Annotated in this window: 193 protein-coding genes, 2 tRNA genes and 1 pseudogene (1 of these 196 running past the window's edge); 141 read left to right on the top strand and 55 right to left on the bottom strand. The window is 42.0% G+C overall.

The window, feature by feature from the left end:
• Nucleotides 1-3,119 carry the 5' portion of a carbamoyl-phosphate synthase (glutamine-hydrolyzing) large subunit gene (gene carB, locus F1644_RS12670; protein ID WP_118305206.1) on the bottom strand. The gene continues 97 nt to the left of window position 1, outside the view, so the window shows 3,119 of its 3,216 coding nt (coding positions 1-3,119); its start codon is at nucleotides 3,117-3,119; the stop codon falls past the left edge of the window.
• Nucleotides 3,120-3,333: 214 nt separating this feature from the next.
• Entirely contained in the window at nucleotides 3,334-4,416 is a 1,083-nt protein-coding gene (gene carA, locus F1644_RS12665; protein WP_118305207.1) for a glutamine-hydrolyzing carbamoyl-phosphate synthase small subunit, read from the bottom strand.
• Between the two features lie 247 nt (nucleotides 4,417-4,663).
• Between carA and F1644_RS12660 the strand changes: the two genes are divergently transcribed.
• The 19 genes from F1644_RS12660 to F1644_RS12570 all read left to right on the top strand — a co-directional run bounded on the left by F1644_RS12660 (nucleotide 4,664) and on the right by F1644_RS12570 (nucleotide 28,176).
• The gene (locus tag F1644_RS12660) at nucleotides 4,664-5,143 is read left to right on the top strand and encodes an arginine repressor (RefSeq protein WP_087419271.1); all 480 of its coding nucleotides are present in this window, start codon (nucleotides 4,664-4,666) and stop codon (nucleotides 5,141-5,143) included.
• An 84-nt stretch (nucleotides 5,144-5,227) separates the two neighbouring features.
• Nucleotides 5,228-6,067: a pantoate--beta-alanine ligase gene (gene panC / locus F1644_RS12655; protein ID WP_118305208.1), complete on the top strand. Its 840-nt coding sequence runs from the start codon at nucleotides 5,228-5,230 to the stop codon at nucleotides 6,065-6,067.
• Between the two features lie 12 nt (nucleotides 6,068-6,079).
• Nucleotides 6,080-6,430, top strand: coding sequence for an aspartate 1-decarboxylase (gene panD / locus F1644_RS12650; protein WP_027202130.1), 351 nt, complete (start codon nucleotides 6,080-6,082; stop codon nucleotides 6,428-6,430).
• A gap of 1 nt (nucleotide 6,431) precedes the next feature.
• A complete protein-coding gene (rfaE2, locus tag F1644_RS12645) occupies nucleotides 6,432-6,929 on the top strand; it encodes a D-glycero-beta-D-manno-heptose 1-phosphate adenylyltransferase (RefSeq protein ID WP_229128151.1) in 498 nt (165 codons plus the stop codon).
• Nucleotides 6,930-7,494: 565 nt separating this feature from the next.
• Nucleotides 7,495-8,976, top strand: a complete 1,482-nt coding sequence (locus F1644_RS12640) for a lipopolysaccharide biosynthesis protein (protein WP_118305209.1) — start codon at nucleotides 7,495-7,497, stop codon at nucleotides 8,974-8,976.
• A gap of 63 nt (nucleotides 8,977-9,039) precedes the next feature.
• Entirely contained in the window at nucleotides 9,040-9,474 is a 435-nt protein-coding gene (dut, locus tag F1644_RS12635; RefSeq protein ID WP_087419267.1) for a dUTP diphosphatase, read from the top strand.
• Nucleotides 9,475-9,484: 10 nt separating this feature from the next.
• Nucleotides 9,485-11,221 carry a tetratricopeptide repeat protein gene (locus tag F1644_RS12630; protein ID WP_118305210.1) on the top strand — a complete coding sequence of 579 codons (1,737 nt, stop codon included), beginning with the start codon at nucleotides 9,485-9,487 and terminating at the stop codon, nucleotides 11,219-11,221.
• Nucleotides 11,211-12,065 carry a DUF4292 domain-containing protein gene (locus F1644_RS12625; protein WP_118305211.1) on the top strand — a complete coding sequence of 285 codons (855 nt, stop codon included), beginning with the start codon at nucleotides 11,211-11,213 and terminating at the stop codon, nucleotides 12,063-12,065. The genes F1644_RS12630 and F1644_RS12625 overlap by 11 nt, the downstream gene beginning before the upstream one ends.
• Nucleotide 12,066: 1 nt before the next feature.
• Nucleotides 12,067-13,257, top strand: a complete 1,191-nt coding sequence (locus F1644_RS12620; RefSeq protein ID WP_087419264.1) for a murein hydrolase activator EnvC family protein — start codon at nucleotides 12,067-12,069, stop codon at nucleotides 13,255-13,257.
• A 191-nt stretch (nucleotides 13,258-13,448) separates the two neighbouring features.
• Nucleotides 13,449-13,847, top strand: a complete 399-nt coding sequence (locus tag F1644_RS12615; protein ID WP_027202137.1) for an ATP-binding protein — start codon at nucleotides 13,449-13,451, stop codon at nucleotides 13,845-13,847.
• Between the two features lie 7 nt (nucleotides 13,848-13,854).
• A complete protein-coding gene (ybeY, locus tag F1644_RS12610) occupies nucleotides 13,855-14,283 on the top strand; it encodes an rRNA maturation RNase YbeY (RefSeq protein WP_118305212.1) in 429 nt (142 codons plus the stop codon).
• 2 nt (nucleotides 14,284-14,285) lie between these two features.
• Nucleotides 14,286-16,169, top strand: coding sequence for a tRNA uridine-5-carboxymethylaminomethyl(34) synthesis enzyme MnmG (mnmG, locus tag F1644_RS12605; protein ID WP_118305213.1), 1,884 nt, complete (start codon nucleotides 14,286-14,288; stop codon nucleotides 16,167-16,169).
• Nucleotides 16,170-16,282: 113 nt separating this feature from the next.
• A complete protein-coding gene (gene ade, locus F1644_RS12600; protein ID WP_118305214.1) occupies nucleotides 16,283-17,899 on the top strand; it encodes an adenine deaminase in 1,617 nt (538 codons plus the stop codon).
• 3 nt (nucleotides 17,900-17,902) lie between these two features.
• The gene (gene uvrC / locus F1644_RS12595) at nucleotides 17,903-19,708 is read left to right on the top strand and encodes an excinuclease ABC subunit UvrC (protein WP_118305215.1); all 1,806 of its coding nucleotides are present in this window, start codon (nucleotides 17,903-17,905) and stop codon (nucleotides 19,706-19,708) included.
• 32 nt (nucleotides 19,709-19,740) lie between these two features.
• Complete coding sequence (locus F1644_RS12590; protein WP_118594350.1) at nucleotides 19,741-20,319, top strand: RNA polymerase sigma factor; 579 nt, start codon at nucleotides 19,741-19,743, stop codon at nucleotides 20,317-20,319.
• A gap of 69 nt (nucleotides 20,320-20,388) precedes the next feature.
• Nucleotides 20,389-21,537: a FecR family protein gene (locus F1644_RS12585; RefSeq protein ID WP_168044049.1), complete on the top strand. Its 1,149-nt coding sequence runs from the start codon at nucleotides 20,389-20,391 to the stop codon at nucleotides 21,535-21,537.
• Nucleotides 21,538-21,635: 98 nt separating this feature from the next.
• Nucleotides 21,636-25,229: a SusC/RagA family TonB-linked outer membrane protein gene (locus F1644_RS12580; protein ID WP_118305218.1), complete on the top strand. Its 3,594-nt coding sequence runs from the start codon at nucleotides 21,636-21,638 to the stop codon at nucleotides 25,227-25,229.
• A gap of 9 nt (nucleotides 25,230-25,238) precedes the next feature.
• On the top strand, nucleotides 25,239-26,729 hold the full coding sequence (locus tag F1644_RS12575) for a RagB/SusD family nutrient uptake outer membrane protein (RefSeq protein WP_118305219.1): 1,491 nt from the start codon (nucleotides 25,239-25,241) through the stop codon (nucleotides 26,727-26,729).
• Nucleotides 26,730-26,748: 19 nt separating this feature from the next.
• Nucleotides 26,749-28,176 (top strand): TlpA family protein disulfide reductase, encoded by a 1,428-nt coding sequence (locus F1644_RS12570; protein ID WP_158572010.1) that lies wholly within the window; start codon nucleotides 26,749-26,751, stop codon nucleotides 28,174-28,176.
• A 93-nt stretch (nucleotides 28,177-28,269) separates the two neighbouring features.
• On the opposite strand, the gene F1644_RS12565 is transcribed toward F1644_RS12570, so the two are convergent.
• From F1644_RS12565 to F1644_RS12550, 4 genes are all read right to left on the bottom strand, one after another.
• The gene (locus F1644_RS12565) at nucleotides 28,270-30,159 is read right to left on the bottom strand and encodes a leucine-rich repeat domain-containing protein (protein WP_118305221.1); all 1,890 of its coding nucleotides are present in this window, start codon (nucleotides 30,157-30,159) and stop codon (nucleotides 28,270-28,272) included.
• Between the two features lie 16 nt (nucleotides 30,160-30,175).
• Complete coding sequence (locus F1644_RS12560) at nucleotides 30,176-30,931, bottom strand: hypothetical protein (RefSeq protein WP_118305222.1); 756 nt, start codon at nucleotides 30,929-30,931, stop codon at nucleotides 30,176-30,178.
• An 80-nt stretch (nucleotides 30,932-31,011) separates the two neighbouring features.
• Entirely contained in the window at nucleotides 31,012-32,103 is a 1,092-nt protein-coding gene (locus F1644_RS12555) for a bifunctional 3-deoxy-7-phosphoheptulonate synthase/chorismate mutase type II (RefSeq protein ID WP_118305223.1), read from the bottom strand.
• Between the two features lie 273 nt (nucleotides 32,104-32,376).
• Nucleotides 32,377-33,828, bottom strand: a complete 1,452-nt coding sequence (locus tag F1644_RS12550) for a tryptophanase (RefSeq protein WP_118305224.1) — start codon at nucleotides 33,826-33,828, stop codon at nucleotides 32,377-32,379.
• Nucleotides 33,829-34,239: 411 nt separating this feature from the next.
• Here F1644_RS12550 and polA point away from each other — a divergent pair, with 411 nt between their 5' ends.
• From polA to F1644_RS12515, 7 genes are all read left to right on the top strand, one after another.
• The gene (gene polA / locus F1644_RS12545) at nucleotides 34,240-36,942 is read left to right on the top strand and encodes a DNA polymerase I (protein WP_308424581.1); all 2,703 of its coding nucleotides are present in this window, start codon (nucleotides 34,240-34,242) and stop codon (nucleotides 36,940-36,942) included.
• Nucleotides 36,943-36,957: 15 nt separating this feature from the next.
• Entirely contained in the window at nucleotides 36,958-37,770 is an 813-nt protein-coding gene (locus F1644_RS12540) for a DUF4271 domain-containing protein (RefSeq protein ID WP_118305226.1), read from the top strand.
• A 36-nt stretch (nucleotides 37,771-37,806) separates the two neighbouring features.
• Nucleotides 37,807-38,571, top strand: coding sequence for a uroporphyrinogen-III synthase (locus F1644_RS12535; protein WP_027202147.1), 765 nt, complete (start codon nucleotides 37,807-37,809; stop codon nucleotides 38,569-38,571).
• 4 nt (nucleotides 38,572-38,575) lie between these two features.
• Nucleotides 38,576-39,046, top strand: a complete 471-nt coding sequence (rnpA, locus tag F1644_RS12530; RefSeq protein WP_118305227.1) for a ribonuclease P protein component — start codon at nucleotides 38,576-38,578, stop codon at nucleotides 39,044-39,046.
• Complete coding sequence (gene yidD / locus F1644_RS12525; RefSeq protein WP_106481061.1) at nucleotides 39,006-39,227, top strand: membrane protein insertion efficiency factor YidD; 222 nt, start codon at nucleotides 39,006-39,008, stop codon at nucleotides 39,225-39,227. Before rnpA ends, yidD begins: the two co-directional genes overlap by 41 nt.
• A gap of 58 nt (nucleotides 39,228-39,285) precedes the next feature.
• Complete coding sequence (locus F1644_RS12520; protein WP_118305228.1) at nucleotides 39,286-40,935, top strand: S41 family peptidase; 1,650 nt, start codon at nucleotides 39,286-39,288, stop codon at nucleotides 40,933-40,935.
• Nucleotides 40,936-41,004: 69 nt separating this feature from the next.
• Nucleotides 41,005-41,075, top strand: a tRNA-Gln gene (locus F1644_RS12515).
• A gap of 598 nt (nucleotides 41,076-41,673) precedes the next feature.
• Here the strand turns inward: F1644_RS12515 and F1644_RS12510 are convergent.
• Nucleotides 41,674-42,585, bottom strand: a complete 912-nt coding sequence (locus F1644_RS12510) for a helix-turn-helix domain-containing protein (RefSeq protein ID WP_118305229.1) — start codon at nucleotides 42,583-42,585, stop codon at nucleotides 41,674-41,676.
• 9 nt (nucleotides 42,586-42,594) lie between these two features.
• Nucleotides 42,595-43,263, bottom strand: a complete 669-nt coding sequence (locus F1644_RS12505; RefSeq protein WP_118305230.1) for a YczE/YyaS/YitT family protein — start codon at nucleotides 43,261-43,263, stop codon at nucleotides 42,595-42,597.
• 169 nt (nucleotides 43,264-43,432) lie between these two features.
• Here F1644_RS12505 and F1644_RS12500 point away from each other — a divergent pair, with 169 nt between their 5' ends.
• The 13 genes from F1644_RS12500 to F1644_RS12440 all read left to right on the top strand — a co-directional run bounded on the left by F1644_RS12500 (nucleotide 43,433) and on the right by F1644_RS12440 (nucleotide 62,046).
• The gene (locus F1644_RS12500; protein WP_118305266.1) at nucleotides 43,433-44,737 is read left to right on the top strand and encodes a TolC family protein; all 1,305 of its coding nucleotides are present in this window, start codon (nucleotides 43,433-43,435) and stop codon (nucleotides 44,735-44,737) included.
• A gap of 23 nt (nucleotides 44,738-44,760) precedes the next feature.
• Nucleotides 44,761-45,795 carry an HlyD family secretion protein gene (locus tag F1644_RS12495; protein WP_117774682.1) on the top strand — a complete coding sequence of 345 codons (1,035 nt, stop codon included), beginning with the start codon at nucleotides 44,761-44,763 and terminating at the stop codon, nucleotides 45,793-45,795.
• Between the two features lie 5 nt (nucleotides 45,796-45,800).
• Nucleotides 45,801-47,378, top strand: a complete 1,578-nt coding sequence (locus F1644_RS12490; protein WP_118305231.1) for an MFS transporter — start codon at nucleotides 45,801-45,803, stop codon at nucleotides 47,376-47,378.
• A gap of 102 nt (nucleotides 47,379-47,480) precedes the next feature.
• Nucleotides 47,481-48,020 carry an RNA polymerase sigma factor gene (locus tag F1644_RS12485; protein WP_117774680.1) on the top strand — a complete coding sequence of 180 codons (540 nt, stop codon included), beginning with the start codon at nucleotides 47,481-47,483 and terminating at the stop codon, nucleotides 48,018-48,020.
• Between the two features lie 104 nt (nucleotides 48,021-48,124).
• Nucleotides 48,125-49,300, top strand: a complete 1,176-nt coding sequence (locus F1644_RS12480) for a FecR family protein (RefSeq protein ID WP_118305232.1) — start codon at nucleotides 48,125-48,127, stop codon at nucleotides 49,298-49,300.
• Between the two features lie 102 nt (nucleotides 49,301-49,402).
• Nucleotides 49,403-52,858: a SusC/RagA family TonB-linked outer membrane protein gene (locus F1644_RS12475; protein WP_118305233.1), complete on the top strand. Its 3,456-nt coding sequence runs from the start codon at nucleotides 49,403-49,405 to the stop codon at nucleotides 52,856-52,858.
• A 12-nt stretch (nucleotides 52,859-52,870) separates the two neighbouring features.
• Complete coding sequence (locus tag F1644_RS12470; protein WP_118305234.1) at nucleotides 52,871-54,352, top strand: RagB/SusD family nutrient uptake outer membrane protein; 1,482 nt, start codon at nucleotides 52,871-52,873, stop codon at nucleotides 54,350-54,352.
• Between the two features lie 14 nt (nucleotides 54,353-54,366).
• Complete coding sequence (locus F1644_RS12465; protein ID WP_168044050.1) at nucleotides 54,367-55,716, top strand: hypothetical protein; 1,350 nt, start codon at nucleotides 54,367-54,369, stop codon at nucleotides 55,714-55,716.
• A gap of 24 nt (nucleotides 55,717-55,740) precedes the next feature.
• Nucleotides 55,741-57,138 (top strand): TlpA family protein disulfide reductase, encoded by a 1,398-nt coding sequence (locus F1644_RS12460; RefSeq protein WP_229782356.1) that lies wholly within the window; start codon nucleotides 55,741-55,743, stop codon nucleotides 57,136-57,138.
• 10 nt (nucleotides 57,139-57,148) lie between these two features.
• Nucleotides 57,149-58,021 carry a fimbrillin family protein gene (locus F1644_RS12455; protein ID WP_158572009.1) on the top strand — a complete coding sequence of 291 codons (873 nt, stop codon included), beginning with the start codon at nucleotides 57,149-57,151 and terminating at the stop codon, nucleotides 58,019-58,021.
• A gap of 10 nt (nucleotides 58,022-58,031) precedes the next feature.
• Complete coding sequence (locus F1644_RS12450) at nucleotides 58,032-59,498, top strand: fimbrillin family protein (protein WP_118305237.1); 1,467 nt, start codon at nucleotides 58,032-58,034, stop codon at nucleotides 59,496-59,498.
• A gap of 125 nt (nucleotides 59,499-59,623) precedes the next feature.
• Nucleotides 59,624-60,424 (top strand): ABC transporter ATP-binding protein, encoded by an 801-nt coding sequence (locus tag F1644_RS12445; protein WP_118305238.1) that lies wholly within the window; start codon nucleotides 59,624-59,626, stop codon nucleotides 60,422-60,424.
• On the top strand, nucleotides 60,421-62,046 hold the full coding sequence (locus F1644_RS12440) for a hypothetical protein (RefSeq protein WP_118305239.1): 1,626 nt from the start codon (nucleotides 60,421-60,423) through the stop codon (nucleotides 62,044-62,046). The genes F1644_RS12445 and F1644_RS12440 overlap by 4 nt, the downstream gene beginning before the upstream one ends.
• Here the strand turns inward: F1644_RS12440 and F1644_RS12435 are convergent.
• The gene (locus F1644_RS12435) at nucleotides 62,036-63,220 is read right to left on the bottom strand and encodes a dicarboxylate/amino acid:cation symporter (RefSeq protein WP_117774671.1); all 1,185 of its coding nucleotides are present in this window, start codon (nucleotides 63,218-63,220) and stop codon (nucleotides 62,036-62,038) included. The genes F1644_RS12440 and F1644_RS12435 overlap by 11 nt on opposite strands.
• Nucleotides 63,221-63,690: 470 nt before the next feature.
• Between F1644_RS12435 and F1644_RS12430 the strand changes: the two genes are divergently transcribed.
• A complete protein-coding gene (locus F1644_RS12430; protein ID WP_229782368.1) occupies nucleotides 63,691-64,728 on the top strand; it encodes an alpha/beta hydrolase in 1,038 nt (345 codons plus the stop codon).
• A gap of 61 nt (nucleotides 64,729-64,789) precedes the next feature.
• On the opposite strand, the gene F1644_RS12425 is transcribed toward F1644_RS12430, so the two are convergent.
• Nucleotides 64,790-66,421: a dipeptidyl-peptidase 3 family protein gene (locus F1644_RS12425; RefSeq protein WP_118305241.1), complete on the bottom strand. Its 1,632-nt coding sequence runs from the start codon at nucleotides 66,419-66,421 to the stop codon at nucleotides 64,790-64,792.
• A gap of 160 nt (nucleotides 66,422-66,581) precedes the next feature.
• Between F1644_RS12425 and F1644_RS12420 the strand changes: the two genes are divergently transcribed.
• The 5 genes from F1644_RS12420 to F1644_RS12400 all read left to right on the top strand — a co-directional run bounded on the left by F1644_RS12420 (nucleotide 66,582) and on the right by F1644_RS12400 (nucleotide 74,748).
• Nucleotides 66,582-67,148: an RNA polymerase sigma factor gene (locus F1644_RS12420; protein ID WP_229128147.1), complete on the top strand. Its 567-nt coding sequence runs from the start codon at nucleotides 66,582-66,584 to the stop codon at nucleotides 67,146-67,148.
• A gap of 118 nt (nucleotides 67,149-67,266) precedes the next feature.
• Nucleotides 67,267-68,418 carry a FecR family protein gene (locus F1644_RS12415; protein WP_158572008.1) on the top strand — a complete coding sequence of 384 codons (1,152 nt, stop codon included), beginning with the start codon at nucleotides 67,267-67,269 and terminating at the stop codon, nucleotides 68,416-68,418.
• Between the two features lie 83 nt (nucleotides 68,419-68,501).
• Nucleotides 68,502-72,083: a SusC/RagA family TonB-linked outer membrane protein gene (locus tag F1644_RS12410; protein WP_118305243.1), complete on the top strand. Its 3,582-nt coding sequence runs from the start codon at nucleotides 68,502-68,504 to the stop codon at nucleotides 72,081-72,083.
• Between the two features lie 10 nt (nucleotides 72,084-72,093).
• Nucleotides 72,094-73,575 carry a RagB/SusD family nutrient uptake outer membrane protein gene (locus tag F1644_RS12405; protein WP_118305244.1) on the top strand — a complete coding sequence of 494 codons (1,482 nt, stop codon included), beginning with the start codon at nucleotides 72,094-72,096 and terminating at the stop codon, nucleotides 73,573-73,575.
• A gap of 33 nt (nucleotides 73,576-73,608) precedes the next feature.
• Nucleotides 73,609-74,748 (top strand): TlpA family protein disulfide reductase, encoded by a 1,140-nt coding sequence (locus F1644_RS12400; protein WP_118305245.1) that lies wholly within the window; start codon nucleotides 73,609-73,611, stop codon nucleotides 74,746-74,748.
• A gap of 233 nt (nucleotides 74,749-74,981) precedes the next feature.
• Here F1644_RS12400 and F1644_RS12395 read toward each other — a convergent pair whose 3' ends face one another.
• Nucleotides 74,982-75,797, bottom strand: a complete 816-nt coding sequence (locus F1644_RS12395; RefSeq protein ID WP_118305246.1) for an outer membrane beta-barrel protein — start codon at nucleotides 75,795-75,797, stop codon at nucleotides 74,982-74,984.
• A 20-nt stretch (nucleotides 75,798-75,817) separates the two neighbouring features.
• Entirely contained in the window at nucleotides 75,818-76,342 is a 525-nt protein-coding gene (locus F1644_RS12390; RefSeq protein WP_147344494.1) for a hypothetical protein, read from the bottom strand.
• A 71-nt stretch (nucleotides 76,343-76,413) separates the two neighbouring features.
• Between F1644_RS12390 and dusB the strand changes: the two genes are divergently transcribed.
• Nucleotides 76,414-77,430 carry a tRNA dihydrouridine synthase DusB gene (gene dusB / locus F1644_RS12385; protein WP_118305248.1) on the top strand — a complete coding sequence of 339 codons (1,017 nt, stop codon included), beginning with the start codon at nucleotides 76,414-76,416 and terminating at the stop codon, nucleotides 77,428-77,430.
• 105 nt (nucleotides 77,431-77,535) lie between these two features.
• On the opposite strand, the gene F1644_RS12380 is transcribed toward dusB, so the two are convergent.
• Both F1644_RS12380 and glpK read right to left on the bottom strand, forming a co-directional pair.
• Nucleotides 77,536-78,270, bottom strand: a complete 735-nt coding sequence (locus F1644_RS12380) for an MIP/aquaporin family protein (RefSeq protein WP_118305249.1) — start codon at nucleotides 78,268-78,270, stop codon at nucleotides 77,536-77,538.
• Nucleotides 78,271-78,306: 36 nt separating this feature from the next.
• On the bottom strand, nucleotides 78,307-79,815 hold the full coding sequence (gene glpK / locus F1644_RS12375; RefSeq protein ID WP_168044052.1) for a glycerol kinase GlpK: 1,509 nt from the start codon (nucleotides 79,813-79,815) through the stop codon (nucleotides 78,307-78,309).
• Between the two features lie 241 nt (nucleotides 79,816-80,056).
• On the opposite strand from glpK, the gene F1644_RS12370 reads away from it, so the two are divergent.
• Nucleotides 80,057-80,668 carry a nitroreductase family protein gene (locus F1644_RS12370; protein ID WP_118305250.1) on the top strand — a complete coding sequence of 204 codons (612 nt, stop codon included), beginning with the start codon at nucleotides 80,057-80,059 and terminating at the stop codon, nucleotides 80,666-80,668.
• Nucleotides 80,669-80,861: 193 nt separating this feature from the next.
• Here the strand turns inward: F1644_RS12370 and zupT are convergent, their stop codons facing one another.
• From zupT to pyrH, 9 genes are all read right to left on the bottom strand, one after another.
• Nucleotides 80,862-81,677: a zinc transporter ZupT gene (gene zupT, locus F1644_RS12365; protein ID WP_118305251.1), complete on the bottom strand. Its 816-nt coding sequence runs from the start codon at nucleotides 81,675-81,677 to the stop codon at nucleotides 80,862-80,864.
• 77 nt (nucleotides 81,678-81,754) lie between these two features.
• Nucleotides 81,755-83,278 (bottom strand): glutamate--tRNA ligase, encoded by a 1,524-nt coding sequence (gene gltX, locus F1644_RS12360; protein ID WP_118305252.1) that lies wholly within the window; start codon nucleotides 83,276-83,278, stop codon nucleotides 81,755-81,757.
• A 19-nt stretch (nucleotides 83,279-83,297) separates the two neighbouring features.
• A complete protein-coding gene (locus tag F1644_RS12355; RefSeq protein ID WP_087419212.1) occupies nucleotides 83,298-83,618 on the bottom strand; it encodes a hypothetical protein in 321 nt (106 codons plus the stop codon).
• The gene (locus tag F1644_RS12350; RefSeq protein ID WP_027200763.1) at nucleotides 83,618-83,797 is read right to left on the bottom strand and encodes a hypothetical protein; all 180 of its coding nucleotides are present in this window, start codon (nucleotides 83,795-83,797) and stop codon (nucleotides 83,618-83,620) included. The genes F1644_RS12355 and F1644_RS12350 overlap by 1 nt, the downstream gene beginning before the upstream one ends.
• Nucleotides 83,788-84,942, bottom strand: coding sequence for a 1-acyl-sn-glycerol-3-phosphate acyltransferase (locus F1644_RS12345; RefSeq protein ID WP_087419211.1), 1,155 nt, complete (start codon nucleotides 84,940-84,942; stop codon nucleotides 83,788-83,790). The genes F1644_RS12350 and F1644_RS12345 overlap by 10 nt, the downstream gene beginning before the upstream one ends.
• A gap of 202 nt (nucleotides 84,943-85,144) precedes the next feature.
• On the bottom strand, nucleotides 85,145-86,341 hold the full coding sequence (locus F1644_RS12340) for a pyridoxal phosphate-dependent aminotransferase (protein ID WP_087419210.1): 1,197 nt from the start codon (nucleotides 86,339-86,341) through the stop codon (nucleotides 85,145-85,147).
• Nucleotides 86,342-86,399: 58 nt separating this feature from the next.
• Entirely contained in the window at nucleotides 86,400-87,098 is a 699-nt protein-coding gene (locus F1644_RS12335; protein ID WP_118305253.1) for a Crp/Fnr family transcriptional regulator, read from the bottom strand.
• 18 nt (nucleotides 87,099-87,116) lie between these two features.
• Nucleotides 87,117-89,003: a 1-deoxy-D-xylulose-5-phosphate synthase gene (gene dxs / locus F1644_RS12330; RefSeq protein WP_118305254.1), complete on the bottom strand. Its 1,887-nt coding sequence runs from the start codon at nucleotides 89,001-89,003 to the stop codon at nucleotides 87,117-87,119.
• Between the two features lie 54 nt (nucleotides 89,004-89,057).
• The gene (pyrH, locus tag F1644_RS12325; protein ID WP_087419207.1) at nucleotides 89,058-89,762 is read right to left on the bottom strand and encodes a UMP kinase; all 705 of its coding nucleotides are present in this window, start codon (nucleotides 89,760-89,762) and stop codon (nucleotides 89,058-89,060) included.
• A 132-nt stretch (nucleotides 89,763-89,894) separates the two neighbouring features.
• Between pyrH and F1644_RS12320 the strand changes: the two genes are divergently transcribed.
• Both F1644_RS12320 and F1644_RS12315 read left to right on the top strand, forming a co-directional pair.
• On the top strand, nucleotides 89,895-90,629 hold the full coding sequence (locus tag F1644_RS12320; RefSeq protein WP_118305255.1) for a glycosyltransferase: 735 nt from the start codon (nucleotides 89,895-89,897) through the stop codon (nucleotides 90,627-90,629).
• Between the two features lie 50 nt (nucleotides 90,630-90,679).
• The gene (locus F1644_RS12315; RefSeq protein ID WP_087419205.1) at nucleotides 90,680-91,291 is read left to right on the top strand and encodes a lipid-A-disaccharide synthase N-terminal domain-containing protein; all 612 of its coding nucleotides are present in this window, start codon (nucleotides 90,680-90,682) and stop codon (nucleotides 91,289-91,291) included.
• Nucleotides 91,292-91,365: 74 nt separating this feature from the next.
• On the opposite strand, the gene F1644_RS12310 is transcribed toward F1644_RS12315, so the two are convergent.
• The 7 genes from F1644_RS12310 to F1644_RS12280 form a co-directional block, all read right to left on the bottom strand.
• On the bottom strand, nucleotides 91,366-92,484 hold the full coding sequence (locus F1644_RS12310; RefSeq protein ID WP_158572007.1) for a thioredoxin fold domain-containing protein: 1,119 nt from the start codon (nucleotides 92,482-92,484) through the stop codon (nucleotides 91,366-91,368).
• A 7-nt stretch (nucleotides 92,485-92,491) separates the two neighbouring features.
• Nucleotides 92,492-93,304, bottom strand: a complete 813-nt coding sequence (locus tag F1644_RS12305) for a DUF4465 domain-containing protein (RefSeq protein ID WP_118305257.1) — start codon at nucleotides 93,302-93,304, stop codon at nucleotides 92,492-92,494.
• A gap of 12 nt (nucleotides 93,305-93,316) precedes the next feature.
• On the bottom strand, nucleotides 93,317-94,789 hold the full coding sequence (locus tag F1644_RS12300; RefSeq protein ID WP_118305258.1) for a RagB/SusD family nutrient uptake outer membrane protein: 1,473 nt from the start codon (nucleotides 94,787-94,789) through the stop codon (nucleotides 93,317-93,319).
• 10 nt (nucleotides 94,790-94,799) lie between these two features.
• Nucleotides 94,800-98,276 (bottom strand): SusC/RagA family TonB-linked outer membrane protein, encoded by a 3,477-nt coding sequence (locus F1644_RS12295; protein WP_118305259.1) that lies wholly within the window; start codon nucleotides 98,274-98,276, stop codon nucleotides 94,800-94,802.
• Nucleotides 98,277-98,310: 34 nt separating this feature from the next.
• Nucleotides 98,311-99,426: a FecR family protein gene (locus tag F1644_RS12290; protein ID WP_118305260.1), complete on the bottom strand. Its 1,116-nt coding sequence runs from the start codon at nucleotides 99,424-99,426 to the stop codon at nucleotides 98,311-98,313.
• A gap of 69 nt (nucleotides 99,427-99,495) precedes the next feature.
• Complete coding sequence (locus F1644_RS12285; RefSeq protein ID WP_087419199.1) at nucleotides 99,496-100,074, bottom strand: RNA polymerase sigma factor; 579 nt, start codon at nucleotides 100,072-100,074, stop codon at nucleotides 99,496-99,498.
• Between the two features lie 86 nt (nucleotides 100,075-100,160).
• Complete coding sequence (locus F1644_RS12280) at nucleotides 100,161-101,732, bottom strand: ArnT family glycosyltransferase (RefSeq protein WP_118305261.1); 1,572 nt, start codon at nucleotides 101,730-101,732, stop codon at nucleotides 100,161-100,163.
• 175 nt (nucleotides 101,733-101,907) lie between these two features.
• Here F1644_RS12280 and F1644_RS12275 point away from each other — a divergent pair, with 175 nt between their 5' ends.
• The 8 genes from F1644_RS12275 (at nucleotide 101,908) to F1644_RS12240 (ending at nucleotide 115,025) form a co-directional block, all read left to right on the top strand.
• Complete coding sequence (locus F1644_RS12275) at nucleotides 101,908-103,545, top strand: ArnT family glycosyltransferase (protein WP_118305262.1); 1,638 nt, start codon at nucleotides 101,908-101,910, stop codon at nucleotides 103,543-103,545.
• Nucleotides 103,546-103,815: 270 nt separating this feature from the next.
• On the top strand, nucleotides 103,816-104,727 hold the full coding sequence (locus F1644_RS12270; RefSeq protein WP_158571869.1) for a fimbrillin family protein: 912 nt from the start codon (nucleotides 103,816-103,818) through the stop codon (nucleotides 104,725-104,727).
• Nucleotides 104,728-104,742: 15 nt separating this feature from the next.
• Nucleotides 104,743-108,159 (top strand): leucine-rich repeat protein, encoded by a 3,417-nt coding sequence (locus F1644_RS12265; protein ID WP_118304670.1) that lies wholly within the window; start codon nucleotides 104,743-104,745, stop codon nucleotides 108,157-108,159.
• A 24-nt stretch (nucleotides 108,160-108,183) separates the two neighbouring features.
• Nucleotides 108,184-109,071: a fimbrillin family protein gene (locus F1644_RS12260; RefSeq protein ID WP_118304669.1), complete on the top strand. Its 888-nt coding sequence runs from the start codon at nucleotides 108,184-108,186 to the stop codon at nucleotides 109,069-109,071.
• A gap of 47 nt (nucleotides 109,072-109,118) precedes the next feature.
• Nucleotides 109,119-110,681 carry an RNA-binding domain-containing protein gene (locus tag F1644_RS12255; protein ID WP_229782355.1) on the top strand — a complete coding sequence of 521 codons (1,563 nt, stop codon included), beginning with the start codon at nucleotides 109,119-109,121 and terminating at the stop codon, nucleotides 110,679-110,681.
• A gap of 12 nt (nucleotides 110,682-110,693) precedes the next feature.
• Entirely contained in the window at nucleotides 110,694-112,463 is a 1,770-nt protein-coding gene (locus tag F1644_RS12250) for a WG repeat-containing protein (RefSeq protein ID WP_118304668.1), read from the top strand.
• Nucleotides 112,463-113,410, top strand: a complete 948-nt coding sequence (locus tag F1644_RS12245) for a hypothetical protein (protein ID WP_118594280.1) — start codon at nucleotides 112,463-112,465, stop codon at nucleotides 113,408-113,410. Before F1644_RS12250 ends, F1644_RS12245 begins: the two co-directional genes overlap by 1 nt.
• A 4-nt stretch (nucleotides 113,411-113,414) precedes the next feature.
• Nucleotides 113,415-115,025 carry a leucine-rich repeat protein gene (locus tag F1644_RS12240; protein ID WP_168044056.1) on the top strand — a complete coding sequence of 537 codons (1,611 nt, stop codon included), beginning with the start codon at nucleotides 113,415-113,417 and terminating at the stop codon, nucleotides 115,023-115,025.
• Nucleotides 115,026-115,030: 5 nt separating this feature from the next.
• Here the strand turns inward: F1644_RS12240 and F1644_RS12235 are convergent, their stop codons facing one another.
• From F1644_RS12235 to F1644_RS12195, 9 genes are all read right to left on the bottom strand, one after another.
• The gene (locus F1644_RS12235; protein WP_118304665.1) at nucleotides 115,031-116,167 is read right to left on the bottom strand and encodes a serine/threonine protein kinase; all 1,137 of its coding nucleotides are present in this window, start codon (nucleotides 116,165-116,167) and stop codon (nucleotides 115,031-115,033) included.
• Nucleotides 116,157-116,735 (bottom strand): hypothetical protein, encoded by a 579-nt coding sequence (locus F1644_RS12230; protein WP_087419189.1) that lies wholly within the window; start codon nucleotides 116,733-116,735, stop codon nucleotides 116,157-116,159. Before F1644_RS12230 ends, F1644_RS12235 begins: the two co-directional genes overlap by 11 nt.
• Nucleotides 116,736-116,797: 62 nt before the next feature.
• The gene (locus F1644_RS12225) at nucleotides 116,798-117,475 is read right to left on the bottom strand and encodes an HAD family hydrolase (RefSeq protein ID WP_118304664.1); all 678 of its coding nucleotides are present in this window, start codon (nucleotides 117,473-117,475) and stop codon (nucleotides 116,798-116,800) included.
• A 76-nt stretch (nucleotides 117,476-117,551) separates the two neighbouring features.
• Nucleotides 117,552-118,370, bottom strand: a complete 819-nt coding sequence (gene tsf / locus F1644_RS12220) for a translation elongation factor Ts (protein ID WP_087419187.1) — start codon at nucleotides 118,368-118,370, stop codon at nucleotides 117,552-117,554.
• A gap of 82 nt (nucleotides 118,371-118,452) precedes the next feature.
• A complete protein-coding gene (gene rpsB, locus F1644_RS12215; protein ID WP_087419186.1) occupies nucleotides 118,453-119,235 on the bottom strand; it encodes a 30S ribosomal protein S2 in 783 nt (260 codons plus the stop codon).
• 93 nt (nucleotides 119,236-119,328) lie between these two features.
• Entirely contained in the window at nucleotides 119,329-119,715 is a 387-nt protein-coding gene (gene rpsI / locus F1644_RS12210) for a 30S ribosomal protein S9 (protein ID WP_027200745.1), read from the bottom strand.
• A gap of 6 nt (nucleotides 119,716-119,721) precedes the next feature.
• Nucleotides 119,722-120,177, bottom strand: a complete 456-nt coding sequence (rplM, locus tag F1644_RS12205; protein ID WP_027200744.1) for a 50S ribosomal protein L13 — start codon at nucleotides 120,175-120,177, stop codon at nucleotides 119,722-119,724.
• A 606-nt stretch (nucleotides 120,178-120,783) separates the two neighbouring features.
• Nucleotides 120,784-121,590 carry a DUF4249 family protein gene (locus tag F1644_RS12200; RefSeq protein ID WP_118304663.1) on the bottom strand — a complete coding sequence of 269 codons (807 nt, stop codon included), beginning with the start codon at nucleotides 121,588-121,590 and terminating at the stop codon, nucleotides 120,784-120,786.
• Nucleotides 121,591-121,594: 4 nt separating this feature from the next.
• Nucleotides 121,595-123,832, bottom strand: a complete 2,238-nt coding sequence (locus F1644_RS12195; RefSeq protein WP_118304662.1) for a TonB-dependent receptor — start codon at nucleotides 123,830-123,832, stop codon at nucleotides 121,595-121,597.
• A gap of 114 nt (nucleotides 123,833-123,946) precedes the next feature.
• Between F1644_RS12195 and hemW the strand changes: the two genes are divergently transcribed.
• The 5 genes from hemW (at nucleotide 123,947) to F1644_RS12170 (ending at nucleotide 129,731) form a co-directional block, all read left to right on the top strand.
• On the top strand, nucleotides 123,947-125,068 hold the full coding sequence (hemW, locus tag F1644_RS12190; RefSeq protein ID WP_118304661.1) for a radical SAM family heme chaperone HemW: 1,122 nt from the start codon (nucleotides 123,947-123,949) through the stop codon (nucleotides 125,066-125,068).
• 61 nt (nucleotides 125,069-125,129) lie between these two features.
• Nucleotides 125,130-126,575, top strand: a complete 1,446-nt coding sequence (gene asnS / locus F1644_RS12185; protein ID WP_168044058.1) for an asparagine--tRNA ligase — start codon at nucleotides 125,130-125,132, stop codon at nucleotides 126,573-126,575.
• A gap of 24 nt (nucleotides 126,576-126,599) precedes the next feature.
• Complete coding sequence (gene rpoN / locus F1644_RS12180; protein WP_087419181.1) at nucleotides 126,600-128,090, top strand: RNA polymerase factor sigma-54; 1,491 nt, start codon at nucleotides 126,600-126,602, stop codon at nucleotides 128,088-128,090.
• Between the two features lie 60 nt (nucleotides 128,091-128,150).
• Complete coding sequence (locus F1644_RS12175) at nucleotides 128,151-129,110, top strand: hypothetical protein (protein ID WP_118304659.1); 960 nt, start codon at nucleotides 128,151-128,153, stop codon at nucleotides 129,108-129,110.
• Nucleotides 129,111-129,131: 21 nt separating this feature from the next.
• Nucleotides 129,132-129,731 carry a PAP2 family protein gene (locus F1644_RS12170; RefSeq protein ID WP_118304658.1) on the top strand — a complete coding sequence of 200 codons (600 nt, stop codon included), beginning with the start codon at nucleotides 129,132-129,134 and terminating at the stop codon, nucleotides 129,729-129,731.
• Here the strand turns inward: F1644_RS12170 and F1644_RS12165 are convergent.
• Both F1644_RS12165 and F1644_RS12160 read right to left on the bottom strand, forming a co-directional pair.
• Complete coding sequence (locus F1644_RS12165) at nucleotides 129,728-130,228, bottom strand: SPOR domain-containing protein (protein WP_118304657.1); 501 nt, start codon at nucleotides 130,226-130,228, stop codon at nucleotides 129,728-129,730. The two genes, F1644_RS12170 and F1644_RS12165, sit on opposite strands and share 4 nt — an antisense overlap.
• An 11-nt stretch (nucleotides 130,229-130,239) precedes the next feature.
• Complete coding sequence (locus tag F1644_RS12160; protein WP_118304656.1) at nucleotides 130,240-130,665, bottom strand: SPOR domain-containing protein; 426 nt, start codon at nucleotides 130,663-130,665, stop codon at nucleotides 130,240-130,242.
• Between the two features lie 115 nt (nucleotides 130,666-130,780).
• Between F1644_RS12160 and F1644_RS12155 the strand changes: the two genes are divergently transcribed.
• On the top strand, nucleotides 130,781-131,578 hold the full coding sequence (locus F1644_RS12155; RefSeq protein WP_118304655.1) for a peptidylprolyl isomerase: 798 nt from the start codon (nucleotides 130,781-130,783) through the stop codon (nucleotides 131,576-131,578).
• Between the two features lie 302 nt (nucleotides 131,579-131,880).
• Here the strand turns inward: F1644_RS12155 and mutS are convergent, their stop codons facing one another.
• The gene (mutS, locus tag F1644_RS12150; protein WP_118304654.1) at nucleotides 131,881-134,496 is read right to left on the bottom strand and encodes a DNA mismatch repair protein MutS; all 2,616 of its coding nucleotides are present in this window, start codon (nucleotides 134,494-134,496) and stop codon (nucleotides 131,881-131,883) included.
• 231 nt (nucleotides 134,497-134,727) lie between these two features.
• Here mutS and deoC point away from each other — a divergent pair, with 231 nt between their 5' ends.
• Entirely contained in the window at nucleotides 134,728-135,603 is an 876-nt protein-coding gene (deoC, locus tag F1644_RS12145) for a deoxyribose-phosphate aldolase (protein ID WP_118304653.1), read from the top strand.
• Nucleotides 135,604-135,619: 16 nt separating this feature from the next.
• Here deoC and F1644_RS12140 read toward each other — a convergent pair whose 3' ends face one another.
• Nucleotides 135,620-136,348 carry an RDD family protein gene (locus F1644_RS12140; RefSeq protein WP_229782354.1) on the bottom strand — a complete coding sequence of 243 codons (729 nt, stop codon included), beginning with the start codon at nucleotides 136,346-136,348 and terminating at the stop codon, nucleotides 135,620-135,622.
• Nucleotides 136,349-136,412: 64 nt separating this feature from the next.
• On the opposite strand from F1644_RS12140, the gene F1644_RS12135 reads away from it, so the two are divergent.
• From F1644_RS12135 to F1644_RS12110, 6 genes are read left to right on the top strand one after another with little or no spacing between them, the layout of a single operon-like run.
• Nucleotides 136,413-137,369 (top strand): stage II sporulation protein M, encoded by a 957-nt coding sequence (locus F1644_RS12135; RefSeq protein WP_118304652.1) that lies wholly within the window; start codon nucleotides 136,413-136,415, stop codon nucleotides 137,367-137,369.
• Nucleotides 137,356-138,234 carry a hypothetical protein gene (locus F1644_RS12130; protein ID WP_087419172.1) on the top strand — a complete coding sequence of 293 codons (879 nt, stop codon included), beginning with the start codon at nucleotides 137,356-137,358 and terminating at the stop codon, nucleotides 138,232-138,234. Before F1644_RS12135 ends, F1644_RS12130 begins: the two co-directional genes overlap by 14 nt.
• Entirely contained in the window at nucleotides 138,218-138,943 is a 726-nt protein-coding gene (locus F1644_RS12125) for a DUF4129 domain-containing protein (RefSeq protein ID WP_118304651.1), read from the top strand. The genes F1644_RS12130 and F1644_RS12125 overlap by 17 nt, the downstream gene beginning before the upstream one ends.
• Entirely contained in the window at nucleotides 138,940-140,100 is a 1,161-nt protein-coding gene (locus F1644_RS12120; RefSeq protein WP_118304650.1) for a DUF4350 domain-containing protein, read from the top strand. The genes F1644_RS12125 and F1644_RS12120 overlap by 4 nt, the downstream gene beginning before the upstream one ends.
• A gap of 7 nt (nucleotides 140,101-140,107) precedes the next feature.
• Nucleotides 140,108-141,085 carry an AAA family ATPase gene (locus F1644_RS12115; RefSeq protein ID WP_118304649.1) on the top strand — a complete coding sequence of 326 codons (978 nt, stop codon included), beginning with the start codon at nucleotides 140,108-140,110 and terminating at the stop codon, nucleotides 141,083-141,085.
• Entirely contained in the window at nucleotides 141,085-142,416 is a 1,332-nt protein-coding gene (locus F1644_RS12110) for a DUF58 domain-containing protein (protein WP_118304648.1), read from the top strand. The genes F1644_RS12115 and F1644_RS12110 overlap by 1 nt, the downstream gene beginning before the upstream one ends.
• Nucleotides 142,417-142,422: 6 nt before the next feature.
• On the opposite strand, the gene F1644_RS12105 is transcribed toward F1644_RS12110, so the two are convergent.
• From F1644_RS12105 to F1644_RS12080, 6 genes are all read right to left on the bottom strand, one after another.
• The gene (locus F1644_RS12105; RefSeq protein WP_118304647.1) at nucleotides 142,423-143,337 is read right to left on the bottom strand and encodes a hypothetical protein; all 915 of its coding nucleotides are present in this window, start codon (nucleotides 143,335-143,337) and stop codon (nucleotides 142,423-142,425) included.
• Between the two features lie 100 nt (nucleotides 143,338-143,437).
• Nucleotides 143,438-145,801, bottom strand: coding sequence for an efflux RND transporter permease subunit (locus F1644_RS12100; RefSeq protein WP_118304646.1), 2,364 nt, complete (start codon nucleotides 145,799-145,801; stop codon nucleotides 143,438-143,440).
• Between the two features lie 48 nt (nucleotides 145,802-145,849).
• Complete coding sequence (locus F1644_RS12095) at nucleotides 145,850-146,179, bottom strand: nucleotide pyrophosphohydrolase (protein WP_087419165.1); 330 nt, start codon at nucleotides 146,177-146,179, stop codon at nucleotides 145,850-145,852.
• A gap of 39 nt (nucleotides 146,180-146,218) precedes the next feature.
• Nucleotides 146,219-146,575 (bottom strand): four helix bundle protein, encoded by a 357-nt coding sequence (locus F1644_RS12090; RefSeq protein WP_118304645.1) that lies wholly within the window; start codon nucleotides 146,573-146,575, stop codon nucleotides 146,219-146,221.
• Between the two features lie 40 nt (nucleotides 146,576-146,615).
• Nucleotides 146,616-147,068: a D-aminoacyl-tRNA deacylase gene (gene dtd / locus F1644_RS12085; protein WP_118304644.1), complete on the bottom strand. Its 453-nt coding sequence runs from the start codon at nucleotides 147,066-147,068 to the stop codon at nucleotides 146,616-146,618.
• A gap of 91 nt (nucleotides 147,069-147,159) precedes the next feature.
• Entirely contained in the window at nucleotides 147,160-148,383 is a 1,224-nt protein-coding gene (locus F1644_RS12080; RefSeq protein ID WP_087419162.1) for an aminotransferase-like domain-containing protein, read from the bottom strand.
• A 323-nt stretch (nucleotides 148,384-148,706) separates the two neighbouring features.
• Here F1644_RS12080 and F1644_RS12075 point away from each other — a divergent pair.
• Nucleotides 148,707-148,778 (top strand) — tRNA-Arg (locus F1644_RS12075).
• A gap of 55 nt (nucleotides 148,779-148,833) precedes the next feature.
• Here F1644_RS12075 and F1644_RS12070 read toward each other — a convergent pair.
• Nucleotides 148,834-149,406: an ORF6N domain-containing protein gene (locus F1644_RS12070; protein WP_118304643.1), complete on the bottom strand. Its 573-nt coding sequence runs from the start codon at nucleotides 149,404-149,406 to the stop codon at nucleotides 148,834-148,836.
• Nucleotides 149,407-149,552: 146 nt separating this feature from the next.
• Between F1644_RS12070 and F1644_RS12065 the strand changes: the two genes are divergently transcribed.
• From F1644_RS12065 to F1644_RS11995, 15 genes are all read left to right on the top strand, one after another.
• Nucleotides 149,553-150,086, top strand: a complete 534-nt coding sequence (locus F1644_RS12065) for an RNA polymerase sigma factor (protein WP_087419160.1) — start codon at nucleotides 149,553-149,555, stop codon at nucleotides 150,084-150,086.
• A 47-nt stretch (nucleotides 150,087-150,133) separates the two neighbouring features.
• On the top strand, nucleotides 150,134-151,261 hold the full coding sequence (locus F1644_RS12060) for a FecR family protein (protein WP_158571870.1): 1,128 nt from the start codon (nucleotides 150,134-150,136) through the stop codon (nucleotides 151,259-151,261).
• A gap of 90 nt (nucleotides 151,262-151,351) precedes the next feature.
• On the top strand, nucleotides 151,352-154,726 hold the full coding sequence (locus tag F1644_RS12055; RefSeq protein ID WP_118304641.1) for a SusC/RagA family TonB-linked outer membrane protein: 3,375 nt from the start codon (nucleotides 151,352-151,354) through the stop codon (nucleotides 154,724-154,726).
• Nucleotides 154,727-154,748: 22 nt separating this feature from the next.
• Nucleotides 154,749-156,245 (top strand): RagB/SusD family nutrient uptake outer membrane protein, encoded by a 1,497-nt coding sequence (locus F1644_RS12050; RefSeq protein WP_118304640.1) that lies wholly within the window; start codon nucleotides 154,749-154,751, stop codon nucleotides 156,243-156,245.
• Nucleotides 156,246-156,251: 6 nt separating this feature from the next.
• Nucleotides 156,252-157,064: a DUF4843 domain-containing protein gene (locus F1644_RS12045; protein WP_158571872.1), complete on the top strand. Its 813-nt coding sequence runs from the start codon at nucleotides 156,252-156,254 to the stop codon at nucleotides 157,062-157,064.
• 18 nt (nucleotides 157,065-157,082) lie between these two features.
• Nucleotides 157,083-158,609 (top strand): PKD-like family lipoprotein, encoded by a 1,527-nt coding sequence (locus F1644_RS12040; RefSeq protein WP_118304638.1) that lies wholly within the window; start codon nucleotides 157,083-157,085, stop codon nucleotides 158,607-158,609.
• Between the two features lie 30 nt (nucleotides 158,610-158,639).
• Complete coding sequence (locus F1644_RS12035; RefSeq protein WP_118304637.1) at nucleotides 158,640-159,746, top strand: thioredoxin family protein; 1,107 nt, start codon at nucleotides 158,640-158,642, stop codon at nucleotides 159,744-159,746.
• Between the two features lie 53 nt (nucleotides 159,747-159,799).
• On the top strand, nucleotides 159,800-160,123 hold the full coding sequence (locus tag F1644_RS12030; protein ID WP_147344465.1) for a hypothetical protein: 324 nt from the start codon (nucleotides 159,800-159,802) through the stop codon (nucleotides 160,121-160,123).
• 2 nt (nucleotides 160,124-160,125) lie between these two features.
• Nucleotides 160,126-160,581, top strand: coding sequence for a peptidase associated/transthyretin-like domain-containing protein (locus tag F1644_RS12025; RefSeq protein ID WP_118304635.1), 456 nt, complete (start codon nucleotides 160,126-160,128; stop codon nucleotides 160,579-160,581).
• A gap of 15 nt (nucleotides 160,582-160,596) precedes the next feature.
• Nucleotides 160,597-163,947 (top strand): hypothetical protein, encoded by a 3,351-nt coding sequence (locus F1644_RS12020; RefSeq protein ID WP_118304634.1) that lies wholly within the window; start codon nucleotides 160,597-160,599, stop codon nucleotides 163,945-163,947.
• A gap of 162 nt (nucleotides 163,948-164,109) precedes the next feature.
• On the top strand, nucleotides 164,110-165,216 hold the full coding sequence (locus tag F1644_RS12015) for a thioredoxin family protein (RefSeq protein ID WP_118304633.1): 1,107 nt from the start codon (nucleotides 164,110-164,112) through the stop codon (nucleotides 165,214-165,216).
• Between the two features lie 453 nt (nucleotides 165,217-165,669).
• Nucleotides 165,670-166,644: a polyprenyl synthetase family protein gene (locus F1644_RS12010; protein WP_118304632.1), complete on the top strand. Its 975-nt coding sequence runs from the start codon at nucleotides 165,670-165,672 to the stop codon at nucleotides 166,642-166,644.
• 13 nt (nucleotides 166,645-166,657) lie between these two features.
• Nucleotides 166,658-167,104 (top strand): dCMP deaminase family protein, encoded by a 447-nt coding sequence (locus tag F1644_RS12005; protein WP_087419151.1) that lies wholly within the window; start codon nucleotides 166,658-166,660, stop codon nucleotides 167,102-167,104.
• Nucleotides 167,105-167,115: 11 nt separating this feature from the next.
• Entirely contained in the window at nucleotides 167,116-168,714 is a 1,599-nt protein-coding gene (locus F1644_RS12000; protein ID WP_118304631.1) for a S41 family peptidase, read from the top strand.
• A gap of 3 nt (nucleotides 168,715-168,717) precedes the next feature.
• Nucleotides 168,718-169,656, top strand: a complete 939-nt coding sequence (locus F1644_RS11995) for a DNA/RNA non-specific endonuclease (protein ID WP_118304630.1) — start codon at nucleotides 168,718-168,720, stop codon at nucleotides 169,654-169,656.
• A gap of 115 nt (nucleotides 169,657-169,771) precedes the next feature.
• Here the strand turns inward: F1644_RS11995 and F1644_RS11990 are convergent, their stop codons facing one another.
• On the bottom strand, nucleotides 169,772-170,296 hold the full coding sequence (locus F1644_RS11990) for a TlpA family protein disulfide reductase (protein ID WP_118304629.1): 525 nt from the start codon (nucleotides 170,294-170,296) through the stop codon (nucleotides 169,772-169,774).
• A 17-nt stretch (nucleotides 170,297-170,313) separates the two neighbouring features.
• Nucleotides 170,314-170,520, bottom strand: coding sequence for a hypothetical protein (locus F1644_RS11985; RefSeq protein ID WP_027200712.1), 207 nt, complete (start codon nucleotides 170,518-170,520; stop codon nucleotides 170,314-170,316).
• 139 nt (nucleotides 170,521-170,659) lie between these two features.
• Here F1644_RS11985 and F1644_RS11980 point away from each other — a divergent pair, with 139 nt between their 5' ends.
• Genes F1644_RS11980 through F1644_RS11965 form a run of 4 tightly spaced genes read left to right on the top strand, consistent with a single transcriptional unit; the run spans nucleotide 170,660 to nucleotide 174,557 of the window.
• Complete coding sequence (locus F1644_RS11980; protein ID WP_118304628.1) at nucleotides 170,660-172,024, top strand: ATP-binding protein; 1,365 nt, start codon at nucleotides 170,660-170,662, stop codon at nucleotides 172,022-172,024.
• 17 nt (nucleotides 172,025-172,041) lie between these two features.
• The gene (locus F1644_RS11975) at nucleotides 172,042-172,995 is read left to right on the top strand and encodes a tRNA-dihydrouridine synthase family protein (RefSeq protein WP_118304627.1); all 954 of its coding nucleotides are present in this window, start codon (nucleotides 172,042-172,044) and stop codon (nucleotides 172,993-172,995) included.
• Nucleotides 172,996-173,001: 6 nt separating this feature from the next.
• Nucleotides 173,002-173,400, top strand: coding sequence for a YbaN family protein (locus F1644_RS11970; protein WP_118304626.1), 399 nt, complete (start codon nucleotides 173,002-173,004; stop codon nucleotides 173,398-173,400).
• A 2-nt stretch (nucleotides 173,401-173,402) separates the two neighbouring features.
• Entirely contained in the window at nucleotides 173,403-174,557 is a 1,155-nt protein-coding gene (locus F1644_RS11965; protein WP_118304625.1) for a hypothetical protein, read from the top strand.
• A gap of 39 nt (nucleotides 174,558-174,596) precedes the next feature.
• Here the strand turns inward: F1644_RS11965 and leuS are convergent, their stop codons facing one another.
• On the bottom strand, nucleotides 174,597-177,368 hold the full coding sequence (gene leuS / locus F1644_RS11960) for a leucine--tRNA ligase (RefSeq protein ID WP_118304624.1): 2,772 nt from the start codon (nucleotides 177,366-177,368) through the stop codon (nucleotides 174,597-174,599).
• A gap of 307 nt (nucleotides 177,369-177,675) precedes the next feature.
• Here leuS and F1644_RS11955 point away from each other — a divergent pair, with 307 nt between their 5' ends.
• The 9 genes from F1644_RS11955 (at nucleotide 177,676) to F1644_RS11915 (ending at nucleotide 189,468) form a co-directional block, all read left to right on the top strand.
• Nucleotides 177,676-178,011, top strand: coding sequence for a type II toxin-antitoxin system RelE/ParE family toxin (locus F1644_RS11955; protein WP_370818439.1), 336 nt, complete (start codon nucleotides 177,676-177,678; stop codon nucleotides 178,009-178,011).
• Nucleotides 177,989-178,294, top strand: coding sequence for a helix-turn-helix domain-containing protein (locus F1644_RS11950; protein WP_118304623.1), 306 nt, complete (start codon nucleotides 177,989-177,991; stop codon nucleotides 178,292-178,294). Before F1644_RS11955 ends, F1644_RS11950 begins: the two co-directional genes overlap by 23 nt.
• 210 nt (nucleotides 178,295-178,504) lie before the next feature.
• A complete protein-coding gene (locus F1644_RS11945) occupies nucleotides 178,505-179,542 on the top strand; it encodes an HmuY family protein (RefSeq protein WP_118304622.1) in 1,038 nt (345 codons plus the stop codon).
• A 74-nt stretch (nucleotides 179,543-179,616) separates the two neighbouring features.
• The gene (locus tag F1644_RS11940; RefSeq protein ID WP_118304621.1) at nucleotides 179,617-181,854 is read left to right on the top strand and encodes a TonB-dependent receptor; all 2,238 of its coding nucleotides are present in this window, start codon (nucleotides 179,617-179,619) and stop codon (nucleotides 181,852-181,854) included.
• Nucleotides 181,855-181,870: 16 nt separating this feature from the next.
• A complete protein-coding gene (locus tag F1644_RS11935; RefSeq protein WP_370818634.1) occupies nucleotides 181,871-186,337 on the top strand; it encodes a cobaltochelatase subunit CobN in 4,467 nt (1,488 codons plus the stop codon).
• 2 nt (nucleotides 186,338-186,339) lie between these two features.
• Complete coding sequence (locus tag F1644_RS11930; protein WP_087419141.1) at nucleotides 186,340-187,038, top strand: hypothetical protein; 699 nt, start codon at nucleotides 186,340-186,342, stop codon at nucleotides 187,036-187,038.
• The gene (locus tag F1644_RS11925; RefSeq protein ID WP_087419140.1) at nucleotides 187,038-187,640 is read left to right on the top strand and encodes a MotA/TolQ/ExbB proton channel family protein; all 603 of its coding nucleotides are present in this window, start codon (nucleotides 187,038-187,040) and stop codon (nucleotides 187,638-187,640) included. The genes F1644_RS11930 and F1644_RS11925 overlap by 1 nt, the downstream gene beginning before the upstream one ends.
• Nucleotides 187,637-187,960, top strand: a complete 324-nt coding sequence (locus F1644_RS11920) for a DUF2149 domain-containing protein (RefSeq protein ID WP_087419139.1) — start codon at nucleotides 187,637-187,639, stop codon at nucleotides 187,958-187,960. The genes F1644_RS11925 and F1644_RS11920 overlap by 4 nt, the downstream gene beginning before the upstream one ends.
• A gap of 143 nt (nucleotides 187,961-188,103) precedes the next feature.
• The gene (locus F1644_RS11915; protein WP_317147127.1) at nucleotides 188,104-189,468 is read left to right on the top strand and encodes a sodium:solute symporter; all 1,365 of its coding nucleotides are present in this window, start codon (nucleotides 188,104-188,106) and stop codon (nucleotides 189,466-189,468) included.
• A 52-nt stretch (nucleotides 189,469-189,520) separates the two neighbouring features.
• Here the strand turns inward: F1644_RS11915 and F1644_RS11910 are convergent, their stop codons facing one another.
• Nucleotides 189,521-190,240 (bottom strand): pirin family protein, encoded by a 720-nt coding sequence (locus F1644_RS11910; RefSeq protein ID WP_118304618.1) that lies wholly within the window; start codon nucleotides 190,238-190,240, stop codon nucleotides 189,521-189,523.
• Nucleotides 190,241-190,934: 694 nt separating this feature from the next.
• Here F1644_RS11910 and F1644_RS11905 point away from each other — a divergent pair.
• The 42 genes and pseudogenes from F1644_RS11905 to F1644_RS11700 all read left to right on the top strand — a co-directional run bounded on the left by F1644_RS11905 (nucleotide 190,935) and on the right by F1644_RS11700 (nucleotide 229,341).
• Complete coding sequence (locus F1644_RS11905; RefSeq protein WP_229782353.1) at nucleotides 190,935-191,498, top strand: DUF3575 domain-containing protein; 564 nt, start codon at nucleotides 190,935-190,937, stop codon at nucleotides 191,496-191,498.
• A gap of 12 nt (nucleotides 191,499-191,510) precedes the next feature.
• Nucleotides 191,511-192,536: a DUF3868 domain-containing protein gene (locus tag F1644_RS11900; RefSeq protein ID WP_118304616.1), complete on the top strand. Its 1,026-nt coding sequence runs from the start codon at nucleotides 191,511-191,513 to the stop codon at nucleotides 192,534-192,536.
• An 11-nt stretch (nucleotides 192,537-192,547) separates the two neighbouring features.
• On the top strand, nucleotides 192,548-193,120 hold the full coding sequence (locus F1644_RS11895; protein WP_118304615.1) for a DUF3575 domain-containing protein: 573 nt from the start codon (nucleotides 192,548-192,550) through the stop codon (nucleotides 193,118-193,120).
• A gap of 6 nt (nucleotides 193,121-193,126) precedes the next feature.
• Nucleotides 193,127-194,530, top strand: a complete 1,404-nt coding sequence (locus F1644_RS11890) for a DUF3868 domain-containing protein (protein ID WP_168044060.1) — start codon at nucleotides 193,127-193,129, stop codon at nucleotides 194,528-194,530.
• A 16-nt stretch (nucleotides 194,531-194,546) separates the two neighbouring features.
• Complete coding sequence (locus F1644_RS11885; protein WP_118304613.1) at nucleotides 194,547-196,046, top strand: Mfa1 family fimbria major subunit; 1,500 nt, start codon at nucleotides 194,547-194,549, stop codon at nucleotides 196,044-196,046.
• Between the two features lie 25 nt (nucleotides 196,047-196,071).
• Nucleotides 196,072-197,022 (top strand): FimB/Mfa2 family fimbrial subunit, encoded by a 951-nt coding sequence (locus tag F1644_RS11880; protein WP_229782352.1) that lies wholly within the window; start codon nucleotides 196,072-196,074, stop codon nucleotides 197,020-197,022.
• Nucleotides 197,023-197,650: 628 nt separating this feature from the next.
• A complete protein-coding gene (locus tag F1644_RS11875) occupies nucleotides 197,651-198,172 on the top strand; it encodes a UpxY family transcription antiterminator (RefSeq protein ID WP_118304612.1) in 522 nt (173 codons plus the stop codon).
• A 6-nt stretch (nucleotides 198,173-198,178) separates the two neighbouring features.
• Nucleotides 198,179-198,937, top strand: coding sequence for a hypothetical protein (locus F1644_RS11870; RefSeq protein WP_229782351.1), 759 nt, complete (start codon nucleotides 198,179-198,181; stop codon nucleotides 198,935-198,937).
• A 140-nt stretch (nucleotides 198,938-199,077) separates the two neighbouring features.
• On the top strand, nucleotides 199,078-201,003 hold the full coding sequence (locus tag F1644_RS11865; protein WP_118304611.1) for a polysaccharide biosynthesis protein: 1,926 nt from the start codon (nucleotides 199,078-199,080) through the stop codon (nucleotides 201,001-201,003).
• Nucleotides 201,004-201,025: 22 nt separating this feature from the next.
• Nucleotides 201,026-201,796: a polysaccharide biosynthesis/export family protein gene (locus tag F1644_RS11860; RefSeq protein WP_118304610.1), complete on the top strand. Its 771-nt coding sequence runs from the start codon at nucleotides 201,026-201,028 to the stop codon at nucleotides 201,794-201,796.
• Between the two features lie 17 nt (nucleotides 201,797-201,813).
• Nucleotides 201,814-204,105, top strand: a complete 2,292-nt coding sequence (locus F1644_RS11855) for a GumC family protein (RefSeq protein ID WP_118304609.1) — start codon at nucleotides 201,814-201,816, stop codon at nucleotides 204,103-204,105.
• A gap of 17 nt (nucleotides 204,106-204,122) precedes the next feature.
• Nucleotides 204,123-204,797 (top strand): tyrosine-protein phosphatase, encoded by a 675-nt coding sequence (locus tag F1644_RS11850; protein ID WP_118304608.1) that lies wholly within the window; start codon nucleotides 204,123-204,125, stop codon nucleotides 204,795-204,797.
• A gap of 59 nt (nucleotides 204,798-204,856) precedes the next feature.
• Complete coding sequence (rfbA, locus tag F1644_RS11845) at nucleotides 204,857-205,738, top strand: glucose-1-phosphate thymidylyltransferase RfbA (protein ID WP_118304607.1); 882 nt, start codon at nucleotides 204,857-204,859, stop codon at nucleotides 205,736-205,738.
• Between the two features lie 7 nt (nucleotides 205,739-205,745).
• Nucleotides 205,746-206,879 carry a dTDP-glucose 4,6-dehydratase gene (gene rfbB / locus F1644_RS11840; protein WP_118304683.1) on the top strand — a complete coding sequence of 378 codons (1,134 nt, stop codon included), beginning with the start codon at nucleotides 205,746-205,748 and terminating at the stop codon, nucleotides 206,877-206,879.
• 76 nt (nucleotides 206,880-206,955) lie between these two features.
• Nucleotides 206,956-208,173 (top strand): lipopolysaccharide biosynthesis protein, encoded by a 1,218-nt coding sequence (locus F1644_RS11835; RefSeq protein WP_147344466.1) that lies wholly within the window; start codon nucleotides 206,956-206,958, stop codon nucleotides 208,171-208,173.
• On the top strand, nucleotides 208,173-209,381 hold the full coding sequence (locus F1644_RS11830) for an O-antigen ligase family protein (RefSeq protein WP_118304605.1): 1,209 nt from the start codon (nucleotides 208,173-208,175) through the stop codon (nucleotides 209,379-209,381). The genes F1644_RS11835 and F1644_RS11830 overlap by 1 nt, the downstream gene beginning before the upstream one ends.
• Nucleotides 209,382-209,397: 16 nt before the next feature.
• Entirely contained in the window at nucleotides 209,398-209,796 is a 399-nt protein-coding gene (locus tag F1644_RS11825; RefSeq protein WP_118304604.1) for a sugar 3,4-ketoisomerase, read from the top strand.
• Nucleotides 209,793-210,215 carry a sugar 3,4-ketoisomerase gene (locus tag F1644_RS11820; RefSeq protein ID WP_118304603.1) on the top strand — a complete coding sequence of 141 codons (423 nt, stop codon included), beginning with the start codon at nucleotides 209,793-209,795 and terminating at the stop codon, nucleotides 210,213-210,215. The genes F1644_RS11825 and F1644_RS11820 overlap by 4 nt, the downstream gene beginning before the upstream one ends.
• Complete coding sequence (locus F1644_RS11815) at nucleotides 210,212-210,709, top strand: acyltransferase (RefSeq protein WP_118304602.1); 498 nt, start codon at nucleotides 210,212-210,214, stop codon at nucleotides 210,707-210,709. The genes F1644_RS11820 and F1644_RS11815 overlap by 4 nt, the downstream gene beginning before the upstream one ends.
• A 77-nt stretch (nucleotides 210,710-210,786) precedes the next feature.
• Nucleotides 210,787-211,371: pseudogene (locus F1644_RS22740) on the top strand (hypothetical protein); the annotation flags it as partial.
• 189 nt (nucleotides 211,372-211,560) lie between these two features.
• Nucleotides 211,561-212,661: a DegT/DnrJ/EryC1/StrS family aminotransferase gene (locus F1644_RS11805; protein WP_168044080.1), complete on the top strand. Its 1,101-nt coding sequence runs from the start codon at nucleotides 211,561-211,563 to the stop codon at nucleotides 212,659-212,661.
• On the top strand, nucleotides 212,661-213,593 hold the full coding sequence (locus tag F1644_RS11800) for a glycosyltransferase (protein WP_118304600.1): 933 nt from the start codon (nucleotides 212,661-212,663) through the stop codon (nucleotides 213,591-213,593). Before F1644_RS11805 ends, F1644_RS11800 begins: the two co-directional genes overlap by 1 nt.
• A 9-nt stretch (nucleotides 213,594-213,602) precedes the next feature.
• Entirely contained in the window at nucleotides 213,603-214,247 is a 645-nt protein-coding gene (locus F1644_RS11795) for a CatB-related O-acetyltransferase (protein ID WP_118304599.1), read from the top strand.
• A gap of 17 nt (nucleotides 214,248-214,264) precedes the next feature.
• Complete coding sequence (locus tag F1644_RS11790; protein ID WP_118304598.1) at nucleotides 214,265-215,461, top strand: DegT/DnrJ/EryC1/StrS family aminotransferase; 1,197 nt, start codon at nucleotides 214,265-214,267, stop codon at nucleotides 215,459-215,461.
• 2 nt (nucleotides 215,462-215,463) lie between these two features.
• Complete coding sequence (locus tag F1644_RS11785) at nucleotides 215,464-216,060, top strand: sugar transferase (RefSeq protein ID WP_118304597.1); 597 nt, start codon at nucleotides 215,464-215,466, stop codon at nucleotides 216,058-216,060.
• The gene (locus F1644_RS11780) at nucleotides 216,057-217,232 is read left to right on the top strand and encodes an ATP-grasp domain-containing protein (RefSeq protein WP_118304596.1); all 1,176 of its coding nucleotides are present in this window, start codon (nucleotides 216,057-216,059) and stop codon (nucleotides 217,230-217,232) included. Before F1644_RS11785 ends, F1644_RS11780 begins: the two co-directional genes overlap by 4 nt.
• Nucleotides 217,233-217,259: 27 nt before the next feature.
• A complete protein-coding gene (locus F1644_RS11775; RefSeq protein ID WP_118304595.1) occupies nucleotides 217,260-218,540 on the top strand; it encodes an ATP-binding protein in 1,281 nt (426 codons plus the stop codon).
• A gap of 35 nt (nucleotides 218,541-218,575) precedes the next feature.
• Nucleotides 218,576-219,610 carry an ornithine cyclodeaminase family protein gene (locus tag F1644_RS11770; protein ID WP_118304594.1) on the top strand — a complete coding sequence of 345 codons (1,035 nt, stop codon included), beginning with the start codon at nucleotides 218,576-218,578 and terminating at the stop codon, nucleotides 219,608-219,610.
• A gap of 14 nt (nucleotides 219,611-219,624) precedes the next feature.
• On the top strand, nucleotides 219,625-220,860 hold the full coding sequence (locus tag F1644_RS11765; protein ID WP_118304593.1) for a glycosyltransferase family 4 protein: 1,236 nt from the start codon (nucleotides 219,625-219,627) through the stop codon (nucleotides 220,858-220,860).
• Complete coding sequence (locus F1644_RS11760; protein WP_118304592.1) at nucleotides 220,857-221,900, top strand: polysaccharide biosynthesis protein; 1,044 nt, start codon at nucleotides 220,857-220,859, stop codon at nucleotides 221,898-221,900. The genes F1644_RS11765 and F1644_RS11760 overlap by 4 nt, the downstream gene beginning before the upstream one ends.
• Nucleotide 221,901: 1 nt before the next feature.
• Entirely contained in the window at nucleotides 221,902-223,062 is a 1,161-nt protein-coding gene (gene wecB, locus F1644_RS11755) for a non-hydrolyzing UDP-N-acetylglucosamine 2-epimerase (protein ID WP_118304591.1), read from the top strand.
• A 1-nt stretch (nucleotide 223,063) separates the two neighbouring features.
• The gene (locus F1644_RS11750) at nucleotides 223,064-224,269 is read left to right on the top strand and encodes a capsular polysaccharide biosynthesis protein CapF (RefSeq protein ID WP_118304590.1); all 1,206 of its coding nucleotides are present in this window, start codon (nucleotides 223,064-223,066) and stop codon (nucleotides 224,267-224,269) included.
• A 155-nt stretch (nucleotides 224,270-224,424) separates the two neighbouring features.
• Nucleotides 224,425-224,817 carry a LytR/AlgR family response regulator transcription factor gene (locus F1644_RS11745; RefSeq protein WP_118304589.1) on the top strand — a complete coding sequence of 131 codons (393 nt, stop codon included), beginning with the start codon at nucleotides 224,425-224,427 and terminating at the stop codon, nucleotides 224,815-224,817.
• A 113-nt stretch (nucleotides 224,818-224,930) separates the two neighbouring features.
• On the top strand, nucleotides 224,931-225,224 hold the full coding sequence (locus F1644_RS11740; RefSeq protein WP_087419111.1) for a nucleotidyltransferase family protein: 294 nt from the start codon (nucleotides 224,931-224,933) through the stop codon (nucleotides 225,222-225,224).
• 6 nt (nucleotides 225,225-225,230) lie between these two features.
• Nucleotides 225,231-225,365: a HepT-like ribonuclease domain-containing protein gene (locus F1644_RS11735; protein ID WP_118304588.1), complete on the top strand. Its 135-nt coding sequence runs from the start codon at nucleotides 225,231-225,233 to the stop codon at nucleotides 225,363-225,365.
• 301 nt (nucleotides 225,366-225,666) lie between these two features.
• Nucleotides 225,667-226,038, top strand: coding sequence for a 3TM-type holin (locus F1644_RS11730; protein ID WP_087419109.1), 372 nt, complete (start codon nucleotides 225,667-225,669; stop codon nucleotides 226,036-226,038).
• 11 nt (nucleotides 226,039-226,049) lie between these two features.
• Complete coding sequence (locus F1644_RS11725; protein ID WP_118304587.1) at nucleotides 226,050-226,631, top strand: N-acetylmuramoyl-L-alanine amidase; 582 nt, start codon at nucleotides 226,050-226,052, stop codon at nucleotides 226,629-226,631.
• A gap of 21 nt (nucleotides 226,632-226,652) precedes the next feature.
• Nucleotides 226,653-227,276 (top strand): hypothetical protein, encoded by a 624-nt coding sequence (locus tag F1644_RS11720; RefSeq protein ID WP_118304586.1) that lies wholly within the window; start codon nucleotides 226,653-226,655, stop codon nucleotides 227,274-227,276.
• A 30-nt stretch (nucleotides 227,277-227,306) separates the two neighbouring features.
• A complete protein-coding gene (locus tag F1644_RS11715; RefSeq protein ID WP_118304585.1) occupies nucleotides 227,307-227,948 on the top strand; it encodes a DUF6266 family protein in 642 nt (213 codons plus the stop codon).
• A gap of 133 nt (nucleotides 227,949-228,081) precedes the next feature.
• Nucleotides 228,082-228,336 carry a hypothetical protein gene (locus F1644_RS11710; RefSeq protein ID WP_118304584.1) on the top strand — a complete coding sequence of 85 codons (255 nt, stop codon included), beginning with the start codon at nucleotides 228,082-228,084 and terminating at the stop codon, nucleotides 228,334-228,336.
• The gene (locus tag F1644_RS11705) at nucleotides 228,329-228,934 is read left to right on the top strand and encodes a zeta toxin family protein (RefSeq protein WP_118304583.1); all 606 of its coding nucleotides are present in this window, start codon (nucleotides 228,329-228,331) and stop codon (nucleotides 228,932-228,934) included. The genes F1644_RS11710 and F1644_RS11705 overlap by 8 nt, the downstream gene beginning before the upstream one ends.
• A 113-nt stretch (nucleotides 228,935-229,047) precedes the next feature.
• Nucleotides 229,048-229,341, top strand: a complete 294-nt coding sequence (locus tag F1644_RS11700) for a nucleotidyltransferase family protein (RefSeq protein ID WP_118304582.1) — start codon at nucleotides 229,048-229,050, stop codon at nucleotides 229,339-229,341.
• Nucleotides 229,342-229,482: 141 nt separating this feature from the next.
• On the opposite strand, the gene F1644_RS11695 is transcribed toward F1644_RS11700, so the two are convergent.
• A complete protein-coding gene (locus F1644_RS11695; RefSeq protein WP_027201316.1) occupies nucleotides 229,483-230,421 on the bottom strand; it encodes a ribose-phosphate pyrophosphokinase in 939 nt (312 codons plus the stop codon).
• Nucleotides 230,422-230,686: the final 265 nt, after the last annotated feature.

Here is a 230,686-nt window from a genome sequence, read left to right as displayed (position 1 = left end):
GGGATGTTGTAATCCACGGCTGCACGTCGGATTTTATAGCCATTATCCAGCTCTCGTTTCGTGTGATTTTTCGGGATATTGATTACCAAGTCTATCCTTCGATCATGCAAGTATTCCATAATATTCGGCTCCTTATCTTCATCCGGCCAGTAAAGGATTTGAGTATCAATTCCATTCTCTTTAAAGAATTTAGCCGTTCCTGCCGTGCTGTAAATATTATACCCTTTTTCGATCAACATCCGGGTAGAATTCAGTAACTCTACCTTGGAACGAGTCGGACCGGAAGAGATCAGTATATTTTTCTTCGGAATACGATGCCCAACAGAAAGCATACTTTTCAATATTGCCTCGTAGTAATTCTCACCGATACACCCCACCTCTCCCGTGGATGCCATATCCACTCCCAACACGGGATCGGCCTTTAAAAGCCGGGCAAAAGAGAATTGTGAGGCTTTCACTCCCACGTAATCCAGATCGAATACCGATTTATTCAAGGATTCAACCTTCTCTCCCAACATGATCCGGGTGGCCATATCGATAAAGTTATATTTCAATACTTTCGACACGAAGGGGAAACTTCTCGATGCCCGCAAATTACACTCGATGACCTTTATATCATTATCCTTCGCCAAAAACTGCATGTTAAACGGACCGGATATGTTCAGTTCTTTAGCAATGGAACGGGCAATCTTTTTGATTCGACGGATTGTCTCCACGTAAAGTTTCTGTGCCGGGAAAACGATAGTCGCATCACCGGAATGTACTCCGGCAAATTCAACATGCTCACTGATAGCGTAAGCCTTTACCTCTCCTTCCTGCGCCACTGCGTCAATCTCGACTTCTTTCGCCTGTTCGATAAACTCGGATACCACGACAGGATGATCTTTCGATACCTCTGCTGCTAACTCCAAGAAATGTAATAACTCATCTTTATTCGACACCACGTTCATAGCGGCCCCGGATAGCACGTAAGAAGGACGAATCAACACGGGGAAACCCACTTTATCCACGAAATGATAAATGTCCTCTATACTCGTTAATTCGCTCCACCGGGGCTGGTCAATACCCAACTCGTCACACATGGTAGAGAATTTCTGACGATCTTCTGCCCGGTCGATAGATTCGGGAGAAGTCCCCAAAATATTCACGTGTTGACCATGCAATCGCATAGCCAAGTTATTCGGAATCTGGCCACCCGTGGAAACAATCACGCCTTTCGGTTCTTCCAATTCGATAATATCCATCACCCGTTCGAATGACAACTCGTCGAAATAGAGACGATCACAGGTATCGTAATCCGTGCTGACTGTCTCCGGGTTATAATTAATCATCACCGAACGATAGCCGGCTTTCCGGATTGTATTCAAAGCACTCACACCACACCAATCGAATTCCACGCTACTACCGATGCGATAAGCTCCCGACCCCAACACGATCACGGAACGTCCGTCATGCTCGTATTTCACGTCATTTTCGGACCCGTTGTAGGTGACATACAAGTAATTTGTCATTGCCGGATATTCACCCGCCAGCGTGTCAATCTGTTTCACACAGGGTAATACTCCCGATTTCTTCCGGTAATCCCGAACCTTCAACATTTTCTCGTGGTGAGATAACGAGGTATTCTTCACGGTCAATCGACCGATCTGGAAATCAGAGAAACCGTATTGTTTTGCCTTTCGCAACAGACCTTCACTAATATCCGTTTCCTTATCAAGTTTGCTTAATTCTTCTTTTAGCAAGTGAATGTTTTCCAAACGTTGTAAAAACCAGTGATCGATTTTCGTCAATCCATGAATTTTCTCTACGCTATATCCCTTGTCGAAAGCCCCGGCAATGGCAAATATCCGAGAATCTGTCGGGTTCACTAACTCTTCATCAATATCTTTCGCTTTCAACACGTTACCGACAAAACCGTGCATACCCTGCCCGATCATCCGGATTCCTTTTTGAATTGCCTCTTCGAAAGATCGTCCGATAGCCATGATTTCTCCCACGCTTTTCATGGAAGAACCGATCACTTTGGAAACTCCCTCGAATTTATTCAAGTCCCAGCGAGGTATTTTACAAACCACGTAATCCAATGCCGGCTCGAAACATGCCGTGGTGACTTTGGTTACCGAGTTTTTGATCTCGTGTAACCCGTATCCCATACCCAATTTCGCAGCAACAAAAGCCAAAGGGTACCCGGTTGCCTTGGATGCCAATGCACTGGACCGTGAAAGACGAGCGTTTACCTCGATTACCCGATAATCTTCCGAGTTCGGATCAAGGGCATACTGCACGTTACATTCACCCACGATGCCTATATGCCGGATTATTTTTATAGCTATCGATCTCAATTTGTGGTATTCGCTATTACTTAAAGTCTGTGATGGAGCAACTACTATACTCTCTCCGGTATGAATTCCCAGCGGATCGAAGTTTTCCATGTTACAGACCGTGATACAATTATCATATTTATCACGTACCACCTCGTATTCTACTTCTTTCCATCCCTTCAAAGATTCTTCCACTAAAACCTGAGGAGAATAAGAAAAGGCACTGGCAGCCAAGCGTTCCAACTCTTCTTTATTCGAACAAAAGCCGGAACCCAATCCCCCCAGAGTGTAAGCTGCTCGGATAATCACCGGAAAACCTAATTTATCCACCGCAGCAAACGCCTCTTCCATATTACTGGCAGCGATACTTCTCGGTGTTTTCACGTTAATTTCTGCCAATTTTCCGGCAAAGATTTCCCGGTCTTCGGTATCTATGATGGCTTGTACAGGCGTTCCGAGTACTTGCACGTTATACTTTTCTAGAACACCCGATTTATAAAGAGCCACCCCGCAATTCAATGCAGTTTGTCCCCCGAAAGAGAGAAGAATACCATCCGGACGTTCCTTCTCGATCACCTGTTCCACGAATTCCGGTGTCACGGGTAAATAGTATATCTTGTCAGCCACCCCTTCCGATGTCTGTACCGTGGCTATATTCGGATTTATCAACACGCTGTAAATACCTTCTTCCCGAAGTGCTTTCAAAGCCTGTGATCCGGAATAATCAAACTCTCCGGCTTCCCCTATCTTCAATGCTCCCGATCCCAGAAGCAATACCTTTGCTATACCCATTCTTATTTTAGATTTAAAGTTTTAGATTCATTGCTCGTTTTTTCCGTCAAAAATGAGTACTCTAACTCTCCCTCTGTTTATAGAGGGAGTACCCCGAAGGGGGGAGAGAGTTTATAGAAATAACGATAACTCCTCCGACACTTCGTGCCACCTCCTCTATGAACAGAGGAGGAGCTGGAATACTCATCATTTTCAGTGTTATCACTAACATTCCTTTCAATTACTTCTTCGATGTTTTCATTGCAGCAATGAAATTGTCAAAAAGAAACTCCGTGTCCACGGGACCACTTGATGCTTCCGGATGGAATTGAGCCGAGAAAAAAGGTTTTTTCTTGTGCTGAATTCCCTCGTTTGTACCGTCATTTACGTTCACGAACAACGGTTCCCAGTCAGCGGGAAGTGTTGTCTCATCTATTGCGAATCCATGATTCTGGGAAGTAATATAACAACGGGTTCCACCGGGGTTCATGACCGGTTGATTGTGACTTCTATGTCCATATTTTAATTTATAGGTAGAGGCCCCGGCAGCCCTTGCCATGAGTTGATTTCCCAGACAAATACCCATGATAGGGGTATTCCCTTTCAATGCTTTCCGTATATGCTCTATCGTTTCCTCGCAACGAGAGGGGTCTCCCGGCCCGTTAGAAAGAAAGATACCATCAAATTTTTCCTTCGTGAAATCATAATTCCACGGAACTCGTTTCACCGTAACATCCCGTTTTAACAAGCATCGCAATATATTGTTTTTTACCCCGCAATCCACCAGAACCACTTTATATTTCCCGTTTCCGTATTCCATGATCTTTTTCGTGGAAACCTCGGCAACGATGTTATCTTTATTCGGATCATAATAGGGTATGTCTTCATTGTCAAACAGTATTTTACCCAACATTGCTCCATGATCCCTTAACTTTTGAGTCAATGCCCGGGTATCTATACCAAAAAGCCCCGGAATCTGTTGTTCTTTTAACCAATCTCCGAGACTTTTTTGGGAATTCCAATGACTATACCGGGAAGAGTAATCCGAAATGACCAAAGCTTTACAATGAATCTTATCCGACTCGAAGAACTTGGATATTCCGTCTCGCTCGTCATCGACCGGGACCCCGTAATTTCCGATCATGGGATAAGTCGGAACCAGAATTTGCCCTTTATAAGAAGGGTCTGTTAAGCTCTCCGGATAACCGGTCATTGCCGTATAAAAAACAACTTCCCCGGACACCGATTTCTCGTAACCAAAGGAAGTTCCCTCATAAACTGTCCCGTCTTCTAAAACAAGACGGGCTTTCTTTAATTCATGCATATTTATTCAATCAATCAACTATAAATTAAATTTTATGCAAAAATATGGTGAATATATGAATTTACAAAGCATATTTATGAAAATAAATATTTTTAAGATTATAGGGACATCAACACATCGTATTCTAAAACTTATCAAACCATTATACTCCCCAGATAAGTACATCAATACCCTCTCTTTATTTTATATCCCCGTATTGAATATAAAACAAATTTCCCTAACTTTGTGAGGCGTAATATAAACACCTATGAGAAATAAAACGAAACGCCTGTTGGCCATTCGAAAGCTTATTGAGAACGAACAGATCTGCTCGCAGGAAGAATTATTGTTCAGACTGAAAGAGCTAAACGTAGAGGCAACGCAAAGTACGTTATCACGCGATCTTAAATTCATGAGAGTAGCTAAAATACCTCATAAAGATAAAGGTTACATATATATTATCCCGGACAGTATTCAGAATGAACAAGCCGATGAAAAAGCCTCCGCCATCGTGACGGACGCCATTTCAAGCATTGATTTTTCAGGAAATATTGCCGTGATGAAAACTCTTCCCGGATACGCGAAAGCCGTGACCGTTCTGATTGATAATGAAAATTATTTTGAGGTACTGGGAACTATCGGTGGTGACGATACAGTCCTTATTGTCATGCGGGAAGGCGTTACCCATAACGAGTTGCTGGATGCTCTCTCGTCTATACACGCTAATATTCATTCACTATTTAAATAATCATTTTGAATTTTCAACTTTCAATTTTGCATTATATCGAAAATAGTTTGTAAACTTGCACCCCGTATTTTCAAGAATATAAGCATGAATATTATAACTAAGAAAACGGAATTAAGCACCGTTATCGAGAAGTTGAAAAGTGAAGGGAAAACGGTGGGCTTAGTGCCAACAATGGGCGCACTTCACGAAGGTCACATATCCCTCGTGAAAGCATGTAAAAAAGGAAATGATATTGCCGTGGTCAGCGTGTTCGTGAACCCGACGCAGTTTAATGATAAAGAAGATTTGAAACGTTATCCCCGTACTTTGGACAAAGATGTTACTTTATTGGAAAAGAACGGATGTGATTACGTGTTCGCTCCCAGCGTGGAAGAGATGTACCCGGAAGAAGATACCCGTGTATTTGACTTCGGATACGTGGAGAGTGTCATGGAAGGAGCAAGACGTCCGGGACATTTTAACGGCGTGGGACAAATCGTAAGCAAGTTATTTGACATTGTGCGACCACACCGGGCATATTTCGGGATGAAGGATTTCCAGCAAATCGCGGTGATCAAAAACATGGTGAAACAATTACATTATGAGCTTGAAATTGTTTCATGCCCTATCATCCGGGAAACAGACGGGCTGGCCATGAGTTCCAGAAATACTTTACTGGAACCGGAATACAGGAAAAATGCCCCGCATATTCATAAAGTACTCGAAGAAGCTACTCATTTAACTTCCCAAATGAACGTGGAAGAATTAAAAAAATGGGTAGTAGATGAAATCAATAAAAACCCTTATCTGGAAACTGAATATTTTGAGATCGTGGACGACACAGAACTGAAAACTATTCAAGACTGGAGTGAAAACAATGTAAAAGTCGGATGCATTGCGGTTTATGCCGGTAAAATCCGATTAATTGATAATATTGTATTTTAAACTAACACGAAGATGTTTATAGAAGTAGTAAAATCTAAACTTCATAAGGTTACCGTTACTGATGCTAACCTTCAGTACGTGGGCAGTATCACTATTGATGAAGCTCTGTTAGAGGCAGCTAACATGATCGAAAACGAAAAAGTTCAGATCGTGAACATTAACAATGGTGAGAGATTCGATACCTATATCATCAAAGGAGAACGCAATTCGGGTATTATTTGCCTGAATGGTCCGGCAGCACGTAAATGTGCCGTGGGCGACGTGATCATTATTATCTCATACGCTTCAATGGATTTTGAAGAGGCTAAATCACACAAACCTACATTGGTTTTCCCGGACACCGCAACAAATAAACTTATTTGACATGATCATGGATTATTTACCACTTATCGAGAAAAAAATCGCACACACGGCGAAAGAGGCTGAAAATATATTGAGTCTGTGGAGATTCAAAGATGACAAGATCGTTTTCACAAACGGTTGTTTTGATATTCTCCATAAAGGACATATAGAATACCTAGCCAAAGCGGCCTCTCTGGGAACTAAATTAGTGATCGGATTGAATACGGATGATTCTGTGAAACGGTTAAAAGGTGATTCCAGACCCGTGAACGACGAGAATGCCCGGGCGTTATTACTAGCTTCTCTCATGTTTGTTGACGAAGTGATCCTTTTCGATACGGATACACCTCGTGATCTGATTGATTTCGTTCAACCGGACGTGTTAGTAAAAGGAGGAGACTATAAACCTGAAGAGATTGTAGGTTACGATATAGTAAAGGCCAAAGGGGGAGAAGTAATTACTATTGATTTTATCGAAGGATATTCAACTACCGCTACAATCGAAAAGATGAACAAATAATCGTGCATTTCTCTTATAGGAAGTAACACGTTCTGTCATAATAAATTGGAAATAGAAATTCGTTATATTCTATTTCCAATTTTTTTATATTATACCTGTTAGTAACTGTTAGTATCTCGTGTATTCATGGTGGAATAAAAAAGAACTAAAAAGAATAACTTTATTTTGATTTCTCGATTTCGAATTCAAGTAATAATAGAATTAAAAAATGCAAGAATAGTTATTCAAATTATTCCAATTCCTTTCTACAAAATACTAACATCAATTCACGGGAATTTCACCGAATACTTTTCCAAAGCTTGTTTTACTAACAATTGTGGATAACTCAAAAATAAATCTCATTATCAAGGATTAATAAAATTATAACCTGTGAATAACTCTTCACTCCATTAATAATAACGATTAAAACAAAAGAATCGCTTATTTTTTATACCAAAAACTCACAGCCTATCATAATACTCATATTTCTTTTTAAAAAAAATAAAAGATAATATATATATGATATTGTTGTTGGGAACTTGTTACTTTTGTCTGTTGAATCACATTTGATAAAGACAAAGTTATTATGAATCCTTTAAAGAAACTAATGGGGGAAACCGTGATTTATGGTTTCTCGACAATACTCGGACGGTTTATAAATTGGTTGCTGGTTCCACTATATACTAGGGTACTTTCTCCGGTCGATAATGGTATATTCACGAATTTGATGGGGTATGTTGCTTTGTTAGTTGTATTGTTGACTTATGGCACAGAAACAGGGTTCTTCCGCTTTGCAACTAAAGACAATAAAGACCGGGTGTTTTCGACTTTGTTGGCCTCTTTACTCTTTACTTCGACTTTGTTTTTATTACTCTGTTTTTCGTTTCTCCCGCAAATTGTCAGTTTTCTTGAGGTGGGGAATCATCCGATTTACTTCGTTTTATTGATTGTAACGATTGCGATTGATGTGGTGAGTACTTTGCCTTTCGCTCTATTGAGAATGGAAGGGAAAGCCCTTCGTTTCGGGGTTATTAAATTCGTGAATATACTCATTAACGTGGGGTTGAACTTGTTTTTCTATTTGCTCTGTCCATTTTTGGAGAAAAAAGGGATTTCTGTTCCTTTCTATCAGGTTGATGGTGGGGTAGTTTATATTTTCATTTCCTATCTGGTTTCTTCTGTTTGTACGTTGGTGATGTTGTTTCCTTATATTTTCCGGTTCAAATTTGTTTTCTCGTTCTCTTTGCTGAAAGATATTTTGAAATATTCATACCCGATCTTGATCGTGAGTGTTGCTGGGATGATTAATTTACAGGGAGATAAGATTTTGATGCCTAAAATTTTAGGAGATGGGGAAGAGGCTTTGGCTATAACCGGGATATACGGGGCAAGTTATAAATTGGCTTTAGTGATGTATATTTTTACGCAAGGTTTCCGCTTCGCTTTCGAACCTTTCTTTTTCAATTATGCCAAGCATAATGATTCAAAAAAAATATACCAGGATGTACTGCTCTATTTTACTGGATTCGGTTTAATGATCTTTTTAGGGGTTATGTACTTTTTGGATGTATTAAAATATTTCTTGGGATCAGAATATTTCAGCGGGTTGACGATATTACCTTGGGTGCTGATGGCTAATTTGTTCCAAGGAATTTACTATTCGTTATCCTTGTGGTATAAATTGACGGATAAAACGATATACGGGGCTTACATGGCGATTATCGGTTGCGTAATCACGATAGGAGGAAACGTGATTTTTTTGCCGAAAATAGGTTTTATGGCTTCTGCCTATTCCGTTTTCACGTGTTTTTTGGTTATGACAATTTTATCTTTTATTCTGGGAAGACATTTTTACAAGATCAATTACGATATACCTAAGATTATTTTCTATTTTGCGGTTTGTTTATTGTTCTATTTTGTCGGTGGATATATAAAATTTGACAATAACTTGGTAACTTGTTTGGCTCGTTTACCGTTATTCGTACTCTTCGTGTATATTTTTATAAAAAAAGAGATGAGTTTTTTGCTGACAAAAGATTTTATGTACAAGTTAATTCATAAAAAATAGCTATCTTAGCGCAATTTATGGGAGTAGTTAAAAATGTGATTAACATCCAAAGTTACAGAGAGAATGAAAATTAAAATAGTGAATAAATCGAAGCATCCGCTTCCGGAATACAAGACAAAATCATCTGCCGGTTTAGATATACGGGCTAATATTGATGAACCTATCATGTTGAAATCGTTGGAAAGGAAACTTGTTCCGACGGGTTTGTTTATCGAATTACCTGATGGCTACGAGGCTCAGATGCGTCCAAGGAGTGGATTGGCTTTAAACGAAGGAATCACTTTATTGAATACGCCGGGAACGATTGACGCTGATTATAGAGGAGAAATCGGAGTTATTTTAGTGAATTTGTCTCATGAAGTAACACAGATTAATGACGGGGACAGAATTTGCCAGATGGTGATTAATAAGGTTGAACAGGCTGAATTAATTGAAGTGGAGGAATTGGGCGAGACGGAGAGAGGGAGAGGAGGTTTCGGTCACACGGGTAAACAATAAATCATTTATAATGACTAAAATAGGTCGATTATTATTTGTTTTTTTATTGCTTTTGTGTACTATTCAGCTTTTTGCTGATAAAAAGAAAGTGGTAGAACCTACTTTAGAAGGTGAGGCTAAAGTACAGTTCGATTATGCTTTCATGGAAGGGGTACGTTGTAAGGTTTTAGGTGACTTGAAATCTGCTATTGCTTATTTCGATCAGTGTATGAAAATTTATAACAAAAGTGCCGCGGTACGTTATGAATTATCTAGTATATTGGTATTAGGAGAGGATTATACGCTGCCTTTACAACTGATGCGGGAGGCTGTGGAATTGGAGCCGACAAATATTTGGTATAATTTATTGTTGGCTAATATTTTGCAGAGAAAATCAATGATTGAAGAGGCGTGTAAGGTATATGATAAATTGATATTGTTACATCCCGAGAGAGAGGATTTTTACATCGTGGAGACTGATTTATATTCTTCTGTTGAGAAGTGGGATAAGGCTATAAACGTGTTGGACCGTTACGAGAAACAGTTTGGAATAAGTGAGCCGGCTATTATTGAAAAGGCTAAATTATATTCCAAGATGGATGATGTAAAGAATGCTTCGGCAGAAATCATGAAGTTGGTGAAGAAATATCCTGAAAAAACAGATTATTTGGGTTTATTAGCCGAACTGTATTTGTCACATGATCAAGAGAAGAAAGGTCTTCAATTATTGAATAAAATCGTAAAAAATGATCCGGATAATGGTTTTGTGCGGCTTTATCTAGCTGATTATTATCGTACAAAGAATGATACTTTAAACACGGAAAAATATATTCGTTCGGCCTTATTGAATGATAAGGTTGAAAATGGATTGAAGGTTCAATATTTGCTGAAGTTATTAGTTAACCAAAACGATGCGAATATCTCTTTGGATCATATCTATTCCTACGTGCAATTATTATTGGAGAAATATCCTGAAGATATAGCCGTTAGGACTTTGAATGCTGATTTTCTGAAGCGGTATAATAGACTGGAGGAATGTAAGGGTGAACTGGAGTTTCTTATTTCTAAGGAAAAGAATAATTATTTGGTTTGGGAAGAGTTGTTGATGTTATATAATCAATTGGAAGACACGACTGCCATGTATCGTGGTGGGTTGGAATGTTTGAAATATTTCCCGAATGAGCCGTTACCCTACGTGATGATTAGTTTGCCTTTACTGATTCGGAAAGATTTAGAGCGAGCAAAGGGATATTTGGAACAAGGACTTGCCTTGTCTCCGGATAATTCTCCTATTAAGGCCCAGTTTTTTGCCTATCTTGGTGAGGTATATTATAAACAGGATAGTGTTGAACAGGCTTTTGCCATGTTTGACAGTACTTTGTTGATAAATCCGGGTGATATAATGACATTAAATAATTACAGCTATTATCTTTCATTACGAAATGAACATTTGGATAAAGCTGAAAAAATGATTTCAACGGCATTGAGTGCTGATCCGAATAATTCGACTTTTTTGGATACTTATGCCTGGGTTTTGTTTAAAAGTAAAAATTATTCTTTGGCTAAATTTTATATGCGTTCAGCTATTGAGAACGAGAAGAACCCAAGTGGAGTTTTATACGAACACTATGGAGATATTTTATTCATGAACGGGGAAAAGGAGGAGGCTGTGAAAATGTGGCAGAAAGCATTGGAATTTAGAGATGAAGAATGTGGTGATTTAAAATATAAGATAGAGAATGGTTTACCGGTAGATCATGAGAAGTAGTTGTGTTTTATTATTGATTTTATTGTGTTTCGTGTCGTGTAGATCCGTGAAGGAGATTACGGAAAGTCGTAGAGATTTACCGAATATTACCGAAGGAAAATTGTTTAAAAATATTATTTCTAACGAGTTAGATTATAATACGATATACGCAAAAAAAGTTGATTTATCTTTGAAGGATAACAAGAATTCCCATAGTCTTAAAGCTATTTTAAGAATACAAAGAGATAGTTTTATATGGGTTTCAGTTAGTGCCTCTTTAGGTGTTGATGTGGCTAGACTGCTATTGACCCCGGATAGCGTGAAATTTATCAGCCCTAGGGAGAAAAAATATTTTGTTTCTGATTATAGTTATTTCGCAGAACGTTTTGACGTGGGTTTGACATTTGATTGTTTTCAACGGATACTGACAAATCAATTCTTTGATTTTGAATCTTGTACCACGGAGGCTGTGCGGGGAAAGCGTTATAAATTTGATAAGTCTGGTAACGATTATGTATTGTATAGTTTGGAAGAGAAAGCATTGGGGAGAAAATTGAAGAAATTATACAAGAAAAGGAGAAAGAATAAAGAATTTTCTTTAGTGTTGCAGAAAATACATATTGATCCGGATTGTTTCAGACCTAATGCTGTTTCTATCGAGGATTTGGAAGAGGGTGTCGGAATGAGCGTGAAATACAAGAATATAAAGGATTTTGGTGGAAAATTGTTTCCCGGAAAAATAACTTTTAATGTATTTTCGGATAATGATAATTGGGAAGTTATATTGAATTTTGACCGGTTGGAATTTGACGTGGAAGTTTCACCTAATTTTAAAATACCTAGTAAGTATAAAAGAATGTATTAGCATGGATATTTGTCGTAACATATTGATCGTGATTTTCTTGTTTTCTTTCACTTTTTCTTACTCGCAGTCTATTGATGCGATTAAAAAGAAAAATGAAAAGACGGAGAAGGAAATCGCGTATTTGAATAAGTTACTGGAAAATGCCCGTAAAGATAAATCTTCCACTATACAGAAAGTATCGATCATCAACCAGAAAATCGGTAAGGGAAAAGAGATGATTCAATCTCTCACGAACGAGGTGAATTACCTTGATGGTCAGATTAAAAAGAATGAGTCTGTTAAATCCGGTTTGGAATCCGATAAACAACGGATGCTGGAATTCTATTCTAAGATGGTGTACGAGACCTGGAAGAAGAGGAATGAATCGGATAAATTAATCTATATATTTTCTTCTTCGAGTTTTGCTCAGGCTTATGCCCGGTATAAATATTTTGAACAGGTTCAGGATTATTCCAAGCGGCAGATTCAGTTAATTGAACAGACAAACGATTCATTGACCGCCATTAATAAAGAATTGAGTAAATTGATGACTCTGAAAAGTGAAACTCAGTCTAAAATTACCTCTCAAAATAATCAATTGATCCGGGAACAAAATGAGGCGAACACGTATATAGCGGATTTGAAGAAAAAGGAAAAAGAACTTCTTCGAAAGTTGAATATTGAGATTAAGAATAGAGAACGTTTTAAAAAAGAATTGGAGAAACTTATTGCTGCTCAGGCTAAAAAGTCGGGGAGTAAAAATTCTACATATAAATTAACACCAGAAGAGAAACTTATTTCCGACGATTTCGCTAAAAATAGAGGAAAGTTACCTTGGCCTGTTGAACAGGGATTTGTGTCGGAGAAATTCGGGGTGAATGTACACCCTGTTTTTAAACAGGTGAAGTTAAATAATGCAGGAATTACTATTACGACATCCCGGAATGCTGATGTTAGAGCGGTATTTAAGGGTGTGGTGACGGAAATAATGTTTATCCCGGGGGATAATAACGTTGTGATTGTGCGGCATGGAAATTATCTGACGGTGTATTCGAACTTGGTGGAGATATTTATTAAGAAGGGGGACACCGTCAATGTGAAACAAAAAATTGGCAAGCTGGCTGTGAGTAGTGGTAATAACAGTACGTTAAATTTTCAAGTTTGGAGAGATAAAGACAATTTAGATCCACAATTATGGTTAACGCCTTGGTAGAGTAGGAGTATGTTTGAAAGATTAATAATATACTTTATTGGTGGTTGGTATTTAAAAATATTTTACTTACATTCGCTAGACGGTAGATAGTGAGAATAATGCTTTTTATAGCTGCGGAATATGAGTAAAATGGTGAGTAAAAAAGGCTTGGTTATGATTGCGATGATCGTTATTAATTATTTGAAAAAGCGATGGACAAATTAGAGTTTTCGATTGCCTCTGAAATTGGTAATATCGTTAAAGTTGAGAACTTTATCGATTATTTCTCGGATGTTTATAATGTCGAACCGGATGTGTTCGGCAAGATAAGTTTGTGTGTTATTGAAGCTGTTAATAATGCAATTCTTTACGGAAATAAACTGGATTCTTCAAAGCATGTTAAGTTTTCGGTTTACGAAGAAGAAAAGCGTTTATTCGTGGCCGTGAAAGACGAGGGTGAAGGTTTTGATTATTCTTATATCCCGGACCCTACTTTACCGGATAATATAGAAAAAGATGCAGGACGTGGTCTTTACCTGATGAAAACGCTTTCTGATGATTTGATTTTTGAAGACGGTGGATCAAAGGTGACCATGGTTTTCAATTTATAATATATAGATGAGCGAACTTCTTTTTTTTAGTGAGGAATGTGATATTCCTTCTTTTTTTAATGAAGAGAGAGTGAAACAATGGCTACAAGCTGTTGCTGATGATTATTCGTTTCAATTAGGAACGATCTCTTTTATTTTTTGTAATGATGATTATATTCTGGATGTAAACAGGAAATATTTGAATCATGATTATTACACCGACGTTATTACTTTTGACTACTCCGAGAGAAAAATATTGTCAGGTGATGTTTTTATCAGTCTTGATACAGTTCAATCCAATGCTTTAGAATTCAATACAACTTATGAAGATGAATTACATAGGGTTGTCGTACACTCTGTACTTCATTTAATAGGTTTTAAAGATAAATCAGATGCTGACGCGAAAGAGATGCGTCAAAATGAAAATCATTGCTTAGAATTGCTTAAAACGATATAATTATGTCACAATTACTGCCCGTATATGATGTTATTGTAGTAGGGGCCGGACACGCTGGTTGTGAGGCAGCTTGTGCTGCAGCTAATTTAGGATCGAAGACGCTACTTATTACATTGGATATGAATAAGATAGCGCAAATGTCTTGTAATCCGGCTATGGGTGGTATTGCTAAAGGTCAGATTGTTAGAGAGATAGATGCTTTAGGTGGTGGATCTGGCATTGTAACAGATAAAAGTACAATCCAATTCCGTATGCTGAACCTATCTAAAGGGCCTGCTATGTGGAGTCCGAGGGCTCAATGTGATCGAATGATTTTTTCTGCCAAATGGAGAGATAGGGTAGAGCATACCGATAATCTGGATTTGTGGCAGGATGATGTGATCGAACTTCTTTTGGATAAAGATCGAGTTACCGGGGTCAAAACTAAATTAGGGATTTCTTTTAGCTCCCGTCGTGTGATTTTGACTAATGGTACCTTTTTAAATGGTCTGATGCATATCGGACGAGTTAGCTTTCCCGGTGGTCGAATTTCAGAACCGGCTACTTATGGTTTATCCGATCAGTTGAAAGAATATGGTTTTGCTGTCGGACGCATGAAAACGGGTACTCCGGTTCGTATAGATGGTCGAAGTATTGATTTTTCTAAATTAACCCGTCAGGATGGAGATAATGATTTCCATAAATTCTCTTTTCTGAGTTTCGCGTATACGAATTCACTTGAGAAGAGACCTTGCTATATCGCCTACACGAATAAAGTCGTACATGATATTTTACGGGAAGGATTTGATGATAGTCCTTTATTTAATGGTACGATAAAAAGTATAGGTCCTCGTTATTGTCCGAGTATAGAAACTAAATTAGATACTTTTTCAGATCGAGATAGTCATCATTTGTTTTTGGAGCCGGAAGGGGAGAAGACAACCGAATATTATTTGAATGGATTTTCTTCTTCTTTACCTTGGGATATTCAATTGCGGGCATTGAGAAATGTGGAGGGTTTTGAGAATGTAAAAATTTTCAGACCGGGTTATGCTATCGAGTATGATTTTTTCCAACCTACTCAATTGTATCCGACTTTAGAAACAAAATTAATCAAGGGACTTTATTTTGCCGGACAAATAAACGGGACTACCGGATACGAGGAGGCAGCGGCTCAAGGATTGATGGCCGGAATAAATGCCCATCTTTCACTTCATGAAAATAGAGATTTCGTACTGAATCGAGATCAGGCTTACATTGGAGTGTTGATTGATGATTTAGTTACAAAAGGGGTAGATGAACCTTACCGTATGTTTACTTCTCGTGCGGAGTATAGAATTTTATTGAGGCAGGATGATGCGGATGCCCGGTTGACTCCTTTAGGATATTCTCTAGGTCTTGTGAAAGAAGATCGTTTTGCCGTGTTTGAAGATAAAATTTTGAAACGTGATCGGTTGATGGATTTTGTTACTAATTTTAGTATTTCACCCGAAGAAATTAATCCGACTTTAGAAAGTTTAGAATCTTCGCCTATCCGCCAAAAAATTAAATTGATTGATATTATTTCGAGACCGCAGGTAACTATTCCTAAAATTGTAGATTCAATTCCTTCTTTGAAAGAATTTATTTTTGATAATAATTTGCGGGAAGAAATCATAGAGGCTGCCGAAGTTTTAATTAAATATTCGGGATATATCGAGAGAGAAAAATTGATAGCTGATAAATTGAATCGGTTAGAAAATTTAGTTATTGCGAATAAATTTAATTATATGGAGATAACTTCTCTCTCTTATGAAGCTCGTCAAAAATTGACAAAGATTAATCCGAAAACTATTGGACAGGCATCACGTATTACAGGAGTATCACCTTCTGACATCAATGTTTTATTGATTTTATTGGGAAGATAAAAGAAATGTTTCACGTGGAACATTGAAAATAGTGCGAAGGGCACTATTGAATAAATCCGGGTAAAAAGGTATATTTGTAGGGTAAAAATTACAAACAAAAACCGAGGTATAAAATGGAAATTATTGAAGGGAATTTAATTGATGTAGAAAACAGGGAATTTTATCCTTGCGCTATATCTATATCTGAAGGAAAGATCATAAATATAGAAAGGAATTCTAATTCGTATGATCAATATATTTCGCCGGGATTTATAGATGCGCATGTCCATGTGGAAAGTTCCATGTTAATGCCTGTCGAGTTTTCCAAATTAGTAATTCCGAATGGAACAGTGGGAGTGGTTGCCGATCCGCATGAAATTGCCAATGTTTTAGGGGTAGAAGGGGTGGAATTGATGGTAAATAATGGAGAAAAGGCACCTTTAAAATTCTTTTGGGGTATTCCTTCATGTGTTCCTGCAACTTCATTCGATAATCCGGGATCCATTTTATCCATAGAAGACACTGATAAATTAGCGAAAACCGGAAAGTTTACGATGCTTTCTGAGGTCATGAACGTTCCTGGCGTTATAAATAATGACCCGGATGTCATTGGAAAAATAGAAATAGCCAAGAAATACCGATTAAAAATAGATGGTCATGCACCAGAACTCGTGGGTGATCCATTGAGTTCATATATTGCTCATGGTATAGAAACCGATCATGAATCTTCGACCCTAGAAGAGGCAGAAGAGAAAATTTCGAAAGGAATGCACATTATGATCAGGGAGGGAAGTGCTGCTAAAAACTATGATGCGTTAAAATCATTGATTGCTACACGTACGGATAGCGTCATGTTTTGCACGGATGATTCACATGCTGACGACTTATTAAATGAAGGTCATATTAATAAAATTGTCAGAAAAGCATTGACTGATGGCTTTGGTATTTTTGATATTTTGCAGATTGCATGTCTTAATCCGGTACGTTTTTATAATCTAAATATAGGAACTTTGCATGTTGGGGATAGTGCGGATTTCATTATTCTGGATGATATAGAATCTTTGAATATACGTTCTACTTATATTCGTGGGGAGGTAGTCTATGGTGAAAACAGTTCTAAAAATAATCCGGTTTGTGATGTACCTTTATTAAATAAGTTTCATCATGATGAAATAAGTTCATCTGATCTCCATACTAATGTTTTTGGAGATATTACCTGTATTCAAGTAAAACCTGATAGTCTTTTGACAGACCGTAAAATTCTTCATTTCGATGAAAAGATAGAAGATTTTCAATCGGATTTAGATAAAGATGTTTTGAAAATAGTTTATTTAAATCGTTACTTTAATTCTAAACCGCAGGTCGGTTTTATTTCGGGTATCGGTTTAAAGCGGGGAGCTTTTGCTTCTTCTATATCACATGACTCGCATAATATTATTGCGGTGGGTTGTACCGATCAAGATTTAATGCTTGCAATAAATGAATTGATAAAAGAAAAAGGTGGTTTAGTTGTGAATGAAGAGGGCAAATTACACTCTTTGCCCCTTCCTATCGGTGGTATTATAAGTGATAAAAGTGGGGAAGAAGTGGCAGATCGCTACATGAAATTGAATGAAATACTTTCAAAAATGGGAACACCTTTAAAATCTCCTTTCATGACACTTTCATTTATGGCATTAATTGTAATACCTACTTTAAAAATAGGAGAAAAAGGAATCTTTGATTTTGAGAAGTTTGATTTTGTGAAATAGTATATGGCAGAAGATGAATTTGGATTGAAAGAGAAAGTCAGTAAATTACCTACGACTCCAGGAGTGTATCAATTTTTTGATGCAAATGGAGTAATTATATATATAGGTAAAGCTAAGAATCTGAAAAACAGGGTTTCATCTTATTTTGTGAAGACAAATCAGACCTCTAAAACAATGGTTTTGGTCCGTAAAATACGGGATTTGAAGTACATTGTGGTTAATACAGAGGAAGATGCGCTATTACTAGAGAATAATTTGATAAAAAAATACAAACCCCGGTATAATATTCTGTTGAAAGATGATAAAACGTACCCTTGGATTTGTATTACAAAAGAGGCTTTTCCACGAGTTTTTACTACTCGGAAATTTATCCGGAATGGTTCAGAGTATTTTGGGCCTTATACTTCGGCTAAATATGCTAACACCTTGATTTCCTTGATAAAATCACTGTATAAATTGAGAACTTGTAATTTATCTCTCAATAAATCAGCTGTTTATAGTGGAAAGTATAAAGTATGCCTGGAATATCACATCGGAAATTGTATGGGGCCTTGCGTTGGGTACGTGCAGGAAGAGGAATACATGGAGTATATTGCACAAATCCGGAATATTTTGAAAGGAAATATTTCTTCCGTGATCGATTTTATGACTCGAAAAATGAAGGAATATACTATTTCTCTTCAATTCGAAAAGGCACAGGAAATGAAGGAGGCCATAGAAGCATTGAAAACTCATCAAACAAAATCCACGATAGTAAGTACCTCAATAAACGATATAGATGTATTTTCTTACTTGGAAGATGAAAAATATGCCTATGTGAATTACTTGAGAATTGTTCATGGAGCTGTGAATCAAGTGCATACTATTGAATTAGAGAAAAAATTGGATGAATCGAAAGAGTCTTTGCTTTCTTTTGCCATTTTTGAGATCCGCCAATTGGTAAATAGTCGCTCTAGGGAGGTTCTAGTACCTTTCTACCCGGATGTTTTGATGGAAGGAATGAACTATGCTATCCCGCAAAGAGGGGAGAAAAAACAACTATTGGAGTTATCTGAACGGAATGTGAAATTCTTTAAAATGGATCGGGAGAGGCAGCGGGGATTACGGCGGCAGGATAGTAAATTAGATCTACTAAATACGATAAAAAATGATCTGAAATTACCTCGATTACCTCACCGGATGGAATGTTTCGATAACTCTAATATACAAGGAACCAATCCTGTAGCCTCTTGTGTCGTTTTTATTGACGGTAAACCGGCAAAGCGGGAATACAGACGTTTCCACGTGAAAACTGTTATTGGGGCAAATGATTTCGCTTCGATGGAAGAGATATTGTACCGTCGCTATCACCGGGTACTTGAAGAGGGTGGGGAGTTGCCTGATTTGATTGTGGTGGATGGTGGAAAGGGGCAATTAAGTTCAGCCGTGGCCACATTACGTAAATTGGATTTGTTGGAAAGAGTACCTATCATCGGTTTGGCCAAACAAATGGAAGAAATATATTATCCCGGAGATAAAGATCCTTATTTGTTAGCGAAAACTTCCGTGGCTTTAAAGACATTAATGCACATCCGGGACGAGGCTCACCGTTTTGGTATCACTTTTCATCGTAAATTACGAGAGAAAAAACAGACAATCAGTGTATTAAGTGAAATTAAAGGTATAGGTGAGAAAACAGAAGTATCTTTATTACAATATTTTAAATCTGTAAATGCTATAAAAGAGGCATCTCGTGAAGAGTTAGCAAAAGCCATAGGTCCGGCTAAAGGAAATATCGTGTATGATTATTTTCATTCTGCTGTTTCTTAATAATTTTATATCTTTGTGTGTATTTCAGTGTAATGGATGAAACTAATATTCTGCTAGAAAGATTAAAGGCTAATGATGAGACGGCTTATCAAGAGTTGTTTGAAATTTATTTCAAACAGTTACATCATTTTGCCGAGCGAATGGTATTTGATACCGAGGTTGCTCACGATCTAGTACAGGATGTATTCATCAGTTTATATGAAAATAGCAAGAAATTATCTGCCCGGAGTAACCTTTCAGGTTGGTTATTTGTATCTGTCCGTAATTCATGTTTGAAATATTTGCGAGATCGGAAAGTTGAAGATCGTCGAAATGTTCTCTATGCAGAGGCGATGTTGAATTCCGAATCCATGGAATGGATTGATGATGAAGAGTTATTAGAAAAGATTTATCTTGCGATAGAACATTTATCGGGTAAATGTCGTCAGATAGCTAAAATGCGATTGATCAAAGAAATGAAATATAGCGAAATTGCGTCGGAGCTTTCAATTTCTGAAAATACAGCTAAAGTGCAAGTACATAGGGCAATATTAAAGATAAAAGAACAATTGGCTGCTGATTCTGCTTTCTTTATTTTGATTAGTGCATACTTAGAATTTTTCCAAGAGTAGAAAAAAAATCGGAATTATTTGTAAACCTTTTTGAGTTCTTGGGATTGTATATACAAATAAACTCAAAAAATGGACTCGATAGATTGGATTATTATTAATAAAAGTCTTGATGGATCATTAAATGATCAGGAATCGGAAATACTATCAGAATGGTTAGCCGAGTCGGCTGAGCATCGTGCATTATATCAGAAAATAAAAGCATATGATTCGTATTCACTCAGTGATGAGAAATTTGAACAATGGAGGTCAGAATGTACAGATGTACTATCCCGATTAAAACAGCATCGGAATAGGAGATTCATTCGTCGGAAAATTCTTGTATCAACTTCGGTGGCGGCTGTTTTTGCTCTTGTTGCCTTATTTACCTTGTTTTTAAATCATCCGGAGCCGGGATCTGTAAACTTGAATGAAAGTGGCGAACATTCGAAAGTTCAACTACAACTTGCAAATGGTAACTGGCTAGATCTGGATACGATTAAAGAGAATCGTTTGACGGGAATGAATCATGTCAATGTTTCGTCCAGTGACAAAACATTGACATATCAACGTGCTGATAGCTTGCAGCAAATGGAGTATAATATATTGAAAACGGAAAGGGGAGGAGAATGGAACGTGACGCTTGAAGATGGAACTCGGGTTTATTTAAATTCTTCGTCAACATTGAAATACCCTGTTTCGTTTACAGGTGAAAGTCGGCAAGTATTTCTTGAAGGAGAGGCCTATTTTGAAGTAACGCATAATCCGAATAAACCATTCATTGTTAAAACAAATGATATGAATATTTTAGTTCGGGGAACCTCTTTCAATATAAATGCCTATCCGGATTATAAAATTGTCAGGACGACACTTGTTAATGGAAAAATTGACGTGGAATGTTCCGGTAATACCCATACGATTCTCCCGGGTCAACAAATTGTTTTTGAGAAAGAGACGAGATCAGTAAAGATACAGGAAGTTGACACTGAATTATATACATCCTGGAAAAATGGTTTTTATAAATTCAATGAAACGAGACTTGAAGATATATTAACGATGCTGTCATTGTGGTATGATGTGGACGTGATCTATGCAGATGAATCAGTTAAAGACTTGTGTTTCACGAGTTCAGGCAAGATGGCTCGTTACGACAATCTCATGAATCTGCTTAAAAAATTCGAATATACCAATAATGTTACATTTGAACTGAATGGTAAGAAATTAACCGTCAGGAAAAAATAAACTTGCTAAGGTTGCATCCTTAGCAAGCTAAACCTGCAAAATAGCTTAAATGGTAGTGAGACTATTTTGCTAAGTAGTAATAATTAAAAAACAAAGTTATGAAAAAAAAGCGAACCAAGAAAAGGTTGACGGATGAATTGAGTGTCCGGAGATTTTTAATTAAAATGAAATTGCCACTTTTTTTATTGATGATTTTATTTTTATCAGTAAATACAGTTGCTTTTTCCCAGACAGCTAAAATTTCAGTTAATTTCACGGAAACTCCACTTTCAGAAGTTTTTGCAGAATTGGGAAAACAGGCTAAAATGGTTTTCTTGTACGACCATAAGTTGGTTGAATCTAAAGGAAAAGTTTCTGTAAAGGCTGATAATCAGGAATTAGAAAAAGTATTAAAAGAATTTTTACCTGCATTGGGATTGACTTATGTTTTCGAAGATAGCGTTGTTGTTATTCGGAAAGCTCCTGTTGATCGTCCCTTGAAAGCGGTGAGAATGATTACAGGTGTGGTAACGGATGAAACCGGGCAACCCTTACCGGGTGTTCACGTTGTTATTAAAGGTTCACATAAAGGTGTTGCAACGGATGTTAACGGGAAGTTTAATGTTGCAGTTGAAGATGGTACGAAACCGGTATTTGTTCTTTCGTTTGTGGGGATGGAGCCACAGGAATTGAAAGTTTCGGAAAAAGATAACTATAAAGTTGTCTTAACTGCTAAATTGCAAAAATTTGATGATGTAATAGTGACTGGTTACCAGACTATTTCCAGGGAAAGAAGTGCGGGTTCATATTCGAGGGTTTCAGGTGAAGAAGTGTCCAAAAAAGCGAATCTAACGGGGAATATTCTTGAAACTCTTGAGGGACTTACTCCCGGATTAAGCGTGAATTACGGAACGGGAGAAGACAAATTCCTGATCCGGGGAACCACTTCGATCAACTCGTCAACCGAACCACTTATCGTGGTTGATGGGGTTGCATTAGAGGAAGGAAATATTGAAGAACTTATAAACAGTAACGATATAGAGAGCGTGACCTTCCTTAAAGATGCGACTTCTGCTTCAATTTGGGGGGCGAGAGCCGCAAATGGGGTAATCGTGATAACTACGAAATCGGGGAAAACCGGGGATCATCGTTTAAAAATCACTTATGATGGTTCATTTACCTACAAGGGACTTCCTGATTTTGGATATAGGGGACTTATGAGTAGTGAACAGCTCATCCAATCTGCAAAGGAGATTTTTGATCCGGAAGCTTATCCGTGGGCTACGGTAACAACCAAAAATGGGGGAGCTTTGGTCTATCCGCATGAAATACCGTTATATCAGTATGCTAATGGTGAGATAGATGAGATTGAACGGGATCGGCAGCTTGATGCATTAGCCAAGTTGAATAATCGTTCACAAATTGAAAAATATTTATTGCAGCCGGCTTTATTCACGAAACATACGGTATCATTTTCGGGTGCAGCCAATGATATTTATTCCATCTATGGATCGGTTGGTTACGAGTACAACCAAAGTACCGAACGGGCGAATACCAACAAGATCATGCTCAATTTTAAGCATAATATACAGTTGAAAAAATGGTTGAAAATTGACTTGACAACGAATCTTTCCGTGCAGAATGTAAAAACAGGTCTCATGCCGGCATACACGAATGAAAATACGATTTTACCTTATGAGATGTTGGCAGATGAAGAAGGGAACCCAATTGACCATTCCCACACGGTTTTTTATAAAGATTATCAAGATGAGCTTGAAACAAAGAGTCTTCTTGATTTGAGTTATGTCCCCTTGGATGATATGAAAGAAGGGTTTAATAAGTCAAAATCAGTGAATGGTCGTGTAAATTTGGGAATAGCTATCAATTTGATCAAGGGATTAAAATATGAGGGACGTTTCCAGTACCAGCAAAATTATAGCAAGAGCGAGTTATTTTACAGTCAAAATTCGTCGCTAGTCAGAATAGAGTTAGCAAGATACACAAAACCGGCTAATCCGCCTTCTACCACGGCTCCGACTTATTATCTTCCCACTACCGGAGGCCGATATACCCTTGCTAATATTGACGGGATGAACTGGACGATTCGAAATCAGTTCAATTATGACCGTGTTTTCGGTAAGGATAAGCAACAAATAACGGCGATTGCCGGTATGGAAATACAGTCGGGAGTATCTACGTCCAATTCGAATACACGACGGGGATATGATCCGCAATCGCAAACTTACCAAGCGTATGACGAAAAGGAACTTGCCACAAATGGAGTTTCAGGTGCGGTGTACAGTAATTTCGGGACACCCCGTAATACATTGGTAACGAAAATGTTTTCTCAGAGTGAAACGGAAAAACGGTTTGTTTCTTTTTATTCGAATGTTGCCTATACTTACAATAGCAAATATACTTTAAACGGCAGTATTCGAGTGGATCAGTCAAATTTATACGGAAGTGATCCTAGTGTCCAGTTTAAACCCATTTGGTCTGTTGGTGTGGCTTGGAACTTGAAGAGGGAAAGTTTTATGGATCAGGTTGATTTCCTGAATCGTCTGGATTTCCGGTTTAGTTATGGTTTGGGAGGAAATTCCCCTAAACCGGGTAAAGGAGGCCCTTATAATCTGTTGAATGCAAAGGCCAGTACGATGTTTGCAGGATTGGGTATAGGTTATGACATCATGTATCCGGCAAATGATAAGATTCATTGGGAAAGAACTCGGACTATAAATGGTGGGATAGATGTGGCCATGTTCAATAATCGGATTACCGCATCAATAGACGTGTACCATAAATTGACAACAGAATTGTTAGCAACAAAGCCGACCGATCAGACGCTGGGGTGGGAGAGTTTTTATACTAATTTCGGAGATATGAAAAATCAGGGATTTGAAGTATCTCTTAGGACGAAGAATATTTTTACACGGAATTTTAGTTGGTCAACCGTGCTGACAATGACGAATAACCGTAATAAAGTTCTGAAACTCAATCTTGATGGTGCAATGACCGCGGGTAAAAAAGTGTACATGGATTATATTGAAGGTTATGCAGGTAATAGCTTGTTTGCATATCGGTGGGCAGGTTTGAGTGAGGAAGGAAACCCTCAGGTTTACAACGCAGAAGGACAAATAATCAGTGATTATCAAGATGAATCTTTGACCGAGGATGCCGTGAAGTTTATGGGTGTCACTCAGCCGAAATGGTATGGTGCATTGACGAACAACTTTTCTTACAAGGGATTTGATTTTTCGTTTATGCTCGTATATAATTTTGGTCACAAGATGCGTCGTGATGTAAATAATTTTTGGTACGGGCGACTGGCACGTAATGTAAGCAAGAAGTTTTTGGACCGTTGGCGGGAACCCGGTGATGAGAAATACACGGATGTACCGAAATATGTTTCTAAAACGGTTGAAAATAAAACGAAGTCACGGGACATTACTTTTTACGAATTAGCGGATATTAATGTCTTGGATGCTTCCTATGTTAAGTTACGGGATATTACATTATCCTACTCTCTGCCTAAAAGTTTGTGTGATAAACTATTCATGGATAAAATAACGTTACGGGCACAAGCCTCTAATTTATTCTTGATAGCGGCAAATAATGATGGGATAGACCCTGAATATCACCATTACAGAAGTGGCTTACGCGGGACAAAATACGGTCCATCGTGGTCATTTGGGCTTACTATTAATTTTAAATAAGGTTGACCTATGAAATGTAATCATGTATATCACGGATTGGCAACTATATTAAGTGTTGTCTTGTTGCTTGGAGGTTGTAAGGATTTCCTTGATGTAAAACCTAAAGGAAAGGATATTCCCGAAACAATTGAACACTATAACGGAATGTTCAATAGTACAAATCTGACTTCTGTAACCTATTCTCAAGTAACGGAACTCGGGACGAAATTAGGTGTGAGTACCCTGTATAATATTTTTATGGGGGATGAACTTACGGCGACACAAACTTCGGTTTCTGAACTTGATTTCAAGATGAATCAGGCATATCAGTGGGAGGGGAAAATTTTCGGTGAAGAGGATGATGTTTGTGAATGGGCAACAATGTACCAGCAAATCTACACGTTCAATGTTATCATTAATAATGTGATGGATGCATCGGGTGGGACGAATAAACGAAAGCTGGAACTTCAAGCTGAAGCACGGGTAAATAGGGCTTTTAGATATCTGATTCTTGCCCAGTATTTTGGAAAACCATATAATGAATCAACGGCGAATTCGGATTTATGTGTTCCCCTTGTTGTTGAGGATGATATGAATTTGAAAAATCTGAAACGGAGTACAGTTCAGGAAGTTTATGATTTCATCATTAAAGAATTGGAAGAATCCTGTCCCGATTTAGTGGAATCAACGAATCATCCGTTACGAATTTATCAATGTGCAGGATGGTTTTTCTTGGGTAGGGCTTACTGGGTTAAAGGAGATTATGAGAATGCAAGAATTGCCTTGGAGAAAGCACTTAAATCTTCTGAAATAAACACCACGGGTATCACTCTGTGGGATTATAATCAAATGTTGAGTGAATGGGGATATAATTCCGCTAAGCCATATGCGTGGACTTCTGGCTTCCCGGCTAATAATACGGGAGCCAATAAAGAGGTTGTTTACAACTATCAGTATTCAATCTCTTCTATTTCCAGTGCAACGGGCCAACCTAAATTATTTATAAAGGAAAAATACATGGATCTGTACGGGCAAGATGATCTTCGAAGAAACTTTTTTTCGAATAAAACGAGGACCGGGGCCGCTATGGAGGGATATAGAAGATTACCTTGCAGGACAGTCTTTAATTTAGGGGTTGAAATGCCAGACCTATATTTAATGCTAGTAGAGTGTCAGGCTCGTTCTATGGATCAGGCTTTGCAGAATGAGGCCCGGATAAATCTTGAAGAATTCCGGCGTCATAGAATGTCTCAAGAGGCTGCGGTAATTCCTGCCGATATAACTTCTCAGGAAAAACTAATCCGCTTTGTCGTGGAAGAACGGTTACGGGAATATATGATGACCGGAATACGTTGGTTTGATATGAGAAGATTATGGAATGATCCGCTTTTTCAAGATTGGAAGGCTGAATATACACATACAGATGGGGAAAGTACTTATGCGCTGACAGAAGATCGGCTTGTTTATCAAATTCCACCGAAAATACTTGTATTTAATAATGATTGGCAAAATAATAAATAACAATAAAATATTGATGAGGATGAAAAAACTAATTTTATTAAGCATTATATTGCTTGGAACGTTCGCCGTGAATGCACAGGTGATTAAAGGAAAATTTAATGATTATCAGGGCGAAACGATAAAAATTAATATTGGAGGTTGTGATCGGGAGGCCCTTAAAATAGGAAGTGACGGATCGTTTGTATTTAATCCGGTGATCAGGTATGAAGGACAAAAGTTTACTATAAATATGCCTGATGAAACCCGGATTCCCGTGTTAGTAGGTAAAGGGGAAGAAGTCCGGTTGGAAGTATCAAAAGATAAGGATGGAAATACAATAGCAAAATTTGCAGGGGATAGGACGGATATTAATACCTATTTATTTGTTCATGCGAATCAGTTATCTGGATTGAAAGGAGCTAGAGGACAGAAATTTACCACGTTTAAAGAGTATTCGGCAAATTTGGATCGTTTGGATAAAAAATTGGATCAATTATTGAATAAAATTAAGGGAGATCAGGATCTTGTCGAGGAGTATCGGGTGGAAAAGAATGTGGATATTATTTCGGCTAAAATTGGATTTGGAAGGGGTGACGAAAAACTGACTCTTACGGACGCTGACTACATAAAATTTATGAAGTCAATGGATGTGAATGATAGTATCACTTTTAGAAAAGATCCTCGCAAAGCCTCATTAGGTTATACGGGAGTGGTGGAAAGGCGAATATCTTGGGAGGCAAGAAACAGGGCTACCGCTCAAGATGATCCAGCTAAATCATTTATTAGAAAATTATTGATCCTTGATGAACTAGTAAGTAATCAAGAGATTAAAAATAGTGTTTCTCACTATTATGCCATTATGTTTTATATGGGAGGGGGAAATGCTCATGCGAGAGAGTTCGTTGAAACTTTTAATAAAATAAATACAGACCCGGAACATCTTGCTTTTGTGAAAGCACGACCATTACCATCAAAGGATAATAATCTTGAGGCCGGATCGGTAGCTAAGGATTTTGAAATGCGTGATCGTGATGGTAATCTGGTGAAACTCTCAGATTTTAAGGGAAAACTTGTTTATATGGATATTTGGGCAACATGGTGTGGACCGTGTGTGGAAGAGATTCCTAACATGGAAAAATTATACCAACATTATAAAGATGATCCGCGGGTTCTATTGGTGAGTGTATCAGTGGATAGTAAAAAGAACCTTTGGGAGAAAAAATTAGATGAAGACAAACCCCAATGGCCGCAATATATAGTTGATGGAGCTTTAAAGGATAAATTGTACAATGAATACATAATAACCGGAATACCTCGTTTTATGATGTTTGATAGTGAGGGTAGAATTATCACAATCAATGCGATGAGACCTTCTAACGGTAAACTGATTCCGTTTATAGAGGAACAATTGTCCAAACCGAAAGAGATAAAAGGTCCCGGTGGTATGAAAATGATTAAACTGAAGTAATTGTTACCTCTTAAAATTAAACCTTTAGAGATATTTATTGAAGGCCAACTGATTTGGAATAAATTAGTTGGCTTTTTGTATTTCTTTTAAATTTTACTGGGGTTGATCTGGTATATTACCTTCTTTTGGATAACCCATTATGGTTCCGTCTATATCTTGGTATCCCCAGAATTGATGTTTATAATAGTTATATTCGTAGGTTTCTCTTATAACAGGACCATCTATAGCTGAAAAAGGTAGATAAACATTTCCTATATTTGGAAAATGTTGATATTTGAAAGTTGGAATGTCTGTAAATGTATGATCCGGACCATAACAGGAAAAATTACTTAAAATGTAATCGCTATCAGCGAAAATAATAGATTCTAGTCGGTTCGAGTCACATCTGACATCCTGTATTTCTAAATTAGAAGTAAGATCAAGAGTTTGTAAATTATTGCGTACGAGATAAAGTTGAAGTATTGCAGGAGTATGTTTCAGTTCAATATCAGTAAGTTGGTTATGAGATAAATAGAGTTTTTTAATATTTGCACATCCACTTATATTGATGTTTGTCAATTTATTATCGGAACACGAAAGATCTGTTAGGTATTTATGATTACTGGCATCAAAAGAGATGAGTTGGTTATAACTAGCATCTATCTTTTCTAAAGTATTGGGAGCATTTATAGTAAGTTTTTCTATCAGGTTATCGTAACATTGAACTTTTACTAATTGTGTATTTTTGGAAAGATCTAGTTCTTTCAACTGATTGTTAAAACAATCGAGTGTAGTTAAAGACGTGCAGAGGGATAAATCCAATGATTCCAAGAGATTGTATTCACATGCCAGTGTTTTTAAATTTGGACAATGTTCAACATGAAGTTCTTTGATTTTATTGTAATTGCAATCTAAATGTTCAAGTTTTGGAAACTTGCTGATATCAAATTCTTCTATATCATTGACTTTCACGTCAATTGAGGTTAAATTGGGATAGAGTTCCGGTAATTGTGATATATCTTTTAACTCGCAGGCTACCAAGGATATACTTTTTGTGTTTTGTGCGACAACACTATTTCGGTTAAATCTGCCTTGTTCATCAAATTCAGCGTAATAGGGTTTTTCTTGCAATGCTTTACGTAATTTTTCATCCCGTATTTCCACGTAGCTTTCCTTGTATAAGTAAAGATTAATATTTTGAAAGGCATCCTGTTTTATTTCAACCGTGTATGGTTGGTTTCCTGCTTGGCTAAGGTTCAAGTAAAGACCTGTAAGTTTTTCTGATTCAATAGGAAATGATTCATCAAATTCCCACTTGTCAATTGGAGTGTTATTTTTATCATAAAACGTGAGGCTTAAATGGACAAGAATATTATCGCTCATTGGAAATAAATAAACGATACGGAAGTTTGAGGTCGTGCTATAAATTGGTATATTTTCTTGGCAAATAGTTACTTCATCTTGGGAAATTTCTTTTATTGGGGATAACAAGGCTCCTTCCGGACGGGTAATTTCTAGCGTGAAATGAGTAACGGAGCCGGGGAATAGGCCATAATCAGGATGTTGCACGATGGCGAGGCCACCGCATACACGTCTGAAATAGCAATAGACGGTATGGTATTCTGTTGGCATTTCCAAATAGGCTTTTGCCATAAAAATATCCTGCTCTCCTGTTAAGGATTGTTCGATCGTGATGGTGTTATAATTTTCAGTATTCTTTATGTTTGAACCAATATTTTCAAATGCAATGAGTTTATATTTTCCTTGAGGTAGGGATAGGGTTGGAGTTTTTTCAGAGGTACTTATATGTTGAACGAGAGAATCTGCCTCGTTATAGATATAGAAGTGACGATCCGTTACCGTATGTTCCGGATCTGAAGAAGAATAGTTAACTTTAATATCATGTAATTTTGATTCAGGAGAATCATGGCTATTACTATCATTACATGCACTTAAAAATAGGGCAAATACGATGATTGAATAGGAGGTAAAAAGATGTTTCATCTGATTTGATTTAAAGTTATTTTAATTCTCCCTCGAATTGATAATATTTATTACCATATATATCGAAATTTCCCATGTTCCATGTTGTCGAGTGGTCAAACCTGTTGATCTCCGAAACAACCTGTGTTTTCTTCTCGGATGAAAAAGAATAGACAAAGAATTTAAATTCTGTTGATTCCGATGTTTTTACGGTGGCAGTTGTGGACGTTGTTTTTTTGTTTTGTGGATCGAGATAATACGTTGGACGTATATTTGTTAGAGTTGTTGTCATTTCTTTTATTTCTCCTGCACGTGGAATTTCTTCCGGTACAAAAACAAGTGCGCTTACGATGGGGGTCAGCGTTATCGTGATGGGGGAAGGTGATATAGAAGTGATTCTCACCTGCATTGTTGCGATATAGATCTCTGAACCATACCGGTTGGGAGCGAGTACGGTATCCAGCATTAAATGTGCAGTAGAATACTTTTCAAAGTTATTTAAATAGGGAATACCATTGGCTATGAATACGATCGTGTAATATTGTCCCATTTTCAGTTTCACGGAGAATGTATTGTTTTCGGGAATGACAACAGATTCGATATTATTGCTAGTGTATATAAGTCCCAATAAATTAGGCTCCTGTATATCATCACTTCGACTGTTCAATGGCGTCATGATATATTCTATTGAAGGAATGAACGAAACATCGACCCATTCGTCTGTTGAATCCGATTCTTTGCTACACCCATAAAATAGTATAAGGACACTAAAGAAAGAGAGAATTATTTTCATGATGTTGATTTTTAACCACTCATGAAAGGTAAGACTTTTTTTTAGGAATACAATAAGAAAAGTTATTTATTCATAAAGAATTATTCGTTCATAATATCTGTTTGTCTATCGATAGAGGCTTGGTGGATAGCTTTGAACACGCGCTCCACGAGTTCTTCACTCAAATTATTCTTGCGGGCCTCTTCAAGAACACGGGTTAGGATTTTTTCCCAACGATCCGGTTGGAGAATGGTAATATTGTTTTGTTTTTTATACGTCCCGATCTCTTCAATAATTTTCATCCGGTTGGTAAGGACTTCCATGATCGTGTTATCCAGAGTATCTATTTTTTCCCGGAGTTCTTCGATGATTAAGGTACTATTTGAGTTGTTAGGATGTTCTTCCCGGATGATCAGATGGGATAGAATTTGATTTAATTGATCGGGGGTAATTTGTTGAAAAGCATCACTTAATGCACAATCCGGATTCACGTGCGACTCGATGATTAATCCATCGAATCCCAGGTCCATTGCTTTCTGGGATATTTCCTGAATATATTCCCGATGGCCGCTGATGTGGCTGGGGTCACAGAAAAGCGGTAGATTCTTGATGCGTCGCTTTAATTCAATTGGTATTTGCCATTGAGGCATATTACGATAGCGAGTGCTGTTATAGGATGAAAAACCGCGATGAATAGCTCCTAATTTTGTAATACCACACAAATAGAGACGTTCAAAAGCACCGATCCATAGTTCTATGTCCGGGTTTACCGGATTCTTGACGAGAACCGGAATATCAACTCCTTTTAATGATTCCGCAATTTCTTGAACGGCAAACGGGTTTGCCGTGGAACGGGCGCCAATCCATACCATATTCATCCCGTATTTCAGTGCGACTTCCACGTGATGGGCATTAGCAACTTCCGTGGAAATTTTCATTCCCAGTTCCTTTTGGATATTTTGTAGCCAAGGCAATCCTTTTACTCCGACTCCTTCAAAACAATTCGGACGGGTCCTAGGTTTCCATATTCCGGCTCGTAAAACTTCTATTCCATTGTTTTTCAGTTTAGTTGCCGTGTTAAAGAGTTGCTCTTCACTCTCAGCACTGCAAGGACCCGCGATCATTAACGGACGTTCTTGGCGGGTGAACAGATTCCATTCGGAATAGGATTGTATTTCTAATGGTTTGGTCATTTTAACTACAAAATTAGAATTCAAAGATATTCTTTTCTTTTCTAAAAATGGAGCTATCCCTTTACTTTTTGGATAGCTCCCGGCGGATGATGTATTTCAACAGAACGTTCCGTGTTTAAAACTGAATTTAGATTCTTTTTTAGTAGAAGTCTTTTTACTTGTTTGTTTTGAAATTGATAGGCGATTTTGCGTATTCTTGTTTCCTTTTTGAAGATTTGATTTTTTTGTTTTCATAATTGTATTTTATTTAATGGATTATATAATATTATTTCATTAAAGACTTTCTCCGAAATCTTCTTTAAATTTGGCTAGAAGACGTAGCGGCCATCCGGAGGTAGGAGCTAATGTCCCCATGAAAAAACGTAGAACCGGGGGTTCATACACGAAACGTAGTCCTCCGATCAGGTGGCGGTTATCAAATAACCATTGCATCCGGTCACTCACGTATTTGATTTGCGATAGCGTGAACACCCGCCGGGGTAGGGCAAGGCGCAGTAATTCCAGATCGGAGGGAATTTCGTTTCCTTGCTCGTCTCTTACGCTGGAAATCGTGCCTCTTTCCATTCCCCGAATACCCGAAATGAGGTAAAAGGCCGCGGCTAAAGCTCCGGCAGGGTATTCCGATTGAGGGATGTGCTTGCAGAAAGACATGGCGTCCACGTGGCAGCCCAGTACACCGGCAGGGGTAACAACAGGAATTCCTTTTTGTTGTAGGTCATTCACGAGGAACGCGATAGAATCCGGGCTTTGTCGGATGATGGTTTCATCTTGTGTTTCGTAGAGACCTACAGCCATGGCCTCAATTTCCCGGACCGATATTCCCCCGTAAGTGAGAAAACCTTCAAAAAGAGGGATAAGGGTTTCCATCTTCGCGTATAACGTCCGGTTATTCGTGCAAATACCCCCGCCCCGGGAAGAACTGAGTTTTCTAGCAGAAAAGTAAACCAAGTCGGCCAGTCCCGTAATAGTTTTCAGTATCTCGGCGAGAGAGGCATTTTTCCATTCTTTTTCCCGTTGTTTCACGAGAAAGGCATTTTCACCTAATAGGCTGGCATCCAGCACTAGCATGATTCCGTGTCGGTCGGCAACTTCCCGGACTTGTTGAAGATTATGGATAGAAAAAGGTTGGCCCCCGATTAAATTCGTGGAGGCCTCCATCCGGATAAATGGGATATTTTCGGAGCCGTGGTCTTGAATGCATTTTTCCAGTTTATGGATGTCTATATTTCCTTTAAACGGGTTTGTTGACTGAATTTCCAAGGCATCGTCACAAAGAAGTTCCGCGATCTTTCCCCCGTTTTCCGTGATATGGGCGAGGGCCGTCGTGAAGTGGTAATTCATCGGCACGATTTGTCCCGGTTTGATAAAAGTACGGCAAATGATGTTTTCTGCCGCTCTTCCCTGATGTACCGGGAGTAGAAATTCTTTTCCAAGTACATCCTGCACGGCTTTCAACAGGCGGGTGAAACTTTGCGATCCGGCGTAAGCGTCATCGGCACGAAACATGGCGGCCACTTGGTTATCACTCATGGCGTTTGTTCCACTATCCGTGAGCATATCCAGAAACACATCGTTCGTATTTAGCTTGAAGGTATTGAACCCGGATTCCTGCAAAGCTTTCAGGCGTCGTTCCACGGGTACGAGATGTAGTTTTTGAACGACCCGGACTTTATGTAGTTCCAGGGGTATGTTCTCTCCGCTGTAAAATTGAATGTTGTTTGTCATGATTTATGGATTTAAATTAAAAAACCCGGCTGGGATCAGCCGGGTTGAATGAATATAATACGTGTTACTTACATTTTTACAGGTAATACAAGGTCATCCCAGCTGTTGTTGAGGTAATAATAATAGTAGTAATAATAACGACCTGTATGTGAAAAAATAGTATTCATGTCTATGGTTTTAAATAAAAAAGGCCCCGAAATTCGGGGCCTGTATATTTTATATGATCACAATATTCCCCCTTTACTTTTCCGGAAAGTAATAATAGAAATAGTAATATGAGGTGTACATCGTGTTCATTTTCTTTTCATTGTTCGGGACAAATATAGGTATTCTGAAATATAAAACAAATAAGTAAGCAGAAAAGTTAGGAGAAAAAGTCTAACTTTGTGTGGATTAATTTGAAAAGGAAAGATGATGACTAATGAGGAGAAAAAATTGTACTTACTGGATGCTTACGCGTTGATTTACCGTTCATATTACGCGTTTATCAATAATCCCCGGATCACGACGACGGGAATAAATACATCGGCCACTTTCGGTTTTTTTAATTTTTTACTGGAATTGCTTGAATTGGAAAAACCGACTCATCTGGCAGTAGTTTTTGACCCGGAAGGTCCTACTTTCCGTCATGAAATGTACCCTCCTTACAAGGCCCAGCGCCCCCCGATGCCGGAGGACCTGAGAAAGTCGGTTCCTTATATTAAAAGTATTATTGAAGGATTAGGCATTAAATCAATTGTTGTCAGCGGGTTTGAGGCGGACGACGTGATCGGTACGCTGGCTAAGCGGGGAGAGAAAGAAGGGTTTCAGGTATATATGATCACGCCGGATAAAGATTACGCCCAGTTGGTCAGCGAACGAGTGTTCATGTATAAACCGGGGCGTGCCGGAAATAAATCTGAAGTGTGGGGTATTCCGGAAGTATTGGATCATTTCGGGATCGAGCGGGTGGAACAGGTGATCGATATTCTTGGTTTGATGGGTGACACGGCGGATAACGTGCCGGGATGTGATGGTGTCGGACCGAAAAGTGCTGCCACATTGATTTATAAATATGGAAGTATAGAAGGGGTATATCAACATATAGATGAACTGAAAGGCAAACAAAAAGAGCGCTTGTTGTGTTGTCAGGATACTGTCTTTTTATCAAAGGAACTGGTGACGATCAACACGGAAGTACCCACGGATGTAAATGCTGAAGATTTGGCATTGGGTGAGATTCAAGACGATGTGTTAAAGCCGATCTTCAATGAATTGGAGCTTTTCTCTCTGGCAAAGCGAGTGTTCATGATAGAACACGAGGAAAATTTGGTAGAAACCATTCACCCGGAAGAAGTCGATTACCGGGAAATCACTACCGTGGCGGAACGGGATGAATTACTTCAAAAGTTGAGTGAGGCCCCGGAATACGTGTTGAACGTGATCTTTGGAGATGGCACGATTTATAACTCTTATCCGGACTATCTCTGTTTTTCAACAGCCGTTAATACTGCCTGTTATCTGCGATTACCTTCAGCGAAAGATAAGGCCGAGGACGTGATTCGTTTATTTAAACCTATTCTTGAAGATCAGAACAAAGTTTTGATTTCGAATGACGTGAAGGACGATATTATTTGGTTAAGAAGAGCCGGGGTAGAGATTCTAAATAAAATATTTGATGTCAAGATTGCACATTACGTTCTACAACCGGATAGTTCCCACGAACTGGAACGTGTTGCTTTGGAAATGCTGAATTATCGTTTGATAAAAGGAGATAATACCGAGAATCCTCAATTATCCTTATTTCCCGATGAAGGAGCTAAGAAAGACAAGGATTTCGCCGAACGTACGGATATATTATTCCGCTTGAAAGGAAAACTGGAAGAGGCTTTACAGGAAGTCGGGCTTTATAAGCTGTACGAAGAAATTGAAATGCCCTTGGTATCTGTTCTGGCCGACATGGAGTACGAGGGTGTGTCCATTGATAAGGTGGCACTGGATGAGCTATCCGAGGATTTGAAAATAAGAATCGCGGAGACAGAGAAAATCATATATGAAATGGCCGGTAAAGAATTCAATATTAGCTCTCCCAAGCAGTTGGGCGAGATATTATTCGACCAGATGAACATTGATCCCGGCAACAAGAAAACCAAAACAGGCCAATACAGTACCTCCGAACAGGTGTTGTCAAAATTAGAAGATGCACACCCGATTGTAGGACATATACTTAATTACCGGGGATTAAAGAAATTGTTGACCACGTATGCGGAGGCTTTACCCACGTATATTGATCCGGCAACCGGAAAGATTCACACGCATTTTAACCAAGCGGAGGCGGCAACCGGAAGATTGAGTAGCTTGAATCCGAACTTGCAAAATATACCTATCCGGACAGCCGAAGGTCGGAACATTCGGAAAGCTTTTATCACGGGAGATCCGGATTATGGGTTCTTCTCGGCCGACTATTCACAGGTAGAGTTAAGATTGATGGCACATTTAAGTGGTACGCCGGAGCTGATCAATGCTTTCCTGAAAGGGGAAGACGTCCATGCTGCAACGGCATCTAAAATTTATCACGTGCCTTTGGACGAGGTGACCCCGGAGATGAGACGACGGGCGAAAACGGCTAATTTCGGGATTATTTACGGTATTTCGGCTTGGGGATTGGCGGAACGGCTGAAAATTTCCCGGAAAGAGGGTAAGGAACTGATTGAAGGCTATTTTGCCCTTTATCCCGGAGTGAAACGTTACATGGAAGAATCCGTGGAGAAAGCCCGGAAAAAAGGGTACGTGGAGACGATCATGGGCCGCCGTCGTTATCTGAGAGATATAAATTCCCGGAACGCGGTTGTACGGGGTGTTGCCGAGCGAAACGCGGTAAACGCTCCTATCCAGGGATCGGCAGCCGATATTATTAAGAAAGCGATGATATGTATTCATCAGAAATTAAAAGAACGGGGATTACGTTCCAAGATGATTTTGCAGGTGCATGACGAGTTGAACTTCAAATGTCATCACGAGGAAATCGAGGAATTGAAGAATCTCGTGGTGGATTGCATGGAACACGTTGTGAGCTTAGCGGTGCCTTTAACCGTGGGTACGGGCTACGGGAAAAGCTGGTACGAGGCACATTAATGTTAGAATATAAAGATGTTGTTGGGAATGTTGGACGAGCAAATAGATTCAGTTATAACGGATAGTATCGTGCCGGTGTCGGATTCTGTGGTGTTTCCGGCCTCTTTGTTAAGAGAAACGGTCTCTTGGAAACCTTTCTTACCGTTTGACACGCTGACGAATCAGGTGGAATTAGTGGACGGAATTCCTTTGAGCGGGGAGAAAATGAATATTGAATTTATTTCCAGTATTCTGATTTACACGGTCGTGTATCTCGTTTTTATCGCTTTGTTGCGCCTGCGAGGAAGAGGTTTCCTCACTACTGTATATACCTATTTTTTCAACCGGAAAAGAGGGGCCAGTTTACAATCGGAAGGCGGGATTCCGAACTACTTCTTCGTTTTCTTGTCGGTTAGCCTTTCTTTTTCAATCTTGTCCATGTTGATGGCTTTTTTAATCGATCCTCCCTTTGTATTCTTTAATGCCTTAATCTATTTTCTGATCATCTTCGGTTACTATTTTTTAGTCTTGGGACTTGTGCGGCTTTTCGGGTGGGCATTTAATAGAAGGCATTGTGCATCGGAGATCATCTTGAATTTGCGCACAAGCGCGATCGTGTTGGGATTATCCATATCCCCGTTCGTGCTGGCCTTGTTTTACGTGCAAACTTCGGCGATAAATATGTTATTATATGTCATTTTAGGGCTTGGTATCATTATTCTGGTTTTCAGATTTATAAGATTGATTAAAATATTATATGGATATAGAGTTTCAATTTTGTATATGATTTTGTACCTTTGTGGGCTTGAAATATTGCCGATTCTTGTCTTGTACAAGCTATTGGAATAAGTTAGAGAAGTTAGTGTAATTTTAAAACAGAAAGAGTTGAAAATAAAGAAGATACTAGTTTCGCAGCCAAAGCCGACAACCGAGAAATCTCCGTATTTTGATTTGGCAGAAGAATTTGGATTGAAATTAGAATTCAAATCATTTATAAAGGTAGAAGGTGTCACGGCAAAAGAATTTCGTCAAGAAAGGATAAATATTCTTGATTTTACCGGGATCGTTTTCACCAGTCGTACGGCTATCGACCATTTCTTCCGGATCTGTACTGAAATGAGGGTAACCGTTCCCGACACGATGAAGTATTTCTGTATATCAGAGGCTATTGCTTTCTATCTTCAGAAATATATCGTGTACCGTAAGAGAAAAATTTTCTACGGGGACAAGAAAGTCGAGGATATGACAAAAATTCTGTTAAAGCATAAGACCGAAAACTTCCTAGTTCCGGTTTCCGACGTGCATAAAGAAAATATCCCCGCTTTGATGGATGAACTACACCTGAAGTACACGAAATCCGTATTCTATAAAACCGTGTCCAGTGATGTAGCCTCTGAAATTCCGGATTTGAAAGAGTATGATATATTGGCATTCTACACTCCGGCCGGTATCAAGTCATTGTTCCACAACTACCCGAATTTTGAACAGGGTTCGACAATTATCGCGGCCTTCGGGGAGGCGACAGCCGAGGCGGTTGAGGAGGCCGGGTTGAGACTTGATATAAAAGCCCCCACGGAAAAAGCCCCTTCGATGACCATGGCGCTGGAACAGTTCATTAAGGCTTACAACAAAGAAAATAAATCAAAATAGGAAAATGGACATCAAACGATGTCCATTTTTTGTATGTTTGCACTCGTATATGGATGAAACGATAAAATACACGTTTTGCAAGGAAGAACGGCTATGCCGGAAGGGGGGATTCGAGGAACTTCTGTCCTCGGGTTATAGTTTCGTGTCTTATCCGTTACGAGTGGTAATCCGGTTATACCCGAGGGAAGAGAAAGATTTCCCGGCCCGAATAGCCGTGAGCGTTTCTAAAAGGCGTTTCAAGCGAGCCGTGAAACGTAACCGGGTAAAACGTTTGATTCGGGAGACCTATCGTCTGAATAAAAATATATTGTACTCTTATATCCCGGAGGATAAAACGATGGATATATTGTTCATATATTTGCATGATGAAATTTTTGAATATGGTAAAATCGAAAAAGCGATAACCGGTGCTATTAAAAAAATTAGGAGCTATATTGAAAAAGATAGTGGTGGGGATATTGCTGATACCTATTAAATTTTATCAGTTATGCATTTCTCCCTGGACACCCCCGAGTTGCCGCTATACCCCGACGTGTTCACAATACGCGGTGGAGGCGTTACGGAAACACGGTCCGGTAAAAGGATTATACCTCGCGATAAAACGGATATGTTCCTGCCATCCATGGGGAGGTTCGGGCTACGATCCGGTGCCGTGAAATTTGTTATTTTGTTGGATATATACTATTTTCGCTAGATTGTTATTAAAATAAGATTATGAGAAAAAATACACGTGTAATTATCTTCATTTCGGGAGTCTTGTTACTGGCTTTCGGGATGCTTGGCTTGAAGGAAGACGATAAAAGATTCCAGATTAGTAAGGGATTGGATATTTTTGCCACGCTTTTCCGGGACGTGAATCTTTTTTACGTGGATGACGTGCAGCCGGAGAAAATGGTGCAGGACGGGATTGACGCCATGTTGAAGAAACTGGACCCCTACACGGTTTATTACCCGGAAACTAAGTTGGATGAGTTCAAGATGATGACAACGGGCGAATACGCCGGGATCGGTTCCGTGATCGGTATGAAGGATGATTACGTGGTGATCCGCGAACCCTATAAGGGATCTCCTTCTTACAAGGCCGGGTTACTTCCGGGTGATTTAATTCTGGCTGTTGACGGGGAAAATATGAAGGGAAAGAATGTCGAGTACGTGAGTTCCCGTCTGAAAGGACAACCCGGTAAAGAGGTGGTCCTTAAACTGCAACGTGTCGGGGAAGAAAAGCCTTTGGAGAAGCGGGTTCTTCGGGAAGTCGTACAGGTTCCCAGTGTTCCTTACTACGGGATGCTGAATAACGAGATTGGGTACATCTATTTTACCGGTTTCACGGATAAGGCTGCCGACGACGTGAGAAGCGCGATCATGGATTTGAAAAACCGGGGAGCGCAGTCCCTTGTTCTTGATCTTCGCGGTAACGGGGGAGGATTGCTGGACCAAGCAGTGGAGATTGCCAATTTCTTCCTGCCCAAAGGTTCCTTGATTGTAAGCACGAAAGGAAAGATGAAACAATGGGATAAGGAATATCGCACGACGAGAAATCCCTTGTTGCCGGATATGAAACTGGCCGTACTGATCGATCGGGCATCAGCCTCAGCCTCGGAGATCCTTTCCGGTTCTTTGCAGGATTACGATCGGGCGGTTGTAATCGGTGAACGTTCATTCGGTAAGGGATTGGTGCAGACAACCCGTGATCTGGTCTATAACACGAAATTAAAGGTAACCACGGCGAAATATTATATCCCTAGCGGACGCTGTATTCAAGCGGTAGATTATTCCCACCGTAATCCGGATGGTAGTGTGGGTACGATTCCCGATTCTTTAATGAAACCCTTTAAAACGAAAGTAGGGAGAACCGTGTATGACGGTGGTGGTATTACGCCGGACGTGAAGATTGAACCGGAGAAATACGCTAAGGTAACCCAAGAACTGGTGTTGCAGGATATGATCTTTGATTTTGTCAATGAATACGCGGCAACTCATCCCACGATTGCAGCTCCTTCTGAATTTGTTTTGTCGGATGAATTGTTCAACGAATTCAAGGAATACTTGAAAAAACGTGAATTTGAATACGAGACAGCCTCCCAGCTTGTTCTGGAAAGATTGGTAAAGGCGACTCAAGACGAGAAATACTATGATCAAGTGTCCAGCCAGGTAGAGCAATTGAAGAATAGTCTCGGACACTCTATTGATCGGGATTTGGATGTTTTCAAGAAAGAGATTTCCGATATATTGTCCGACCAGTTGATGGAACGTTATTATATGCAAGAGGGTGTGATCGAGTATCATATCCGTAATGACAAGGATATAGCTAAGGCGTTGGAGGTTTTGTCGAACAACGAAGAGTATCAAAAAATATTGAAGTAGCATGAAAAAATAGATAGTAGTTTTTTGAAATCCCAAAAAACTACTATCTTTGCACCGCAATAAAACAATTGCCCTATTGTGTAATGGTAGCACTACAGATTCTGGTTCTGTCTGTCTGGGTTCGAATCCTAGTGGGGCAACAACATGAAGAAAACCCTTATAGTTGGAAAACTGTGAGGGTTTGTTTTTTTTATGAAATTTGTTGATTATCAGTGCTGTTACTTCTCTTTTCTATTTTGTCTGAATGATTCGAGATATTAGGATTAAGGGATAATTTGAGTCATAAGAGGTATCATAAAAGGTATCATTTCCCCGTTTTGCCAATAAATTCAGGTATCATGTTAATGTGTTTATTTTTAGTGTTTTACGAGTGAATATTATGATAATGAACGAGTGTGCCTCATTTTTCTTATGTATGTTTGGAAGGAATAAGTGAGGATTATACTTGTTTGTGCTAAGGTTTATTCTGAATTTGTAATTAATAGATAATGACTAACGGATGACTACCGAATATAATATTTTCATTACATTTTATAAATACTTTATGAACCTTATTCTATATAAGGTTCATATAAGGTTACTATAAGGTACCTATAAGGTTCATGACGGTAGTGATCAAGTATTGTTCAATTAATGACAATGTACTTAGAACTGAATTCCTTATTATTTAGCTGTTAATTTTCACATAGTTACGGTCCTGTTATGTTTGAAGTTTCTCTTTTTTGAAGAAACTATTTTTTACTTTTTGGATTTCACCATCACGTTTCTGAATTCTAGGGGTGAAATGCCGGCCCATCTTTTGAAAAACTTACTGAAGGAGGCTTGATCTGAGAAATGTAACTCGGTGGCGATTTGTTGGATGGAAAATTCGGATAAGGCGAGAAGGTTACGGGCCTCGCTGTACAGCATTTCGCAAATGAAATTATTCACGGTGCGACCGGTTTGTGCTTTGATGATAGAAGTCAAGTATTGGGGCGTGATATTCATTTGCCGGGCATAAAAAGGAACGGAATGTTCCGTTTTGTAATGGAGCATGAGTAACGAGATAAACTTCCGTAATATATTGGCGTATCGGGTTTGTGGGACTCTTTCAGTAACTTCATTTATTCCTTTGTTATCCAATATATTGTCTATTTCCAGATAATAGCGGGTTAGAGCGTTCTGGATCATTTCCAACTGATAGGAATGTTCCGTCCGGAAAAGTTGAATCCGGAGGTCTTCCATGGTGGAGGCTAGTAGGTGTTTCTCTTCCTCAGAAATTTGCACGATCGGGTAGTGGTACATATTCATCCCGTGGGTAATTCGGTGTTGGATGTTGAGAATGGGTAGGCGATCGATGAAATTCTTACGAGAACAGAGGCATAGGCATTGAAAATCACGGCTTACTTGACGAAAATTTGTGAGGTGCAGTGGGGACAGGATGCACAATGAATGAGCGTCAATTGGGTATTCCACGCTATCGACCAAAAGCGTGGCTCTTCCCGATAGCACCAGCATATAGGAAAAGGCATTCAGGTAAACGGATTTATTTCCGAACAGGAGAAATTTAGGGCCGATGTCAGAGGTGAACACGGTGATCTCCCCCTTGTAGGATTCACCTTTTTTGAAGGTCTCGATTTCTTGGATGTTGACAATATTGTAAGACTCCATGCTGAAGGGTTATCTTGTGATGATGGAGCGAAGTTTGTGTAATGTTTTTTGTGTCATGATTTTTTGGTTCAGAAAGCTTACCAGATAACCCGTTATGCAGGCCGCGATGATGGAACCTTCCCGCACACCTTCTACACGTTGGCTCAAGATGAGGGAAAGGATGACGGCTGACGTGACTAGGGTAACGTCGAAGTACACTTTGAATTTTCCGAATTCTTTGTTACAACTGCGGGAGGCATATTTTACGAATCCCTCGGCACTCATCATGGCAACATGGGGTTTTATTTCGAGGACAACACCGATGGATTGCACGAGGCAGCCAATGAGTAGCAAGGCGATGGACATCCCGTAATTCGAGGGGTGTACACCACTTGTCAAAAGCATATTCAGATCGATAAATGCCGAGAATATGAAAGAAAAAGGTAACTGGAGTAGAATCTCGATGATGTCCCGTTTACTTTTGTTATTCCGGATTAGCCAGAATTGCCCGATAATCAATAGCATATTGATGATGAACGTGCAGGTTCCCAAGGATAGAGAGCTGTTCAGGCTCAACACGTAGTTTACACTGGAAATAGGAGTGGTGCCTAGTGCCGAACGGATGATTAATACGATTCCCGCGGCTAGAAAATACAATCCGATAACGAATATCAAATACTTTTTTAAAAGTTCCTTCATAGTTAATTCTCCCTTTGTAAAAAACGCACGAAGATACTGTTTTTCGATGAAAATAGGAATAATTGCGGGAGGGTAGTTTCAAATAAAACAAATTCTCTCGGTTTTCGAACATCCGATTGTTGTGGCTTTTTTAGGAATTTTGCAGCGTCTTAAAGAAAGAGAAAGCAAGATGAATAGGAAGAAAATTGTGACAGGACTATTGTGTATGGCCGGTCTGTTACCGGTTTGTGCGCAACAAAGGGTTTTGAGCGTGGATGAAATGTTTCGTTTGGCCGACACGAATAGTCGGAGTATCCGCTCGCATCGCTTGGCTGTTGATGAAACAAAACAGGGGATAAAAACGGCTAAAAGTGATAAACTGCCTTCTATTGAGGCAAATTTATCGTTCAGTTATATCGGGAACGGCTGGATGACGGATCGGGATTTTTCTGACGGGCAGAAGGCCTCTATGCCGCATTACGGGAATAATTTCGCGATTAAAGCTACACAGGTGGTATATGCCGGGGGAGCTATCAACCGTAGTATTCAGTTGAGCGAGTTGCAACAACAGGTGGCGGAACTGGAATTACAGGATAACCGCCAGGAGGTGCGGTTTCTGTTGGTGGGGTATTACTTGGAACTTTACCAGTTGTATAACCAACAAGAGGTCTACGAGAAAAATATCGAGCAAACCCGCTTGTTGGTGAAAGAGATTCAAGCTGCCTTTCAACAGGGGACGGCCTTGAAGAGCGATATTACCCGTTATGAACTTCAATTGCAGAATCTGGAGTTGGGATTGACGAGTATCCGGAACCGGATTAAGATTTTGAACCGTCAGTTGACCACGACGATCGGTCTGACCCCTGAGACGGTTATTTTGCCCGATACGACCGTGTTGGCAAGGAATATCGAGAGGCGGGATGAGTTGTCTTGGCAGGGAATGAAAAATGAATCTCCACGTTTGAAATTGGCTGATTTGGGGGTAGAGATGAGTAAGAAACAACAGGACTTGGTACGTGCCGGGCGTAGGCCGAATATCGGACTCGTGGCCGCGAATAATTTTGACGGACCGATATTGATTGAGGTACCACCGATTGACAAGAATTTTAATTATTGGTATGTCGGGATCGGTATCTCGTACAAGTTTGACGCTCTTTTCAAGAATAATAAAAAGTTGAAACAAGCCCGGATTGCTACCCGGAAGGCGGAAGAGGATCGGTTACTGGCGGATGAACAGGTCTCTAACGGGATACATTCCGCGTGGGTTGAACTGGACGAGGCTTATTCCCGGTTACGTACACGGGAGAAGAGCGTGCAACTGGCTCACGAAAATTATGATGTGGTGCATTACCGTTACCTGAACGGGTTGTCCTTGGTGACGGATATGCTGGATGCCAGCAATATTCAGTTGAGTAGCGAGTTGGAGTTGACGAATGCCCGGATCGGTATTCTGTATCAGTATTATTTGTTGAAGAGAACAATCGGTAGTTTATAATTATTTTAATTGATATTTCAGTTATGAGTACAAATAGAAAGAAATTGATTCCTAACGTGGTTTTAATCCTTGTTATTGTTGTCGGTATTTGTTGGGTAGCCAGTCGTTTTATTCATTTGGGACGGGTGGAATACACGAATAATGCCCAGGTGAAACAACATATTACCCCGATAAATACCCGTGTACAGGGATTTATCAAGAAGATATATTTTGAAGAGTACCAGCGTGTGCGTAAAGGTGATACCTTGGTGGTGATTGAGGATGCCGAGTATTGCCTGCGGCTGGCACAGGCGGAGGCGGATTACCGGAACGCGCTGGTCGGGATGGATGCGATGCACACGACGGTTCATGCGGCGCAGAGTAATGTTCTGGTGACGGATGCCGGGATCGAGGAAGTACGGGTGAGATTGGCGAACGCGGAGAAAGACTACGAGCGTTACAAGGAGTTGTTGAAACAGGAGGCGGTTACCGTGCAGCAATTTGATCAGGTGAAGACGGAGTTCGAGGCGACAAAGGCCCGCTACGAGCAAATTCTTCGTCAGAGACAGGCGGTTTCACTGGTGAAACAGGAACAAACGCAGCGTTTGGAACAGAACGAGGCGAATATCAAGCTTGCCGAGGCCGCGTTGAATTTGGCTCGACTGAATCTTTCGTACACGGTGATTCTGGCCACGACCGATGGGGTGACCGGGCGCAAGAATATACACGAGGGGGAACTCGTGCAACCGGGGCAGACGATGGTTAATCTCGTGGATGTGACCGAGAAATGGGTGATCGCGAATTACAAGGAGACGCAGACGACTCGCATGGAGGAAGGGCAGATGGTGGAGATCGAGGTGGATGCTATTCCGGGAGTAAGGTTTGAGGGGCGTGTCGCGTCCATTTCGGAGGCCACGGGAGCTTCTTTTGCACTGATCCCGCAGGATAATTCTGCCGGAAATTTCGTGAAGGTGGAACAACGTATCCCGGTTCGTATTGAATTCACGGGGACGAATAGACCGGAGGATATGAACCGCTTGCGTGCCGGGATGAACGTGGAATGTAAGGTTAATTACTAGAGAAGATGTCTGCACCGAATATACCGACACGCATCATGATGTTCCGGGATTTTGTCCCGGATCGGGTACGTGTGTTTCTTTGTTTGTTTTTTGCTGTGACCTTTCAATTTAGTGGGGGAATTTATTTGGCATCCGTTTTGCAGATGGTTGGGTCGCTGGCGTTGATGCAGGAGGATATTATGATGGCCGGTTATGCCTCGTTCGTGGGGACAACGGTTGTTTTTCCTATTCTTTTTCGCTTGAAGTTTCGTTTCACTTCCCGGTCAATTTTCTTGATGGTCTGCCCGGCGTTGATTGTTTGTAACTTGATCACGATGAGTACGGGGAGTCTCCCGGTGCTGGTCGGGGTTTGCTTTATTGCCGGGATGTTGCGTATGTGGGGGACGTTTGAGTGTTTGTCGAACGTGCAGCTCAGTATCACGCCGACTCGTAATTTCGCGGTGTTCTTTCCGGTCGTGTATCTTATCGTGTTGGGAAGTATCCAGTTGTCGGGGTTGGCGACTGTTTATTTAGGCTATTGGGCTGACTGGCGATATATGCATGGGTTGATTATCGGGTTATTGCTTGTCGTTTGGTTGTGCGCGGTTCTGTTTACCCGCCATTTCCGGTTTATGAAAGCTTTGCCGTTGTACGGGATAGATTGGTTGGGCGGTATTTTGTGGGCGATCTTTCTTTTGGCCTTGGCTTTCGTTTTTGAATATGGTAAGTTTTATGATTGGTTGTATTCTCCTTATATCCGTTCGGGGATCGTGGTGGCGGTCGTGGCGTTGTTGTTGAATATTAACCGGATGCACACGTTGCGACATCCTTATATCACGAAGGAGGCGCTGGGGTATCGGAATATGGGGGCGATATTGCTTGCCTTTTTGGTTCTCTGTTGTTTGCAGACGACGCCAACCATTCTACAAAATATATTTACCGGGAGTATTTTGAAATATGATGTGCTGAATTCGGTATCTCTGAACTGGTGGAACCTATTGGGAATCGTTTTGGGAGCTTTGGCAGTTTATTACTGGCACGCCCGCTTGCATGGGGGCTACAAAAGGGCCGTGTTTACCGGGTTTGCGCTGATCGTGATATACCAGTGTTTCATGTATTTTCTGATCGATCCGCGGATGAATATTGAATGGCTTTACTTGCCGACGTTGTTAAGGGGAGCGGGATACGTGATGATTTATATATCGTTGACAGTTTATATCTCAGGATTCGTGCCGTTCCAACATTTCTTTCAAGTGTTGTCTTTGCTGGGGTTTGTGCGGACGGGGTTCGGTTCGGCATTCGGAAGTGCGATTTACGGGCGGGTGATGCAACACGTTCTACCGGGAAACTATCAATTGTTAGCTGCCGATCTGGATGCGGTGAATCCTATTGCCGCTCATATCCCAACGGGACAGCTCTATGGCGAGACGATGAGGCAGGTGATGCTGGTCAGCATGAAGGAATTATATGGCTGGACGTGTATTATCGGGATTTTCTTTTTGCTGATGCTTTTGAGTTACAGGTATCTGAACCGGAACACGGTGGGACGTTTACCCGGAATGAGGCAGATTAAGCGAGTGATGAAACGGAATGTCAGTTATTAGTTGGCTGCGATTTAGGGAATGTGGTCAGATTGATTGCAATTTATAATGACGATTTGCGGGAAATAATTTTGTTTCTTGTGCAATGTTGCTACTTTTGCAAGCATGGAGGAGACGATTACATATTCCAATAAAGTAATAAAAGAAAAAGAGTTTTTTGAGTCTTATTTTTCTTTATTCCTCCAATTTGCCTTAAAATATATTCCTGATGAAGAGACTTGCAAGGATATTGTTCAGGAGGCATTTATTAAATATTGGAGGCAAGAAAATAATTTTAATGATGAGATTGCTTTAAAAACATATTTGTATAAAAGTATTCGTAATGGTTGTCTGAATCAATTACGCCATGAAAATGTGCGTAAAAAGTATTTTGAATCCTTACCGGATGATTGGGAATCAGAAGATTATTTCATGGAGAACGTGATAAAGGAAGAGGTAGCGAACATTGTACTCCAAGAAATTAATAAGCTTTCAGAGACTAGTCGAAAAATTTTATTTAAGGCATTGGATGGTTATTCAAATGAAGAGATTGCAGAGGAATTAGGGGTATCTGTTAACACGGTCAAAACGCACAAAGCGAGAAGTTATATTATGCTGCGTCAGAACTTGGGGCATTTGCGGGTTTTGCTATTCTTGTTATTCTAATTAGTGAATAAATCTTTTTTCCGGTATTTTCCAAAAAAAATGTAAGTAGGTGTCATTCCTATTTCGTCGAGAAGTGTTTTATAGATGAAATAAAGCATGAAAAGATGGAAATGAATGTGCAAAAATGGGTTCGTTTAGCCCGGGGGATAGGTAAAAGTTTATTGAATGAAGAGGATAAACAGATGGATGACGAGGTCTCGGAATGGGTGAACGAATCTAATCGGGGAAAAAGGATTTTAGGCGAGTTGCGAAATCTTGATTTTTATGTGGAGAAGGAGGCTAGAAAGAGGGAAATAGAAAAACATTATAATTGGGAAGAGTTCATAGCGTGGCGGAGACGTTACGAGCGTCGTCGAAAGTTTTTGGTTATACGTTGTGTCGCTGCAGTTGTAATTTTATTTTTCGTGAGTACATGCGTGTGGTTTGCGAATAAAGGGGAAGAAAAATCTCAATTTATGTTCCAGTCAGAGATAAAGCCGGGGTGCTTGAGAGCATCCTTGATATTGAATGATGGGCAAGAAATTATATTGGATAAGCGATTATCCTTGATGGAGTCGGATAGTTCTGTTGTTTTGAGCAACGAGAAAGGGGAATTGTCTTACCGGAATGTGCGGGAAAGATCCGGAGAATCGAGTATTAATACGTTACGGGTTCCTTGTGGCGGAGAGTATCAATTAATGTTAGCGGATGGGACTCGTGTGCGGGTGAATTCCGAATCGGAACTCGTTTTTCCAACTTGTTTTAATTCAGACCGGCGAGAGGTGTTTTTAAAAGGAGAGGCTTATTTTCAAGTTGCACCTGATTCCGATAAGCCTTTTTACGTGCGGGTTAATGACTATATCGTGAAAGTTACGGGGACATCTTTTAACGTGACTTCTTATACGGATGATCCATGTGCGATGACCACGCTGGTGGAAGGGAAAGTTTCTGTTTATGGCAATGATTCCACGTGGAATTGTGATTTGACACCAGGGTATATGTTGAAATTTGATAAAGGGACGGCACAGGTGATCTCGGAGGAGTGTGATCCGAGGATTTATACCTCGTGGATTGATGGAGAATTCAAGTTCCGGGATATGAGGCTGGAGAATATTATGAAGAAATTAAATCGATGGTATGATTTTGAGGTCGCGTATGAAGAGGAGGAACTAAAAGATTTACGTTTTAGCGGGGCGGTTGAGAAATACAATCCGGTAGAATTTCTTTTAAAAATGATAGAGGAGGTTACGAAGGTACGTTTTGATATAGAAGGGAAACGGATTATGGTTAAAAATAATTAGAACAGGGAATCATCACTTCCCTGTTCTGTAAAAATAATTTCATAACAGCAGTGTTTGCCGCATCTTCTGTTATGGGGTATTATTAATGTTAATAACAAATGTATGGAGAAAAATTGTGAATTAAAAATTCGAGGGCACTTACATGGCGTGTTCTTGTTTATTTTGCTTTTCGTCTCGGGTATTTGCGGGAATAACGTGTATTCTCAAGAAAAGAGACTTACGATTGAGATGAAAGAGGCTACTCTGGGAGAGATTCTGGAGAAAATTTGCCAATTGCAAAATGTCGAGTTCGTGTACAACACGGATATTGTTGACGTGAAGGAGAAGATGTCCGTGTCGATGCACAACAGTACGTTAAAGGAGGTGTTGGATGTGGTCTTGGGGAAGAGGTATTCGTTTAATATTCAAGGACGTTACATTATGGTGCGTAAAAAGGATCAGAAGGGTAATGAAGAGACGCCTGTTTACGTGGAGTTGAAAGGAAAGGTGAAGGATGAACAGGGAAATCCGTTACCCGGAGTATCGATTGTCGTGAAGGGAACGAACATAGGCGTGGCGACGGATGTTAACGGGGAATTTAAGTTAGTTGTACTTAAATCTATCGCTCCCGTGCTTAAATTTTCCTTTATCGGGATGCAGCCTGTCGAGATGGAATGGACAAAAGAGAAGAAAGAGGTGATCTTATCTGAGGATGTTGCGATGATGGAAGAGGTAACTGTCACGACCGGTTATCAGACAATAGAAAAGAAAAGGATGACGGGAGCGGTGGATGTGGTTACGGCGAAAGAGATCGAGAATAAGGGATATGCTTCTGTGGGTGATGTACTCCGGGGTGCGATGGCAGGTGTATCTACTCGGAATGTTTCCGGAAAACCGGGGACTTTACCTGAAATTCGGATACGGGGGTTAAATTCTCTCTACGGGTCAATGGAGCCGATGTGGATTGTGGACGGGGCTCCTTTCTACGGGAGTTTAAATGATATAGAACCAGAAGATATTGAGAGTATAACTGTTTTGAAAGATGCGGCAGCAACAGCTATATACGGTTCTCAGGCGGCGAATGGAGTCATTGTGATTAAACGAAAGAGAGGGCAGGAGGGCAGTATTTCGATAAGGGTTGCGGCAAACTTTTCAATAGATGCAGCCCCGAAGAATAAGTTGGATTTGATGAATTCTGAGGAAAAAATTGCTTTTGAACGGAGTATATATGAGGATTTCCCGAATCAGACTTCTGGGGGACGGGTGATGACTTTGTTAAGAAATGCGGATGTCGGTAAGATTACTCGAAGTGAGGCCGAGGCTGAAATTGAGCGTTTGAGTAAAATCAACACGGATTGGTTTGATGTTATTTTTAAAACAGCTTTTTCTCAGAATCATTCTATCGCTCTTTCCGGGGGAACGGAAAAGAGTCAGTACTATGCTACATTGAATTACCGGAAGACGAAGGGTATCGTGCCGACAAATGTGTATGAAAATTGGGGAGGTTCCTTACGTTTGTCCCAAAAGTTTAATTCTTGGCTGCAAATTAATTTTGATGTATCGTCAACAATTCGAAAAGATGAAGATTCGGAGATGTCGGTTAATCCTTTGCGTTATGCAACTTACGCTAATCCTTACGAGCGCCCTTATGATGAGGAGGGAAATTTGGAGTATGACCGTTCCTATACATCGGAGTTGAGTTCATTGAAAGACGGTTACAAGTATGATTTTAATATTTTGGATGAGATGAAACGGAATAAGTCCACAAAGAAATCTCTTGATAACAATATTTCTTTGGAGTTGGATTTCCAGTTATTAAAGAATCTAAAATTTTCTACCAGAGGCTCTGTTTTTAATAATGCTCATGAAACCTGTACTACTTGGGATCCAGGATCATATACGGGTAAGTTGAATAACTGGTTGACGGGTGTTTACACGGAGTTACCTGATGAATTGAATCGTGGTGCGTTGGCGGAGGGTAATAGCCGATCATCGGGATGGACTTGGCGCAATAATTTAGAGTTTCGCCAGGCGTTTAAAGAAAAGCATTTTTTGAGTATTTATGTTGGTCATGAAGTTTCCGAGTATAAATCTAATAGTAATTATGTGAAGTATCCCGAGTATGATCCGGAAAAGGGATTAATGGGGGTGCCGGATATAGATGGTGTTGAGGATGTGAAAAGGAAGATTCTGAATTTGCTGGATGGATTATCTGAATCTCGGAACCGGAGCGTTTCATTCTTTGTTTCAGGGTCGTATAGTTTTTTGGATCGGTATGTTGTTGCCGGAAGTATTCGTATGGATGGTGCTGATATTATCGGTACGGCTAATCGTTTTTCCCCATTGTGGAATGCCAGTTTTAAATACAACGTGTACGAAGAGGGATTTATGAAAAAGATTTCTTGGCTGGATGAATTGGCATTCCGGTTATCGTATGGTTACACGGGGAGCATTGATAAAAATGCTTTGCCTTTTGGTGTGATGACTTTTATGTCGACAGACGAGTATTTCGGTTATGATATTCCGACTTATATTCAACCTAAGAATCCGTCCGTGAAGTGGCAGAAAAAGGAAGACCGGAGTGTGGGTGTTGATTTCGCGTTACTGAATCGTCGAATCCGGGGAACGGTGAATTATTATAATAACGTGACACGTAATTTGCTGGACACGAAAAATTTGCCTATTTCCGTTGGAGTAAGTAGTATAAAATATAATAGTTCGTCGGTTAGGAATTACGGTTGGGAATTTTCCATGAATTCTCAGGTTCTTCGTACTAAAGAGCTGTTTTGGAAGGTAGACTTTAATGTCGGGATGAACAGGAGTAAAGTGATCAAAACGTATTATAAAGATATTTCAGAGATTCCTAAAGGATATGATAAGACAACACCTGTTGAGGGGGCTTCTACAAATGCATGGTTCGGGTATCGCTTTGCAGGAATTGACCCACGTACAGGTCATACATTGGCGTTTGTTGATAATAGTAAACGGGAGGAACCTATTGGTTTCCAACGAGAAGATGGCCGATGGGTTTTAGATATGGATGATGTTGTGAATAAAGATCGGGAAAGTATAAAAGAGAACTTGGGAGATAGTTATCCAACTGTTAATGGAGGATTCCGGACGAATCTGTCTTGGAAGGATTTTACGTTTGATGCAAATTTCACGTTTATGGTAGGACACAAGATTACGGCAGCTTATTACGCTACATCGGCAGGAGGAGTCGTTTCGGCAGCCAGCCAGAACGTGTTGAAAAAAGAGGCGACCCGTTGGCGTAAGCCGGGAGATATTACGGATATTCCGGTCTATTCTTCCGGGGGTGAATATTCGTCTCTTAATAGCGAGTGGTACGATTTGAAATTGGAAAGTGGTGATTTCTTGAAATGTACAAGTATCTCATTTGGTTATCGGGTACCTTCAAAGATTTGTCAGAAATTTTCACTCACGTCACTACGGGTGAATTTTAATGTTCGGGATGTGTTTACCATATCCGGTTATTCTGGCTTGGACCCGGAGAATTTTGGGGGATTTAGTTATCCTAATTCCAAAAAGTATATGATTTCTTTGAATATAGGAATTTAATGAGAATGAATTATGAAAAGAGGTTGGATTATAATGTGCATACTGGTATTCGGTATTGTGGGATGTAAGGATTTTTTGAATCTCGTACCGAAGAATAAAAGGGTTGTGGCGAATTTGGAAGACGTAAAAACGGAATTGTTGACTTATTTGGCTGCGATAACGTATTCAACAGGAGGTCTTTCTCCTTCTTATGGAGGATCTGTTTTCCGTTTTCCCTTGTATAATGATGTGGCAACCCAGTTATGCCTGTACGAGGATGATATGAATATGTCTTATTATTCGGATCATTCCAGTATCGAGGAGAAGGCCATGAACGTGTATACGGAATGTATTGATTGGAAAGGTGTTTCACTTGCAAGTGTTTTGTGGGAAAAGTGTTACGGGGCAATTGGTTTTTTGAATGTTATTCTTGACGATTTGGAAAAAGCCGGAGGATATACTCAAGCCGAGTATGAAACGATCACGGGTGAGGTTAAAACAATACGTGCTTATTATATATTCAAGTTGTTGCAATTCTTTGCTCCTTATAATAGTGATAAGCTGGGAATTCCGTTGAATTTGGATTCGGAGAATGTTATTCCCGGAGGGCGGTTGTCCCAGCGAGAGGTTTATAGAATTGTGATTCGTGAATTGGAAGATGTCTTGGAGTATGAAACTGTAAGGGAGAAATGGAATATTTTTTATTATCCGGGGATTGTGAAAGCTATTTTAGCACAAGTGTATATGTTTAAGGCTGGTTCTGCAGCCGCGGAAGAGAGTGACTGGGCAAATGCCGAGAAATATTCCGGAGAGTTGATAGCAGGTTATGAGCCTGAAAATCGGGAAGATATTCTTTTTAATATGTTTTCCGGGACAGTCCGAGAATATCAAGTGGGAGGAGCTAATTATCAACTCCGGATGACCTATCGAATATCATGTGGTTTTGGTGATATTTTTTCCGGTATTTGGGCAGAGGGAAAAGCCCAGCGAGTTTCTAACGAGTTACTTGATATGTATGATGAGGAAGATATACGTCGGGAGGCTTGGTTTAAGACGGAGGAAGAAGAAGGCCGGACGATACATTACATCAATAAACCGGGATATACGAGATCAATTAATGAGGTTACAGTTCTTTTCCGTACGGCTGAGATGTATTTGATTAATGCGGAGGCCAAGTGTCGGCAAAATCGGGTTGCGGAGGCTAAGGATATGTTGGAAACCTTTAAAAGGGCAAGAATTATCGGTTTTGAGAATTATTCAGGAGAGGATGTGTTAGGTGAGATTCTGAACGAAAGACGAAAGGAGTTTTGTTATGAGGCTGGAACTCGTTGGGTGGACATGAAGAGGTTGGGAATCGGAACCAGTAGGGTCGGAATGAGTAAAGAGGGAGAAGGTACGGAAGTTTATGAATTGAAATCAGATGATTATCGTTATGCTTTGCCTATTCCGAACGGGGTAGAGCTGGATTACAATAATAAAATAGAACAGAATCCCGGTTGGGGAAATTTGAACTGATAAAGAGGTTGTATATGAATAGAATATTATCATTTTTTGTATTGTTCGTTTTGTTTGTCTCGTGTGATCATGATGACAAATTTTACGAGAATCCGGTTTCGTTAAGTGATATAAAATTATTATCGATTCGGGCGGATCATAAGATGTTACTTCCGGATGGAAAGGCGAAGATGTGTTTTTATATTACAGCCTTCGGGATAAAGGAGTTACCGGATTATTCGGCTCAGTATAAGGGCGTGGATAACGATACAATCATGTATGATCCCCGTGTGGTTTGTGATACCTTCAAAATTCCGGAAGATGTTATTCCGGCAGGAGCTTTGAAATTGTATGATGAAAGCGGAAATGAAATTCCGGATGCCGTTTATTCAACGACAGATGCAACGGAGAGAACGGTTTATTTCTATGCTAAATCGGGAGAACTGGAAAGTGAAAAGATCGCTATTCGAATCCGGGAGTTACCGAAACAGGAGTATGAGGAATTAGTGTTTCCCGTGATATTTCATGTTCTTAATCCTACGGAGCAGGTGGGTGTACCTTCGTTCAAGATAACGGAAGAGGTGGTGAAGAAGAATCTTGATCGACTAAATGATGTATTTGGGCGTGTGGTGACAACAGATCCTAATGGTGCAGATACGAAGATTAAATTTGTTGCCGCTAAGTACGATGTTTCCGGGGTAAAACTTGCCGAGGAAGGAATCCATAATTGGGAGATCAGCGCCTCGGAAACTTTTGAGGATATTGATGATTATGAGAATTATGTATTGAAAAATAAATTGAATTTAATATATGATTACCGGTATTATTTGAATATCTGGTTAATTAATTATCCTCAGGGGTCCAATTCTTCCGTGAAGGCTCCGACGGTGATATTAGCAGGAGAAGAAATTCCGGGTTTGAATGCTAATGAATGGCCTCTGGACCAATTCCCGGAAAAACCTCGTGATGTTGGTTTCTTTATTAATATGTCGGCTTTCCTTAATCCGATGAATTCAACGGATTTTTTTGAGATCTCGAATTCTATGGCTCAATTTTTCGGGTTATTATCGACTCAAGCCTCCGAAAGCGAAGGGGTTAGTAATATCGTTGATGGAGATACTGACTACTGTACTGATACGTATTATTATTGGAATGATAATTCATCTGTTTTAAAGAATACGAGTAAGGAGGAAGATTCCGTGGATGAGAATACAGAATATTTTACTTCCTATAATGTGATGGATCGGTATAGCTGGAAAAATTCGATTACAGTGGATCAAGTAGCCAGAATTCGGGAACATATAGAAAAGTGTCCTTCCCGGTGGATGTATAAATCGAAGTATGCCTTGACAGGACTTCAAGAAGATTGGGATGCAATAAATTAGATTAATGTTTAAAATGAAATGATGATGAAAAGATTTTTGTTATTAATAATCGGGGTACTCGTGTTGTGTAGTGCTACGTTTGCACAGGCAAAGAAAATGAGGTTGACAGTTAATTTGCAAAATGCCTTATTAACAGGGAAAGTGGAGGTGAAGGGGAATCATTTGAAAGAAGAGATCGTGGTGGGAGAGGATAAAATGGGGATGATGGAGATCGCATTGGAACAAGGAGAATATGTTAGTTTAACAATAGGATATGCTAGGAACTTACTTTATCTGGAACCGGGGAAAGATTTAACTCTTGTTTTGGTTCCGAATAAAGATGGGTCTTTTCACCTTAAGAAGAATAGTTTTAATTATCAAGGAGATGTGGAGAATGTAAGAATCAATAAATACTTGAACGAGAACGATCTGAAGTTTTTAGAGCGCATTGATTTTACGTTAGGAGAGAACGAGTTTTTGAAGAAACTATCCGAGTTGAATAAAGAGAATACCGAGTTGATTAAAAAGCAGAAATTTGCCAAAGAGTTTGAGAAGATAGAGTTGTTTCGGGTTAAATATCAGTTGTATACCCCATTAGTTAGTTATCCTATTCAGCATTTTTGGAAAAATGGTAGTGAATGGACCGGGTTGGAGCAATATGAGGAGACGCCTCAAGTGAAAGCTTATATCCCGAAACTTTTTATTGATAATGAACAAGTTTGGAAAATTTCTTCTTACCGGGATTACGTGAAAGGTGGTATTGGTATTCTTGGTGTATCGGAGTTCATGGGGAATGATAGGTATAAGGGAACATTAGAACAGTTAAACTTTTTGACGGAACATTTTAAGACTCCGGTTATTTTGGAAGATATTACTCAAAGTTTGGTGATGCAATATATTGAAGTAACGGAAGGTAGACCACTTCGTGACATAGAATCTTTTTACAAACGTAACGTGAAGAAAGAAGTCTATCAACAGGAATTGGCGCAAGCGCAGAAAATGTGGGCAAAATATTCGGAAGGGACTCAAATAATGTCATCTGATCATAAATATATGGATATTGATGGGAAGATGGTCGCTTTGGAGGATTTGAGAGGGAAATACGTTTACATTGATGTTTGGGCAACTTGGTGTGGTCCGTGTAAAGCAGAATTACCTTATTTGAAAAAACTAGAGAAAAAGTTTGAAGGAAAGAATATCTATTTCGTGAGTATATCTATTGATGCTAATAAAGCTGCATGGATTAAAATGGTGCAAGAAGATCACTTGGGAGGTATTCAATTACATGGGGGAAATAAAGCTCAAATTGCGAAAGACTATGCCATTAGGGCCATTCCTCGTTTTATCCTATTGGATAGAGAGGGTAAGGTGATAAATAAGGAAATGACACGTCCTTCAGATTCGGAAACAGAGGAGACGTTAAATGCATTGGAAGGTATTTAAAACTGGAATTATGAAGATTAAAGTTTATCAATATTTTGCATGGTTTTGTCTGGGACTTTGTACGGCCTGTTATTCCGGGATGCCGGAAGATGAGGGAGAAGTCGGACAAGGCAAGGAGGTTACTTTTCGAATCACTCGGTTCGATGAGATATTCTCTAGAGCTACGGCTACCAATTTTGAGGTCGGGGATTCTATCGGGATTTATGCGGTGAAACATGATGTAGCGGGCGGGAATTCGTTTCCCGCTTTATCCGGCAATCAAGCTCATAATGCCAAATGGGTGAAGACGGATGAGGGATGGCAACCCGCATCTTTGAAGGATAAAATTGTTTATCCGCAAGATGGGGCGGAGCTGGATTTTTATGCTTATTACCCGTATTCCCGTGATGCGATAAACCCAGAAGGTATTGCCATGGGCGTGAAACCGGATCAAAGGACTATCGAGGGAAGGAATGGCTCGGATTGGATGGCTGCCACGAACACGACAGGAGTGAACGAGGGTGAGGTGGAGTTGCTTTTCCGGCACGTGATGGCTGCCGTGGAAGTTGAAATTCGGGGAGGTAATGTGATTACGCCGAATGAAAGATTGGAGGTGCAAATGACCGAGATTTGTTTGAAAAATTCATTCAATTTAGGTACAGGAGTGTCTGTTGCTGAAAATGAGACGGGTACGATTGATATGTGGCGCTTGGAAGATGCGACAGATATGGGTTCTTTTACATATAGGGCATTATTGCCAGCACAGTCTCTAGGGGAGGGGATTCCCGTGTTCAGGTGCTTGCAGGATGGGAAAATATACATATACCGGGGGGAAGAGATTATCTTGGAACGAGGGTATCGTACACGTTTTGTGTTTATATTGAAAAGTGGAAGTGAATCATAAATAAATAGCTATGAGAAAGATATTGTTAATAGTTATTGGAGTTATTGGGATGTTTCTGACAGCTTGCGATGATGATAAGGAGATGTTATTATCTGACATCCCAATACGTTTATCCGGAAAGATTCTCGGGATGGATGAAGGGGAGGCGTTGGCTCGTTTCCGGGGAGGTGCCGGAGTGGGTGTTTATATTGTAGATGCAAGTGAGAGGCAAACCGAGGATTTGCTTGGTGCCCGTGTAAGTAACAAGAAGTTTATGCAAAGTGCTGATGGCTTGGTTGGTGATCCGCTTGTTTACTGGAACCGGGAGACCGGAATTGAGTTTGCAGCTTATTATCCTTATTTGCCGGAGAATGGAATACTCTCTGAGGCTTGTTTGTTTCAGGTTGCAGAACGACAGGATTCTTTGCAAGACGGGCTTTCTGCCTATGGTGAAAGTGATTTTTTATGGGCAAGAGGTTATGCTGATTTTCAGACAGAACCAATCGCATTGGAATTTAGTCATCTGATGAGTAAGGTTATTATTTATTTGAAGAGTGATGCGATGATTCCGGGTGATATGATTGGGGGTGAGGTGAGGATTCTTGGTAGTGTAACAAATGCAAAGATTGATTTGAATGAAGGAACGGTGATCGCAGAGGGTGAAACGGGAGAAGTCGTGGCGGCAGATGAAGTCATGCAAAAAGATGGTTTTGAGATCGCCGTAAAAGCAATAATTGTACCTCAGACTTTGAAGAAAGGGGTAAAATGGTTGGATATAAAAACTTTGGGAGGTTATTCTTATTTTAGTGAATTGCCGGAAGATCTTATTTTTCAACCGGGAAAGCAGATGACGTTGAGTGTAAGTATTGAAAGTGGTGAATGTCATGTAACTGTTGAGGAAATCGAGGATTGGATTGAAACGGAAGCTCCGATTGTGGGAGAGGTTGTGGAAGATTTACCAACATTTAAATTGTATGATTTTTATAATTTGAACGGAGTGCAAGGATTAGTTATTGCCGTGGATGAAACGGGTAAGCATGGGGTATTGATTTCGTTGGATGAAGAACGAACCCAATGGTGTACGGAACCGTCATTGATGGCGCAGGCTTATTCGGCAGGTGATGCCCAAGAGAATTTGAACGAGGTTCTGAATGTAGATCCGACTTTAGAGAAATTCCCGGCGATGAAGTGGTGTATGGATAAAAATAAAGATGGTATTTCCGGGTGGTATATGCCGGCTTTGAATGAGTTGAGGGACTTTTGGAATATATTGTATACGAACACGGATTTGATTAATGATAAGATTGTGGCAACAGGTGTGGTGGGTGCTACCGAAATAAAAACAAATTGGTGGGATACTGATGGTTATTTTTCTTCTTCTTTATCGTTAAGTGACAAGGTGCGTAGTATAAGTTTTTCGATGTTTGGAGATGGAATTAGTGTCGCTTTATTGTCTCAAGATGCTTCTAGTCATGTGCGGGCATTCTATAAATTTTAATTTATTGAATAAGTAGAGAGAGTTCCCCAAAGGTGTTTGCTTTTGGGGAATTTTTATGCTCATTTCTTAAATTATCCTTTATCTTTGTCATGTTGTGTTCGGAGAATAATTAATAACGTCAGTATATGGCAGATGATTGCGTGATCCGGGTGACCGGTTTGAAAAAGAGTTTTCCCAAGGGGAAAGAGGTTTTACACGTGTTGAAGGGGATCGATATGGAGATCCGGCCGGGAGAGGTGATCGGTTACCTTGGGAGTAACGGGGCGGGGAAGTCCACGACCGTGAAGATTATGTGCGGGTTATTGGAGGATTTTGAAGGGAAGGTGGACGTGTTGGGGTATGATGTTCGGGAAAGTGATATAGAGGTGAAGAAACGGATCGGGTATATCCCGGAGAATGCCGTGATGTACGAGCATTTGACCCCGATGGAGTATTTGGAGTTTATTGGAGCCATGTACGGGCTGGACCGGAAGGAGATGAACCGGAAGGCTGACGAGTTACTCTCGTTGTTCGAGATGAGGGAGAACCGGGACGAGAGAATGGTGAATTTCTCGAAGGGGATGAAACAGAAGGTGCATATTATTTCGGGATTGCTGCATAATCCGGAGGTGATTTTCATGGATGAACCTTTGAACGGGCTGGATGCTAATGCGGTGATTGTCGTGAAGGAGGTCATTGCTCGTTTGGCGAAAGAGGGAAAAACGATCTTTTATTGTTCACATCTGATGGATGTGGTGGAGAAAATAGCCAGTCGGGTGATTTTGATTAACGAGGGAACGATTATCGCTAACGGTTCGGTTCGGGAGTTGATGGAGGAGGCCGGAACGAGTTCTTTGGAGGGATTGTTCACGAAGTTAATAGGAGCCACTGGGCAGTCGGAAAAAGCGGAACAGATTGTAAACGCTTTTGAAAACAGGGAGTCATGATTAGGGTGGTGACACAAATTCTGCGACTCTTTCAAGGGGTGTTTACCCGTATGGGCGTTGATTTCGACCGGATGCTGGCCATCGTGACGGTGAAACTGACGGTGGATAACCGGATTGACCGGAGTGGACGGAACAAGAAAAATGCGTCAAATGCGTTGATGAGGCAGGGAATTTTACTCGGAATTTGCGGGCCGATCTTTTTCTTGACGGGAATAGCGTCGGGAGCTTTCGGGGTGTCGCTTTTGTTATACCAGTCGTACCTGTTTCTGATGTTTCTGATGAGTTTTATGATGGAATATTCCCGGATTCTTTTTGACGGGAACGATAATCATATATTGCAGCGTTTGCCCGTGAATTCTAAAACGATACTGGTTGCTCGTCTCGTGTCGATGTTGGTGTACATGTTTTTTCTTTCCGGTTGTATGTCGGTGATCCCTCTGGTGATTGTCTGTTTTTGGAAAGGGGTGATGTCCGGGGCTTTTTTCATTATTTCAGTGTTTCTGAACACGATTTTCACGTTGCTTTTTGCTAATGTTATTTATCTCGGGGTGATGCGCTTTATTTCAGTGGAGAGGTTTCAGCGGGTGATGAGCTATGTTCAGGTGGTGTTGATTGCCGGGGTGGCTTTGAGCTACCAGTTGGTCGGGCAGTTAATTCATAATATTCAATTGGATATGTTTCAGCCGGGGACTTGGATGTATTTTACGCCACCTTGTTATTTTATGTCCTTGACGGTGATGGTAAAGCAACCGACGGGACCCGTCTTGTTGCTGGCGTTGATCGGGGTAGGGCTTGTTGTCGTGCTTGGTTATATCACGGTGGCTTATCTTGCTCCTTATTTTGCGGCAAAAGCGGGGGTGTTGAATTCGTACTCACCCGTGAGCAAGAAACGTAAGGGGGGAAAGGAGGGATGGCTTTACGGTTTAGCACGGGTATTTGGTCGGAGCCCGATGCAGGTGACCGGGTTTGTCTTGGGATGGCGTATGACCCGTGATAATTTGAAGTTCAGACAAGGTGTTTTGCCCATGATGATTTACACGATGTTCTTGGCAGTTTTCTTTTTATACCAGGGACGGCAGGAGGAAGCTGGCGGCATTGCTTATTATATGCCTCTTTACATGATGGCGATGATTAGTATCGGAATCCAGATGAATATGTCAATTACGAATAAGGGGGATTTACTTTGGCTTTATCGTTCCAAACCGTTGGAGCGTCCGGGGGCCTTGATCCTCGGGTGTTTCAAGGCTTTGTTTGTGAAATATTATCTTCCGGTTTACGTGTTGCTCTGCGGGATTTTTGTTGCGATGCTGGACTGGGTGATTCTTCCGGACCTGTTGTTTATTCTGGTCGTGAGTACGTTGGTAAGTTATATTTATCTATGGTTTTCCGGGATGCTTTTTCCCTTTTCGAAAGAGAAAAGCTCCATGGATTCCGGGCGGAATATGTTGCGGGTTATTGTACTGATGCTTATGCTGGTTCTTGTCGGGGGAGCGCATACGCTGGCTATGCGGTTGTCGTGGTTTGGAATCTGGGGAGCTATCGTGGTGATGTCGTTTCTTGTTTTCTTGATGGAATTCGTGATATGTCGTGTTTCTTGGCGGAAGGTGATTTCTAACTATTAATACTTTTTTGTTTTGTAGAACGGTGGCTGGATGCTTTTGTCATGATTAATGTCAATGCCCCGTCTCCCGTGATGTTGCAGGCTGTTCCGAAACTATCCTGTAAAGCGAATATAGTTAGTAGAAGGGCTGTTCCGGCCTCATCGAATCCGAGAACGGAGATCACGATTCCCAGCGAGGCAATCACGGTTCCACCGGGAACTCCCGGAGCCCCGATGGCGAAGATGCCGAGTAGGATGATGAAGAGGATCATGACGGTTAATGACGGGAGTGAACCGTAAAGCATGAGTGATACGGTCATCACGAAGAAGACTTCCGTTAGGATGGAGCCGCATAAATGGATATTCGAGAATAGGGGAACGGCGAAATCAATAACATCGTCTTTTAATACCGGGCTTTTCTTGGCACATTTCAACGCGACAGCCAGCGTGGCGGCCGATGACATCGTGCCGACGGCTGTGAGGTAGGCGGGGCCGTAGTACTTCAATACCTGCCAAGGATTCTTTTTCGAGATGGCCCCGGCAAGGACGTACAGGAAAGAAAGCCACACGAACTGGGAGATGATGACAATAACCATAACACCAAGGAACACGGGGAGTTGTTTCGTGATGGCACCCTCGTAACTTAATGCGCAGAAATTGGCCGCGATGAAGAAGGGGAGGATGGGTATAAGAATGCGGTTGATGAGTAACAACACCATCTTTTGGAAATTGTCCAGTAGGTTTTCGAACACTTCCGATTTGGTCCACACGGTGGCCAGACCGATCATGATGGCCAGTACGAGGGCGGTCATCACGCTGACAACAGGGGGTATATCAAGGCGGAAGATTAATTCCGGTAATTGTCGTAAGGTTTCTTTCACGGGTTCGATGGAGAGGTGTGGGATCAGGGTGTACCCGGAGACCATGGCAAAGAAGGCCGCACCAATGGAGGAAAGATAAGCGATAATGAGAGCCAGAGACAACATTTTGGAGGCGTTATCTTTCATCTTGGCGATCGAGTAGGAAACAAATCCTAAAATAATAAGTGGAACCATGAAGAAGATCAATTGCCCGAGGATGTATTTCACGGTAACGACAAAGTTCATAAAGCCCTCGTTAGCGACGAATCCGAGAAGAATCCCGATAATGACGGCGATGATTAATTTGAATATAGTACTGGAAAATAATTTCTTCATGTTTCTTTTTTTCGTTTATATCGTCGTGAAGAGCGATTTAGTTACAGGAGAGTGTGTCAAAAGTCATTTTTCAAACTCCCTCCCCCCTTCGGGGTATTGAGCCTGCAAGCAGTCTCGAATCGGCTCTCGCTCGACAGACAACGAGTAAACTCGCTGTCTATTCTCGTTTACTCGCCGATTTCCCTCTATAAACAGAAGGAGAGTTGAAATACTATCTATATTCGGAAAGAGTCACCAGCTCCTCCTCTGTTTATAGAGGAGGTGGCACGAAGTGACGGAGGAGTTTTTTGAGGATAAAATACCTTTTGACACACCCTCAATAGAAACCGTAAAAGTGGTTATTTTTACGGTAATTTGTATACAATCCATACCGATTGAATCTCATACCTTTACATCATAAAATCAGAAGTAATGGATATGAAATTTAAAATTGAAATAGTATGAGTATAAAGACAATTGTAGCAACAGGAATGTTGTTCCTTGCCGGAACAATCGTAAGCGGCCAAACAAGTACAAATCAAGTAAAAGAGAAGAATATGGAAAAGTTAGAATTAGTGAAAGAATGGGATAAGGTATTTCCACAGAGCAACAAGGTTGTTCACGAGAAAGTGACATTCCGTAATCGTTACGGTATCACGCTTGTTGCAGATATGTATATCCCCAAAAATGTGGAGGGGAAATTGGCAGCCATTGCGGTGAGCGGTCCTTTCGGGGCAGTCAAGGAACAATCGTCTGGGCTTTACGCGCAAACGCTGGCGGAACGTGGTTTTCTGACGATCGCTTTCGATCCTTCTTACACGGGTGAAAGCGGAGGCCAACCCCGGTACGTGGCCTCGCCGGACATTAACACGGAAGACTTCAGTGCAGCCGTTGATTTTCTTTCGACTCGCGATGATGTTGACCCTGAACGTATTGGAATTTTAGGTATTTGCGGATGGGGTGGTATGGCTCTTAACGCTGCCGCCATGGATACGCGTATTAAAGCTACGGTTACTTCCACGATGTATGACATGAGTCGCGTGAATGCCAACGGGTATTTTGACACGATGGATGCCGACCAACGGTATGAGCTTCGTCGGCAACTCAATGCCCAGCGTACACTTGATGCCAAGAATGGCACGTATGAACTAGCCGGGGGAGTGGTCGATCCATTACCGGATGATGCCCCGCAATTCGTGAAGGATTATTACGCTTACTACAAAACGCCGCGTGGTTACCACAAACGTTCACTTAATTCCAATAATGGCTGGAATAAGACATCGTCACTTTCATTTATCAATATGCCCTTGTTGGCTTACAGCGATGAAATACGGAATGCCGTGCTTATGATTCATGGTGAAAAGGCTCATTCTCGCTATTTTAGTGAAGATGCATTCAAAAAATTGAAAGGTGATAACAAGGAACTTTTGATTATTCCCGGTGCAAGCCACGTGGATTTGTACGATAACCAGGCAAATGTTATTCCTTTTGACAAGATAGAATCTTTTTTTCGTGAATATTTGAAATAATAAAAATACCCAAGTTCAAAATCAACATGAACTTGGGTATTTTGTATAATATCATTCCGGATTATAACCCTAGAACTTTAGTTCCTTGTTTGAAGAAAATATCCTTCGGGATGTTAGCTCCCGCGATACGATCCAAGTCTTTCTGTAAGGTCGGGGGAACGATACCCTTTTCTGCCACTAATTTGGTAGCTTTCTGGATGTCACCGTCTCCTTCGATCGTGATATACTCTCCGGCAATCACTTCGATGTCTTTTTTCATCTTTTCGAAATCTACGGTGTAGTATCCCGTGGTTTCATCCTTGCTGATAGCTCCGCTTTCCATGAAATGGGCGAACTGCATCATGTTGGCTTTTCCGTGGGCGCTGGCAGCACCGAAACGAACGGAACGGAAGATTCCGGCGATGAAGGTCACATAATTATCCATGAGGTCTTTGTTTTCCAATACACCCCATTCTGCAAGTTTAGTCACGCAGAATAACCCAAGGATGTCCGCTTTACCTTCCTCAATAGAGGTGTAATAGTTTTGCAGGGCGGAACGAACGTCTTGTTTGCCATTCAGCGTGTATTTAATTCCCAGCCCGTGAGCGACTTCGTGGAACATCACGTTTTCGAAGAAAGCATCAAAACTAATGTGTTTTTGTTGATCGGGCGTAATTAACAATTTGGAAATCGGCACAACCATTTTTTCGAATTTGGCCTGCATGGAGTTTTTCAATTGTAGTTTACGACTTCCTTTTGCCGCGTGTACTCTCGGGTCGTTCGGTAGGTTGATAGCGATATTTTTACTTCCGGCATTGCAATCTCCGGCGTAATAAATCACGTCGTAAGCGTTCATGTCCGGGTTAGCATTTGCTTTTTCCTTTTTGTATTTGGCAGGAACCGGTAAATTTTCCTGTAATTTGGGCAAGTATTGAGCGTATTCAGACAAGCGTTTGCTCCACTCTTTGTCTTTCACGAGGATTTGTCCGGAATGAGAAGCTTTATACCCGTAAAGTTGGTCTTCATAAGTTTCGATGGGACCTACTACGAAGTCCAGGGTGTTGTTTTGCATCTCCATCCAAGCTAGGTCGCTGGCCAGATAATCGTCGTCCAAAAGGGCTTTTGATCTTAATGTTAAGTAGTTTTTCAATCCCGGGTCTTCGGCTAGTGCGGCAGCTTCTTCCAGTAATTTGGATGCTTTTGCCACTTCTTCCGGGTAAGCTTCGTGGAATGGAAGCACGATAAGCTTTCCGGCTGCATCCCGACGGATAACGCTATACCAGTCCGTTTTGCGAGGATCATCCAGTGCGTCGAATTCTTCTTTCGTCATGTCAGCCGGGTAGAAGTTTGCTCCAAGAGGTTTTGCTCCCACGCCGTCGATGAAAGGTTTGTTGTCGTTTAATCTATCCCAAGGACCATAGTTTATGGAAAGATATTTCAGAGCGGCAGAATCCTGAGCGAATTGTGCCATCAATGCACTCTTATCTCCATAAGCGTTTTGCCAGAAGATGTTCTCCATGATATCGGCAACTTCGATAAGTATGGGAATCATTTTCTTCTCGTTTTCGGTCAATTGGTTTAAATCTGTTGTTAACGGGAATTCAGCATACTGATCTGCAAGCGCTTGATAGGGACTTGGCTTCGTTTCTTTCTTGGCCTCTTTACAAGAGAACAAGAAAACACCTAAAGATAGAAGTAGGAATAGTTTTCTCATTTTTATAAAATTTGTGTTTGAGTATTTGAGGGACGAATTTATAAAAAATTCCGTTACCTTTGTGATTAGTAGTCGTGATCATTAATTTTTAGGAAGTATAAGGTGAACGATTCTGAGAAAAATAGTGCAAAATATTATTTTTGCATTAAATATGGATTCAATGGCAGATTATCTGGACGGATTCAACAAGAAAAGCACAAAGGCCTGGGAGTATCTTTATCGGGATTATTATACTGCCTTGTGTAGTTACGTGTATAAAATAGTGGGGGATGAATCTGTTTCGCAAGACGTGGTGCAGGATTCACTGATTGGGATCTGGAAAGCCGATCTTCACTTTTCTCACATGGAGAAGTTAACTTGTTATTTGTACAAAGCGGTGTACACGAATGCTATTCAATATCTTAGGACGGAGCGTCTTCATCACACGTTGTTACAATCTTACGGGGAAGAGGAAGTCGAGATTTCCGACCAGCATTTTGCCCTGACAGTGCAGGAGGAGTTAACTCGTCAACTACGCCTTTGTATTCAGGAATTACCGGAGGAACAGCGTAAGATCATCCATCTTAGTTTGGAGGGACTTTCCGGGAAGGAGATCGCGGATAAACTGGGAATAAGCATACACACGGTAAAAACTCAGAAAAATAGAAGTTTCAAGTATCTGCGTTCAAAATTGGGCGGTTCGTTTTATCTTTTATTTTTATTGGCCGGACAAAATCTTCCTCTTTAGTCGTCTGTGGCTATAATTTCGTCTGTCGGCTTAAAAAAGATAAGAAAAAATCAACTTTCTTGTCATACCAAAACAAATGTCGTTCACTATATAGAGTGAAATTATGATTGAAAGTTGTATGGATAAAAGATTAGAAAGAGCCATTACTCTATTTAAGAAATCTTATGTGGGAGATATATCCGAGGCGGAGCAAAAGGAATTGAATTGTCTTTTGGAGGATAAGACCTTGGAACAAGTTTACCGGAGATGGATGGATCATCGGTTACTTGTGGAAGGTATGGAGGAGGATAAGCGATTCCCTTATGCAGAGGGGTATAAAGAATTTAAGTCTTGTATTGCTGGTATGCGCCATGTGAAGAGAAAGAGAATGATCTATCGCTTGTCTGCGGTGTCTGCGGTGTTTCTTTTGGTGGTAGCCGTTACGTGGTATTTGCAGGATGGTGGGGCCGATAAGGTGGAAAATAGGATGGTTCGGGATGCGACGGAGAAAATCATCATGCCCGGTTCAAAACAAGCGCAATTACGCCTTGCGGACGGCAGGATGGTACAGGTGGATAAACAATCTTTGGCACAACATGAACAGGAGGGCGTGCATATCTCCTACGAGGACGGTTCTATCCGGTACTCCTCCGATATTCAGGAATTGATATATAATGAATTATATACCCCGGCAAAGGGGGAGTTTTACGTGGAACTGGATGATAAAACGAAGGTCTGGATCAATTCCGGAACGAGTTTGAAGTTTCCGGTAAAGTTTGTGGGCAAAGAGAGAAGAGTGATATTGGCGGGAGAGGCCTTTTTTGATGTATCACTGGGCAGTAAACCGTTTATTGTTGAAACCGCTTTGGGTGAAATCCGGGTACACGGGACTTCTTTTGACGTGAAAGCCTACCCGGATGAGGATATGGCGACCACGTTGGTAAGCGGGAAGGTCACTTATTCCGGTTCTCGGCAGGTCGAAATAAAGCCGGGTGAACGGTTGGTTGCCCGTGTCTCCGGAGAATTGGAGAAGAACATCGTGAACACGAAAGAATACACCGGGTGGAAGGATGGCCTTTACGTGTTCAACAGGAAGAGCTTGGAACAAATTGCCAAGGATCTTGAACGTTGGTATGATATTTCTATTGTTTTTGAATCCGATCAATCGAGAGAACTTCTTTTTACGGGGCATCTTAAGCGTTACGACACGATCAACGTGTTCCTGGAATTACTACGGGAAACCGGGGAGGTAAATTACAAGATACAAGGTAACGAGATTACCTTATACTAGATAAAAGAAAGCGGACTGTAATCTTTTGCACCGATGTAGCCCGCCTTCCTTGATGTATTATTAACTAAATACAATTCAAATGTATGAAAAAAAAGCGATTAATTAAAGCCGGCACGTCGGCTTTAGCGTATCAAAAATTGAAAAAAATCATGAAACTCAATGTTTTGTTTCTTTTTGTGTTTTGTTTTAATCTTTCGGCGAGTGTTTTTTCGCAGCACATGAAGGTCTCCTTAAAGTTGGAAAAAGCCAGCATGGAAGAGTTCTTTCAGGTTATTCAGGACAAGACAGGATTATCTTTTCTTTATAATTCCAAGCTTTTCGGGAATGAGGAAAAAATCACACTGGACATCGTGGACAAGCCGTTGAATGAGATCCTGACGGAAGTGTTGGAACCTAAAGGATTTACTTATAAATACCGGGATGAAGTGATCGTGGTAAAAAAGATTCCGATCCACGCTCAACAGGAAAAAGAAAAAAGGAGTATAACGGGAATTGTCAAGGATGACACCGAGGCGCCTTTGCCGGGAGCAACCGTTCTCATTAAAGGGACATTGACGGGCGTTGTCACGGATGTTAATGGAAATTTCAGTTTATCGACGGAGGACGTGCCGAATATCACGATCGTGATTTCTTTCGTGGGTATGAAAACACGGGAGATCGTGGTGGACGGGAATAAGCCGCTTGAGATCGTGTTGTTGCCCAATACGGAGGAACTGGGGCAGGTGGTGATTACCGGTTACTACCAGTTGTCACAGGAACGGAGTGCCGGCTCTTTCTCGGTTGTTAAAGGGGAGGAGCTTAGCCTGAAAAGCGATCCCAGTATCATTGGTCGATTGAACGGGTTGATTCCCGGTTTCGTGGTGAATCCGTCCGGAACGGATAAATACCTTTTGCGGGGTGCGACATCCATCAATAGTTCCCGGGAGCCTTTGTTTGTCGTGGATGGAATGCCGATGGAGCTGAACACGCTGGAAGCAACGGTGAACCCGGAGGACGTGTTGAATGTCAGTGTGCTGAAAGATGCGACAGCCTCGTCCATTTGGGGTGCAAGAGCAGCCAATGGAGTGATTGTTATAACGACAAAGCGGGGGAGATTGCAAGAGAAAACACGGATCAGCTACACGGGGTCTTTGCAATTACAGGGATTACCGGATTTCGATTATCTCGATTACATGCGGGCTAGGGATTACGTGGACTTTGCCGTGAGCGTGTTTGACCCGGTGAAAACGAATTACGGTACGAACGTGTTGGGCAGGTATGGGATAATTACTCCCGTGGAAAGAATTTTATACAAGGGAGAAACGGGTGAATACTCCGCGACAGAGGTTGAGAGAGAATTGGATAAACTTCGGAATTCCGATAATAGGAAACAGATCGAGGATTATCTTTATCGCTGGAAGACGGTTCACCAGCATAACATCAGTTTATATGGCGGAAGTGATAAAGCGGCTTATTTTCTCTCCGTGAATTACAGGAATACAAAACCCCAGCAAAAAACGGTGAACGAGGATCGCTTGATCATTGATACCAAGAATGATTTCAACTTGACTTCGTGGTTAAAGTTGTCCGTGGGGGCCAATATTTCATATATGAACAAAAAGTACAAGTATCTTCCCGATGCGGTGGGTATGATTCCTTACGAGCGATTGAAAGATGCTGACGGGAACCCGACTTCGCAAATGCATATGTTTTATAGCGATGAGGCCGTTGCGTGGACAGGTCAGGAGTTGGATAAACGGAACATGATGCATTATGACTATGTGTTGTTGAATGAGCTTGATCTTCAGAAAAATAAAGAGAGTGTATTCAATGCCAGAATACAAGGAAAGTTGGATATAAAACTTTACGACGGGTTGACGTTCGAATCTCAGTTTCAATACCAGAACGGGTATGGTAAAGTCGAGAAGTTGGACAAAGCGGAATCGTTTAAAGTGAGAAATCTGATTGCACAACAAACCCCGCTGACTGCCGGATCGGTTTCCCGTGTTCCTGTTGGTGCTATTCAAGATAAAACATGGAGTAACACGATCGAATGGATTGTGCGGAATCAGGTTTCGTATGATTTGAGTATCCGGGATGAACACAATATAACGATGCTTGCGGGAACGGAAATCCGTAAGAATATTCATGAAATAGACAATCGTATCGTTTATGGCTATAATGAAAACACCAAGCAGCATATAAGTCTTAACGAACAGCAAATGATTGCCGGGGTGACGGGAGGAACGATTGTTGACCCGAATAGCCAGACGAGTTCACAGCAAAGTTTCACGAACGGTTTTGGGACCGGGTACGTGAAATACGATAAGCGTTTCTTTTCTTTATACGCGAATGCGGCTTATGATTACAAGAGTAAATACGGGCTGAATGCCAGTATTCGTGTTGATCAGGCAAATTTGTTCGGTACGGATATTCGTTACAAACCGATCTGGTCTGTCGGGGTGCTATGGAACTTGCATCATGAAGATTTTTGGAACAGGGACTTGTTCGATCGCTTTACTTTTAGAATCAGCCGGGGAATTGCCGGTAACACGCCCAATTCTGAAGTCGGGGGACCTTACGACATCATTAGTTCCGCGGGATATGGGAACTTCTCGTTCGGGCAGACTCAAAGTTCGATGAATATTATTTCTCCTGCCTTGAAGAATCTGAAATGGGAAAAAACGACGATCACCAATTTGGGAATAGATTTTTCTACCTTGCAAAACAGGTTAAGCGGTTCGGTTGATTTCTACCGGAAGAATACAAATGATCTTATCGGACAACAGACGATAGACCCGACAGGAGGTTTTGCCACGATCTCAACCAATATCGGTAAGATGAGGAACACGGGAATCGAGATCATGTTGAGTTCCATCAATATTGCAAAGAATGATTTTAAATGGAGTTCCAGTTTCAATTTTGCTTATAATAGGAATAAAGTTGTCGATATTTACGTGGAACCGAATATCACGCAGTATATCAGTACCTACCAGCCTGTTTTTATACAGGGATATGAGGCGTACAGTATCTTCTCGTATAAATGGGCGGGACTGAACGAGATCGGGGAACCGACGGTCTATGATGAGAACGGGCAGGCGACTGATAAGGCAATCAGTGATATTAATGCTCTCGTACATTCCGGAACGGCCCAGCCTCCTTTTACCGGAAGTCTTTCCAACACGTTCTCTTATAAAAACTTGACTCTTTCGATACAGATTATTTATAATTTGGGACATAAGATGAGAGATGATGTTCCCGGTACGAATATCAGCGGACGTTTATTGTATAGTCAGGCCTTGAATGGGGATATTTGGAAGAACCCGATTCACAAGGATATGAAGCATGCTTGGAGAAAGGCCGGGGATGATACGAATGTACCCAGATGGTTGCCGGTAGGGGAGTCCAGACACGTTCGTGAGTACTACCCGGCGGCGGATATTAATATTATCAACGCATCGTACATTTATATCAACGATATCACGTTGAGTTATAATTTGCCAAGTTCGATAGTGAGCCCGTTGAAGTTGAAACAATGTATGTTGAGCGTGCAGGTGTCTAACCCGTATTGCTGGAAAGCGAATAAGGAAGGGGTTGATCCGAGATTTGTGGGTTCGATGATCGGGGGACAGCGGACATTGAAATACGGGCCGGAGTATATGTTGAAATTGAACGTTCATTTTTAATCCAAATGCTATGAGATATAATACAATAATAAATAAATGGAGCATCTTGACGGAACAATGTCATAAAACATTCATTTGTCTGGTGTCCGTGGTGGTGATGTTTTTTTCTGCCGGGTGTGATGACTTTCTGGATGTTGCACCTTCATCAAGCGTGTCGATTCCTACCTTTATTGAGGATTACGAAAATATGCTTTATCCGTTTTATCTGAAATATAATGCGAACCCGATTCTTGCCGTTATGGGGGATGATGTTTACTGGTCTAAGAGTTTCTACAATAGCTGGTCCGGGAATGAACAGTTCCGGAGGGCATATCTATGGAGCGATGAGATATACGACCAGACGATGAGTAACACACATTGGAACCAGCAATATGGGATGATTTACACGTTCAATAAAATTGTTGACGAAGTGAGGAATGTGCCGAACGAGGCGATGGGGAATTTATTGGTGATCGAGGCGGAGGCGAGAGCGTACAGGGCTTTGACTTATTTCAATCTTGTCAGTGTCTATGCGAAACCTTATGCTTTGGCTAATGAAAGTGATCCCGGTATTCCCGTTATTCAGAAAAATGACGTGACGGAAACCAAACGGGAGAGAACGCCTGTTCGGGAAGTGTACAACTTTATCATCAGAGATTTGGATTCTGCTATCAAGTATTTGCCGCCCCACCCGACAAAGGCATCCCGCTATCAAGCCGCGGGGTTGAATGTTATCGGGTTAAAAGCAAAGGTGCTTTATCACATGAATGAGTACGGGCGTGCTTTGACCGAGTTGGAGAATTTCTTTGAACTACTGGCGACGACGACTTCCCGGTTTAATTATAGCTATGCTCTTTTTAATTACCAGAATGCGACACCGACGCCTTACGACCCATCCGGGTTACCCTCGGTTTATGACCCGGTCGCTGACGTGGAAGATGTGATGATCAATGAATATATGTTCGATCCCACGAAAGGTTCTCTTTATACCGGATCTATTGCTGTGCTGGCATCGAATCATCTGATGAGTTTGTTTCCCGCTGATGGGGACAGAAGGAAGGAATTGATGCTTAGTAAAACAGGGACGGATGCGGATGAGCCTGATCGGGTGATTAAGGAGGGGCATTATTCGAACACGGGTATTTCGATGCCTGACATCTATTTGATGATAGCCGAGTGTTATGCGCGAAGTAACCGGACAACCGAAGCGTTGAAGTATCTTAATGAATTGAGGGAGAATCGTCTCACTCCTGCAACTTATACAGAATTGTCATCTTCTGATTCACAGGTTATTTTAAGGTGGGTATTGGAGGAGAGAATAAAGGAGTTTGTTGCAACAGGACATCGTTGGCTTGATATGCGGCGTTTATGGAATGATCCGGTGGGGAGTGCCTTGATCGAGAAAACAAGAACCTTTGATGGGAAAACTTATACCCTTACAGAGAACCGGTTGACCGTGCGTATTCCGGAATATGTGATGGAATTTAATCCGGGGTGGGAGCAAAATCCATGATACGGGTAGTAATTAATTACTAAAATCGTTCAGATGAAAAAAATAGTCATTTTTCTATTTTGGATAGTCGTGGGAATGGTAACGGGTTGTGTCTCGAATGACACAACGAAGGTGATCATCACGGCAGAGAATTACCCGCTTGATACTGTTCGGATCGTGTGGATGGCAGGCGGAGAGTTCAAGGGGGAAAAAGTACCTTTAAAGAATGGTAAGGGAGAGGTTGAGATTTCGGCGCCGGAATACACGTTAGTGTCTATTATTAATGATGATCCTGCGCAGAGAATTACTTATGGAGATGGAATTATTCCATCTCCTTCAATCAATTTTTTTGCTGAAATGGGGCAAAGGATTCGTGTGCAGTTTGATGGAGAGAGATGGCCTATTGCTCGAATTGACGGGGGAAAAGTGAATGAGGACTATATGCGGCTGTGGGGCAAAAAGGGGCCGTTGGAACGAAAGAAATGGGAACTGATGCGGGTGTTGTATTCTTCGGAAGATGTGGATAAGGAGCCATTAAAACAAGAAATCAGTGCCATTCGGGAAGCGTGTCAACAAATGGAGTATGAATTTATCCCGTTGAATCCGGATAGCTATGTATCACTTCATTTGTTACCCGGTGTCCGTACGTCTCTGCCTTTTGAAAAATATGAGCAATTGTTTCTGAATTTAAGTGAAAGGGTGAGAAATACGGAGATGGGGAAGAGTACGTCAGAACAGATTGCCATGACGAAAAAATCATTACCGGGACAGCCTGCTCCGGATTTTTCGAAGGTAGATAAAAAAGGGAATACCATTCGTTTGTCTGATTTGAAGGGGAAATATGTTCTTATCGACTTTTGGGGGACATGGTGTATTCCGTGTCGTCGATCTCATCCGCATCTAGTGGAATTACATGAGAAGTATGCACCCAAGGGGGTGTATTTTATCAATGTGGCGCAGGAGAATGATATGAAATTTCGGGATAATTGGCTAAAAGTAATTGAGGAAGATAAGATGACATGGACCCAGATATTGAATAATGAAGGGCAGGAAGGGTGTGATGTGGTGAGGTTATTTTCCGTAACTACTTTCCCGACGAAGGTACTCATTGATCAGGAGGGGAGGATTGTGGGGCGCTACTTGGGGGATTCCAAGGAGTTGGATAAGGAACTGGAAATGATTTTCGGGGAATAAGTAAAAGGGAGTGTCCAAAAGTCTTATCCAGTATCTACAAGCTACCCCCTCTGGCTCCCCCTTACACAGGAGGAGAAACCGCTTGGTAATCAGCTATCCCCCTGTGTAAGGGGGAGTTGGAGGGGGTAGTTGTTTTTTCAAAGGCGTTTTGTCTATGACAGCTTTGCTGCCGATGGATTCTGTCCGAAGGACGCCCGTCACTTTACTAATTTTGACTTTCCCTTGTATTTAGCTTAGAAATTTACCCCAAACCCGATTGTGTACGGGTGGATTTCGGGGGCTTTGTTCTTTTCCATCATGTTCGTAAGAGTGTAACTTCCCCATAATGCCAGTTTGTAATATCCGACACGAACCACGGCATCTGCTTTTACCGGGTTCATACTATAATTACCGGAATTTTTCATGCGACGGGTATCACCGTTTTCGTTTTTGTAAACGACTTTTGTTTTGGTATGTAATCTTAAACCGCCCATCACTCCGGCTGCCACGTAGGCACGTTGGTATTTCTTGGCCGGGAATTGCCATTCGAAGATAAGAGGTACGGTCAGGTAAAGGTTCTTGAAAGAACTCTTTTTGACGTTTTCAACTTCCATCGGGTAGATTTGTCCGCCGTCACCTCGTTCGATGCTGTTTTTGTTAGCAAAGCGGAAACGTTGATACTCTAATCCCAAACCGGTAACTAAACCGATGTTGTTTAGCTTGTTGAGGCGCATGCTATACTGGAACATGTTGAATTGCATGACGAGTGAATTTTTACGTTCCAAATCTAAATAATCTCCGGCTTCATCCAGTTGTTCATTACTAATAGAGAAATCGGCAAAGCCTAGGTTGAAACCGCTCCAGTGTCCTCGGAAACGCGGATTCTGGCTGCGTTGATATACCCTACTATGGAGAGGATCACTTAGCACTTGCGTTTTCCAGACTTCTCCTTTTTCTCGTTTTTCCTGAAGATGTACGTTCTTTATGGTATCGGCTTGATTCGTTTTTTCTGCCTGAGAAAAAAAGGAAAAGCTGCATAATAAGGTCAAGGTGATAATAATACTTTTCATGATATTATATTGTAAGCTGTTTATTTACGCGTGTTTTGATCAAATTTGACCGAGTTGAAAAACTTGTCTCTCTGGCTTTCGAGTTCTTCCAAGTCTTCAGTTTTCCCGCCTATCGTGAGTTGGTACATGCAATTGTCCCGGAAGATAAATCGTTTGAAATACGTCATTTCTTCCCCGTCTTTCATGATGGTGTAAGATATTTCCCGGATGTCCATGTCCACGTCGGGAATCCTTTTCTCCCCGGTGAGTTTTGCCGTGGGCATGGAGACAGATTCTTTTTTCATGGAGATGTATAGCTGGTTGATCGTGTACTCGTCCAGCACGCCTTTTTCTTTGGTGAGCTGGGTACAAACGGCTCCGAACACACAGGTAATATTTTTGGTCTGGAATATCCATGACCGCATATTGTTTACCTCTTTCTTAAAACGTTCTCCGCGACTGGGGAACGAGAACGAGATATAGTTATCCCCGTTTATTCTCACCCAACCGTCTTTTTCCGGAGCCAGACAGAGGATTCCGATAAGTATAATTTTAAGTATCGACATATCCATTCTCTTTATTTCGTGAGTTAAAGATAGAAATTATTATTTTTGTGGCAAAACTTATTTAATTGAAGATGATTGTCGGAGGAAAAGATGTAGGAGATCGGCCGTTGATTCTGGCCCCGATGGAAGAGGTTACCAATCCCCCTTTCCGGAAATTCTGTAAACGCTATGGGGCCGACTGGCTCTATTCGGAATTCGTGTCGGCGGATGCATTGGTGCGTTCTATTAACAAGACGGTTAAGAAGTTGACGATAGAAGAGAATGAACGTCCGGTGACGATACAGATTTATGGACGGTTTATTGATTCCATGGTTGAGGCGGCAAAAATAGTTGAAGAGGTTCAGCCCGATTTTATAGATATAAATTTCGGTTGTCCGGTGAAACGGGTGGCCGCCAAAGGGGCGGGGGCAGGAATGCTCCGGGATGTTCCTTTGATGGTGGAGATGGCCAAACAGATCGTGCAGGCGGTGAAAATTCCGGTGACGGCAAAGACCCGTTTGGGATGGGATTGCGAGAATATTATCATTGATGACGTGGCGGAGCGCTTGCAGGATGTCGGGATCAGTGCGTTGGCCATTCACGGGCGGACCCGCTCGCAGATGTATAAAGGAGAGGCGGACTGGGAACCGATTGCCCGGGTAAAACAAAATCCTCGTATTAAGATCCCGATTATCGGGAACGGGGATATAGATTCACCACAGAAGGTGAAAGAAGCTTTTGAACGTTATGGCGTTGACGGGGTGATGATCGGGCGTGCCACGATCGGGAAACCTTGGATTTTCGAGCAAATCAAGCATTATTTGTCCACAGGAGAGATATTACCGGAATTGTCGGTTCCGGCCCAGATAGAGATCATCAAGGAACAGATTTTGTTGTCCATGGAATGGTTGGATGAGGTGAGAGGTTTGTTCCATATGCGGCGACACATGGCCTGTATGTTTAAAGGCTTGCCTCATTTCCGGGACTTGCGGATTCAAATGTTACAAGCTCCTACTATTGAAGAGTTGTGGGGTGTGTTTGACCAAATTGCAGAACGCTACGGTTCGATGGATCCCGAAGATCTAGTGGAGGAGGATCTGAATAGTTAGAGGGGGTAGTTGTTTCAAATAAACTTGTCAGACAGTCCCCCAATAGAGTAAGGTCCATAAAGTTTTAGTATGTTGTACGTTATAAACTTTATGAACCTTGTAACTTTATAAACTGATATACAGAAGTGCTGCAACAAGCGATCCTGCTAATGGTCCGACGATGGGGATCCATGCATAATCCCAGCCACTATTGCCTTTGCCCGGAATGGGCAGGATGGCATGCATGATTCTCGGTCCGAGGTCCCGGGCGGGATTGATGGCATAGCCGGTGACTCCCCCTAGGGAAAGACCGATGACCCAAACAATGAACGATACGGGAATGGCCCCGATGGAACCGAGCCCGATCGGGGTGGTTGAATCCACGTCTGACATGAGTTCGGCCCCGGTAATATAGAAGACGGAGAACATAAGCACGAAGGTGGCAATCAGCTCGCATCCGAAATTCACGATATTATGGCGAATTTCAGGAGCGGTGCAGAATACTCCCAGTTTGGCTCCGGCATCTTCCGTGGCTTTAAAATGATCGTAATAGATAATCCATACCAGAAAAGCCCCCAGTGCGGCACCTAGCATTTGGGCGATGATGTAAGGCCCCACGCTGGCCCACGGGAATTTCTCGGCGATGGCAAAACCTATCGTGATGGCAGGATTCAGATGGGCGCCGCTGTAAGGGCCGGCGATCACTACTCCTGTAAATACGGCGAGCGCCCAAGCCGTGGTGATGGTGATCCATCCGGCTTGGAATCCTTTGGTTTTTTTAAGCACGACGTTGGCTACTACGCCGTCTCCCAAAAGGATCATGACCATTGTTCCAAGTAGCTCTGCGATAAAAGGTGACATAATGAGCTAAAGGTTTAAAGTTAAAGACTAAAAGTATTATTCTTCACCCAGTTCTTCCCAGGCTCTTGCGCGCTCAACAGCTCTATGCCATTTATGGAGCATAGCGTTCACGTGTTCCTCTGTGTCAATAGGGGTAAATTCCCGATCGATACTCCATTGTTGGCGTAATTCTTCCGTGTCCCGCCAGTATCCGGTAGCTAGTCCGGCCAGATATGCGGCTCCCAGGGCTGTTGTTTCAAGAATCTTCGGACGGATCACGGTTTCCCGGCAAATGTCACTTTGGAATTGCATCAGGAAGTTATTGGCCACGGCTCCACCATCTACCCGCATCTCCGGAGAGGTACGTTTCGTGTCATGTTCCATGGCTTTCAGAATGTCGTAGACTTGGAAAGCTATGCCTTCAAGTGTGGCCCGGGTAATATGTGCGGGGGTTGTCCCTCTCGTAAGGCCCAGCATGGCACCTCGGGCATATTGATCCCAGTATGGGGCTCCCATACCCGTGAGGGCAGGGACGAAGTAGACTCCGCCGTTATCCGGTACAGAAGTCGCCAGCGTTTCACTTTGGCTTGCACTTTGGATCAAATTGATACCATCACGTAGCCATTGTATGGCGGCACCTCCCACGAAAACACTTCCTTCTAGGGCATAAGTTACAGAATCTCCAATCTTCCATGCAATCGTACTCAGCAAGTTATTCTCGGAAGTAATCACTTCGTTGCCGGTGTTCATCACCATGAAACATCCTGTTCCATAGGTGGTTTTCGTCATACCCGGTTCGATACAGAGTTGGCCGAATAGGGCGGCTTGTTGGTCACCCGCGATTCCCGCTATTGGAATTTTAGTTGAAAATAAGGTCGTTGCCGTTTCTGAATAAATTTCGCTACTACTTTTTACTTCCGGTAACATGGATTCCGGGATGTTGAACAGATCAAGAAGTTCTTTATCCCATTTCTGGGTATGTATGTTGAAAAGCATGGTACGCGATGCGTTGCTGACATCGGTAACGTGTACTCGTCCGTGAGTGAATTTCCAAACTAGCCAGCTATCAACGGTTCCAAAACATAGTTTTCCTTTTTCGGCTCTTTCCCGTACTCCTTCGATATTGTCGAGAATCCATTTGATTTTGGTGGCGGAGAAATAGGCGTCAATGATCAAACCCGTTTTCTCCCGGATCATATCGGTATATCCGTTTTCTTGTAATTCCCGGCAAATATCGGCTGTACGTCGGTCTTGCCACACGATGGCACGGTAAACGGGAAGGGACGTCTCCCGATCCCACACGATGGTGGTTTCACGTTGATTCGTGATCCCGATACAAGCAATGTCAAGTCCTGTAAGGTTTGCTTTGGCAACAGCCTCAGCCGCAACGGATGATTGCGAGTACCAGATCTCATTCGGATCATGTTCCACCCAAGCCGGATGAGGATAATGTTGTTCGATCGGTTTTTGAGCCATGGCAACGATATTGCCATCATGATAGAATAGCACGGCCCGGGAAGAGGTTGTTCCTTGGTCTAGTGCGAGTACATATTTTTCTGCTTTCATTTGATAGTTATTATAGTGTATAACTTGTGTTCGTTTATATTGTCACGCGTCAAATGGTTTGTTTCTAGCCCTCTCTTCACTCTTTTTGTCAACAAAAAGTTAGCCAAAAATAATTAATTCAAACCTTAATCCGGTATACGGTTTACAAATAAAAATGTTTTTTATATAAATTCAAAAATAAGGGGGAGAGCATTTTTTCGTATCTTCGGGGGAATGAATTTTATATTAATATTGAAAGAAAATGAAGAAATGGAATACCTTTTACCTGTTGCTTGTCGTAGTACTTGCAATTGTAATTTTAAAAACATCGTGTATGGGAGATCAGAAACAAGATGAAACGACTTTGAAGTCAAAGGCTGTTTTGGAAAATATAGCTGAACGGAAAAGTGTTCGGAAGTATTTGAATAAGAGTGTGGAGGAAGATAAGATCGATGCCATGGTGAAAGCCGGTATGGCGGCTCCTTCCGGTATGGACAGACGTCCGTGGGAGTTTGTGGTCGTGACGGATCGGGAGGCTCTTGATTCGATGGCTGCGAAATTGCCTTATGCTAAAATGTTGACAAATGCCCCGTTGGCTATTGTTGTCTGTGGGGATACGACACTTTCTTCTTATTGGTATCTGGATTGCTCCGCGGCAACACAGAATGTATTGTTGGCAGCGGAGGCATTGGGACTTGGTGCCGTGTGGACGGCAGCTTATCCTTATGAGGATCGGATTGATGTTGTACGCCAGAATACGGGATTACCGGAAAATATCGTGCCTCTTTGCGTGATTCCGATAGGTTACCCGGATGGCCCACAGAAAGCGAAAGATAAGTTTGACCCGCAACGAGTGCATCGGAATAAATACTAATTGGGAGAGGTTATGTCCACACGCTTGTCCATGTTTACTCCGGGGGTAAGCTAGGGATGGACTAAGACAAGTACCAAGCATCTACATGGCATGAACATAGCAAGTACAATCTCCAGTGTTCTTGCTATGTAAATGCTATGAAGTTGTTGTCTTTTTGTCCCGGTCTATCGGTAGACAAGGGCTAGCTAATATTTTAGAAAAGTAACAAGCTGAAAGCCATCAGCGCCATGCCTGCGACCAGTCCGTAAATGGATAGATGATGCGCCCCGTATTCTTTGGCGGTGGGCAAAAGTTCATCCAGGGAGATAAAAACCATGATACCAGCCACGAGTGCGAATAGGACGCCTAGGATAACAGAATTGATTCCGATAAAAGTGTAGATGAGGAAGAACCCGATAATTGCTCCTAAGGGTTCCGATAAGCCGGAGAGGAAGGATAGCTTGAATGCTTTCTTACGACTTCCGGTAGCAAAGAAAATAGGAACAGATACGGCAATTCCTTCCGGGATATTGTGTATGGCGATGGCAAAAGCAATCGGGTAGGCAATTTCGGGATTCGATAGCCCGGCAATGAATGTCGCTAATCCTTCCGGGAAATTGTGAATCCCGATAGCGAGAGCCGAGAATATTCCCATGCGCATCAACTTCTTGTCATGCGGTTGATTGGCATCCATGCTTTCCACGGATTTCACCTCGTGCGGATTCTCATACGAGGGAATGAGTTTATCAATGATAGCAATCAGACCCATCCCTGCAAAGAATGAAATGGCCACGATAACATCGGCTATTTTCTCGGAGTAGCTTTCTCGCAAAGCCTCTTGGGCTGTCGGGAATATTTCCACGAATGAGACATAAATCATCACTCCTGCACTGAATCCGAGGGAGAGGGACAGGAATTTCTTGTTGGTTTTCTTGGTGAGGAAGGCAATGGCACTCCCGATACCGGTTGATAATCCGGCGAATAAGGTGAGGGCAAAGGCAAGTAATACGTTATCCCAAGATAGTTCCATCGTTTATTTTGTGTAGACAAAAAAGCCAGAAAGGGTCTGTGGATCTTTTCTGACTTTCTGTGTTATTGTCTTCAGAGTTATTTCAGTGTTGATATAATACGGTGAAGACGTGTTAAAGTTTCTTCTTTTCCTAAGATTTCGATAATATCAAACATATGCGGGCCGTCGGCAGAACCGATAATAGCCAACCGGAAAGGATTCATGATTTTTCCGAATCCGATTTCTTTTCCGGAAACCCACTCTTTCACGGCCTCTTCCGTGTTTGGAGAGGTGAAATCGGCCACTTTTTCCAGTACCTCGATCAACTCCTGCATAAGTATCGGAGTTTCTTCTTTCCAACTTTTCTTCACGCCTTTCTCATCGTAAGCCTGAGGGGCATGGTAGAAGTACTGGGATGAGTTGTAGATGTCCGCGACAAAATTGGCTCTTTCTTTCAGAAGGCGACAAATCTTTTCCAGTTTTGCCATGTCATAAGAAATCCCGTCTTTTACAAGGAATTCGTTTAACTGAACGGCTAGTTCCGCGTCACTTTTTTGTACCAGGTATTTGTGATTAAACCATTTGGCCTTGTCCGGATTAAAGCGAGCCCCGGATTTGTTCACGCGTTCCAGCGAGAATTGATCGCACAATTCCTGTAACGTGAAGATCTCTTGCTCTGTTCCGGGATTCCATCCCAATAGAGCCAGCATGTTGATAAAGGCTTCCGGCAAATAACCGTCTTCTTTATACCCGTGCCATTTTTCTCCGGTTTCGGGATCGGTGAATTCCATCGGGAATACCGGGAATCCCATTTTATTTCCGTCACGTTTGCTTAACTTTCCGTTACCCACGGGTTTTAGAATTAGCGGCAAGTGAGCGAACTCCGGCATGGTATCTTCCCAACCGAAAGCACGGTATAATAACACGTGTAGCGGGAGAGAGGGTAACCATTCTTCTCCGCGGATTACGTGGGATATTTTCATCAAGTGGTCATCAACGATGTTTGCCAGATGATAGGTAGGCATCCCGTCAGCCTTGAATAAAACTTTATCATCAAGTAACGAGGTGTTGAAATGTACTTCACCCCGAATAATATCTTGTAAATAGAGATCCTCGTTTTCAGGCATTTTGAAACGGATCACGTAGTTTGCCCCGCTATCCAACAATGTCTTCACTTCTTCGGCACTCATAGTTAGCGAGTTCTTCATGTTCTTCCGGCTGATGGCGTTGTACATGAATGTTTCGCCTTTTGACTCGCAGGCAGCCCGTTGTGCGTTAAGTTCTTCCGCGGAGTCAAAAGAATAGTAAGCATTCCCTGATTCCACGAGTTGTAGGGCGTATTGTTTGTAAAGCGGTTTCCGCTCGCTTTGACGATAGGGGCCGTATTCACCTCCCACGCCGACACCTTCATCGACAGTGAGGCCGCACCATTTTAATGATTCGATAATATATTCTTCGGCACCCGGAACGTAGCGGGTTTGATCCGTGTCTTCAATTCGTAATAAAAAATCACCCCCGTGATGACGGGCAAATAAATAATTGAAAAGAGCTGTTCTCACACCTCCTAGATGGAGGGCTCCGGTAGGACTGGGAGCAAATCTTACTCGTACTTTTCTATCCATTGTTTATTGATTTTGAATATTATGCCTGTTCGTTTGTTTCCTGGTTTTCGTCGAAATCGGAATCCTCGTCTGAAGAAGGTTCCGTGTCTTTCGGTGCTTTTTCCTGTTCCAGTAATTGATGCAACAGGTCTTTGGCATATTTAATGGCATAACGTTCCGCCTCACTTTTGGAGTTTATGCCACTCTTGATTTGTTCCGCGTAACTGAACGGGCTGTCCGGCCCTTCGGTAAGAAGGTACAGGGTAAAATTACTATGCCGATCCCGACTTTTACTAGTTAGTCCAAACCACATTTCAATCGTGCGATCTTCCAAGTATATGTTGCGCTTGAACTTATACATTACCTTCTGTTTTTAGGCGGGTTTTTGAAATTCAGAATACCAACGGCTACGGCTAGGGAAGCCATGGCTCCCACGTTTACATATACTGCCGTGCGGTCTCCACCATGATACATGCTGAGTACGCTGGAAATCATGATCAGGAACGCGGCTAAAATTAATAAGTATCTGGCTATTCGCATACTGGTGATGAATAATTGTGTTCAATTGAGTTTTTAACCGGGTTGGCATAAATTTCAAGGAAGATATTATTCAAGATAGAACGATTACCTTCTAATTTTTCCAACTTTTCAGCCATGACACGGATAAAGTTTTCTTTCTCTTCCTCGTTGTATTTGGAAGCGAATTTATTCGTGCTGTGGAGTAAATCGTAGGCGATATAATTATTCGGCCACAATTTGAAGTTTCCTTGAATACGGGCATCCATGAATGCGGCTAGTTCCGCAATCCGGTCTCCGTTGTTGGCTTGCTCGTCGATCTCGATTAGTTCATGATCGATGGGAGGGGTGATGGCAAAATGTACCCGTCCTTTGAATCCGGATAAGCCTTGTTGCATACTTCGCATATCGGCTGCCGGGGTTTTCACGTATTCGCCCACGGTCTTTTGATACAATTCGTCTGTTTTCAGATCGTCACAAGGTTCCCATTCGTAGGAAATTGAAACCGGAACAACCCGGAGTTCTTTAAAGTTTTCCACGAAGTCTTTGGGACCGCTCATACGGAACATTTTCAACAGACTATGTTGTGTCCGGTCGTCCCCATTTTTGGTACGTCCTTCTTTTTGCGCGATCCAAACAGAATCTTTATTTTCATAAATAACATCCCGTAAATAATGAGAACGTAGGTTGGCACTGGTAATCATGTCTCTTACCGGTAATCCGCGTTCAATGATGAAACAAGCATCCAATTTAACCAGGTCGGTAACCCATTTATTGATTAATAAATTACTCCCGATAGCTGCCTCGCAGTAGTGGCATCCTCGTTCACACAGTAGCACGTTAAGTATAGCCGAGTCCAAAATGATGTCCCGGTGGTTGGATACGAAAAGGTAACTCTTGTCTTTCTCGATGTATTCCAATCCGGTGGCAGTAACTCCTTTGGTCGTTCCGGCGATCAACCGTTGAATCGTCGGGCCAAAGAATTGAGCTTGAAATTGCTCTCTGCTCGTGATGCCTTGTAATTGTTCTTGTATTTTGCTTTTATCAACCCTTGTCATTTGGGAGAAAAGTGTCAGAAATTCTTCTGCTTGGCTCAGGCGCTCTACGGCGGCCGGAATTTCTTCTCCGATATAGGGTCTGATTGCGTTAAATTGGGAATCCGAAGTCATGTCGTAATTTTAGTTATTAGAAATCACGAAGCAAAGATAGATAAGAAATTTGACAATTGAAAATTGACAATTGAAAATGAGGGGAGAAAGCCCTAGTTTATATGGATTATCCATTGGGATATGGATAAAAAAACTGTGATTTAGCCATTCTTGATATCAAGGTCAATGGCTAAATCACAGGATTTTTTAGCTTGCAGTTGTATTATACTCTTCCGGGATATACTTCGAGTGCTTTGGCTAATGTTTCCATGGCACCTTTCAATTCCTCGATTTTGAGTACGTAAGCGATACGAACTTCATCTTTCCCAAGTCCCGGGGTTGAATAGAATCCGCTGGCCGGAGCGACCATCACGGTTTGTTTGTTGTATTCAAACTCTTCCAGTAACCATTTTGCGAAAGTATCGGCATCATCCACGGGAAGTTTTACCACGGCGTAGAAAGCTCCTCTGGGTTTCGGGCAAACAACTCCCGGCATTTTGTTCAGGGCCTCTACCATGAAATCACGTCTTTCGATATACTCGTTGTACACGCTTTCGAAATATTCGGCCGGGGTGTCCAGTGATGCTTCGGCAACAATCTGTCCGATTGCCGGGGCGCACAGACGGGCCATTCCGAATTTCAAGGCAGCCGCCATAACCTCTTTGTTACGAGTAACCAAAGCACCCACGCGCAATCCACATTCGCTATATCTCTTTGACACGGAATCCAGCAAAATCACGTTTTGCTCGATACCTGCCAATTGCATGGTAGAGAAATGTTTGTAACCGTCATAACAGAATTCACGATATACCTCGTCTGCGTACAGATACAAATCGTGTTTCTTCACGATTACAGCTAGTTGCTCCAGTTCTTCCTTGGAATACAAATAGCCTGTCGGGTTATTCGGGTTCACGATCACAATTCCTTTTGTGCGGGGAGTGATCACTTTCTCGATTTCGCTGATCGGGGGCAGGGCAAAGTTATTCTCGATAGAAGAAGTAACGGTTTTTACCTTTACACCGCACATCAAGGCGAAAGCCGTGTAGTTCGCGTAGAATGGTTCGGGGATAATAATTTCGTCACCCGGGTTTAATGTAGACATGAAAGCGATCGTGATGGCCTCAGAGCCTCCGGTCGTGATCATGATGTTATTTTCATCGATATTGATTCCGATGTTCTGGTAATATTTGGCTAGTTTTTTTCTGTAAGAGATATTTCCTGCAGAGTGAGTGTATTCGATCACTTTTTCGTTACAGGTTTTTAATGCCTGCAATGCAACATCGGGAGTCTGAATGTCCGGTTGTCCGATGTTCAAGTGGTATACTTTGATACCTCTTTCTTTAGCTTTGTCCGCGAACGGAACGAGTTTACGGATGGGCGAAGAAGGCATCGCCATTCCTTTTTCTGAGATTTGTGGCATAAGTTATTTGAGTTTAAATTTATCCTGTACAAATATAGACATATTGAGTGATTTTAATTCAATCTGCCATTTTTTTTAATTTGTCTCGATTTAATAATTTAATTTTCCTCCCCTTCACTTCAACCAGTCCTTCGTTCTTTAAATCAGAAAGTAGGCGAATTAGCGTTTCTGTTGCGGTTCCTACGAAGTTACTTAAATCTTCCCGGGTAACGTTAAGTTTTAAAGTCCCGTCTTCTTCTACCCCGAAATCGGATGCGATCAATAACAGGATTTCTGCCAATCGGGCTTTCACCGATTTTTGTGCGATTTCCCGGATATATCGATTCGCGTCACCCAGTTCTTTACAGGCAATCTGCATCATCTCGTAGGCAAAGCTGGGACTGTGGGTGATCATGTGCATCAAAGATGCATTGGGAATGTAACACAGGATGCAATCGGACATCGTTTCCACGGAAGTACAGGCGGCCTCGTTACGAATGACCGAGCGGAATCCGAAAATGTCGCCTTCTTTTCCGAAACGAATGATCTGATCTTTTCCGGCTACCCCGGTCTGGAAGATTTTCACGATACCCGAGAAAAGGAAATAGCATCCTTTAATACGGGCTCCTTCGTTGTAAATATATTCTCCTTTTTTATAGAATTTGATGGCATTATCCACGAACAGGGCCTCGATTTCCGAGTCCGTCACGTTTTTAAATGTCAGCTTGAATTTACTGATGCATTCGATTACGTCTGGTAATAAAGCCTCTTCTTTCATAGTCAAGTCTGCTGTTGTTTATATGGAACAGATTGTTTGATAAATGGATTCACAATCATATCCACATTCATGGTAAAGTTGTTGTTGTGTTCCGTGTTCCACGAAATGATCGGGAATACCCAGTCGCACGATTTTTGCTGAATAGCCGTGGTCTACCATAAATTCAAGTACCGCACTTCCTAACCCACCAACAATTGTTCCGTCTTCCAAGGTAATGATTTTTTTGAATTTATGGAATACCTCGTGAAGTAATTCTTCATCCAGTGGTTTGAGGAATCTCATATCGTAGAAGGCTACGGAACGATCTGTCGTTTTTTGTATGGCTTTCAACGCCTCATTCCCGATGGCCCCGATGGAAAGAATGGCAATATCGTTTCCCTCAATCAGGCAACGGCCTTTACCGATGGTTAATTCTTTGAACGGGGTGCGCCAGTCAACCATGGTTCCGTTACCCCGCGGGTAGCGAATGGAGAATGGTCCTTGATCCGGTAATTGAGCCGTGTACATCATATCACGTAATTCCTCCTCGTTTAAAGGAGAGGCGATTGTCATGTTCGGGATGCAACGGAAACTTGCTAGGTCGAAAGCCCCGTGATGTGTTGATCCGTCGGCTCCTACCAGTCCGCCTCGGTCAAGGCAGAAAACCACGTTCAGTTTCTGAAGGGCCACGTCATGAATCACTTGATCATAGGCGCGTTGCATGAATGAAGAGTAGATGTTACAGAACGGGACGTACCCCTGTGCCGCAAGTCCGGCGGAGAAAGTCACGGCGTGTTGTTCTGCGATACCCACGTCAAAACAGCGGTCAGGCATCTCTTTCATCATGATATTCAAGGAGCATCCACTGGGCATGGCAGGGGTGATTCCCACGATCTTGGAATTGGTGTGTGCCAGTTCCAAAATGGTATTTCCGAACACGTCCTGAAATTTAGGAGGTGTGTTAGGTTTATTCTCTTTGATCAGCTCTCCGGTTTCCTTGTTGAACTTTCCGGGGGCGTGCCAGGTTGTCTGGTCTATTTCCGCTTGTTTGAATCCTTTTCCTTTGACCGTGATACAATGCAAAAGTTTAGGACCTTTTATATCTTTCAAATCTCTCAGTACCTTGATGAGGTGGTTTACGTCATGGCCGTCCACGGGACCGAAGTACCGGAAACCAAGAGCCTCGAACAAGTTACTTTGGCGTAACATGAGCGATTTGATGCTGTTATCTATTTTCTGGATAAAGTTCCGGGCGCCCGGACTGATTTTGTTGATCCGACCGAGAATATGCCAGATGTCCTCCTTGAGCTTGTTGTAGGTCTTTGAGGTCGTGATGTCCAGCAAATACTCGTTCATCCCGCCCACATTCGGGTCGATGGCCATGTTGTTGTCATTTAGAATGACTAGCAAGTTGGAGTTATTTATACCGGCATTATTCAAGCCTTCAAAAGCCAATCCCCCGGTCATGGCACCGTCTCCGATGATGGCAACCGACTGGCGGTCTTCCTCCCCGTTCATTTTTGCAGCAACAGCCATACCTAAGGCGGCAGAAATAGAGGTCGAGGAATGTCCCGTTCCGAATGCGTCGTATTTGCTTTCACTTCTTTTAGGGAAACCACTGAGACCTTTATATTGCCGGTTGGTAGAGAAATTATCCCGTCTCCCGGTCAGAATCTTATGAGGGTAGGCTTGGTGTCCGACGTCCCATACAATATTATCGTAAGGAGCATCAAACACGTAGTGTAACGCGACGGTCAGTTCGACAACTCCCAGCCCGGCGCCAAAATGCCCCGGGTGTTCCGAACACTCGTCAATGATTTTCTCGCGCAGTTCCTTGCATAATTGAATCAGGTCGTCTTCCGGGACCTTTTTCAAATCATCGGGAGAATTTATAGTGTTTAGTATATTTCTTTTTTCCTCACTCATGATTAGTTATTGAAAACAATAGGGGAATTTGTCTTTTTAATTCTCCATTTTCAATTAGTACACGATTGTTCCGATGTTTTCTCCCAGTATGACCTTTTTAAGGTTACCCGGCTGATCCATGTTAAACACGATAATCGGTAAATGATTTTCTTTACACATGGTTGTTGCCGTCAAATCCATGACTTTAAGTCCCCGGTTGTATATTTCATCATACGTGATTTTGTCAAATTTCGTTGCCGTAGGGTCCTTTTCCGGGTCTGCCGTGTAGATTCCGTCTACGCGGGTGCCTTTAAACATGGCGTCTGCCTCGATTTCGATTGCCCGTAAGCTACTGGCCGTGTCTGTCGTGAAGTAAGGATTTCCGGTACCCCCGCTGATAATCGTCACGTGTCCGGATTTCAAATATTCCATGGCTTTGGCTTTCGAGTAAAATTCCCCGATAGGCTCCATGCGAATGGCAGTTAGTACCTTGTTTTTACAGCCTTCGTTGTCCAAGGCGGAACTTAAAGCCAAACTATTGATAACGGTTGCCAACATACCCATGCTGTCCCCTTTTACCCGGTCAAAACCTTTATTTGTGCCACTCAGTCCTCTAAAAATATTTCCACCTCCGATGACGATTCCGATTTGGATTCCCATCTCCGCGATTTCATGAATTTGACGGGCATAGCTTTCCAGACACCGGGTGTCAATACCATATTTTTGCTCGCCCATTAAAGATTCTCCACTGAGTTTTAACAAAATTCGGTTATATTGCATATCTTTGTTCGTTTAAATTTTATAACAAAAACCAGAAAAAAAACGTTGTTCCTGCACGTAAAAACGTAACAACAAAGCTAGTGATTTTTGTTATAACTATAATTTAAATTCATAATATAAATTTTTCGGCAGATGAATAAGACCGCAAACTATCAATTAACTATCATTGTTCCAGTGTATAACGAAGAAGGGAATATCTTAAGGTTAGAGAAAGAATTGGGAGAGTTTTTAAAGGATGCGAAGGTGTCTTCTTGCGTGTTATTCGTGAATGACGGTTCGAAAGATGATAGCGAACGTTTGATTCGGGAAGTTTGTGGGCGTAACGAGGCATTTTTCTTTTTGAATTTGGCTCGAAACGGGGGACTGAGTGCTGCCATGAAAGCCGGAATCGATAATAGCTTTTCAAAATGGGTCGGCTACATTGATGCTGACCTCCAGACCACTCCACGGGATTTTAATAAATTGTTGGAATTTGTGGATCAATACGAGATGGTCATGGGCATCCGTACCGGACGGAAAGATAGTTTTGTCAAGAATATGTCTTCTCGTATCGCGAATGGATTCCGCCGGATGATGACGCATGACGGGGTTGAAGATACAGGTTGTCCTCTGAAGGTTTTAAGGACGGATTACGCCAAAAGAATTCCTTTCTTCACGGGGATGCACCGTTTTCTACCGGCTTTGATTCAATTGCAGGAAGGACAAGTGAAACAGGTTCCGGTTCGTCATTTTCCCCGTATTGCCGGGAAGTCTAAGTATAATCTGGCCAATCGCTTGGTCGGGCCCTTTAAAGATTGTTTTGCTTACCGCTGGATGAGAAAAAGGTATATCAACTATCAAGTCGCCGAGAATAATTTGAATTCTTGAGATGTAGTTTCTAGCTTTTAGTTTTTATCTTTAAACTTTTAGTTTACAAAATGATTTATGTTATAGGATTTCTTGCTCAGGTGTTTTTTTCTGCCCGGATTCTTTTACAATGGATCTTATCGGAGCGGGCCAAAAAAGTGATCTCTCCGGCTATTTTCTGGCAGCTGAGTATCGTGGGTTCCTACCTGTTATTTGTATATGGATGGTTGAGGGATGACTTCGCGATTATTCTGGGACAAATCATATCTTACTATATCTATATCTGGAATCTGGACAAAAAACATCAATGGAAGAAATTACCGTTTGTTATCCGGACACTATTACTTCTGACCCCGGTGGCGGCAATTTTATACATGCTTAAAGATGCAAGCGCTTTTGTCGATCAGTTCTTTCGGAACGAAAAGATACCTTTGTGGCTCTTGATCTACGGGTCTATGGGACAGATTATTTTCACCTTGCGTTTTGTTTACCAGTGGATCTACTCCAAACGAAAAGATGAATCACTTTTGCCGATAGGCTTTTGGGTGATCAGCCTCTTTGGTTCCCTGATCATCGTTTCCTATGCTATCTATCGGCGTGATCCCGTGTTAATTTTAGGGCAGTCAACCGGGTTAATCGCTTATAGTCGGAATATTTATTTGTCCAGAAGAGCCGGAAACTAAAACAGGTTGTAAATACCTGCCTATTTTCAAGAACTAATAATTTACAACCTGTTAGAAAAGATTCGATATGAATTTTATGATTTTAATTCATTCATTTTTTCGATGATTTGTTCCCGTTCATCTTGTAGTTTTTGTTTTTGAGAATCGTCACTTGATTTTATCGCCTGATCAATCCACTTCAGTGCATAGGTCAGAGCTTCATAATTGTTCGAATACCAGCAAATTTGTCGGGACATCATAATCATGTAAGTTTGTTTGTCCTTTCCTTTGGGAATATTGAGGTCAATGGCATGGTCGATAGCCTTAACCATTGCCATCCAGTCTTTGAATTTATACTGGGTGGGCATCAAGTAAATAAGCCATTCGGTAGATTTTGGGTAGTCGGTATTTTGAAGGCATTCCAAAATATCTCTGTACTCTTTTGATTCAATGGGGGGAGTTTGTCCGTACGTGTACGTGCGGAGTTTTCCGTTAAACATTTGGTCAATTTTTCCATTGACGATTTGTTGTCCAAACAATTTATAGAATTCTTCCCGATGTTTGAATACATAACTTCCTTCTCGACTAACAGGGGACTCGTTGTAGCGCAAGAACACGTTCCAGTATTTGGGTGTTTTTAAAGAATCTACATGAAACGAGGGTGAGAAAATATTTTGTAATACGGAGTCTCTCTGGGTTCTTAAACCGGCAATATGAAGAGTTTCCAGATAGTTGATCAGGAATTCTGAAGATCGGTTCCCGTTGTCATACATTAATTTTTGTGCAGTCAGATTATTTTTCACGTCTAGACCTTGGCGTAGGCGGGCCATCATTTCGCCTGCGGTACATTTTCCTTCCATCCGGTGCATGACCCTACCATTCGCATCGCAGATTAGAAGTACGGGTTCCGTGTAAACCTCGTAAATCTTACTTAATCGTTTCTTTTCGGGGCCTTCGGTATAATCAACACTCACGAAACGTTCATTGATAAAATCTGCTATACTATCGATTGTGAATATTTTGTTTTTAATAAATAGACAAGGGGAACATCTTGGAGAGCCGAAATCCAATAATACATGTTTCTTTTGTTTTTTCGCTTTTTTTAGAATGTCCTGTAAAGGGATATTTTTGGGCAAATCCACTTGTCGGTTTTGTCCGTGTACTCCCGTTAGCAAAATAGTTGCTAACAGGAGTAAAAAATACTTTTTGATCATAACAACATTATTTTTGGAGTCGAATTCCATCTAGACAGAACCAGGCGGGAATCAAACTCTGCTGATTATTATCCCGATACGAACACTCTACATTGAAAACGACTTTATCAACAACCCCCAAGGATTGCAAATCGGCTTTTATCCAGTCTGAACGGAGAAAATTGAATGTTGGATTTGCCGGATCGGCTCCCTTGCGGCAGCACAAGTAAAATTCAACCGTTCCTGTGTGGGTATCTCCCAAGAAACCTTTAATGATCAGTTTAAAATAATCTCCGTCAAGGTTCAATGCCCGTTCCACTCCGGGTGCATAGGTTTGCCAAATACCCTTGGGTGCAGAAGGAACATTAGGATTAGCGATAGGAGTGGGGCCTGTATCTTTTCCATAATTCATTGCGAAATAGGCGTATGTCGTGTTTGCCACTAGAATATGCTCGACAATAGTAGCTTTATCCAGCGTGAAGTAAACATCATCATCTTTCACGCAGGCAACAGCGTACACTTCCGTTTGGTTGGGACGGGGCGTGTAAACGCTAAAACGATTAGAATCTAAGGCAGCATCAGTACCACTCCAAGTAAATGAACGATTACTTCGGCGGGAATACGCGAATCCGCTAAAAGTTCCGTCTGAATTCTTTTTCGTATTGAATGTTATTTCTCCGGATTTGAAACCGCCATCCGGAATGATATGAGTAAATTTTTCTAATTGTAATTCATTCAACGTAACATCATTGGGTTCTTTGACCAGTTTGTCATAGTCATCTTCACATGCCGTAAAGAGCATCGTGACACTTGCGAGTAAAATATAGATTAATTTTTTCATCACTTCAAGTTTTTAATTATCGAAACCGGGATTGGGTTTTATTTGACTGTTCACGTTGGTTTCCACGGCGGGGATTGGCCAACAATATTTATTTGTACTTACATCAGATACATCAGGCTTTAATGTTTTGAACCAAGGATTCCCGTCTTTTTCGAAACGCAGTGAAGCAAACCATTCGCTTCCGTTTTCTACAAATAATTCCAAACAATATTCTTTAAAGATAATGTCCATCAATTCATTGCGGGTTGCAGGTTCCGGGATTTGGGATAATACGGGATTGGTCCGGTTGTTTCGGAGTGTATTGATCGGAGCAAGAGCTTCTGCAATCGTAGCTCCTGTTCTGGCTCTTAATTCGGCTTGCATCAATAGTAATTCCGGGTAACGGAAATAATACGTGGTAAATTTGTCATTCATATCGGCACGTCCGCCTCTGGCAACTTTGGTTGGGCAGAAATATTGTTGTCCGTTAGCATTCAGGCGTCTGGCCCATCCCATTGTTACATCGTATCGGGGATCAGTCTCTAGCCATGAATTGAATTCTGGATAGAATGATTTCAGAGATGATGGTTCTTGACCGACCACCAGAAGATCACCCGTCTGTATGATGGTTTGCGTGTATGCGAATTCGGAATATGCCCGTCCGCTACCGTCTTCAAGATAACGAGCCCATAAAACTTCTTTTGAATCCCATGCTTCGTTATACATGTTTTTCATATCCGGGTCCATCTTGAAATCAGCTGGAAGAGTGGAAATCGTTTCATTCAATAGTGATAAAGCGTTTGCGTAGTCACTTTCCCAACCCCGGTTTAACAATAGTTTGACTTTCAACGCCTGTGCCAGTTGACGAGACAGGCGTTTGGAAGTTGTATAGTCTCCCAGATCCTTGATTGCTGTATCCAAGTCATCAAATATTTTTTGATAACTATCTTTTACACTCAAACGATCCCGATGTACGTTAACCATGTCGCTCAACTCTTCTCTATACAAAATCCCGTATGCATCATCTGTTTGAAAATGCCCGAAACACCATAACAAGTGTGCGTTTACCCATGCCCGGAAACAACGGGCTTCGGCGATCATTCGACTTTTTTCTTTTGTATCGGGGAATTTGTTATCTGCTAATGCTGAGATAGAAATGATGGCTGCATTTGCGGCATTCACACAGGCATACCATTGTTGCCAATAAGTAGCAATTCCACTGGTGGTGGAAGTATATGACATCGAATAGAATGTTGTTCCTCCCGCACGAGATACTCCTGCCTGAGAAGACAAGGCGCAAGCTAGGCTACCTCCGAAAAAGTCACTTCCGGAAGTACCACTTCCCAATGTTAATGAGGCATACATTCCATTGATAATGTTTTGTGCCCCGTCATAATCCACCACGGCATTTTCGAGGGTTTGTTTATGCACGGGCTCTTCTGTTAGGAAATCATCACAAGATGATAGGATGAATCCAAAGATCAAAATATATATGATTCTTTTCATGGTGCAGAATTTATTTGAATGTAAATTTAATACCAAGGCTATAGGTTCTCGCTGATGGATAAGTGCTGTAATCAACACCTTGCGCCACGGTTATTACGTCATTGGCGGTTGCAGATGTCGAGGTCGATCCGAAGTTCCCTTGCGGGTCAAAGCCCGGGTATTTCGTGATGGTGAACAAGTTGGATGCAGAGAAAGATAATTCCACGTTATTCACGAACGTTCCGGTAAACCATTTTGCTGGTAAGCGATAATTCAAGTTCAAAGAATTCATCCGTAAAAACGAGGCGTCGTGAATATACAGGTCACATAAAGCATTGGCCACGGTTCCTGCGTAGGCTAACCTTGGGAATAATGCATCGCCTCCTTTGAAATTGTAACTATCAAATATCGAGTTATACACATTGTAGGTCCCCACGCCGGATGTTTTCTCATATTGATAATACCACATTCTTTTCGCTCCGTACGAGTAAGTGAACACGGCGGTTGCGTATAAATTTTTCCAACTGAGAGAGAGGTTGAAACCTCCAAAGAATTTTGGATTGAAATTACCCAGTTTTACTTTGTCCTTTGCCGTGATCTTTCCATCTCCGTCTTGATCAATCAGGTATGCGTCACCCGGAGAATCATAACTTCCGAAATAATTTTCCTGCACTCCGGTAGATGACACCGGTTTCAGTGCGATAATTTCTTCTTGGGTTCGGAACAGCCGACCGGCGTATTGATAACCGTACCAGTCTCCGATGTGTCCGCCTTCAACCAAACGAACATATTCGTAATAGTAAGGCATTTTTAGCTCTTTCACGATCCCATCCAGTTTCTTTACTTTTCCGGAATTCGTGGCGATATTAAAGCCGATTTCAAAGTTCACTTTATCCGTCCGGATAACGTCACCCCGGATGTCAAATTCCCATCCGACATTGGCGATTGTTCCTACATTCTGGTTGACAGTCGTGTAGGATGAGTTTGCAGGCACGGAACCGTCATAAATCAGATTGTTGATTTGTTTATTGTAGTATCCGATTGTTCCGCGAAGGCGTTCGTTTAACAAACCGAAATCAAGACCCACGTCGACAGAGGTTGTTTCTTCCCATTGAAGGACCGGATTTCCCAAAGAAGTCGGCTTTGTTCCCGGTTGTCCGTCATAGGTTGCAGCTCCCATAAGGGAGATATAATCATAATTGCCTAAGTTCTGTGAACCGATTTTCCCGACAGAAGCCCGTAGTTTCAAATAAGGAATATATAATTTCAAGGGGGCCATAAATTCTTCTTCTGAGATCACCCAAGCGAGCGCTCCGGAAGGGAAATATCCCCAGCGCTTGTCCGGTCCGAACTTCGAGGAGCCGTCCGTACGGAAAGTAAAGGTTGCTAGGTAACGATTGTTGTATTTGTAATTCACACGAGCAATGGCTGATACGAGCGTGTTCCCGGCTTCATCACTATCTGCCCAGGAGTCAGCCCCACTACCTAGATTAATTAATACCTTTTCGTCTGGGAATTCTTCCGCACCACCGGAAAGCATTCTGGATTTGTATTTTTCGATTGAATGTCCGACCATGGCAACCAAATTGTGTTTGCCAAAAGTTTTCATCCAAGTCAGCGTGTTATCCCACACGTAGGTGTTGTTCTCACTATTACCTAAGTTGCGACTATTGTAGGCCGTGGCATATCCTCGTGTCCCTTTTTTCGAGAAAATGTCGGTTTGCGAATTCGTGTAATTGACCGTTCCGGTAGATTTGAATTTCAAACCGTCCAAAATTGTCCATTCCAGAAAGGCAGAACCGGAGAAAGTTAAACCTCGTCCATCGTTTCGGTTAGCCAGGGTTAAATGTGGGTTTTCGATCACCGTGCTTGTTGTTACCAGGTTAATACTTCCGTCTTCATTATATGCCGGGAAGTCTGGGCGGAATCGGATGATATTGTCAATAAGATTATCCTTGTTATTGGTTTTTCTGGACGATCCGGATAGATTGACGCCTAGTTTGACCTGTTTCCCGATTAATGTTTCAAAATTCAAACGCCCTGTTAACAGCTTGCTGCGTCCTCCCTTTACAACACCTTTTTGGTCATTATATCCGAAAGAGATAAAGTAGTTCGAGTTCTGTGTTCCACCTCGCACGGAAATGTCGCATTGTGTGGTCAAAGCATTCTGGGTCATTTCATCCCACCAGTCGGTATCTCCGTCCATGAAAGCATCGGGGAGTAATTCCAGCATACTGCCGTCCCATTGGCTCGTGTTCAATTGATTGAATTTGGATTCATTGAAAAAGAGTCGGGTATTGTAATCGAATCCGGCAATTTCAATGGATTGACGACCGACTGTCTCTACGAAACGCTTGTATTCTGCTGCATTCAAGGCGTTTAGCTTGTTTGAATTGATGGTCTGGATTCCGGCTCGGAGAGAAAGGTCCACGGTCGGCTGCATCCCTAGTTTACCCCTTTTCGTGGTCACGATGATGACACCGTTGGCGGCCCGGGAACCGTAGATTGCTGTTGCAGATACGTCTTTTAATATATCAATGCTTTCAATGTCTGATAAATTCAAGTTGAATAAAGCATTGGTTACGTCTCCTGTGGAACTTTGTGAATAATCGGGTACTCCGTCAATAACCCATAACGGTTGAGTGTTTCCGGTTAACGTTGAAATTCCTCGAATCATAACATTTACCGGGGAAGTGGGAGAGGCCGATTGAATCATGACGTTTACTCCGGGGGCCCGTCCTTGCAACATACTTTGCACGCTTGCTCCTGCCGGAGACATGGCAATATCCTTTTCCCCGAGTCGGGATACGGCTCCGGTAGCATCTTTTACTTTGGTGGTTCCATAACCGACGATAACCACCTCGTCAACGAAACTCACGCTATCTTTCAGTTGAATGATATTGAGTTTGTCGAAAACATTTGAGTTCAATGCGAACCGATATTTAGCATAACCGATGCTACTGATGACGAGTGTTTTCGCATCTTCCGGAACGTTGATTGAAAATTTGCCTTCCACGTCTGTAGCAACCCCTAAAGTCGTACCTTCTAAGATAACGGTGGCCCCGATAATAGGTTCTTTGTCTTTTTCCGAAATCACGCGTCCTTTCACGACCAGTTGTTTCTCCTCTTCAGCTTTTACCGTATTATTCTTACGTCTTAGCACCACGATACGATCTTCTTTTATCTGGTAAGCGAGGGGCGTGTTTTTAAATACAGCATCCAAAATTGTCACGATGTCCGCGTCTTTCAACGAGACGGTTATTTTAACACCTTCCTTATCCGTGTCGTTGTACACGAACGTGTAGTCCGTTGCCGATTCTAGGTACTCGATAACAAAATCAATCGAGGCGTTGTTGAAGTGAACATCCATCTTCTTGTTTTGACTCACTCCGTACGAGTAAGTGCAAAATGTCATGAAGATAAAAAGAGCAAATAGTTTTCCGAACATTCTCGGGTTAGGCCGAAAAAGTCTGAATCCCGCTTTGGGGATTGATGAATTTTTTTTCATGGTTATTGGTTTTTAAACGTACTAAAGTCTTTTTTTATTGTCTCTTTACATGTATAACAGAGTCTTGTTGTATAAAATCGATTTTTCCTGTAGCTTTTAATATTCCTAAAATAACATTACCGTTATCGTATTTTTTCATCTTTCCGGAGAAGATTAAGTCTTTTAATCTTTCTTCTTCGTACACGAATTTAACATCATACCAACGGGACAATTGTTTCAGGACCGTCTCCAAGCGAGTAGACTTGAAAATTAATCGTCCCTCTCTCCATGCCGTGAAGAGTTCCGTGTCTACCGTTTCAACTTGTGTTTCTCGTGTTGCTTTGTTGTAAGTGGCCTGTTCCCCGGGGTGTAGAATGGTCTTGTCGGATGATAATTGCACGGCACCTTCGACTAGAGTTGTTATAATTTCATGCTCGTCGGAATAATTCTGGATATTAAACTGAGTACCTAACACCGTTAAATCCAAATCCTTATTCCGAACGATAAATGGTTTTGTTTTATCTTTTCTGACATCGAAATAAGCCTCTCCGGAAACCAATTCGACTTGTCGCTTGTCCCCGGTAAAAACACGGGGGAATTTTAATTCTGTCTCTGAATTCATCCAGACACGTGTTCCGTCAGCTAACACAAGTTCGAACTCACCTCCTTTGGGTACATAAATTCGCAGGATTTCAGATGTTTCAAGCTGTTTTTTATGACGGGTACTATCTTTTATCGAATAGCATTGACCCGGCAGGGATATACGTACTTCCTGTTCGTTTTGTAGGATAGCCTTGGGAGAAATGGGTTCTAAGAATAACTCGACAATTTCGATCTTTTCTTCCGGCTTATCGGGGTATAGGAAATACACGCTGACACAGATAAAGCAAATGAATACGGCTGCATACCGTAAAAAATTGGTATATAACATTTTGCTTTTTCGGTAAGTCTTTTGTGAAATCTTTGTCCAAGCTCTTTGCTGGTTGAATAATAAAAATACCTCTTGTTCCGAGCGAATTCGTTCGTGATCCATGATTGTCCGGTACAAATCATCGTGATGTTTGTCCTCTTTCAACCAACGGGATAACTCCTCTTGCTGGTCGGGACTTACCTCCCCCGTGTAAGCTAGGAAAAGCAAATGGGCGATATGTTCACAATCTTTAGGTGTCATTGTTATCTCTTTTATAGTATAACAATCGACTCCTTCTAACGTACTATGCGGGATTTATTTTTTTGAAAATTATTTTGCACCAAGTGATATGAAAATGTAAAACAGGATTGTAAGATATTCATCCTTATATAGTTCCTTGAGAATTTTAAATCCTTTGACCTTCTGATTTTTTACCGTATTAATGGAAATGTTGAGGGCTTTGGCGATTTCGTCATTTTTCATTCCGGAAACAGACATATCGATAATTTTGCGGCATTCTGTGGGCAAGGACTCCAACCAGTGGTTTAATTTCTGGTCGAATTCGGCCATAATGATATAATCATCGTAAACGGCTTCATCTGTTTGGGCAACAAATTCTTTCAGTTTTGCTGCTTTCATTTGTTCATGTTTGGCATGATTCAGGCAAGCGTTACGTGCGGAGACAAAAAGAAAAGAACTGATTTTTTCGATACAATCAAATTTTTCCCGTCTGTTCCATAGAGCTACGAAAATGTCCTGCACAATATCGTCAACAGCATAAGGCGTGCGGATAAAATGGTAGGTATAGGAACACAAAATCTTATAATAGCGATCGAATATGACTTTGAAAGCCATAGGATCCCCTTCATTGAAAGATTTAATTAATGTTGTGTCCTTGATTGTTACCATGGGACAAATATAGGAAAAAATGTTTCACCTCTTAATCGTATTTTTCAAGATATAGGGATAAAGTATGTAAATGGATAGAAATACTTCTAAGGTTGATCATATAAAGACGATGTATTTAAAGTGGGGTGGATAAGATAAAAGTTTCCGATCTTCTCGTGATGGGTTTGTTGAATCCAGTTGGCGAGTGCCGGGGAACGTGTAACGTTCTTTTCTTTGACGAAAATCATGCAGTCGCCTTTCTGGTAGATATTAAATAAAGAATCTTCATTCGTGACCTTTATGGCCTCTTCCTTTAAATAAACGTCCATGTTTTCCCCGCTGCGGAATTTGTAATAGTAATAATGATCGATATTCTCTTCCTCGCATATATGATATGCTTCTTTCGCCATAGCGGTAAAACCGATGTATGGATTAATCCGGGGTAAGGCAAAGGCTCCCGTGAACAGGGTGGCTAGGATTCCCAGTGCGGCACAATTGATGGCCCGGTACATTTGTTTGCGATATAGTAAATAACAGGCTATTAAACTGAAGATAAACAATGTTATGATGGCGACATAAATAAATGGTGAGTCGGGAACATTAAATTTGTTGCGGATGAAAAATGCCACAATGGGAGCGATGGTAAGGGCTATCACGGGAATATATACGGAAAATGTGATCCATTTCTCCTTGATTTTCGGGAGCAACAGGATCGTCAAGTACGTGAAGAACGGGAACAGGGGTAGCATATAAATGTCCAGTTTTCCGCTGAACAGGGAAAGAATGACGAAAGTCGAGACGATTGCCGAGAGGAAAAGTTTTTCTTTATCTGTCGTGAGTAGTTTCTTTTTTATCGCGATAACGATTGTCGTGATGTACAGGATAGACCAGGGGGCCACGGAGTACCAGAACGTCACCCCGTAATACCAGAATGCTTTTTTGTGGTCGAACGAATCAATCGCTCGGTTTATAGTTTGATGGAAAAGAAGATTGTTCAAGTAAGTTGATCCTCCTTCGAGATAAATACCGAGAAACCATATGGCACAGAATCCCGATAAAATACCCCATTCCCGCCAGCCGAAATACCGGCAGAAGGAACGGATGTCTCTTTTCACCAGTAGAAAGACGAGCATGGTTATCAAGGGAACGATAAACCCGATGGGCCCTTTCGAAAAGATGGCCATGAAAATATAGAAGGGCAGCAAGAAACGGTCTCTCGGTTGTCCCTTGCCCGAATAACGTTTATAAAACGTGTACAGGGCAAGAAGAATAAACATACACATCAGCATATCCATGCGCAGGACAAGGCCCGAACCGATAAAAAATGCGCTTGTGAAGAGCATCAGCGAACCGTTCCATCTCAAGGATGTGGTGGTTTTTTCTTCAACCCATGTATTCATGATATAGACAGAAATCAGGGCGGGAATAATAGAAAAAAGTGAAAGACCAAACATATTATATTCTCCCCAGATCCATTTGCTCAACATGAGTAACCAGAAATAAAGGGGCGGTTTATCCGCGTAAAGTTCTCCTTGATGGTAGAAAGTAAAGAAATACCCGTCTCGCAGGGCCTCATCAACGATACTGAGGTATTTCAGTTCGTTGTTTGGAGTGAAATCCCGTAGGATCAACACGGGAATCACCAAAATAAGCAATATAAAATATCGTTCAATTTTCATGATTATAGTATGTAAATCCTTTTCGCGCAAAACACGTCCAAAATGTATACCAAAAATGTTTCTTTTTTGTTACATCCGGAGAAAAAATTCTTCCTGCATTATTTGAAGGATATGCTCTTGAAAATAGTTTTATTATTATAAATTTGCACTCTAATCTAAACGTGTACATAAGATTATGCAGAAAAACTATATTCATTATCTTTTTATTCTTATCGTTTGTTGGTTCGCCTTTTTCGTGAATAATGGTTCTGTTTATGAGGATATTATGGAGTCCCGTAATTTGGTCACGGCGCATGAAATGATTGAATATGACAACTGGTTGGTGCCTACCATGAACGGGGAACTGCGTTTGGAAAAACCCCCTCTTCCGACGTGGGTAGCCGCGGGAATCGAATATTTGCAACCGGATAATATATCTTTGCAGCGTGCTGCCGCCGGGATTATGGCCACGCTGATGGCTTTTTTCCTCTATTTCTTTGCTTCGGCTTTAAGTGGCAACAGGTTATTGGGATTGCTTTCCGCTCTGGTAATGGCGACCAGCTTTAATGTCATTATGGCAGGACGGGTGGCAACATGGGATATTTATTGCCATAGTTTTATGCTGGGAGCAATATTTTTCTTCTATAAAGGGATAAAGAGCGTGCGAACGAGTTGGGCTAATTTTGTTTGGGCCGGGATATTCTTGGGCTTGTCTTTCTTGGGTAAAGGGCCTGTGGCATTCTATGCGTTATTATTTCCTTTCTTGATCTCTTATATATGGATCTATCGTCCTTCTCTCAAGAGAAAAGGCTGGCCTATCGTGGTCATGTTGCTGTTATTTATAGTAATCAGCTTCTGGTGGCCGCTTTATCTGTATGTGTTCCATCGGGATACAGCCTTGTTCGTGCTGGCGAAAGAATCAACGGCTTGGATCGAGAGAAATGTACGTCCTTGGTATTACTACTGGTTGTTCTTTGCCGAGTCGGGAATCTGGGCTTTGTTCCTCTTGACCGGGTTATGCTGGCCGTGGTTAAAGAAGAAAATCAAAATGCGTAAGGAGTACACGTTTGCCGTTTTGTGGACTGTGGTTACTTTAGTGTTACTTTCTCTTTTCCCGGAGAAAAAAACTCGGTACTTGTTGCCGTTACTGATTCCGGCCGCGATGGTTGTGGCACATTATATCGTTTATATATTCACCGCCGCGAAGGAAAAAACGCTCACGACGAGTGATCGTGTCGTATTTCGTGTGAATGCTTTTATCCCGGCATTGATCGCTTTAGGAATGCCGGTTGCCGTCTATCTTCTATTTTACCGGGAAGGAGAAGTCGGGTTGACCCTTTTGATTATTGTTTCGATCCTGTTCCTTGTTGCCGCCTATTCAATTTTCGCGGGCGGGGTGAGGATAAAATCCATGAAAGTATTCACGGGAGTCGTGCTATTATTGATCCTTGTGGAAACCCTGTTGATGTCTCGTGTTGCCAATATGTTCAATAACACGGAGATCAAGAGTATCAAGGCCGTCCGTCAGATTGAAGAGTTACAACACGTACCTTTCTATTACCCGGCGGATGAGGAATTGAGAATCGAGCTGGTATACGAGGCTGGTCGCCGCATACTGCCTTGGGATATAAAAAGCGATACGACACTTTTGAATTCTTTGCCTGTCGTGTTGGTTTCCGGTAAACCAGCAACGGAAGTTCTGCCTGTCGGGATACAGGAGAAAGTAAATCTACGTTTGATAGATGTCTACGACAATAATAATCGTCCGAAATCAGATAAAAAGCGTTATTCTCCTAAATTTGTTCGTTACGTGACGATCTTGGAAAAGAAATAAAGTAAAAGAGCATTTTAAATAACTACCCCCACTAACTCCCCCTCACACAGGGGGAGAAATCGCTTGGTAATCAGCTCTCCCCCTGTGTAAGGGGGAGCTGGAGGGGGTAGTATGGTAAATACAGGCAGGACTTTTTAGGACAGTCCCTGCTTTTGTATGGGATGTTAAGGGAAAGTTGTTTTTCTGCAAATGAACCATTATGAACTTGATTTTTGAATGATATGCCCCTACCTTTGTATAAAAATTACAAGTTTTATTAAAATGAACATCATGTCAGGTAGAAAGAAGATCGGGTTTATACTAATAGCTTTGCTATATGCATGTTCTGGAGGATCCGGTAGTGGAGATCCGGAGCCAACGCCAGAGCCGACACCGGAGCCGGTACGGAAAGAAATTAAAATGCTTTTTGGCGTACAGGATATTGCAAGGGCAACAGATGCCACTTTCGAAGCTGGTGACAAGATTGGATTGTATGTTGTGAATTATGACGGGCAACAAGCTGGTGATTTGCAAAATACAGGGAATCACGTGAACAATATGCGTTTTGTTTACAATTCTTCTTGGACACCGGATCAGACCATATATTGGAAAGATGATGAAACGAAAGCGGATTTTTATGCTTACTATCCCTATTCTGGATCGGTAAGCGTGTCTGGCCATGTTTTTAACGTGAAAGCGGATCAGGCATCCGTGGATAATTACAAGGCGAGCGATTTCCTTTGGGGAAAGACCTCGGGGGTAAGCCCAACGGAACAGGCCGTTAATATCACGTTGAATCACGTTTTTAGTTGTGCGCAGGTAAAGGTGGAGCCGGGAAATGGTTTCACGCAAGCGGCATTGGATGAGGCTGCAATACAGGTAAAGTTTAATCATGTCCGGCTTGCGGCATCCATCAATCTGGCCACGGGAGAAGTTGAGGCTGTAAATGAAGAGCAAAGCATTATTTTGGGAAAGAATGACGGGTTGTACAGGGCGCTTGTTGTGCCACAAAGTATTAGTGAAACTGACTTATTGGTGGTTAACGTGAATGGAAAAGATTACACGTTGAAAAAAGGACATACTTTTGAGAAAAATAAAAGATATACTTTTACCGTGAAGGTGAATAAAACGAGTAATGGTATTAACGTCAATATCGGCCAATGGGACGATGATGGGGTGGATTATGGCGGGGTGGCAGAATAATCTAAAACAATATTTATGAGAAAAATAATTCTTCTGGTTGCAATGGTGTTATCGTTTGTGTGTTGGGCATGTTACGATAACGAAATAGCGGGTCCTGATGCCGGTCAGGCCTGCTTAATTTCACTTTCCGGGGAGATTGATCAAGTGACTTTATCCCGGGTAAATGATGGTGGTTTTTGTCATAATGATGTGATGGGAGTTTATATCGTGGACTACGAGGGAGGCTCTCCCGGGACTTTGTTGGATGAAGGGAACCGGGCAACAAATCTTCAATTCACGTTTGATGAAACCAATTATAAATGGAATTCGGCATACGATGTGTTCTGGAAGGATAGTAAGACTCCCATTGACGTGTATGGGTATTATCCGGTAGGGACTCCGGAAAGCGTGAATGCCTATGCCTTTGAAGTTCGAAAGGACCAGTCCAAGTTATCCGAGAACGGGGAGATGGGAGGATACGAGGCGAGTGATTTTCTTTGGGGGAAAGCGGAGAACGTGGCTCCGTTGACACCTGTCGTGCGGCTCTCGTTCCGTCATAAAATGAGTAATGCCCGGGTGACATTGCAGGAGGGAAAGGGTTTTAGTGAAGGGGAATGGACCAAGTTGGAAAAACAAGTGCTGGTCACGAACACGAAACGTGGGGCGCGGGTCGATTTGGCCACGGGTATTGTAACCGTTACAGGCGAAGTGGCGACAACAGGGACGATCCCTTATAAGCATGGGGATGAATTCCGGGCGATCGTCGTGCCGCAGGAGGTGGCTACCGGAGTGAAATTATTTAGTATAACTGTTGATGGGGTTGCGTACTCGTTTTCAAAGAATGAAACGTTTACTTACGTGCCTTCTAAAATGCATAATTTCACGATTCGGGTAGATAAAAAGGCCAATGAGGGGAAATATGAGTTTGTATTGGTTAGTGAATCTATCACGGCTTGGGAAGTTGATCTGGCATCACATGATGCGACTGCTAGGGAGTATATCGTGATTGAGTCCGAGGCTGGTAAATTGAAAGAGTGTATCACGGCTGCCAAGAAAGATTTTAGGAATTTGCAGAACTTGAAAATAACGGGCGAGATTAATGCTTTGGATTTTTACTTCATGAGGGATTCAATGGATCGGTTGCAAGCGCTGAATTTGAAGGAGGTAAAGATCGTAAAAGGAGGAATGGATGATAATGGACGGCCTGCTAGAGGAGATGTAATACCTACTCATGCTTTGCACACTAAATCTTCATTACAAAGCGTGATTTTGCCAGATCAATTACAGGAAATTGATTATGCTGCTTTTTGTGAGTGTAAGTCATTGATGGGATCATTAATTATACCGGAAGGTGTTGTGAAGATTGAAGAACTTGCTTTTGGGCGGTGTTCAGGACTTCGAGGGCTTTTGACTTTACCTTCTACATTAGAGTATATCGGAGCTGCCGCCTTCGAAACATGTGCTTTTATAGGTGAATTAAAATTACCAGATAAATTAAAATATATTGGTACTCAGGCTTTTTATTCCTGTAAAAATTTTACAGGAACATTGATGCTTCCAGAAAGTCTTCAGTATATAGGTGCTTCTGCATTTCATCATTGTAGTGGAATAACAGGGAGTCTAAAAATTCCTCAAGGGATAACAGAAATCTCATCTTTTGCTTTTTATGGTGGAGGTTTTGATGGGGCATTGATAATGCATGATGGAATCATAGCAATAGGAGAAAGGGCTTTTGGTCTTTGTAAATTTAAAGGAGAATTGAATTTACCATCAAAAATATTTATACTTGAAGATGAGGTTTTTATTAATTGTAATTTTTCAGGTAATTTAAAATTACCACAAAATTTGCGAAGTATAGGTATGAGTGTTTTTGAAAACAATGTGCGATTAAGTGGTATATTAGAGTTTCCCCCGAGTGTTACAAGTATTAGCGCAGGTGCATTTGCTAGATGTGGATTTGAAGAAATTATATTTCCTGAAAATTTAGAATATATAGGATATATAGATTCCTATCCAGGAGGGGCTTTCGCTAATTGTTTCAACGTGGGGCGTATTGTTTGCAAGGGGACGATTCCTGCTGATGTGGTGGATTCTAGAGCATTTGAAGGTGTTCCGAAGGATAATTTTACGCTTGAAGTTCCCGAATCAGTCGTTGAACAATATCGTGCTGCGCCCGGGTGGCGAGAATTTAAGAGAATAGCTGCACATAGAGAATTAATATGTCGTCCGACTATTGTGAAAGCTTTGAATGGGAAGTCTGAGCGTAAATTAATTTTGGATGCAGAAGGAGAATGGGAAGTAGAAAGTAAACCGGAATGGTGTACTTTATCTGCGATGAGTGGGAATAAGAAAACGGAATTGACCCTTACGTTAGAGTCCGGTACAAGTTATCGGGAGGGGGAGATTATTTTTAGGCTAAAGGATTATGATTATACAACATCTTGTCGTGTTTATCAATATGGCTTTGAGTATGCTGATGATGAAGTGCTTGTTTTACAAAACCATAAAGTGGGACAAGGGATTAATTTAATCTTTTTAGGTGATGGTTACGATGCGGAAGATATCTCAAGAGGTGATTATTTGCAGGTAATGAATGAACAAATGGAACGTTTTTTTGCTATCGAGCCTTATCGGACGTATCGTGATTATTTCGATGTTTATACGGCTATTGCAGTTTCTCCGGAAAATGGGATAGGAGGTGTAAATACTATTCGAGATACAAAATTTGGAACAACTTTTACAAATGATGTCGGATTATTAGGTGAATACGATGAAATTTTTGCCTATGTGATGAAGATTCCTTCCGTGAATGAAAGTAATTTGAGTCAGTCGTTGATTGTAATAACTCCTAATACAACAGATTATGGGGGTATTACACAAATGTGGGAAGATGGAAGTGCAATTGCTTTTTGTCCTTTAAGTGGAGACAATTATCCTTACGATGCTAGGGGAATCGTACAACATGAGGCGGGAGGACATGGTTTTGGAAAATTGGGGGACGAATATATTTATTACAATAGTTTTATTGATGATTGTCTTTGTTTGGGTGCATTTAAGTGGGGAAAAGCATTAGGATGGTACGAGAACCTTTCTCTTACCGGGAAAATGCATGAGGTGCCTTGGGCTCATTTTATATTTGATGATCGTTATAGTGATGTGGTGGATATTTATGAAGGAGGATTTACGCATACCCGAGGTGTTTTTCGGTCGGAACAAAATAGTTGTATGAATAACAATATCCAGTATCATAGTGCCATTAGCCGGGAGGCCATCGTGAAACGTATCATGCTTTACGCCGGAGAAACGTATTCTTTCGATGAGTTTGTGAAGAATGATAAGCGGGGGTCGGATAATTTATCACGTTCCACTCGGGACATGGACTTTGGTACGAAAGCTCTTGGAAATCAATATCCACCCGTGATTCACAAGGGACGTCCTTCAATTTTGAAATGATGGTTTGACTAAATTAGAGAAGATATGAAATACATAAAAATAACTTGCTGTGTAATTCTTTTATACATTCTACTGATTCCATGCGGGTGTAGTGAGACCGACCAAGTGCAAGAATCGGATGAAATGTTGATCACGTTTGATATGCAACATCCGGCGTTGGCAAGGGCCACGACGAGTGCTTTTGAAAAACAGGATCAGATTGGAGTATACATGACCGGACACGGGATTCCTTTAGAGGTTGCCGGAAATTTTCTGAATAATGAGCTACTGACCTTTGACGGGACAAAGTGGAATCCCGCCAGAAAGTTATATTGGGATGAGGGTTCTTTTGATGTTTTCGCTTATTACCCGTACATTCCCTCTCTTACGGGTGTAGACGATCTGCCCTTTTCCGTGGCATTGGACCAGTCGGCTACTTCAACCGATTCCGGTTTGGATGGCTACGAGGCGAGTGATTTTCTTTGGGCCACGGATCAGAACGTCACGGCAAGCGATTCTCCGGTCTCCTTGTCATTCAAGCACCGGATGAGTAAAATGGTTGTGCGTCTGATGAAAGGTAAAGATTATGATGGTGATATTCCGGAAGATGCCGAGGTATACATCCATAATACGGTACCTTCTGCCACGATCGACTTGAGCGTGGGAATTGTTACCCGGAACACTCACGGAACAGCACAGACGATTAAGGCGAAAAAAGTTGACAAGACACAATATACGGCCATTGTGGTACCCCAACGATTAACCAATCAAGTTCCTTTAGTTGAAGTGGTGATGAAAGGAGTGTCCTACATGGTGGAAAGCAAATTTGTCTTTAAACCCGGCATCCAGCATATGTTATCCGTCACGATCTCGAAGAATCCGGAACAGGTGAAAATCGAAATCGGTGGAGAAATCGAGGATTGGGAGGATTAGATTGGCTATTTTTCTTACTTTTGTAAGATAATTAACTGGCAAAAGAGATGGATAGCAAGGAATTACAACAGATAGTAGCATGTGGGGAAACGAGTACGGTCCAATTTAAGGAACATTTTTCTAATCAAGACAGTATTGCTGCTGAAATGGTGGCCATGTCTAATGCTTGTGGGGGAATGATTTTATTTGGAATAAAAGACAAGACGGGAGAAATCACGGGTTTGCCTTACCCGGAAATTCAGCAAATTAATTCGATGTTGGCAAATATTGCTACTAATCTGTTGCGTCCGGTTATTTACATACAAACGGAAACGGTCATTATTGACGAGCATTCCGTTCTTGTTGTTCGTATTGCAGAGGGAGATAATAAACCTTACAAGGATTTGCATGGGGTAATTTGGACGAAACAGGGGGCTGATAAGCGTAAGGTCATGGAGAATAGTGAAATCATTCGATTGTTTCAATGTTCCGGGATGCTTTATGCTGACGAGCAACCGATTCCTTTCACTTCCGAAAAAGATGTAAACGGGAGTATATTGGATGAGTTTATCCGTAAAGAATATGGACGGGAGAAAGAGTCTTTTGGTGTTCCTTATACGGAACTTTTGCAGAATCTAAATATTCTGAGAGGAGATAAGATAACTTTAGCCGGATTATTGTTTTTTGGTAAAAATCCTCAACAATTTCGTCCGACTTTTATGATAAAAGCGGTTTCTTTTTTTGGTAACAATATTGCAGGAGTTAATTATAGAGATAGTAAGGATATAACCGGGACCTTACCTGAACTATTTGAAAAAGGGATGTCTTTCTTGAAAGCAAATCTTCATAGTGTTCAAGCCGGACAAGGATTTAATTCAATCGGGCAACTTGAGATTTCGGAGATCGCGTTAGAGGAATTACTTCAGAATGCTCTTGTACATCGTGATTATACCAGAAACGCTCCGGTGCGGTTACTCATATTTGATAATCGTGTTGAAATAATCAGTCCGGGTTGTCTTCCGGATGGATTAACGGTAGAAAGTATTAAACTGGGAACCGCCGTTGTGCGTAATCCATTCATCGCTAGTTTCTGTGCTAAAATCATGCCTTATCGCGGACTTGGTTCGGGGATTATTCGAGCGTTAAAAGAAGAACCGGATTTGGAATTTATGAATGATCCCGAAAGGATGCAATTTACTTCTGTTATCGGTCGGGTTTATGATGATAAGATAAATGATACTACAAATGGTAGTGAGGGGATAAATGATCATATAAACGTTGATGAGGGTGCAAATGATCATATAAATGATCATATAAACGTTGATGAGGGTGCAAATGATCATATAAATGATCATATAAACGTTGATGAGGGTGCAAATGATCATATAAATGATCATATAAACGTTGATGAGGGGATAAATGATCATATAAATGGTCGTGAGGGAATAAATGAGATTGCAGCTTTGATTCTTGCTTTTTTAGAAAAGAATCCGGGGGCAAAAGGAGGAGAAATTATGTTATTCCTTCAAAAAGGAAGAGCAACGATCGTGCGTTATTTGAGATCATTGAAAGAGAAAGGATTAATTGAATATAGAGGTTCGCGTAAAACGGGAGGATATTTCAAAAAATAGGAACGTGTGTTTATGAGAAATATTATTTTTCTATTTGCACTAATATACGTGTGTGTCTCCTGTGAGAAAAAGCGGGTGGAAATAAATGGTTTTCCCGTGAAAATTCTTCATGGAGACTCTTCTTTCGGGATCATTACGCCCGATGGGAACGTGCTGATAGATTCTTTATTTTCTGATAAGCCTTCCACAGTTGTAAATCAAGTGTGCGTTCTTCCCTGTGGGAATGAAATGTTCCGGTTGTGTGATATTTCAAAAGTTCCGATGACAACAAGTTCCCGGCGTTTTATCCAAGTGGGAAACTTTATAGAGGACGTAACCATTGCCCAAGAAGAAAAGGAAGGTCCTTTCATTTTAATCAATAAATCGAGTGAGAACATTGCGGTAATAGATTCCTACCGGGGAGTACCCGTTCGGGTGATGCATAATTTTAGAGATGGCCTTGCTCTGGCTTATACCGGAAATCAAAAATATGGCTACGTGAATACCCGTGGCGAATGGGTTATTGCCCCTGAGTATGATTTTGCCTGTGATTTTTCCGAGGGGATGGCCTTGGTCGGGATGGCAGACAGGGAGGGGCGAATCGCCTACGAGGTCATCGACAAGGAGGGACAGAACGTTTTTCCCGTGATGTTAACGAATTGTCGCTTACAGGGGGTGTTTTCTTGTGGTTTACTCGTGTACAAAGATTTGCGGCAACACTATTGTGCTTGTTTGGATAAAAAAGGGAAAACCGTGTTGTATCTTCCCGCCGAGATACAGGAAATGACCGAATTCCGTCACGATGTGGCATTCTGTTTAACTCGAAATGGAATCGGGGTGGTTGATAAGGCCGGGAAAATGATCGTTCCTGCCGACTATGATGATGGAGAATTTATAAATCCGGAACGACTGGCATTAAAGAGTAAAGAGAAATGGGCCCTGTTTGATTTTAAAGGGAACCGTGTGACTCCCTTTATCTATGATAAAATATATTCGTGGAGTCACGCGAACTGTGTTTTTGTTCATCAAGACAGCGTGGATCTCTTGATTGACGAGACTGGAAAGACCGTCAGCACGGCATATCCTTTTGAACTGGACTGGCAATCTTTGGAAACAACTTCTCCCGTTGTACAGTTTTTTTATCGTTACCCGCTCCCGGAGACGGTCGAAGTGCCGGAACCGGAAAACACGATACTGCCAGCGAAGAAACTTTCTTTGCCCCGGAAAGAAAGAATTCAGGCAATAGATACTGCCAGCCCGTTTTATCAAGAGGCGCAAAAGGTCCTGAAAAACGGATTCTCGGAGACAGATTCGGAAAATCGGAGAGTGATCCTAAACTACATGGAGCATTTCCGGATGTCGTACGAGACGAAAGATATTGATTTCTTGGAGCAACTTTTTAGCGAGAAAGCGTTAATCATTGTTGGTACCGTGGTGAAACAATTGCCACAGGAAGGCCACTATCTTCCAGCCGATCAGATCCGGTACAATATAAAAACAAAACAACAATATCTGGATCGTTTGCGTCGGATATTCAAGGCAAATAAGAAAATAGAGGTTCGTTATTCTGATTTTCTGATCCGGAGACATCCCACCCGACCGGGAATTTATGGCGTCTCCGTTCGTCAGGCTTACTCTTCGGACTTGTACTCGGACGAGGGGTATTTATTCCTGTTATGGGATTTTTCTGACGAGACGGCACCTAAAATTCACGTGCGTACGTGGCAGCCCCGGAGAATAGATGATCAGACGTTGTTGCCGGAACGGGATATTATTCACTTGGGAAGTTTTAATTTTGAATGATGAAAAAAATCTTATGCACGATCATACTCTTATGGCTACTTGTGCCGGGATGGGCTCAAGAGTTTAAGGTCGCCTCGTTTCGCTTGTTACCCAACGATATAACGGCTTGGGTGAATCCCGTGAGAGACTTGAATGACGAGGCGTGTGCGTTAATCAAAGTGGTCGGGAATCGTGATTTCGCCTTTTCTACTCCTTTGGGAATCGTGCAGCGTAAGAATGAAGTGGGTGAAATCTGGTTGTACGTGCCGAATGGAACCCGGAAAATAACGATAAAGCATCCTCGATGGGGTGTTTTGCGGGACTATAAATTTCCCGTTACCCTTGAATCGAGATTAACCTACGAGTTGGTGATAGAAGAACCGCTTTTGAAGGTCGAGGAAGAATACCCGAGAGTACGGAAAGTTCACCGCCCGTTACCCAATACCACGCTGGATGAGAGTTTACAAGCCATGCCAACGAGTAAATTGAAATCCCAAAGACCTGCTTTTACAAGTTTATTGACTATCGGATGGGATCACGAACGTCCCGCTTTCGGGGTCATGTTGGCGTGCATGAAAAAACATGGGTTATACGTGCATGGGCAGGCTGATCTCAAGTCTTTGTCCGTGGATGGGGAATGTCGGAAGGACGGGAGCATACCTTCTACCGGGGATACACCTTATTACACGGGTTCCGAGAAGTATTCTCGGTATGCGTTTTTGGTCGGGGGAATTCACTCGATCGCGTCGTTATGCTATATATACGAGGGGTTGGGTTACGGGAAACGGCAAGTGGTGTGGGAAACCATCGAGGGGTTGAAACTGAGAAATAAAGATTATTCCTACAAGGGAATTGCCGCGGAACTTGGCTTGCTTGTCAAGGTTCGCAAAATGGCCTTCACGCTTGGAGTGATCACGATAAAGGGGGAGTACTGGGAACCCACGGTTGGAGTCGGAATAAATTTTTAGGGATATGTACAAATGGATCATTGCGTGCTGTTTACTATTACTTGCTTGTAAAAAGGAAGAGGAACCTTCTGTGCTGGCTCCCCGTATCTCGTTGAATGAGGTGACTGAGATTACTCGTAACACGGCGAGAATCTCCGCGGAGATTGAATTGCGGGGAGAGGGAACGGTTACCTCGTGTAAATTCCTGTACGGGACATCCGAGGATATGGCGGAAGCGCTTCAACAGGAGGCTGAAGGGGTAGAGGGAAACGTGGAGACTTGCCTCACGGGTTTACAAGCTGGGACATCGTATTATTATTGCTTGGAAATATCAAATGGTCATAGCGTCGTGCGAAGTGACATTGGACATTTCCAGACCTTACCCAACACGTTACCCGTTCTGGGCGATCTGGTCATGATATACAAGGGGCCTTTTAGCGCGGCATTCCAATGTACCTTGGTGGATGATGGTGGGGAAGCCTTGACAACTCTGGCGTTTACGTATCGGGAGAAGGGTACGGAAAACGGGAAATTGGTTGAGGTACCATTGGGTGATGAGGGTGTTTTCACAGGAAAACTGCAAGGGTTGGAGATGGGAACCACTTATATCGTGAGTGCATACGCCGTGAATTCGATCGGGGAAACTTACTCTACGCCCGTGGAATTTACGACTAGCGAGGCCGTTTACAATTCCGTTCCCGGTATGTTGCCGGAAATCATGGGGAATCAAAAGTACAACCTTGCTTCCTTAACCCTTTCCGGTTTCTTGAACGGAACGGATATTCGTTTGTTGCGTGAAATGCTGGGATGGGACATTGAGGGGCATGAAACTCCGGGGCAATTAGTGGAGATGGATCTCTCCGAGGCAAAGATCGTGGAGGGTGGAAGTAGCTATTACGGGTCCCGATATGCTCGTCGGGACACGCTGGACTACGGGATGTTTCTTCGATGCAGTCAATTGCAGCGAATCGTCTTGCCTCACAGCTTGAAAGTAATCGAGAAAGATGCATTCAAAGGATGTTCCGGTTTGATCTCCATGACAATACCCGATAGTCTAGTTGTTTACAAAACTTCAAGTGGTTGCAGTGCTTTGCAGGAATTATCCGTTTCTCCTTTGAATACCACCTTTTCAAGTATTGATGGCGTGTTATATAATAAAGATGCGAGTATCTTGATCCATTACCCGGAAGGAAAAACGGCCGAGGAATTCACGTTCCCCTCTTCCGTTCGGAAGATCGGGGTGGCGGCTTTCCAGAATTGTTTGTTGGATTCCATCATTATCCCCGTATCGGTGGAGGAACTGGGCGAACAGGTATTCCGGGGTTCGAGATTAAAAAAGATCGTTATTTCCGATGGAGTTTATACTATTCCGGAGGCAGCTTTTAAAGAGTGTGCCGAATTGAAAGAGCTGGTGCTGGGAAAAGAGATTTCGGCATTGTTTGACTATTGTCTTGATGGTTGTAATTTGCAGGAGCTTTACCTAATGGCAACTTACCCGCCTGTTTGTTACTCGTCGACGTTTACCGGGGCAGGGGATATTTTCAATGTATGTACTCTTTATGTGCCTTCCGGACGTAAACCGATTTACCGGCAGGCGAAAGGATGGGGAAACTTCCTGCGGATTAATGAACAGTGATGGCTTTATTGGACCTCTTTTCGGATGGCTTCAAAGATTTGTCCGATTTCAGATTCTAATTCATTCACTTGATGTTTGAACAAACGGGACTCTTGCTGCGTGGCGTCTGCGAATTCTGTTTTTATGATTTGCTTGAGCGCCTTTTGCGTGTTTGTACTATCTTGCACAAGGGATCGTTCGTTCTTTTTGTAAGCAATCACGTGCCGATTCAAGTTATTCTTTTTCTGTAAAAGGAACTTTTGGCAGGTCGGTGCGATCACCGAATTGCTGTACACCCGGTTTATGCTACTTTTATCCGGTTGGGACGACAAGTTCTTCAAGTAAAAGGTTGTCAGGAACGAGAGTACCGCGACCGCAGAAATATAAAGAATGCTCTTGCTATGTCTTCTAACATTGAGCGCTTCCAGCACTTCTTGGGCGGAATAAAATCTCTTGTCAGGATTTTTCTGTGTACATTTCTGCGCGATTCGAGCCAATCTTCGATCCTTTATCACGCTTGTGATGTCTTGGATGATAACTCCCAGCGAGTAAATATCCGTGCGGCAATCAAGCGATGCGTGAGGAAGCAATTGCTCCGGGGCGAGATATTTTTTTGTTCCGGCAGGAATTTTCAGCGTGTCATAATCATCCCGATCCGAGAGGCCGAAGTCGATTAATTTGACGTTATACCCGTTGTGGGTAATGATGATATTCTCCGGCTTTAAGTCTTTATGAACAAGTTGCTTGCTATGAATATAGTGCAACGCTTCACAAAGTTCCCGGATAAACTTGTACGCGAGAGGCTGCGTTAATTTCCCTTGAATCATAAGCTCTTTCAGGGAAATCCCGTCAACGTATTCCATCACGATACATAACCCCAAGTCCTCTTGTTGTTCCCAGTCGATCGTCTGGCGAATATTCGGGTGGTCCAACTGGTAGCCGATATTGAATTCCTTATGTAATAACTGTTTGTAGAACTCTTCTTGTTTAAATGGGGGTTGTAGGCTTTTGAGGATATGTAATTTCCCGTACCGTCGACACAGATGCAGGCAACTATAACCCGATTCCGAACGATAGAATTCGGAAATATTGCTGAACATACTCTCTTGACTTGGAATATCTTCTCCCACGAATCCCGATGACAATGAATCCTTATTTGGCATGGATGCGATTAATTAAAGTCAATCCCCCGTTACGCCCTGCGATAAATGGCGGCGTTTTCTGGTTGTCTCTTAAAACATAGCCGAGGGATAACGGTTGTCCCATCAAAAAGCTGACAGCCTCGAAACGATCTCCTTGCACGAGCTTGGAGTGCTGGGCCTCTACCACTTCAAACCATGAATCCCCTTGGTATTGCAGGTGAAGGTAGCGATTGGGCGACCATCCGATTTCAATTTCTTCTCCTGCCGAGAGATTTCTGGTTTGAATCTGTTTCGTGACAAAGAAAGATGAATTGCATAGACTGTTGTCTTTCAGGTAAGCGCAGAACTCGTTGAAGTTGAAAAAGCCGATGTATTGCGCGAGAGAATCAAGTGTCTGATTCCTCGGTTTGTGCTTGTCTTTGACATAGCCCCACAACCGCTTTAGGGTCGAAGTGGATATGGATACATCGAGTTGAAGCTTTAAGTGAAGAGAAAATACATCAAAATCAGTGGTTGTCCTTAAATTTTGAGAGTACTTCTTTTCAACGGCTTTTAATAATTCTTGTATTTCCGGCTTAAATGTATTCATCAATAAAAATTATTAATCGAGTAAACAAATATAGTACAATAACTCGATCTGTACAAGACTGTTTACTGATTATGTAGGTGGTTTTTGGGTAATAACGCCTGTTTTAATTCCTCTACCGATGCGACGATCCGTTTGGCTCCGGCTTGGGTTAATTCTTCCCGATCCCCGTAACCGTATAAAACCCCGATACAGTCAATTCCGGTCTTCCGGGCCCCGATGATGTCATGCTTCCGATCCCCCACCATGACCACCTTGCTCAAGTCCCGGATATCATTATTTTCCAGCACGTGACGGATCACCTCGTCTTTGTGAGATAACGAGCCGTCAAGCCCGCTTCCCCCGACGAATTTGAAGTAATCGCTCAAGTGGAAATGATCAAGTATCTTTTCGGCGTAATAAGCCGGTTTTCCGGTAGCGAGCATCACTTGTTTTCCGGCCTCGTTTAATTCTTGCAGAAGGCGTTCCATGCCGGGATAAACGGCGTTTTCGTATATGCCCGTGTCGGCGAATCTTTCCCGGTACTTCCGGATGCCTTTCTCGGCCTGGTCCGCGCTGAAATGGCAGAATTCCATCAAGGATTCTTTCAACGGGGGACCCACGAATTTACGTAGTTCGTTCAAGTCACTCACTTCTATTCCAAAGTGTTTCAAGGCGTACCGGATTGATTTGGTGATTCCTTCCATAGAATCGGTGACCGTACCGTCGAGGTCTAAAAGAATGTAGGTGTATTCTTGCTGCATATAGTGGGTGTGAGTGGATAAAAAAACAGGCCTATTACTAAGCCTGTTTCTATATTTCAAAGATTTGTTTCCTGTATTAGGCGTTCAACGTGAAACGTAAGAAAGCGGTAACAGTTAAATCTTTATCTACGCTTTTCAAGTACTCTTTTACAGACATTTTACCGTCTTGCTCGAAAACTTGGTTTAACAAGGTAGACTCTTGGAAGAATTTGTTCAAGCGACCTTGAGCAATTTTATCCAGCATGTTTTCCGGTTTACCTTCTTCACGAGCTTTTTCGCGACCGATCTCGAATTCGTGATCGATAACGTTTTGAGGAATACCGTCTTTATCCACGGCAACAGGAGCCATGGCTGCCACTTGCATGGCGATATTTTTCTTCACTTGGGTGTCAGCTGCTTTGTTGAAACCAACAACGGTTGCCAACATGTTTCCCGGGTGAATGTAGATCACGCAATCTTCTGCTTTTACAGAGCCGTAGTAGCTTAATTCCAGTTTCTCACCGATAACACCGGTTTGTTCTGAAATCTGGTCAGCGATACTTCTACCGTCCAGTTGGATAGCCAACAAATCTTCGGTAGTTGCAGGCATATTAGCTAAAGCGGCGTCAAGAATTTTGGTCGTGAAAGCAATGAATCCCTCGTTTTTAGCCACGAAGTCAGTTTCGCAGTTTAAGGAAACCATAACTGCATTCTTTCCATCGGTTTTGGCTAAAACGCATCCTTCTTTTGCTTCTCTGTCTGCACGTTTGCTTGCAACAACAAGACCTTTCTTACGGATGATATCAACGGCTTTGTCGAAATCTCCCTCAGCTTCTTGTAATGCATGTTTGCAGTCCATCATTCCGGCGTTTGTTGCTTTACGCAACTTCATCACGTCTGCTGCTTTTATTTCCATATTCTTTAAACCTCCATGTTAATTCAATTTCAGAAGTTAGATCATTCAATCTAAAATCTGAAATCTAAAGTCAAAAATTAATCTATTCTTCAGAAGCGGTTTCGCTTACTTCAGCTACTTCATCCTGAGCCTCAACTTTCTCGGCACCTTTCTTGTCTCCTTCTTTCTCTCTTTCGGCTTTTCTTTCGGTCAGACCCTCTTTGATGGCTCCGGCTACCTTGTCGATAATTAAAGAAATAGAAGTTGATGCGTCGTCGTTAGCCGGGATTACGAAGTCAATTCCTTCCGGGTTTGAGTTCGTGTCCACGATAGCGAATACTGGAATTCCCAACGTGTTAGCTTCTTTTACAGCGATGTACTCCTTCATCACGTCAACCACGAAAAGAGCTGCCGGAAGACGAGTCAGGTCAGCGATGCTACCCAAGTTCTTTTCCAATTTTGCTCTTTGACGAGAGATCTGAAGTTTTTCCCGTTTTGAAAGGTGAGAGAATGTACCGTCTTTTTCCATCTTGTCGATGGTGGTCATTTTCTTCACGGCTTTACGAATTGTCGGGAAGTTGGTCAACATACCACCCGGCCATCTTTCAGTCACGAACGGCATGTTGATATTAGAAATTTTTTCAGCAACAATGTCCTTAGCCTGTTTCTTTGTTGCAACAAACAGAATTCTTCTACCTGATTTAGCGATCTGTTTCAAAGCTGCACTTGCCTTGTCCAACATGATGGCTGTTTTGTTCAGGTCAATAATGTGGATATCATTACGCTCCATGAAAATATACGGAGCCATTTTAGGATTCCATTTACGGGTAAGGTGTCCAAAGTGACAACCTGCATTTAATAATTCGTCGAAATTTGTATTTGACATTTTGTGTCTCCTTTAAAGTTTACTTTCTTAAATTTAATCAATTGTCGGGTAGTTCTCCACAGAAGTCCCGCCAATTTAGATACTAAACTCCTATTAACGTTTAGAGAATTGGAATCTCTTACGAGCGCCAGGACGTCCCGGTTTCTTACGTTCCACTTCACGCGGATCTCTGGTCATGAATCCTGCTGCTCTTAGTTTTGATTTATCCTCTGCGTTTACTTTCACCAATGCTCTGGCAATTCCCAAACGTAAAGCTTCAGCTTGTCCGTTGAAACCTCCACCTACAAGGTTTACCTTGATGTCATATTGTCCCAACACACCTAATAATTCAAGCGGTTGTTTTACAATATATTGGAGGGTAGGCAATGTGAAATATTCTTCCAGGCTTTTCTTGTTGATCGTAATATTGCCTTTTCCTTCGTTAAGATAAACGCGGGCTACCGCTGTTTTTCTTCTACCTACTGCATTTACTACTTCCATACCTTGTTATTTAAGTGCGTTTATATCAATTACTTTAGGCTGTTGTGATTCGTGGTTATGCTCCGGTCCTACGAACAGGTGCATGTTCTTGAATACAGCTCTTCCAAGGCGATTTTTAGGAAGCATACCTCTAACAGCATGTTCCAGAATTCTTTCCGGGAATCTTTTCATTTCTTCTGCCGGGGTAGAAATCCGTTGACCACCGGGGTACTGGGTGTGTCTACGATACTGTTTGTCTGTTAATTTGTTACCTGTGAAGATAACTTTTTCTACGTTGATAATGATTACATTGTCTCCACAATCCACGTGGGGAGTGTAACTGGGTTTGTACTTGCCTCTCAATAGTTTCGCAACTTTAGCGGCAAGACGTCCCACAACTTGATTCTCTGCGTCAATCAAAACCCATTCTTTCTGTGCAGTGGCTTTGTTGACATAAGTTGTTTTGTAACTAATCTGATCCACTTTTTTTTTAATTAAAAATTAAACTTCTGTTTGTATTTCTTCGTGGGGACTCTGGGCATTCTATCCGGTTGAAAATAACGAGGTTTATCGGGCAAACTGATATAATTTTCAACGGAGACAGGTGCATTGTAAAGAGCATGGCTAAGGTATCCCTTACAATTTAGCGAGTACTCCACTCCAAAATGAGGGGCAAAATTACACATTAATACGTGAATTCCAAAACATTCTGCGAAAAGATTTGTTCCAGAGCATTTTGATTGACTTCGGAATTATTTATTTGGGGGTAAATGGTCGGGGGGTATTTTTCGTTCGTATGGGGGACGTACCCTGTTTATGCCGACGTGCTAAGGTAATGGTCGGATAATCAATTAATTCTAGCTGATTTGTTCCGGATCACTTTCATATAAAGCGCTATTAAAACGCTATTAAAGCTCTATTAAAGCGCTATACTAAGAATAGCGTTTTAAAAGGATTTTAAAAATATATTTTAAATACTTTTTCCGCATTTTGTCCTGAAGTGATCATGGTTTGATAATCAAATGATTACTTAAATCAGCTTCACATCCGGACTTATCGGGTTTAAAGAGTCTTGTAAGGTGGGATATGTTATTGAAAATTTTCGCGGGATACGAATTTGTAATCTTCCGTGTAACAGGTGAATATCCCTAGCGCACCCTGTATGTTCCCGATAAGCGGGACGGGAGAGGTGATGCTGCCTTGGTTGGCGCTGTTAGCCTCGTAGAGAGAAACTTGATAGTTGTAACACTCTTCGGTGATACGTAAAAGAAGAATGACGACGGCTTCTGCTTCTGCGATTTCTTGGCATTTGATGGTGCGTTCAATCGTGACACCCCCGGTATGGTGGGATAAGTCAAGATAACTGGTTTCTTTTTTCAACAGGTTGTCGTCCCCGGCTCCTTCTTTTCTTGCCTGCACGCTATATATATAGTAATTCTGCATGGGATTGGATGAGATTGGGAAGCTGATCGTGACGGAGTTCGTCACCTTGGAAACGGAATAGGAAGAGATGGCGATGGGGTCCGGTATGGCGGTTTTAGCCGTGATGTGTTCTCTTTCAGGTGTGTAGATGCTCAGGTAAAGCGAGTCGATCCCGAATTGATTGAACTTGGTGTCGTGCCTGAAATTTCCGAGGAATGAGGGGCTGAATGTGGGGATAAGTTTGATGATGGAGTCAGCCTTTATGGAAACATCCAGATTGACCGGGTCGCCCAGGTCGATGATCTCGTGGATCGGGGAGACTTTGGCCGCATTCAACGTGTAAAATTCACCCGGTTTGCAGTAGCATTCGATGAAATAACCGGAGATCTCACCCATGTCTTTCATGGGAAGTTCCTCTTCCGGCATGCAGGAGAGGAGCGAGAGAAACAGGAGGGTTAAAATTCCATTTTTCATTTGATTACCAGTTTATTCGAAGTGAAACATACGGGATAAAGGGGAGCATGACCTTGGATTTCGGGATAATCTTGGTCAGGTTGTCCGCGCTTTCTGCTTGAAAATAAACGAACGAAGGGTTCGATTGATTATAGACGTTGTAGGCTCCGACGCTGAGTTTGAACAAGAGGTTTTTGCCGCCGAATTTATAGTCGAGGCTGGCATCCAGCCGGTGATTGTTGGGTAATTTGTAGTTATAGCGATCCGTGTACACGGGGATAAGAATGGGTCTGTCATCATTGAATTCCGTGATGTTCTGGGCGATGACCATCCCCTTGGGGAAGGTCGTGTAAACCCCGGACGAGAAGGTCCAAAGGGTGTTCAACAGGAAGCGGGGCGAAATCTGGTAGGAAAAGTTGATCACAACATTGTGTTTCACGTCGTACGGGGGATTAAAGGCTTTCCCGTTATTGATTTCCGCAAATTTGCGCTTGGATTCGGAGAGCGTGTAGTTGGCCCGCATGTAGAGTGCGTGATGGTTGAGCGTGAGGTCAAATTCGAGACCTTTGGCATGGCCTTTTCCTTGAATTTGGCGATTGCTTAGGGCGGAATATTCGGTTTGAATGTCCGAGGCAAAATCTTTCACGTTACGCATGTCCTTGTAAAAAATGCCCGCGTAGAAGGATAATAGTTGTCCGACCTCTTGATTAATCCCGATGGAATACTGGTGACAGGTTGCGGGCTGGGTTCCTTTTGCAAGGGGATACCAAATGTCGATCGGGGTTTTAACCGTGAAATAGGGGTAGAGGCTTAAATATTGAACCGTCTTGGCGTAATCGGCCCAGAGGGTGAATTTGTTGACCGTGTAACTGATTTTTGCCCGGGGCGAAAAGGAATGTTCCCGGGTTTCTCCCGCGTAAAATTGATAATTTCCTCCCACGTTTAAGGAGAAGTTTTGATTTAATTGGTAGTTTATATCCAGGTATAATTCATATAGATTGAAGTCTTTGTCCGAACTTTTTATTAGAAGATTTTGGCTGTCGTCGCTTTTGTTGGCTGTTTCGAACCGGGAGTATTCAAATTTTGCCCCGCTGTTTAGGTTTAATTTATCCGAGAGTCTGCGGGAATAGGTTGCTTGCCCGAGAAGGGCGTAGTTGCGATTTCCGCCTCCCATGGGAACACTGCCGAAGGCGTCACCCTCGCTGTACGTGTTTTTCCCGCCGAACTGGAAATCCCATTGCTCGTTGGCATTGGGCGTGTAGGAGACATTCACGTTGCCGGAAAAGGTGTGCCAGTCGAAAATGTATTGCACGTGTTCGCTGATCTTCATTTTCATGTGGTCGAGGGAGAACAGTCCGAAGGCGGTCATTCTCCATTTGTCGGAAAGACGTGAATCAATGGTCGCGGTAATATCACTGAAGGAGTACTCCGGCATATAGTTAGGATTCGTCTTGTCGTCCATGGACCGGTTGTATAACCGGGAGATATGTTGTAAATAAGAGGTCCGGGCAGAGGCGGCAAAGGACGTATGATTTTTGATGATCGGGCCTCTGGCTTTCAGGGCGGAAGAGACAAGTCCGAGAGTCAGCTCTCCCTCGTGTTCGTGCTTGTTTCCCGGTTCGGGGCGCATATTGATGTAGGAGGATAAAAAACTGTTGTACCGGGCGGGGAAGCCGCTTTTGAAAAGGGTGGAGTTGTTCAGTATGTAGGGGTCGAACGTGGACAGGATTCCCGTGAGGTGGTCCGGGTAGGCGATGGGCATATTGTTGATGAGAAATCCGTTTTCGTTGCTGTTTCCACCTCGGACGTAGATGCCGGAATTGAGCGCGTTTGTCGTCACGATGCCGGGCATGGTGGCGAGGTATTTCAGTACATCCTGTTCGCCGAGAATGGCCGGAATCCGTTCGATCCCCTTGATGGAGGAGAGGATTCGCCCGCTAGCCGGGAGGGCCGTGACGACGACTTCTTTCAGGTTGTTCTGTTTGTTACGCAAGGTAATGACGAAGGGTGCGTCGCTTTTGTTGAGTTTGTAAGTTTCTTTTTTATAGTTGACGTGTGAAAATTCCAGCGTGCAAGGGATGGGACATTCTAACCGGAAGAGACCCAAGGTGTCGGTAGTGGTGCCTTTTTCGCTTTCGATGCAGTATATGTGTACCCCGCTGACCGGTTCGCCAGAGTGGGCTATAACTTTCCCTACGATGACCGTTTGGGCGTCAAGTGATATGGAGATGAATATAAATAAGATTGCAACCAATTTACCCATATACACGCGTTGTGAGTTCGAAATTTTACAAATGTAGTAAACAAATCCCTTTAAGCCTTATGGTTCATGTGAATAATTGTTGTTATTTTGCAGGGTATCTATTAAAATTTGATCATGGGAATATACGTGCATGTACCTTTTTGCCGGAGTAAATGTTTTTATTGCGGGTTTTATTCGGTGGCTTCATTGACCTTGAAGGAGGCATATCTGGGGGCTATCGAACAGGAGATCGTTTTAAGGAGGGGGTATTTGCCACAGCAGAAAATGAATACTTTGTATTTCGGGGGAGGTACTCCTTCTTACTTGGAACGTGGGGAACTGGAACGAATTATTCGGAAGTTGGAGGAGAATTATTCGTTCGCCCCCGGGATGGAGCGAACCATCGAGTTGAATCCCGAAGATCTGGTGCCGGAAAAATTGCAGGGAATAAAGGATTTGGGGTTTAACCGGTTAAGTATCGGGGTGCAATCTTTTTCGGATGAACAATTGAAACGAATCAATCGGACGCATTCGGCCCGTCAGGCGATGGATGGAATCGCGCTTGCTGCTGGCATGGGATTTGATAATATAAGCATGGATCTAATTATTGGTTTGCCGGGGCAGACGGAGGAGGAGTTGTTGGGAGATGTGGAGAAGGCAAGTTGTTTACCAATAGTTCATTTATCCGTGTATATATTAAGTATTGATTCAAATACGGTATTTGAACACATGGTGAAACGAGGTGAGTTCCGGTTGGAGGATGAAGAGGTGATGGCCGGGCGTTATCAGCGGGTGTGTGAACGGTTGAAAGAGTTGGGCTTTGAACATTATGAAATTTCCAATTTTGCCCGGAACGGGAAGTACTCCCGGCACAACACGTCTTACTGGCAACAGAAACCATACATCGGTTTCGGTCCCTCGGCTCATTCTTATGACCTGCATTCCAGACAATGGAACACGGCGAATTTGAAAACTTATATAGATCATTTAAATGAAGGAACGCTTTCATTTGAGAAAGAGGAATTAAAACCTGTTGATTTGTATAATGAATACGTGATGACGAGTTTGCGGACAATGTGGGGCATGGAGAAACAAAAATTGGAGGGAAATTACACCGTGTTTTGGGAACAGGTGCAGGAACAAGTCCGGAAATACGAGCGTTCCGGGGATTTGGTGGAGGAAGGTGGAAGGTGGAAAATCAGCGAGACCGGGTGGGTAATTTCAGACGCGATTTTGAGTGATTTATTCGTGGTCTAGTTTTTTACATGAAAAAATACTATTTTTGCGGTTGTAAGTTTAATATTTAAATGTTTTTCAGATGAAAACGAGTAGAATGTCAGTCAAAGAACTGTTGCAATCAGGAGATTGCGGTAAAGAGGTTGAGGTTAAAGGTTGGGTAAGAACCAAACGCGGTAATAAACAGGTGAATTTTATCGCGTTGAATGACGGCTCTACGATCAATAATATACAGGTGGTGGTTGATATGGAGAAGGTGGCCGAGGAGGTGATGAAGAAAGTAACGACCGGGGCGGCTATTCACGTGAAAGGTTTGCTCGTGGAGAGTGCCGGGAGCGGACAGGCTCGCGAGATTCAAGCGAACGAGGTGATCGTGATGGGAGAGGCTGATCCGGAAAAGTTCCCGATTCAACCGAAGAAGCATAGCTTGGAATTTTTGCGTGAGGTGGCTCATTTGAGATTCCGCACGAATATTTTCGGGGCTGTTTTCCGTATTCGTCACGCGATGGCTTTTGCCATTCATCAATATTTTAACGATCATGGTTTCTATTATTTGCATACCCCGTTGATCACGGCCTCGGATTGCGAGGGGGCGGGAGAGATGTTCCGGGTGACGACGCTTGACCCGAAGAATCCACCCTTGTTGGAGGACGGAAGTGTTGATTTCAGACAGGACTTTTTTGGTAAATCAACCAACTTGACGGTGAGCGGTCAGCTGGAAGGTGAGCTGGGTGCCATGTCGCTGGGTAAGATTTACACGTTCGGGCCTACCTTCCGGGCGGAGAATTCAAATACCACGCGCCATTTGTCGGAATTCTGGATGATCGAGCCGGAAGTTGCTTTCAATGATTTGGAAGATAACATGGATTTGGCGGAGGATTTTTTGAAATACCTGATCCGTTATGCTTTGGAGCATTGCATGGACGATTTGTTGTTCTTGAGCAAGCGTTTGCAGGAAGAGGAGAAGGATAAGAAAGCCGAGGAACGTTCCATGGAGTTGATCGAGAAGTTGCAATTCGTGTTGAACCATGAATTTGAACGGGTTACTTACACGGAGGCTATCGAGATTTTGAAAAACAGCAAGCAAAATAAGAACGGTAAGTTCCAGTATCCGGTGACAGGTTGGGGTGTGGATTTACAGAGTGAGCACGAGCGTTACTTGGTAGAGAAACATTTCAAGAAACCGGTGATTTTGACGGGTTACCCGAAGGAAATCAAGGCTTTCTACATGAAACAGAACCCGGACGGAAAGACGGTTGCCGCGATGGACGTGCTTTTTCCGCAAATCGGCGAGATTATCGGGGGGTCACAGCGTGAGGAAGACTATAACAAGCTGGTGACCCGTATGCAGGAGGTTGGGATTCCGGTTTCCGCGATGTCTTGGTATCTGGACACGAGAAGGTTCGGTTCCGCGGAGCATAGCGGATTCGGACTTGGGTTTGAACGTTTGTTGTTGTTCGTGACCGGAATGGGGAATATACGTGACGTGATCCCGTTCCCGCGGACACCGAAGAATGCCGAGTTTTAAGAATAATTTGAAATAAATAGAAGGATGCTCAAGCAAAATTTACAACAGAAATTAGGATTGAAAATCAATCCGTTGCAGATACAGCTGATCAAGCTGCTTGAGCTTCCTACCTATCAACTTGAACAGAGGATTAAGGAGGAGTTGGAGTCAAACCCGCTTTTGGAAGAGGGGGAGGAGAAACCAGAGCCGGAGGTTGATATTAAGGAGGACGGGGATGAGGTGGATTATGATGAGAATTCGCAGGAAGAAGATAATTACGAATCTTCGGAGGATGAGTTTTCTTTAGATGATTATATCAGTGATGAGGATGATATTCCGGACTATAAGTTGACAGCATCGAATGCCTCGAAGGATGATGATGCACGGGAGTTCGTGCTTTCCGGGGGGATTTCTTTTCGGGAGAATCTGGTGGAACAGTTGGGGACGCAGCACTTGGGAGAGATGGATCGTAAGATCTGCGAGTATATCATTGGTAATATAGATGATGATGGTTATCTGCGTCGGGACGTGGAGAATATCGTGGATGATCTCGCTTTTGGGGCGGGGATCGAGGTGGACGATGAGAAGATTGAATCTTTGTTGCGTGTCGTGCAGCGTTTCGATCCGGCAGGAGTGGGGGCGAGAGATTTGAGGGAGTGTCTGTTGCTGCAGGTGAAACGACGTTTGGCGGAGACTTCCACGCCGGCTTTGATCAATGCCCGGATTATATTGGAGAGTTATTTCGAGGAGTTCTCGAAGAAACATTACGAGAAGATTTCCAAACGGATGAGGATTTCGGATGAGGAGTTGAAAGAGGCGGTGGACGAAATTTTGAAATTGAATCCCAAGCCGGGCGGACAGATTTCCGATTCTTCGGTTCCGGGAGCCGAGAAGATTATTCCTGATTTTAACCTGGATATTGTTGACGGGGAGTTACAGTTGAGCTTGAACACGGGGGATATTCCCGAGTTGAGGTTGAACAAATCATACGTCAATATGTTGGAGGATTACCAGAAGAATTCGAATTCCCGAGAGAAGAAAGATGTGGTGTCTTTCGTGAAATATAAGCTGAGTTCTGCCCGTTCGTTTATTGATGCCGTGCAACAGCGAAATAACACGCTGATGTTGACAATGACGGCTATCGTGCAGTTCCAGAAGCCATTTTTCCAGACGGGGGACGAGAGCAAGTTGAAACCGATGATTCTTCGGGATATTGCTGATATTACGGGATTGGATGTTTCTACTATTTCGAGGGTTTCTAATTCTAAGTATATACAGACTTGGTTCGGGATCTACTCTTTAAAACAATTCTTTTCGGGAAGTATGCCGACAAGTAGTGGAGAGGAAGTTAGCACGGGCGAGTTGAAGAATGTGTTGAAGGAAATCGTGGACGGCGAGGATAAACGCAAACCTTACACAGATGATGAGTTGGTGGAATTAATGAATAAAAAAGGTTATCAGATTGCCCGCCGGACGATTGCAAAGTATCGTCAGTTGCTGGATATTCCGGTGGCCCGACTTCGTAGGGAAGTTTAGTGTGGAGGAAGGTATCTCATTGTGCAAAAGAGATGAAAATCGTTAATTTAAAAGTGTAACGTGGAATCAAAATTTTTATTACGTACCTATTGTCATGAAAAACCGGTACCAGAAAGAACTCCCTTTCAAGTGAGGACATTAGACGGTTCCGTTTACTATTGGTCGTTGGAACAATCAAACAGTCCTTATTTTCTCGTGAAGTTCAAGCGCGGCTGGCGTTATTATTCCGTGTATCTGAAAAGTGGCGGTTGGTGGTCAGGGAAACTTTTGGTACTTGCCCACACGTGGGATTTGCATCCATTGTCGGATGTTTATTTATTGCCGGATGAGTTTAAAAAGAATTGTCCAGCACTTAAATGGTTGACTTCTTTGGAAATTGATAAGAAAATAGGGGATCCAGATTATAAGTTTATTGCCGGATATAAAGGAAAGAAAAGCCCCGTGGTGTATATAAATACGGATATTAACTTTGATGAGGTGGTAGAAAAGAAAGAGATTCCTTTTGAAGTATTTGCGTATGCGGAAAAGTTGGTTACTTTCACAGATAAGGCGATCGAGGAATTTACCGATTTGGAAAGCAAACCTGAGGTGAAACGGCAGGTGGAAATAGAAAAGAAAAAAGAGAATCGGGATGTGTTGAAAGGGGTTTTGGGTTTGGGTTTTTTGGCTTTTAGAGGGTATTCCGCATTCTCGGGAACTGGGAGTGGGGGAGGTGGTGAAGCTTCAGGTGATTGTCTTGATTTTCCGGAATCAAGTGACGAATTGGATGGAGACATGGATTTTGATGGAGATGACGGTATTTCTTTTACGGGGAGCTATAATGAAAATGAAGCGGAATATTGGGAGCTTAAAGCTGAAGATGCAAGTGATAAAGTGGAGGAATATTTGCATAAGGCTAGTGAAGCCATTAAGGACGGAGATGAGGGAAAGGCAAAGATGTTTAACAAATGGGCGGAGGAGGCGACGGCGACTAGAAATAGGTGTTTGGAATTTGCCAAAAGTCATAGAGATAAATTGTAATTCGTTTTAAGCAAAAAGAATATGAAAGTACTTGCTTTTGCAGTATCCATGCTGTTTCATCCTTTGTTGTTGCCTTTGTACGTGTTGTTTATCACATTTAATACAGGAACCGTTTTTACTTATATTCCGGCATACACGCAGAATATGTCTTATTTGTTGACCCTGCTGGGGGTGACGTTAATTCCATTGCTTTGCTTGCCGTTGTTGAAGTGGTTGGGTTTGATTGAGGGGTACCGTCTGGTGCAGAAACAAGATCGGGTGTTCCCGGTGCTGGTGACGATCGTGGGGGCTTTTATCGTGTTTTATTTTTCCCGTAATTTGCCGTATTCTAATATCGTGAGACAGTTTTACCTGATTATGGTAATCATGCTCTCCGGCTTTATGATCGTGACGATTCGCTGGAAGATCAGTATGCACATGACAGCTATCGGGGCTTTGTGTGGCTTTGTTTTTATTCTGGGAATGAAGTACTTGGGTGATGTGATTAACTTGTTGCCTTTGCTGATTCTGGTTTCCGGCCTTGTTGCCTCTGCCCGCTTGTATCTAAAACAACATACCCCTGCCCAAGTGTATGTCGGGTATATTTATGGTGCCGTAGCCGTGGTGGCTATCATGTATTAATAAAGCATGATCCATATATCGCTTTGTCCCAGTTGGGTAGCGAGTAGATCCCTTTGTTTCGTGGCTTCTTGTTTATCCGTGTAATTTGCGATACTGACACGATAACGCTGGTCTTTGGTAATGATTTGTGCGTTCTGGAAGCCTTTGGCTTTTAGTTGTGTCACGTCTTTTTCTGCTAGATTTTCCCGGGGATGGCTGGCCACGATGATATGATAACTTCTTGTATTTGTTTTCTTGATGTTTTGTTCTGTTCCTTGTTGCTTTCCTGTTTCCTGCCGGGATGGGGAAATCTTCACGTTTGATGCAATCGTTGTGTTATTGTTATCTTGCGAGTTTTTTTGCCTGATGGTATCAAGGGAGACGGTGTTTCCCGAAAGAGAGACCGGAAGGTTTCTTTTCACGTTGACGGTAGTCAGGTTCTTGGAATTCATTTTATCCCGTTGACAGCCGATAAATGGCAATATCAGGACGAATGACAGGAACAATACGAGTTTCATGTTACTTGCGTTTATTTTATTTGATAAATCCAGGTCTCTTCTTTACCGGGGATTTTGTGAATTTTTCTCACGGCAGCGATAGCCTCTTTCTCGGTCTTGTACCCTTCGTAAGCCACGAGGTAAAGATCCCTGCTATAAGGCATGATTATGGCGTTTGCGTAACCTTCCTTGTGTAGCTTGTCGTACATGCGGTCTGCATTATCTTTGATGCGGAAACAGCCGCCGACAAGGAGATATTCCGGGGCTTCTTTTACCACGGTGGTCTCGGTTACCGTTTTTGTTTCCGTTACTTGGATGGTGTCTTTTATAAGGACAGCCTTGGTCTCTACTTTAACCGCTTCTTTTTGCGTATTCGTGTTTCTTACCTTCTTTTTGTCTTGACATCCGGAGATTGCAACCGCTAGGATGACAAGTGTAAATAGTAGAATCGTTTTCATGTTTGACAACGTTTTGGTTAATCATGCCAAGATACAAACAAATTTATTGTTAGTAAAGTATTTTCTTCTATTTTTGTGGTGAAAGTGTCGAATTGTAACCAGTAAAAGAGTTATTATGAATAAATTTATCGGAGTATTGTTGATTTTGGTTCTTGCCGCTTCGTGTAAGAATGAAACAGAACCTATCGTGAAAATTACCACGGAGTACGGGGATATAAAGATTCGTTTATATGATAAAACACCCAAGCATCGGGATAATTTTTTGAAGTTGGTGGATGAAAAGTTTTATGATGGATTGTTGTTTCACCGGGTGATTAATCATTTTATGATACAGGGCGGTGACCCGACGTCGAAGAATGCAGGGCCGGACGTGATGTTGGGCGAGGGAGACGTGGATTATCGGATCGATGCGGAGTTCGTGCCGGAGTATTTCCACAAGAAAGGAGTGCTTGCGGCTGCCCGAGAAGGGGATGATACCAATCCGGAACGTAAGTCTAGCGGGGCGCAGTTTTATATTGTTCAAGGAAAGGTGTATTCTCCGGAACAGTTGGGGGCTACCGTGAAGAGTATCAATGAAAGGCGTAAGATGGCGTTATATGGGCGATTGAAGAATCAATATAAGGATGAATTTACTCGTTTGCAGGAGGCGAATGATTTGGAGGCTTTGGATGAGTTATCGGAAAAATTGACCCGGGAGTGTGATAGTTTGTTCGTGAATGAAGAGTTCGTGTTGACGGAGGCGCAAAAACAGGCTTATACCACGGTTGGCGGGACGCCCCATTTGGATGGGCAGTACACCGTATATGGGGAGGTGATTGAAGGGCTGGACGTGCTGGATAAGATTGCCGCAGTTAAAACAAATTCTTTCGATAGGCCGGAGAAAGATGTTGTGATTGAAAAGATTAGAAGGTAAATAATTGTTTGAATTTGCTTGGGCTACCCCCTCCAAGGGGCTATCCAAAAAGTCATTTTATTTCCAAAAACTCCTCCGTCACTTCGTGCCACCTCCTCTATAAACAGAGGAGGAGCTGGTGGCTATTTCCGAATATAGAGAGCATTTCAGCTCTCCCTCTGTTTATAGAGGGAGTACGGCGAAGTCGGGAGGGAGTTTGAAAAATGACTTTTGAGACAACCCCAGTTGATTACCAAGCGGTTTCCCCTCCTGTGTAAGGAGGGGTTAGGGGAGGTAGTTAAATAAAAGGAATTTTTTATAGGTTATATTCCCGTTATCTTTTTTATCTCATTCAGTTTGTTCAAGGCTTCAAGCGGGGTCAGGCTGTTGATGTCCAGTCCGGCTATTTCATCTCGAATTTGTAATAACACGGGGTCTTCTAGTTGGAAGAAACTGAGTTGAATGCCTTCTCTTTCGTTTCCTATTTTAGCGACATTCTTTTGTATCGCACCACTTGAATTACGGTCGTTTTCGAGTTGTTTTAATATCTCTGATGAACGCTTGATGACAGATTGCGGCAAGCCTGCCATTTTACCGACCTGTATACCGAACGAGTGGTTGGAACCTCCTTTTATCAGTTTTCGAAGGAACACGACTTTGTTGTTCACCTCTTTTACCGACACGTTGAAATTCTTGATTTTCGAGTAGGTGCGTTCCATTTCGTTCAGTTCGTGGTAGTGGGTAGCGAAGAGGGTCTTTGCTCTGCTTTTCGGATTTTCGTGTAAAAACTCGACAATGGCCCAAGCGATGGAAATACCGTCATACGTGGAGGTTCCTCGTCCAAGCTCATCGAATAGTACAAGGCTTCGGTCGGAAATGTTGTTCAAGATGTTGGCAGCCTCGTTCATCTCGACCATGAAGGTGGATTCCCCCAAAGAGATGTTGTCGGATGCCCCCACGCGGGTGAAAACCTTGTCAACATACCCGATCTTTGCCGATATGGCGGGAACAAAACATCCGGCCTGTGCCATGATCACGATGAGTGCGGTTTGGCGTAAAAGCGCTGATTTACCCGCCATGTTGGGCCCCGTGATAATGATGATTTGTTGCTTGTCGTTATCGAGATAGAGATCATTGTCGATATAGTTTTCTCCCGGAGGTAATTGGCGTTCAATGACCGGGTGACGTCCCCCTTTTATGTCGATCACGAAGGATTCGTTGATCTCCGGTCGATGGTAATTATTTGTGATTGCTATGTTGGCAAACGAGATCAAGGTGTCGATGTAGGAGATGACGCGGGCATCCAGCTGTATCGGTTTGATATAGGAGGCTGCTGCTGCCAGTAAAGTGTTGTATATATCGCTTTCCAATTCTTGAATCCGGTCTTCGGCACCGAGAATCTTTTCCTCGTATTCTTTTAGTTCGGGAGTGATGTAACGTTCCGCGTTGACAAGGGTTTGTTTACGAATCCATGTGTCGGGAACCTTGTTCACGTGAGTTTTGGTCACCTCGATGTAGTAGCCGAAAACATTGTTAAAGCTGATCTTCAATGTAGGTATTCCTGTATTCTCTATTTCACGTTGTTGCATCTTTAGTAGAAGTTCTTTCCCGTGAGAAGAGATTTCCCGTAATTCATCCAGTTCAGTGTTAACTCCGGGGGCGATGACATTCCCTTTGTTAAGCATCGAGGGGGCATCTTCCCTGATCTCGTGGTCTATTCTTTGGCTTAATGCCTCGCAATCATCCAGTTGTTGCGTCCATTTGGTAAGAACTTCGTTGCCGGTAGATAAGCATTGTTCTTTCAACGGTTTGATGGCTTGTAACGCAATTTTTAGTTGAACCATTTCTCTCGGAGAGATACGGCCGACGGCGATCTTGGAAGCAAGGCGTTCTAGGTCTCCAATGGTGCGGAGAATTTGTTCCAGTTCCAAACGTTCCGTTTCGTGATGCACGAAACATTCCACGATGTCCAAGCGTTCATTTATGTCTGCCGGTTTCTTCAAGGGCATACACAGCCAGCGACGCAAAGCGCGTGCGCCCATCGGGGTGATGGTGCGGTCGATGATGTCTGCCAAGGAGCGTCCTCCCTCGTGAAGGGTATCCAAGATTTCAAGGTTACGTAGCGTGAAGCGATCCAGTAGGACACAGGTCGATTCGTCGATACGGGAGATCGAGGTGATGTGTCCTACAAGCTCGTGTTTTGTCATGTCGAGGTAGTACAAAACGGCTCCCGCGGCGGAAATGCCGCAGTCCATTTTATCAATTCCGAATCCTTTTAATGACGATACTTCGAAATGCTTTTTGAGGCGATCTGCGGCGGACCCTGTTTCAAAGAACCATTCTTCAATCGGGTAAGTGTAGTATTTTGTCCCGAAGAGTTCGTTAAACCGGGCTTCCGAGCCTTTAGGGTATAGAACTTCCTTGGGTTGGAAACTGTTTAATATCTTATCCATGGTGGCGGGACTTCCTTCTGTGGTTAGGAATTCTCCCGTGGAAAGGTCTAAAAGGGATAGCCCGGCTTTGGTTTTCGTGAAATACACGGCAGCCAGAAAGACGTTGTTTTTGTTGTCGATGGTGTTTTCGTTATAGGAAACACCGGGGGTGACGAGTTCGATAACCCCTCTTTTTACCAGTTTCTTGGTCTTTTTCGGGTCTTCCAGTTGTTCACAGATGGCAACTCGTTGTCCGGCTCGCACCAGTTTGGGCAGATACGTGTCGATGGCATGATGGGGGAAGCCGGCAAGTTCCACGTCCCCGGGAGAGCCGTGGGAACGTTTGGTAAGCGTGATCCCTAATATCTTAGAAGTTAAGATGGCATCTTCGCCGAAGGTTTCGTAAAAGTCACCCATCCTATATAATAAAATCGCATCGGGGTATTTAGCTTTTGCCGAATAATATTGTTGCATAAGCGGCGTCTGTTCTTCTGACTTTGTTGCCATTATGTTGTATTTATTGTCTGTTATTAAATTTTAATTACGTGTTTTCGCCTCCCAAAAGTAAATATTTTGATCGAGATTTGCTTTAAAACTTCGCAAACATTGTGTAATTTTGCCTAGGCTAAAAAGGGGAATGACGAAATTTAGTGAGTGTAGAAGAATAACCTGTCGTGTATTTTTTTCGTATTGAATATGGAGACGGGTAGGGGATAGCCGATTAATAAAATAGTGTATATGGAAAATATATTGGATGCATTGGCAATTTATGGGTATTCAAATTTAGAGGATCGGATCGAATTTGAGCTGGATGGGGTGATCGAGAAGGAAATTGCTCCGGCTTATTGTAATGAGAATTTTGAATTGTGTGTTTCATGTATGGATTATACTTCGCTGAAGGTGACGGATACGGAGAAATCAATCATGACTTTCGTTTCTGAATTATTGAAGAAATTGAAGAAAAACACGTTGCCGGATGTGGCATCAGTATGTGTGTTTCCCCGGTTTACTTCTCTCGTGAAGGAGAATCTAGCCGGAACACCGATTAAAACGACGGTCGTGGGAGCTTGTTTCCCGGCTGCACAGACGTTTTTGGACGTGAAGTTGGCTGAATGCAAGGCTGCTATCGCGGCGGGAGCGGATGAGGTAGACGTCGTGATTTCCGTGGGGGATGTCTTGGAGCGTAATTACGAGAAGGTGTATAAAGAGTTGGTTGCTATTCGTGAGGCTTGTGCCGGGGTTATTTTGAAGGTGATCTTGGAAACGGGCGAGCTGAAGACTATCGAGAGCGTGTTCAATGCTTCATTGATCGGGGCTTACGCGGGAGCTGATTTTATTAAAACATCTACCGGGAAGGTTCCGGTAAATGCTACACCGGAGACGGTTTACGTGATTTGTGAAGCCTTGCGTCAGTTCCATGCACAGACCGGGAAGATGGTCGGGATTAAGGTGGCCGGTGGTATTACGAAGATTCAGAACGCAATTCGTTATTTGACGATTGTGAAACATATTTTAGGCGAGCAATGGCTTACGCCTGCTTATTTCAGAATAGGAACATCCCAATTACTGGAAGATGTTCTGAAAGAGATGAAAACGGTAAAAATTAATGGCTGAAAGTGAAAGCTTTCAGCTAATTATTTGCCAAGTGAGAATGATCTTTTAAGATGGTTTCCACGAATTCCAGTGGAATCATGGATGTTTCAATTCCTGTTACTTCTTTAATCTTTTTCGTGAGAGGGGCTAGTAGGGCGTAATTGTTGTTTTTGTGTACTTCCCGTAGCACATCCTTGATGATTTTGATGTCTTTGTCGGACAAAAGAGCGGCTTGCTGAAAGACGACCTGATATTCTTCCGGGGCCTCGAATTCACTGATTTGTTTTAACGTGACTGCTTTTTCGAGTTTTATTACCGTGGTTCCTGCCGCCATGTCACCGAGTCTTTGCATTCGTTTGGAGGCGATGATCGAGATGACGGCGATGGCACCGCTTGAGATGGAAATATCTATTAAGCGGAAGACCCAGCGGAGCATACAATCCCAGAAAGTGAGTTTTTTGCCGTTTAGTTTCACGACTTGGATACGCATGGTGTATTTGCCAAGGCTACGGCCGTTAAAGACGGCCTCGCAGAATAGATGATAGGAAGCGATGATCACCGCGAGAATGACGAAAAACCAAGTAGGGGAGGCTACCATGCTGAAAAGGCCGATAAACATGAGACCCAACATGAGTAGTCCGAACTGAAAGGCACCATCAATCAAGGTTGCTAGGATGCGGTCTAGCACGCCCGCAGGAATATAATCAATGTCAACGTTGTGAGCTGTACTGATAGAAATGTTCATGATAAGTATAAATATTTCCACAAACATACATTTTTTTTGAATAAATGCATTATTTTTATCACAGGAAAAAAGTGTGGTATTTAGAATGAAAGAGGCTAGATTTGTAAGTCAGAACAAGGAGAAATGGGGAAAAATGGAAAATGTAAGCCATCTGGATACAGATACTCTTGCCTCTAATTACGTGATTCTTTCCGATGATCTCTCCTATGCCAAAACGTTTTACCCGGGTAGTGATGTGGTGAAGTATTTGAATCAGTTGATTTCTGTTTACCAGATCAATATTTACGGACAGGAGAGATCGGAGAAAAAGGGGATTCTTTCCTTTTGGGTGCGGGAGTTTCCGCTGTTGCTCTATCGAGAGAGGCGGACGTTGTTGTTTTCTTTTCTTTTTCTTCTGTTTTCGGCATTGATCGGGGGCTTCTCCACGGCGAAAGACGATACTTTCGTGCGCTTGATTCTGGGTGACGCATACGTGGACAAAACGTTGGAAAACATCGAGAACGGGACTCCGATGGGGATTTATTCGTCCTCGAACGAGGTGGATATGTTTTTTATGATTACCGCAAACAATATTAAGGTGGCTTTCGTGGCGTTTGTTTTCGGTATCTTTTTTTCCGCGGGAACGTTATGGATTCTTTTCTCGAACGGGGTTATGCTGGGGGCTTTCCAATACTTCTTTTTCCAGCACGGGCTTTTGTTGCATTCGGTGATGTCCGTGTGGGCGCATGGGACTTTCGAGATAACATCTATTATTATAGCCGGGGGAGCGGGGCTGGTGATGGGAAATAGTTTCCTGTTCCCGGGGACGTACAAGCGCTCGTACTCGTTTCGGAATGGGGCCTTGCGGGGCATAAAGATTGTTACCGGGCTGATTCCGTTTTTTATTATCGCTGGGTGGATTGAAAGTTTCATCACGCGTTATGCCGATACTTACCCGGTGGTAGGGGCCGTGGCAATCATCCTTTCGCTGGGAGGCGTTATCGGGTATTTTGTTGTTTATCCTTATTATTTACATAAAACAGAGACCAATGGAAAAGATTAATTTGAGCGTGCAGCGTTCTTTTTCGGATTTGATTACCGTGACGATTAATTTCATGAAACAGGAGTTTATTCCTTTTATCCGGGCTTTTGCCGTGATCGGGTTTCCCATGATTTTGCTGATGCTTTTTTTCATGAAGGATCTGTTGATGGGGGTTTTTGATATGTCTTTGCACCCGGAGGCTTATTACGACGTGAATAATTTTGGAGATACGATGTTGCGAACCCTGTTCACGTCTCTGTTTGGGGTGCTGATGATGCTGTGGGTGCAATTGTTTGCTATTTCTTATTTGCGGGTTTACTGGGATCATTATCAAGCGGGGATTGAGGAACGAATCACGATTATCGAAGTTTTTAGAGTCATGTTGAGGAAATTCGGGGTGTATCTTGTGTGGTCTGTTTTCTGTGGTTTGGTTGTTTTTATCGGTTTCTTGTTCTTGTTTGTTCCCGGAATATATATCGGAATTTCGTTTACTTTCGGATCATATTTGCTGATATTAAGAGACAACGGGCTAGGAAAAATTATCTCGGAATCAATGGCTATGGTGAAGGGAAATTGGTGGAAGACTTTCGGGTTTATTCTAGTGATGTACTTGTTGGTAGGTGTTGTGGCTTATCTGTTTGGTATTCCTTATATGTTTGTGATGATGTCATCGGCTTTCACGGGGGCGATTCCCAATATTTACGAGATTACTTTCTCGTTGCTACTCTCTTACTTGGGACAATACACGTTATACACGGTTTTGTTTGTCGGGGTCGGGATGCTTTTCTTTTCCCGTTCGGAAGAGATGGAACACACGACTTTATTAAGCCAGATTGACCAGTTGGGGGCTCAACCCGAGAAAAAGGCGGATGAAGAGGCTAATTAAATATATTATTCTATTCGTGTTTGTTTGTGTCGGGAACGTGACATGGGCGGAAGAAGGAGAACGGGAGTCTTCGTTCTTTCCGGATTCTTCTTATGTTTTGCGGGGCCCGAAAGCTGATTTCTTGGAGAAATATAGGAAAGATGCGGCTTTTGATTACACGACGAATATTGAAGATTCGCCTAGTATTTGGGACTGGATAAAACGTTGGATTTTGGAGCGTTTGTTTCGGATCAAGGTTTCGGAGGGGTCAATGCAGACAATGGATATTATTTTAAAAATTGTATTAGGTCTTTTTGCCTTGGGTATCGTTTACCTGCTCGTGAGGAATAGGGATAAATTTCTTTTCCGCAGGCGGGAGACCGATTTTTTCCCGGAGGATTCCGTGGAGTATACCGGGGAACAGGAAGCGGATTCTTTCGTGCGGTTACTGGCGAAAGCGGAGCAGGAGAATGATTACGTGCTGGCAATACGGGTGAGTTATTCTGCCTTGTTGCAAATGTTGGATAAAAAAGAGGTGATTCGTTGGGATGTTTCTAAAACGAATCAGCATTATATTTACGAGATAAAGAATGAAACGTGGAGTCGTCATTTTGAGGAGATAAGCCGTATATTTGATTGTGTTTGTTATGGCGAGTTTCCCGTAGATGAAACCGCTTATCGGAATATCAAACGATATTTCACGGAGTTCAGGAAGGAGGTGGAAGGATGAAACGGCGCCAAAATGTATTGATTGTTCTTTTCGTGATCGCCATTATGGCTGTTTACACGGGGTATGAGGCTAATAAACCGCAACCGATAGATTGGAGTCCTAATTTTTCTATCAGCAAGAAGAGTCCTTATGGGACGTATATTATTAAAGATGCTTTGCCTTATCTATTTCCGGAAGGAGAGGTGTCTTTTGCCCGGATGTCTGTACGGGAACAATTGCGTGTGGGTAGAACGCCTTTCTTGAAGACCTACTTTTTCGTGAGTCCCTTTTTCAGAATTGTTCCGGGGGATTTGGAGGTCGTGTTGGAAGAGGTGGAAGACGGTGGTTCGCTTTTCGTGTCGGCAGAGTTTATTCCCGATACATTGTATTCTTACGTGGGTGTTTCAGGAATGAAAAGGATTCAGAACGGGAAGGATTATTTGCGAGGCTTTGAAGATAAAGGTTATCCTTTCAGGGCAACTCACCGTTATTTTGAATTGAAGGAATCTTTTGACGGGGAGGTTTTAGGATATGTCGATACGATCAAGAATCCCAATTTTATCCGGATGAATTACGGGGAGGGGGTTATCTACCTACATTCGAACCCGATGGCATTCACGAATTTCTTCTTGTTGGATTCGGTGAATGGGGATTATTACCAGAAGGCTCTCTCGTTTCTTCCCCCGGATGCGAACGTGGTATGGGATGAATACCTAAAATCCGGGACAGAGGGGCAACAAACTCTTTTCCGGGTGATATTCAGGTATCCCGCGTTGAAGTGGGCGTATATTTTGTTGATATTGGGGGCGATACTATACGTTTTGTTCCGGACGAAACGGGAACAGCGTCCGATTCCGGAAATTCGTCCTTTGGAAAACCGGACATTGGAATTCGTGTCGGTTGTGAGTTCTCTGTACTACAAGCAGCGGGATCATGTTGCTATCGCGAATAAACGGATCAATAGTTTTCTGGAAGAGGTACGTTATTATTATAAATTGCGTACGGAGGAACTGGATAGTTCTTTTATAGATTTGTTGTCGGAACGAGCGGGAGTTGCACGGGGTAGCGTGGAAGACCTGATTTTTTTGATTATCCGGATTCGGAAGACCGAGCATGTGGATGAAGACCAGTTACGTGAGCTGGTGAGATATATAGAACTGTTTAAAACTAAAAGCTAAATAGATTATGGAAGATCAGATAAATTTTGAGTCCAGAATAGATTTCACGGATTTAAACGAGAAGATCACCCGAATACGGGAACGGATGGGTAAGGTGATTATCGGTCAAAAGGAAGTGGCCGATTTGTTGCTGGCGGCGATGCTGGCTGATGGACATATCTTGATTGAGGGTGTTCCGGGAATTGCCAAGACGTTGATGGCAAAGGTTATGGCCCGGATGCTGGATGTTACTTTTAACCGGATTCAGTTTACGCCGGACTTGATGCCGAGTGATATTCTGGGAACCTCTGTTTTTCTTCCGGCAGCAGGGCGTTTTGAATATCGGAAAGGACCTATTTTCTCGAATATCGTGTTGGTGGACGAGATCAACCGGGCTCCGGCAAAGACACAGGCGGCTTTGTTTGAAGTGATGGAGGAAAGGCAAATCACGAATGACGGGGTGGAATACCGGATGGATTATCCTTTCGTGGTGGTGGGGACGCAGAATCCGATAGAACATGAAGGTACTTATCGTTTGCCCGAGGCTCAGCTGGATCGTTTCCTATTTAAGATTAACGTGACTTATCCTTCCGTGGCGGAAGAGATCGAGGTGCTTGAGTTGCATGATCACGGGGCTATCGCCCATTGGCAGGAACTGGAACCCGTGTTGAGCGTGGAGGCGTTGAAGAAGTTGAGAACACAGGTTGCTCAAGTGCGTGTAGATTCGAAGATAAAATCCTTTATCGTGAATATCGTGGATGCTACTCGTAAAAGCGGTTGGCTTTACTTGGGTGCGTCTCCCCGTGCGTCGATCGCTTTAATGAACGGGGCTAAGGCCTTCGCAGCTATTCAAGGACGGGATTTTGTCGTTCCGGACGATGTTTTGTATTTGGTAAATCCGGTATTGCGACACCGGGTGCAGCTTTCTTCCGAGAAGGAGTTGGAAGGCGTGACTGTTGATCAGGTAGTGCAACAGATAGTGTCTAAAATAGAAGTTCCAAGATAGTGCGAATACTTAAAGATACATATTTATCCCGCCGTTTTTTCCTGATATTGATGTTGGGAATATTCGCTTTTGTGATGGCTTACGTTTTCCCGTTACTTTTTATCTGGGTTGCGGGGGCTTTGCTGACTGTGCTGTTGCTGTTACTCGTGGAGTTATTCGAATTGTACAAGCGAGTGGACGGGATTGATGCTTCGCGGGTGGTGGTGGATAAATTGTCTAACGGGGAAGAAAATCCGGTTTGCCTGGTACTAAGAAATCGTTATCCGGTGAGTGCTTGTCTTCGTGTGATTGACGAGATCCCGGTGGAATTCCAGAACCGGAATGTCTTGTTCCGGTTGAAGGTGAATGCCGGAGAACAGCGGGAGATCCATTACACGTTACGTCCTACAAAACGAGGTTCTTATAATTTCGGGAAGATTCGGGTATTCGTGTCCGTGCGTTTTGGGTTGGTCGAAAGGCGTTATTCTTTTCGTGCGGATCAGGATGTGGCGGTTTATCCCTCGTTTATGATGATGCACCGTTATGAGTTGATGGCTTACGGGAATTACCATCCGGAGAATGGAGGCATCCGTACCCGGGCTCTCGGGGGAAACATGGCCTTCGAACAGATTAAGCCTTATGTGACGGGCGATGATCCCCGCACGATAAACTGGAAGGTCACGGCGAAATATAATCATTTGATGGTGAATACCTACACGGAAGAGCGGTCTCAACAGATTTATTGTCTGGTGGATAAGGGACGTGCGATGCAATCGCCTTTTAATAATATGACGATGCTGGATCACGCGATAAATACGGTCTTAACTTTGTCGAATATTATATTGAAAAAAGGGGATCGGGCCGGGTTGATCACGTTCTCGAATAATTCTCGGAATTGCGTGAAGGCCGATAACCGGGTGGGCCAGTTAAATCGGATAAGTGAGGCTTTGTATCGTTTGGAAACACATTATCAAGAGACTGATTTCGAGAAATTATACGTGTCGGTGAATCGACAAATCCCGACCCGGAGTTTACTGATTTTGTTTACCAATTTTGATACCGTATCTGGATTACGACGTCATTTGCCTGCATTACAGCGCTTGGCGGCACGGCATCTCGTGTTGGTCATTTTATTCGAGAACTCTGAATTAAATAAGGCTTTGGAGCGTCCCGTACACAATCTAAAGGATGCATATTTCGAAACCATTGCAGCGGGATTTGCCACGGAGAAACGACAAATGGTCCGGGAATTAAGTCAATTGGGTATCCGGGTGATCCTTTCCAAACCGGAATCTCTGACGGTGAATAGTATCAATAGTTATTTGAATCTGAAGGAGCGAAAGTTGATTTAAACTTTACTACTTCTTACCGAATAGTCGATAAGTGATACCCGTGGAAATTGTTGTTTCTTTTCCCAGAAAGATTGTTTCAAATTTGTAATGAATGTGGTGGCAAAATTCAATCTCGATGCCAGCGGTCATGTTCCAATCGTGTATATTTTTTAATATAATAGCATCCAAAATTCCGCCATGAGGCAGTAACGGTCCTTCCTCTGACGGGTGTATTTCCGCAAATATTTGTTGCAGTGTTGGTTCATCATAGTAGGCCGCGTAATGATTTTTAAATTTTATATGATTGTAAGTTGCCCCGGCATATATCTCTATATTCTTGATCCAATTCTTGTTATTCGTGGCGATGTATCCTAGCTTCGGGGTTATGGTTTGAAATATTGATTTATTACTGATCTCATCAAAATGGTTCCAATATATGGTATATTCGATCTGAGGCTTGAAGTGATGATATATAAATTCACTTTTTGTGCCGCATCCATAAATCCATCCATCTGTTTTTATGCTTTGGGAAAAAGGAGGTAAGTCGATGTAATTGATTTGAAGAGCCGCATTTAGTTTGCTTTCATCAAAAATCTTTCCTCCTAGGACATATATGTTTAAGAAAGGAAAAAGCCAGTAATCCACTTGCAACCGGATTGTATTTGTGATGTTCTTTTTTATTTTGTAGTCCCTAGAGTAAGATTCTAATAATTCACCAGCTTGATCGGTAGTAAAAGGGTATCCCTGGGCAGGAATGTATCCTATTACAGTTTGGATCGAATAATCGTGGTCGTATTTTCGTCGGTCGTAATAGATCGATATGCCTATTGGAGATTTACTCTTCCATTGCGTATAGGTCTCCGAGTGTATACTTGTCTTTTTTTGTGCTGTGGCCGGGAATAACATACTTATCCCCAACATGAAGAATAATAGCCGCCTCATAAATATGCTTTTGATTTATTTATGCAAGTATACATCTTTTTTTAATGAAGAGTATAAATATTCTTCAGTTTAACTTTAAAAAATCCTACATAGGATGTTTTTATTTGATTTCTTTGCTTTCTCCTTCAGCGAGAATGTCTATTTTAGGTTCCTGAAAAGTCTTGTTTGTCGTGTGTTTGTCCAGCGTTAGTAATAATGACGGTAGAAGTATCAGGTTAGATAGCATGGCTGCCAATAACGTGATGGAGACCAAAATACCCAATGCAACCGTACCACCGAAATCGGAAAGAGCAAAGATGCCGAATCCGAAGAACAGGATGATAGCATTGTAAATCATACTTTGTCCTGTTTCTTGCAGGGCCAGTACGGCGGAAGATCGTATACTCCAGTTTGTTCCTTGTAGTTCTTGACGGTATTTAGCGAGATAATGGATCGTTCCATCAACGGAAATACCGAAAGCGATGCTGAATACCAGGATCGTGGATGCTTTGATCGGGATGCCGAAGTATCCCATGATGGCAGCCGTGATAATCTGTGGAATGATATTGGGGATCAAGGCAACCAGTACCATACGTTTACTCTTGAACATCCAAGCCATAAAGAGAGCAATAAGAAGGATGGCTAGTGCTAGCGAGGTAAAGAGGTTAAATACAAGATATTGAGTTCCTTTAAAGAAAATAATACTTGAACCAGTGACCTTTACCGTGTAGCGGTCATTCGGGAAGTATTGTTCAACAATATTGTATAATTTGTTTTCCTTTTCCTGCATTTTCTTGGTCCCGATGTCTTTTACCCGGAAACTGAGGCGCACCCGTTGGAGGGTGGAGTCAACGAAAGAGTTTGCTTGTCCGCCAATCTCTCCCGTGGATTGGGAGGCATATTTCAAGATGAAATTCTTGGTCATATTTGTCGGGAGCTTGTAATAAGAGGGTTTCCCGTTATAGAACGCCTGGTTGGCAAATTTGATGACTTCAATGAGGGAAATGGGTTTGGAAATATCTTCGTCTTTTGATAATTCCTCGGAGAGTTTATCCAGTTTTTGGAGATTAGGTAAGTTCAATACTTGCTTTGGTTTTCCGAAGTCAACAGTTACCTCTAGGGGCATTAATCCGTCAAAGTTTTCCTCAAAGAAACTTAGGTCTTGTCGAATCGGGTCTGTTTCTTTCAAGTCATCTACCATGTAACCCGTGGATTTCATGAGGGTAAGTCCGATAATTCCAAGGATGACAACGGAAATAGCAACTCCGTACACGACATTCCGACGATTTAAGATAAGTTGAATGACACGTTCCAGCGTTCCGGTTACTGTTTTATTGTGCAAGTGTTTGATTTGTTTGCTATCCGGCTCCGGCATGAAACTGAATCCGCAAGGAATCATGACCAAACACACAAGGTACACGAATGTGATACCAATGGAGGCGGTTATTCCAAATTCCACGAGGATTTGACTTGAGGTCACGATGAAAGTTGCAAAACCGGCAGCTGTGGTCAAATTGCTTAGGAATGAGGCATTCCCGATCTTTTGAATCATACGTTGCAAGGCTTTGATTTTATTCCCGTGACGGTCGTATTCCGCATGAAATTTGTTGATCATGAACACCAAGTTCGGAATACATATCACGATCAACAGAGGTGGTAACATGGCAGTGAGTAGCGTGATTTTGATGCCTAGCATGGCCATAACACCGACCGTCCAACTGACACAAATCAGCACAATCAATAAACAAAAACCGATGATGCGGAAGGAACGGAAAAACAGGTAGAGGATGAATGTCGTGATCAATAACGACAGGATGATGAACATGTACATCTCTCCCTTGATGTTTTCTGCGTTGACCACCCGGATATAGGGAAGTCCCGAATAGTGCATCTGGAGGTTATGTTTTTTTGAGAAATGTTCGGTAATCTCTAAAATATTCTTTACTAATCCTACCCGTGCAGGAGAGTTCATCACATCAGCGGAGACGGAAACCATCATTCCATAGATGTCTTTCTTTTTGTTGAACAGCGTTCCGTCGTAGAATGGAAGATTTTCAATGATATTCACTAAGCTGTCCAGTTCCCGTTGATCCTTGATATGGTTGGGAAAGATGGGTTGGATGTCAAATTTTTTATTCAGCGTATCCTTGTGAAGATTGAATGAATGGGTAATATCCACGAGAGCCACAATGCCATGAAGGGCTTTCAGGCTATCGCACATACTGATCCAGTCATTCATTTTGTCGAGCTGGTAAAAGTCTTTGTCCTGTATGGCAAAGACCATCACGTTTCCTTCCTGTCCGAATTTCTCGTGAAAATCAAGGTAGTCTAGGTATGCGCTATCCGTGGCTGGTAACAGGTTCGAATATTCATATGACATTTCCACTTTAGGGATTTGAAATCCCATGAAAACGGTGATAAGCAAGACCCCAACAATAAAGGCCACCCGGTTACGAAGAAGAATCCCTGCAATCTTAATCCACATGATATTTTTTTATTTGCGCATTTGTTGGCAAAAGTAGGATAAAAGTGTTTAATCTTTTAAGAGTTTCGGATTTTTTTTATGACGATTAGCATCTCTTGCCGTTTTTTTGGCAAAATTATTGTTTACGGCCTCGTTCAAATCTACCCCCGTTTGATTTGCCAAGCATACCAATACCCAAAGAACATCACTCAATTCTTCTGCCAAATTATCCTTCTCTCCTTCCTTGTACGACTGTTCGCCATATTTTCGAGCCATCACCCGGGCTAGTTCTCCGACCTCTTCTACCAGAATAGTCATGTTTGTTAATTCGTTAAAATATCTTACCCCGTGGGTCTTGATCCATGCATCTACTGCGGTTTGTAATTCTGCGATATCCATTGTTACCAAGTTAAAAGTTAAAAACTAAAAGATAAAAGTTCATTTCTTTAATTTAGATTTGAGTGTTTTTACTGTGGCGACAAGCATGGCGATTAATTCTTTATTATCTTTTTCCATATTTGTAAAATTATTCCCATCAATATATCCTGTGTCTTTTAAAAGATTAAGCCAGTAATTCGTTTCATTCGCTTCTTTAAGACCGATATAAAATTTGTTAATATAATCAGCTTGACTTTGTGCAAATTCTGCTTCACGGATTAAAGCTCCCATGGAGGTTCCACTTTTTAGAATTTGGTTGCTGATAACAAATTCTTTCTGTTCTTTTTGAAAGAATTGAGCAAGTTTCACGATGCTTATGGCAAAAGTATAACTTTTATCTTGTAAAATTGAATCCATGTAACTTTTATCTTTTAACTTTTAGTTGTGAGTTTAACAATCATTGTCGATTCTTGGAATCAATAATGATTGTTACGGGTCCATCATTGATTAATTCGACTTTCATGTTAGCTCCGAATTGTCCGGTTTGAACTTCTTTGTGGAGTTCTTGGCTTAGGGTTGCGACGAATTTTTCATATAACGGAACGGAGATGGCGGGAGGGGCTGCATCAATATATGAGGGACGGTTGCCTTTTTTGGTTCGAGCCATGAGAGTAAATTGACTAACGGCAAGGATTTCACCACCGGAGTCTAGGATGGATTTATTCATTACTCCATTCTCGTCATCGAATATACGGAGATTTACAATTTTGGAAGATAGCCAGTTAATGTCTTCATCCGTGTCATCGGCTTGGATTCCTACTAATATGAGCATCCCTTTATTTATTGAAGAAAACAATTGTTGCTCGATGGTAACACTGGCACGTGTAACTCGTTGAATAACTACTTTCATCTTGAACTTAGTCTTAAAATTTAGAGTGAAATATATGAATTTTATTCATATACTCCACTCCAAACTCTAAATTTTAAATCTACATTCTAGATTATTTTTTTCTAGCGTATAGTTCTTTGATTGCGTCGGCTAATCTCTTAACACCTTCGATGTTCATTTCCTCGCTCATGTAAGAGAAATTGATACGCATGGTATTTTTACCTCCACCGTTAACGAAGAACACGGTTCCAAGTACGAATGCCACGTTCTTTTCGATAGCGATTTGGAATAATTCCTCTGCATCGTATCCTTCCGGCAATGTCAAGAACAAGAACAAACCACCTTCCGGGCGAGTCCAGGTGACACCTTCCGGCATATATTTCTCGAAAGCACCTAACATAGCTTCTAGTTTACTACGATACATATCAACGATATTCTTCACGTTGGCATCGAAATAGTTTTTCTGGAAGAATTTAACCGTGATTTTCTGTAAGAAAGCAGAGGTACAAAGGTCTGTACTTTGTTTTGCCTTCACAAAGTTGTCAATCACCATCGGGTGAGCAAGAACCCAACCCATGCGGAATCCCGGCATGAAGATCTTGGAGAAAGTTCCCAACGTAATTACATTACCTTCTCCATTATCCAAGTCGTACAACATACGTTGCGGTTTTCCTGAGAAACGTAGTTCACGGTAAGGGCTATCCTCAACAACCATGATCTCGTATTTCTTGGCAATATTCAGAATTTCGATTCTTCTGGCTTCCGGCATGGTCATACCTGCAGGATTCTGGAAGTCCGGAATCAAATAGATGAATTTCGGTTTTTCCCCTTTAGCCTTCATTTCAGCCAAAGTCTTTTCTAATTCCACGGCACTCATACCTTGTTCGTCCTGAGGAATACCAACGCCTACACCACCGTAAGAGTTGAACGCACCGAGGGCCCCAAGATAAGAAGGTAACTCGCAAATATATTTGTCTCCACGGTTCAAGAAAATCTTACCAACCGTGTCCAAACCTTGTTGAGAAGAAGTGATGATCGTGATATTTTCTTTTGTAACATAGCTCAAGCCTTGATCCCGGTAACGTTGAGCAAGGATTTCCAATAATTCAGGAACTCCCTCAGTTGAACCGTACTGGCAAGCAGCAGCACCATCCGTGGCAATTACTTCCGCACAAATTTCTTGTAATTGTTCTAACGGGAAAGATTCTTTAGCAGGAAGACCCCCGGCGAAAGAAATAATTTCCGGCTTTTGAGTTAATTTCAACAACTCTCTGATAGCAGAGCGCTTCATCCCTTTGGCGCTGTCTGATAGAATTTCTTTGTAGTCGCTAACCATGTTTATTCTTATTTAAAGTGAATACACGCTGTTAAGTATTTGTGTTGCGAAGTTAATAATAAGTTTTTGAAATAAAATTTTTCATATCAGTTTTTTATTAAAATCGATTGCGGTACTTTCATTTTGTATGTTTTCGAGCTTTTTTAGTAATAATTTGAATTTTGAGAGCTTTGTAGTTGTATTTTGCTTGGATAAAAGTTTCTTCAGAGAAGTAGAGGAGATAATATGATGCTATGGGATTTTCTCGACTAGAAAAAGAAGACTAATGTGATAATTATTTGGAATAAACCGTTTTTTCGATTAGTTTTGCAAGCCGAATAAAGGCCCTTGTAGTTCAACGGATAGAACGGAAGTTTCCTAAACTTTAAATGGCAGTTCGATTCTGCCCGGGGGTACAAAAGATAAAAGTTAAAAGCTAAAAGTTAAACAGGGAGAATGTACTTTTAGCTTTTATTTATTGTTACATCCCGGTAATTGATAGCCGATTCGTTTTCGTTCGTTAGTCCCTCGATTTTTTGCTTGTAATTCGGCAAGCGTTTGGTTGATCAGTTCGAGTTGCATTCGGGTGTCCTCGTTTATATCGTTTTGGTCGGTAAACATTTCCTTGATATACTCTTTCAGTTCTTTCAACTCGTTTTTAATTTCCCCTATTTTATCTGTTGGAGAGTTGGCTATTAATTGTCGAACGGCGACAAAAGCTCGCATGATGCCCATGTTTACCTCGATAGCGATTTCTGAATTAAGGACACTACTTAGCATGGCGACACCTAATTCCGTGAAAGCAAAAGGCATATATCTATTACCACCTCTTTGGTTTGAGGTGCAATTTCTGCACCTCAAACTATCGAACTCTTCTTTTGTCAACTCGAACATGAAATCCGATGGGAATCGTTTTAAATTATTCTTCACGGAACGTTTCAAATATTTTGTTTCTGTTCCATATAATTCAGCCAGATCGAAGTCAAGCATGACCTTTTGTCCTCGGATTTCATAAATTTTGTCTTGAATGATTTGCAGGTCCATCACGGTTATATTATTTAGTAGGACAAATGTAGTAAAAATAGATATGAATCATCACTATATAGCTATAAAGTTAAAGAATATGCAAATCAAAAGTACGTGTTCCATGAATTTCTATTAACTTAGCAGGCGGATAAACAGGATTGAATATGCTGAAAAGCTTGAGGTATGGAAAAGAGTTCGAAGAACTGTACACGGGGAACTATTCCCGTTTGTACTACTATGCTTATCAGTTTTTGAATGATGCGGAGGTCAGTCGGGATGTGGTGAATGATGCGTTCGAGTACGTGTGGAAAAACTACGAAAACTTTCGGAAGATGAACGTGGTGGCGATTCTTTTTCAAAGTGTACGGAATAAAAGCATAGACACCTTCCGGCATAATAAAGTGGAAGAGAATTACGTGGCATTGTATTCCCGGATGCTTTCGGAAGAGGATGCGGGGCTGGATGAGGAAAACGAGAAGATTGAACGGATATATAAAGTATTAGATAATTTAACCCCGCAGACAAGGCATATCATGGAAGAATGTTATTTTAACCGGAAAAAATATGCAGAGGTTGCGGAGATGCTAAACATCAGCCCTAGTGCGGTAAAAAAGCACGTTATGAAAGCCTTGCGTTTATTGCGGGAAGAATTTCATATAAATAATGGCTCGGAGGGGGTGCCCGAAAATGAGGTCTAAACGTATTAATATAAATTAGGTCGTTAATAAACATGGATGATCAGGATATGAAAAATAAAAAGGATTTGCTGGATGCTTTGGATGATCCCGGCTCGTTGAGTCAGGAGGAGCTTGATGCAATTCTGGATGATCCGAAAGAACTGGAAGATGCTCGCTTGCTAGGGGATTACAGGCAAGCGTTTGCACGTCGTCATGCGTCCTTGAAACCTGATGTGAATAAAGAATGGAATAACTTCCGGCAAAGTAGAATTTCCGGTAAAAATAAAGGAAAACAATTGTGGATCGGCATCTCGATAGGTGTGGCGGCCTCTGTGCTTTTATTTTTCAGTTGGCGGATGTTCGATCGGACCTCCCTGGTTCCGGTTAACCAACCTATCGTGGCTTTTACCGCCAGTACTCAATCTCAAGAAGTTCTTTTGTCCACGGGTGACGGGCGTATGGTGTCTTTATCCGCACCTCAAGCAGATAGTTTGTTACGAGAAACAGGTATTACCCGGGGAGACGAGGAGTTAGATTACCAGCAAACGATCCGGGAAACAGAGATACATACATTGACAACTCCCAGGTGTGGGGCTTATCAACTTCGTTTGGCAGATGGAACTCAAGTATGGTTAAATGCCGAGAGTCGTTTGAAATATCCCAGTCGCTTCACCGGAGAGCAGCGAGTGGTTGAGTTAGAGGGGGAAGGTTATTTCAAAGTAACGCCCGATTCAAAAAGACCTTTTATTGTAAAATCCGGTAATATCACGACGGAAGTTCTGGGAACCGAATTTAATGTCAGAACCTACGTGTCCGATGATTCACACGTGACCTTGTTAAAAGGGAGCGTGAAAGTGAAAAATGTTAGTTCGTCCTCGGAAGTGGTAATACGTCCCGGGGAGGACGCTCATTTACAAGGAGACGGGACTTTTGACGTGCGAGAAGTCGACACGGACAACTACTATTTATGGACGGAAGGGTATTTTTATTTTGATAATGAAACCGTGGTCGAGATCATGCGTGAATTAGGGCGGTGGTATAATATACGGGTAGAATTCGAGAACCCGCAAGCGATGAATTACCGCTTGCATTTCCTTGCCGAACGCGATCAGAAAATAGAAGAAGTACTACAATTATTGAACATGCTTGGTAAAGTACAAGCGACTTACGAAAACAATAAAATTTCGGTAAAATAAAAAATTTTTATCGTTTCTGGTACCCGATTTACATCTCAAAACGAAATCTGAATAAAGAATACGTATTTGAGTCATGTAAAAATAAATTAAATGAACAAATTTATGAAACACCAGAAACTCCAATTCAAGCCGGGCAGTTTTCGACTGAACGGGTTATTCCGGATTGTGTTCTTCATGTGTTGCTTGTTGTCGGCAGGGCTGACACAGGCACAAGAGAAGAAAATCACGGCGGAATTCAAGGATACACCTTTATCCAACGTGTTAAAACAACTGGAAAAACTTTCTACCTACAAGATCCTCTTTACATACGACGACGTGCAGTCCTATAAAGTGACCGTTTCGTTGAAGGATGCGACTATCACCGAGGCTTTGCAAAAAGTACTTGATGGTAAACCTTTTGTTTTCTCGGATGTGGCGAATGGGAAATATATATCGGTCGTCTACCAACCCAAGAAAAAGTCTGATACCACGAAAGAGATCAAGGGAAAAGTCGTGGATAGTAAAGGAGAAACAGTTATCGGGGCAACGGTCCGGGTGGTGAATGCTACAATCGGGACAGCCACTGATATTGACGGGAATTTTACCTTGCGTGTTCCGGAAGACGTGACGACACTTGAAGTCGGGTTTGTCGGGATGAAGACACAACTGGTTTCCATCAAAGACAAAACCGAAGTCCGTGTTGTGATGGAAGAAGATAATACCGTGTTGGAAGACGTGGTGGTTACCGGTATTTTTAAAAAGGCGAAGGAAAGTTACACGGGTGCGGTTTCCAGCATCTCTTCCGAACAATTGAAAATGTACAAGGGGCAGAATGTCTTGCAAACCTTGAAAAATATTGATGCCTCCTTAAACTTCATGGTAAATAATGCCATGGGTAGCAATCCGAATAACGTACCTCAAATCAATATCCGGGGTAATTCCTCTTTACCCATGAGTGTGCAGGAGTATAATGAAAGTATCAAAAATGACGTGAACTCTCCTTTGATCATCATGGATGGTTTCGAAATCACGTTGGAAAAGTTAATGGACTACAATGACGATGAGATCGAGTCCATCAATATATTGAAAGATGCGGCAGCCACGGCCATTTACGGTTCTCGTGGGTCCAATGGTGTAATTGTGGTTGTCACGAGACAACCGGAGGCAGGCAAATTGAGAGTGAATGCCGAAATAGGAATGGATATCGAGGCTCCGGATTTGAGTTCCTATGACTTGCTGAATGCGGCAGAGAAACTACAATTGGAAAAGATGGCCGGACTATATGATACTGATTTTCCGGGGAATGATGTAAAGTATTCCGAAAGATATAATAAACGCCTGAAAGCTGTACTTTCCGGGGTGGATACGGATTGGTTGAGTAAGCCTTTGCACACGGGAGTCGGTACCCATTATAATTTACGTTTGGAAGGAGGAAGTGAACAATTTCGTTGGAGTGGTGCTTTGGCTTACAAAAACGTGGTTGGAGCCATGAAAGGTTCTTCCCGGCGTAATTTTAACGGTTCCATCGTTTTGATGTACATGATGGATAAATTGACATTCAAGAATTACACCTCTTACGGGATGAACCGGGGACGTGAAAGCCGGTATGGGGAATTTAGCACGTATGCGCAGCAACAGCCGTATGATGCCCCGTATGACGAGAATGGTAATCTCGTGCGTTATTTCGACGGTTTTCAGTATAACAACCTTGATAAGCAAAATCCGTTATATGACGCCTCGTTAAACTCTTTCGATAAATCGGGTTATCAATCGTTAACCAATAACTTTTCCATCGAATGGGACATAATCGAAGGTTTGAAATTAAGAGGACAACTGGGAATTTCCAGCACGGATAACAGCAGTGACTATTTCTTGCCGGCAGAACATTCCTATTTCACTACCGGGGATCAGAAAGCGGAATATGCCACGGATGAAGGATTCTTCCGTCGCGGATTGTATCGTTATGGAACCGGGAGAGAATATAGTTACAGCGGGAATGTCACGGTGACCTATAATAAAACTTTTGCCGAGAAACATCTTTTGTCCGTGGGTGTTGACTGGTCATTGGCCGAAACACAATCCCGTTCATACAGTTTCGAACTGGAAGGATTTTCGAGCGAGGATATGAGTTTTTTAGGAAACGCCCGTCAGTATATGAAGGATGGGATTCCTAGCGGAACAAAAACAAGTACCCGTCGCTTTGGTTTAACCGGGAACGTGAACTACATCTATGACGGGCGTTACTACGTGGACTTGGCCTATCGTGTCGATGGTAGCTCCACGTTCGGGAGTGACAAGAAATACGCACCTTTCTGGAGTACCGGTATCGGTTGGAACTTGCATAACGAGCAATTCCTGCAAGGCCATCCCGTGCTTACGACCTTACGATTGAAAGCCTCTTACGGGGAGACCGGTTCACAACAGGGTTCCTCTACCGGGGCATCGACAACCTACAAGTATTCCACGGACAACAAATACATGAACTGGAACGGGACGATCCTGCAAGGATGGGGAAACCCCAAGCTGACTTGGCAAAAGACAGATGAATTTAATGTCGGGATGGAGTTCGGTTTGTGGACAGGACGTGTAAAAGGAGAAATCAACGTGTACACGAAAAAGACGGCAAACCTCCTTTCTAACATGGATCTACCTCTATCAATGGGATTTTCTTCCTATATCGCGAACGTCGGGGAAGTTGAAAATAAAGGTTGGGAAGCCTCTTTTAGCGGCTATGCCATTCGGGACTCGGAACGTAGGATGAACTTGATGTTTAGCGGACAATTGGTTTACAACAAGAATAAAATCACCAAACTTTCCGATGCGATCAAGGCCCAGAATGAATTGTACTTGCAGGAGGATGTAGACGTGAGCAACCTGTTCTACGAGGGACGTCCGCAGAATGCCATTTATGCCGTACGTTCTTTAGGTATTGATCCGAGTACGGGGAATGAGATTTTTCTGGATAAAAACGGGAAAATCACCGATACTTGGAAACCATCCGATAAAGTATATTTAGGATCAAAAGATCAAAAATACAGGGGAAATGGCAGCATTATGTTCATGTGGAAAGGCCTGACGGTCAACGTGGCCTGTTCCTATTACTGGGGAGGTAAGGTGTACAACGAAACCTTGTTGAACAAGGTAGAGGTAACAAAGAATACCTTATCCACCCAAAACGTGGATGCCCGTGTGTTGAAATCCCGTTGGTTCCAGGCGGGTGATGTGACGTTTTTCAAGCAATTGAGTAACACCCAGACCCGTGCAACCTCTCGTTTCGTGATGGATGACAATGTATTTGAGATCTCGTCTATCGGTGTGCAATATCGATGGGATACCCCTTGGATTCAGAAATATACTCGTGCCACGTCGATTACTTTCGGTGTGAATATGTCCGACATCCTGCATTTATCATCCATTAAAATGGAACGGGGAACCAGCTACCCGTATGCTCGTAACATACAGGGATATATCAAGTTTTTATTCTAACACGTAACTAAAAACTGTATTTATGAAAAGATTATATATCATAACGGTACTCGTGGCTTTGTTGTCCGTTTCTTGTAATGATTGGCTGGATGTTCGGCCGGACACGGAACAGAAAGACAAAGATTTGTTTACCACGTATAAAGGATTCCAGGATGCCCTCACGGGTTGTTACATGAGTTTGGCTAGCCAAGATGTTTATGGTGAAAGATTAACGATGTCGAATATTGAATCTTTGGCCAATCTTTGGTACCAGTTCCGTAATTCGACACGCTACGAGGACAACGACCTCATGAATCATGATTACACGGGCGACTACTCCAAGACGGCCGTGAAGACCATCTACGCGGGATTGTTCAATGTGATCGCCCAAGCGAACATGATTATTAAATATGCCGAGAAGAACGGGGATGTTATCGAGGACCCTGCGGCTCGAGCTGTTATCACGGGAGAGGCGTACGCCATTCGTGCTTTTTGTCAGTTGGATGTGCTGCGTTTGTTCGGACAAATGCCACAGGGAGCCTCCCGGCAAGTGGAATTACCTTATTCTGAAACAACCTCGATTGACGAGATGCCCGCTTATTATAGTTTTGATGATTACGTCGTGAAATTGGAAAGCGACTTGTCTAAAGCGGAATCTTTATTGAAAGACAATGATCCCTTGTTCCAATATACTTTTTCCGAGTTGAATTCTGCAAATGGGAATGAATTAAGCGATAGCTACATGTACTATCGTCAGTCCCGGATGAATTATTGGGCGGTAAAAGCGATTCAAGCCCGTATGTACCTTTACTTGGGAAAGAAAGACAAGGCGTACACGCTGGCCAAAGAAATCATAGAGGCCAAAGGTGCTGACGGGGAATTGGTAATGGCCATGAGTGGTGAAACCGATATTGCCAAAGGATACAAAGCCTGCCCGTCGGAATGTTTGCTCTACCTCAGTAAATATGACGTGAAAACATATTCGTCTGTCTTCTTGATCGGTAACAAAGCCGACCAACAGGCGGGAGCCGGGCACCTCGTGATTTCCAGCTCTATGCTGAGCGACCTCTATGCGGGACAAAACACGGGTTCGCACAACAGGTATCTGAATTGTTGGAACCGGAACGTGAAAGATGCGTCGGCAAACCTGTATGGAGCCCTTACAAAATATTATTTTGCAGATGACGCTGAGAACCAGATGTTATATTACCAGATTATCCCGTTGTTACGGATGTCCGAGGTTTACTTGATAGCGATGGAAACCTCTTCCGATTTGGACGAAATAAACGAATGGTACCATGATTATATGTTGGCTCACTCCGTTGTATTGAATGAAGCAGGTTTTTCCTCTTTGAGCGAGGTCTCCGGGGAGATGGTAAACGAGTACCGTCGGGAGTTTTACGGTGAGGGACAAATGTTCTACACGTACAAAAGAACCGGGGCGACGACAATGCTTTGGGGGAACGGGAATGCCGACGAGAACGTGTACATCGTTCCTCTCCCGGAAACCGAATATAATCCTAACTCTCAAATAAAGTAAATGATTATGAAACAGTTAATAAATATACTGACCGGGAGTCTGTTCCTTTTCGGGATGAGTTCTTGTGAGAAAGATTTGCCGGTGTACGAAACCCCGGACTGTTGGTTGAATTTTGTGTACTACAGTAGTTATGATGGTTCCGTGCTGGGGACAGAAGAAGTTACCGACGAGATGCGATACGCATCGTATTCGTTCGTGTATGTCGGGGAAGAGGTTGAAGTTGACACGGTTTGGTTTGAAGTATCAACCATGGGTTTCGTGTCGGATGAGGACCGACCGTTAGAACTGGAGCAAATTCAGACTGGGGGGAATGATGCGAAGGCTGACGTGCATTATGTCGCTTTTACCAACGAAGAACTGAAGGCGAAATACATGATCCCTGCCCGTAAAACGGGAACTAAAATTCCGGTTGTTGTCAAAAGAGACCCTTCTTTGAGCAATGGGGATGTTACCCTGCAATTCACTTTCAAGGATAACGGTTATTTCAAACCGGGATATGACGGGTTAACGACCCGCACGTTATCTATTTCTTCGAAATTAACCAAACCATCCGTATGGGAGGAATCCTATTGTGACTATACGTTTGGTCTTTACGGGCCGGAAAAACATCGCTTGATGATCGAGTGGACTGGGGAAAAGTGGGATGATGAATATATCAAAGAATTGATGGATGGAGATTCTGCCTATGTTAACTACCTGGCTGATTGGTTCGCCCAGAAGTTGGAAGAAGAGAACGCGAAACGGGAAGAGGCCGGAGAGGAACCCTACAAGGAAGAAGATGGAACACCAGTTAGTTTTGAGCCTAAAAGTTGGAGTTAATTTTAAAAGTAAGAAGATATGAAAAAATATATCATATTATCCATGTTGTTCACGTTGTTCGGGTTGGTATCCTGTTATGATGATGATAGTAGTTTAGGTACTAAGGACGTCGGGGACATCACGATCGGACCTTTGGAAGATGCGTCGATTATTTCTTATAGCGGGAATAAATTAATTCGTGAACCGGAAATAGAAACGACTTATCCGGATGATCAATTGACCTATGCTTGGTACATTTATAAGGAAGATCAAGATAAAGGATTCCGGACGAATAAAATAGATTCGGTCAAGAATCTATCGTACGAGGTAAATTTGCCGGCAGGAAGTTACACGATTATCTTTGAAGCCACGGCAACTACGAATGGCTATGCCGCGACAGCAGAAATGAAACTTGCTGTTTCCACCACTTTTTCGCAGGGATTCTACATCTTAAAAGAAACGGAAGATGGGAACACGGAACTGGATGTATACACGCAGAACGGGCTAGTTTCCGATCTTTTTGCCACGACACAGGGCGAAGTGTTACCCGGCTCTCCTCGTAACCTCTCCGTGGGTTACAGTCAAGCCTTTATTGACACAGAGGAAAACAAAATGGTGAACGCCAATACGGTTTGTATAACCACGGAGCAGAATAAGCTTGTTTGTCTCCGTACCGTGGATATGTTGAAAGCGTTTGATAATTCGAATTTACTTTTCGAGGAAATGGATGCGGACGAGGAACCCTATTGTATGGTTCGTAGTCTTGCCAGTATATTCTATTTTTCGAATAAAGGAATCCGCTTTTCTTCGGCTAGTAGTGAAAATAGTGGAAAAATGGGATTCCCACTAGATAACGGGGGAAGTAAACACGTTCAGATTGTAGACGGGGGATTTGGAGGACACGTGTATTGGAATAACACGAAACATCGTGTTATGACCGTGGACTACAATTGTGTTGCGGCCTCCGAAATCGAGTACAACACGGAGATTAATCAAGATAACCTAGAATGTTTATCGAGTGGCCTAAACTACGTGGGAGGAGCCGAAACCATCTATTTTCTGTGTCAGGATAAAGTTTCCGGCACCCGTTATCTGTACCTGCTTTCCGGTGGTGCGATTCTGGAGATCCGGCCGTTGAACTCGGCTTTGCATTTGGCGCAAGGAGATATTATTGCCGGGAACGGGTTAACCGGAACATTTATTTATAGTGTACATAACAATAAGCTGTATGCTTATAATTTTGATGCAGAAACAGAGATCGAAATTCCCGTCACGGGTCTTCCGACAGGAGAGACAATTTCTTATGTTTTTAATTTGTATTGGAATATGGGACCCTTCGGGGACACTTCCTTGAATTTTGATCATATCGTGATCGGGACTCAGAAAGAAAACACCTATACCGTGTACTTGTACAATATCCGCGGGGGACAACCTTACGGTACTCCTATCGATCAGTTTTCCGGGGAAGGGAAATTGAAAAGTGTCCGTTATGTTTGCCAGTTAGTCGTGGATATAACCGCCATGATGGGGCCGTTGTATGGATATGGCCCGTGTTTCCCTTATTGATAAATGATACGTTACTAAAAATTTAATACGATGAAAAAAATAATTCTATTCTTGTCCGTTTCCTTGTTTGCCCTTTCATTAGTGGCTCAGACGAATTTTCGTGATATTACTTACAAGGAGGCTCTTGCGGCTGCTAAAGCTGAAAAAAAACTCGTGTTTATTGATTTTTATACTTCATGGTGTGGACCTTGTAAGATGATGATGAAAAATATTTTCCCATTGAAAGAAGTCGGTAATTATTTGAATTCTAAATTTGTGTGTATAAAAATTGATGCGGAAAAGGGTGAAGGTCCTGAATTGGCAAAACGTTATCAAGTAAAAGCATACCCTACGTTTGTTGCTATTAATCCTGCCGAGGAAATCTTGATGACTAAAGTCGGAGGTTCGGGGAGTGGGAGTGGTTTTATCGGTAGTATTGACCGCCTGATAGATCCCGACAAGACACCCGAACGTATGAAACAACGTTATGAAAGTGGAGAACGTACGGCCGACCTGATTTCTGCTTATGCGGGTCTGAAAATGGAGGAAGTTTACAAAAACCGTCAACCGGATATGACCAAGAAGGATGAGGCTTTCAAGATGGTGCAGGATTATTTTGACGGTTTGAAGGACAAGGAAAGGTTGGCAGAAGAAAATTTGTTCATCTACACGTCTTACACGGAGAGTCCCGCAGATGCAATCGCACGATATATGATTGCGAACCGGGATAAATTCGCTCCCGCGATCAAGAATGATATTTCTGATCGAATAAAAGAACTGTACAAAATGGATGTTTTAAATTATCTGACGGCCCGGGTCCCTTTTAATCAACAGCAATATGACATTGTGAAAAAAGGAGTTATGGATTTGGGTTTGAATAAAGATGAGTATTACACGACGGCGTTCCGCTTTATCGAATCTTACGGCGCGGGGGATATGGACGCTTTCATGACGTTATGCGAGAAAGAGTATGACCAGTTGAATGATGATTACAAGTCTTCCCTCATGTATAGTTTTGCCGACGTGTTTGCTAGTGCGAACGAGACGGTGAAAAAACGTGCGGCAAAATTTATACGTCATTCATTCCTGGATATGGATGCGACCATGATTATGTTTGTGGCACAGCAGCTTATGCAATTAGAGGGTAAAGGTCATTAATTAAGATGTATTTTGTGATAGCTAAATGAATTATAACAATGTAAATAAATATTATGAGCACATATTTATTATTAAGATGGATGCTGTTTTTGTCTTTAATTTTCGGAGGAAGCCTTGCGACAACTCCAAGTGGTAATGGGAAATCGGGATTTGAAGTTTGGGCTCCTATTGGAACTCAAGTTGATGTATTGAATGATGATGGATTATGGCTGATATTACCAACCAAGCCTATTGGTAGATGGTTTTATACTAATGCAACAATATTTAAAAATTATGAAGTAGAAGCTCAATATGGCAGTTTGAAACAAAAAACAGATTTTATGGTACCACTGCCTCCTGATAAAGTTATTATAGAATTTAAATTTAATGGGAAATAGCGATGAAGCTGTTAAATATGATCTCTCTCGTGTGTGCATTTCTGTTATTTCAGAAAATGGTACAGGCTCAGTCTGATGAAGAATATAGTGTCAGAATATATGTAAATATCGTGTATGAAGATATGAGTCAAGTGGATGGAGCATTAATAAAGGTTTATGATAAAAATCGTAATTATTTGTGTGAACGTTTTTCTGATACTAATGAATTGGGAGCAACTGTTATAGAGGATACGAATATCATTCGAGAATATGGTACATATTACTTGGAGGTGAGTAAGCCCGGTTACACAACAGAGATGAAACAGGTGGAGGTGAAAAATGAACAAGTGCGACTTTGTCCAGGAGTTATTTTAAAACCGGAAAAGAATCAATCTATAGTCTGGTGGGTATTGGGTATGCTTTTTTTATTTGTAGGATTTGGACTATGGTGTTGTGGGAGAAAGCGTGGAGGTGCTTAAAATAGCAGCGACAACATGATAGACATGGGGTATATAAAACAAATAACCTTCTACGAGGTGAAGATGCTGTTTCGAAATAATGTGTTTATTATTTTAAGTATCTTCACTATATTAGGTCTTCCTGTTTGTCAATATTTTGTACAGGGAAGGTTTGCCTTTCATTACTTGATAGCTCTTCCCTGTGCATTACCTTTGGTAAATGCTTTTCTTTTTAATATGTTTCAATCGTTAATTGTTATTTTCGTTGTTGGAAATAATATATCGGATGAAAAGCATTTGGATACACTGGCGGCTTTACGAGTTAGGCGATACGGAAATGGAGATTATTTAATCGGAAAATTGGGGGCCGTGTTGATCGTGATATCTTTGTTAAATTTGACAGGACTTCTCTTCTTGGTAGGATTTCATATTTTCTTTGAGATTCCTTTTTCAGTGAAAATTTATCTTTTTTATTGGATAACATTGACATTCCCGGCTCTTCTATTTGCCTTGGGAGTGTCTTTGGGTGTTTATTCTTTCGTGAGAGTGTCTTTTGGAGGTTTAGTTTTATTGATGCTCCTGTTGTTGCTGGATGTTTTGGGGTTAAGTAGTCAAATGAACGGAGTGTTAGATTATAGGGCAACGGAGATTCCAAATGTTTTTTCCCAGATTTTAGGACATGTGGGATTAGGAAGGTATTTATTGCAACGATCTGTCATATTGTTTATTGGATTGGGATGTATCGCTTTTGCTGTGGCAGGGATACCCCGTATTGATGATTCGTCTCGAGTGGTAATTTATTGGAAAATAATTGGTATCGTGACAATCTTGTTGGGGTGTGGATTAGGGTTTGTATATAGTGGCTTTTTTTACTTGGATCGACAAAAAAGACAACAATATAGGGAATCATGTTGCCAATACAGGAATTGTGGGAATGTTAAAATTCTTAGTCATTCGATTCGTTGTTCACAAGCTGATGGACAGTTGGTGCTAATAGATACCTTATTATTGGAGAATGTAAAAGATCGAGTTTTGGGGGAAATGATTTTTTATTTGAACCCTTCTTTGAAAGTGTCACGTATAGAGGGAGAAGAAGAAAATATAAGATACGAACAGGAGGGGATTGTCGTGAAAGTTAATGAATCATTGGAAAGTAAAAAGCAAAAAAGGTTGATTTTTCACTATTCTGGTGGAATAGATGAAAGAGTTTGTTATCTTTATAAGGATGATTCTGTGTCGGAGAAAACCGTATGGAGTAATAGTTTATTGCGTTATGGTAAACATGCTGTATTGTTGTCGAATGATTATACTTTTTTGATTCCGGAGTGTTTATGGTATCCCGAGAGTTGTTCGCCTTTTCATCCTGGCGGTGAGTTGCTGAAAGAACGCACGTTTACTCGTTTTCGTTTGATGGTGCGACATCGAGAAGAACAAAATGTAATTTCGCAAGGATACCGGGAGTTGGATGGAGATTATGCCTGTTTCACCAATGATTATCCTTTAGCAGGTATAAGTTTGTGTGTAGGGAAATATGAGAGGGAGAAAATTCATGTGGACGGGAGTGATTTTGAGGTGTATTTTTTTGACAGAGAAGGTGTATTTTTTCAGACAGTAGAAGGATCTGTAGAAGGGCTTGTTGCTGGAATTCGAGAGATAAAGAGGAAATTAACCGAGAAGTATGGTTGCGATTATCCTTTTACTAAACTTGCTTTAGTGGAAATACCCATAGCTCTTTGTACGTATCTCTCGGACGTGGGAAATGGAAGTGGGTTTGTACAACCTGAACTTTTATTTATTCCAGAAAGTTGGTGTAAGAGTTCTAGTGTGACTCTTTTGCAGAAACAGCTGGAGGATTTGCAAAAACATCATTCTCAATGGATTGATAGGACAACGATTGAAGCTACTAGTATATATGCTTTATATGCTAAAAATTTTCAAGACGAGATAGACGAGTTTCCGAGTATGGGGTTTGTTGATTGTTTATTGGGAAAACAATGGTTATTGGCTACAGGGAAGAATCCATTGTCGTTAGCGTCAATGTATACTAGTAACACGGGAGGTCTTTTTTCAGATAAATTTCCGGGAATTGACGTTGTTGTCAATCGAATAGAAAGGGAAAATTTTCGGAAAGAGTTATCGGGAACAATAGGTCCTTCGAAAACTCTAAAAGCATCCCGTTATCTTGGGGAGCATAGTTTGCGACAGGCTTTTGAAGACCCGGATACAAGTGATTTTCTGGATGAATTATTAAAACTTAAAAGTCGTTATTTTCGTCAATATATATCTGCATTGATCGGTCGAGATGCATTTGAGATTTTTTTGCTAAAATGGCGGCAAGAAAACCGTTTTGAAATGGTGGATTTTTTTCAATTTGCCGTAGAATTCCAACAATATTTTAATTTTGATATTGTAAAAATGATGCAAGTGCTGTATGATGAACCGGGAGTTCCCTCATTTTTGATTCAAAATGTTTGTCAGCAATTAGTAAAAGATTCCGTATTTTTAATTTTTGATGTTCATAATACCTCGACGATAGAGGGGGTAATTACGTGTTACACAAGAGTATTCGAACATGGAACTGACGTGCGGGAAGTGGGGAGCGTGATTCTTCGAGGAGGAGAATATGTGCGAGTAGCGATGCCCTTGGAATATGTTTGTGATGAAGCATTTATTCGGACAAATTTATCTGCAAATTTACCTGAGGATTATGTTTTTTCAATAAAACCTGAGAAAGTGTGTGTTGAATCTCCTCCTCGAAGATTATTTCTTGATTCCGTATTTAAGGAACAAAAAAGTGATGAGATTATTGTGGATGATGAAGATGCTGGTTTCCAGGTGATAGAATCAAAGGCTCGAAGTTTTTTTGGTAATTCTTTAAAAAGAAATGAATTGGGAACAGCTGCAGATTTTGTTAAAGGGGAATTTCAGGGTTGGCTTCGATCTGTTTGTACTTATGCTTATGGAGGGGTTGTACGTGGGTTTTATGGGAAGAGGGTTGGTAATTCTACGGCTAGGATTCAATGGACGGCAACAATATTAGATGAAGGGAAATATGAAGTGTGGGTTCATCAGATTGGACTGCATAAATGGTTTCAACAAACGGATTCGCTTATTTATTATTATTCTTTGGAACAGGGGACCATGAGTGTTGATATCAAGGTGGAGAATGGGAAAAAATCTTTAGATCGTTTTGTGAGTTTATCCGGTGATGATCGTTATAAAGATGATTTTGTATATCGAATGACAAATTATTATGCTGATTGGATTCCTATTGGGATTTATGATTTAACGAAAGGACCGGTTTGTTTGTCTTTGCACGATAAGGGGATACGAGGAGGATTGATTTCTGCCGATGCGGTGAAGTGGGTAAAAGTCCAGGAGAGATGACTCTACCATCCCGTTGATCAATTCTCCGGGGAAGGGAAATTGAAAAGTGTTCGTTATGTTTGCCAGCTAGTCGTGGATATGACAGCCATGCTGGGGCCGATGTACGGGTATGGCCCGTGTTTCCCTTATTGATAAATGATACGTTACTAAAAATTTAATACGATGAAAAAAATAATTCTATTCTTGTCCGTTTCCTTGTTTACCCTTTCGTTGATGGCCCAGACGAGTTTCCGGGACATCACTTACAAGGAAGCGCTTGCTGCCGCTAAAGCTGAGAAGAAACAAGTTTTTATTGATTTCTACACCTCTTGGTGTGGTCCCTGCAAGATGATGACGAACAACGTTTTCCCGATGAAAAACGTGGGAGATTATCTGAATGCTAAATTCGTGTGTATAAAGATTGATGCCGAAAAGGGAGAGGGACCGGAACTGGCAAAACGCTATCAGGTAAAAGCCTATCCGACTTTTATCGCGATAACTCCCGATGAAAAGATTTTAATGACCAAGGTGGGCGGGGCGATGGACGGGAATGCTTTTATCGGTAGCATCGACCGCTTGATCGATCCCGACAAAACACCCGAACGTATGCAACAACGCTATGAAAGCGGGGAGCGCACGGCAGACTTGATCTCCGCTTATGCCGGGATGAAAATGGAAGAGGTTTATAAAAACCGTCAGCCGGACATGACCAAAAAGGACGAGGCTTTCAAGATGGTGCAGGATTATTTTGATGGTTTGAAGGATCAGGAACGTCGGGCAGAAGAAAATCTGTTTATCTATACCACTTACACGGAAAGTCCCGCGGATGCCATCGCACGGTATATGATCACGAATCGGGATAAATTCGCCCCGGCTGTTCAAGATAAGATTATGAACCGGATCGGGGAGCTGTACAAGATGGAGGTCTTAAATTACCTGACCGCACGGGTTCCTTTTGATCAACAGAAATATAACGTCGTGAAAAAAGGAGTTATGGATTTGGGTTTGAATAAAGATGAGTATTACACGACGGCGTTCCGCTTTATCGAATCTTACGGCGCGGGGGATATGGACGCTTTCATGACGTTATGCGAGAAAGAGTATGACCAGTTGAATGATGATTACAAGTCTTCCCTCATGTATAGTTTTGCCGACGTGTTTGCTAGTGCGGACGAGACGGTGAAAAAACGGGCGGCAAAATTTATACGTCGTTCATTCCTGGATATGGATGCGACTATGATTATGTTTGTGGCCCAACAACTTATGCAATTGGAAGGTAAAGGCCATTGATGGTCGAAAATATTAAAAGAGGCTTTCGAAATCGAATCGTTGAGTGTCCCGGTTCTCTGAAATAGAGGCCGGGATATTTTTATGACTAGGGGATGATGATAAGATGAAAGCCTGTTGTAGTCCTATATTTCATTTTTATTTACTGATCAATTCCTGATTATTTCCGAATATCACATTTTTAGTAAGCAATTAAAATACTTATAAAACGCTATTCTAAGTATAGCGTTTTAATAGCGTTCTAATAGCGTTTTACACGGAAATGATTCGGTATTGATCACGTGTTATTTATGAAGTAATTATTTGAAACAGAGTTGCATAACGATCGCAACAGTATCGAAGGTTAGTCATTTGAAATTAGGCATGATTTTGAGGAAAGATATTTCTTTGCATAGATGATGGGTTGTTGCCGCTTTTTTTATACTTTAGCCGAACTAATTTGAAAATGTGACGGATATGTATTCCATAGATGAACTTAGAGCGATTATAAAGGACGAGTTAGATAAGAAAGAGTATATACAGGAGCCGCATTCCCTGTTCGAACCGATCCTGTACATTCTGGAAGACGGGGGGAAACGGTTGAGGCCGCTTTTGACGCTGATGGCTTACAATCTTTACCGGGAAGATATTGAGAAGGTGTTGAAATCCGCTATCGGGATCGAGATTTTCCACAATTACACGCTTTTACATGATGACGTGATGGATGACGCGGAGTTGCGGCGGGGACGGTTGACCGTTCATAAAAAGTGGAACAGTAACGTGGCCATCTTGAGTGGCGACGCGGCGGCGATCACGGCCTACCAGTGCATCGAGCATTGCGAGGACAAGTATTTGCGCCGGGCGATTGATTTCTTTAACCAAGTGGCGATGGACGTGTGCCGGGGGCAACAGTACGATATGTTGTTCGAGACCCGGGATGATGTCTCGGAGAAGGAATACATCGAGATGATTTATCTGAAGACTTCGGTGTTGCTTGCCGGGAGTTTGCGGCACGGGGCCTTGCTGGCCGATGCCCCGGAGCATGAGTATAACGCTTTGTATGAATTCGGGGGATACCTCGGGCTGGCGTTCCAGTTGCAGGATGATTACCTGGACGTGTACGGGGACGTGGCGGAATTCGGGAAGAATATCGGGGGTGATATTGTAGCCAACAAGAAGACTTACATGTTGATCAAGGCGTTGGAACTGGCCGATCCGGAGACAAGAGAGGAGTTGTGGGGATGGATCGAGAAGAAAGAGTTTGATCATGAGGAGAAGATCAAGGCGGTGACCCGGATCTACGATCGTTTGGGTATTAAAGAAATTGCTTTCGCGGCGATTGATAAATATTTGAAAATGAGCCGGGATATTCTGGATAAGATTGATGTCCCGAAAGAAAGAAAAATTGATTTCTACGAGACGCTGGATGCGATCGGGAATCGTAAAAAATAAAATGAAAAGATAGATGAGTAAATCGAAGCAACAGTTACTGGATGAACGTTATTTGAGAATGGCCCGGATATGGGCGGAAAATTCGTATTGCGAACGTCGGCAGGTTGGTGCGTTGATTGTGCGGGGGGATGCTATTATATCCGACGGGTATAACGGGACGCCTTCCGGGTTCGAGAATATTTGCGAGGACGAGAATAACAAGACGAAACCTTACGTGTTGCACGCCGAGGCGAACGCGATCACGAAGGTGGCGAAGTCGAATAACAGCAGTTTGGGGGCGACGTTGTACGTGACGGCTTCACCCTGTATCGAGTGTGCCAAGTTGATCATACAAGCCGGGATCCGGCGGGTGGTGTATTCCGAGAATTACCGGAGTGTCGATGGGATCGAGTTGTTGCAGAAAGCCGGGATTGACGTGGCGTTTATCGAGTTGAACGAGAATCAGGAAAATAAAGATTAAATAGGAAGATAATGAATAAGAGTAATTTGAGGGCTTTGTTGACCCCGATCGTGCTGGCGCTGGCTATCGTGTTCGGGATGATGTTGAACCGGTTTCTGCCGGACCGTACACAGGTGTCAGCGTCCTCGGAAATGTTTTTGCCCGTGACGGGGAGTAAGCTGGATTTGATTATCAGCATGATACAGAATTCGTACGTGGATACCGTGGACACGAGGCAGATCGTGGAGAACACGATCCCGGTCTTGTTGAAGGATCTGGACCCGCACACGGTATATATTCCCGCGAAGGATATGCAACGCGCGAACGAGGGGATCGTGGGAAATTTCGGGGGCGTCGGAATCCAGTTTTACAAGTATTTGGACACGGTGACCGTCGTGAAGGTGGTTCCGGGTGGACCCTCGGAGAAAGCCGGGATAAAGGACGGGGACCGGATTGTACGGGTGAACGATTCTTTGGTTGCCGGGGTAAAGATGGGTCAGGATAAGATTCAAGAGTTGATGAGGGGGGAACTGGGAACGAAAGTAGAGTTGACGATCGCTAGAAGAGGAGAGCCGAAGTTGATCAAGAAAGAGGTGGTTCGCGGAAGTATCCCGGTGAAGAGCGTGGATGTGGCGTATATGCTGAATGACACGACGGGTTATTTGAAAACGAATACTTTCGGCATGCACACGTATGCCGAGTTCATGCAAGCATTGGTGAAGTTGAAGGCAGAGGGGATGAGGAAAATCATCATTGATTTGCGGGAGAATGAAGGCGGCGTGTTGCCGATCGCGATACAGATGATTAACGAGTTTTTGGATGCCGACCGTTTGATTCTTTACACGCAGGGACAGGCGCAACCTCGTACGGATTACAAGTCTAACGGCAAAGGGCAATTCAAGGATTTGCGCGTGGATGTGTTGATTAGCGAGTTTAGTGCGTCAGCCAGCGAGATTTTTGCCGGGGCGATACAGGATAATGACCGCGGGTTGATTATCGGGCGTCGTTCGTTTGGTAAAGGATTGGTTCAGGAGCAGCGTATGTTGCCCGACGGTTCGGCCTTGCGTTTGACGGTGGCCCGTTATTACACGCCTTCGGGACGTTCCATCCAGAAACCGTATAACGAGGGGAAAGAGAAGTATTATAATGATCTTTATAATCGTTTGGTTCACGGGGAGTTCTCACAAAAAGATAGTATTGTTTTTGACGAGAATCTGAAATACCAGACCGTGGGCGGGCGTACCGTGTATGGTGGTGGCGGTATCATGCCGGATGTCTTCGTGCCAGCGGATACGACCGGGGTTTCCCGTTATTTGAGTGACGTGACGAGAACCCAGTTCTTGTACGAGTACACGTTTGATTTCATGGACCGGCATCGTCCGGAAATGGTGAATCTGAAGGATTACAAGCAGATTCAGAATTACCTGAAATCATTTGACTTGGTAAACGAGATGGCGAATTATGCTGCCCGTCGCGGTTTGAAACGGGACGAGAAGGGAATCAAGGAGTCCTACCAGGTTTTGCGTACTCGGATCGAAGCGTATATTGCTCGTCACACGATAGATGATGAGGGATTCTACCCGATTCTTGGTCAGATTGATAACACGTTGCAGGAAGCGATTAAACAATAATTGATGAAGAGTATATTACACGGGAGGCTGATTTTTGGCCTCCTGTTTCTGTTTCTTGCCTTAGGTAGTTTTGCCGACGGGCGCTATATTCCGGTGTATGATGACGGGATACGGGTGGATTACAAGTATTATTGCTTGGGATTCAACAAGGAGCATAAACAGGCGAACTGGGTGTATTACGAGTTAGGTTCTGCGAACTTGACAGGGAAAGCGAGCCGGAAGAATGATTTCCGGGTGGACCCGAAGATCAGCCGTTGGAGTGCCACGCCTGACGATTACAAGCGGAGCGGTTACGACCGGGGGCATTTGTGTCCCGCGGCGGATATGTCGTTTAACGCGAAAGCGATGAGCGAGACGTTCTACATGTCGAATATGTCTCCCCAAGTACCGATGTTTAACCGGGGAATCTGGAAAGAGCTGGAGGAACACGTGCGTAACCGGGCCCGGAAGGAGAAACTTTACGTGGTGACAGGCCCGATTTTCAAGAGTAATAAAGGTGCGATTGGCAAGGGGAAAGTGACGGTTCCGGGGTATTACTACAAATTGTTTTATTCGCCTTCCAAGCAGCAAATGATCGCTTACGTGTTGCCTAACGAAGAGAGCAAGCGTCCCTTGAATAGTTTTGCCGTTCCCGTAGATAAGGTGGAGAAGATGACGGGGATTGATTTCTTTTCTCAATTACCCGATGATTTGGAGCGGGTGTTGGAGGCGGACACGCTTTCGCACGTGTCACGGGATGGGGGACAGGCATCGGGAGGTGCGTATCGTCCGACAAGAAATCAACAGGTGATAGCGGTTATTGCTGTGATTGTGATCTTCCTCGTTGTACATTTCTTGATAAAACACCGTGGAGGCAAGAAGAAGAAAAAGAAACCGGCACGCAAACCGGTAAAGAAACCGGGGTTGTCCAAAAAGTCAATTAAAAAAAACTACCCCCACTAACTCCCCCTTACACTGGGGGAGAAACCGCTTGGTAATCAGCTCTCCCCCTGTGTAAGGGGGAGTTGGAGGGGGTAGTTTTTAGGCACTAGATAAGACTTGTTAGACGGCCTCGTTTTTATTTCTCTTTTAAAAGTTTATCAATGACTTTCACCATTTCCTCGAATTCTTTCGGGTCGTAGAGACGGGTGAGGAAGGCGATGTTACCTTTCTTATCGATGATGATGTTACGGGTGACTCCGGCTCCCTGCGCGGCGTAGGTGTAGAATGCTTTGCCTTCCGGGTCAAGGAGTAGGGGATAGGTGATCTTGATGTCCTTGGCGAACTTTTCGGTGGTTTCTTTGCTCTCTTTGAAGTCGATACCGAAGAGTGCAAACTCTGGGTTGTTCTTGTATTTCAACCAGATGTCTTTTTCGATAAAAGGCATTTCCTTGCGGCATACACCGCACCAACTGGCGGTGAATTGTATCATGATAACTTTTCCTTTTAGGTCTTTTAGTTGTTTCTTGGTTCCGTCGGGAAACAATAACTCGATGTTCGGGGCTTTCTCGCCTACTTTCACGATATACCCCCTGTCGTCTTGCTGGGCCTTTGCCAGCGAATAGGTCATGGCTAGTAATAGTATAAATGTCAGATGTTTCATAGGATGATGTATTTGTATTAATAACGTTTCAAGCTTTTAGGACTGCCGCTCCACGAGCATCCGAGACAATAAAGGGTTTCCGTGTCGAATCCTTCTAGGGAATCTCCCTCGTGAACGGGGACAACAACGTAGTCGGTCGTGACTTGTACGAGACAGTTATTTCCCTTCTCGTCTTTCACGTAAAAGCGGCGTATTCCGCATTTGGGGCAGAGTAAAAATTTCATATCACGAATTTTGAGGCATAGTTAATGATTATTCTTGATAGTTGTACGGGGAAAAGGGGAGAATTTGTTTGTTTTTTCTTAGATTTGCGGAAATAGTTACATCTTGGGGATGATCCCTAGCCTGTATTAATGAATTATAATGATTTTTGAATCTCAAAATATAGAATTTAAAGAAAGTTGGCGGGATGAATATCTGAAATGGATATGTGGATTCGCTAATGCACAAGGTGGTAGGCTCTATATTGGAATGTGTGATAATGGTGAAGTTTGTGGCGTCGAGAATGTTAAAAAGTTGATGGAAGATATCCCCAATAAAGTGCGTGATACATTAGGTATTCTCGTGGACGTGAATTTGAAAGAAAAAGGAGGGAAAGAATATCTTGAGGTTATAACAGATGCTTACCCGTATCCGATTAGCTATAAGGGACAATATCATGTGCGAAGTGGTAGTACAAAACAGGAATTGAAGGGTGTTGCTTTAGATCAATTTTTACTCCGTCGGCAAGGGCGAACTTGGGATAGTGTATCATTACCTTTTTTGAAATTAGAAGATTTGGATAAGGTTACGATAGATTTATTTCGTAAGTATGCACAGAGAAGTGGACGCATGGAAGAGGGCGCTTTACAAGATAATAATCAATATTTGCTAGAAAAACTTCGTTTATTTGAGGGAGAATATTTGAAGAGAGCTGCGGTTCTTTTGTTTCATCCGGATCCGGAAAAATATATTACAGGAGCTTTTATCAAAATAGGTTATTTTAGGAATGATGCTGATCTAATCTATCAAGATGAAGTCCATGGTAATTTATTTCAACAAGTTAGTGTGTTGATGGATTTGTTGACCACTAAATATTTGAAGGCATTGATTCGTTATGAAGATATTCAACGTGTAGAAGAGTTGCCTATCCCTCGTGGGGCTTTGCGTGAGGCGATTCTGAATGCCATTGTCCATAAAGATTATGTTTCAGCGACACCCATTCAGATTAGCGTGTACGATGATAAATTGATGATATGGAATTGTGGTGTATTGCCGGAGAATTGGTCTATAGAGACATTGTTGAGTAAGCATGGTAGCCGTCCATACAATCCTGATGTTGCCAATGTGTTTTTTCGGGCTGGAGAGATTGAGGCATGGGGACGCGGAATAGAACGAATTGTATCAGTTTGTAGGGAGGCTGGAAGTAAAGAACCAGAGTTTCGTTATGATGGTACTGGGTTATGGACGATTTTTGAATTTAAAAAGACTACCCAAGAGACTACCCAAGAGACTACCCAAGAAACTACCCAAGAAAAGTTTCTTAAAAGAACAGAACTTCAAGATGAGATTATCCATTATTTGCAAGCTCATCCCTACGCAACGCGTAAAGAGTTGACAGATAGTATACCAAATGCAACAGAAAATGGTGTAAAATATAATCTATCTCGTTTACAAGAGATTGGGATTTTGAGACGGGTAGGAAGTACTAGATATGGTCATTGGGAAGTAATGGCAGGTAAGAAATAAATTATTAGTGTTAGAATATGAAAAAGTATAAGATACATTTTGCCCCGGTACAGGGGCTTACCGATTGGACGCTCCGGAATCTGCATGCGAAGTTTTTCGGGGGAGTGGATGCTTACTACACGCCGTTTATCCGGGTGGAGAAAGAGGATTCGTTTCGTTCAAGGGATATGAAGGATTGTGATCCGGAGTTAAATAGCGTGGAGTTACTGGTACCCCAAGTGTTGGGTGGAGAGCCTGCGGAGTTGGATGTTTGCTTGCAGATGTTGGAAGGACGGGGATACAAGCAGGTGGATATTAACATGGGATGTCCGTTCACGATGATTTCCCGACGGGGAAAGGGAGCCGGATTGTTACCTCACCCGGAGAGGGTGGAGGCTTTGATGGAGGTGGTGAAGGATTTTCCGGAGATACAATGTTCCGTGAAGATGCGGTTAGGATGGGAAGATCCGGGGGAATGTTTGAAATTATTGCCTTTGTTGAATGCGGCCCCGTTGGCAGCTATATTTCTCCATGCCCGGGTTGGAGTGCAGGAATACAAGGGGGAGACGGACAAGGAGGCTTTCGAGGCGTTCTACAAGGGGTGTGAACATCCGTTGTATTATAACGGGGACATTTTGACCTTGGAGGATATTCAAGCCGTGACGGAGCGTTTCCCTCGTTTAGAGGGAGTGATGATCGGGAGAGGTTTGTTGGCGAACCCGGCCTTGGCACAAGAGTACGTGGAAGATAAGATGCTTGCCGGGGAGGAACGATTAAGGAGGTTCAAGGCGTTTCATGCCGAATTACTTGCGGCTTATGCCGAACGATTGCAGGGGGATCATCAGTTGTTGATGAAAATGAAAACGTTCTGGGAGTATTTTATGCCTTCGACAGACCGTAAGGTTTTAAAGAAAATACACAAGAGCAATAAGTTGACGCAGTATAACGAGGCGGTGGTAAAGGCTTTTATGCCGGGTGAAGAGGAAGAGTAAGTGCGAATGAAGAGAACGATATATATCATCATCGGTTGTATTTCCGTGGTTTTGGGGATTATAGGCATTTTTGTTCCTGGGTTGCCGACTACACCCTTTTTGTTGTTGAGTTCGTGGTTGTTCTATAATAGTTCGAAACGATTACATGATGCTTTACACCGTTCGAAATGGTTGGGACCTTACCTAAGACGTTTTCAGGAACGTAAAGGTGTCGGGTGGAAGACAAAAGCGGTGTCGATCGTGTGTATGTGGACGATGATTTCTATTTCGGCTTTCGTGGTTTTCGAGAACTGGCATGTGCGTTTGCTGCTTTTGGGTTTAGGGGTGATTGGGACGTGTAGCGTGTTGTTTATCGTTCCTAATGCTAAAAGAGAGAGAGAAGATTCAAGAGATAATAATATATAATAATGGAAAAGATAATGGAACCGTATCAATATCCGATAGTAAGGGATTTTATGGCTTTCGTGATGAGGCCGGAAGTTGCTTTTGATGAGATAACGACAAGTGGGGAAATTTTCCAGCATAGGGAGTTTTCTGCGTTGATTGATTTTTGTTGTAAAAATCCGGAGGTTGCGGAAATTGTTGTAGGGGAAGTTATAAGGCGTTTACCGGAAATGGATGTTTTCAAAGCCTGCGTGGCTGCTCTTTGCGTGGGATCAATCACGGAAGGGGGTGTCCCTTGCCCCTCGTCAGTGGAGATTGTAAATTATTTTATAGAGCGGTCTTGGCGTTGCGTGGCGTATCTGAAAAAGGCGGCAGGGATGCTGGAGGTCGGCTTGGACGAGTTGGAACCGGAAGCGTTGGAAAAAGCAGATCAGAGGGCTTTGTATGCCTTGGATGGCGAAGGGTATAAAACGTTTGTAGGTAGCTATTATCTAATCATGTGCGTGATGTCCCGGATATGTCGGGAACGTTCGTTGCGGGAATCTTTGCGACAGGTTGAGAATATAGAGGATTTATGTGGTTTCCTGGCCCAATACGTGGGGGCTTACGGGTTTGTTTCTTCCGTGTTGGAATTGGTGGAGGAAGAGGATATTATTATTCTTTCCCCGGAACAAGGAGTTGGATTAGAGGTGACGGTTCGTCAACTGGATAGTAATTTCTTATTTTTTACATTGTTTCAAATTGAGATGTATCACCGGGGATGGTTGGAGAAATTAGGCGTGCTGGATTATAAATATGATCCGGTACGGGATCAGCGGGCACATAACCTTGTGGGGGAAGATGAAAGGGAAGAAGGACAGGACTCTGCCTGTATGGAGTACTATACTTATAAAGCCTATCAACCGGATGGGACTTACTCTATTCTGATGACGGGCGCTGATGGTAAGCAGCAGGTGAATCCGGAAAACCGGGTATGGGGTGAGGGGAATATTTACGAAATTCCTCGTTTGGACGATCGGATCGTGATACTTGTGGACAGTCATCCTTTAATGAGTCGTTCGTGGGGGAAAGGGTTTACGACGCCAGTTCATGGTGCAATACGACCGGATGTGACGTTAAAACGTCAATTGTCGGATGATGAGTTTGATACGTGGATGCAGAAAGTGAAAAATAATTAGAGTAAAAAAGAGGAGATTTCTCCTCTTTTTTACTTTGATTTATCCGATAACGATGTTCACGATTTTCTTCGGGACAATGATCATCTTTTTGATCTCTTTTCCTTCTAGCCATTTCGTTGATTCTGGTGCAGCTTTGACTGCGGCCTCAATATCAGCGTTAGTTGCCGTCAAAGGCATGGATAATTTGAAACGAACTTTGCCGTTGAAAGATACCGGGTATTCAAAAGCGTCCTCCACTAGGAATTTTTCTTCCCATTTGGGGAAAGACTCTTTCGTGATGCTTTGGGTGTGTCCCAACAAGCTCCATAGTTCTTCTGCCATGTGTGGGGCAAAAGGAGCGAGAGCGATCACGAGAGGTTCTAGGATAGCTCGTTTGTTACATTTCAAGGCGGTCAATTCGTTCGTGCAAATCATGAATGCCGGAATGGACGTGTTGAACGAGAAGTTCTCGATATCGTATTCCACTTTCTTGATGGTTTTGTGCAGCACTTTTAACTCTTCTCTGGAAGGTGTTTCGTCGCTTACGCTGAAGTCTTCACCGACTTGGAATAGGCGCCAGAATTTGCGTAAGAATTTGTACACCCCGTCGATCCCTTGCGTGTCCCAAGGTTTGCTGAATTCCAGCGGTCCGAGGAACATCTCGTACAAGCGTAACGTGTCGGCCCCGTATTCTTCGATGATCGTGTCGGGATTTACCACGTTGAACATGGATTTTGACATCTTTTCAATGGCCCATCCACAGATGTATTTTCCGTTCTCCAAGATAAACTCGGCATTGGCGTACTCCGGCATCCAAGCCCGGAAAGCATCTTGATCCAGCACGTCGTTCTTGACGATGTTGACATCCACGTGGATTTCCGTGGTTTTATATTGATCTTTCAGGCCGACGGAAACAAATGTGTTTGTGCCTTGTATCCTGTACACGAAGTTTGAACGTCCTTGGATCATTCCTTGGTTGATCAGTTTTTTGAAGGGTTCTTCCTCGCAAGCCACACCGAGGTCATATAGGAACATATTCCAGAAACGGGCGTAGATCAAGTGCCCCGTAGCGTGTTCAGAACCACCGAGGTAAAGATCAACGTTTTTCCAATAGTTGCATATCTCGTGATCAACTAATGCCTTATTATTGTGTGGGTCCATGTAGCGTAAGAAATAAGCGGATGAACCGGCGAAACCGGGCATCGTGTTTAGTTCTAATGGATAACCGTCTTCTGTTTTCCAGTTTTTAGCCCGTCCGAGAGGTGGTTCCCCGCTCTCGGTGGGTAGGTATTTATCGACTTCCGGCAGTTCCAGCGGAAGTTTGGATTCGTCCAGCATGTAAGGAAGGTCGTCCTTGTAGTACACGGGGAACGGTTCTCCCCAGTAACGTTGGCGGCTGAAGATGGCATCACGCAGGCGGTAATTGATTTTGCTTTTACCGATGCCTCGTTTTTCTACTTCTCCGGCAATGTAGGCGATAGCCTCTTTGACTTCCATGCCGTTGATAATACCGCTATTGATCATTTTACCTGCTTTTGCATCGTAGGAGCCTTCCGACATATCGTGTCCTTCCCCGTCATCGACAACGGGTACGATGGGCAGGTTGAAGTGTTTGGCGAAGGCGTAGTCACGGCTATCGTGTCCCGGAACAGCCATGATGGCTCCGGTCCCGTAGCCGGAAAGAACGTATTCACTGATCCAGATGGGTATAGCCTCGTTGGTGAACGGGTTGATGGCATAAGATCCGGTGAAGACTCCCGTAACCTTTTTCACTTCGGTCTGGCGTTCCCGTTCCGTGCGTTTGGACACGTAATCCAAATATTCGGCAACGGCATCAGCCTGTTCGGGAGTTGTTAACGGTTTCACATAGTCTGACTCGGGAGCTAAAACCATGAAACTAACCCCGAAGATGGTGTCGGGACGGGTGGTGAAAATCTCTAATTTCAGATCGGAGTCTTTCACGTCGAACCTCACGTCTGCTCCTTGTGAACGACCAATCCAGTTACGTTGGATGTCTTTCAAGGAGTCGGACCAATCAATGTTGTCAAGCCCGTCAAGTAATCTTTGGGCATAGGCGGAAACCCGCAATGACCATTGACGCATCTTCTTTTGTACCACGGGATAACCTCCGCGAAGAGATAATCCTTCCTTTACCTCGTCATTTGCCAGCACGGTTCCCAGTTGGGGACACCAGTTTACCATGGTGTCAGCCAAGTAGGCAAGACGGTAGTTCAGTAATATTTCTTGTTGTTCTTTCGTACTCTTGTTTTTCCATTCCTCGGCGGTAAAGTCCATTTCCTCACCGCAAGCGACGTTTAATCCTTGGGTTCCGACGGCCTCGAATGCTTTTACCAGTTCGGTAATCGGCATGGCTTTTTGCTCGTCAAAGCAATAGAAACTGTTGAACATCTGGATAAAAGTCCATTGGGTCCATTTGTAATATTCCGGATCGCAGGTCCGGATTTCCCGGTCCCAGTCGAAGGAGAATCCGATTTTATCCATTTGTTCCCGGTAGCGACGGATGTTTTTCTCCGTGGTGATGGCCGGATGTTGTCCGGTTTGGATGGCATATTGCTCCGCGGGCAGACCATACGCGTCATATCCCATGGGATGCAGGACATTGAATCCTTTCAGATGTTTGTAACGGGAATAGATGTCGGAAGCGATGTAGCCTAGCGGGTGTCCCACGTGTAACCCTGCCCCGGATGGGTAAGGAAACATATCCAACACGTAATATTTGGGCTTGGAAGGATCGACTTCCACCCGGTAAGTTTTGTTTTCTTGCCAGTAGCTTTGCCACTTTTTTTCGACTTCCTTGAAATTGTATTCCATGTTAATCCTTTTTTAGTTCTCGTAATGAGTCGCAAAGGTAATAAAAATCACACGAAATTAATGTTGGAGAATAATGTACGATGCTAATTTTAAATTTTGTCGGTAAGAACCAAAGGAGAATTTCGTGATTTGTGGACGAGAACCAAAGGAAGAATCAATAATTCAAGACAAAAACCAAAGGAACAATGTATCAGACTAGAAAAGTATAATTTAGGTGGAGGCTTGGCATATTCCTGTTTGGAGATGAGAAAAACAGGAAATAATCAATGTAAATGTTGTATAACTATATAACATTTGCTATATTTGTATGATGAAAAAAATAATCGCATATAAGAGGTATTTTTCGGACTTCATTTTAACCTTATCGCAAGAAGAACGTGGGAAAATAAAACGTGCGTTAGATTTGTTTAAGGTGGAGGAGCGAATGCCAAGACATTATATTAAGTTCATTCGTGACGGGTTATATGAATTTCGTGTAAGTTATGGGAATAATGAATTTCGAATTTTCTTTATATATGATGGGGAAGTAATTGTTGTTTTGTTTAATGCGTTTAGAAAAAAGACACAGAAAACACCGGATAGTGAAATTAGGAAAGCGATAAGATTAAAGGAGGAATATTATGGAACTAAAGGAAATCAGTAAAGACATTTACGATATTGACGCATGGCTTGATGAAAGTCTTGGCAAGGAAGGTACTCCTGAACGAGAAAAAAACAGAGAGAGGGCATGGGAGGAATATAATGCCCAAATACTGCTTGATGCACGGAAAAATGCCGGATTAACGCAACAGGAACTTGCAGACCGTATCGGGGCAAATAAAGGATATATCTCACGAATCGAGCGTGGGCTTACTGTTCCTACAGTTGCAACATTATACAAAATAGCTTCTGCTATGGGGTTGACGATAGAACTTAGGCCTATTTAAGGACGATTAGTGTAAAGCAAAATCTGATTAGGAATGATATATTTCCCCGCTTACGAGCGGGGATTTTTTATTTACTGGCATATAGATATTTTATCCCTATAATCAAGTATGTAAAGGGCGTTTTTTACCCATTTTAAGGGATTGTGGGAGGGAGTGGGCTACTTTATTTTTGCGACACTAAATCGTTGTTAAACTAAATTTTTAAATATAATGAAAAAGATGAATTGGTTTCTTGTGGTTATCATGTTGTTCGGTGCGTGTTTTGTGGCTTGTACGGATGATGATGATAATGGTGGTTCTTGGGATGGAGAGTCCGTTACCGTAGATTGTGATCCATATGATGCTTGGTCATATTTTAGTTTCAAAGAGGGGAAGACGGTGAAAACGTTGAAAGTGAAGAGTATGGAAGGGGCTGTGACGGGAGTGTATTACGGAGATTTGAGTTCTAATACTCTTATAAAGAATACCGATTCTTTGTTGATGGTGATTAATGAAGGTGTCGGAGATACCGTGGTTATTTCCTTCCCGGCTTGTGAAATTGGTGGAATGAGTGGAACAGAAACAACGGGTGCTAGTTTTTCTTTAAAAGCCATTGCTAAGAAAGAGGGTAATGTATGGAATATCTCAAGTGAGAAGTCGGTTGTTACGATGGAAAAGGACGATGAAACCACGACGGATTATTATATGTCGATAAATGGAACAATCGGTACGACGAAAGATGCAGACTTTAGTCTTGCTTTGTATATGAATGTAAAGGCCATGGAAGATGGAGGTATGCAGATGAATATGGGAGGAACCTTTGCAGGGGAATCTACCGGAAAGACTTATGGCGTGGATGGTGATGAAACTTCTTTCGATTGGGATATTGCTTTCCATCGGTATGATATAAAAACGAATGGTGGGGCTGCCGTCATGTTACAGACCACGGATTTGGAAAGTGTTACTTCTGCCAGTGTTACCGGAGAAAGTTTCACTTCAGATGTGGATGGGGAAGTCATGGTGGATATGTCAGGAATGATGAGTGGTTTTGTTGGGTATCAACCCACGAAGATTAACGAAGTGCTGGCTAAATGGGTAACGGCAACTCCTACCGGATCAATGCCCCCGTATTCTTATGAAATTAATGGTAAAGTGTTTGTTGTGAAGACTGCCGGCGGCGAATATGCAAAATTGCGTTTCACGGATATGTCTGATGCCACGGGTAAGAATGAGGCTGCTACATTTGATTACGAGTTTCCTCTAAAATAATTTTTGTTCATGATTTATCAACCGTAAGAGGAACAAACTTTCTCTTACGGTTTTTTCCGTAAAAAAAGAATTTTATGAGGCGTGATTTGTTGATATTGTTTTTTATTCTTTTGTCGTCAGCATTGATGGCTGATGAGCATACCAATGAGGCTCCTTCTTTCAAAGTGCAGGGAATTGTTACCGATGAGAAGGGCGAGGGATTACCGGGAGCATCCGTGTGGGTAAAAGGAACGGTGGTCGGGGCCGGGACAAATGCTAAAGGGGAGTTTTCTTTTAAGTTATCATCGAAGAATAAATGTGTGTTACGGGTGAGTTTCACGGGATATGAACCACAAGAGCGGGAAGTGACTCCCGGGGTTGATAGTTTGTATCGTTTCGTGTTGGCACCGAGTAATAACGCGTTGAATGAGGTAGTGATCACGGGAACCCGTACGCTGAAACCGTTGAAGGATGTTCCGGTGCTTACCCGCGTGATTTCATCGGAAGATATAGCACAAGTGAATCCATTGGATTTGCAAAGTTTACTGGAATATGAAATGCCGGGTTTACAGTTCGGGCTGGCCCATGGTTCCGGATTGCCGGAATTGAAATTCCAAGGATCTGCCGGAGGATACGTGTTATTTATGATTGATGGAGAACGTGTTGCCGGAGAGGGGTCCAGTAATAATATTGATTATAGTTTGATTGATATGGATAATGTGGAACGTATTGAGATTGTCAAGGGACCGATGTCCACTCTTTACGGTTCTCAGGCAATGGGGGGAGTGGTGAATATTATTACGAAAGATGCGAATCGTCCTTTTACGGGGAACGTTTCTGTGCGTTATGGTAATAATGATGAGAGTAAATATTCCTTGTCTTTGGGGACTAAACAAGGACGTTTCTCTGCATTGACATCTCTTTCCTACCGTAAGCGAGATGCTTATGCCGTAAAAGATAAAGAAGGGCAAATCGAGTATTCGTATTATAAGGATATATATGGGAGAGATTCCGTGGTTGCGGATACTTCGGAGAAAGGGATGTCCAGTGTAAATGGATTCGAGATTTGGCAAGCGAATCAGAAGTTGAGTTACACGTTTAACGAGAATTTTCGGATCTCATTGAATGGGACATATTATAATAATGACGTGTTGGAGTACGTGGAGCAAAAAGAACAGGATCGCTTTTCCAATTACAGTATAAATCCTCGGGTTTATTACGCTATTAATGATTCTCATATACTGGATTTCTCGTATGTGTTTGAGAATTACGAAAAGCGTTACGTTTATACCACTTCATTGCCTTCTAAAAAGATTTTTGGAGATTTAACCAATACAGTTCGGTTGAATTATACCGGATATATCCATGAAAAACATACCTTGACGGCCGGGATAGAAGTGAATACGCAGAAATTGCAACATTATTGGTTTGATAATGGTTCGGGGAAGAAATTTGATGCCCAGACGTATGTTTTGTATTTGCAGGAAGATTATAAGGTGAGTGATTCGTTTAGCGTGTTGGCTGGGGTTCGTTCGGATTGTCATTCAAAATACGGTTTCCACGCCAGCCCGAAAATTTCGTTGATGTATAAATATGGTGTTTTGACGCTGCGCGGAGGCTACGGGATGGGATTTCGTATACCATCTTTGAAAGAATTGCATAGTGAATATGATATGGGCGGACAGGGATTTTTCATGATATACGGTAACGAAGATTTGGAGCCTGAGATCAGTCACCAGGGAACGTTTTCGGCCGAGGTGACGAAAGGAATTTTTAATGGTTCCGTCTCCGGTTATTATACGAGATTCTTTGACGAGATCGCTTTGGGCTTGACCTCGGACGGGAAAGATCAGCAATATTATAATGCAGATGATGCAACAAGAACGGGTGTTGACGTGATGGCGCAGTTCCGTTTTAAAAATGGTTTAACCCTAAAAGGTGCTTACGCTTATATTGATGTACATTCCGAAGTGGATGGGTATAATATGGCGAGTGATCGTCCGCATAGTTTGACTTTTACGGCAAATTATTCCAAAACGTTCGGGAAAGTTGCTTTGTCGGCAGCCTTGAACGGGCGGTGGATGTCTTCGGTGGAGACATGGTACAAGAATAGTGCGGGTGGTTACGTGAAAAATGAATATGAGAGCCGGACGTTCTGTTCCTTGAATCTCGGTGCCCGTTTCCCAAGAGGTTTCCGTTTCACGGCAGGTATTGATAACCTGTTTGATTTCAAGGATAAAAATGTGACAGCCGATCAATCGGTGACCCCGCAGAGGGGCATAGGTTTTATCGGGACGTTGTCGGTGAATATAGCAGATTTATTAAAATTATAATCCATAAAAGAGAATACTGATGAGAAAAAAGTGGCTTGCGTTGGGGTGTCTTTTAATTATCGTCTTGTTGGGGATCTGGGCGTACAACGTCTGGTTCGGAACCACCAAGATTGCTTTCGTGAATTTCCAGACGATTACGATGGGAGGTATCGCGAAGGCGAATGACAATTCATTTATTAAATTACAAGAGGTACCCGTGGAGGAACTGGATCGGTTGTCCGGTTTTGATATGGTGTTTGTGAATGGCATGGGGCTGCGTGTCGTGGAGGAACAGCGGCAGCAGATACAGAAAGCGGCAGATAAAGGTGTACTCGTGTACACGACAATGGCGACGAATCCGGCGAATAATATATGCACGATTGATTCTGTTGACCAAGTCGCTTTGCGGGGTTATCTGGGAAGCGGTGGAAGACGGAATTACAAGAATATGCTGAACTATATTCGGAAGAATATGGATAAGAAGTTGATTTCCGTGGAAGAACCGGGAGCCCCGATCGAGAGGTCTTCGGATGTGTTGTATCATGTCGATATGGATAAGCCGGGAGACGAGCTTGATTTTATTTCCGTGGAAGAGTACGAGAAGTATTTGAAGAGTAAGCAATTATATAAGGAGGGGGCGAAAAAGATCGTGGTGACCGGGCAGATGGCAGATGCCACGGGATTGATTGATACATTGGAGCGAGTGGGGTATAATGTTTACCCGGTTTTGTCTTTACGGCGTCTGCTTGATTTTGTGCGTGAAATTAGCCCGGATGCTATTATCAATATGGCTCATGGTAGGCTGGGGGATGAGGTCGTGAAATATCTGGAGGAACGTAATATCCTGTTGTTTGCCCCGTTGACCGTAAATAGCCTGGTAGAAGAATGGGAACAAGATCCGATGGGGATGTCCGGAGGATTTATGTCACAGAGTATCGTTACCCCTGAAATTGACGGGGCCATCCGGACGTCGGCACTCTTTGCCCAGTACGAGGATAAAGAGGGATTGCGTCATTCTTTTGCAGTTCCTTCACGGTTGAAGACATACGTGGAAAATATTCAGAAGACGTTGGCTTTGAAGGAAAAGCCGAATAGCGAGAAACGAGTTGTTATTTACTATTATAAAGGTCCGGGACAAAGTGCCATGAGTGCTGCCGGAATGGAAGTGGTCCCCTCGTTGTATAATCTTTTGAAAAAAATGAAGGAAGAGGGATATAGGGTCGAGAATCTTCCGGCAAATTCCAAGGAATTGGAGAAGATGATCATGGCGGAAGGAGCTGTGTTCGGTACTTACGCGAACGGGGTGATGGATCGTTTTCTGAAAGAGAGTCACCCGCTGCTGATTTCAAAAGAGGAGTACGAGAGTTGGGTGAAACAGGCTTTACGGCCGGAAAAATATGCCGAGGTGGTAGCTGCTTTCGGGGAGTTTCCCGGGGAATACATGAGTACTGCCGATGGTAAGTTAGGGGTATCCCGCATACAGTTCGGGAACGTGGTCATTATGCCGCAGCCGGCAGCCGGAGGTGGGGATAATGCGTTCCAGATTGTACACGGGACGGATGTCGCACCTCCTCATTCCTACGTGGCCGCTTATTTGTGGATGCAGTACGGGTTCAAGGCGGATGCCATGATTCATTTCGGAACGCATGGTAGTTTGGAGTTTACACCCAAAAAACAAGCTGCGTTGTGTGATTTGGATTGGCCCGATCGATTGGTGGGCAGCGTGCCTCATCTTTACATCTATTCTATCGGTGACGTGGGTGAGGGGATGATTGCCAAACGTCGCGGGTATGGTGTGTTGCAATCTTATTTGACTCCCCCGTTTATGGAGAGTAACGTGAGGGGCATTTATCGGAATCTGACGGAAAGAATAAAGATATATAATCAGAAAGCCTACCCGGAGAAAGGTACGGCTGATCTGAAGGAGGTGGAGAAGGCCGCCTTGTCGGTGAAGGAGTTAGCTGTTTCCTTGGGTATGCATCGGGAGTTGGGGTTGGATAGCGTGTTGAACGTTCCCTACACGGAAGAGGAAATATTGAAGATCGAGAATTTTGCGGATGAGTTGGCGGCGGAGAAGGTTACCGGACAATTGTACACGATGGGGGTTCCATACGAGGCTGCCCGTGTTGAATCGTCTGTTTACTCGATGGCAACCGATCCGATAGCTTACGGGTTGTTCGGGTTAGATCGGTTGAGAGGTAAGGCGGATGCTGATGTGTTGAAACGGAAAACTATTTTTACCGAACGTTATCTCGATCCGGCCAAGCGATTGGTGGGGAGACTGCTGAATGGTCAGGAGAAAGTGGATGATGGTTTCATTTGTCGGGTGGCGGGTATCACGAAAGAAGAATTGGCACAGGCTCGTGAAATCGATCAAGACCGGAATGCTCCTAAGGGGATGATGGCGATGATGATGGCTGCCGCGGCGAAACAACCGGAAGTTATACCTGTGAAGAAGGAAGAGGGAGGACATCCTATGTCCGGGATGATGAAGAATATGATGAAACAGATGGGTGAGGGGAAGACTCCCGAAGAGCGTTTGGAGATGGCAAAAAAGATGGGAGCGCCCGAAGAGGCTTTGGAAAAAATGAAAGCGGCTATGGGAAGGGAGAATGGTGAAAAAGGCCCGAATGCGAAGATGGGAGAGATGCCGGGAAACAAGGGGACTGGCGATATGATGGCGATGGCCGAAAAAATGGGTATGCCGAAGGAGGCTATCGAGAAGGTGAAGGCCTCTATGGGAAAATCAAAGGGTGGAAACCCGGATATGAGTGCCATGATGAAGGCGATGATGGGAAAGAAGGCCAAGGAATATTCCAAAGAAGAGGTGAACAAGGCACTGGCTATTATGGAAGTGGAACGGACGTTGAAAAACGTGAATAATTATAAGCGGGCATTACAGGAAAGTCCGGATTGTGAGTTGCAGTCGTTGATGAACGCCTTGAATGGCGGTTACACGGCTCCTTCTCCCGGGGGGGATCCTATCGTGAACCCGAATACTTTGCCGACGGGACGGAATCTTTTTGCTATAAATGCAGAGGAAACGCCGACGGAATCAGCCTGGGAAAAAGGAATGCAGTTGGCAAAGAGTACAATCGAGATGTATCAGAAACGACATAACGGGGAGTTCCCGAAAAAGGTCAGTTACACCCTTTGGTCCGGAGAGTTTATTGAAACGGGTGGGGCCACGATTGCCCAAGTGTTGTATATGCTTGGAGTGGAACCCGTGCGGGATGCTTTCGGCCGGGTGAGTGATTTGAAATTAATCCCGTCGGCTGATTTGGGGCGTCCGCGTATTGACGTGGTCGTACAGACTTCCGGACAATTACGGGATATTGCTGCATCTCGTCTTTTCTTGGTGAACCGGGCCGTGGAAATGGCTGCTGCTGTCAAGGATGACCAATACGAGAATCAAGTGGCGGCCGGAGTGCTGGAAGCGGAAAAGACATTGATTGATAAAGGTATTTCCCCGAAAGATGCCCGTGAGATTTCAACTTTCCGGGTCTTCGGGGGTGCGAATGGTGGTTACGGAACCGGAATACAGGGGATGGTTGATGCCGGAGATCGTTGGGAAGATGAATCGGAAATTGCAGCCACCTACTTGAATAACATGGGTGCTTATTACGGTAGCGAGAAGAACTGGGAGAAATTCCAGCAGTTTGCTTTCGAGGCGGCCTTGACCCGTACGGACGTGGTGGTTCAACCCCGGCAGAGTAACACGTGGGGAGCGTTAAGTTTGGATCACGTGTACGAGTTTATGGGAGGCTTGAACCTGACGGTTCGCAACGTGACAGGGAAAGATCCGGATGCTTATCTCAGTGATTATCGGAACCGGAATAACAATAAGATGCAGGAGGTGAAAGAGGCTATCGGCGTGGAGTCGAGAACCACGATTTTCAACCCTTCTTATATCAAGGAGAAAATGAAAGGAGAGGCGACTTCTGCAGCCGGTTTTGCTGAAATTGTCCGTAATACATACGGTTGGAACGTGATGAAACCTTCGGTGATCGATAACGAGATGTGGGACGAGATTTACAATGTGTATGTGAAGGATAAATTTAATTTGGGGGTACAGGATTTCTTTGAGAAACAGAGTCCGGCAGCCTTACAGGAAATCACGGCTGTTATGATGGAGACGGCACGTAAGGGAATGTGGAAGGCGACGGATCAGCAATTGGCCGATTTATCGAATTTACATACGGATTTGATTCAGAAATATAAGCCGGCTTGTTCCGGGTTTGTATGCGATAATGCCAAATTACGTGGTTTTATTGCGTCTAAAGCGACACCCGAAGCTGCTAAGCAATATCAGAATAGCATAAAGAATGTGCGGGAAGTGGCGGCAGATCAGTCTAAAGGTGTCGTGATGAAGAAGGATGAAATTACTTCCGAGACACAAAAACACACGAATAAGGTGAATACCGTTTGGATTGTTGTCGGTGTTATTGTAATTTTGGGCGGTCTGGCAGTTTTGATGCGTAAAAGACGTAGAAACAGAATGTAACAATGGATACAATTGTATTGATATTAATTTTGCTGACAGCATTTAATTTTTTGTTGAAACAAACCTTCTGGAAACCAGTAGCGGTGGGAGCCGCTGCTGGTATTGCCACTATATTTGTGATTCTGATGTGGCCTTATGCTATCGAACAATCAAAAACACAAATTGCTGATTGGTTGTCAGACAATCAATTGATGTTGGATACTTCCGTTGTGTTGACTTTGGAGATTGTTTTGCAGATGGCATTCTGCCTGTTGGCAGTTCATGTGGCAAATTATTCTCCGGTGAAGAAACGTATGATGGTGGCTTATCGCTTATTGTATTGGTTTCCGGGGGTGTTGATTATTCCGGTTTTATTCTTTGGTTTGACACAGGCTATATTCTCTTTTCCAGGGGTTTCATTTAAATTGATTGCTTGGTTGTTTGGTCTGTTTGTTTTCGTGGTTATTCCTTTGGGAAGATGGTTGATCAGGTGGTTGTTGCCGGAAGAAGACTTGCGTTTGGAGTTGTTTTTCCTGACAAATGCTTTGGTTGCTATCTTGGGAATTATTGCCACGGTAAACGGGAGAACGGCAGTGGAGGGGGTAGGCGTTGTGGACTGGTCGGCATTGACCGGTTGTGTTGTACTATTTTTAGTGGGAGCTATTGCAGGGTGGATGGTGTATGTAATTAAAAGAAAACTAACTTTTAAATTGAGAAGATAATGAATGCTATTTCTGATATCATGTTTTGGATTTCAACGGGATTGTTAGTGCCTGTTATCGTGTTGTTGATTTTGTTGTTTTTTCGTTCCCTTTTACTGGTAGGGAGTTTCTTTGGTCAATATGTTTCTATTCGCAAGACGGATAAGCTGATCCGGGAACAGATGGAGACGTTGCACGTGAATAACGTGGATCATTTTGCAGAGAAATTACCGGAAAAGAGTAATTCTTTGGTAGTGATGTTTATGAAACGGATCTTGGCGGAGCAGCAGAATAAAGCACAAGTTCAACGTTTGTTGGCTAATTTCGAGATTGCGGCGGATAAGGATTTGGCGATATCTAAAACGTTGACCAAGTTAGGACCGATTTTAGGTTTGATGGGTACCTTGATCCCGATGGGACCTGCTTTAGTCGGTTTGTCCACGGGAGATATTGCTTCTATGGCTTATAATATGCAGGTTGCTTTTGCCACGACGGTGATCGGGTTGGTGGCCGGTGCGATCGGTTTCTTGACCCAGCAGGTGAAACAACGTTGGTATTTGCAGGACATGACTAACTTGGAGTGTCTTGTGGAAGTGTTGAATGAAAAGAATGAGAAGAGATGAAACGTAATCTGTTAAAGAAAGAAGAGGATAATGATCCGATTAGTGCGGTGTCGAATCTTTTTGATGTGGCGATGGTGTTTGCCGTGGCTCTGATGGTGGCATTGGTGACAAGGTATAATATGACAGAGATGCTCTCGACAGAGGATTTCACGATGGTGAAGAATCCGGGAAAGGAGAACATGGAGATTATTACCAAGGAAGGCGAAAAGATCAACCGATACACTCCTTCCGAAGATCAGAACCAGTCGGGGAAACGAGGGAAGAAAGTGGGGATTGCGTATGAACTTGAAAATGGTGAAATTATTTATGTTCCGGAATAGAAAGAGAGCGTAAAACATTATATTTGTCGTGGAATTAAAAGAAAGTGCCTGTGTCCACGAGTTTAGTTTTAACAGTTTTACTGGCTTATTTTTTATTGTTGATCCTGGTTGGCTTTGTGACAACCAGGAAAGTCAATAGTGAGATGTTTTTTACCGCGAACCGGAATTCGCCTTGGTATTTGGTGGCTTTCGGGATGATCGGGACAACACTTTCCGGGGTGACTTTTATCTCTATTCCCGGGGAGGTCGGTAATACACATTGGACTTATCTGACCTTGGTTCTCGGTAATTGCGTGGGGTATATCGTGATTGCACTCGTACTTTTGCCTTTGTTTTACAGGCAAAACCTGGTTTCTATTTATTCTTGGTTGGGAACTCGTTTCGGGGAGAAGGCCCGGTTGACGGGTTCTTTCTTTTTTATCGTGTCGCAATTGGTGGGTGCGTCTTTCCGGTTATTCTTGGTCGTCGGTGTGTTACAACTGGCTTTCTTTGATGCCATAGGTGTGCCTTTCTGGTTGACCGTGTTTATCACGATTGTTTTCGTGTGGATTTATACCGTGCGAGGAGGGATTAAGACGATCGTTTGGACAGACACGTTGCAAACCGTGTTTATTCTGATCTCTGTCGGGCTGACAATCGTGGTGGTAAACAAGGCACTGGATTTCAATTTTTCTTCGGCTATTGCAGCTATAAAGGAGAGCCCTCTTTCCAGAGTGTTTGACTTTGACTGGCGGTCGGGACAGAATACGGTGAAACAGTTTTTGGCAGGAGTGGCGATCACGGTTTGCTTGAATGGGTTGGATCAGAATATGATGCAGAAGAATCTGACTTGTCGTTCCTTGCGGGATTGTAAGACAAATATGTTTTCATTTTCTTTTTTATTCTTGGTGACGAACGTATTGTTTTTGATGCTGGGAGCCTTGCTTTACATATATGCAGAAAGAGAAGGTATCGTGTTGCCCGGTAAGTCTGATGACGTGTTTCCCTTCCTTTCCTTGAATTATTTCGGGGCTACGGCCGGTTTGTTTTTCCTGTTGGGAATAACTGCTGCGGCCTATTCTTCGGTTGATTCTTCATTGACTGCTTTAACGACCTCTTTCTGTATTGATTTTCTGAAAATAGATCCGGGAAATAAGGATGAGAAGAAAAAGCGTATGGGAGTGCATATCGTATTTTCGTTATTAATGATTTTCGTGGTTGTACTCTTCCGAGAATTGAACAATTCGAGTGTAATATCGTCTCTTTTTAAAGCGGTAGGTTACACGTATGGGCCTCTTTTAGGGCTTTTCACGTTTGGTTTAACGACAAAATATCAAGTACGGGAGAAATATCTTCCTTGGGTGTGTTTGCTTTCACCGGTGATCTCTTACGTGGTGAATTGTTACTCGGAACAACTTCTTTTCGGGTATAAATTTGGTTTCGAGATTCTACTGTTTAACGGGCTGCTTTGTTATCTTGGGTTGTTACTTATTCGTGATAAGTCATCTGTTAGGATAATAAATAATTGAATTTCGACCGTTATATCTCGGTCGAAATTCTGAAATCACAAATCGTGAATTTTTATTGATGTGGTGGAACTTCAATGAGTAGTACCCGTGATTTTTCGGTCGCTTTGAATTCGACTTCATCGGTATCATATACTCCTACTCCATCACGGCGTTTCAAGGTTAGGTCCTTTAGCTCGATACTTCCTTCAATGATAAAGATATACACGCCCAGGCTCTCTTTTGATTTCATCTTGTAGAGTTGTAAAGAATCCTTGTCCAAGTCGGCAATCGAGAACCAAGCTTGTTGATAAATCCATAATCCTTTGCCGTTACCGGGATAAGGGGATACGATCTCGCTGATCTCATTCTTGCGGATTAAATCGGAAATTACGGCGTTCTCGTACCGTGGCGGAACGTTTTGCTTGTTCGGGAATACCCAGATTTGCAGGAATTCACTAGGCCGATCGTCATTCCGGTTGTACTCGCTGTGCATGATACCTGTTCCGGCACTCATCACTTGAATTTCACCTTCTTTGATCGTGTCCTTGTGTTTTAGACTGTCCTGATGTTCCAAGTCGCCTTTCAAGGGGATGGAAATGACTTCCATGTTTTTATGAGGATGTAGGTCAAATCCGGTACCTCCTTCTATCCGGTCATCGTTAAGTACGCGTAACGCCCCGAAATGAATGCGTTGCGGATTGTAATAGTCCGCGAAACTAAAGGTGTGATGGGTTTTTAACCATCCGTGGTCGAAGAAACCGCGACTCTCGGCTTTATGTAGTATTGTTTTCATAGTCTTTTTTATTTTGTGTGCATAATTATTATATACGGGAAAGATGATATAAAGGTTATAAAAGGAAGCTTTCAATTTTTTGTTTACCAAAAAGACGTGTTATCCTGTTGGAAGGCGAGTGATAAAAGGCTCTGATAAGTTATTTGCGCTTACAATCTGCGAGGTAATATAAAATATATATAAGTTTTGTTTGCTTTTTGTTTTAAAAATAAATATTTTTGTGTGTCTAAAATCGAAGGATTATTGATAAATCCTAATTTTTTATTTCCCCCAAATTCATATTTCATTTAAAATTCAATTATTCAGTTAGTTATTTATTTGTACTTTCTGTTCTCAGGCTTAACATATCGCTAAAAATACAATATCATTAAACCTTCGTTTAATGATATAAAAACAGAATGATTATCCGTGATTTCATGCTCATTTTGCGGCTTGTTTGTTCTAAATGTTTCGCATCTTTCAAAATAGTTATCATATGAGTATCGTGTTGTTAAAAATATGGCAATCAGAGAATAAATCGATCTATTATGAACTGTCCAAGAAATATAATGTTCCTGTAAAACATGTCTACAAGCTGGTGCATGGCAAAAAGGTCAAGTTGAAAATGAATTCTTATTTGGTGCTGTTAGAGCTGAGAAACAGAAATATAATTCGAGGTTTTGCATTAACCAGTCAATTTAAATGAAATGTAGGAATGAAAAAAGAATGGATGGTTATTATAATATTATTCTCGTGCCTGCCGTTTTGCCGGGTTAATGCTCAGACAATTGCCGTGAAGACAAACGTCTTGCCTTGGATGACGGGAACTTTAAATCTTGGTGGTGAAATGCGATGTGGTGAATGGTACAGTTTGGAAATGAATTTGAATTATAACCCATGGACGTGGGGGGATAATAAAAAGATGAAACACGTCTTGATTCGCCCTTCGTTCAAGAGATGGTTCCGGGGCGTGTATGACGGTGGTTTCGTGGGGGTGCAAATGTATTATAGCCGGTTTAATATCGGGGGAATGCCCCTCTTTAACGTGTTGAAAAAGCACCGTTATCAAGGGAGTGTGGTTGGGGGTGGTTTTTCCTGTGGTTACCAGTGGCCGATCAGTGCAAGCTGGAGTATCGAAACCTCTCTGGCGGCGGGGTATGCTCGATTGAATTTCAAGCAATACGGTCCGGCAAAAGGAGATTTGTTACAAGATAAGCGTAAAGAGAATTATTGGGGAGTCACGCATGTCGGGGTATCATTTGTGTATTTTATTCAATAAAAATATTGTCTTATGAAGATCCAAGTATTTGTTCTAATTATCCTGTTATGGGTGACAGGTAGAATTTCAGCCCAAGAGATTAATTGCGAAATACAGTCCCCTGTAGTCAACGTGCGTCAGGATTCTCTGGTTATTTCTTGGCATATGTTAGTGAGTGTTCCTGATCTGGAAACCCGGGGACACGTGACGCTTACCCCTATCCTTTCCGGGCAGGGACGGCAAACGGAATTGCCTTGTATACTGGTCAATGGGAAAAGGGCTCATTTGATGTACAAACGCGAACAGATGTTACAGAAGCGCAAAAAGTCGGCAGGGGTTACCGGGGTGTATGCGGCTATAAATCCTGAAAATCAATATATCGATTATAGAACGGTAATTCCTGTCCGGGAAGGAATCTTGTCAACCTCACTTCTTTCAATTCGGGCGGAAATTTTTGATGAAGACGGTCATAAAGTCAAGTCAACGATTTTATCCTCGCGGGAAATAGAGATCGAACGGACGGGCGGGTATACCTCAAATCTGCCAAACGTATTGCGTGACACGACAAAGGTTGCCGACTTGCCAATAAAATCGGGTAAGAAAAGTTTCAAGGGGTGTTATTTGGAACCGGAACGTGATGCTACCGACGAGCGGAACCAGAAGGAACTGGATTTTAGTCTGGAAGAGGCGAAAGTGATTGCGAATTTAAAGCCGCATCTATTATCCTTGCGGGAACTTTACATGGTTGCTTTAAGCTATAAGGATGAACCGGAGAAATTCTACAAGGTTATAGAGACGAGCGTGAAGATATATCCCACCAACCCGGTTGCTAATTTGAATGCGGCCAATGCGGCCATTGAACGGGGGGATATACGGATGGCGGGTATGTACTTGCAGATGGCTTTGTACGATACCATTGCTTACAAAAATTGCCGAGGGGTGTACGAATTACTGTGTGATAATACATACGAGGGAATACGTCTTCTGAAGTCAGCGAAGGCTGAGGGGTGCGAGGAGGCAGATCATAACTTGAAATTGTTTTTTGAGTTAAATCAATAATTAAAACGAACATGAAAATCAAATCGATCCTTTTCTTCCTCATCCTTTTCGGAAGTATTACGGTCCGGAGTCAGAATTTTGCGGTAAAAAGTAATTTGCTCTCTCTAGCCAACGGGGCCCTGAACGGAGGGATTGAGTATGCTTTCGGGATGAGATCGACAATTGATTTCTCCGGGAGTTTACGTCCATGGAAGCGAACGGAAAGATACGTGGAGCGTTATTGGTTGTTACAGGCAGAGTACCGTTACTGGACGTGCCAAAAATTTAACGGGAGTTTTTTCGGGGTATTCCTTAACGGGGCTCAATTCAATATTGGTGGGAAAGATATGTTATTGGGAAAATTCAAGTGGTTGAAAAATCACCGTTACTCCGGCTGGTTGACAGGAGGCGGTATCTCTTACGGGTACCACCTCATTTTGAATCGACATTGGAATTTGGAGATTTCTTTAGGGATTGGTTACGAGTATATCCGCTACGATAAATATGCGTGTCCGGATTTGTGTGCGGCGTGGAAGGAGAGAGAAAGTTACCACTATTTCGGACCGGATAAGTTTTCTTTAAGTATAGTTTATGTTTTTAATTAAAGGGTTATGAGATACATTTTTCTTTGCGGATGTTTCTTTCTCTTCTCTTTTCTTGCACACGGGCAGAAGGATAGTACCGTTACGGTGAATGAGGCGCAACTTTACCGTATGGGAAAACAGCTAGTTGTCTCCATGCAAATAAATGTATCGCGAAAACTAGCGTCGAACGAATCTCTCGTGTTGATACCGCAACTACGTGATAGTTTGAAGAATTTTATGGAATTTCCCCGTGTCTATATTAACGGGCGTAGACAACATTTCGTCTACTTGCGTAATTCCAAACAATTTGTTCAAGCGGGTCATCTGGAAGTCCGTCGGCAAGATGACTCTGTTCAGACAATAGCATATTTACGTTCCGTCCCCTTCGAGGAGTGGATGAACCATTCTGTTCTTTCTCTTGAAGAGAACTCGTGTCATTGCGGGGAGCCGGAGGACGGGTTTTCCCAAGATGTGGCACGATTGAATACGTTGTCGGAGTTACACCCACAACTGGCATTTATGACGCCCCAAGTTGAAGACGTGAAAAACCGGAATGAGAAGATTTATGCCTATTTGGATTTTCCCCTGAACAAAACAGATATTCTGGAAGATTTCAGAAATAATGCTGCCGAATTGTATAAAATCAAAGAGGGTATTGATGTATTAAAGCGAGATTCTTTTGTCTCGATTTCTGGTATTCATATTCATGGATTTGCATCACCGGAGGGGCCGTATATGAATAACAAGCGGCTTGCGGAAGGGAGAACGACCGCCTTGAAAGATTATATTTCCGATCAGTATGATTTTCCGGATTCTCTTTTCACGACAAATTATACTCCGGAAGATTGGGAGGGAGTAGGACGTTTGTTGAGAGATTCCGTGTTAAAAAATAGTAACGAGTGGTTACGTATCGTTGAAAGTGATCTTGCTCCCGACCAAAAGGAACAACGGTTGAGGAAACGTTATTCCCGACAGTTTAATGTCGTGGTGAGCAAGTGGTTCCCGGCACTAAGACGTTCGGAATGCACGATCAAATATGTTGTGAGACCTTTCACGTTGGAAGAAGCGCGAATCGTGTTTCACTCCCAGCCGAAGAACTTGAGTATCGAGGAGATGTTTCGGATTGCACAAACTTTACCCGAGGGGAGTCAACAATATATGAACGTGTTTAAAACGGCTGTTTTATATCATCCTGAAAATCCGGTGGCTAACCTCAATGCGGCGTGTATAGCATTAATGCAAGGGGATGTCGTGTCGGCGGAAAAGTATTTGCTCCGTGCTCCGGATAGCAAAGAAAAAACACTGGCAACGGGCGTTGTCTACATGTTGAAAGGTCGATACGGGGAAGCGAAGAGTAAATTCAAGGAGGCTGAATCTTTCGGACTTCCGCAAGCAAGCTATAACTTGAAATTATTGAACACTATATATTAACTTAAAATTTAATGTTATGAGGTTATTTTATTATTGTATTTTACTATTTTCGCTAGTAACATTGGGAGGTTGCATCAATGATGCAGATCCTGTTGATGATCCGTCGGGCAATCCTTCTGTTGTTGTGACGGATGGGAATGTGATGTTTTCATTTACCGTGCCGGAAACCTCCTCTTCTCTTGGACGGGCTTCCGCTGAAAGTTCGGATGAAACCGTGCCGGGAAGCGAAAACGAGTCAAGAATTGAAAAAGTGCAACTCTATTTATTTCATTCGGAAACTAAAAATTTCATAGAGTCTTTCGAGATCGGGGTAGAGCGGGTGGTATCTGACCAAACCGTCACTTACCGTTCCAACCAAAAGATCAAGGTTGATCCGGGGAGTTATGATGTATTTGCCGTGGCTAACCGGACTAGCATGATTAATGCCACTTCCGTGGATAATTTTTTAAGTCATGTCGATAAGGATTCTTACGAGAATGGAACAACAGATGCTTCTCGTTCGTTGATTATGGCCAATCGTGCCGTGGCCAATTTGAACGTGGTGGTGAATACTCCGAAAGCGGAAGAAGAGATTACGGTGGTACCCATCACCTTGGAACGAGTAGTAGCCAAATTATGCTTGGCAAGAAACCGGAACGAATATGTTATGAAGGACAAGGAAGGTCGGCAGTATGCCACGATAAATTTAAGTAATTACCGTTATTTCAACTTGAGCCGGAATTTCTATACTTTCCGTCACGTGGTTACTTTAGCGGACGGATCGGATGATACGAATCTGGTTAAGCCCGATTTCACTTGTACGAATGATTATTTTGGGGTTATTCCTGCCACGAACGGCTATGCCGTAGACCCTTATTTTTTCAATAAAACAGTGGCCGGGGCAGAGAATTTCACGAATCAAGACAATTACTATGCCCAGCCATATTGTGAAAATGCAAGTAATAATATCACGAGTGTGTTGAATGCTGAAAACACGTACACGACAACGTATTGTTTGGAAAACTGCATGTATCGTCCGGCACAGAATAAAGCCTACGCCACGGGAATCGTGTTTAAGGCAAGTGTTTCCATACCGGAAGAGAGAACTTTTAATGAAGAAGGGCACACGGTAGATCCTTACGGGCAAAGTACGATCTATTATTTTAACTATAATTTTTATACCTCGTTGAAAGCCGTGCATGATATCGGTAAGGCGAATGTCCCAACGGATGGTTCATTAAGCCTCGAAGATCAGAAAAAATACAATATCAAGGTGTTTAACAAGAGTGAAGAAGGTAGTTTCCATTGTTATTACAATTATTTCATTCGCCACGTGGATAATCATTCGGCAATGATGGGAGTGATGGAATTTGGTATCGTGCGTAATAATATTTACCGGATATTGATCACGAATGTGAATGATCTGGGAACAGGAATCCCTGACGTGGATCCGGGAGATATTGAATCCGATGCTTACCTAAGTGTTGATTTCTCTGTTTTACCTTGGAATATCCGTTACCAAGAAGGTGAGTTGTAGAATGATACAATAATTTTTAGCTGTAATGATGATGAGTAAGATTGGCGTATGCTGGTTGGCAATATTTTCTTGTCTTTGCTTTGCTTGTTCATGGGTAGATGACGATCTCTCCGATTGTCCTTCGGGTTTTTGGTTAAAATTGTCTTATAGATATAATATGTTAAATGTGGATGCGGCTTTTACCCAATTAAAAAATGCGTCAATATTCATATTCGATGAGACCGGAAATTACATTGAAACCCGGCATGTCGACAGTCTTACTCTTCATCAAAATAATTGTCAGGTGAGGTTGGAATCCTTATCCCCGGGCAAATATAATTTTTTAGTTTGGTCCGGGTTGACGGATTCTTGTTACGAATGTTCTGCCTCGGGGGTAAGACTGTTATGTGATGCGTCGGGAACGTCATCCAAACAATTACCCGCTTTGTTTCATGGCCGTTTGGAAGGAGTGGAAGTTCCGGAAGAGTACACGGTTCGTGAAGTTCCGTTAATAAAGTTAACCCATCGTTTCACGTGTGTTTTGCAAGGCCAGAACCCGACACCATTTGCAGATGATGAATTTCTGCTGGAGATCAGGGCATTTAATGGGATGATTGACCATCGAAGCCTGCCGCTTGATTCGGTTGAAACGTGTTACTTGCCTTTTTATCAGACGGAAGCCGACTTGTCCGGGTTGCAGGTCGTGCATTCGGAATTAAATACATTACGTCTGCTTGAAAATGATGATACCCGTTTGATTCTGACCCATCGTTCCACGGGGCAATGCGTATTGGATATCCCTCTCACGAAATACTTGCTTCTCTCTCGTGAGGCTTACTCGGGAATGACCCCGCAGGAATACTTGGATAGGCAGGATCAATATACTTTAATATTCTTTTTAGATGCCACGGAGGATAAATTAAAACCTTATATCTGTCCCCTGATGAAAGTAAATAACTGGATGGTACGGATAAATGACGTGGATTTGGAGTCTTAAATAATACCAAGCTTACATCAAGGTAAGAAAATCTTTGGTTTAAGGGTGGACTATGGTTGCTCTACCTCAAGTACAAAACATGAACATAGCATAGACACAGCATGAACATGAAACAGTGTTGATGCTGGGTTTTTGTTGTGCCTGTGTTTGGGGTATGGGCTAGAGAGGGGATAGGGAAACGTTTATGTAAGTGGGGATAATGGTTAAATGTGTTGTTTCGTGAAATTAGATTGATGTCTTTGTAATGTATTAATGATCAGTTGTTTATGTAAAATTTTTGAGGCTTATTATACGATCATTTAATGCGTTGCAAATATAGTAAATTTTCGAATTGCGCAAATCAAAACAAAATATTTTTTCTTTTTAGCAATCAGGCAATTGCAATTTTACAAGATCTGAAAATTTATTATTAAGTGGCAGTATTATTAAATGATCGTTTTTTGAAACTTTTTAATGCGGACAGCTTTCTTTCGTTGAATCGCTGTATTATAGTGAGACGATAGAAACACGTGGAAATAAATCAGGGCCGGTACGAGGGTTAATGCGCGAAGCGCATCCGGTCAGGAAATGTGGAGAAAGCTGTCCAAAATTCGATTTAATACCTTGATAGGGGAAATCAAAAGGGTACATGGTTGATAATAAGAATATAAACTGGTACGTGGCTCACACTCGAGTGAATCAGGAGTTGTGGATAAAGAAGAAGCTTGATGAGTTGGGTATCGAGAATTTTCTACCTCAGGAAGAACAAGTGCGGGAAACACCTTTGGGTCGTAAAACGATCCGGGTGCTCTTGATTCACGGGATGATTTTTATTCACACGGATAAAGCAACAAGTTTTTCATTAATAAATGACCATGGGCTTAATATTGTTTATTTGAAAGATATTGAGGGACGTCACTCGTTGATTGTTCCCGATAAACAAATGCATGATTTCATGTTTTTGTTGGATTTTTCCCCGAGCGGGGTAGAGGTGTTAAACAAAAATCTGAAACGGGGAGACCGGGTACGAGTGATTAAAGGCCCCTTGCAAGGATTGGAAGGAGAGTTGGTTCGTTTGATGGGACACAAACGTGTGGTCATCCGTTTGGAAGGAGTTGTGTCAATTGCAACGTCCTATATTCCGGGTTCCTTTTTGGAACGAATAGAGTAGAAAAAGATGATGGAGAAAGGTTTATTTTATGATTTGTACGATCGGTTACGTGAAGTTAATTTCCGTTCGTACTCTCCCGACAAGTTGTCCGCTTATCTTCACGGTTATCTTACGGTTTACACGATGGTGCGAATATATCCGTGGTTAGAGGCCGAGTTTGGAGTTCTTTATGATATTCACGAAAGAGCAAAAGAAATTGCCCGTTGGTATGAGGTATTGGTGCAGAAGAAAGAACTTCCGGCAAATTTTCGTGCCGGTTACGCTGCGGACTTGATGGACGTTTACCAGTTGTACTCGGATTTGGATTTTTTGGAAAAAGGAGTGGATGCAGCCTACGATATACTGACACCTTGGGGAAGTCAAAAACTGGTGTTACCGTGCCGTACTTCTAATATTTGCCGGTTATTGTGTAATTGTTATTATTTTACGGGAGATGCGGAATGTGGCGAATTGGCAGGTAAATTGGTGACAGAAGCTTTGGGATATACGCGGGGAAACCACCGGGACGATTTGTTGGGATGGTGGGATGCGATTTGTTTGTATGATAACGTGGTAGGCTTGATGGAATTACCCGTTGAAGAACAGGAGCGATTGAAAGAAGAGCGGGTACGGTTGGCCGTACGGGTACGACAAGTGGAGGATGATATGATTGAACAATTTGTGCGGATGGGAGAGGTCTCCTCTGTTGATGTGGGGCTGGTGTTTTATATTTTGGCGAAACGGGAGTTTGTAGCTTGCAATACGAAGTATGAAAAGAAAGAATAAATATACCAATTCACACTAAAAATGCGATACCGGGATATGCAACTCTCGGTAACAGCGTCTCCTTTAAACGGTACTTCATACGCCGGATCAAGCTATTAAATACTGGAGGAGGCGCTTCTTTTACAAAATACCAAGAATAAATGAAATACTCGTTTCACTCGATATGTAGTCGTTTACACGAGAATAAGAAGTACGTGAATGCTTACACGATTCTCTTGGTGGATATTTTTTTGTCCGTCATGAGTTCGTTTATCACGCTTCTTTTTGCCGACAGTTTTATCATCGATCTCTCCCGATCAACCTATGTCGTGATTATTGTTGGTTCTTGCGTGGTTAGTTTGCTGGTTTTCTGGGGGCTGAGGGTGAACCGGAATATCATCCGGCACGCCACGATAAAGAGCATTGGGAAAATGGGATTTGCAATTTTCCTAAAAGAACTCCTGTTGGCAGGAATGATCTTCGTGTCCGGTTCTCGGCTGTTTGGGCAACACCTTTTTGCCTGTGCCGTGATTGATTTTCTCGTGACATCGGTGATTCTGGTGGGTTTCCGGGTAACACTTGTGCTGGTTTATGATTTTACGATCTCTCTGTATGGTTCGGGGAAGACGAGGGTACTGGTCTACGGAACCGGTGATAAAAGCGTGGCACTGAAGACGAGAATGCACACTAGTAAGCACTATCATGTGGTGGGATTCGTGAATCCGGATAGGTACCTGAAATCTTGCGTGCTTTCGGAATTGCCGGTTTACTATTTTGAGGATGAACAGCATTTCTCCCGTTTTGTGAAAAAATGTAATATAAACGGTGTGTTATACCCCTCGCGTGAGGAGGCTCGTCGGGAAGCGGATCGGTTGGTTCGTTTTTGTCAGGGGATTGGAGTAAAGAACTTGTTTTCCCCGCCAATAGACGTGTTGGGAGATGGTTTAAAAAAGACGATTATCCGGGAGATCCGTATAGAGGACTTGTTGGGACGGGAGGAGATCAAGGTGAACACGAGGGAGATTGAGGCGTATTTTGCGGGTAAGGTGGTGATGGTGACTGGTGCGGCAGGTAGTATCGGTAGCGAGCTATGCCGCCAGTTAGCTGCCTTTGGCGTGGGGCATCTGGTGTTATTTGATAATGCGGAAACCCCGATGCACGAGTTGCGCTTGGAACTGGAACGGAATTTCCCGAACTTGAAGTTCACCCCTTTTGTCGGTGATGTTCGTCAGAAAGAGCGGCTACGGATGGTTTTTGAAAAATATCGTCCCAGTGTGGTGTTCCATGCAGCTGCCTATAAGCATGTTCCCTTGATGGAAGAGAACCCTTGCGAGGCGGTTCGGGTGAATGTGATCGGTTCGAGACTGGTGGCTGATTTTTGCGTGGAGTATAGCGTGGACATGATGGTGATGATCTCCACGGACAAGGCGGTGAATCCGACCAACGTGATGGGGGCTTCCAAACGACTGGCGGAGATATACGTGCAAAGTTTAGGATTAGCAATAGAGCGTGGGGAAGTGAAAGGTAAAACTCGTTTTGTCACGACTCGTTTCGGAAATGTGCTGGGAAGTAACGGTAGCGTGATTCCCTATTTCCGGAAACAGATCGAGCGGGGTGGTCCGGTGACGGTTACAGACCCGGGAATCACCCGCTTTTTCATGACTATCCCGGAGGCTTGCCGGTTGGTGATGGAGGCGGCCACGATGAGTACGGGTAATCAAATCTACGTTTTTGACATGGGAGAACCCGTGAAGATCGTCGATCTGGCAGAACGGATGATTCGCTTGGCGGGGTACGTCCCGAACGAGGATATCAAGATCAAGTTTATCGGCTTGCGGCCGGGAGAGAAATTGTACGAGGAGGTTTTAAGTAACGAGGAGAACACGATCCCGACGGGGAATGCTAAAATTCGGGTAGCAAGAGTCCGGAAGTACAAGCGGGACGAGGTATTGGGTGCTTATGATCAACTTGCGGAATTAGCATTGGCGGTACGGATTGAGGATACCGTGCGGTTGATGAAACAGGTGGTGCCGGAGTTTAAATCGAAGAACTCCCGGTTCGAAATACTGGATAAAATAAATAATTAACTAAAATAAAGACTTACAAGTGATGACGGGAACTGGAAGATTGTTTTTTATCGGTATGCTGGTTTGCCTGTTGGGGGCTTGCGCTTCCCCGAAAGACGTGGTGTACCTACAAGATGTGAAGATTAATTCTAGAGTGAAAGCAGCTTTGCAGTATCGCACGGTGATTCATGTGGATGATTTATTATCAATCGTGGTTTCCTGTGATGATATTGAGACGGCGCTACCTTTTAACACACCGATGATCGGGTTGGGACAGAATAACACGAGAACAGGTAACGATCAACTTTACGGGTATCTGGTGGACACGGACGGGACGATCGATTTCCCGGTGTTGGGGAAGATTAAAGTGGAAGGTTTATCCCGTACGGAACTGGCAGCTGAATTGAAGAAGGAGTTGAGTAACTACCTGAAAAACCCGATCGTGACTATCCAGTACTTAAATTTCAAGGTAACCGTGTTGGGAGAAGTGAAAGCTCCCGGGAGTTACAAGGTGAATAGTGAACGGGTTTCCATTTTTGATGCTTTGGGAATGGCTGGAGATTTACAAATTAATGCAAAGCGTAAGAACGTGCTGGTGATGCGAGAAGACGGGGACGAGAAAGTTTTCGCCCAACTGGATTTGACATCGGAAAATATCATTCATTCGCCTTTTTTCTACTTGCAACAGAATGACGTGGTCTATGTCGAACCCAATAAGGCTCGGATTGTGGGAGGAAATGCCGGGGCATTCCTGCCTTACGTTTTATCGAGTATTTCCACGTTAGTGGCTATCCTTGCCATCGCAATTCGTTAACCTAGAACCGAAATTACATGGAAGAGAATAACTTGAACAGGGAAAGCGAGTCCGAAAGTATAGATGTAAAAGTATTAGTTGAAAAATTTATCACCCGTTGGCGCTGGTTTGCGGTGTCGGTGCCTCTGTGTTTGGTCATCGCTTTGTTGATATGCCAGAGCCGGGTACCTATCTACAACGTGACGGGTAAGGTGATGATCAGCGACTCGAAAAAGGGGGAGCTGGGAACGAACGTGATGATGAAAGAGCTGGGCTTGGCGGCGGCGGACATGTTCGTGGAGAATGAGATCGTGGAGCTACAGTCGAAGAACCTGATGCGGGAGGTCGTGGAGGAACTGGACTTGAACGTCTGTTACGTCCGTGAAGGTTTCTTGCGTGATCGGGAACTTTATAACGATTCGCCGGTGAAAGTTCTTGTGGATAATCCCGGGGAGATCCGGGACACGTCTTTTCACGTGTTGTTGGACACGGCGAACCTCGTGATATTAATGAACCTTGACGGGGAGAAAATGTGGAGTGGTCACTACTCGGAGAGCGTTCCTATGGGAGACTATAATCTCTCGATCGAGCCTAACAGGAAAGTTACCTCCAAGGAAAAAATCCGGGTGGACCTGTCCAGTTTTCGGAAAACGGCTAATAGTTTCTCGGGGAACTTGAATGTGCAAATCCTAGTAAAGAACACGAACTCCGTGCTGGTCTCCTTGAAAGATGCCGTACCGGCGAGAGGAATTGCGGTGATTAACGCCCTTGTCAAGCGGTATAACCAGAACGGTATCGATAACAAGAGGATCGTGTCGGAGGCAACGGTGGAGTTCATCAACGAGCGACTGGACGTGATCAACCAAGAGTTGGGAACGATCGAACGACGGGCGGAAGACTTCAAGAAGACGAATAAATTAACGGATATCACCTCGGATGCTGCTTTCGTGATGGAACGCAAGAAACAGTCGGAGGCGGAGTTGATGAAGTTGCAAACGGAGCTGGACGTGTTGCGAAGCATCCGGGCAGCGATCACGCAGAAACGGGCGGAAGAGTTCTCGTTGTTGCCGGAAAACTTGGGCCTCTCGGATGAGAGTTTGAATGCGGGGATCGCTCGTTATAACGAGATGGTGTTGCGCCGGGGCAAGTTGCTGCAGAGTGCCAGCGAGAGTAACCCGATCGTGATCGGGCTGAATACCCAGTTGCAAGGATTAAAAAAGAACATACAGGAAACGATCGCTAACGTGGAGAGCGGCCTTTTGATCAAGCTGAAGAGTGTGGAGAAGGAGAATGCGTCGGTGAACGAACTGCTGACCTCGGTTCCCACACAGGAGAAACAATATCGAGACATCGCTCGTCAACAGGAACTGAAGGAGAACCTTTTCCTTTTTCTGATGCAAAAACGGGAGGAGGCTGAGATCGCAAAATTGATTTATGTGGCGACGGCCAAGATGATAGAGGATCCATCGTCAACTGGCGGTCCGGTCGAACCGAAAAAGGCGTTGATCATGCTCATGGGTTTGTTCTTGGGCGTGGGCATCCCGGTCGGGATTATCTTTTTGCTGGATATGCTGAACGATAAAGTTCGTTCTATCGACGAGGTGAAACGGGCACTACCGTTCCCTGTGCTGGGAGATATACCTGAGCTACCTCAAGAAGAGGTTACCCTGTTACGGGAAAATTTTTCCGTGTCGGAATCAATGCAAGTGATCCGGGAGAAACTGAACTATATGCTGGGCGAGAAAGCTTGTCCCGTGTTGTTGGTGACCTCTGGAGTTCCCGGGGAGGGGAAGACGCTGGTGGCTGCTCACTTGGCGAAGGCTTATGCGAGGGCGGGTAAAAAGACGTTACTGGTCGGTTGTGATCTGCGAAACCCGCAGTTACACTCGTATCTTCATAAGGATTACTCCCGTGGCTTGTCAGCTTACCTAGCAGGAATGGAACCGGAATGGAGACGGCTGGTACATTCGCTAGGAGAAAATTTAAGCGTGTTGTTTGGGGGAGACGTCCCGCCGAACCCGGTAGCTCTGCTTTCAAGTGATAGGTTCAAGACATTGTTGGAGGAGATGAAGGAAGAATATGATTGCGTTATCCTAGATACTCCCCCGGTGGGAATCCTAGCGGATGCCTTGACGATGGTCAAGCAAGCGGACGCCTGTTTGTGTGTCGTTCGCTTGAACGTGTTGCCGCGAGGGGTATTATCTTCCTTGCGAGTACTGGAAAGCGAGCATCACGTGACGAATTGCGGGGTGCTGGTTAACGGGGTGTCTAGGAGAATACACTATTATAAGTACGGTTACGGTAATTATTACAACAAGCAAAATAGATAAGAGGATAAGTTATAATCATGTGGTGGTTTCGAAAACGGGAGAAGATACATTTTGATTATACCCATGATATTCATTCGCATGTTCTGCCCGGAGTAGATGACGGGGTTAGGACTTATGGGGAGGCAATCATGGTGTTGAAAGGCTTATCTAGTTTGGGCGTGAAACGAGTGACATGTACTTCCCACGTTTATTTTCCTGCCTTGATGAATGGACGGGAAAATCTTCATCCCTTGTTGGAAGATCTTCGAGCTGGTTTGCAAAAGGAGGGAGTAGAGATAGAATTGGATTTGGGAGCCGAGTATCGTGTTGGGGAGTACATGTTGAGTTTGATTGAACGGGGAGAGATCCTGTCCGGGGACGAGAAACGGGTACTGGTGGAGCATAACTTTTTATCTCCCTCACCTTTTTTTGATCAAGTGGTGTTTGAATTACAGACTAGGGGATACGAGGTGGTGTTGGCTCATCCGGAGCGGTACGTTTTCTGGGAGGATAATATCGTTCGACACGGGGAGGAGTTGAAGAACAAGAATTGTCGGTTACAGGTGAATATTCTGTCGTTTGCGGGGTATTATGGGAAGGAGGCGCAACGGGGTGCGGAAAGGTTGCATGATGCGGGGTTGATTGATTATTGTGCGGGGGATGTGCATGGGATGAGATATGTGGAGGCGATTAAGAGATATTTGAATGGTTAGAATATTTTTTATTACGAGAGGCTTTTGTCAAATATGTAATTATAATAATATCTGTATTTATGAAAGGAATAGTGTTAGCAGGAGGTTCAGGAACTCGTTTATATCCTATAACGAAAGGGATAAGCAAGCAATTATTGCCGGTTTATGATAAGCCGATGATTTATTATCCAATATCTGTATTAATGCTAGCTGGAATTCGAGATATATTGATAATTTCTACTCCGCAAGATTTGCCTGGATTTTGTCGTTTGTTGGGGGATGGCTCTGATTACGGGGTGCGCTTCGAATATGCCGAGCAGCCCAATCCGGATGGTTTAGCTCAAGCTTTTATTATTGGAGAGAAATTTATTGGTAATGATAGCGTTTGTCTCGTGTTGGGTGATAACATATTTTATGGGCAAGGTTTTCGTCCTATGTTAGAAGAAGCGGTTAATCTTGCAGAAAAAGAGGGTAAGGCTACGGTGTTTGGTTATCATGTAGAAGATCCGGAACGTTATGGTGTGGCAGAATTTGATGGAGACGGTAATGTGTTAAGTATTGAGGAAAAACCAGAAAAACCAAAATCAAATTATGCCGTGGTGGGTTTGTATTTTTACCCTAATGAAGTTATTAATATAGCTAAAAATATAAAGCCTTCTGCAAGAGGAGAATTAGAGATTACAACGGTGAATCAAAGTTTTCTTGAGAGTAAGTTGTTAAAATTACAGGTTTTAGGGCGCGGTTTTGCTTGGTTAGATACAGGGACGCATGATTCTCTATCAGATGCCTCTATTTTTGTCGAAGTAATTGAGAAAAGACAAGGATTGAAGATTGCTTGTTTGGAGGCTATTGCTTACCGGGAAGGGTGGATCGATGAATTTAAGTTGAAAGAAGTGGCAGAGATAATGAAAAAAAATCAATACGGGCAATATCTTTTGAAAATAGTGAATGAGAAAAAATAGTTTGAAAATGGAGAGTGTGCGAAATATCTTGATCACGGGTGGTGCAGGCTTTATAGGGAGTCACGTGGTGCGTTTATTTGTAAATAAATATCCTCGTTATCATATAGTTAATTTAGATAAATTAACCTATGCGGGGAATTTAGGTAATCTTAGAGACATTGAGAGTAAGCCAAATTATACGTTTGTTAAGGCTGATATTTGTGATTTTGACTTTATTCTTGATGTGTTCAAGAGATATAATATAGATGGAGTGATACACCTAGCTGCCGAGAGTCATGTTGATCGAAGCATAAAAGATCCATTTACATTTGCGAAGACAAATGTGATGGGAACTTTGTCGATGTTGCAAGCTGCTAAAATTTATTGGGAAAGTTTTCCAGAGAAATATGAGGGGAAACGTTTTTATCATATTTCGACAGATGAAGTCTATGGGGCTTTGGAAATTACTAGACCCCAAGGAGATTCCAATAGTGGTGAATGTGGAGGAGGCCCTTTTGGAGATAAATTCTTCACAGAAGATACTAAATATAATCCACATAGTCCCTATTCTGCAGCTAAAGCGGGGTCCGATCATTTTGTGCGTGCTTTTCATGATACCTATGGAATGCCAACAATCGTGACGAATTGCTCAAATAACTATGGACCGTACCAGTTTCCAGAGAAATTGATTCCCTTGTTTATTAATAATATTCGTCATCGTAAACCTTTGCCTGTATATGGCAAGGGAGAAAATGTGCGTGATTGGTTGTATGTTGTTGATCATGCCAATGCGATTGATTTAATCTTTCATGAGGGTAAAATAGCAGAGACTTACAACATTGGAGGTTTCAACGAGTGGAAGAATATTGATCTTATAAAGGTAGTTATTAGAACTGTCGATCGAATCTTGGGACGTCCAGAAAATGCTGATATGGATTTGATAACTTTTGTTACAGATCGAGCCGGACATGATATGCGTTATGCTATTGATTCCACAAAGTTAAAGAAAGAATTGGGATGGGAACCGAGTTTGCAGTTTGAAGAAGGGATAGAGAAGACTGTGAGATGGTATCTTGATAACCAAACTTGGATGAATAATATTACTACTGGGGAGTATGAGAAATATTATGGGGATATGTACGGAAATAACGAAAGTATTTAATAATTGAAACTTAAATTTTGTGCTATAAATGAATAACTTTCTAAGTTAAATGCTCTTCTTGATACAAAGGAAAATAGTGGAGATATTAAAAAAAATATATATAAAAAGATATACAAGAGATTTTACACTTCGACTATCGGCTTCTGTAATATCTACAATTGTTAGCAAAGTATTGCTTTTGCCAGTATTGGCTCTAATGTTTTCGGAGGAAGAATACGGTCTGATGCTAACAATAATTGGTATAGAAAGTTTGATTTCTCTCGTTTTTGGGAATACTCTTTATACCGTGAGAATGATTATGCATAGTGAATATGAGAAGTGGGGACTTGTTGGTGATTTTAATATTTTAGCAATAGTTACTTCGTCACTTGCGGGAATTCTCGTAATTCCAGTTATTTTTCTTTTTCCCGATATTGCATTGCTTGATAAAATTTTTCTTGTCCCATATGTTATTCTTGCTACAATAAATCTATATTTTACTGTATATTACTCAATAACGTTAAGATTTAAAGACGGTTTATATCAAGCGATGGTTACATCTATAGGTTTGTTGATGGGAATACCTATTGCATGGGTTTTGCATTCTTGGGTCGTTTGTTATTTAAGCTCGGCTATTTTTGGTTTTGTTTACTTGGTATGGCGAACAGATATAGTTCGGGAATCATTGAAAAAGACGTTATTATTCAAAACAACATTGAATAAATACTATTTACTTATGATTGCAACAATATTTAGTGGTGGCATCGTATATTTAGATCGTTTTATTCTTTACCCAATGATTGGTGCATCTGCTGTTACTATGTACATAACAGCGTCCTATTTCGGAAAGTCTATAAGTGTTTTAGCTCAACCGGCATCGAATGTAATGCTTAGTTATTTCTCACAGGGAGATTTTAATTTTTCGATGAAAAAATACTATTTGATTAATTTGTTAATAATAGTATCTTTTTCTATCTTTACACTGATAGCGTTATTTTTTGGGGAAAGTATAACACGACTTCTTTTTCCTAAACTTGTGGAAAGTGCAAGTCCATATATTTTTATTGCAAATTTATCTGCTGGAGTTTCGGCATTAACACAATTAATTAAACCTGTGGCGTTAAGATTTGCAGAAACAAAATGGCAAACGGTAATTCAATTTCTATATATATTAATATATTTAATATTTGGTGTATTGTCTTTACATTTTTGGGGGCTTATAGGATTTTGTTATTCTGTTTTAATTGTAAATGTTTTACAATTTGGCGCACAAAATCTTATTTGCTATAGAGTGATAAAAAATAGAAAGAATTGATGAATTTTGTTCGGGTAAAAGAAAAATCTAATAACTATACAGTAGCCTTTTTCTTGTATGCGACATTGATTGTTGATCTTATTCGAAAGATAGGGTGGGGTAATGTTCATGTGGTGCGAGATGTTATTTATATACTAGTGTTTTTGTTTATAATATGTAGTGTATATCGCTTGAGAAATTTGGTGGCTGCTATGTTTGTGGCATTGGGCGTGAGTTGTATTTATATTGTAAGTTTTTTAATTAATAGTAGTTATCCAGAATTGTATTTGACATCATGGACTCTTTTTATTATGCGTTTATGGCCTGCTTATATTATAGGCCGATATTTAAAAGATTGGGATAGTGTATTAAATGCAGTTAGGCATTTAATATGGATTGCCTTTATTTATTCCATTTTGATAATAATTTCTCCTGAAGTAACAAAAGCAAGTTATATTACTGTTGCATCGAATTTAATATATGTAGTATTATTGGCTACTTATAGTAGTGTAAAACAAGGTAAATGGTTTAGCTTGTTATTATGTGTTGTGTGTTGGTTACCTATGTTATTATATGGAAGTCGGACAATGTTATTTGGAATATTAGGAGTGTTTTTCTTATCTTTTTTATTGTCTTTGAAACGAATGTCATTTGGTAAGCAATTGGTAGTTATGACATTGTTGATTGCTTGTGTGATTATTATTGCTATTAATTTTGATACATTGTTTAAATGGCTATATGATGTTTTCCCGACCTCAAGAACACTGCAATATTTAGTCGCAGGCGATATTTTTGATGATTCGAACAGGTTTGTTTATTATGATAGGATTAAAAATTCTTTAAGTTTATATCCATTTAAAGTGTATGGTTTTTTAGGTGACCGTATTTATTATGCTGAACAGAGTGTGGATATTTTGTCTGTTGGAGAAATAGAGAGTATGTATTCACATAATGTTCCGTTAGAATTATGTATGAATTTTGGTCTGTTACCAGGAGTTTTTTTGAACTTATATTTCATGTATAAAATTGTAAGATGTTTTGGAATGTTAAGTAAAGGCAATGGTGGAGCGTTCCAAATAGTATTTGTGATATTTTTAGGAGTAACCTTGGTAAATATGATCGTTTCAGTGTCTTATCTAAATGAGTATTCCATATGGTTAATTATTGGTCTTGTTTTTCATATACTTGGGCGACATAATACAAAGGAGTTTTGTCAATTGAAATGTTAAATTTAATCAAATATAGATGTCTGATTGTAAGATTATAACACTCCCTAAGATATTGGATAAACGGGGAAATCTTTCTTTTATAGAACAGTTAAATCACGTGCCCTTTGTGATTAAACGTATTTATTGGATCTACGATGTTCCTGGAGGTGAAGGGCGAGGTGGACATGCTTATAAAGAAAATCAAGAATTTATTGTTGCGTTGTCTGGAAGTTTTGATGTGATTATTGATGATGGTAAAGAAAAAGAAGTCGTTACATTGAATCGTTCTTATTATGGACTTTATGTGCCTAAAGGTTTTTGGCGTGAAATTAATAACTTTTCTACGAATTCATTGGCCTTGATATTATCATCTACAGAATATGATAAATATGATTATATATATGATTATAATGAGTTTAAATTAAGTAATCTATGAAGAGGTTAAGTACAGTATATGATTGTACAATAATTGAGTTAGATAAACATCATAGCGAGAGAAAAGGGAATATAAGTGTGATAGAAAATGATAAAACTATTCCTTTTGAAGTCAAAAGAGTTTATTATTTGTATGATATTCCAGGAGGGGAAGAACGTGGAGCTCATGCTCATAAAAAATTGCAACAATTAATTATAGCTGCTAGTGGAAGTTTTGATGTAATACTAAATGATGGCAATGTTAAAAGAAGGTTTACTCTTAATCATCCTTATCAAGGATTATATGTGAAACCTGGAATATGGCGTGATTTGGGAGAATTTTCATCGGGAGCAGTATGTTTGGTATTAGCTTCAGAAGTGTACGATGAAGCTGATTATATCAGAGATTATAACGATTTTTTGAATTATAAAAATAGATGATACATCCTTCTTCAGACGTAAAGTCAATACAAATTGGTACAAACACCAATATTTGGCAGTATTGTGTCATATTCCAACAAGCAGTCATCGGTGACAATTGTAATATTTGTGCTCATGTTCTTATTGAGAATGATGTTCGTATTGGTAATAATGTTACAGTTAAGAGTGGAGTACAGATTTGGGATGGCGTTACCATAGAGGACAATGTTTTTATTGGCCCTAATGTTACATTCACCAATGATCTTGTTCCACGTTCTAAAGTTTATCCGGGACATTTTACCAAGACATTGATAAAAAAAGGAGCTTCAATTGGTGCAAACTCTACAATAGTGGCAGGTCATATAATTGGCGAAAATGCTTTAATTGGGGCGGGTAGCGTAGTGACAAAAGATGTTCCTGCAAATACAGTTTGGTTTGGTAATCCTGCAAAAATGAGAGGAATAATACTTGAAAATATGAAAATAGAATACATAAATAATACTGATTATCAGTAATTTAATTGGGAGAGATAAAATAATATTTTCTCTTTCTTGTTCGTTGGTTGCATAATCATCAAATCAACGAATAAGATATGAAATTCAATAATATTAATGTTTCGATAGGTCGAAACGCCCAAATAGGGAAGAATGTAAAAATCGGTGATAATACTACGATATACGATAATGTTGTGATTGGAGACAATACAATTATTGCTAATGATTGTATTATTGGAGAGCTGTTGAATTCTTACTATGATGACATTGAGAATTATAAAAATCCGGAGACTATAATAGGTGCCAATTCTTTAATTAGAAGTCATTGCATAATATATGCCGGTAATAAGACGGGCAATTTTTTGGGATGTGGACATCGAGTGACGATTCGGGATTATACAAAATTCGGTAATCATTGTAGTTTTGGCACGTTAGATGATATTCAAGGATATTCAGAGTTTGGAGATTATTGCAGACTACATAGTAACGTTCATATTGGACAGCATTCAAAATTAGGTAATTTCATTTTCATCTATCCTTATGTAATCTTCACAAATGATCCTACACCGCCTTCAAATATCTGCATTGGACCAAAAATTGATGATTATTCGCAAATAGCTACAGGAAGTATATTATTACCAGGTATTAAAATCGGGAAACATTGTTTGATTGGAGCTGGCAGCGTCGTTGGAAAAGATGTTGGAGATTATCAAGTGGTTGTCGGTGTACCGGCAAAAATTGTAAAAGACATTAGAGAAATAAAAGATAGAAAAACAGGTGAAGCTCATTATTCATGGCCTTATCGTTTTACACGTGGGATGCCATGGGCTGAAATGGGTTTTGAAGAATGGAACAAAATAAATGAAAAGCAAATGATTAAATTTTTAGACCTACAAAAAGTAACTTTTAAGTATTCGAAAGAAATACATGAGGCCATCAATAAAGTTGTAGATTCAGGTTGGTATTTGCAGGGGGAAGAAAACAAGAATTTTGAAACAAATTATGCTAAATATATTGGTACGGAGTATTGTGTTGGTGTTGCAAATGGACTTGATGCTTTGGTATGGATATTTAGAGCGTATATTGAATTGGGAATGATGAGACCTGGTGACGAAGTGATAGTTCCTGCGAATACTTATATTGCAACAATATTGTCTATAACTGAAAATGGTTTAAAGCCAATTTTAGTAGAACCTTCGATAGATTCCTATCAAATTGATGATTCTAAGATTGAGGGAATTATTACGTCAAAGACTAGAGCTATTTGTATTGTTCATCTTTATGGACAATGTGCCTATACAGAAAGAATTGAAAGCATTTGTAAAAAGTATAATTTGAAATTAATTGAAGATAATGCTCAAGCACATGGTTGTAAATTTAATGGAAAAAAAACAGGTGCATTAGGCGATGCAGCAGGGCATAGTTTTTATCCAGGAAAGAATTTAGGTGCATTAGGCGATGCGGGTGCAGTGACTACTAATGATGCTTTATTAGCCAAAACAATTCGTTCTTTGGCTAACTATGGATCTGCGGAAAAATATGTATTTCAATATGCTGGGCGTAATAGTCGTTTAGATGAAATACAGGCAGCTGTTTTGAATGTGAAATTAAAACATCTCGATGAAGATATTCAAATACGTAAGAATATAGCTAAATATTATATAAATCATATTCGAAATTCTAAAATAATTTTACCTACTGTTTTTGATGATGATCAGCACGTTTTTCATTTATTTACAATTCGTTGTGCCGAGCGTGATAGACTTCAGCAATATTTAACAGATAATGGAATACAAACCAATATTCATTATCCGATCCCACCTCATAAGCAGGAATGTTATAAAGAATGGAATGAAATGTCATTACCGATCACAGAAAAAATTCATACGGAAGAATTAAGTTTACCGATAAGTCCTGTGATGTCTAAGTATGAGATAAATAGAATTATAGAAGTCATCAACAATTTTATGTAATGATGAAATATAAAATTAATGTATTGATTATTACTTATAATCAAGAGGGTGTAATTGGGCGTGCATTGGAATCTGTTCTGATACAAAAAGAATGGGGATTAAACCAAATTATAGTATGTGATGATTGTTCTACAGATAATAATTGGGAGGTAATTAGTAGATATGTTGAAATGTATCCCAATATAATTACAGCTTATAAAAATACGTCTAATTTAGGTATTTATGGTAATTGTGAAAAATTGGTATCGTTAAGGGGTAATGCAGATTTGTTTTATATTTTGTCTGGAGATGATGCTCTTTGTGACGGATTGTTTAGGCATGTACATTTGCTTATTGAGAAGAAACATATAGATGTACAAAATAAAGCAATATCACTATATTTTGACTGGAAAGTTGTAACTCCAAAGGGTAAAATGATTGTTTTTAGAAATGATAAAATAGAAAAAGGAAGAGACCCTTTTCGTCTAAGATATAGACTTTTAATTTATAATCGATCTACATTTATTAATAGCAAAGTAATTAATCAATTTAAACCTGTTCCATTAGATAAAGGTATTACATTATCTGAAGATTTATTTGAATTTCAATATCAACAATATTCAGAAGAGAGTTATTATTACTCATATGTTGGGTCTATGTATTATTCTCAGTTAGGAATTTCAACCAAAATGAGAACTAAGAAAAATATTGAAGAAAATATTTATAAGTGGGAATTTTTTTTAAAGACATTTGATCTCAATAAAAAAGATGTAGCGTATACAAGAATGAAACTGTGTTTATTGAGGTATTCTGTAAAACCAACGCTTATAATGTTTTTGAATGTTTTGTTATATTTTATTAAAAGTTTGGATGTAAAGTTAGGAATAGATTTAAAAAATATTTATTTTTTATTGAGAAGTTTAATAAAATCGCCTTTTTTGTCATGTAAGTAATTAGTAGGTATGTTAAAATATATTTATGGTTTGTTGAAAAATCTATTTAATCCTGCGGTATCTCTATTGGCTAAAGTTGATAATTTATCCCATATTGATCGAAGAGCAAAAATTTATCGTAAAACTAAGGTTTTTAATTCATCCATTGGGAGGTATTCTTATTTGGGACGAGGTTCTTCTTTAATATATGCAGAAGTAGGGCAATTTTGTTCTATTGCAGGTAATACAATTGTAGGTCCAGGTATACATCCATTGAATAATCTTTCTACCTCTCCTATATTTACAGAAAAGATTAATGGAACTTGTCATTCTTGGACAGATAGAACGCCTCAATATCCTTATAAAAAGGTATTTATTGGTAATGATGTTTGGATTGGTCTTAGAGTTATTATCATGGGAGGAGTACACATAGGCGATGGGGCTGTAATTGCAGCAGGTACTATAGTGACTAAAGATGTTCCCCCTTATGCAGTTGTTGGAGGAATTCCAGCGAGAATACTTAAATATCGTTTTTCTCAAGAAATAATAAATGAATTATTAAACATTCAGTGGTGGCATCTTCCTGAAAATAAGTTAAGAGATAATATTCATTATTTTCAAACAGATGAAATCTTGATTGATAAGTTGAAAGAATTTCGATCAAAATCTAATTAAAAATTTAATTAATAAATATGAAAATTTCGTTTTCACCTCCAGACATGAGTGAATTGGAGGTGCAAGAAGTGTCGGATACTATTCGTTCTGGATGGATTACAACAGGCCCTCGTACTAAAGAATTTGAACATCTTTTAGCGATGTGTTGTGGAACGGATAAGGTAGTTTGTTTGAATTCTGCTACAGCCTGTATGGAGTTGATATTACGTGTATTGGGAATTGGTCCGGGAGATGAGGTAATTACTTCTGCGTATACTTATACTGCTTCTGCAAGTGTAATTTGCCACGTTGGGGCAAAGCTTGTTTTAGTTGATACTGCACCTAATTCATTCGAAATGGATTATTCGAAATTGGCAGATGCAATAACCGAGAAGACAAAAGTGATTATTCCCGTGGATTTAGGAGGTGTAATTTGTGATTACGATAAAATTTTTGCTGCCGTTGAACAGAAAAAACATTTGTTTTTGCCCAACAATGAGATACAGAAAGCTTTTGGACGAGTGATCGTGTTAGCAGATGCCGCTCATGCTTTTGGGGCAAAATGGCATGGGGAAATGTGTGGGAATATTGCTGATTTTACAAGTTTCTCGTTTCATGCGGTGAAAAATTTGACAACGGCCGAGGGTGGGGCTTTAACTTGGAGAAATATTTCTGGAATTGATAATGATTGGTTGTATAAGCAATTCCAGTTGTTGTCTTTGCATGGGCAAAACAAGGATGCTCTCGCCAAGACTAAATTAGGCGCTTGGGAATATGATATCGTTTATCCGGCGTACAAGTGTAATATGACAGACATTATGGCTGGTATAGGATTAGCACAATTAAAGCGTTATCCCGAAATGTTGTATCGGCGGAGACGGATTATCGAACGTTATAATGAAGTTTTGAAGGAATGTGACGTGCAAGTACTCAATCATTATGGGGAAGATCATTCTTCTAGCGGTCATCTTTATTTAGTACGTTTGTTAGGAAAAGACATAGAATTTCGGAATGAAGTAATCTGTCGAATGGCGGAACGGGGTATTGCTTGTAACGTGCATTACAAACCGTTACCAATGATGACAGCTTATAAAAATCTAGGATTTGATATTAAAGATTATCCTAATGCGTTCGATATGTTTGTGAATGAGGTGACTCTTCCCTTGCATACTTGTTTGTCAGATGAGCAAGTTGAATATTTGCTTTCAAATTTTATGGAGATTATTAATGAGTAATTATGTATAAATGTTTTTTTAAGCGTTTTTTTGATATTATAATAGCTCTACTGTTTTTACCTTTTATTTTGTTTGTTTTTGTCGTGATAGCTCCTATCATTTATTTTACGGATAAAGGACCTGTTTTTTATAATGCAAAAAGAGCTGGTAAGAGAGCTAAGCCATTTAAAATGTTTAAGTTTCGTTCAATGTACGTTAATTCTCCTGATTTGAGGAATGCTGATGGGTCTACTTATAATGGGGAAGATGATCCTCGAGTAACGAGAATTGGGAAAATTTTAAGAAAAACTAGTTTGGATGAATTGCCCCAATTGTTAAATGTATTATTAGGGGATATGAGTTTCGTGGGACCCCGACCAACATTAGCGACAAAAACATGGGATGAACTTGATGACGTGAGAAAAAAAAGAGCGAGTATTCGTCCAGGAATTACAGGATATAGCCAAGCATATTATCGGAATTCAATAACACAAGATGAAAAATTTGCTTACGACGCCTATTATGTAGAGCATATGAGTTTGTGGTTAGATGTTAAGATATTGCTCCAAACTGTAATTTCAGTTATCAAACGTGATCATATTTTTGTTCAACAAAAATGAGTAAACTATTAATTATTGGGGCATCAGTTCTTCAATTGCCCGCAATAAAAAAAGCAAAAGAATTAGGTCATGTGGTAGCAGTTGCAGACTATAATCCTAGTGCGATAGGAATTCCTTATGCTGATAGGTATTATAATGCAAGTACGATAGATGTTGAGGCTATTTGTGATGTGGCAAAAGATTTTAGACCAGATGGGATTATGACGTTGGCTACAGATATGCCAATGCGTTCTATTGCAGCAGCTACGACCTTGTTAGGATTGCCTGGAATATCCATGGATACTGCCGTCAAAACCACGGATAAGTGGGAAATGATAAAGGCTTTTAAAGAACATGATGTCGAATCTCCTTGGTTCTATATTATAGAGAGGGAGAATGATTGGGACTTTGTAAGGAAAAGAATCACAAGTCCGTGTGTGTTAAAGCCAACTGATAATGCAGGGAGTCGGGGAGTTATTCTCGTGGAAACAGTTCAAAAATTGGATGAGGCATATCAATACAGTAAGAGCCAGTCTCGTGGGGGTAAAGTTATTGTTGAAGAATATATGCGGGGTAATGAAGTTAGCGTGGAGGTGATTGTTTACAAGGGAAAAGTTCATATACTGGCAATAACAGATAAATTAACAACAGGAGCTCCTTATTTTGTTGAAATGGGACACTCTCAGCCCTCACGTTTACCTGAAAAAGATTTGTTAAAGATTCGAGATTTAACATCACGTGCAATTAAGGCGGTGGGAATTGAAAATGGACCAGCTCATGTGGAGGTCATGCAGACCAAGCAAGGACCTAAAATGATAGAGCTTGGTGCAAGAATGGGAGGAGATTGTATCACTACGCATCTTGTTCCTTTGTCTACAGGAATTGATATGGTTAAAGCTACTATTGATATTGCGCTTGGAATAGAACCTGATATTATTCCAAAATTTTCAAAAGGAAGTGCGATTCGTTTTTTTAAAGTTCCTTGTGGAGTGATAGAATCAATTGAAGGGGTGGAAAGTTCTCGAAAAACAGAGGGAATAAAAGAAATTATTCTTAATAAAAAAGTTGGGGATATGGTATCGGAAATACATAGTAGTTTAGATCGAGTTGGCTTTGTGATAGCTCAAGGAAAAGATGTATCAGAGGCTATCTCTAGATGTGAAATAAATGGTGTTACTATAAATGTCCGGTAAAATTAAAGTTTTTAAATCTGATATAATATGGAAAATTTGAAGGGTAAACGTCTTTTACTCCTTGGTGGTAGCATGTGGAAAGATGCAATTTCTGATTTTGCAAAAGAAAATGAGATAGTGCTTATCGCAACGGGTAATAATCGGAATGCAGGGATTTTTGAGATTGCTGATGAATGTTACGATGTTGATTCCACGGATTCGCATGGAATGAAATGCCTCATATTAGAGAAAAAAATTGATGGTGTGTATATGGGGGGGAGTGAGCCAGTAATTGCTTCTGCATGCGAATATTTGAACGAATTGAATATGCCATGCTATTGTACAAAGTCTCAATGGGAATTTTTACAAAATAAAAAATATTTCAAGGAAATTTGTATGGCACATGGTTTACCTGTTGTTCCGCAATACAAAATAGCATACGATGAAATTGAATCTAAAGGAGGTAATTTAGATTATCCCGTGATAACAAAGCCTGCTGACGGGTGTGGAAGTTCTGGTTTTTCAGTATGCCGGAATCAAGATGAATTATTGGCAGGGTACGAAATCGCAAAAAAAACTTCCGCTTCAGGAAATGTTCTTGTAGAGAAATTTGTGAAGAATGATGGGATCGTTGTTTTTTATACTTTTAGTAATGGTAAAATGTATTTTTCGGGGATTGAAGATAAATATCCTGTAAAATACGAAAAACAAGGGAGCTATGTTGCAGGTGCTTTCGTGTTTGAGAGTAAATGTAAAGATGAATTCCGCCAAAAATATGAGCATAAACTTCAAGAAATGTTTAATCATATTCAAATAAAAGAAGGCTCAATGTGGATGGAAGTATTTTTTGATGGAACAAATTATTATTTTAATGAAGCTGGATATCGGTACGGGGGATCTGTTTCTATCTATCCTGTAAATTATTTTTATCAAATAAATCAGGTTGCTGCTGATATTTATTATTCTTTAACCGGTAAAAGTTTAATTCATGGTTTCGGTTCTTTGATAAAGAAAAAAATCCCTGCCAAAAAATTTTATGGAATTTATGCTCTTCATTTAAAAGAGGGTAAAATAGAAATGATCGAAGGATTTGAAAAATTAATGTTATTAGAAAATGTTATTGAGCTTCCTATAGCCAAAAGTATTGGTGATTCAATCATTGCGACGGGAACTGTTTCTCAAGTATTTGCATTTTTTCATTTTGTTTTTGATACAATAGATGAATTTAAAGCGACGATAAATCAAGTACATCAATTACTGAAAGTAATAGATACGGATGGAAACAATATGGTAAATCGGATGATTAATATAGAGAACCTTAAAATTTGATTTTTCATTTATAAATAATATTAATAGGTTTGTTTATGAAACCAATAACATTAAAAGTAATTACATTAGAAGATGTCGAAACAATATTTAAGAATCGGACAGATATGATTTTTGATATTGTTATAGATGCCTTTAAAAAATATATTAACGGGGATGTTTTGCTTCCTGATAAAATATCGCAGATATTTGATAATTCAACGCAGAACAGGATTAACTGTATGCCAGCTACGTTATTTTCTGAAGCTGTATCAGGACTGAAGTGGGTGTCTGTTTTTCCAACGAATGCGGCTGTGGGTGAACCTAACGTTACAGGGGTAATGTTACTTTCTGAAATTAAAACGGGGTTCCCTATTGCCTTAATTGATGGAACTTTGTGTACAAAAATTAGAACGGCTGCAGTCGGGTGTGTTGCGGCTAAATATTTGGCTCCATCAAAAGTTAAAAAAGTCGGATTTATTGGAGCGGGAGAAGAGGCTCGAATGCATTGTGTTTTACTGAAACATTTATTTCCAACAATTAATACTTGCAGAGTCGCTTCCCGTAAACATTCTACAGAAATTGATTTTGTAAATGAATTATCTCGGTGTATGAAAGATGTTTCATTTATAGACTGTGAAGGTGATTATTCAAAAGCGGTTGAGGATACGGATATTATAGTAACAGCTATTAGTGCTCAGGCTCCATTGTTAAAGGCTAATGCTATAAATAAAGGATGTTTATATATTCATGTTGGTGGTTGGGAAGATGAATATGCAGTTGCACAAAAAGCTTCAAAAATAGTTTGTGATGATTGGGAAGCTTCAAAGCATAGAACGCAGACAATTTCCCGAATGTACAAAGAAGGTTTGTTAACAGATGATGATATATATGCTAATTTAAATGAAATTATTCAAGGTTCTAAATTAGGGCGTGAAAATGATGAAGAAATAATTTATTTTAATTCTGTGGGCTTATCTTTTATCGATATAAATTTTGCTAATGAAATTTATAAACAAGCACAAGAAATGCACTTGGGGAGAATGGTCACGTTGGCGGGATTGAATGATACCGATTATAGTATTTTTCTATAGAAGTTGTTAAATAAATGAAAATACTATTTCTTGCAGCTTATTTTATTCCGGAAAGAGCTGCTAGTTCCTATTTGTCAGTTAATCGTAATCAAGCGTTTGCAGATGCTGGCTTTAATATGGTAGTTTATACTCCCATACCAACACGTGGCGTAAGCGATGAAATTCGCCAAGAATATAAGAAACGTAAACTTGAGAAACTTTTTGATGATAAAATGATTGTCCACCGGTTTGCTTTGATGCGAGAGGGGAGTAATTCGATTAAAAGAGCTTTTCGTTATGTGCTTAATTGTATTAAATTGTGTTGTTTTGGGATTTTTGCCAAAGATGCTCGTTCATGTAATATCATGTTTATTTCTAGTACACCTCCGATACAAGGTGCGATGGCGGCTTTAATTAAGAAATGTCGGAAAATACCTTTTGTTTATAACCTTCAAGATATATTTCCAGATTCTTTGGTGGGGACTGGTATGACTAAAAAGGGATCATTTTTATGGAAAATTGGACGGATGATAGAAAACTTTACCTATCGGAATGCAGATAAGATTATTGTGATCTCGGAAGATTTTAAAAAAAATATCATGGCGAAAGGAGTTCCGGAAGAAAAGATTGAGGTGATCTATAATTGGATTGACGAAAAAGCTGTAGTCCCGATTGCTAGAGAGAATAATCCTTTATACGAGGAGTTAGGATTAAATAGAGAGAAATTTAATGTGGTATATGCGGGTAATTTGGGTAATGCTCAAAATATTGATGTGATAATAGATTCTGCAAAAGAATTGGTTGAGAATAAAAATATTGAGTTCATCATTTTTGGTTCTGGGGGCTTGAAAGAGCAATTCGTTAAGAAAGTAAAAGACTACGGTATTGATAATGTGAAATTTTTTCCATTACAGCCGATGGAAAGAGTTTCTTATGTGTATGGACTCGGAAATATTTGCATCGTTTCTTGTAAACCAGGATTAGGAGGGAGTGCAATGCCAAGTAAAACTATGAGTATACTTTCTGCAGGGAGTGCAATTTTAGCAAGTTTCGATGAAGGGGAATTAACTTCAATTTTGGAGCAAAATGATTGTGGTGTTTGTGCTAAAGCTGGTGATGTGAAAGGTTTCGTGGAAAAGATAAAGATGTTGGCAGCAAATCGAGAAAAATGTGACATAATGGGGAAGAATGGTCGGAAGTTGATTCTTCAGAAGTTTACCCGTGAGGTTGGGACCCAAAAGTATGTTGATGTAATAAAGAATATAATATGAGTATTTTTAATGGAAAAACCTTATTGATTACCGGAGGTACCGGTAGTTTTGGTAATGCCGTGTTGAAGAGATTCCTTCGTACTGATATTGGAGAGATTCGTATTTTCTCCCGGGATGAAAAGAAACAGGATGATATGAGGCACGAATACCAGGCAAAGTTTCCAGAGGTAGCGCATAAAATTAAATTTTATATTGGAGATGTTCGCTCGTTGGAGAGCGTGCGCGCTGCAATGCCGGGTACAGATTATATTTTCCATGCGGCGGCCTTGAAGCAGGTTCCTTCATGTGAGTTTTTCCCGATGGAAGCTGTTCGTACGAACGTGGTCGGTACGGATAACGTGTTGACTGCGGCAATCGAGAGTGGGGTGAAGAGCGTTATCTGTCTTTCCACGGATAAAGCCGCATACCCGATAAATGCAATGGGGATCACCAAAGCCATCGAGGAAAAGGTGGCTGTAGCCAAAAGTCGCTTGTGTAATCCTGATAAAACAAAAATTTGTTGTACGCGTTACGGTAACGTGATGTGTTCCCGGGGTTCCGTTATCCCTCTTTGGATCGAACAAATTCGAGCGGGCCTTCCCATTACTCTCACGGAGCCATCGATGACTCGTTTTATCATGAGTCTGGATGAAGCGGTTGATCTTGTTCTTTTTGCTTTTGAGCATGGAGCTAATGGTGATATTCTCGTGCAGAAAGCACCGGCTTGTACGGTACAGGTTCAAGCGGAGGCTGTTTGTGAGCTTTTCGGAGGGAAGAAAGAGGATATTAAGGTAATTGGTATTCGCCACGGGGAGAAAATGTACGAGACGCTTCTCACAAAGGAAGAATGTGCCAAGGCGGTGGACATGGGGAATTTTTATCGAGTTCCGGCGGATAACCGGGATTTGAATTACGACAAGTTTTTTACAGAGGGAGATGTTGAGCACGTTACGATCGAGGAATTTAATTCCGATAACGCCTATCGGTTGAGCTTGGAAGAAACTAAAGTGAAAATTGCTGCATTAGAGTATATTCAAGAAGAACTAGCAAAAAAGAAATGATATGGCAGAATTTAAGAATAACGGTAAATTGAAGTTACTTATCATCGTGGGAACAAGACCGGAAATTATTCGTCTTGCTGCCGTGATTAATAAGTGCAGGCTGTATTTTGATTGTTTGCTGGCTCATACCGGGCAGAATTATGATTACAATCTTAACGGAATTTTTTTCAAAGATTTGAAATTGGCCGATCCTGACGTGTATATGGATGCTGTGGGGGCGGATTTGGGAGAGACAATGGGTAATATTATCGACAAAAGTTACAAGTTGATGGTGGCGACCCAGCCGGATGCGGTTCTCGTGCTTGGGGATACAAATTCTTGTCTTAGTGTGATTAGTGCGAAACGTTTGCATATTCCGATTTTTCACATGGAAGCGGGTAATCGTTGCAAGGATGAATGCTTGCCGGAAGAGACAAATCGCCGGATTGTTGATATTATTTCCGATGTTAACATGGCTTATAGTGAACATGCTCGCAGGTATCTTGCGGAATGTGGGCTGCCCAAGGAGCGTACTTACGTGACGGGTTCTCCGATGGCGGAGGTGTTGCATCAGAATTTGGCAGAAATAGAGGCTTCCGATATTCATGAACGTCTCGGATTGGAGAAAGGGAGGTATATCCTTCTCTCGGCTCACCGTGAAGAAAATATTGACACAGAGAAAAATTTTCTTTCTCTTTTCACGGCTATAAACATGATGGCAGAAAAATACGATATGCCAATTCTTTATAGTTGTCACCCAAGGAGTCGTAAACGGTTGGAAGTTTCCGGTTTTCAACTTGATCGTCGTGTGATTCGGCATGAACCCTTGGGATTCCACGATTATAATTGTTTGCAAATGAATGCTTATGCAGTCGTTTCTGATAGTGGGACATTGCCAGAGGAAAGTTCTTTCTTTATTTCAGTGGGACACCCGTTTCCGGCAGTTTGTATTCGAACTTCTACCGAGCGTCCGGAGGCTATAGACAAAGCTTGTTTTTTTATCGCCGGGATTGATTCCGCTTCTTTGTTACAGGCTGTAGAATGTGCTGTTGATATGAACGAAAACGGTGACCATGGTATTCCTGTTCCAAATTACGTGGACGAGAATGTTTCCACGAAAGTAGTGAAAATCATTCAGTCTTATACCGGTATTGTTAACAAGATGGTTTGGAGAAAGTTTTAGCATGAAAATACTTGTTACAGGTGCAAAAGGATTCGTGGGTAAGAATCTTTGTGCCGAATTAAGAAATATCAAGGACGGGAAATCTCGTTGTTGGGGAGATCTTGTTGTTGACGAAGTTTTTGAATATGATGTAGATTCTACTTCGGAGGAGTTGGACGAGTGGTGCAAGGTGTGTGACTTTGTCTTTAATTTGGCGGGAGTTAATCGTCCGCGAAATCAAGAAGAGTTTATGGAAGGGAATTTCGGTTTTGCTTCCACGTTGCTTGATTCTCTCAAAAGGCATGGGAACGTGTGTCCGGTGATGCTTTCGTCTTCCCAACAGGCTTCATTGACCGGACGTTTTGGTGATTCCGAGTACGGACGTTCGAAAAAGGCTGGAGAAGATTTGTTTCTTGATTATGCAACAGATACGGGGGCTGAAGTGTTGGTCTATCGTTTCCCCAATTTGTTTGGAAAGTGGTGTCGTCCGAACTACAATTCCGCTGTAGCGACATTTTGTAATAATATCGCGAATGATCTGCCCATTCAGGTGAATGACCCAACGGTTGAACTGGAATTACTTTATATTGATGATCTTGTGGCGGAGATGATTTCTGCCTTGAAAGGGAAGGTGCATCGTTGCGAGTTTAACGGCTTGGATGTGGTGCCTTCTGTTACGGGAACTTATTGTTACTGCCCTATTACTCATAAGGTGACTCTCGGTGAGATTGTAGATAGGTTGCATGAATTTGCCGATCAACCTTTGACATTGATGGTGCCGGAGATTCCTGCCGGTTCTTTTGCAAAGAAATTATACTCGACATTTCTAAGCTATTTGCCGGAATCTAAAGTGGTTTTTCCGCTTAAAATGAATATTGATGCCCGCGGGTCTTTCACGGAGCTTTTACATACTGCAAAGTGTGGTCAAGTTAGTGTCAATATTTCCAAGCCGGGAATAACGAAAGGGCAGCATTGGCATCATTCCAAGTGGGAGTTTTTCATTGTTGTTGCAGGACATGGGCTGATCCAAGAACGTAAGGAGGGAACTGACGATGTGCTCGAGTTCGAGGTCTCGGGGGATAAAATTCAGGCAGTACATATGCTTCCGGGTTACACTCATAATATCATTAATCTTTCGGAAACAGAAAATTTGGTAACAGTGATGTGGGCAAATGAAATTTTTGATCCTACGTATCCGGATACCTATTGGGATCCGGTTATTAAATAATCTGGTTTGAAAAGACGATAGAGATAGTATTATTCTTAAAAAGGGTATAACGAAAGTGGTTTTACGCTTTCGTTATACCTTTTTTGTTTTCGGACAGTTTTGTCGTGAGGCATTTTTGTTGAAAGGTCATCTTGCGGGATATAAAAATAATCGTTATGAAAGAAACGAATGATCAGACAAAAGGTCTCATGCGAGACTGTTTTTTTGTGCGTCAGGGGGAACGTAGGGAAAGGTGTTTTTACTCGGAGATATTGTACGTGGAGGCTTCGGGATGTTATTGTTATATTCACCGTCGGGATAAGCCCCGGTTGTCGATTGCTTACCCTCTTTTGATGTTGGAGCCTTTTTTGCCCGTGGATATGTTCCGGCGGGTACACCGGAGTTATATCGTGAACCTTTGCGAAGTGGATGGCTTTATCGGGAAAGCGATCTGTATCGGCAAGAGCGTGCTTCCAGTCAGTCCACCTTACCGAGCGGCGGTCTTCGGGTGTTTTAATTTCTGGGATTTAGGACGGGTGAAAAAGGGGCGAGAGGATAAGGAGATGTAAGGGAAAGGAAATTTGTTAATCATTCTTGTGGGGTGACCTTATCCCCATTACGCTTTGTATTGTCGGTTTATTTTTTTATTTTTGTTGGTAATAATCAAGAAAGGAACACGTGTATGAAATCCACAAAAGAGTACATAGAGTTGTTGAAGGAGTTTAAAAACAAGGAAGCGGGACATTATGCAATATCCCGTATCGGGATTTTCGGTTCTGTTGCACGGGGAGAGCAAACAGAGGAGAGTGACGTGGATGTGTATGTAGAGTGTCCCCCAATGGGATTGTTTCGTCTTGGAAGCTTGAAAAATACTTTGGAACAATTGTTCGGATGCCGGGTTGATATTGTGCGTTTACGGGATCACATGAACGCTTTTTTGCGAGAACGAATAGAGAAGGAGGGTATTTATGTGTGATAAGCGATGCGAGACATCATTGTTCATCATTATTTCGAGATAGATGCGGAAATTGTTTTTCAAACGATACATGATGATTTGCCGTTGTTGCGGGATGTGCTTCTTCAGGTGCAAGGTGATGTGGAGTTATCTAGAATGTAAAGAGAGTGACTAAAACTTGAGGTGTTTCTTCGGATAAAATTGTAGAGATAAAGTATTCGATAATAAGGGTGTGACGAGAGTGTTAAGGCTTTTGTCATACCTTTTTTTGTTTTCCTATGTATCACGGTAGCTTTGTCATTTAAGTTTTTTGCGGGTATAGATAATTGCATGTGGAGAAAAAAGTCTGTTCGGATGAATTTTCCTGTCATTCGGATGATAAATGAGTGTGTTCGGATATTATGGTTGGTAACGGGCGTTCTGGGGTGTACTTTTGGTATATCAAATTTAAAAATAAAAGATTATGGGTGTATTACAGAACGTGATTAGGGAGATCGGTGACATCGTGAACCGGTTGTCGGTTTCTTCGAAAGAAAAGCAGAAGATTCAGGAAGAGATTCAATCTTTGGTGTATCGTTACAAGAGTGAGCTGGTGCGGGAACAGTCGGCGGCGGTGGGGGAAGAAGCCCGGGGAAATTGGTTGCAGAGGTCTTGGCGTCCTATCGTGATGTTGGCGTTCGCGTTGGTGATTTTGTCGGGGATGTTCATGGAATCGACGTTGTTGTCCGATAGTTCTCGGTTGTGGGATTTGCTGGAGATCGGGCTCGGGGGATACGTGATCGGGAGAAGCGGGGAGAAGGTGACGGATTGTTTGTTGTCAAGGAAATGGAAGTAAAACGGGGTGTCATGGAAATTATTGAGAATTTGTTGTTCGGGGATAACGTGAAGTACTTGCAGTGTTCAAAGTGTAAGGTGAAACTATCTCGTGTGGATACGATTGTTTTGCATAGTACGGTTGGAGCCGGGGCGATTTCATCGGCACTTTATTTGGGTCGGCCGGACACGAGTGTTTCCGCTCACGTGGTGGTTGGAAGGGACGCGGAGGTTTTCCAGTTGTTACCTTTTGACGTGAAGGCTTGGCACGCCGGGAAGAGTTTTCATGCCGGGCGGGTGAATCTGAATGATTGTTCGATCGGGATCGAGCTGGATAATGCCGGGGAGTTGCAACGCGTGGGGGATCGCTATTATTCGAGTTTCGGGCGGGAATATTCTCCCGATCAGGTGTACACGACGGAAGAAGAGGGGAGGGCGAGATACTGGCATTCTTTTACCGAGGGGCAGTTTGCGACTACGGAGGAGATCTGTCGTTTATTGAAAGAGTGTTACGGGATCAAGTACTTGGTGAGACACTCGGACATCACCCCTCGAAAGACGGATCCGGGTCCGGCGTTTCCCTTCGATGAGTTAAGAAAAAGGTTGAAGTTTTAGTAATGAAAAAAGGAGGTAAGTATGGCTTGTTGTTATTCAAATTTGTTTAATCGTTTGTCGGGACGGATGGGACGTGTTATTTACTATCAGGTGGGGGATCATCTTTACGCAAGAGCTGCCCCGGGAGAGGTGAAGGATTGTCGTTCGGAGTTGCAATTGTATTACCGGGAGAGGATGAGGAAGACGGCGACTTTTTACGGGGTGATCCGGCAGACATGGTTGGCCCGGATCTGGCAGATGTTGGGAGTGGTGGAGCGTCGCTCGGGATATAATCTTTTCCTGCAGGCTAATATGCGGGCGTTTAACGGGGAGGGGTTGCTGTATGATCTCGTGCATTTCAGTGCCGGGAACTTGTTTTTACCGAGTGAGTTACAGGGATGCCGGGAGGGCGATAAGGTTCGCCTGACGTGGAAGAATGAATACGTGGTACGTGAAGAGCGTTTAGGGGACGAGTTGTGGTGCGTGGTGATGATGGAAGACATGAGGTTTCGGATTGTGACACCCGAGGCGATCGGGAGTGTTCGTCGGGATGAGAGCGCGGAGATAGAACTCACGGAAGAGCGGGGAAAGAGGATTCACTTGTATTGTTTCTTTGGTTCAGGAAACAGGTGTGATTTTTCAGAAAACGTGCATTTAGTATTGTAATTTATATGTTTCATTTTAAATTTTAAGATTATGGCTTTATTTAAATCATTTGTATTGGGAGAAGTGAGAAAATCAGTGGCAAATATTACGATGTACGCGGGGGCAAACGGGTATAGTATTGCCAGGGGAAAGAGAAGTACGATGCGTAATCCCAGAACTCCGGGGCAGTTGACGCAACGAGCGAAGATGAAAGCATTGCAGGTGGCTTCGCTGTATTTTGCCCCGGCGGCAGAACTCGGTTTTCCGGGAAGAAAAGCGGGAAGTACGTTTTATAATGCCTTCGTGAAAGCGAATATGAAGGCCGTTACGGTTGACGAGGAGTATAACCCCACGATTGACTACGAGAAGATCGTGTGTGCCGAGGGGAGCCTGCAGGATGGAACGCTGACCGTGTCGTTGAACGAGGATCAGGATATGATAACGATTACCCAGGAGGCGCAAAGTCGCTGGTCGGTGGTGGCTAACCCGACGGACGTGTTGTACGTGGTGGTTTACGAGAAAACGGGAAACCAAATGATCGTGGAACCTTGCCGGAATCGTCAAGAGAATGGCGTGACGACGATTAGCTTGGATAATGGATGGGTAAAAGAGAATCTGGAGATGTATACTTTCATGTTGTCGAAAGATAAGAGGAAAGCGTCGAATAGTAAACGGTTAACCATTAATGGTTGAAATGGGAAAACTTTAGATTGGTGAGATGGTGATTTTACATGCCGGACGAGGGGAGAAGATTGGAGAAGAGGGCCGGCATGTAAGTTGTAAAATGTTGGCTTGATGTTTCTGATCTTTCAAATTAGAATTGCTTATGTCTTTTGAATTGACTATATTTGTAATAAATATTTTGGTTATGTCTGAAAAAGAGATGAATTCTTATCGTTTAACCAGTTTGGAAGAACCAACTGATGAAATGCTTACTACTTTGATGAAAGAAGTTGCTGAAGAAGCAAAACGTAAATCGGAAGAAGCGCATAAAAAGTTTTTTCAGGAAATAAGAGAGTATATCCGTAAGCAACAGGCAAAATGGGGGAAAGAATATAATATAAGTTTTAGTAATGAATGATTTTCATAAACCGGTGCTTATTGTAATAGCTGGTCCTAATGGTTCTGGTAAAACCTCTGTTACGTCAAAGATTCTTCATCATGAATGGATGGAGGATTCTATTTATATAAATCCGGATATTATTGCTCAAGAAAAGTTTGGAGATTGGAATTCTAAGGATGCGATAATGAAAGCCGTGAAGTTTTGTGAAGAATTAAGGGAAGTTTGTTTAATGGAGCGTAAGAGTCTTATTTTTGAAACAGTTCTTTCTGTTGAAGATAAAATCGATTATATCTGTAGAGCTATAGAAGCAGGTTTTTTTGTTCGTTTATTTTTTGTTTGTACCGTATCGCCTACAATTAATGCAGCACGAATTGCAGGTCGGGTAATGGAAGGAGGACATGATGTTCCTATTTCAAAAATCATTTCAAGGTATCAAAAATCGATATCTAATTGTTGTTTAGTTTCTAAATTGGTTGATAGAACTTATATCTACGATAACTCTATAGAGAATAAAGAGGCAATGCTATTATTTCGGTTAGCTAAAGGACGACTTGTAAAACAGTATGTAGAAATGATTCCAGAATGGGCATCACCTATTTATAGTAGTGATTTTTGAGATTTGGCCATGTGGCCAAAAAATGCCAGAGAAGTGGCAGATCTTTCAAATTAGAATTGTTTCTGTCTTTTGAATTGACTATATTTGTAATAAATATTTTGGTTGCAACGATCATGAAAACGACAAAGGAATATTTGCAGTTATTACAGGCATATAAATTACAATCTGCGATTCGATATGGAATTTCTCGCATCGGAATCTTTGGTTCCGTGGCTCGTGGAGAACAGCAAGAAGGGAGTGATGTAGATGTTTATGTCGAGCTTTCCTCTCCTGATTTGTTCAGTTTAGTACATATCAAGGACGAGTTACAGCAACTTTTCGGTTGTCCTGTCGATGTTGTTCGCTTGAGGGATAATATGAATGAATTATTGAAACGTTCTATTATAGAAGAAGGAATTTATGCTTAAAGAAGAAATTTTGATAGACTCTTGTCAAGACAAAACTTCCCGATATGTTGGTTACCATTCGTGGTATATTGAAGGAGATAAAATATTAAAGAAAAATGGCACTCGGTTTCGGGTGCCATTTTTTATATCATGAAAAATGAATTACATGAGGAAGTGATCACTGATCGATTTATGCTCGTAGATGTTGCGGATCGTGTCGGCAAACATGGGAGCGATCGGTAATACTTTAATTTTTGAGCAAGGTTGTTTCTGGGGAATGGAATCGGTGAAGATTACTTCCGTCAGTTTTGATTTCTCGATATTTTCGTATGCCTTACCGGAAAGAACTGCATGGGTGGCCACGGCACGTACGCTGGCAGCACCATTGTCGATAAGCATATCGGCTGCTTTGCAAATTGTTCCGGCCGTATCAATCATGTCGTCAACAACGATGATATTTTTGCCCTCGACATCCCCGATCACTTTCATGTCGGCAACTTCATTTGCCCGGATACGGGTTTTGTGGCAGATGATCAACCCTGAATCGAAGTATTTTGCCCAGGAATTTGCTCTCTTGGCCCCACCGATGTCAGGGGAGGCAATGGCAAAATCACGTAATCCTAAAGATTTGATGTAAGGAATCAACACGGTAGAACCGTATAGATGATCCACGGGAACATCGAAGAATCCTTGAATTTGGTCAGCGTGTAAATCCATGGTGATAATTCGGTCGACTCCGGCTGCTTGTAGCATATTAGCCACTAGTTTTGCCCCGATGGCGACACGCGGTTTATCTTTCCGGTCTTGACGCGCGAACCCGAAATAGGGGATTACGGCGATTACCTTGTAGGCAGATGCTCTTTTGGCGGCATCGATCATCAAGAGTAATTCCATGAGGTTATCACTGGGCGGGAAGGTTGATTGCACGATAAACACGTGTTCGCCTCTCACCGTTTCGTCGAATGAGGTGACGAATTCTCCGTCACTAAATCTCGTAAACGTTTTTTTACCGAGTTCCAGCCCTAGAGAACTAGCAATACTTTCTGCAATATATTGACTATTCTCTCCGGCGAAAACTTTAATTTCGGGAAGATTTGACATATCTAATTCATTAGTTGAAACACTTGGCAAAAGTATGAAATTATTTTGTTCCACCAAAGGAATTTGGTGGAACAGTTACAAGTTGCAGGTTTGCAGGTTACAAGTTGTAATCGTTGTGTTTTTTACACGAACCGTTTGATCTCTTCGCTCGAAAATGTTATATTTGTTCCAACAAAGATGTTGTTGAAACAGTTTCAAGTTACAGGTCCGTAGGTTACAAGTTGACTAGCTTGCTGTTCAATGATAAGATTGGTTTTCTTAACTT

Origin of the sequence: Butyricimonas paravirosa (assembly GCF_032878955.1) — a bacterium.
GTDB classification, from domain to species: Bacteria; Bacteroidota; Bacteroidia; order Bacteroidales; family Marinifilaceae; genus Butyricimonas; species Butyricimonas paravirosa.
Note: the sequence above shows the minus strand (reverse complement) of the source record. Positions and strands in the feature narration are given on the sequence as shown.

Bases quoted from the DNA above. Each gene is read 5' to 3' on its own strand.
- F1644_RS11725 (WP_118304587.1), top strand. From the start codon at position 226,050: ATGGAAATTATTGAGAATTTGTTGTTCGGGGATAACGTGAAGTACTTG.
- F1644_RS12100 (WP_118304646.1), bottom strand. From the start codon at position 145,801: ATGTGGATTAAGATTGCAGGGATTCTTCTTCGTAACCGGGTGGCCTTT.
- carA (WP_118305207.1), bottom strand. From the start codon at position 4,416: ATGCATGAATTAAAGAAAGCCCGTCTTGTTTTAGAAGACGGGACAGTT.
- F1644_RS12200 (WP_118304663.1), bottom strand. From the start codon at position 121,590: ATGAAAAATGGAATTTTAACCCTCCTGTTTCTCTCGCTCCTCTCCTGC.
- F1644_RS12565 (WP_118305221.1), bottom strand. From the start codon at position 30,159: ATGAAACATCTTTTTACCTCCTATTCAATCATCGTATTTGCCCTATTT.
- F1644_RS12430 (WP_229782368.1), top strand. From the start codon at position 63,691: ATGTTGTTCCTTGCCGGAACAATCGTAAGCGGCCAAACAAGTACAAAT.
- F1644_RS12435 (WP_117774671.1), bottom strand. From the start codon at position 63,220: ATGAAGAAATTATTTTCCAGTACTATATTCAAATTAATCATCGCCGTC.
- F1644_RS12630 (WP_118305210.1), top strand. From the start codon at position 9,485: ATGACTAAAATAGGTCGATTATTATTTGTTTTTTTATTGCTTTTGTGT.
- F1644_RS12590 (WP_118594350.1), top strand. From the start codon at position 19,741: ATGGATGAAACTAATATTCTGCTAGAAAGATTAAAGGCTAATGATGAG.
- F1644_RS12225 (WP_118304664.1), bottom strand. From the start codon at position 117,475: ATGCAGCAAGAATACACCTACATTCTTTTAGACCTCGACGGTACGGTC.
- F1644_RS12035 (WP_118304637.1), top strand. From the start codon at position 158,640: ATGAAAAAAATAATTCTATTCTTGTCCGTTTCCTTGTTTGCCCTTTCA.
- F1644_RS12155 (WP_118304655.1), top strand. From the start codon at position 130,781: ATGAATAAATTTATCGGAGTATTGTTGATTTTGGTTCTTGCCGCTTCG.
- F1644_RS11700 (WP_118304582.1), top strand. From the start codon at position 229,048: ATGAAAACGACAAAGGAATATTTGCAGTTATTACAGGCATATAAATTA.
- F1644_RS12615 (WP_027202137.1), top strand. From the start codon at position 13,449: ATGGACAAATTAGAGTTTTCGATTGCCTCTGAAATTGGTAATATCGTT.
- F1644_RS12540 (WP_118305226.1), top strand. From the start codon at position 36,958: ATGTTGTTGGGAATGTTGGACGAGCAAATAGATTCAGTTATAACGGAT.
- F1644_RS12380 (WP_118305249.1), bottom strand. From the start codon at position 78,270: ATGTCACCTTTTATCGCAGAGCTACTTGGAACAATGGTCATGATCCTT.
- F1644_RS11885 (WP_118304613.1), top strand. From the start codon at position 194,547: ATGAGGTTATTTTATTATTGTATTTTACTATTTTCGCTAGTAACATTG.
- F1644_RS12555 (WP_118305223.1), bottom strand. From the start codon at position 32,103: ATGACCAAACCATTAGAAATACAATCCTATTCCGAATGGAATCTGTTC.
- hemW (WP_118304661.1), top strand. From the start codon at position 123,947: ATGGGAATATACGTGCATGTACCTTTTTGCCGGAGTAAATGTTTTTAT.
- polA (WP_308424581.1), top strand. From the start codon at position 34,240: ATGATGACTAATGAGGAGAAAAAATTGTACTTACTGGATGCTTACGCG.
- F1644_RS11995 (WP_118304630.1), top strand. From the start codon at position 168,718: ATGAAGAGTATATTACACGGGAGGCTGATTTTTGGCCTCCTGTTTCTG.
- F1644_RS11940 (WP_118304621.1), top strand. From the start codon at position 179,617: ATGAGGCGTGATTTGTTGATATTGTTTTTTATTCTTTTGTCGTCAGCA.
- F1644_RS11745 (WP_118304589.1), top strand. From the start codon at position 224,425: ATGAAAGAAACGAATGATCAGACAAAAGGTCTCATGCGAGACTGTTTT.
- F1644_RS11905 (WP_229782353.1), top strand. From the start codon at position 190,935: ATGAAAAAAGAATGGATGGTTATTATAATATTATTCTCGTGCCTGCCG.
- F1644_RS11980 (WP_118304628.1), top strand. From the start codon at position 170,660: ATGATTTTTGAATCTCAAAATATAGAATTTAAAGAAAGTTGGCGGGAT.
- F1644_RS11770 (WP_118304594.1), top strand. From the start codon at position 218,576: ATGAAACCAATAACATTAAAAGTAATTACATTAGAAGATGTCGAAACA.
- uvrC (WP_118305215.1), top strand. From the start codon at position 17,903: ATGGCAGAAGATGAATTTGGATTGAAAGAGAAAGTCAGTAAATTACCT.
- dtd (WP_118304644.1), bottom strand. From the start codon at position 147,068: ATGAAAGTAGTTATTCAACGAGTTACACGTGCCAGTGTTACCATCGAG.
- F1644_RS11820 (WP_118304603.1), top strand. From the start codon at position 209,793: ATGAAGAGGTTAAGTACAGTATATGATTGTACAATAATTGAGTTAGAT.
- F1644_RS12260 (WP_118304669.1), top strand. From the start codon at position 108,184: ATGAAATACATAAAAATAACTTGCTGTGTAATTCTTTTATACATTCTA.
- F1644_RS12415 (WP_158572008.1), top strand. From the start codon at position 67,267: ATGGATAAAAGATTAGAAAGAGCCATTACTCTATTTAAGAAATCTTAT.
- F1644_RS12115 (WP_118304649.1), top strand. From the start codon at position 140,108: ATGGAAGATCAGATAAATTTTGAGTCCAGAATAGATTTCACGGATTTA.
- F1644_RS11780 (WP_118304596.1), top strand. From the start codon at position 216,057: ATGAGTAAACTATTAATTATTGGGGCATCAGTTCTTCAATTGCCCGCA.
- deoC (WP_118304653.1), top strand. From the start codon at position 134,728: ATGGAAAATATATTGGATGCATTGGCAATTTATGGGTATTCAAATTTA.
- F1644_RS12400 (WP_118305245.1), top strand. From the start codon at position 73,609: ATGAAAAAAATAGTCATTTTTCTATTTTGGATAGTCGTGGGAATGGTA.
- F1644_RS11970 (WP_118304626.1), top strand. From the start codon at position 173,002: ATGAAGAGAACGATATATATCATCATCGGTTGTATTTCCGTGGTTTTG.
- panD (WP_027202130.1), top strand. From the start codon at position 6,080: ATGTTTATAGAAGTAGTAAAATCTAAACTTCATAAGGTTACCGTTACT.
- F1644_RS11855 (WP_118304609.1), top strand. From the start codon at position 201,814: ATGGAAGAGAATAACTTGAACAGGGAAAGCGAGTCCGAAAGTATAGAT.
- wecB (WP_118304591.1), top strand. From the start codon at position 221,902: ATGGCAGAATTTAAGAATAACGGTAAATTGAAGTTACTTATCATCGTG.
- F1644_RS11740 (WP_087419111.1), top strand. From the start codon at position 224,931: ATGAAATCCACAAAAGAGTACATAGAGTTGTTGAAGGAGTTTAAAAAC.
- F1644_RS12060 (WP_158571870.1), top strand. From the start codon at position 150,134: ATGAAAAATAAAAAGGATTTGCTGGATGCTTTGGATGATCCCGGCTCG.
- F1644_RS12045 (WP_158571872.1), top strand. From the start codon at position 156,252: ATGAAACAGTTAATAAATATACTGACCGGGAGTCTGTTCCTTTTCGGG.
- F1644_RS12015 (WP_118304633.1), top strand. From the start codon at position 164,110: ATGAAAAAAATAATTCTATTCTTGTCCGTTTCCTTGTTTACCCTTTCG.
- F1644_RS12420 (WP_229128147.1), top strand. From the start codon at position 66,582: ATGGCAGATTATCTGGACGGATTCAACAAGAAAAGCACAAAGGCCTGG.
- F1644_RS11735 (WP_118304588.1), top strand. From the start codon at position 225,231: ATGCGAGACATCATTGTTCATCATTATTTCGAGATAGATGCGGAAATT.
- F1644_RS11695 (WP_027201316.1), bottom strand. From the start codon at position 230,421: ATGTCAAATCTTCCCGAAATTAAAGTTTTCGCCGGAGAGAATAGTCAA.
- F1644_RS11765 (WP_118304593.1), top strand. From the start codon at position 219,625: ATGAAAATACTATTTCTTGCAGCTTATTTTATTCCGGAAAGAGCTGCT.
- F1644_RS11870 (WP_229782351.1), top strand. From the start codon at position 198,179: ATGATGGAGAAAGGTTTATTTTATGATTTGTACGATCGGTTACGTGAA.
- F1644_RS12255 (WP_229782355.1), top strand. From the start codon at position 109,119: ATGGATAGCAAGGAATTACAACAGATAGTAGCATGTGGGGAAACGAGT.
- rfbB (WP_118304683.1), top strand. From the start codon at position 205,746: ATGGAGAGTGTGCGAAATATCTTGATCACGGGTGGTGCAGGCTTTATA.
- dut (WP_087419267.1), top strand. From the start codon at position 9,040: ATGAAAATTAAAATAGTGAATAAATCGAAGCATCCGCTTCCGGAATAC.
- F1644_RS12560 (WP_118305222.1), bottom strand. From the start codon at position 30,931: ATGAAAATAATTCTCTCTTTCTTTAGTGTCCTTATACTATTTTATGGG.
- F1644_RS12050 (WP_118304640.1), top strand. From the start codon at position 154,749: ATGAAAAGATTATATATCATAACGGTACTCGTGGCTTTGTTGTCCGTT.
- F1644_RS11865 (WP_118304611.1), top strand. From the start codon at position 199,078: ATGAAATACTCGTTTCACTCGATATGTAGTCGTTTACACGAGAATAAG.
- F1644_RS12065 (WP_087419160.1), top strand. From the start codon at position 149,553: ATGCTGAAAAGCTTGAGGTATGGAAAAGAGTTCGAAGAACTGTACACG.
- F1644_RS12290 (WP_118305260.1), bottom strand. From the start codon at position 99,426: ATGACACCTAAAGATTGTGAACATATCGCCCATTTGCTTTTCCTAGCT.
- F1644_RS11975 (WP_118304627.1), top strand. From the start codon at position 172,042: ATGAAAAAGTATAAGATACATTTTGCCCCGGTACAGGGGCTTACCGAT.
- F1644_RS11830 (WP_118304605.1), top strand. From the start codon at position 208,173: ATGAATTTTGTTCGGGTAAAAGAAAAATCTAATAACTATACAGTAGCC.
- F1644_RS12195 (WP_118304662.1), bottom strand. From the start codon at position 123,832: ATGGGTAAATTGGTTGCAATCTTATTTATATTCATCTCCATATCACTT.
- F1644_RS11880 (WP_229782352.1), top strand. From the start codon at position 196,072: ATGATGATGAGTAAGATTGGCGTATGCTGGTTGGCAATATTTTCTTGT.
- F1644_RS11775 (WP_118304595.1), top strand. From the start codon at position 217,260: ATGGAAAATTTGAAGGGTAAACGTCTTTTACTCCTTGGTGGTAGCATG.
- F1644_RS12095 (WP_087419165.1), bottom strand. From the start codon at position 146,179: ATGGATATCGCAGAATTACAAACCGCAGTAGATGCATGGATCAAGACC.
- F1644_RS11805 (WP_168044080.1), top strand. From the start codon at position 211,561: ATGATTAAATTTTTAGACCTACAAAAAGTAACTTTTAAGTATTCGAAA.
- rfaE2 (WP_229128151.1), top strand. From the start codon at position 6,432: ATGATCATGGATTATTTACCACTTATCGAGAAAAAAATCGCACACACG.
- F1644_RS11825 (WP_118304604.1), top strand. From the start codon at position 209,398: ATGTCTGATTGTAAGATTATAACACTCCCTAAGATATTGGATAAACGG.
- F1644_RS12025 (WP_118304635.1), top strand. From the start codon at position 160,126: ATGAAGCTGTTAAATATGATCTCTCTCGTGTGTGCATTTCTGTTATTT.
- F1644_RS12285 (WP_087419199.1), bottom strand. From the start codon at position 100,074: ATGGTAACAATCAAGGACACAACATTAATTAAATCTTTCAATGAAGGG.
- F1644_RS12550 (WP_118305224.1), bottom strand. From the start codon at position 33,828: ATGACAAACAACATTCAATTTTACAGCGGAGAGAACATACCCCTGGAA.
- F1644_RS12295 (WP_118305259.1), bottom strand. From the start codon at position 98,276: ATGAAAAAAAATTCATCAATCCCCAAAGCGGGATTCAGACTTTTTCGG.
- F1644_RS11850 (WP_118304608.1), top strand. From the start codon at position 204,123: ATGTGGTGGTTTCGAAAACGGGAGAAGATACATTTTGATTATACCCAT.
- mutS (WP_118304654.1), bottom strand. From the start codon at position 134,496: ATGGCAACAAAGTCAGAAGAACAGACGCCGCTTATGCAACAATATTAT.
- F1644_RS11990 (WP_118304629.1), bottom strand. From the start codon at position 170,296: ATGAAACATCTGACATTTATACTATTACTAGCCATGACCTATTCGCTG.
- F1644_RS11750 (WP_118304590.1), top strand. From the start codon at position 223,064: ATGAAAATACTTGTTACAGGTGCAAAAGGATTCGTGGGTAAGAATCTT.
- F1644_RS12395 (WP_118305246.1), bottom strand. From the start codon at position 75,797: ATGAAAAGTATTATTATCACCTTGACCTTATTATGCAGCTTTTCCTTT.
- F1644_RS11720 (WP_118304586.1), top strand. From the start codon at position 226,653: ATGGCTTGTTGTTATTCAAATTTGTTTAATCGTTTGTCGGGACGGATG.
- F1644_RS12315 (WP_087419205.1), top strand. From the start codon at position 90,680: ATGATTTATGTTATAGGATTTCTTGCTCAGGTGTTTTTTTCTGCCCGG.
- F1644_RS12450 (WP_118305237.1), top strand. From the start codon at position 58,032: ATGAGAAAGATATTGTTAATAGTTATTGGAGTTATTGGGATGTTTCTG.
- F1644_RS12300 (WP_118305258.1), bottom strand. From the start codon at position 94,789: ATGAAAAGAATCATATATATTTTGATCTTTGGATTCATCCTATCATCT.
- F1644_RS12455 (WP_158572009.1), top strand. From the start codon at position 57,149: ATGAAGATTAAAGTTTATCAATATTTTGCATGGTTTTGTCTGGGACTT.
- rnpA (WP_118305227.1), top strand. From the start codon at position 38,576: ATGGACATCAAACGATGTCCATTTTTTGTATGTTTGCACTCGTATATG.
- F1644_RS11760 (WP_118304592.1), top strand. From the start codon at position 220,857: ATGAGTATTTTTAATGGAAAAACCTTATTGATTACCGGAGGTACCGGT.
- F1644_RS11900 (WP_118304616.1), top strand. From the start codon at position 191,511: ATGAAGATCCAAGTATTTGTTCTAATTATCCTGTTATGGGTGACAGGT.
- F1644_RS12370 (WP_118305250.1), top strand. From the start codon at position 80,057: ATGAAGAAATGGAATACCTTTTACCTGTTGCTTGTCGTAGTACTTGCA.
- F1644_RS12120 (WP_118304650.1), top strand. From the start codon at position 138,940: ATGAAACGGCGCCAAAATGTATTGATTGTTCTTTTCGTGATCGCCATT.
- F1644_RS12265 (WP_118304670.1), top strand. From the start codon at position 104,743: ATGAGAAAAATAATTCTTCTGGTTGCAATGGTGTTATCGTTTGTGTGT.
- F1644_RS12040 (WP_118304638.1), top strand. From the start codon at position 157,083: ATGAAAAAATATATCATATTATCCATGTTGTTCACGTTGTTCGGGTTG.
- F1644_RS12625 (WP_118305211.1), top strand. From the start codon at position 11,211: ATGAGAAGTAGTTGTGTTTTATTATTGATTTTATTGTGTTTCGTGTCG.
- F1644_RS12230 (WP_087419189.1), bottom strand. From the start codon at position 116,735: ATGAATACATTTAAGCCGGAAATACAAGAATTATTAAAAGCCGTTGAA.
- F1644_RS11950 (WP_118304623.1), top strand. From the start codon at position 177,989: ATGGAACTAAAGGAAATCAGTAAAGACATTTACGATATTGACGCATGG.
- F1644_RS12000 (WP_118304631.1), top strand. From the start codon at position 167,116: ATGAATAAGAGTAATTTGAGGGCTTTGTTGACCCCGATCGTGCTGGCG.
- F1644_RS12270 (WP_158571869.1), top strand. From the start codon at position 103,816: ATGTCAGGTAGAAAGAAGATCGGGTTTATACTAATAGCTTTGCTATAT.
- F1644_RS12170 (WP_118304658.1), top strand. From the start codon at position 129,132: ATGAAAGTACTTGCTTTTGCAGTATCCATGCTGTTTCATCCTTTGTTG.
- F1644_RS11890 (WP_168044060.1), top strand. From the start codon at position 193,127: ATGAGATACATTTTTCTTTGCGGATGTTTCTTTCTCTTCTCTTTTCTT.
- pyrH (WP_087419207.1), bottom strand. From the start codon at position 89,762: ATGCAATATAACCGAATTTTGTTAAAACTCAGTGGAGAATCTTTAATG.
- asnS (WP_168044058.1), top strand. From the start codon at position 125,130: ATGAAAACGAGTAGAATGTCAGTCAAAGAACTGTTGCAATCAGGAGAT.
- F1644_RS11800 (WP_118304600.1), top strand. From the start codon at position 212,661: ATGATGAAATATAAAATTAATGTATTGATTATTACTTATAATCAAGAG.
- ade (WP_118305214.1), top strand. From the start codon at position 16,283: ATGGAAATTATTGAAGGGAATTTAATTGATGTAGAAAACAGGGAATTT.
- F1644_RS12345 (WP_087419211.1), bottom strand. From the start codon at position 84,942: ATGACTTCGGATTCCCAATTTAACGCAATCAGACCCTATATCGGAGAA.
- F1644_RS12660 (WP_087419271.1), top strand. From the start codon at position 4,664: ATGAGAAATAAAACGAAACGCCTGTTGGCCATTCGAAAGCTTATTGAG.
- F1644_RS12310 (WP_158572007.1), bottom strand. From the start codon at position 92,484: ATGATCAAAAAGTATTTTTTACTCCTGTTAGCAACTATTTTGCTAACG.
- F1644_RS12070 (WP_118304643.1), bottom strand. From the start codon at position 149,406: ATGGACCTGCAAATCATTCAAGACAAAATTTATGAAATCCGAGGACAA.
- F1644_RS12485 (WP_117774680.1), top strand. From the start codon at position 47,481: ATGGAGGAGACGATTACATATTCCAATAAAGTAATAAAAGAAAAAGAG.
- F1644_RS11795 (WP_118304599.1), top strand. From the start codon at position 213,603: ATGTTAAAATATATTTATGGTTTGTTGAAAAATCTATTTAATCCTGCG.
- glpK (WP_168044052.1), bottom strand. From the start codon at position 79,815: ATGAAAGCAGAAAAATATGTACTCGCACTAGACCAAGGAACAACCTCT.
- F1644_RS11705 (WP_118304583.1), top strand. From the start codon at position 228,329: ATGAATGATTTTCATAAACCGGTGCTTATTGTAATAGCTGGTCCTAAT.
- F1644_RS11785 (WP_118304597.1), top strand. From the start codon at position 215,464: ATGTATAAATGTTTTTTTAAGCGTTTTTTTGATATTATAATAGCTCTA.
- F1644_RS11815 (WP_118304602.1), top strand. From the start codon at position 210,212: ATGATACATCCTTCTTCAGACGTAAAGTCAATACAAATTGGTACAAAC.
- F1644_RS12500 (WP_118305266.1), top strand. From the start codon at position 43,433: ATGAATAGGAAGAAAATTGTGACAGGACTATTGTGTATGGCCGGTCTG.
- rfbA (WP_118304607.1), top strand. From the start codon at position 204,857: ATGAAAGGAATAGTGTTAGCAGGAGGTTCAGGAACTCGTTTATATCCT.
- F1644_RS12465 (WP_168044050.1), top strand. From the start codon at position 54,367: ATGAATAGAATATTATCATTTTTTGTATTGTTCGTTTTGTTTGTCTCG.
- F1644_RS12640 (WP_118305209.1), top strand. From the start codon at position 7,495: ATGAATCCTTTAAAGAAACTAATGGGGGAAACCGTGATTTATGGTTTC.
- F1644_RS12305 (WP_118305257.1), bottom strand. From the start codon at position 93,304: ATGAAAAAATTAATCTATATTTTACTCGCAAGTGTCACGATGCTCTTT.
- F1644_RS12425 (WP_118305241.1), bottom strand. From the start codon at position 66,421: ATGAGAAAACTATTCCTACTTCTATCTTTAGGTGTTTTCTTGTTCTCT.
- F1644_RS11860 (WP_118304610.1), top strand. From the start codon at position 201,026: ATGACGGGAACTGGAAGATTGTTTTTTATCGGTATGCTGGTTTGCCTG.
- F1644_RS11955 (WP_370818439.1), top strand. From the start codon at position 177,676: ATGATGAAAAAAATAATCGCATATAAGAGGTATTTTTCGGACTTCATT.
- F1644_RS12575 (WP_118305219.1), top strand. From the start codon at position 25,239: ATGAAATGTAATCATGTATATCACGGATTGGCAACTATATTAAGTGTT.
- F1644_RS12490 (WP_118305231.1), top strand. From the start codon at position 45,801: ATGTCTGCACCGAATATACCGACACGCATCATGATGTTCCGGGATTTT.
- F1644_RS12160 (WP_118304656.1), bottom strand. From the start codon at position 130,665: ATGAAAACGATTCTACTATTTACACTTGTCATCCTAGCGGTTGCAATC.
- F1644_RS12620 (WP_087419264.1), top strand. From the start codon at position 12,067: ATGGATATTTGTCGTAACATATTGATCGTGATTTTCTTGTTTTCTTTC.
- zupT (WP_118305251.1), bottom strand. From the start codon at position 81,677: ATGGAACTATCTTGGGATAACGTATTACTTGCCTTTGCCCTCACCTTA.
- F1644_RS12240 (WP_168044056.1), top strand. From the start codon at position 113,415: ATGTACAAATGGATCATTGCGTGCTGTTTACTATTACTTGCTTGTAAA.
- ybeY (WP_118305212.1), top strand. From the start codon at position 13,855: ATGAGCGAACTTCTTTTTTTTAGTGAGGAATGTGATATTCCTTCTTTT.
- F1644_RS12335 (WP_118305253.1), bottom strand. From the start codon at position 87,098: ATGAAAGAAGAGGCTTTATTACCAGACGTAATCGAATGCATCAGTAAA.
- F1644_RS12130 (WP_087419172.1), top strand. From the start codon at position 137,356: ATGGAAAAGATTAATTTGAGCGTGCAGCGTTCTTTTTCGGATTTGATT.
- F1644_RS12105 (WP_118304647.1), bottom strand. From the start codon at position 143,337: ATGAGGCGGCTATTATTCTTCATGTTGGGGATAAGTATGTTATTCCCG.
- F1644_RS12235 (WP_118304665.1), bottom strand. From the start codon at position 116,167: ATGCCAAATAAGGATTCATTGTCATCGGGATTCGTGGGAGAAGATATT.
- F1644_RS11945 (WP_118304622.1), top strand. From the start codon at position 178,505: ATGAAAAAGATGAATTGGTTTCTTGTGGTTATCATGTTGTTCGGTGCG.
- F1644_RS12585 (WP_168044049.1), top strand. From the start codon at position 20,389: ATGGACTCGATAGATTGGATTATTATTAATAAAAGTCTTGATGGATCA.
- F1644_RS12275 (WP_118305262.1), top strand. From the start codon at position 101,908: ATGCAGAAAAACTATATTCATTATCTTTTTATTCTTATCGTTTGTTGG.
- tsf (WP_087419187.1), bottom strand. From the start codon at position 118,370: ATGGAAATAAAAGCAGCAGACGTGATGAAGTTGCGTAAAGCAACAAAC.
- F1644_RS12030 (WP_147344465.1), top strand. From the start codon at position 159,800: ATGAGCACATATTTATTATTAAGATGGATGCTGTTTTTGTCTTTAATT.
- F1644_RS12005 (WP_087419151.1), top strand. From the start codon at position 166,658: ATGAGTAAATCGAAGCAACAGTTACTGGATGAACGTTATTTGAGAATG.
- F1644_RS11895 (WP_118304615.1), top strand. From the start codon at position 192,548: ATGAAAATCAAATCGATCCTTTTCTTCCTCATCCTTTTCGGAAGTATT.
- rpsI (WP_027200745.1), bottom strand. From the start codon at position 119,715: ATGGAAGTAGTAAATGCAGTAGGTAGAAGAAAAACAGCGGTAGCCCGC.
- F1644_RS12410 (WP_118305243.1), top strand. From the start codon at position 68,502: ATGAAAAAAAAGCGATTAATTAAAGCCGGCACGTCGGCTTTAGCGTAT.
- F1644_RS11985 (WP_027200712.1), bottom strand. From the start codon at position 170,520: ATGAAATTTTTACTCTGCCCCAAATGCGGAATACGCCGCTTTTACGTG.
- F1644_RS11965 (WP_118304625.1), top strand. From the start codon at position 173,403: ATGGAAAAGATAATGGAACCGTATCAATATCCGATAGTAAGGGATTTT.
- panC (WP_118305208.1), top strand. From the start codon at position 5,228: ATGAATATTATAACTAAGAAAACGGAATTAAGCACCGTTATCGAGAAG.
- mnmG (WP_118305213.1), top strand. From the start codon at position 14,286: ATGTCACAATTACTGCCCGTATATGATGTTATTGTAGTAGGGGCCGGA.
- F1644_RS11910 (WP_118304618.1), bottom strand. From the start codon at position 190,240: ATGAAAACAATACTACATAAAGCCGAGAGTCGCGGTTTCTTCGACCAC.
- F1644_RS11710 (WP_118304584.1), top strand. From the start codon at position 228,082: ATGTCTTTTGAATTGACTATATTTGTAATAAATATTTTGGTTATGTCT.
- F1644_RS12580 (WP_118305218.1), top strand. From the start codon at position 21,636: ATGAAAAAAAAGCGAACCAAGAAAAGGTTGACGGATGAATTGAGTGTC.
- dusB (WP_118305248.1), top strand. From the start codon at position 76,414: ATGATTGTCGGAGGAAAAGATGTAGGAGATCGGCCGTTGATTCTGGCC.
- F1644_RS12080 (WP_087419162.1), bottom strand. From the start codon at position 148,383: ATGGTTAGCGACTACAAAGAAATTCTATCAGACAGCGCCAAAGGGATG.
- F1644_RS12480 (WP_118305232.1), top strand. From the start codon at position 48,125: ATGGAAATGAATGTGCAAAAATGGGTTCGTTTAGCCCGGGGGATAGGT.
- F1644_RS11920 (WP_087419139.1), top strand. From the start codon at position 187,637: ATGAAACGTAATCTGTTAAAGAAAGAAGAGGATAATGATCCGATTAGT.
- F1644_RS12570 (WP_158572010.1), top strand. From the start codon at position 26,749: ATGAAAAAACTAATTTTATTAAGCATTATATTGCTTGGAACGTTCGCC.
- F1644_RS12250 (WP_118304668.1), top strand. From the start codon at position 110,694: ATGAGAAATATTATTTTTCTATTTGCACTAATATACGTGTGTGTCTCC.
- F1644_RS12010 (WP_118304632.1), top strand. From the start codon at position 165,670: ATGTATTCCATAGATGAACTTAGAGCGATTATAAAGGACGAGTTAGAT.
- F1644_RS11915 (WP_317147127.1), top strand. From the start codon at position 188,104: ATGTTTTTTACCGCGAACCGGAATTCGCCTTGGTATTTGGTGGCTTTC.
- F1644_RS11925 (WP_087419140.1), top strand. From the start codon at position 187,038: ATGAATGCTATTTCTGATATCATGTTTTGGATTTCAACGGGATTGTTA.
- F1644_RS12520 (WP_118305228.1), top strand. From the start codon at position 39,286: ATGAGAAAAAATACACGTGTAATTATCTTCATTTCGGGAGTCTTGTTA.
- dxs (WP_118305254.1), bottom strand. From the start codon at position 89,003: ATGAGTGAGGAAAAAAGAAATATACTAAACACTATAAATTCTCCCGAT.
- F1644_RS12340 (WP_087419210.1), bottom strand. From the start codon at position 86,341: ATGCCACAAATCTCAGAAAAAGGAATGGCGATGCCTTCTTCGCCCATC.
- F1644_RS12495 (WP_117774682.1), top strand. From the start codon at position 44,761: ATGAGTACAAATAGAAAGAAATTGATTCCTAACGTGGTTTTAATCCTT.
- F1644_RS12090 (WP_118304645.1), bottom strand. From the start codon at position 146,575: ATGGATTCAATTTTACAAGATAAAAGTTATACTTTTGCCATAAGCATC.
- F1644_RS11715 (WP_118304585.1), top strand. From the start codon at position 227,307: ATGGCTTTATTTAAATCATTTGTATTGGGAGAAGTGAGAAAATCAGTG.
- F1644_RS12165 (WP_118304657.1), bottom strand. From the start codon at position 130,228: ATGAAACTCGTATTGTTCCTGTCATTCGTCCTGATATTGCCATTTATC.
- F1644_RS11930 (WP_087419141.1), top strand. From the start codon at position 186,340: ATGGATACAATTGTATTGATATTAATTTTGCTGACAGCATTTAATTTT.
- F1644_RS12320 (WP_118305255.1), top strand. From the start codon at position 89,895: ATGAATAAGACCGCAAACTATCAATTAACTATCATTGTTCCAGTGTAT.
- F1644_RS12470 (WP_118305234.1), top strand. From the start codon at position 52,871: ATGAAAAGAGGTTGGATTATAATGTGCATACTGGTATTCGGTATTGTG.
- F1644_RS12125 (WP_118304651.1), top strand. From the start codon at position 138,218: ATGAAGAGGCTAATTAAATATATTATTCTATTCGTGTTTGTTTGTGTC.
- F1644_RS11730 (WP_087419109.1), top strand. From the start codon at position 225,667: ATGGGTGTATTACAGAACGTGATTAGGGAGATCGGTGACATCGTGAAC.
- F1644_RS12350 (WP_027200763.1), bottom strand. From the start codon at position 83,797: ATGCGAATAGCCAGATACTTATTAATTTTAGCCGCGTTCCTGATCATG.
- F1644_RS12245 (WP_118594280.1), top strand. From the start codon at position 112,463: ATGAAAAAAATCTTATGCACGATCATACTCTTATGGCTACTTGTGCCG.
- F1644_RS12280 (WP_118305261.1), bottom strand. From the start codon at position 101,732: ATGAAAATTGAACGATATTTTATATTGCTTATTTTGGTGATTCCCGTG.
- F1644_RS12405 (WP_118305244.1), top strand. From the start codon at position 72,094: ATGAGATATAATACAATAATAAATAAATGGAGCATCTTGACGGAACAA.
- rpoN (WP_087419181.1), top strand. From the start codon at position 126,600: ATGCTCAAGCAAAATTTACAACAGAAATTAGGATTGAAAATCAATCCG.
- F1644_RS12135 (WP_118304652.1), top strand. From the start codon at position 136,413: ATGAAAGAGGCTAGATTTGTAAGTCAGAACAAGGAGAAATGGGGAAAA.
- F1644_RS12440 (WP_118305239.1), top strand. From the start codon at position 60,421: ATGATTAGGGTGGTGACACAAATTCTGCGACTCTTTCAAGGGGTGTTT.
- F1644_RS12505 (WP_118305230.1), bottom strand. From the start codon at position 43,263: ATGAAGGAACTTTTAAAAAAGTATTTGATATTCGTTATCGGATTGTAT.
- F1644_RS12355 (WP_087419212.1), bottom strand. From the start codon at position 83,618: ATGTATAAGTTCAAGCGCAACATATACTTGGAAGATCGCACGATTGAA.
- F1644_RS12510 (WP_118305229.1), bottom strand. From the start codon at position 42,585: ATGGAGTCTTACAATATTGTCAACATCCAAGAAATCGAGACCTTCAAA.
- F1644_RS12055 (WP_118304641.1), top strand. From the start codon at position 151,352: ATGAACAAATTTATGAAACACCAGAAACTCCAATTCAAGCCGGGCAGT.
- F1644_RS12390 (WP_147344494.1), bottom strand. From the start codon at position 76,342: ATGTCGATACTTAAAATTATACTTATCGGAATCCTCTGTCTGGCTCCG.
- gltX (WP_118305252.1), bottom strand. From the start codon at position 83,278: ATGGATAGAAAAGTACGAGTAAGATTTGCTCCCAGTCCTACCGGAGCC.
- F1644_RS12475 (WP_118305233.1), top strand. From the start codon at position 49,403: ATGGAGAAAAATTGTGAATTAAAAATTCGAGGGCACTTACATGGCGTG.
- F1644_RS12020 (WP_118304634.1), top strand. From the start codon at position 160,597: ATGATAGACATGGGGTATATAAAACAAATAACCTTCTACGAGGTGAAG.
- F1644_RS11875 (WP_118304612.1), top strand. From the start codon at position 197,651: ATGGTTGATAATAAGAATATAAACTGGTACGTGGCTCACACTCGAGTG.
- F1644_RS12445 (WP_118305238.1), top strand. From the start codon at position 59,624: ATGGCAGATGATTGCGTGATCCGGGTGACCGGTTTGAAAAAGAGTTTT.
- F1644_RS12460 (WP_229782356.1), top strand. From the start codon at position 55,741: ATGAAAAGATTTTTGTTATTAATAATCGGGGTACTCGTGTTGTGTAGT.
- rpsB (WP_087419186.1), bottom strand. From the start codon at position 119,235: ATGTCAAATACAAATTTCGACGAATTATTAAATGCAGGTTGTCACTTT.
- leuS (WP_118304624.1), bottom strand. From the start codon at position 177,368: ATGGAATACAATTTCAAGGAAGTCGAAAAAAAGTGGCAAAGCTACTGG.
- F1644_RS11790 (WP_118304598.1), top strand. From the start codon at position 214,265: ATGAAAATTTCGTTTTCACCTCCAGACATGAGTGAATTGGAGGTGCAA.